General features: G+C 70.3%; 201 protein-coding genes, 4 tRNA genes and 3 pseudogenes (1 of these 208 only partly in view). 98 read left to right on the forward strand and 110 right to left on the reverse strand.

The window, feature by feature from the left end; translation table 11 throughout:
* Positions 1–94: 94 nt before the first annotated feature.
* The 6 genes from ACWEF2_RS07830 to ACWEF2_RS07855 all read left to right on the forward strand — a co-directional run bounded on the left by ACWEF2_RS07830 (position 95) and on the right by ACWEF2_RS07855 (position 4,736).
* On the forward strand, positions 95–349 hold the full coding sequence (locus tag ACWEF2_RS07830; RefSeq protein ID WP_453812956.1) for a shikimate kinase: 255 nt from the start codon (positions 95–97) through the stop codon (positions 347–349).
* 598 nt (positions 350–947) lie between these two features.
* A complete protein-coding gene (locus ACWEF2_RS07835; RefSeq protein ID WP_453812958.1) occupies positions 948–1,478 on the forward strand; it encodes a hypothetical protein in 531 nt (176 codons plus the stop codon).
* Positions 1,479–1,836: 358 nt separating this feature from the next.
* A complete protein-coding gene (locus tag ACWEF2_RS07840) occupies positions 1,837–2,196 on the forward strand; it encodes a hypothetical protein (RefSeq protein ID WP_453812960.1) in 360 nt (119 codons plus the stop codon).
* Between the two features lie 3 nt (positions 2,197–2,199).
* Positions 2,200–2,955, forward strand: coding sequence for a hypothetical protein (locus ACWEF2_RS07845; RefSeq protein ID WP_453812961.1), 756 nt, complete (start codon positions 2,200–2,202; stop codon positions 2,953–2,955).
* 51 nt (positions 2,956–3,006) lie between these two features.
* Complete coding sequence (locus ACWEF2_RS07850; RefSeq protein WP_453812963.1) at positions 3,007–3,201, forward strand: hypothetical protein; 195 nt, start codon at positions 3,007–3,009, stop codon at positions 3,199–3,201.
* A gap of 914 nt (positions 3,202–4,115) precedes the next feature.
* Complete coding sequence (locus ACWEF2_RS07855; RefSeq protein WP_453812965.1) at positions 4,116–4,736, forward strand: LuxR C-terminal-related transcriptional regulator; 621 nt, start codon at positions 4,116–4,118, stop codon at positions 4,734–4,736.
* A 264-nt stretch (positions 4,737–5,000) separates the two neighbouring features.
* Here the strand turns inward: ACWEF2_RS07855 and ACWEF2_RS07860 are convergent.
* The 4 genes from ACWEF2_RS07860 to ACWEF2_RS07875 all read right to left on the reverse strand — a co-directional run bounded on the left by ACWEF2_RS07860 (position 5,001) and on the right by ACWEF2_RS07875 (position 7,358).
* Positions 5,001–5,077: transfer RNA gene (locus tag ACWEF2_RS07860), tRNA-Lys, on the reverse strand.
* A gap of 442 nt (positions 5,078–5,519) precedes the next feature.
* Positions 5,520–5,915 carry an OsmC family protein gene (locus ACWEF2_RS07865; RefSeq protein WP_453812967.1) on the reverse strand — a complete coding sequence of 132 codons (396 nt, stop codon included), beginning with the start codon at positions 5,913–5,915 and terminating at the stop codon, positions 5,520–5,522.
* A gap of 60 nt (positions 5,916–5,975) precedes the next feature.
* Positions 5,976–6,260 carry a hypothetical protein gene (locus tag ACWEF2_RS07870; RefSeq protein ID WP_453812968.1) on the reverse strand — a complete coding sequence of 95 codons (285 nt, stop codon included), beginning with the start codon at positions 6,258–6,260 and terminating at the stop codon, positions 5,976–5,978.
* A gap of 45 nt (positions 6,261–6,305) precedes the next feature.
* Positions 6,306–7,358 (reverse strand): NADP-dependent oxidoreductase, encoded by a 1,053-nt coding sequence (locus tag ACWEF2_RS07875; RefSeq protein ID WP_453812970.1) that lies wholly within the window; start codon positions 7,356–7,358, stop codon positions 6,306–6,308.
* A gap of 255 nt (positions 7,359–7,613) precedes the next feature.
* On the opposite strand from ACWEF2_RS07875, the gene ACWEF2_RS07880 reads away from it, so the two are divergent.
* Positions 7,614–7,982: a phage holin family protein gene (locus ACWEF2_RS07880; protein ID WP_453812972.1), complete on the forward strand. Its 369-nt coding sequence runs from the start codon at positions 7,614–7,616 to the stop codon at positions 7,980–7,982.
* 170 nt (positions 7,983–8,152) lie between these two features.
* Here ACWEF2_RS07880 and ACWEF2_RS07885 read toward each other — a convergent pair whose 3' ends face one another.
* Positions 8,153–9,142 carry a LacI family DNA-binding transcriptional regulator gene (locus ACWEF2_RS07885; protein WP_453812974.1) on the reverse strand — a complete coding sequence of 330 codons (990 nt, stop codon included), beginning with the start codon at positions 9,140–9,142 and terminating at the stop codon, positions 8,153–8,155.
* A 191-nt stretch (positions 9,143–9,333) separates the two neighbouring features.
* Between ACWEF2_RS07885 and ACWEF2_RS07890 the strand changes: the two genes are divergently transcribed.
* Both ACWEF2_RS07890 and ACWEF2_RS07895 read left to right on the forward strand, forming a co-directional pair.
* On the forward strand, positions 9,334–10,224 hold the full coding sequence (locus ACWEF2_RS07890; RefSeq protein ID WP_453812976.1) for an amidohydrolase family protein: 891 nt from the start codon (positions 9,334–9,336) through the stop codon (positions 10,222–10,224).
* A 52-nt stretch (positions 10,225–10,276) separates the two neighbouring features.
* The gene (locus ACWEF2_RS07895; RefSeq protein ID WP_453812978.1) at positions 10,277–10,801 is read left to right on the forward strand and encodes a cysteine dioxygenase; all 525 of its coding nucleotides are present in this window, start codon (positions 10,277–10,279) and stop codon (positions 10,799–10,801) included.
* Between the two features lie 8 nt (positions 10,802–10,809).
* On the opposite strand, the gene ACWEF2_RS07900 is transcribed toward ACWEF2_RS07895, so the two are convergent.
* On the reverse strand, positions 10,810–12,027 hold the full coding sequence (locus tag ACWEF2_RS07900) for a CynX/NimT family MFS transporter (RefSeq protein WP_453812980.1): 1,218 nt from the start codon (positions 12,025–12,027) through the stop codon (positions 10,810–10,812).
* A gap of 324 nt (positions 12,028–12,351) precedes the next feature.
* Between ACWEF2_RS07900 and ACWEF2_RS07905 the strand changes: the two genes are divergently transcribed.
* Positions 12,352–12,894, forward strand: coding sequence for an RICIN domain-containing protein (locus ACWEF2_RS07905; protein WP_355592343.1), 543 nt, complete (start codon positions 12,352–12,354; stop codon positions 12,892–12,894).
* Between the two features lie 176 nt (positions 12,895–13,070).
* On the opposite strand, the pseudogene ACWEF2_RS07910 reads toward ACWEF2_RS07905, so the two are convergent.
* The 3 genes and pseudogenes from ACWEF2_RS07910 to ACWEF2_RS07920 form a co-directional block, all read right to left on the reverse strand.
* Positions 13,071–13,214 (reverse strand): annotated as a pseudogene (locus ACWEF2_RS07910) (carbohydrate ABC transporter permease); the annotation flags it as partial.
* Positions 13,215–13,277: 63 nt separating this feature from the next.
* The gene (locus tag ACWEF2_RS07915; RefSeq protein ID WP_453812983.1) at positions 13,278–14,054 is read right to left on the reverse strand and encodes an AMP-binding protein; all 777 of its coding nucleotides are present in this window, start codon (positions 14,052–14,054) and stop codon (positions 13,278–13,280) included.
* A gap of 538 nt (positions 14,055–14,592) precedes the next feature.
* Positions 14,593–17,064: an ATP-binding protein gene (locus ACWEF2_RS07920; RefSeq protein ID WP_453812985.1), complete on the reverse strand. Its 2,472-nt coding sequence runs from the start codon at positions 17,062–17,064 to the stop codon at positions 14,593–14,595.
* 458 nt (positions 17,065–17,522) lie between these two features.
* On the opposite strand from ACWEF2_RS07920, the gene ACWEF2_RS07925 reads away from it, so the two are divergent.
* Entirely contained in the window at positions 17,523–19,322 is a 1,800-nt protein-coding gene (locus ACWEF2_RS07925) for an ABC transporter ATP-binding protein (protein ID WP_453812987.1), read from the forward strand.
* On the opposite strand, the gene ACWEF2_RS07930 is transcribed toward ACWEF2_RS07925, so the two are convergent.
* Complete coding sequence (locus ACWEF2_RS07930) at positions 19,310–20,839, reverse strand: peptidoglycan D,D-transpeptidase FtsI family protein (RefSeq protein WP_453812989.1); 1,530 nt, start codon at positions 20,837–20,839, stop codon at positions 19,310–19,312. The genes ACWEF2_RS07925 and ACWEF2_RS07930 overlap by 13 nt on opposite strands.
* Positions 20,840–20,968: 129 nt before the next feature.
* Entirely contained in the window at positions 20,969–21,619 is a 651-nt protein-coding gene (locus tag ACWEF2_RS07935) for a TetR/AcrR family transcriptional regulator (protein ID WP_453812991.1), read from the reverse strand.
* Between the two features lie 71 nt (positions 21,620–21,690).
* Here ACWEF2_RS07935 and ACWEF2_RS07940 point away from each other — a divergent pair, with 71 nt between their 5' ends.
* The 10 genes from ACWEF2_RS07940 (at position 21,691) to ACWEF2_RS07985 (ending at position 32,136) form a co-directional block, all read left to right on the forward strand.
* On the forward strand, positions 21,691–22,989 hold the full coding sequence (locus ACWEF2_RS07940; RefSeq protein WP_453812993.1) for a GH1 family beta-glucosidase: 1,299 nt from the start codon (positions 21,691–21,693) through the stop codon (positions 22,987–22,989).
* Positions 22,990–23,486: 497 nt separating this feature from the next.
* On the forward strand, positions 23,487–23,624 hold the full coding sequence (locus tag ACWEF2_RS07945) for a hypothetical protein (protein WP_355592325.1): 138 nt from the start codon (positions 23,487–23,489) through the stop codon (positions 23,622–23,624).
* Positions 23,625–23,747: 123 nt separating this feature from the next.
* Positions 23,748–25,088 carry a TfuA-like protein gene (locus ACWEF2_RS07950; RefSeq protein ID WP_453812995.1) on the forward strand — a complete coding sequence of 447 codons (1,341 nt, stop codon included), beginning with the start codon at positions 23,748–23,750 and terminating at the stop codon, positions 25,086–25,088.
* Positions 25,085–26,233 (forward strand): YcaO-like family protein, encoded by a 1,149-nt coding sequence (locus tag ACWEF2_RS07955; RefSeq protein WP_453812997.1) that lies wholly within the window; start codon positions 25,085–25,087, stop codon positions 26,231–26,233. Before ACWEF2_RS07950 ends, ACWEF2_RS07955 begins: the two co-directional genes overlap by 4 nt.
* Before the next feature lie 79 nt (positions 26,234–26,312).
* Entirely contained in the window at positions 26,313–27,629 is a 1,317-nt protein-coding gene (locus ACWEF2_RS07960) for a hypothetical protein (RefSeq protein WP_453812999.1), read from the forward strand.
* A gap of 78 nt (positions 27,630–27,707) precedes the next feature.
* Positions 27,708–28,466: a hypothetical protein gene (locus ACWEF2_RS07965; protein ID WP_453813001.1), complete on the forward strand. Its 759-nt coding sequence runs from the start codon at positions 27,708–27,710 to the stop codon at positions 28,464–28,466.
* A gap of 93 nt (positions 28,467–28,559) precedes the next feature.
* Positions 28,560–29,909: an MFS transporter gene (locus tag ACWEF2_RS07970; RefSeq protein ID WP_453813003.1), complete on the forward strand. Its 1,350-nt coding sequence runs from the start codon at positions 28,560–28,562 to the stop codon at positions 29,907–29,909.
* A gap of 90 nt (positions 29,910–29,999) precedes the next feature.
* Complete coding sequence (locus tag ACWEF2_RS07975) at positions 30,000–30,539, forward strand: NADPH-dependent FMN reductase (RefSeq protein ID WP_453813005.1); 540 nt, start codon at positions 30,000–30,002, stop codon at positions 30,537–30,539.
* Between the two features lie 145 nt (positions 30,540–30,684).
* Complete coding sequence (locus tag ACWEF2_RS07980; protein WP_453813006.1) at positions 30,685–31,476, forward strand: hypothetical protein; 792 nt, start codon at positions 30,685–30,687, stop codon at positions 31,474–31,476.
* Positions 31,477–31,806: 330 nt separating this feature from the next.
* Positions 31,807–32,136, forward strand: a complete 330-nt coding sequence (locus ACWEF2_RS07985) for a helix-turn-helix domain-containing protein (RefSeq protein WP_453813008.1) — start codon at positions 31,807–31,809, stop codon at positions 32,134–32,136.
* Positions 32,137–32,327: 191 nt separating this feature from the next.
* Here ACWEF2_RS07985 and ACWEF2_RS07990 read toward each other — a convergent pair whose 3' ends face one another.
* Positions 32,328–33,239, reverse strand: a complete 912-nt coding sequence (locus tag ACWEF2_RS07990; RefSeq protein ID WP_453813010.1) for a coiled-coil domain-containing protein — start codon at positions 33,237–33,239, stop codon at positions 32,328–32,330.
* A gap of 312 nt (positions 33,240–33,551) precedes the next feature.
* On the opposite strand from ACWEF2_RS07990, the gene ACWEF2_RS07995 reads away from it, so the two are divergent.
* A complete protein-coding gene (locus tag ACWEF2_RS07995) occupies positions 33,552–34,985 on the forward strand; it encodes an aldehyde dehydrogenase (RefSeq protein WP_453813011.1) in 1,434 nt (477 codons plus the stop codon).
* Positions 34,986–35,299: 314 nt separating this feature from the next.
* On the opposite strand, the gene ACWEF2_RS08000 is transcribed toward ACWEF2_RS07995, so the two are convergent.
* The 3 genes from ACWEF2_RS08000 to ACWEF2_RS08010 all read right to left on the reverse strand — a co-directional run bounded on the left by ACWEF2_RS08000 (position 35,300) and on the right by ACWEF2_RS08010 (position 39,479).
* Positions 35,300–36,436, reverse strand: a complete 1,137-nt coding sequence (locus ACWEF2_RS08000) for an acetate kinase (protein WP_453813013.1) — start codon at positions 36,434–36,436, stop codon at positions 35,300–35,302.
* 70 nt (positions 36,437–36,506) lie between these two features.
* Complete coding sequence (pta, locus tag ACWEF2_RS08005; protein ID WP_453813015.1) at positions 36,507–38,549, reverse strand: phosphate acetyltransferase; 2,043 nt, start codon at positions 38,547–38,549, stop codon at positions 36,507–36,509.
* A gap of 78 nt (positions 38,550–38,627) precedes the next feature.
* Positions 38,628–39,479 carry an alpha/beta hydrolase gene (locus ACWEF2_RS08010; protein WP_453813017.1) on the reverse strand — a complete coding sequence of 284 codons (852 nt, stop codon included), beginning with the start codon at positions 39,477–39,479 and terminating at the stop codon, positions 38,628–38,630.
* A gap of 357 nt (positions 39,480–39,836) precedes the next feature.
* Here ACWEF2_RS08010 and typA point away from each other — a divergent pair, with 357 nt between their 5' ends.
* Both typA and ACWEF2_RS08020 read left to right on the forward strand, forming a co-directional pair.
* Positions 39,837–41,690, forward strand: a complete 1,854-nt coding sequence (typA, locus tag ACWEF2_RS08015; RefSeq protein ID WP_453813019.1) for a translational GTPase TypA — start codon at positions 39,837–39,839, stop codon at positions 41,688–41,690.
* A gap of 674 nt (positions 41,691–42,364) precedes the next feature.
* The gene (locus ACWEF2_RS08020; protein WP_453813021.1) at positions 42,365–42,607 is read left to right on the forward strand and encodes a DUF397 domain-containing protein; all 243 of its coding nucleotides are present in this window, start codon (positions 42,365–42,367) and stop codon (positions 42,605–42,607) included.
* A 121-nt stretch (positions 42,608–42,728) separates the two neighbouring features.
* Here the strand turns inward: ACWEF2_RS08020 and fmdA are convergent, their stop codons facing one another.
* The 6 genes from fmdA to ACWEF2_RS08050 all read right to left on the reverse strand — a co-directional run bounded on the left by fmdA (position 42,729) and on the right by ACWEF2_RS08050 (position 47,330).
* Entirely contained in the window at positions 42,729–43,976 is a 1,248-nt protein-coding gene (fmdA, locus tag ACWEF2_RS08025) for a formamidase (RefSeq protein ID WP_355592298.1), read from the reverse strand.
* A gap of 79 nt (positions 43,977–44,055) precedes the next feature.
* On the reverse strand, positions 44,056–44,703 hold the full coding sequence (locus tag ACWEF2_RS08030) for an AmiS/UreI family transporter (protein ID WP_453813024.1): 648 nt from the start codon (positions 44,701–44,703) through the stop codon (positions 44,056–44,058).
* A gap of 107 nt (positions 44,704–44,810) precedes the next feature.
* Positions 44,811–45,152 carry an FmdB family zinc ribbon protein gene (locus ACWEF2_RS08035; RefSeq protein WP_453813025.1) on the reverse strand — a complete coding sequence of 114 codons (342 nt, stop codon included), beginning with the start codon at positions 45,150–45,152 and terminating at the stop codon, positions 44,811–44,813.
* A gap of 236 nt (positions 45,153–45,388) precedes the next feature.
* A complete protein-coding gene (locus tag ACWEF2_RS08040) occupies positions 45,389–46,249 on the reverse strand; it encodes a polysaccharide deacetylase family protein (protein ID WP_453813027.1) in 861 nt (286 codons plus the stop codon).
* Positions 46,250–46,276: 27 nt separating this feature from the next.
* Entirely contained in the window at positions 46,277–46,582 is a 306-nt protein-coding gene (locus ACWEF2_RS08045) for a hypothetical protein (RefSeq protein WP_453813029.1), read from the reverse strand.
* A gap of 160 nt (positions 46,583–46,742) precedes the next feature.
* A complete protein-coding gene (locus ACWEF2_RS08050; RefSeq protein ID WP_355592645.1) occupies positions 46,743–47,330 on the reverse strand; it encodes a sigma-70 family RNA polymerase sigma factor in 588 nt (195 codons plus the stop codon).
* A gap of 280 nt (positions 47,331–47,610) precedes the next feature.
* On the opposite strand from ACWEF2_RS08050, the gene ACWEF2_RS08055 reads away from it, so the two are divergent.
* Positions 47,611–48,687 carry a PLP-dependent cysteine synthase family protein gene (locus ACWEF2_RS08055; RefSeq protein WP_453813031.1) on the forward strand — a complete coding sequence of 359 codons (1,077 nt, stop codon included), beginning with the start codon at positions 47,611–47,613 and terminating at the stop codon, positions 48,685–48,687.
* A 95-nt stretch (positions 48,688–48,782) separates the two neighbouring features.
* Here the strand turns inward: ACWEF2_RS08055 and ftsY are convergent, their stop codons facing one another.
* Both ftsY and smc read right to left on the reverse strand, forming a co-directional pair.
* Positions 48,783–49,961: a signal recognition particle-docking protein FtsY gene (gene ftsY, locus ACWEF2_RS08060; RefSeq protein ID WP_453813033.1), complete on the reverse strand. Its 1,179-nt coding sequence runs from the start codon at positions 49,959–49,961 to the stop codon at positions 48,783–48,785.
* 50 nt (positions 49,962–50,011) lie between these two features.
* Positions 50,012–53,695, reverse strand: a complete 3,684-nt coding sequence (smc, locus tag ACWEF2_RS08065; RefSeq protein WP_453813035.1) for a chromosome segregation protein SMC — start codon at positions 53,693–53,695, stop codon at positions 50,012–50,014.
* Positions 53,696–53,847: 152 nt separating this feature from the next.
* Between smc and ACWEF2_RS08070 the strand changes: the two genes are divergently transcribed.
* A complete protein-coding gene (locus ACWEF2_RS08070) occupies positions 53,848–54,642 on the forward strand; it encodes a hypothetical protein (protein WP_453813036.1) in 795 nt (264 codons plus the stop codon).
* Positions 54,643–54,723: 81 nt separating this feature from the next.
* On the opposite strand, the gene ACWEF2_RS08075 is transcribed toward ACWEF2_RS08070, so the two are convergent.
* From ACWEF2_RS08075 to recG, 9 genes are all read right to left on the reverse strand, one after another.
* Positions 54,724–54,918: a hypothetical protein gene (locus ACWEF2_RS08075; protein ID WP_355592285.1), complete on the reverse strand. Its 195-nt coding sequence runs from the start codon at positions 54,916–54,918 to the stop codon at positions 54,724–54,726.
* A gap of 189 nt (positions 54,919–55,107) precedes the next feature.
* Positions 55,108–55,383 (reverse strand): acylphosphatase, encoded by a 276-nt coding sequence (locus ACWEF2_RS08080; RefSeq protein WP_453813039.1) that lies wholly within the window; start codon positions 55,381–55,383, stop codon positions 55,108–55,110.
* Positions 55,380–56,246 (reverse strand): bifunctional DNA-formamidopyrimidine glycosylase/DNA-(apurinic or apyrimidinic site) lyase, encoded by an 867-nt coding sequence (gene mutM, locus ACWEF2_RS08085; RefSeq protein ID WP_453813040.1) that lies wholly within the window; start codon positions 56,244–56,246, stop codon positions 55,380–55,382. Before mutM ends, ACWEF2_RS08080 begins: the two co-directional genes overlap by 4 nt.
* A gap of 62 nt (positions 56,247–56,308) precedes the next feature.
* Complete coding sequence (gene rnc, locus ACWEF2_RS08090) at positions 56,309–57,034, reverse strand: ribonuclease III (protein ID WP_453813399.1); 726 nt, start codon at positions 57,032–57,034, stop codon at positions 56,309–56,311.
* 220 nt (positions 57,035–57,254) lie between these two features.
* Complete coding sequence (gene rpmF, locus ACWEF2_RS08095; RefSeq protein WP_179824792.1) at positions 57,255–57,434, reverse strand: 50S ribosomal protein L32; 180 nt, start codon at positions 57,432–57,434, stop codon at positions 57,255–57,257.
* Position 57,435: 1 nt separating this feature from the next.
* The gene (locus ACWEF2_RS08100) at positions 57,436–57,990 is read right to left on the reverse strand and encodes a YceD family protein (RefSeq protein WP_453813042.1); all 555 of its coding nucleotides are present in this window, start codon (positions 57,988–57,990) and stop codon (positions 57,436–57,438) included.
* A gap of 67 nt (positions 57,991–58,057) precedes the next feature.
* Positions 58,058–58,534, reverse strand: a complete 477-nt coding sequence (coaD, locus tag ACWEF2_RS08105) for a pantetheine-phosphate adenylyltransferase (RefSeq protein ID WP_453813043.1) — start codon at positions 58,532–58,534, stop codon at positions 58,058–58,060.
* 15 nt (positions 58,535–58,549) lie between these two features.
* On the reverse strand, positions 58,550–59,119 hold the full coding sequence (gene rsmD / locus ACWEF2_RS08110; RefSeq protein ID WP_453813045.1) for a 16S rRNA (guanine(966)-N(2))-methyltransferase RsmD: 570 nt from the start codon (positions 59,117–59,119) through the stop codon (positions 58,550–58,552).
* 515 nt (positions 59,120–59,634) lie between these two features.
* The gene (gene recG / locus ACWEF2_RS08115) at positions 59,635–61,806 is read right to left on the reverse strand and encodes an ATP-dependent DNA helicase RecG (protein WP_453813047.1); all 2,172 of its coding nucleotides are present in this window, start codon (positions 61,804–61,806) and stop codon (positions 59,635–59,637) included.
* Between the two features lie 369 nt (positions 61,807–62,175).
* Between recG and rpmB the strand changes: the two genes are divergently transcribed.
* Positions 62,176–62,361, forward strand: coding sequence for a 50S ribosomal protein L28 (rpmB, locus tag ACWEF2_RS08120; protein ID WP_012894387.1), 186 nt, complete (start codon positions 62,176–62,178; stop codon positions 62,359–62,361).
* A 96-nt stretch (positions 62,362–62,457) separates the two neighbouring features.
* Here rpmB and thiD read toward each other — a convergent pair whose 3' ends face one another.
* The 3 genes from thiD to ACWEF2_RS08135 form a co-directional block, all read right to left on the reverse strand.
* On the reverse strand, positions 62,458–63,261 hold the full coding sequence (thiD, locus tag ACWEF2_RS08125) for a bifunctional hydroxymethylpyrimidine kinase/phosphomethylpyrimidine kinase (RefSeq protein ID WP_453813050.1): 804 nt from the start codon (positions 63,259–63,261) through the stop codon (positions 62,458–62,460).
* Between the two features lie 15 nt (positions 63,262–63,276).
* Entirely contained in the window at positions 63,277–64,302 is a 1,026-nt protein-coding gene (locus ACWEF2_RS08130) for a hypothetical protein (protein WP_453813051.1), read from the reverse strand.
* A 97-nt stretch (positions 64,303–64,399) separates the two neighbouring features.
* Positions 64,400–65,356, reverse strand: a complete 957-nt coding sequence (locus ACWEF2_RS08135; protein WP_453813053.1) for a thiamine-phosphate kinase — start codon at positions 65,354–65,356, stop codon at positions 64,400–64,402.
* A gap of 51 nt (positions 65,357–65,407) precedes the next feature.
* On the opposite strand from ACWEF2_RS08135, the gene ACWEF2_RS08140 reads away from it, so the two are divergent.
* Together ACWEF2_RS08140 and ACWEF2_RS08145 are read left to right on the forward strand one after the other, a co-directional pair.
* Positions 65,408–65,641, forward strand: coding sequence for an Lrp/AsnC family transcriptional regulator (locus ACWEF2_RS08140; protein ID WP_453813055.1), 234 nt, complete (start codon positions 65,408–65,410; stop codon positions 65,639–65,641).
* Between the two features lie 17 nt (positions 65,642–65,658).
* Positions 65,659–66,105: a DUF3515 domain-containing protein gene (locus ACWEF2_RS08145; protein WP_453813057.1), complete on the forward strand. Its 447-nt coding sequence runs from the start codon at positions 65,659–65,661 to the stop codon at positions 66,103–66,105.
* On the opposite strand, the gene ACWEF2_RS08150 is transcribed toward ACWEF2_RS08145, so the two are convergent.
* The 4 genes from ACWEF2_RS08150 to ACWEF2_RS08165 form a co-directional block, all read right to left on the reverse strand.
* On the reverse strand, positions 66,088–67,197 hold the full coding sequence (locus tag ACWEF2_RS08150; protein ID WP_453813059.1) for a D-alanine--D-alanine ligase family protein: 1,110 nt from the start codon (positions 67,195–67,197) through the stop codon (positions 66,088–66,090). The two genes, ACWEF2_RS08145 and ACWEF2_RS08150, sit on opposite strands and share 18 nt — an antisense overlap.
* A gap of 50 nt (positions 67,198–67,247) precedes the next feature.
* Complete coding sequence (locus ACWEF2_RS08155) at positions 67,248–68,429, reverse strand: trans-sulfuration enzyme family protein (protein ID WP_453813061.1); 1,182 nt, start codon at positions 68,427–68,429, stop codon at positions 67,248–67,250.
* A gap of 162 nt (positions 68,430–68,591) precedes the next feature.
* Positions 68,592–69,602, reverse strand: a complete 1,011-nt coding sequence (locus ACWEF2_RS08160; protein WP_453813062.1) for an NAD(P)H-dependent glycerol-3-phosphate dehydrogenase — start codon at positions 69,600–69,602, stop codon at positions 68,592–68,594.
* A gap of 20 nt (positions 69,603–69,622) precedes the next feature.
* Positions 69,623–70,336, reverse strand: coding sequence for a lysophospholipid acyltransferase family protein (locus ACWEF2_RS08165; protein WP_453813064.1), 714 nt, complete (start codon positions 70,334–70,336; stop codon positions 69,623–69,625).
* 69 nt (positions 70,337–70,405) lie between these two features.
* Here ACWEF2_RS08165 and cofC point away from each other — a divergent pair, with 69 nt between their 5' ends.
* On the forward strand, positions 70,406–71,071 hold the full coding sequence (gene cofC / locus ACWEF2_RS08170; protein WP_453813066.1) for a 2-phospho-L-lactate guanylyltransferase: 666 nt from the start codon (positions 70,406–70,408) through the stop codon (positions 71,069–71,071).
* Between the two features lie 211 nt (positions 71,072–71,282).
* On the opposite strand, the gene ACWEF2_RS08175 is transcribed toward cofC, so the two are convergent.
* A complete protein-coding gene (locus tag ACWEF2_RS08175; protein ID WP_453813068.1) occupies positions 71,283–72,740 on the reverse strand; it encodes an MFS transporter in 1,458 nt (485 codons plus the stop codon).
* Between the two features lie 213 nt (positions 72,741–72,953).
* Here ACWEF2_RS08175 and ACWEF2_RS08180 point away from each other — a divergent pair, with 213 nt between their 5' ends.
* Both ACWEF2_RS08180 and ACWEF2_RS08185 read left to right on the forward strand, forming a co-directional pair.
* On the forward strand, positions 72,954–73,715 hold the full coding sequence (locus ACWEF2_RS08180; RefSeq protein WP_453813070.1) for a TetR/AcrR family transcriptional regulator: 762 nt from the start codon (positions 72,954–72,956) through the stop codon (positions 73,713–73,715).
* Positions 73,716–73,724: 9 nt separating this feature from the next.
* On the forward strand, positions 73,725–73,958 hold the full coding sequence (locus ACWEF2_RS08185; protein WP_453813071.1) for a hypothetical protein: 234 nt from the start codon (positions 73,725–73,727) through the stop codon (positions 73,956–73,958).
* Between the two features lie 206 nt (positions 73,959–74,164).
* Here the strand turns inward: ACWEF2_RS08185 and ACWEF2_RS08190 are convergent, their stop codons facing one another.
* The 4 genes from ACWEF2_RS08190 to leuC all read right to left on the reverse strand — a co-directional run bounded on the left by ACWEF2_RS08190 (position 74,165) and on the right by leuC (position 76,820).
* Entirely contained in the window at positions 74,165–74,464 is a 300-nt protein-coding gene (locus ACWEF2_RS08190; protein ID WP_355592243.1) for an HU family DNA-binding protein, read from the reverse strand.
* A 143-nt stretch (positions 74,465–74,607) separates the two neighbouring features.
* Positions 74,608–74,862, reverse strand: coding sequence for an SCO5555 family protein (locus tag ACWEF2_RS08195; RefSeq protein ID WP_355592241.1), 255 nt, complete (start codon positions 74,860–74,862; stop codon positions 74,608–74,610).
* Positions 74,841–75,428 (reverse strand): 3-isopropylmalate dehydratase small subunit, encoded by a 588-nt coding sequence (gene leuD / locus ACWEF2_RS08200; protein ID WP_453813074.1) that lies wholly within the window; start codon positions 75,426–75,428, stop codon positions 74,841–74,843. The genes ACWEF2_RS08195 and leuD overlap by 22 nt, the downstream gene beginning before the upstream one ends.
* A gap of 12 nt (positions 75,429–75,440) precedes the next feature.
* Positions 75,441–76,820: a 3-isopropylmalate dehydratase large subunit gene (leuC, locus tag ACWEF2_RS08205; protein ID WP_453813076.1), complete on the reverse strand. Its 1,380-nt coding sequence runs from the start codon at positions 76,818–76,820 to the stop codon at positions 75,441–75,443.
* Positions 76,821–76,890: 70 nt separating this feature from the next.
* On the opposite strand from leuC, the gene ACWEF2_RS08210 reads away from it, so the two are divergent.
* Positions 76,891–77,607: an IclR family transcriptional regulator gene (locus tag ACWEF2_RS08210; protein WP_355592235.1), complete on the forward strand. Its 717-nt coding sequence runs from the start codon at positions 76,891–76,893 to the stop codon at positions 77,605–77,607.
* A gap of 51 nt (positions 77,608–77,658) precedes the next feature.
* A complete protein-coding gene (locus tag ACWEF2_RS08215; protein WP_453813078.1) occupies positions 77,659–79,395 on the forward strand; it encodes a hypothetical protein in 1,737 nt (578 codons plus the stop codon).
* Positions 79,396–79,613: 218 nt separating this feature from the next.
* On the opposite strand, the gene ACWEF2_RS08220 is transcribed toward ACWEF2_RS08215, so the two are convergent.
* The 3 genes from ACWEF2_RS08220 to ACWEF2_RS08230 form a co-directional block, all read right to left on the reverse strand.
* Positions 79,614–79,686 (reverse strand) — tRNA-Glu (locus tag ACWEF2_RS08220).
* A gap of 15 nt (positions 79,687–79,701) precedes the next feature.
* Positions 79,702–79,777 (reverse strand) — tRNA-Glu (locus ACWEF2_RS08225).
* A 62-nt stretch (positions 79,778–79,839) separates the two neighbouring features.
* Positions 79,840–79,911 (reverse strand) — tRNA-Gln (locus ACWEF2_RS08230).
* A gap of 360 nt (positions 79,912–80,271) precedes the next feature.
* Between ACWEF2_RS08230 and ACWEF2_RS08235 the strand changes: the two genes are divergently transcribed.
* Positions 80,272–82,251 (forward strand): M3 family metallopeptidase, encoded by a 1,980-nt coding sequence (locus ACWEF2_RS08235; RefSeq protein WP_453813080.1) that lies wholly within the window; start codon positions 80,272–80,274, stop codon positions 82,249–82,251.
* 205 nt (positions 82,252–82,456) lie between these two features.
* Here the strand turns inward: ACWEF2_RS08235 and gltX are convergent, their stop codons facing one another.
* Both gltX and ACWEF2_RS08245 read right to left on the reverse strand, forming a co-directional pair.
* Positions 82,457–83,788, reverse strand: coding sequence for a glutamate--tRNA ligase (gene gltX / locus ACWEF2_RS08240; protein WP_453813401.1), 1,332 nt, complete (start codon positions 83,786–83,788; stop codon positions 82,457–82,459).
* A 28-nt stretch (positions 83,789–83,816) separates the two neighbouring features.
* Positions 83,817–84,593, reverse strand: coding sequence for a fumarylacetoacetate hydrolase family protein (locus ACWEF2_RS08245; protein WP_453813082.1), 777 nt, complete (start codon positions 84,591–84,593; stop codon positions 83,817–83,819).
* A gap of 282 nt (positions 84,594–84,875) precedes the next feature.
* On the opposite strand from ACWEF2_RS08245, the gene ACWEF2_RS08250 reads away from it, so the two are divergent.
* From ACWEF2_RS08250 to ACWEF2_RS08280, 7 genes are all read left to right on the forward strand, one after another.
* On the forward strand, positions 84,876–85,394 hold the full coding sequence (locus ACWEF2_RS08250) for an Asp23/Gls24 family envelope stress response protein (protein ID WP_453813084.1): 519 nt from the start codon (positions 84,876–84,878) through the stop codon (positions 85,392–85,394).
* Positions 85,391–85,657, forward strand: a complete 267-nt coding sequence (locus ACWEF2_RS08255) for a hypothetical protein (RefSeq protein ID WP_453813086.1) — start codon at positions 85,391–85,393, stop codon at positions 85,655–85,657. Before ACWEF2_RS08250 ends, ACWEF2_RS08255 begins: the two co-directional genes overlap by 4 nt.
* Positions 85,654–85,842 (forward strand): hypothetical protein, encoded by a 189-nt coding sequence (locus ACWEF2_RS08260; protein ID WP_453813088.1) that lies wholly within the window; start codon positions 85,654–85,656, stop codon positions 85,840–85,842. The genes ACWEF2_RS08255 and ACWEF2_RS08260 overlap by 4 nt, the downstream gene beginning before the upstream one ends.
* Positions 85,839–86,309: an Asp23/Gls24 family envelope stress response protein gene (locus ACWEF2_RS08265; RefSeq protein ID WP_453813090.1), complete on the forward strand. Its 471-nt coding sequence runs from the start codon at positions 85,839–85,841 to the stop codon at positions 86,307–86,309. Before ACWEF2_RS08260 ends, ACWEF2_RS08265 begins: the two co-directional genes overlap by 4 nt.
* Positions 86,306–87,019, forward strand: a complete 714-nt coding sequence (locus ACWEF2_RS08270) for a DUF6286 domain-containing protein (RefSeq protein WP_453813092.1) — start codon at positions 86,306–86,308, stop codon at positions 87,017–87,019. Before ACWEF2_RS08265 ends, ACWEF2_RS08270 begins: the two co-directional genes overlap by 4 nt.
* A gap of 5 nt (positions 87,020–87,024) precedes the next feature.
* The gene (locus ACWEF2_RS08275; protein WP_453813094.1) at positions 87,025–87,612 is read left to right on the forward strand and encodes an alkaline shock response membrane anchor protein AmaP; all 588 of its coding nucleotides are present in this window, start codon (positions 87,025–87,027) and stop codon (positions 87,610–87,612) included.
* A gap of 97 nt (positions 87,613–87,709) precedes the next feature.
* Entirely contained in the window at positions 87,710–88,084 is a 375-nt protein-coding gene (locus tag ACWEF2_RS08280) for an antibiotic biosynthesis monooxygenase family protein (protein ID WP_453813403.1), read from the forward strand.
* A gap of 21 nt (positions 88,085–88,105) precedes the next feature.
* On the opposite strand, the gene ACWEF2_RS08285 is transcribed toward ACWEF2_RS08280, so the two are convergent.
* Positions 88,106–88,702: an HD domain-containing protein gene (locus ACWEF2_RS08285; RefSeq protein ID WP_453813096.1), complete on the reverse strand. Its 597-nt coding sequence runs from the start codon at positions 88,700–88,702 to the stop codon at positions 88,106–88,108.
* Between the two features lie 192 nt (positions 88,703–88,894).
* Here ACWEF2_RS08285 and ACWEF2_RS08290 point away from each other — a divergent pair, with 192 nt between their 5' ends.
* Positions 88,895–90,580, forward strand: coding sequence for a heparinase II/III family protein (locus ACWEF2_RS08290; protein ID WP_453813098.1), 1,686 nt, complete (start codon positions 88,895–88,897; stop codon positions 90,578–90,580).
* 142 nt (positions 90,581–90,722) lie between these two features.
* Here the strand turns inward: ACWEF2_RS08290 and cimA are convergent, their stop codons facing one another.
* The 4 genes from cimA to ACWEF2_RS08310 form a co-directional block, all read right to left on the reverse strand.
* Entirely contained in the window at positions 90,723–92,300 is a 1,578-nt protein-coding gene (cimA, locus tag ACWEF2_RS08295) for a citramalate synthase (RefSeq protein WP_453813100.1), read from the reverse strand.
* Between the two features lie 460 nt (positions 92,301–92,760).
* Positions 92,761–93,411 (reverse strand): YdcF family protein, encoded by a 651-nt coding sequence (locus ACWEF2_RS08300; protein WP_453813102.1) that lies wholly within the window; start codon positions 93,409–93,411, stop codon positions 92,761–92,763.
* Positions 93,412–93,418: 7 nt separating this feature from the next.
* Positions 93,419–93,643, reverse strand: coding sequence for a UTRA domain-containing protein (locus ACWEF2_RS08305; RefSeq protein ID WP_453813103.1), 225 nt, complete (start codon positions 93,641–93,643; stop codon positions 93,419–93,421).
* Positions 93,644–93,864: 221 nt separating this feature from the next.
* On the reverse strand, positions 93,865–94,509 hold the full coding sequence (locus ACWEF2_RS08310; protein WP_453813105.1) for a hypothetical protein: 645 nt from the start codon (positions 94,507–94,509) through the stop codon (positions 93,865–93,867).
* Positions 94,510–94,853: 344 nt separating this feature from the next.
* Here ACWEF2_RS08310 and ACWEF2_RS08315 point away from each other — a divergent pair, with 344 nt between their 5' ends.
* The gene (locus tag ACWEF2_RS08315; RefSeq protein WP_453813106.1) at positions 94,854–95,507 is read left to right on the forward strand and encodes an O-methyltransferase; all 654 of its coding nucleotides are present in this window, start codon (positions 94,854–94,856) and stop codon (positions 95,505–95,507) included.
* Between the two features lie 89 nt (positions 95,508–95,596).
* On the opposite strand, the gene ACWEF2_RS08320 is transcribed toward ACWEF2_RS08315, so the two are convergent.
* The 3 genes from ACWEF2_RS08320 to serA all read right to left on the reverse strand — a co-directional run bounded on the left by ACWEF2_RS08320 (position 95,597) and on the right by serA (position 100,197).
* Positions 95,597–96,691 carry a branched-chain amino acid aminotransferase gene (locus ACWEF2_RS08320; protein WP_453813108.1) on the reverse strand — a complete coding sequence of 365 codons (1,095 nt, stop codon included), beginning with the start codon at positions 96,689–96,691 and terminating at the stop codon, positions 95,597–95,599.
* A 182-nt stretch (positions 96,692–96,873) separates the two neighbouring features.
* Complete coding sequence (locus ACWEF2_RS08325) at positions 96,874–97,920, reverse strand: 3-isopropylmalate dehydrogenase (protein ID WP_453813110.1); 1,047 nt, start codon at positions 97,918–97,920, stop codon at positions 96,874–96,876.
* Positions 97,921–98,607: 687 nt separating this feature from the next.
* Positions 98,608–100,197 (reverse strand): phosphoglycerate dehydrogenase, encoded by a 1,590-nt coding sequence (serA, locus tag ACWEF2_RS08330; protein ID WP_453813112.1) that lies wholly within the window; start codon positions 100,195–100,197, stop codon positions 98,608–98,610.
* Between the two features lie 204 nt (positions 100,198–100,401).
* Here serA and ACWEF2_RS08335 point away from each other — a divergent pair, with 204 nt between their 5' ends.
* Positions 100,402–101,256 (forward strand): hypothetical protein, encoded by an 855-nt coding sequence (locus ACWEF2_RS08335; protein WP_453813114.1) that lies wholly within the window; start codon positions 100,402–100,404, stop codon positions 101,254–101,256.
* 92 nt (positions 101,257–101,348) lie between these two features.
* Here the strand turns inward: ACWEF2_RS08335 and ACWEF2_RS08340 are convergent, their stop codons facing one another.
* Genes ACWEF2_RS08340 through ACWEF2_RS08350 form a run of 3 tightly spaced genes read right to left on the reverse strand, consistent with a single transcriptional unit; the run spans position 101,349 to position 105,345 of the window.
* Complete coding sequence (locus ACWEF2_RS08340; RefSeq protein ID WP_453813116.1) at positions 101,349–104,117, reverse strand: FtsX-like permease family protein; 2,769 nt, start codon at positions 104,115–104,117, stop codon at positions 101,349–101,351.
* The gene (locus ACWEF2_RS08345; protein WP_453813118.1) at positions 104,114–104,821 is read right to left on the reverse strand and encodes an ABC transporter ATP-binding protein; all 708 of its coding nucleotides are present in this window, start codon (positions 104,819–104,821) and stop codon (positions 104,114–104,116) included. The genes ACWEF2_RS08340 and ACWEF2_RS08345 overlap by 4 nt, the downstream gene beginning before the upstream one ends.
* Complete coding sequence (locus ACWEF2_RS08350) at positions 104,818–105,345, reverse strand: PadR family transcriptional regulator (protein ID WP_453813120.1); 528 nt, start codon at positions 105,343–105,345, stop codon at positions 104,818–104,820. The genes ACWEF2_RS08345 and ACWEF2_RS08350 overlap by 4 nt, the downstream gene beginning before the upstream one ends.
* A gap of 88 nt (positions 105,346–105,433) precedes the next feature.
* Between ACWEF2_RS08350 and ACWEF2_RS08355 the strand changes: the two genes are divergently transcribed.
* Both ACWEF2_RS08355 and ACWEF2_RS08360 read left to right on the forward strand, forming a co-directional pair.
* Complete coding sequence (locus tag ACWEF2_RS08355) at positions 105,434–105,979, forward strand: FHA domain-containing protein (protein ID WP_453813122.1); 546 nt, start codon at positions 105,434–105,436, stop codon at positions 105,977–105,979.
* Between the two features lie 273 nt (positions 105,980–106,252).
* Positions 106,253–107,083, forward strand: a complete 831-nt coding sequence (locus tag ACWEF2_RS08360) for a CAP domain-containing protein (protein WP_453813124.1) — start codon at positions 106,253–106,255, stop codon at positions 107,081–107,083.
* Positions 107,084–107,191: 108 nt separating this feature from the next.
* On the opposite strand, the gene ilvC is transcribed toward ACWEF2_RS08360, so the two are convergent.
* From ilvC to ACWEF2_RS08400, 8 genes are all read right to left on the reverse strand, one after another.
* Positions 107,192–108,172 (reverse strand): ketol-acid reductoisomerase, encoded by a 981-nt coding sequence (gene ilvC, locus ACWEF2_RS08365; protein WP_453813405.1) that lies wholly within the window; start codon positions 108,170–108,172, stop codon positions 107,192–107,194.
* Positions 108,173–108,211: 39 nt separating this feature from the next.
* Positions 108,212–108,736 carry an acetolactate synthase small subunit gene (ilvN, locus tag ACWEF2_RS08370; protein WP_355594901.1) on the reverse strand — a complete coding sequence of 175 codons (525 nt, stop codon included), beginning with the start codon at positions 108,734–108,736 and terminating at the stop codon, positions 108,212–108,214.
* 79 nt (positions 108,737–108,815) lie between these two features.
* Complete coding sequence (locus tag ACWEF2_RS08375) at positions 108,816–110,579, reverse strand: acetolactate synthase large subunit (RefSeq protein ID WP_355594903.1); 1,764 nt, start codon at positions 110,577–110,579, stop codon at positions 108,816–108,818.
* Positions 110,580–110,829: 250 nt separating this feature from the next.
* A complete protein-coding gene (locus ACWEF2_RS08380) occupies positions 110,830–113,505 on the reverse strand; it encodes a putative bifunctional diguanylate cyclase/phosphodiesterase (protein ID WP_453813127.1) in 2,676 nt (891 codons plus the stop codon).
* 249 nt (positions 113,506–113,754) lie between these two features.
* Positions 113,755–114,663 (reverse strand): 2-hydroxyacid dehydrogenase, encoded by a 909-nt coding sequence (locus ACWEF2_RS08385; RefSeq protein ID WP_453813129.1) that lies wholly within the window; start codon positions 114,661–114,663, stop codon positions 113,755–113,757.
* A 69-nt stretch (positions 114,664–114,732) separates the two neighbouring features.
* Positions 114,733–116,838: a VanW family protein gene (locus ACWEF2_RS08390; RefSeq protein ID WP_453813407.1), complete on the reverse strand. Its 2,106-nt coding sequence runs from the start codon at positions 116,836–116,838 to the stop codon at positions 114,733–114,735.
* A 54-nt stretch (positions 116,839–116,892) separates the two neighbouring features.
* Positions 116,893–117,564, reverse strand: a complete 672-nt coding sequence (locus ACWEF2_RS08395) for a response regulator (protein ID WP_355594909.1) — start codon at positions 117,562–117,564, stop codon at positions 116,893–116,895.
* Positions 117,561–119,273 (reverse strand): ATP-binding protein, encoded by a 1,713-nt coding sequence (locus ACWEF2_RS08400; RefSeq protein ID WP_453813130.1) that lies wholly within the window; start codon positions 119,271–119,273, stop codon positions 117,561–117,563. The genes ACWEF2_RS08395 and ACWEF2_RS08400 overlap by 4 nt, the downstream gene beginning before the upstream one ends.
* A gap of 270 nt (positions 119,274–119,543) precedes the next feature.
* Between ACWEF2_RS08400 and ACWEF2_RS08405 the strand changes: the two genes are divergently transcribed.
* The 3 genes from ACWEF2_RS08405 to ACWEF2_RS08415 all read left to right on the forward strand — a co-directional run bounded on the left by ACWEF2_RS08405 (position 119,544) and on the right by ACWEF2_RS08415 (position 122,446).
* Entirely contained in the window at positions 119,544–120,410 is an 867-nt protein-coding gene (locus ACWEF2_RS08405) for a Bug family tripartite tricarboxylate transporter substrate binding protein (protein ID WP_453813409.1), read from the forward strand.
* Positions 120,411–120,490: 80 nt separating this feature from the next.
* The gene (locus ACWEF2_RS08410; protein WP_453813132.1) at positions 120,491–120,946 is read left to right on the forward strand and encodes a tripartite tricarboxylate transporter TctB family protein; all 456 of its coding nucleotides are present in this window, start codon (positions 120,491–120,493) and stop codon (positions 120,944–120,946) included.
* On the forward strand, positions 120,947–122,446 hold the full coding sequence (locus tag ACWEF2_RS08415) for a tripartite tricarboxylate transporter permease (RefSeq protein WP_453813134.1): 1,500 nt from the start codon (positions 120,947–120,949) through the stop codon (positions 122,444–122,446).
* Between the two features lie 92 nt (positions 122,447–122,538).
* On the opposite strand, the gene gatB is transcribed toward ACWEF2_RS08415, so the two are convergent.
* The 8 genes from gatB to ACWEF2_RS08455 all read right to left on the reverse strand — a co-directional run bounded on the left by gatB (position 122,539) and on the right by ACWEF2_RS08455 (position 133,287).
* On the reverse strand, positions 122,539–124,044 hold the full coding sequence (gatB, locus tag ACWEF2_RS08420; RefSeq protein ID WP_453813136.1) for an Asp-tRNA(Asn)/Glu-tRNA(Gln) amidotransferase subunit GatB: 1,506 nt from the start codon (positions 124,042–124,044) through the stop codon (positions 122,539–122,541).
* 19 nt (positions 124,045–124,063) lie between these two features.
* The gene (locus ACWEF2_RS08425) at positions 124,064–124,630 is read right to left on the reverse strand and encodes a hypothetical protein (RefSeq protein ID WP_453813138.1); all 567 of its coding nucleotides are present in this window, start codon (positions 124,628–124,630) and stop codon (positions 124,064–124,066) included.
* A complete protein-coding gene (locus ACWEF2_RS08430; RefSeq protein WP_453813140.1) occupies positions 124,627–125,715 on the reverse strand; it encodes an AAA family ATPase in 1,089 nt (362 codons plus the stop codon). Before ACWEF2_RS08430 ends, ACWEF2_RS08425 begins: the two co-directional genes overlap by 4 nt.
* Before the next feature lie 52 nt (positions 125,716–125,767).
* Positions 125,768–127,258, reverse strand: coding sequence for an Asp-tRNA(Asn)/Glu-tRNA(Gln) amidotransferase subunit GatA (gene gatA / locus ACWEF2_RS08435; protein WP_453813142.1), 1,491 nt, complete (start codon positions 127,256–127,258; stop codon positions 125,768–125,770).
* Positions 127,255–127,554: an Asp-tRNA(Asn)/Glu-tRNA(Gln) amidotransferase subunit GatC gene (gatC, locus tag ACWEF2_RS08440; protein ID WP_355594925.1), complete on the reverse strand. Its 300-nt coding sequence runs from the start codon at positions 127,552–127,554 to the stop codon at positions 127,255–127,257. Before gatC ends, gatA begins: the two co-directional genes overlap by 4 nt.
* 212 nt (positions 127,555–127,766) lie before the next feature.
* Positions 127,767–129,833: a putative bifunctional diguanylate cyclase/phosphodiesterase gene (locus ACWEF2_RS08445; RefSeq protein WP_453813144.1), complete on the reverse strand. Its 2,067-nt coding sequence runs from the start codon at positions 129,831–129,833 to the stop codon at positions 127,767–127,769.
* A gap of 148 nt (positions 129,834–129,981) precedes the next feature.
* The gene (ligA, locus tag ACWEF2_RS08450) at positions 129,982–132,162 is read right to left on the reverse strand and encodes an NAD-dependent DNA ligase LigA (protein ID WP_453813146.1); all 2,181 of its coding nucleotides are present in this window, start codon (positions 132,160–132,162) and stop codon (positions 129,982–129,984) included.
* Between the two features lie 120 nt (positions 132,163–132,282).
* Positions 132,283–133,287, reverse strand: coding sequence for a methionine synthase (locus tag ACWEF2_RS08455; protein WP_453813148.1), 1,005 nt, complete (start codon positions 133,285–133,287; stop codon positions 132,283–132,285).
* 178 nt (positions 133,288–133,465) lie between these two features.
* Between ACWEF2_RS08455 and ACWEF2_RS08460 the strand changes: the two genes are divergently transcribed.
* A complete protein-coding gene (locus ACWEF2_RS08460) occupies positions 133,466–134,107 on the forward strand; it encodes an MBL fold metallo-hydrolase (RefSeq protein WP_453813149.1) in 642 nt (213 codons plus the stop codon).
* Between the two features lie 89 nt (positions 134,108–134,196).
* Here ACWEF2_RS08460 and mnmA read toward each other — a convergent pair whose 3' ends face one another.
* Together mnmA and tnpA are read right to left on the reverse strand one after the other, a co-directional pair.
* Positions 134,197–135,267: a tRNA 2-thiouridine(34) synthase MnmA gene (gene mnmA, locus ACWEF2_RS08465; protein ID WP_453813150.1), complete on the reverse strand. Its 1,071-nt coding sequence runs from the start codon at positions 135,265–135,267 to the stop codon at positions 134,197–134,199.
* A gap of 108 nt (positions 135,268–135,375) precedes the next feature.
* Positions 135,376–135,771 carry an IS200/IS605 family transposase gene (gene tnpA / locus ACWEF2_RS08470; protein ID WP_453813152.1) on the reverse strand — a complete coding sequence of 132 codons (396 nt, stop codon included), beginning with the start codon at positions 135,769–135,771 and terminating at the stop codon, positions 135,376–135,378.
* Positions 135,772–135,810: 39 nt separating this feature from the next.
* On the opposite strand from tnpA, the gene ACWEF2_RS08475 reads away from it, so the two are divergent.
* Positions 135,811–136,965, forward strand: a complete 1,155-nt coding sequence (locus ACWEF2_RS08475) for an RNA-guided endonuclease InsQ/TnpB family protein (protein WP_453813154.1) — start codon at positions 135,811–135,813, stop codon at positions 136,963–136,965.
* A gap of 106 nt (positions 136,966–137,071) precedes the next feature.
* Here the strand turns inward: ACWEF2_RS08475 and ACWEF2_RS08480 are convergent, their stop codons facing one another.
* A complete protein-coding gene (locus tag ACWEF2_RS08480; RefSeq protein WP_453813156.1) occupies positions 137,072–138,235 on the reverse strand; it encodes a cysteine desulfurase family protein in 1,164 nt (387 codons plus the stop codon).
* 144 nt (positions 138,236–138,379) lie between these two features.
* On the opposite strand from ACWEF2_RS08480, the gene ACWEF2_RS08485 reads away from it, so the two are divergent.
* The 8 genes and pseudogenes from ACWEF2_RS08485 (at position 138,380) to ACWEF2_RS08520 (ending at position 145,461) form a co-directional block, all read left to right on the forward strand.
* Positions 138,380–138,886 (forward strand): TetR/AcrR family transcriptional regulator, encoded by a 507-nt coding sequence (locus ACWEF2_RS08485; RefSeq protein ID WP_453813158.1) that lies wholly within the window; start codon positions 138,380–138,382, stop codon positions 138,884–138,886.
* 109 nt (positions 138,887–138,995) lie between these two features.
* Positions 138,996–140,186, forward strand: coding sequence for an MFS transporter (locus ACWEF2_RS08490; protein WP_453813160.1), 1,191 nt, complete (start codon positions 138,996–138,998; stop codon positions 140,184–140,186).
* 68 nt (positions 140,187–140,254) lie between these two features.
* Positions 140,255–140,701, forward strand: coding sequence for a hypothetical protein (locus tag ACWEF2_RS08495; protein ID WP_453813162.1), 447 nt, complete (start codon positions 140,255–140,257; stop codon positions 140,699–140,701).
* A gap of 667 nt (positions 140,702–141,368) precedes the next feature.
* The gene (locus tag ACWEF2_RS08500) at positions 141,369–142,268 is read left to right on the forward strand and encodes a hypothetical protein (RefSeq protein WP_453813164.1); all 900 of its coding nucleotides are present in this window, start codon (positions 141,369–141,371) and stop codon (positions 142,266–142,268) included.
* A gap of 16 nt (positions 142,269–142,284) precedes the next feature.
* Positions 142,285–143,181, forward strand: coding sequence for a transporter substrate-binding domain-containing protein (locus tag ACWEF2_RS08505; RefSeq protein WP_453813166.1), 897 nt, complete (start codon positions 142,285–142,287; stop codon positions 143,179–143,181).
* A gap of 408 nt (positions 143,182–143,589) precedes the next feature.
* Positions 143,590–144,300 carry an NUDIX hydrolase gene (locus ACWEF2_RS08510; protein WP_453813168.1) on the forward strand — a complete coding sequence of 237 codons (711 nt, stop codon included), beginning with the start codon at positions 143,590–143,592 and terminating at the stop codon, positions 144,298–144,300.
* 116 nt (positions 144,301–144,416) lie between these two features.
* Positions 144,417–144,941, forward strand: a pseudogene (locus ACWEF2_RS08515) (methyltransferase domain-containing protein); the annotation flags it as partial.
* 184 nt (positions 144,942–145,125) lie between these two features.
* Positions 145,126–145,461, forward strand: a complete 336-nt coding sequence (locus ACWEF2_RS08520; protein WP_453813417.1) for a hypothetical protein — start codon at positions 145,126–145,128, stop codon at positions 145,459–145,461.
* A gap of 412 nt (positions 145,462–145,873) precedes the next feature.
* Here the strand turns inward: ACWEF2_RS08520 and ACWEF2_RS08525 are convergent, their stop codons facing one another.
* The 16 genes from ACWEF2_RS08525 to glgP all read right to left on the reverse strand — a co-directional run bounded on the left by ACWEF2_RS08525 (position 145,874) and on the right by glgP (position 168,401).
* A complete protein-coding gene (locus ACWEF2_RS08525) occupies positions 145,874–146,827 on the reverse strand; it encodes an electron transfer flavoprotein subunit alpha/FixB family protein (RefSeq protein WP_453813169.1) in 954 nt (317 codons plus the stop codon).
* Positions 146,828–146,845: 18 nt separating this feature from the next.
* Entirely contained in the window at positions 146,846–147,625 is a 780-nt protein-coding gene (locus ACWEF2_RS08530) for an electron transfer flavoprotein subunit beta/FixA family protein (RefSeq protein WP_453813171.1), read from the reverse strand.
* A 342-nt stretch (positions 147,626–147,967) separates the two neighbouring features.
* Positions 147,968–149,392 carry a serine/threonine-protein kinase gene (locus ACWEF2_RS08535; protein ID WP_453813173.1) on the reverse strand — a complete coding sequence of 475 codons (1,425 nt, stop codon included), beginning with the start codon at positions 149,390–149,392 and terminating at the stop codon, positions 147,968–147,970.
* Positions 149,393–149,567: 175 nt separating this feature from the next.
* Complete coding sequence (locus ACWEF2_RS08540; RefSeq protein ID WP_453813174.1) at positions 149,568–151,583, reverse strand: serine/threonine-protein kinase; 2,016 nt, start codon at positions 151,581–151,583, stop codon at positions 149,568–149,570.
* Positions 151,580–154,003: a protein kinase domain-containing protein gene (locus ACWEF2_RS08545; protein ID WP_453813176.1), complete on the reverse strand. Its 2,424-nt coding sequence runs from the start codon at positions 154,001–154,003 to the stop codon at positions 151,580–151,582. Before ACWEF2_RS08545 ends, ACWEF2_RS08540 begins: the two co-directional genes overlap by 4 nt.
* 131 nt (positions 154,004–154,134) lie before the next feature.
* Positions 154,135–154,656 (reverse strand): YbaK/EbsC family protein, encoded by a 522-nt coding sequence (locus tag ACWEF2_RS08550; RefSeq protein WP_453813178.1) that lies wholly within the window; start codon positions 154,654–154,656, stop codon positions 154,135–154,137.
* A 58-nt stretch (positions 154,657–154,714) separates the two neighbouring features.
* Positions 154,715–156,277: a flavin monoamine oxidase family protein gene (locus tag ACWEF2_RS08555; protein ID WP_453813180.1), complete on the reverse strand. Its 1,563-nt coding sequence runs from the start codon at positions 156,275–156,277 to the stop codon at positions 154,715–154,717.
* A 44-nt stretch (positions 156,278–156,321) separates the two neighbouring features.
* Positions 156,322–157,545: a DUF6395 domain-containing protein gene (locus ACWEF2_RS08560; RefSeq protein ID WP_453813182.1), complete on the reverse strand. Its 1,224-nt coding sequence runs from the start codon at positions 157,543–157,545 to the stop codon at positions 156,322–156,324.
* Complete coding sequence (locus tag ACWEF2_RS08565) at positions 157,542–158,033, reverse strand: hypothetical protein (protein ID WP_453813184.1); 492 nt, start codon at positions 158,031–158,033, stop codon at positions 157,542–157,544. The genes ACWEF2_RS08560 and ACWEF2_RS08565 overlap by 4 nt, the downstream gene beginning before the upstream one ends.
* Before the next feature lie 90 nt (positions 158,034–158,123).
* Positions 158,124–158,897 carry an enoyl-CoA hydratase/isomerase family protein gene (locus ACWEF2_RS08570; RefSeq protein ID WP_453813186.1) on the reverse strand — a complete coding sequence of 258 codons (774 nt, stop codon included), beginning with the start codon at positions 158,895–158,897 and terminating at the stop codon, positions 158,124–158,126.
* 145 nt (positions 158,898–159,042) lie between these two features.
* Positions 159,043–160,149: a glycosyltransferase family 4 protein gene (locus ACWEF2_RS08575; RefSeq protein WP_453813188.1), complete on the reverse strand. Its 1,107-nt coding sequence runs from the start codon at positions 160,147–160,149 to the stop codon at positions 159,043–159,045.
* Between the two features lie 58 nt (positions 160,150–160,207).
* Positions 160,208–162,328 carry an amylo-alpha-1,6-glucosidase gene (locus ACWEF2_RS08580; RefSeq protein WP_453813190.1) on the reverse strand — a complete coding sequence of 707 codons (2,121 nt, stop codon included), beginning with the start codon at positions 162,326–162,328 and terminating at the stop codon, positions 160,208–160,210.
* A 147-nt stretch (positions 162,329–162,475) separates the two neighbouring features.
* Positions 162,476–164,569 (reverse strand): M48 family metallopeptidase, encoded by a 2,094-nt coding sequence (locus tag ACWEF2_RS08585; protein WP_453813191.1) that lies wholly within the window; start codon positions 164,567–164,569, stop codon positions 162,476–162,478.
* Positions 164,566–165,399, reverse strand: a complete 834-nt coding sequence (locus ACWEF2_RS08590) for an RNA polymerase sigma factor (RefSeq protein ID WP_453813193.1) — start codon at positions 165,397–165,399, stop codon at positions 164,566–164,568. The genes ACWEF2_RS08585 and ACWEF2_RS08590 overlap by 4 nt, the downstream gene beginning before the upstream one ends.
* Positions 165,396–165,632: a hypothetical protein gene (locus ACWEF2_RS08595; RefSeq protein ID WP_453813195.1), complete on the reverse strand. Its 237-nt coding sequence runs from the start codon at positions 165,630–165,632 to the stop codon at positions 165,396–165,398. Before ACWEF2_RS08595 ends, ACWEF2_RS08590 begins: the two co-directional genes overlap by 4 nt.
* Positions 165,633–165,818: 186 nt before the next feature.
* A complete protein-coding gene (glgP, locus tag ACWEF2_RS08600) occupies positions 165,819–168,401 on the reverse strand; it encodes an alpha-glucan family phosphorylase (protein ID WP_453813197.1) in 2,583 nt (860 codons plus the stop codon).
* Positions 168,402–168,784: 383 nt separating this feature from the next.
* Between glgP and ACWEF2_RS08605 the strand changes: the two genes are divergently transcribed.
* From ACWEF2_RS08605 to ACWEF2_RS08630, 6 genes are all read left to right on the forward strand, one after another.
* A complete protein-coding gene (locus ACWEF2_RS08605; RefSeq protein WP_453813199.1) occupies positions 168,785–170,950 on the forward strand; it encodes an alpha-1,4-glucan--maltose-1-phosphate maltosyltransferase in 2,166 nt (721 codons plus the stop codon).
* A 43-nt stretch (positions 170,951–170,993) separates the two neighbouring features.
* A complete protein-coding gene (treS, locus tag ACWEF2_RS08610; protein WP_453813201.1) occupies positions 170,994–172,697 on the forward strand; it encodes a maltose alpha-D-glucosyltransferase in 1,704 nt (567 codons plus the stop codon).
* Between the two features lie 4 nt (positions 172,698–172,701).
* On the forward strand, positions 172,702–174,015 hold the full coding sequence (locus tag ACWEF2_RS08615; RefSeq protein WP_453813203.1) for a maltokinase N-terminal cap-like domain-containing protein: 1,314 nt from the start codon (positions 172,702–172,704) through the stop codon (positions 174,013–174,015).
* Positions 174,016–174,263: 248 nt separating this feature from the next.
* Positions 174,264–174,953, forward strand: coding sequence for a DUF433 domain-containing protein (locus tag ACWEF2_RS08620; RefSeq protein WP_453813205.1), 690 nt, complete (start codon positions 174,264–174,266; stop codon positions 174,951–174,953).
* Between the two features lie 38 nt (positions 174,954–174,991).
* Complete coding sequence (locus tag ACWEF2_RS08625) at positions 174,992–175,399, forward strand: PIN-like domain-containing protein (protein ID WP_453813207.1); 408 nt, start codon at positions 174,992–174,994, stop codon at positions 175,397–175,399.
* Positions 175,400–175,687: 288 nt separating this feature from the next.
* A complete protein-coding gene (locus tag ACWEF2_RS08630; RefSeq protein WP_453813208.1) occupies positions 175,688–175,870 on the forward strand; it encodes a hypothetical protein in 183 nt (60 codons plus the stop codon).
* Between the two features lie 84 nt (positions 175,871–175,954).
* On the opposite strand, the gene ACWEF2_RS08635 is transcribed toward ACWEF2_RS08630, so the two are convergent.
* Complete coding sequence (locus ACWEF2_RS08635; RefSeq protein ID WP_453813210.1) at positions 175,955–177,187, reverse strand: alpha/beta hydrolase family protein; 1,233 nt, start codon at positions 177,185–177,187, stop codon at positions 175,955–175,957.
* A 163-nt stretch (positions 177,188–177,350) separates the two neighbouring features.
* Here ACWEF2_RS08635 and ACWEF2_RS08640 point away from each other — a divergent pair, with 163 nt between their 5' ends.
* From ACWEF2_RS08640 to ACWEF2_RS08665, 6 genes and pseudogenes are all read left to right on the forward strand, one after another.
* Positions 177,351–178,529, forward strand: coding sequence for a sensor histidine kinase (locus ACWEF2_RS08640; protein ID WP_453813212.1), 1,179 nt, complete (start codon positions 177,351–177,353; stop codon positions 178,527–178,529).
* Entirely contained in the window at positions 178,526–179,188 is a 663-nt protein-coding gene (locus ACWEF2_RS08645) for a response regulator (RefSeq protein WP_453813214.1), read from the forward strand. The genes ACWEF2_RS08640 and ACWEF2_RS08645 overlap by 4 nt, the downstream gene beginning before the upstream one ends.
* A gap of 388 nt (positions 179,189–179,576) precedes the next feature.
* Positions 179,577–180,059: a GNAT family N-acetyltransferase gene (locus tag ACWEF2_RS08650; protein WP_453813215.1), complete on the forward strand. Its 483-nt coding sequence runs from the start codon at positions 179,577–179,579 to the stop codon at positions 180,057–180,059.
* 63 nt (positions 180,060–180,122) lie between these two features.
* Complete coding sequence (locus tag ACWEF2_RS08655) at positions 180,123–180,278, forward strand: hypothetical protein (RefSeq protein ID WP_453813217.1); 156 nt, start codon at positions 180,123–180,125, stop codon at positions 180,276–180,278.
* Positions 180,251–180,397: pseudogene (locus ACWEF2_RS08660) on the forward strand (transposase); the annotation flags it as partial. The gene ACWEF2_RS08655 and the pseudogene ACWEF2_RS08660, both read left to right, overlap by 28 nt.
* A gap of 24 nt (positions 180,398–180,421) precedes the next feature.
* The gene (locus tag ACWEF2_RS08665) at positions 180,422–180,778 is read left to right on the forward strand and encodes a hypothetical protein (RefSeq protein ID WP_453813219.1); all 357 of its coding nucleotides are present in this window, start codon (positions 180,422–180,424) and stop codon (positions 180,776–180,778) included.
* A gap of 36 nt (positions 180,779–180,814) precedes the next feature.
* Here ACWEF2_RS08665 and ACWEF2_RS08670 read toward each other — a convergent pair whose 3' ends face one another.
* Complete coding sequence (locus ACWEF2_RS08670) at positions 180,815–181,027, reverse strand: DUF397 domain-containing protein (protein WP_453813221.1); 213 nt, start codon at positions 181,025–181,027, stop codon at positions 180,815–180,817.
* A complete protein-coding gene (locus ACWEF2_RS08675; RefSeq protein ID WP_453813223.1) occupies positions 181,018–181,839 on the reverse strand; it encodes a helix-turn-helix domain-containing protein in 822 nt (273 codons plus the stop codon). The genes ACWEF2_RS08670 and ACWEF2_RS08675 overlap by 10 nt, the downstream gene beginning before the upstream one ends.
* A 459-nt stretch (positions 181,840–182,298) precedes the next feature.
* Here ACWEF2_RS08675 and ACWEF2_RS08680 point away from each other — a divergent pair, with 459 nt between their 5' ends.
* From ACWEF2_RS08680 to sppA, 7 genes are all read left to right on the forward strand, one after another.
* Positions 182,299–182,799: an ATP-binding protein gene (locus ACWEF2_RS08680; protein WP_453813225.1), complete on the forward strand. Its 501-nt coding sequence runs from the start codon at positions 182,299–182,301 to the stop codon at positions 182,797–182,799.
* A 96-nt stretch (positions 182,800–182,895) separates the two neighbouring features.
* On the forward strand, positions 182,896–183,360 hold the full coding sequence (locus ACWEF2_RS08685; RefSeq protein WP_453813227.1) for a hypothetical protein: 465 nt from the start codon (positions 182,896–182,898) through the stop codon (positions 183,358–183,360).
* Between the two features lie 1,145 nt (positions 183,361–184,505).
* On the forward strand, positions 184,506–190,751 hold the full coding sequence (gene pglZ, locus ACWEF2_RS08690) for a BREX-2 system phosphatase PglZ (protein ID WP_453813229.1): 6,246 nt from the start codon (positions 184,506–184,508) through the stop codon (positions 190,749–190,751).
* A 5-nt stretch (positions 190,752–190,756) separates the two neighbouring features.
* Positions 190,757–191,128, forward strand: a complete 372-nt coding sequence (locus tag ACWEF2_RS08695; protein ID WP_453813230.1) for a hypothetical protein — start codon at positions 190,757–190,759, stop codon at positions 191,126–191,128.
* Positions 191,129–191,213: 85 nt separating this feature from the next.
* Complete coding sequence (gene glgB / locus ACWEF2_RS08700) at positions 191,214–193,511, forward strand: 1,4-alpha-glucan branching protein GlgB (protein ID WP_453813232.1); 2,298 nt, start codon at positions 191,214–191,216, stop codon at positions 193,509–193,511.
* A 229-nt stretch (positions 193,512–193,740) separates the two neighbouring features.
* Entirely contained in the window at positions 193,741–195,693 is a 1,953-nt protein-coding gene (locus tag ACWEF2_RS08705) for a S8 family peptidase (RefSeq protein WP_453813234.1), read from the forward strand.
* Positions 195,694–195,723: 30 nt separating this feature from the next.
* A complete protein-coding gene (sppA, locus tag ACWEF2_RS08710) occupies positions 195,724–197,424 on the forward strand; it encodes a signal peptide peptidase SppA (RefSeq protein ID WP_453813236.1) in 1,701 nt (566 codons plus the stop codon).
* 134 nt (positions 197,425–197,558) lie between these two features.
* Here the strand turns inward: sppA and ACWEF2_RS08715 are convergent, their stop codons facing one another.
* The 4 genes from ACWEF2_RS08715 to ACWEF2_RS08730 form a co-directional block, all read right to left on the reverse strand.
* On the reverse strand, positions 197,559–198,038 hold the full coding sequence (locus ACWEF2_RS08715) for a flavin reductase family protein (protein WP_453813238.1): 480 nt from the start codon (positions 198,036–198,038) through the stop codon (positions 197,559–197,561).
* Between the two features lie 124 nt (positions 198,039–198,162).
* Complete coding sequence (locus ACWEF2_RS08720; protein ID WP_453813240.1) at positions 198,163–198,642, reverse strand: nucleoside deaminase; 480 nt, start codon at positions 198,640–198,642, stop codon at positions 198,163–198,165.
* A 58-nt stretch (positions 198,643–198,700) separates the two neighbouring features.
* Positions 198,701–199,561: a GNAT family N-acetyltransferase gene (locus tag ACWEF2_RS08725; protein WP_453813242.1), complete on the reverse strand. Its 861-nt coding sequence runs from the start codon at positions 199,559–199,561 to the stop codon at positions 198,701–198,703.
* A 187-nt stretch (positions 199,562–199,748) separates the two neighbouring features.
* Positions 199,749–200,615, reverse strand: coding sequence for a GntR family transcriptional regulator (locus tag ACWEF2_RS08730; protein WP_453813244.1), 867 nt, complete (start codon positions 200,613–200,615; stop codon positions 199,749–199,751).
* A 1,094-nt stretch (positions 200,616–201,709) separates the two neighbouring features.
* Between ACWEF2_RS08730 and ACWEF2_RS08735 the strand changes: the two genes are divergently transcribed.
* Positions 201,710–202,228, forward strand: coding sequence for a DUF6292 family protein (locus ACWEF2_RS08735; protein WP_453813246.1), 519 nt, complete (start codon positions 201,710–201,712; stop codon positions 202,226–202,228).
* Between the two features lie 289 nt (positions 202,229–202,517).
* Here ACWEF2_RS08735 and ACWEF2_RS08740 read toward each other — a convergent pair whose 3' ends face one another.
* From ACWEF2_RS08740 to ACWEF2_RS08755, 4 genes are read right to left on the reverse strand one after another with little or no spacing between them, the layout of a single operon-like run.
* A complete protein-coding gene (locus ACWEF2_RS08740) occupies positions 202,518–203,435 on the reverse strand; it encodes a glycine betaine ABC transporter substrate-binding protein (protein ID WP_453813248.1) in 918 nt (305 codons plus the stop codon).
* Between the two features lie 37 nt (positions 203,436–203,472).
* Positions 203,473–204,144, reverse strand: a complete 672-nt coding sequence (locus ACWEF2_RS08745; protein ID WP_453813250.1) for an ABC transporter permease — start codon at positions 204,142–204,144, stop codon at positions 203,473–203,475.
* The gene (locus ACWEF2_RS08750; protein ID WP_453813252.1) at positions 204,141–204,803 is read right to left on the reverse strand and encodes an ABC transporter permease; all 663 of its coding nucleotides are present in this window, start codon (positions 204,801–204,803) and stop codon (positions 204,141–204,143) included. Before ACWEF2_RS08750 ends, ACWEF2_RS08745 begins: the two co-directional genes overlap by 4 nt.
* Entirely contained in the window at positions 204,796–205,899 is a 1,104-nt protein-coding gene (locus ACWEF2_RS08755) for an ABC transporter ATP-binding protein (protein WP_453813254.1), read from the reverse strand. Before ACWEF2_RS08755 ends, ACWEF2_RS08750 begins: the two co-directional genes overlap by 8 nt.
* A 294-nt stretch (positions 205,900–206,193) precedes the next feature.
* Between ACWEF2_RS08755 and ACWEF2_RS08760 the strand changes: the two genes are divergently transcribed.
* The 3 genes from ACWEF2_RS08760 to ACWEF2_RS08770 all read left to right on the forward strand — a co-directional run bounded on the left by ACWEF2_RS08760 (position 206,194) and on the right by ACWEF2_RS08770 (position 210,998).
* The gene (locus tag ACWEF2_RS08760; RefSeq protein WP_453813256.1) at positions 206,194–208,104 is read left to right on the forward strand and encodes a hypothetical protein; all 1,911 of its coding nucleotides are present in this window, start codon (positions 206,194–206,196) and stop codon (positions 208,102–208,104) included.
* 681 nt (positions 208,105–208,785) lie between these two features.
* Complete coding sequence (locus tag ACWEF2_RS08765) at positions 208,786–209,730, forward strand: protein kinase domain-containing protein (RefSeq protein WP_453813411.1); 945 nt, start codon at positions 208,786–208,788, stop codon at positions 209,728–209,730.
* 167 nt (positions 209,731–209,897) lie between these two features.
* Entirely contained in the window at positions 209,898–210,998 is a 1,101-nt protein-coding gene (locus ACWEF2_RS08770) for a protein phosphatase 2C domain-containing protein (RefSeq protein WP_453813258.1), read from the forward strand.
* A gap of 70 nt (positions 210,999–211,068) precedes the next feature.
* On the opposite strand, the gene ACWEF2_RS08775 is transcribed toward ACWEF2_RS08770, so the two are convergent.
* Both ACWEF2_RS08775 and ACWEF2_RS08780 read right to left on the reverse strand, forming a co-directional pair.
* Complete coding sequence (locus tag ACWEF2_RS08775; RefSeq protein WP_453813260.1) at positions 211,069–211,479, reverse strand: MaoC/PaaZ C-terminal domain-containing protein; 411 nt, start codon at positions 211,477–211,479, stop codon at positions 211,069–211,071.
* Positions 211,479–212,033 carry a Zn-ribbon domain-containing OB-fold protein gene (locus tag ACWEF2_RS08780; RefSeq protein ID WP_453813262.1) on the reverse strand — a complete coding sequence of 185 codons (555 nt, stop codon included), beginning with the start codon at positions 212,031–212,033 and terminating at the stop codon, positions 211,479–211,481. The genes ACWEF2_RS08775 and ACWEF2_RS08780 overlap by 1 nt, the downstream gene beginning before the upstream one ends.
* Positions 212,034–212,343: 310 nt before the next feature.
* Between ACWEF2_RS08780 and ACWEF2_RS08785 the strand changes: the two genes are divergently transcribed.
* The 10 genes from ACWEF2_RS08785 (at position 212,344) to ACWEF2_RS08830 (ending at position 221,056) form a co-directional block, all read left to right on the forward strand.
* Positions 212,344–212,982, forward strand: coding sequence for a TetR family transcriptional regulator (locus ACWEF2_RS08785; RefSeq protein WP_453813413.1), 639 nt, complete (start codon positions 212,344–212,346; stop codon positions 212,980–212,982).
* 101 nt (positions 212,983–213,083) lie between these two features.
* Positions 213,084–214,241 (forward strand): steroid 3-ketoacyl-CoA thiolase, encoded by a 1,158-nt coding sequence (locus ACWEF2_RS08790; protein ID WP_453813264.1) that lies wholly within the window; start codon positions 213,084–213,086, stop codon positions 214,239–214,241.
* 159 nt (positions 214,242–214,400) lie between these two features.
* Positions 214,401–215,420: an MBL fold metallo-hydrolase gene (locus tag ACWEF2_RS08795; protein ID WP_453813266.1), complete on the forward strand. Its 1,020-nt coding sequence runs from the start codon at positions 214,401–214,403 to the stop codon at positions 215,418–215,420.
* Positions 215,421–215,457: 37 nt separating this feature from the next.
* Positions 215,458–216,132, forward strand: coding sequence for a FadR/GntR family transcriptional regulator (locus tag ACWEF2_RS08800; RefSeq protein WP_453813268.1), 675 nt, complete (start codon positions 215,458–215,460; stop codon positions 216,130–216,132).
* A 118-nt stretch (positions 216,133–216,250) separates the two neighbouring features.
* Positions 216,251–217,243 carry an Lrp/AsnC family transcriptional regulator gene (locus ACWEF2_RS08805; protein WP_453813270.1) on the forward strand — a complete coding sequence of 331 codons (993 nt, stop codon included), beginning with the start codon at positions 216,251–216,253 and terminating at the stop codon, positions 217,241–217,243.
* Positions 217,244–217,533: 290 nt separating this feature from the next.
* Complete coding sequence (locus tag ACWEF2_RS08810; RefSeq protein WP_453813271.1) at positions 217,534–218,739, forward strand: cytochrome P450; 1,206 nt, start codon at positions 217,534–217,536, stop codon at positions 218,737–218,739.
* Positions 218,740–218,991: 252 nt separating this feature from the next.
* Complete coding sequence (locus ACWEF2_RS08815) at positions 218,992–219,363, forward strand: hypothetical protein (RefSeq protein WP_453813273.1); 372 nt, start codon at positions 218,992–218,994, stop codon at positions 219,361–219,363.
* 161 nt (positions 219,364–219,524) lie between these two features.
* Complete coding sequence (locus tag ACWEF2_RS08820; protein ID WP_453813275.1) at positions 219,525–219,887, forward strand: TraR/DksA family transcriptional regulator; 363 nt, start codon at positions 219,525–219,527, stop codon at positions 219,885–219,887.
* Between the two features lies 1 nt (position 219,888).
* A complete protein-coding gene (locus ACWEF2_RS08825; RefSeq protein WP_453813277.1) occupies positions 219,889–220,674 on the forward strand; it encodes a rod shape-determining protein in 786 nt (261 codons plus the stop codon).
* A gap of 49 nt (positions 220,675–220,723) precedes the next feature.
* Positions 220,724–221,056, forward strand: a complete 333-nt coding sequence (locus ACWEF2_RS08830) for a TraR/DksA family transcriptional regulator (protein ID WP_453813279.1) — start codon at positions 220,724–220,726, stop codon at positions 221,054–221,056.
* A 167-nt stretch (positions 221,057–221,223) separates the two neighbouring features.
* Here ACWEF2_RS08830 and ACWEF2_RS08835 read toward each other — a convergent pair whose 3' ends face one another.
* Together ACWEF2_RS08835 and ACWEF2_RS08840 are read right to left on the reverse strand one after the other, a co-directional pair.
* Positions 221,224–221,574, reverse strand: coding sequence for a hypothetical protein (locus tag ACWEF2_RS08835; protein ID WP_453813280.1), 351 nt, complete (start codon positions 221,572–221,574; stop codon positions 221,224–221,226).
* 153 nt (positions 221,575–221,727) lie between these two features.
* Positions 221,728–222,756, reverse strand: a complete 1,029-nt coding sequence (locus tag ACWEF2_RS08840; RefSeq protein ID WP_453813282.1) for a GDP-mannose 4,6-dehydratase — start codon at positions 222,754–222,756, stop codon at positions 221,728–221,730.
* 286 nt (positions 222,757–223,042) lie between these two features.
* On the opposite strand from ACWEF2_RS08840, the gene ACWEF2_RS08845 reads away from it, so the two are divergent.
* From ACWEF2_RS08845 to ACWEF2_RS08865, 5 genes are all read left to right on the forward strand, one after another.
* The gene (locus tag ACWEF2_RS08845; protein ID WP_453813284.1) at positions 223,043–224,287 is read left to right on the forward strand and encodes a glycosyltransferase family 4 protein; all 1,245 of its coding nucleotides are present in this window, start codon (positions 223,043–223,045) and stop codon (positions 224,285–224,287) included.
* A 25-nt stretch (positions 224,288–224,312) separates the two neighbouring features.
* Positions 224,313–225,032: a class I SAM-dependent methyltransferase gene (locus ACWEF2_RS08850; RefSeq protein WP_453813286.1), complete on the forward strand. Its 720-nt coding sequence runs from the start codon at positions 224,313–224,315 to the stop codon at positions 225,030–225,032.
* 57 nt (positions 225,033–225,089) lie between these two features.
* Positions 225,090–226,130, forward strand: a complete 1,041-nt coding sequence (locus ACWEF2_RS08855; protein ID WP_453813288.1) for a prenyltransferase — start codon at positions 225,090–225,092, stop codon at positions 226,128–226,130.
* Positions 226,131–226,268: 138 nt separating this feature from the next.
* On the forward strand, positions 226,269–227,483 hold the full coding sequence (locus ACWEF2_RS08860; protein WP_453813290.1) for a DUF1702 family protein: 1,215 nt from the start codon (positions 226,269–226,271) through the stop codon (positions 227,481–227,483).
* A 27-nt stretch (positions 227,484–227,510) separates the two neighbouring features.
* Positions 227,511–228,285: the 5' portion of an FG-GAP repeat domain-containing protein gene (locus ACWEF2_RS08865; RefSeq protein WP_453813292.1), read on the forward strand. It continues 1,166 nt past the right edge of the window; only the first 775 of its 1,941 coding nucleotides appear in the window; the start codon lies at positions 227,511–227,513; the stop codon falls past the right edge of the window.

Below are 228,285 nucleotides of genomic sequence, written 5' to 3' on the forward strand. Positions count from 1 at the left end.
CAGTTGCACTCGCGTCACGCAGCAAGATCTACCGGTCCAAGCCCCGACGCGAAGGCGAATCCCACAGGTTGATCACGACTCGATACGCGCCCTAGTGGTCTGGCTGGACGCGCCCGCGAGCGTACTCGCCGAGAGGATGCGCTCCGGCGAGCACCGCCCGCACTTCGAGCCGGACCTGGAGGCGATGCTGACCACCCAGCGCGCCCGCCGGGGACCGCTGTTCGCCGAGGTCGCCGACCTGACCTTCGACGTGTCCGCGACCACCCCGGAGGAGGTGGTCGCCGAGGTGATCAGATCGCTGGACGAGGTGATCAGGTCTCTGGAACAGAACACCCCCCACCACGACTGACCCAAGGGGGATCGACAGCTCGGAGACGCGGACGATCTTCCCACACCAGCCGATTCCGGCTACGACGGCGCCGGCGTTCTCACTCCGGTCAGACAACCGGCCGACGGCCGGCCGCTCGCCCCCGGCACCCGCACCCGAAACGCGCTCCTGCGCGCCCTGCACCGCCTGGGAACGAGGCTTCGCCCTGCTCACCCAACGCTGCCGCACCCTCCAGCGCATCACCGCCGGCCCCAGCAGAATCGGCGACATCATCAAAGCCGCACTCGTTCTCACTCACTTCGCACACGGCTACCCAACGTGAAAGTCGCCGAGATCATCTCATCGAAGTGTAAGCATCTTCAAACACTAGGTAAGTCAAGCGGTTTGAACCACAAATATCACCTGACTAAATCCGGTAATCCCGAAGCACCGAAACGTAGCCTACCAGAAATCCCCCGGAAACGTATTTACTGGACGACTCTACATGTGTTAGAAATGATCTCTGGAGACATGCCTTCTCTTGCTCGGGAAAACACAGATCGCACCGGAAAACATGAACGTTATATATGGCTGTATTCAATCTCAAAAAACCTCCAAACCCCTAACAAGTGAGGAATAAATGCAATTCACCACCCGTCTCCTCCCTATCTTTACCTCCATACTAACGGTCGCCTTCCTGGTCGCCATGGTTTCGATGCTGACTACAAAAGCGGCACAAGCCGCAGATCCCGGTGACGGGAAGGGGGTTGCCATTCTTACTCCTCTCGTCAACGGGGAAATCGCCCCTTCCGAATCCCTGAGCCCGATGGCCGTCTGTCCGACGTGTGTCTGCTCGCTGAAAACAAACCAGCCACACCACTCCGGCCATGTCAACGGAAACATAAATGTAACCGCCAGCGTCACCTGCACTAGCGCTCAGCCGAGAGTTCGAGTAACAGTCGACCTACTCAAGGAAAGCCTGTTCGGGTGGGATCAGGTAGGCACCAGAGGCGACAAAACCGTATTAAACAAGAGTTATGTGTCCACGAACAGTGCCATAGCGTGCTCTGCCGGAACATACAAGGGTCACGGCAGTGGTTACTACGACGATGCCAACGGAGGAAGTTTTGGCGGCAGCCAGGACAGCGATCCGCGCAGCCTCACGTGTTAGGTGGACACAAAAAAATCTATAAATTGAAGCGGGTCTGGATGTGAACGGGATTCATCCGTTCACATCCAGACCCTTGCGTAGTTCAGCACGAGAGGCTAATGAGATGATCTCTCAGGTGAGGCCGAAAGCCAGGTGTTCGTCTATTTTTGCAGCTCTACTTTCCATGCTCATCACTACGACTCTATGTAACGGATGCACCGCGACCGCAACTTATACAAGTGTGGGCGAGTGGGATCGATGGCGGAACCAGAAAAACAATCCCAACATAATGTCCGCCCCCCTGACGCGACTCAACGGCCGACCACTTAAGATCTTCCACGCGGATTGGTTTACAATCAACGGCGACAAGAATAGAGACATGCCCGTCACAGCCCCTTGGCCCGATCCCACACGCTCTGAAGCTCCATACACATTGGAATTTTTTACACCGGTTGCTCCCAGCTGGGTCGAGGTACGATTCTTCAGGGAAGATCACAAAAACCTCGAAGGGGTTGCAGAAGACGGGCGCTGGGCGTGTGACATCGAAGCGAAAAAATGCCCAGTAAACATGACGGGCGATACGGTGAGTGTGCCCCTTCCTGAGAGCTTATTCTCTGAAGGCCGCCAAAAATTCACCTTCCAAGCTTTATGGGACATTCCCCCTTCTCAACGTCATCCAAAATATCCCAATTTAGGCGTCGCTGTCGCCACATGGTTGTATAATAAGAAACGAGGATGATGGATGTCCACCACACTGGACGAGATTCTCCGTTCGCCCATTGGGCGCAACTCCGCCTGCTGGTTGAAGTTCGCCGACGACTGGTGGAGAAATCGAAGTTACTGGAATCTTCATGAGATGTGCGTTGTAGCGGCACTGAGAGTCTCCGAGGGGGCCGACGATCCGGACGAGATCCCCCCCGCCACCGATAGAGACATTCTAGCGATGGCCCGAGTTCTGGCCGACGTCGTAGACCATCATCCGATTTCCCGTCACCTCACGAGGGCATCATCGCCACAAGTTCACTTCGGAAATCCAAAAAAGAGTGTTAATTTCGGCGATCAGAATGGGGCTCCGCTCCGCGGAAAACCGCCGCGAGTACTCTGGACATCTTCACTAATAGAAGCAAACCGAAGTTCCTGGCTGGCTGCGATCGACAGCTCCTTCGTGCCGGTCGATAAATCAGAATTAAACGAGCATCACATCTCCATCGATATTCCAAAAGCGAGGATTTTCAACATTGACGGCCCTGAGGACATCACGACTTTAGCCGAACTATACGGCATTCCCGGAAACGGGCAAGCGAAGATCGACTGGACGGCGGTACGTCTTGATTACGACGCGGTACATCTGAGCTTCAGGGGAGTAATGACTGCCCAAGGAATACCCGTCAGTTCAACGAACGGCGTCTATTCCCTAACCTCCTGGGATTGCGAGAGCACCGCCTGGTTCAACGATGACCATTTCACGGAATGGATACATGCGGCCAAGTCAACCTGACTCCACCTTAAATCTTTATCGCCGGACGGCCTCTACTCCGCCGAGCCGTTCGTGACGGGGCCGCTGATCCCGGACTGTGCGCACAGCCGTGGCCGCGACGAGAACGGCACCTCCGTCATGTGGCTGTACGGCCTGGCGGACAGATCGTGGGCCGCGGTCCTCTTCTACGCGGAGAACACCCGCCGGGCCTCCCAGGTCTACCGGGGCGGCCCTCGCAACCTCCCGGAAACGCTTGGCGTGCGGTGACGACGTTCATCGAGACTCCTTGAGTGTGGAGACCCCCGCCTTCAGGCGCGGGGAGGAGGTCAAGCGGTTGGACCCCGTCTCGCGTTGAGCATGGTGTGCCGCCAGGCCGGGCGGAAGAGGGAACGGCCCGGGATGTCGCCCGTGAGCCCCTCCCCGGCCTCCCGGGAAAACCGCCGGGGCCCCGCGGGTACGACGATCACGGCGGGCGCAGCGTCTGCCACGGCGGCCACCATTATCCCCATTACCTACCTTCTAAGTATTGATTCTCGAATCGGCCAAAGGGCGGGACGACCTCGCCTCCCCCTGGGACGCGTGATATATCCCTATTCCTCGGCACGCGCCATTTTCCACGCCGTCCGGCGATGGTCGGTGTGCCTCGCGTGCTCCGCAGCGGAATGATCCGACACCGGCCGTGGTCTAATCCGGAAACACGACACTTCAGCATGCGGCCACTCACCGGAAGCAGCTCATCCCCACACTTGCGGAGCAACTCCGAGGAGGTAAGGATTTACCGGATGACTCATCTCGGATCACCAGGAAAACAGGGACGGGATGTTGAACGCTCTGGGATTGGACACCCTTGCCGAAAAACCCGTCGTCCCCTGCTGACCAGGCATGACCTCGACATCAAGGGGATCGCCGCGGAACTCTCCGCGCCCGCGGATCAGATCCGCGCGGCACTCGACCAACTCGTCACACCGGCGCCGCTCCGCCCTTCCCGGGAATCACCGGAGACCCTGTCACCCGTCAACCCCGAGATCGGCCTTCGGGCTCTTTCACCGCGACATCAGGGCGAACTCCTCCGTCAGCGGCAGGAGTTCGCCGAGAGCCGGGCGGCGATGACACAACTGATCAGCGAGTACGCCGGCCTGGAAACAGATGTTTCACGCCCCGATACCGAACGGCTAATCGGTATGGACGCCATCCGGTCCCGGATCGAACGGCTCGCGCTGCGGGCCGAGGTCGAAATCGCGAGCCTGATGACGGCCGCCCCCCGGGACCCGGCCGTGATCGACTCCGCGATAACCCTCGACCGGCGGGTGCGTGAACGGGGGGTGACGATCCGCAGCGTCGGCATGGACCGCCTCCGCGAGGACCCGGCCACGCTGGCCTATGCCCGCCGGCTGGTCGACATCGGAGCCGAGGTTCGGGTCGCTCCAACCCTGCCGGTCCGCATGCTCATCTACGACCGGCAGGTGGCCCTGGTCCCGTTTGATCCGGCCGACAGCGCGGCCGGTGCGGTCCAGGTCACCGGAAGGGGCGCCGTCGCCGCGATTCTCGCCCTTTTCGAACAGGTCTGGGCCTCTGCCCTGCCCATCGACTCGATTCCGGCGAAGGACGATGCCGGGCTGTCCCCGCAGGAGCGGGAACTGCTCCGGCTGCTGGCCGAGGGGCTCACCGACGCGAGAGCGGGCCGGCACCTGGGAATCTCCCCCAGAACGGTGCGGCGGGCGGTGGCCGACATGATGAGCCGTCTGGGTGCCCGCAGCCGTTTCGAGGCCGGACTGCGCGCGGCGGAGAGAGGGTGGATCTAGGGCCGCGGCGTTTCGAAAAGTGCCGGGGTTCCGGAGGAAGGGGCATCGGGAGTCACCCGCGGGCCGGACGCTCCCGAACCGGACGCTTCCGAGCTTGAACGCCCTCCCGGACCGCGACGACCGCCGGCACATGGCCGGACCCGGCGTGGACGCCGAGCGGGGAGGGCCGCCCGTGTGGCGACCGCCCACACATGGACGGACCTCTATAGATGACTATGGGCACCGTCCACATGGTGGAAGGTGCCCGGTCATCGGCCTGAACCGTGGTGCGCCGCCAGGGACTCGAACCCCGGACCCGCTGATTAAGAGTCAGCTGCTCTAACCAACTGAGCTAGCGGCGCCTGCGACGGAGGTAACTCTAGCAGCAGCTCCGGCGGCGGGAAACACGAACGACCGCGCGACGGCCCCGGGACGACATCGGGGCCGGACGGTCCTCGAACCGTCCGGCCCCGCAACAGACTCGGGGCCGGACAGTCCCCCAACTGTCCGGCCCCGGCCTCTTCGCGGGCCCCTCCATCGTCTCCCCCAAGACTCCGGCGGCTCCGCTCAGGGACGCGATCCCCCTCGCGTCCTGTATCCGGTGAAAAGTCTCTGCAATGCTCCCCCCGGGCTTCGCAGAACCCCTTGACCTGCTTCAACAGTACAGAACCAAATGTAAGGAGCACGTCATACGCGGGTTGATTTTGGGCCTACACCCGGAGATGACCCGGTATCACCGAGTGGCCCCACCGGGCGCCGTCGATCAACGCGAGACCCCGTGCGTCACGGCCGTCCGCCCCCGGATCACTCGGGCAGTTCGAGGCTGATCTCGCTCTTCTCCCGCAGGGCCCGGCTCACCGTGCAGTACTTGTCCTCGACCCGCTGGGCCACGGCGCGGAAGACCTCGGCGGCCTTCTCGTCACCCTCGGGGTACTCCACGTCGTAGGTGACGGTGATCGTGCCGAGCAGCGTCGGCTCGACCTTCTCCGCCTGGACGGTCATCGCCAGGCGGGCCAGCCGGTGACCGCGCTGGGCGGTGAGCGGCTCGACGGTGACGATGTTGCAGCCGCCGAGCGCGGCCAGCAGGAGCTCCACCGGGGTGAACACCCCCTGCTCGTCGCCGCCCATCGCGACCTCGGCCCCGCGGTCGTTGCGGGCCACGAACCCGTCGTCGGTCCGTTCCACCTTCACCAGCGCCATGACGCTTCCTCCTCATAACTCTGCCGACACCCTATCCAAGCGGCCAGAGCGGGTGGCGGCCTAGGCGTCTCGGTGTTTGGACAGGTAGTCGATGTAGAAGGGGCGCAGCGCGTCGCCGAGCTCGCCCTCGCCGGACGCCATGGCATCGCTGAGCAGAGCCGAGACCCGGCTCAGATCGTTGGCCGTCTCGTCCTCGTTCCCGGTGGACGCCTCCGCCGCCGGGATCACCTTGAGCAGCTCCCACAGGAAGGCGAAGTCTCCGTGGTGCACGGCGTAGCGGACCGCGCGATCATGTAGCTCATGGGCCGACAACGTCTCAAATTCATCCGTTTCCAACTGACCCACCCCCTCAGGCCCCTTCTGCCCAGAGATCGTGTCGATCATGCATGTTCAGCGGGTCAAGCGGACGATCATCTTGCCGATGTTGGCACCGCGGAGCATGTCGACAAAGGCCGCCGGGGCGTTCTCCAGGCCGTCGACGACGGTCTCCTGAAAGGTGATCTCGCCGTCGCGGAGCCAGGCCCCCACCTCGGCGGTCATGTCGGGCAACCGGTCGGCGTGGTCGCAGACGATGAACCCGCGCAGGGTGAGCCGCTTGCCGATCATCTGGGAGAGGTTGGCCGGACCGGGCTGCGGCTCGGCGGCGTTGTAGACGGAGATCGCGCCGCACATCGCGATCCGGCCGTACCTCCTGAGCGCGTCGACGGCCGCCTCCAGGTGATCGCCGCCGACGTTGTCGAAGTAGACGTCGATGCCGTCGGGGGCGGCCTGGGCGAGCAGGTCGCGGACCGGGCCCGTCCTGTAGTTGAAGGCGGCGTCGAAGCCCAGCCTCTCGGTCAGGTAGGCGACCTTCTCGTCCGAGCCCGCGCTGCCCACCACCCGGGAGGCCCCCTTCAGGCGGGCGATCTGCCCGGCCAGGCCGCCCACCGCACCGGCCGCGCCGGAGACGAAGACCGCGTCGCCCTCCTTGAACGCGGCGATGTCGAGCAGGCCCACGTAGGCGGTGAGACCGGGCATGCCGAGCACGCCGAGGTAGGCCGAGAGCGGGACGCCGAAGATCTCCTCGACCTTGCGGGCCTGGGCGGCGTCGACGAGGGCGTAGTCACGCCAGCCGTACCCGTGCAGGACGAGGTCACCGGGGGCGAGACCGGCCGCGCCCGACTCGGCGACCTCTCCGAGCGCGCCGCCTTCGAGGGGCGCGCCGATCTCGAACGGCGGGACATAGGACCGGGCGTCGTTCATGCGTCCCCGCATGTACGGATCGACGCTCATCCAGAGGTTGCGGACGAGCACCTGTCCCGGGCGGGGGGCGGGCACCTTCACCTCGGCGAGTTCGAAGTTCTCCGGCACCGGCCAGCCGGTGGGCCGCGAGGCGAGCCGGATCTCCCGCGAGACGACCGTACGGCCCGCGGCCCCGGAGTCGTTGGACGTGACGTCGGACATGGTGGGGCTCCCTCGGCGGTTCGCGTCTTCTCCCCGGTGCCATTTCCCCCGTCCGTCCAGGGGCATCGTCATCACCCGGCAATCTCTCGCCCAGGGATCATCGGGCTCCGGGACCCCGCACCCGGCACCCGGTCCCCCGGATCCGTACCCGGCAGGCGCCGCGGGGGCCACTGAAGTGTCTAGTGTCCAGGTATATCCGCCGCCGACGGTGCGGATCTATCGTTCGTCCGATCTCCCATGCGAGGATGCCCAAACGTGAGAATCATCATCAAGGTCCTGGCTGTGGCGGTCGCCCTGTGGGCGGCCACCCAGATCGTGGCCGGCATCACGGTGTCCGCCTCAACCACCCCCAACAAGATCGGCACGCTGGTCGCGGTGGCGCTCGTCTTCGGCGTCGTCAACGCGGTGCTCAAGCCGATCATCAAGCTTCTCGGCTGTGCCTTCTACGTGCTCACGCTCGGCCTGTTCGCGCTGGTCGTGAACGCGGGGCTGCTGCTGCTCACGAGCTGGATAGCCGCCCAGCTTCACCTGTCGTTCCATGTGGCCGGCTTCTGGGCCGCGTTCTGGGGCGCGATCATCATCAGCCTGGTGAGCTGGCTGCTCGACCTGGTCCTCGGTGACTGACACCACCGTCACCCTCCACCGCACCACCGGCATCGGCCACCCCGGACGGCGCCCATCCGGCCCGTCCGGCGGGTGGGCGACCGCTCCCGTCACCTCCGGCGGTTCAACCGCCGCCCCCTCCCCCACTCCCCCACCGGCCGGGGCGGGGGCGGCCACCGCCCCGGAAGAGGTCAGCCGACCGAGCCGCGGGCGCGGAGTTCGGGGGCCTGGACGATACGGCGACGGCGGGTGTTGCCGTCGGCGGCGGCCACCACGATGCGGACGGCCGCCCGGACGATGCCGTCGATGTCCCAGTCGACCGTGGTCAGGCCCGGCGTGAGCAGGCCCGACATGGGGTGATCGTCGTAGCCCATCACCGACACGTCGTCCGGGATCCGCAGGCCCCGCTCGGCCGACGCCGCGTAGACCCCGTAGGCGATGGAGTCGGCGAAGCAGAAGAACGCCCGGTGCCCGCCGGCGAGCATCCGGTCGGCCACCTCCGTGGCGTCCGCCAGCGCCTGGGGGGCGGTGACCACCTCGATGTCCAGCCCGAGCCGGGCCGCCTCGGCCATGACGTGCACGTCGGCGGGGCGGTCAGGGGTGCTGGCCCTGGTCGGGGTGAGAACGGCCATGCGCCGCCGGCCCCGGTCACGCAGGTGTTCGAGCGCCAGGGTGACGCCCGCGCGGTTGTCGAACACGACCTCCCCCGCCGTCCGCGCCCCGGCCAGCGCGTCGCCGATCGACACCACGGGCAGGCTCTCGGACAGTTCGGCCCAGAGCGGCGCCGCCGGATCCACCGGCTGCACGATCAGTGCGTCCACCCGCTGGTCGCGGAGCTGCCGGGCCAGCGTGCGCTCTCGGGCCGGGTCGCCGGCGGCGTCCAGGATCAGCGCGTAGCGGTCGTTGTCCTTGAGAGCCCGGCCGATGCCGACGGCCAGCGCCTGCTGCCAGAGGTCCTCCAGGGAGCCGCAGAGCAGACCGATCACCCCGGTCCGGCCGCTGGCGAGCGCCCGGGCGATCGGGTCGGCCTCGTAGCCGAGCTCCGCGGCGACACGGCGCACCCGTTCGATGGTCTCCTCCGACACCTGCATCCCTCGCAGGGCGTAGGAGACCGACGCGGGGGAGAGGCCGGTGGCCTTCGCCACCTCGCGTATCGTCGCTCGTTTCCGGGGCTGGGGCACCAGTCCACCCTATGCCTCGCCCTCTGCCCGGGATGGGTCCTCCACCAGATCAGGACGGTTTATGGCATTGACACATATAAGGTGAAACGGTTCACTGAATCGGTTCACTGAATCGCGTCACCCAGGGTGCGGTAAGGTCAGGACTGTTGCCTATATTCTAGGTAGGGAATACCTCGAAAGGAGGGGCCGAAATGGCGGTCGACGTGCACCAGCACCTGTGGACCCCCGCGTTCGTGGACGCGCTCCGACGCCGCGGGACACCGCCCCGCCTGGACGGGTGGACGCTGCACCTGGCCGGTGAGCCCGCCTACCGGGTCCACCCCGGCGACCACGACCTGGCCGGGCGCCTCACGCTCAACAAGGGTCTGGAGCTGGCACTGGTCTCGCTGTCCAGCCCGCTCGGCATCGAGTCACTGCCGGCCGAGGACGCCTGGCCGATCATCGACGCCTACCACGAGGACGCCCTCGCGCTGCCCGCCCCGTTCGGCGCCTGGGCGGCGACCTGCCTCGATGAGATCGACCCGGACAGACTCACCAAGACCCTCGACCAGGGGTTCGCCGGGCTCCAGTTGCCCGCGACGGCCGCGGGGAACGGGGCGGACCTCGCGAGGGTCGCCCCGCTGCTCGACGTGCTCACCGAGCGTGACCTCCCCCTCTTCGTGCACCCGGGACCGGCGGCCGAGCCCACCGGGCCCGGCTGGTGGCCCGCCGTCGTGCCGTACGTGCAGCAGATGCACGCAGCCTGGTTCGCCTTCGCCGCGTTCGGCCGCCCGCGCCACCCCGGCCTGCGGGTCTGCTTCGCCCTGCTGGCGGGCCTGGCCCCGCTCCACTCCGAACGGCTGACCAACCGGGGCGGGGGGAGCCGGGGCCGGGTGGACCCGGAAACGTTCCTGGAGACCTCCTCCTACGGCCCGCGCGCCATCGACGCGATCATCCGCGAACTGGGCGTCGACGTCGTGGTCAACGGCTCCGACCAGCCCTACGCCACCGCCCCCGACCCCGCGCTCGGCGACGCCGCCCGGCACGCCGTGGCGGTCGTCAACCCCGGCCGCCTGCTGAACCGAAAGGAGTCGCGCAAGTGAACGTGAACCAGTCCCAGGGCCGTGAGCGCCGCGCGTTCCGGGGAGGCCGGCGATGAGCTACGACACCCTGCCGGCCCGCGCCCTCGACCGGCGCGAGCTCCGCGACCTGGTCGACGAGCTGGCCGCCGACCCGTCCCGATGGAAAGACCTGGTGGACTTCCCGCAGGAGGGCGGCCGCCACTACGTCTCCCTCTACCGGGACACCCACGTCGACGTCTGGCTGCTGTGCTGGCGCCCGGAGGACGACACCGGCTGGCACGACCACGACATCTCCTCCGGCGCGGTCCGGGTGGTGGCCGGGACGCTGCGGGAGTGCAATCCCCGCATCGGCGGCGAGCACCTGGAGACCGTGGTCTCGGCGGGCGAGTCGTTCTCCTTCGGCCCCGACCACATCCACCGGCTGACCGGCGCCGTGGACGGCAGCGTCTCGATCCACGCCTACTCGCCGCCGCTCTGGCGCCTCGGCCAGTACTCGATCAGCGACAGCGGCGTGATGCGCCGCGTCTCGGTCAGCTACGCCGACGAGCTACGTCCCATGGACGAGACCCGGCCGACAGCCGGAGCCGCCATCGCATAACACCGCGGTCACCGCGCCGGCCCGGTGCGGGCGCCGGGCGGATCCCCCCCGGCGCCCGCCTGCGCCGGACGTCCGGCCGGGAACCCGGCGACCAGCTGGAGCACGCACGCGCCGAGCCCGGCCAGCAGCGGTAGCGTCCAGCCGCCCGAGATCTCGCGGAGCGCGCCGACCAGGAGCGGGCCGAGCGCCGCGAGCACGTACCCGACGGACTGGGCGACGGCCGACAGTGCGGTCACCTCGGCCGGGTCGGAGGCCCTGAGCGTGATGATGAGCAGGGCCAGCGTGATCGAGGCCCCCTGTCCCATCCCGAGGACGATCATCCATAGCCAGGGGACGGTGGTCGGCGCGACCAGTACGCCGGCGTATCCGGCGATGGTGAGGACGGTCGCCACGGTGACGTGGGGCAGCTGCGACCTGGCCCGCCCGGCGTGCACCGGGACGGTGAGGGTGGCCGCCACCTGGGCCAGGTTCGTCAGGCCGAGCAGATATCCCGCCTGGTCCGCAGGGAGTCCCGCGTCCCGGAAGATCGTCGGCAGCCAGGCGAGCATGATGTAGAAGGTCAGCGACTGCAACCCCATGTAGAGGGTGACGAACCAGGTCATCGGGGTGCGCAGCAGCGTATGGAACCGCCTCGGCGCTCCGCTCGGCCGTACCGGGGACCGCAGCGCCTGGGGCAGCCAGAGCAGGGCCGCCGCCACCGCCGGAACCGCGGCCATCGCGGTCACCTCGCGCCAGCCGTACCCGGTGGCGCGCTCCAGCGGGACCGTCAGCCCGGCCGCGGCGGTGGCGCCCAGCACGAGGGCGGAGACGTATATCCCGGTGAACAGGCCGATCCGCGAGGGGAAGTGCTGTTTGACGACGCCGGGCATCGCCACGTTCATGATGGCGATGGCGGTCCCGGCGACGGCCGCGCCCGCGTAGAGCTCGAAGACGCCGCCCGCGCCGCGCAGCAGCACCCCGGCGGCCAGGATCAGCAGCCCGGCCAGGAGTGTGCGGTCCAGACCGAAACGGCGGGCCAGCAGCGGGGCGAGCGGGCCGAGCACCCCCAGGCAGACCAGCATGACGGTGGTGACCGCCCCGCCTCCGGCGGCGCTCAGTCCCAGATCGGCCATGATCTCGTCGAGCACCGGTGAGACTCCGGCGAGCGCCGGCCGCAGGTTGAACGAGGCCAGCACGAACCCCGCGATCAGCAGCGCCCGCGACATCCCGGTCCCCCGCTCGAACATCGCCCCACCCTCCCACAGGGCGGCCGGCAGGGATCACGGGGGGCGCCCCGGAGGCCGTGCGGGACAGGGCCGAGCCGCTCCACCGCCGCGTCGCGGGCGAGCCGGGTCCCGCCGCGGATCGAGCCGCCGACCCGGCTCGCCCCCGGAGGCCGGGAGAGCCCCGGCCCCCGGCCACCCCGTAGCGGGATGGCCGGAGCGGCGGGCGGCGTGGAGAACGCCGGCGCCGCGACACGCGCTCGATCACGGAACGTAATGCGCCGACACTCTCGGTCATCCATGCTACGAAGAACTCGTTGATCTTTCTAGAGCACCTTGGGAGGCTCCATGAGACTCGTTAACGCAGGTCGCACCCTGGTTATGGCCGCCGTTCTGTTCGCCGGCCCGTTCGTCGCCGCACCGGCGGCGAGTGCCGACAGCGGCGCGCCGGGACAGCCGGAGGCCAGGTTCAGGACGACCCTGGTGGCCAGGCACAGCGACAAGTGCCTGGACGTGTCAGGTGTCAGCACCCAGACCGGGGCCAACGTCCACCAGTGGACCTGCATCCTCGGCCAGCCCAACCAGGAGTGGAACCTGGTGGCGACCAGCGACGGCTACTACACCCTCCGGGCCACGCACAGCGGCAAGTGCCTGGACGTGTCCGGCGTGAGCACCCAGGACGGCGCCAACATCCACCAGTGGACCTGCCTGCCCAACCAGCCCAACCAGGAGTGGAGGCTCGTCCAGCGGGACAGCGGCTACTTCGCCGTCGTCGCCCGGCACAGCGGCAAGTGCCTGGACGTGTCCGGCGTGAGCACCCACGACGGCGCCAACATCCACCAGTGGACCTGCATCTTCGGCCAGCCCAACCAGGAGTGGAGGCTCGCCTGACCTGACGGGCGCGACGCGCGCCCGACGGCCGGGTCGCGGAGCCGTACCGTCCGACCCGCGAGGGGCTCGTGGAGGAGATCGGCCTCGCTCCGGCCGCGCCTCCACGCGCCCCTGGAGCGGGACGTGATCCGGCCGTGCCACCGGACCGCGCCGGACGACTCACCCGCCGGCCCCGATCAGCCCTTCAGCGCCCCGGCCATCAGGCCGCGCGTGAAGAACCGGCCGAGCAGGACGTAGACCGTCATCGTGGGCACGGAGGCGAGCAGCGCGGCGGCCGTCTGCTGATTGCAGGGGACGGTCTGAGCTCCGGCGATGTTGTTGGGCAACGCATTTGACGGCGGAGGGCGTCAAGACTCGCGTGGACAACGGCTCCGTACCCCGGCCTACACCCGCTGGACGGCGCCGTCGAGCAAGGTCAGGACGGTGACGCCGAAGTCGTGGAGGGTCGCCGAGAGCTCGTCGGGGGCGAGACCCGGGGCCACCACGACCAGCGAGCCGCGCATCAGCGCCAGCCCGACCAGGGTGGTCAGGGCCAGAGTGCATGCCAGCGGCCAGGTCACCAGCAGGACGTCCGACTTCTCCAGCACGGCCTGCTTGTCCAGCTCGTGCATCCGCCAGATCAGATCCTCGTGGGTGAACACGCCGCCGTCCTCGGCCAGCAGCGCGGGCTGGACGGACGGGTCGAGGGGCGGCAGCGGCCCGGGGGCGAGCAGCAGCAGGTCGGCGAAGTCGACGGTGTCGCGCGCCTGGCCGAACGTGATCACCTGCCGCACCCTGGAGACGTCGGCGGCCCGCAGCGACGTCTCCGCCAGGCCGGGCGTCGTGATCAGCAGCCGGGCGTCCCACTGGGCCAGCAGCTCGGCCATCCGCCCACTCCGGGAGGCGATCGGCGCCGCCACCCCACCGGCCGCGATGACGGTGTGCACCGCGAGGGTCTGGGCGGCGGCGTTGTCCACGTGGATGCCCGCCACCTGCCGTCGCCGGGCGCCCCGCCGGACCAGCCCCGAGGCCCCCCGTGTCACCTCCTCGGCCAGGCGGCGGTAGCCGTACACCGCGCCGGCGCCGAGATCGATCAGTGCGGGCCGGTCACCTCTCTCGCGTGCGCAACCGAACACCGCCTCGGTGACGGTGCCCCTGATGGACGAGGAGGTGGGTCTCATGGTGCCGACGGTACGGCCGACCTTCCGGTACGGGCATCGACAGATGTATGTAAATGAGTGTGTATTCGGGACCTTCCCTCTCCCGGCTCTCTCCTCCTCAGGATCCTCTCGGGAAACACGGCGACCGGCGCCATTCGCAGACGCGGGCACTCCGCGGGAGACCAGACTGCCGGGAAACGCGGGCTCGGCCCCGCCTACGCGGTGCGGGCCCGAGCCCTGCGCGGCTCGAGCCCGCTGTCACGTGACCCATGGCCTGTAGTCCCCACCCCTCCGAGGAGACCTCGGCCGTCGGAGGGACACGCGACGTTCCCGATGTGCCCGACCGAGACGCCAGGGATGGTGTGGGCCCGCCGTACCGGACCGCCATGGTGGCGGGCACGGCCCGGAAGGCTGGGCGTCATCGGTCGAACACCAGGGAAACGTACGGCGGGCGGCGGGTCCGGCGCATGCTCCGGAGTGCGTATCCGGAGATGTATCTACGGCGGCGGCCGATGTGTAGACCCGGGTGGGGCGGTGTGTAGGGACCGGGTGGCACCCCTCAGCCGCGATTCTGCTCGATGACCCAGGTGGCGACCTGGATGCGGGAGGAGAATCCGAGTTTGGCCAGGATGTTGGCCACGTGCCGGGCCGCGGTCGCGGGGCTGATCACCAACTCGTCGGCGATGGCCTTGTTGCTCAGCCCCCTGGCGACCAGATCGGCGATCTCCCACTCCCGGCCGGTGAGCGTGGTGAGCGGGGCCGCGGCCGGGCTCCGGCCGGTCAGCGGGGACGTGCCGGCCCGCTCGTCGCCCTCCAGCGCGTAGCGGACCGCCTGCTCCTGGGACATCTCCTGGCCGTGCGCCCACAGCTGGGCGACCAGCGCGTCGCCGAGCCTGGCCCTGGCGGGCTGGAGCAGCTCCTCCATCCGCGCGCCGAAGCCGGACGGCAGCACCGAACCGCTCATCGCGCTCCGGATCGCGGCCGAGGCTCCCGCCAGGCGCACCGCCCGGCGGTCGTCCTCCTCGGCCAGCGCCAGTTGCGCGAGCGTCTCGATCCGCCGGGCCACACCGAGCCGCTGGCCGGTCCCCCGGCACAGGCGCAGGCTCTCGATCAGCCTGGCGCGGGCGGTGGTGAGATCCCCCTGGGCCAGGGCGATCCGGCCCAGGCCCGACAGGCAGGTGATGGTCTGCCAGTGGGCCGTGATGTCCTGGAGCAGGTCGAGGGCCTGCTCGTAGTAGGCGCGGGCCTCCGCGAGGTCGCCCCGGACCCAGGCGACCTGGGCCAGCCCGATGAGCGCGACCGGGGCGGCCCAGTGGTTGTCGAGTTCGTGGGCGATGGCCAGCGCGGCCTCGAAAGAGCGCTGCGACTCCTTGGCCCGCCCCTCCGACAGCGCGAACGTCCCCTCCATGGCGCGGATCACCATCTCGTGCCACGGGTCGTCGACCCGGTGCACCGCCTCCAGGGCCTCGTCCAGCAGGCACCGGGCCCGATCCGGCCTCCGCTGGTAGATCGCCACCCAGGCCAGGATGGCCAGCGCCCCGCTCAGCGGTCCGTGCAGGCCCGTCGCGCGGCACAGTTCGGCCGCGGCGACGCAGGCCTTCCGCGCGGCCTCGGGGTCGCCCTGCCCGAAGGCCACCTGACCGCGGAGCACGAGGGCGTCGCCGCGCATGCGCGGGGTCAGCACCGGCGACTCCACCTCCAGCAGGCGGTCAAGCCACTGGTCGGCGGGGGTGAACCTGCCACCGGCGATGGTCGGCCAGCGCAGCAGCACCAGCAGGTGCAGCGCGCTCTCCGGGTCGTCGTTCTCGGCCGACCAGCGCACCGCAGCCCACACGTTGGCCTGCAACTCGTCGAGCAGGACCAGCATCGGGCAGATCTCCGCCCAGGTGGGGCGGGGGCGGCGGACGATGAGCCGGTGGATCCGGCCGGCGATCTCGATCATGTGGTCCCGGTGCCGCCGCCTCAGCTCGGTCTCCTCGCCGGAGACGTCGAGCTGCTCGGCGGCGTACTGGCGGATCGTCTCCAGCATCCGGTAGCGGGTCTGGCCCGCGACCTCGGCGTCGGCCAGGACCAGGGACTTGTCGACCAGGTCGCAGAGCACGCTCAGGACGTCCTCGGCCCAGAGGCCGTTGCCGGCGCAGACCTGTTCGGCCATGTCGAGCGTCCAGCCCCCGGTGAACACCGCCAGCCTCCGCAGCAGGATCCGCTCGGGCTCCTTGAGCTGCTGGTAGCTCCAGTCGACGGTGGCCCTGAGGGTCTGATGCCGGGCCGGGGCCGTTCTGTCCCCGGCGGACAGGAGCCGGAACCGGTCCCTGATCCGGGCGTGGATCTGCTCCACCGTCAGCACCCTGCACAGCGCGGCGGCCAGCTCGATGGCGAGCGGCATCCCGTCGAGCGCCTCGCACAGGCTGGCGATCTCGCCCGCGTTGTGCTCGGCGGTGAAGCCGCGCGAGGCGGCACCGGCCCGGTCGATGAAGAGCCGCACGGCCTCGCTGGTACGGACGTCGTGGCCTCCCGGCCGGGGCAGGGTGAGCGGCGGCACCCGCCACACGGTCTCCCCCGCCACCCGGAGCGGCTCCCGGCTGGTGGCGAGCACCCGCACCTCGGGGCAGACCGTGAGCAGCGTCCGGCAGAACCGGGCGGACTCCTCGATGAGCGACTCGCAGTTGTCGATGATCAGCAGCAGCTGCCGGTCGCCGAGGGCGTCGAGCAGCGTGTCGGCCAGCGGGCGCGACGGCTCGGCCTTCACCCCGAGCACGGCGGCCACCCGGGGCACGAGGAGCTCGTCCCGCACCGCCTCGGCCAGCTCCACCAGCCAGACGCCCCCGGAGAACTCGGCCGCCACCTGGGACGCCACCCGGACCGCCAGCCTGCTCTTGCCGATGCCTCCCGCCCCGCACAGGCTCACCAGCCGGGCGACGCTCAACAACTCGATGAGCTCCTCCACATCGGCCTCACGGCCGACGAAGCCATTGGGTTCGAGGGGAAGGTTGCCGCCGGTAAGAAAAATGTGCGCGGTGTCCTGTGTCATCGGCTCTTAACGAGGTCGCGGGCCAGCCGTCACAGAAAGTGTGACACCAATTACCGCGCCGTGCCCAGGCTTAGCACCATTTCGGATGCTCGGCTTCTCAGACCCCCCGCAATGTCCGGGTACGGAAATTCATATGAGGGGTAAACATGAAGTCTCAACACTGACCGTCATCGGCCACCGGATGGCGAATTGTCGGCACGGCGATCCACACTGCAGGCATGGCGGACACTCCCCCCGAACCCCGACACCCATCCCCACCCGAATCCGGATCACAGCCCGAATCCCCGCCGGAATCCCAGTCCGTATCCGGCTCACGGCCGGAATCCCGCCCCGTATCCGGCTCACGGCCCGAACCCAGGCCGGAATCCGGATGTCGGCTCGAATCCGAATCCGAATCCGGATTCGATACCGAGCTCGGCGAACTGAACCTCTCCGACTGGCACGCCCACGTCGGCAAGATGACCGGCATCGGCTTTCTCACCATCGCCCGGCGGCTGCCGGCCCTGGTCTCGCAGGCCGTACGGCTGGCCTGGCTGGCCGGCCCGCGCGACACGGTCGTCACGATCACCCTGAGCCTGCTCGGCGGCGCGTTCACCGCGTTCGGGCTGCTCGCCACCACCGGGGTGCTGTCGGCCCTGTTCCAGGCGGGCCCGACCCCGGAGCGGGTCGCCGCCGCGCTGCCCAGCCTGATCCTGGTCGGGGTGGCGGGCACCCTGCGCACGCTGGTGCAGGCGGGCGCGGGCTGGGCGCAGTCCCGGCTGGACCCCCAGGTCAGCCGGATCGCCGAGGAGCGGCTGTACGAGCTGACCAGCCGGGTCGGGCTGGCGGCCTTCGACGACCCCGCCTTCCACGACACGCTTCAGCGGGCCAGGTCGCGGGGGGTGGCCATGGCGGACGTGGTGGTCGGTACGGCGATCAACGTGCTGACCGCGATCATCGGGATCGCCGCGGCGGCCGGTGTGCTCGGGGTGCTCCACCCCGTGCTGCTGCCGTTGCTGGTGCTGGCGGTGCTGCCGGACGCCTGGGCCGCGGTCCGCTCGGCGCGCATGCGCTACAGCACGATGTACGCGATCATCCCCGCCACCCGGCGTAAGTGGATCATCTCGGAGCTGCTGGCCGAGCGCGAGCCCGCCGCCGAGGTGCGCTCCTTCACGATGCGCCGCTTCCTGCTCCGGATGTACGACGCGGTGGCCACCGCGGAGCAGACCGTCCTGCTGAACCTGGCCCGGCGGCAGACCTTCGCGAAGGTCGTGGGTGAGGCGCTCGGCGGGATCGGGACCGCCGTGGTCTACGTCGTGCTGGGCCTGCTGCTCGCCGCGGGCGCGGTGCCGCTGGCCGTGGCGGGCACCGCCGTGCTGGCGATCCGCTCGGGCCAGACCTATCTGGCGAACCTGATGTACGCCACCAACCGCCTCTACGAGGAGGGGCTCTACTTCACCGACTTTCTGGACTTCTGCGCCGACGCCGAGACCCGGGTGGGGTCCGGTCACTCGGAGAAGGCCCCGGAGACGTTCGAGCGGATCAGCGCCGAGGACGTCGTCTTCACCTACCCGGGCTCCGCCACCCCGGCCCTGCGCGGCGTGTCGATCCACGTCGACCGGGGTGAGGTGATCGCCCTGGTCGGCGAGAACGGGTCGGGCAAGACCACTCTGGCGAAGATCCTGTCCGGTCTCTACCCGCCGGACGGCGGCCGGATCCGCTGGGACGACACCGACCTGGCGGACGTCGACCCCGAGGAGCTGCGGCGCAACATCGCGGTGATCGCCCAGGACCACACGCGCTGGCCGCTGACCGCCAGGCACAACATCAGCATGGGCACCGACAAGGGGGAGCACGCGCTGCGCTCGGCGGCCGAGGTGGCGGGCGCCGACCAGGTCGTGGCCGAACTGCCCCACGGTTACAGCACGCTGCTGGACCGGCGGTTCAAGAACGGCCAGGAGCTGTCGGGCGGCCAGTGGCAGCGGATCGCGGTCGCCCGGGGCTTCCACCGGGACGCCCCCCTGCTGATCTGCGACGAGCCCACCGCGGCCCTCGACGCCCGAGCCGAGCACGCCCTCTTCGAGCGCATCCGGCGGCACGCCGACGGCCGTACCGTCCTGCTGATCACCCACCGGCTGGCCAGCGTCCGCTACGCCGACCGGATCTACGTCCTGGACCACGGCAAGGTCGTCGAGGAGGGCACCCACAACCGGCTCATCGAGCTCGGCGGCCTGTACTCCGACCTGTACGGCCTGCAGGCCGACGCCTACTCCACCTGACCACCGGTGCTGCCCGGCGGGCTTCCGGCACTCTGGTCGGCGACGGCGGGCAGCCCCAGGACGGCCTGCATGATCGCTCTGGCGACGGGGGCCGCCGTCCGGCCGCCGGGACCGCCGTGCTCCACGACGACCCCCACCGCGACCCGGGGGCCGGCGGCCGGGGCGAACCCGGTGAAGACCCCGTGCTCCTGACCGGCGGCGGCGCTCCCGGCCGCGTTCTCCGCGCCGCCGGTGTTGGCGGCGACCTCGACGCCCGGGATGGCCGCGGCCTCCCCGGCGCCGCCGGGCCGGGTGACCGTGACCATCATCGCGGTGAGCCGGTTGGCCTCGTCCGCGTCGAGGGCGCGACGGTACTGCGACGGCTCCGCGCCGTCGATCACCGTGCCGTCGGCGAGGCGGACGTCCTCCACCAGGTAGGGGCGCATCAGCGCGCCGTCGTTGGCGATCGCCGCGGAGATCATCGCGATCATGAGCGGGGTGGCGCGGCCGCCGAACCGTCCCAGCGCCGACAGGGCGGTCTGCGCCTGGTCCATCCCCTGCGGGTAGACGCTCCCGGTCACGGGCATGGGCACGGCGAGGTCGTCGGCGTCGAACCCGAAGGCCCGCGCCTGGTCGCGCAGCGTGTCCTGGCCGAGCTCGACGCCGATCTTCGCGAACGGGGTGTCGCACGAGACCTTGAACGCGTCCGCCAGCGGCAGGGTGCCGTCGTCGCAGAACGTGCCGCCGGAGTCGCGCAGGTAGGTGCCGGTTCCCGGGAGGCGGAGGGCTGCGGGCGCGCCGACGTCGGTGGTCGGGCGGTATCTCCCCGAACCGAGCGCGGCCGCGCTGGTGACGACCTTGAAGGCCGATCCCGGCGGGTAGCTCCGCTGGATCGCCCGGTTCAGCAGCGGATCGGCGGGATCGCTCCGCAGCAGCTTGTCCGCCCTGTCGAGCGCGGCGCCGTCGAAGGTCGTGTAGACGTTCGGGTCGTAGGAGGGGAAGGAGACCATGGCCAGGATCGCGCCGGTGGCCGGGTCGATCGCGACGGCGGCCCCGCGCCGCCCGGTGGCGCGCAGCCCCTCGTACGCGGCCCGCTGCGCCCTCGGGTCGACGGTGAGCCTGAGCGTGGCCCCGGCCTCGGTGCCGTCCACCAGCGAGTGCACCCTCACCCTGGGCGCCTTGCCGGACAGCACCGGGTCCTCGGCGCGCTCGATGCCGTCGGCGCCCCGGAGCGAGAGATGCCCGGTCACCGGCGCGTAGAGCGGCCCACCGGGATAGACCCTCCGATACCGGTACTTGCCATCCTCGTTCTCGATGCTGGCCGCGACGACGCTGCCGTCACGGAGCAGGATGTCCCCCCTGGGGCGGTCGAAGCGCGCGATCAGCGTCCGCCGGTTGCGGGGGTCCTCGCCGAGCCGGTCGGCGCCGAACGCCTGGAGGTAGGTCACGTTGGCGAGCAGCGCGAACAGCATGGCCCCGCATGTCAGGGCGACGTGGCGAAGCGGAATGTTGATCCGGCGTGCGCGCGGTGCGGCCATTGGCCCCTCCCCCGATCCCGCTACCGGTTTAACAGCCGGAACGAAAAGAGGGCGCCCCCCTGGGGCAAAGCGGTCGTACGGCTTCTAATCCACCACTTCTAATCCACCACGGATTATCGGCCGGGACGCTCAGGGCATGTGGTCGGACAGGTAGCGGCGGACCAGGCGTTTGCACTCGTCGATCAGCTCGGGGTCGCCTTCCCGCCGGGAGCGGAAGGCGAGCTTGAGCACGGCGTCCGCCGCCTCGACCGCGACGACCAGGGCACGGTCCAGCCCGGGCCCGATCGGGACGCCGAGCAGCTCGATGGTGACGAGACGGAGCCGGTCGGCCACGATGACGTTGTTCTCCAGCGCGGCGTCGAGCATCCGCTCGGTCCCCTTGAGTGCCGGGCCGCCCGGGGTGACCAGCACCTCGCCGAAGTCGACGACCGCGAAGCCGGGTGTGGACCGTTTCATCATGACGAACTCGTCGATCGCCAGGTCCACCATCTCCGTCCAGTCCGACAGCCGCACCACCACGAGCCTGGCGGTGACCCTGTCGAGGAAGGCCTCCAGGTTGCGCAGCGCGAGCGCGCGCACCAGCCCCTGCTTGTCGGGAAAGAACTGGTAGAAGGTGCCGATCGGCACCTCCGCCCGGCGTGCGACCTCCTTGGTGGTCAGTGCCTCGTAGCCCGCCTCGTCCAGCAGCCGCGCGCACTCGTCCAACATGCGCTCGACCCGTTCGAGGCTACGTCGCTGAGCCGGGCGACGGCGCAGTGTCCCCCCGGAAACGTTCGTCATCGTTCCATCATCTCCTACTTGGGCCCGACGAGGGCTAACATGAGCCCAACTCATACAATTGGGAGGTCAGGATGTTCCTCTGGGGTACGGCGACCGCGTCCTACCAGATCGAGGGCGCCGTCGCCGAGGACGGCCGGGGCGTCTCGATCTGGGACACCTTCGCCCACCGGCCCGGCCGTGTCCGCGACGGCCACACCGGCGACGTGACCTGCGACCACTACCACCGCTGGACTGAAGACGTCGCGCTGATGGCCGGCCTCGGCGTGAACTCCTACCGCTTCTCCATCGCCTGGCCCCGCGTCCAGCCCGACGGCAGGGGCCCGGCCAACCGGGCGGGGCTGGACTTCTACGACCGGCTGACCGACGCGCTCCATGACCGGGGCGTCGTCCCGGCGGCCACGCTGTTCCACTGGGACCTGCCGCAGGCCCTGGAGGACGCGGGGGGCTGGCTGAACCGCGACACCGCCCACCGCTTCGCCGACTACGCCGCCCTGGTGGCCGACCGGCTCGCCGACCGGATCCCCATGTGGATCACCCTGAACGAGCCCTTCGTGCACATGGTCTTCGGCTACGGCCTGGGCACCCACGCCCCCGGCAGGACCCTGCTGCTGGACGCCCTGCCGGTGGCCCACCACCAGCTGCTCGGGCACGGCCTGGCCGTACGGGCCCTGCGCGAGCGAGGCGCGCAGCGGGTGCTGATCACCAACAACTGCACCCCCGTCTGGCCCGCCTCCTCGGACCCCGCCGACCTGGCCGCCGCCGACGCCTACGACACCCTGCACAACCGCCTGTTCAACGACCCCGTACTTCTCGGCAAATATCCCGACATGTCGGCGTACGGCGTGAGCCTCGACTGCGTCCAGGACGGCGACCTGGACCTGATCGGCACCCCCCTCGACGGCATCGGCATCAACTACTACAACCCCACCCGGATCGCCGCCCCCACCGACGAGGGCCTGCCCTTCGCCGACGCCGGCGTCACCGGCTACCCCACCACCGCCTTCGGCTGGCCCGTCGTCCCCGACGGCCTGCGCCGCCTCCTGGTCGATCTGAAGGCCCGCTACGGCGACGCCCTGCCCCCCGTCTACATCACCGAGAACGGCTGCTCCCAGCCCGACGTGCCCGGCCCGGACGGAACCGTGGACGATCAGGCCAGGATCGCCTACCTCGACGGCCACATCGGCGCCGTCGAGCAGGCACGCGCCGAGGGCGTGGACGTGCGCGGCTACTACGTCTGGTCCCTGCTGGACAACTTCGAGTGGGCAGAGGGCTTCAACCAGCGCTTCGGCCTCGTGCACGTCGACTTCGCCACCGGAGAACGCACCCCGAAGGCGTCCTACCACTGGTTCAAAAACCGAATCGCGCCATAGAACACGGCGAGTGCCGTGGAGAATGACGGAGAGGGCGTCCGGCCTCTTTCCGGGGCAGGCTCGGCAACCGGGCCGATACCGGCCGGACCGGGAGGGCATCCCCCCGAATCCGCCGGCGGCCCGCGCGAAGGTCACCAAAGGTCACCAAAGGTCGCCGCGGGGAAAGGCGCCGAAGCCCTCGGACATTCATGATCTCCGCAGGGCCGCGCCCACCCGGAACTCCATCCGTTCGCGACCGTGTCGGCGCGGCCGGAGCACACCCCGACCTGCGATGCGACCCCGAGACAACGGCGCCGGATCATCAATGAACATCATTTATTATGCCAATAAAATTGGAAATATATAGCCACTCCCGAAGTCGGCAACGCCCTTCCGGATGCGCCGCCGAATAAACCATTGGCAAGGCGATTATCGAGACTGCTAACCTCATTTCATCGGATGCCAAGAATGGCACCCAAGGTGTCCAGAATGGACACCTTCAAGGGAAGGGGAAGCATATGTCCGCCAATCCCAGCGATGTCGTCACCGCAACCACCGCCAGCGTCGCCCGGCAGATCGAGGCCGAGGACTTCCGTGAGCTCTTCGAGGGGATCTCCCCCGCGATGATGTGCCACGACGCGGCCACGCAGGACTGACGCGCCGAACCATTCGCAGATGAGAGCCGGCCGGGTCCACGGGGTGACCTCCCGTCATCTCCGTGGCTCGGCCCCCGGCGACCCCCGGCCCCGGACGGCGATCAAGCCGTGAGGAGCAACCGCATGAAATGGGAAGACACCCCTCGGTGTCCGGCAAAAGTGCACGTTTTCAGCGGCCCCACCCTGAGCCCGGCCGAGGCGCGGCTGCTGCGGCCGGACGTCGTCGCCCACGGCCCCGTCAAGCACGGCGACCTCTTCGACCCCGCCATCGGGCCGGGCGACGCCGTCCTGATCATCGACGGGTTGTTCCACCAGTCACGGGCCCTGCGCCACAAGGAGATCCTGCACGTGCTGCACCGGGGAGTCCGGACCTACGGGGCTTCGAGCATCGGCGCGCTGCGCGCGGCCGAGCTCCGCGAGCACGGCATGGTGGGGCTCGGCGAGGTGTACGGGCAGTACGTCCGCGGCGAGATCGAGGGAGACGACGAGGTCGCCGTGGCGCAGTCCCCCTCGGGAAACTGGCACGCGTGCAGCATTCCGATGGTCAACGTCCGGGCGATGCTCCGGCGGGCGGTCGACGAGGGGGTCCTGACCGATCCCGCGGCCCGGCGTCACGCGGACCTGTTCCGGGCGATCTACTATCCGCAGCGGACCCTGGTCTCGATGCGGGAGGCGAGCGAGCCGGGCGCCGGGTTCGTCGGCTGGCTGACGGACCGCCTCAGGGCGGATCGGCACTTCTGCAATCTCAAGAGGGCCGACGCCGTCCACGCGATCGCCCAGGTGGGCGAGGAGCTACCGGCCGGCGGGCGCCCCTCCCCGAGCCCTCCGGGGTCGGACCGGGAGTGGCGGACGGGCTTCTACCGCGACTGGGTCGACCACTTCGTCCGTGACGCGACGGAGCCCGGCGTTCCGGCCCGGTTCAGGGTGCACTACCAGCAGATCTTCGACCCCGGATTCCCCGCGGTCTGGGCCGACTATCTCCACCGGCTCTCCGAGGCCCCCGTGGACGGCTCGGCCCCCATGCCCCTCGTGGAGCGGGCGCGGCTCGTGGCGGCGACACCGCCGGGCGGAACACGACGGCCTCAACCGGACGGAGACGGACCCCGGCCGACCGACCTCTTCCGCCCCCGCCTCAACCTCGGGCATCCGGAACTGCTCCGCCTGCTGCTCAGGAACGAGACCGATGACGACAGGGCGCACATCCGGTCGTGCCTGGCGGAGAACACGTCGTTCGCCATGAGACATCCGGGGTTGAGCCACCACCTCATGCGCGGCTCCGTGACGGCCGGGCTCCTGCGCGACCTGTGGCGGATCCGGGACGACGCCCTCTGCCGCGAGGCGGCGAACCGCGGGTTCCGGACCACGGAGGACGCCATGGCGGCGTTCCGGACATTCGTCCTGGGCTACTGCTTCAGGGTCCGCACCGCGCTCTCGCGCCAACCGGACCTCGGAGCGACCCGATGAGCCCGGTGGCGGACAGGATCCGGCTCCCCGGAACACACCGGACACGCACTCCGGAGGAGACCTGGGCCGTGGTGAACCGGCATCTCGGCAGGGCCGGCATCAGCCGGGTCGCGGACGTCACCCACCTGGACTGCATCGGGGTGCCCGTCTGCATGGCCATCCGCCCGAGGTCGGAGACGCTCGCGGTCTCCCAGGGCAAGGGCGCGACCCTGCTGCTGGCGAAGATATCCGCCGTCATGGAGTCGATCGAGCTCTGGCACGCGGAGAGACCCGCCGTTGAAACGTTCACCGCTCCGGCGGAGGACCTGGATCTGCCGTACGGCCTGACCGATCTGCCCATCAGACCAGAACTCACGCCATACCGGAACGGACTCCGTCTGCGCTGGGCCGAGGGCGTCGGCGCGGTCAGCGGGCGGGCCGTCCCCGTGCCCGCCGATCTCATCGGGCTCTCCCTCGCCTCAGGTCTCGACTGGCGGGCCAACGTCCTCCATCCGTCCAGCAACGGCCTGGCGTCGGGCAACAGCCTGGAGGAGGCGGCCCTGCACGCGCTGTACGAGGTCATCGAGCGCCACGCGACCAGTTCGCTCCGCCACGGAGCGCGTGACCACCGGCGGACCCTCCGGATCGAGACGATAGCCGACGACCACTGCTCGGCGCTGCTGGACTCCCTCCGCGAGGCGGACGTCAGCACGGAGATCTCCTCGGTGCCGAACGCCTTCGGCCTGCCGTGCTTCGTCTGCTTCATCTGGTCGCCGGAATACCCGGTTGTCTGCGCCGGATCGGGGTGCCACTCCAGCACCGAGGTGGCGCTCTCCCGCGCCCTCACCGAGGCCGTCCAGACGAGGCTCACCGGGATCTCGGGAACGCGCGACGACATCCCGTCCGGCAACGCCGCCCTGGAGACGGGCATGACCGCCCCCGAGTTCGACGCCGGCGACCTCACCTGGGCCCAGGCCGCCCAGGAGACGGGTTTCGACTCCGGCAGCATCTCCGGCGAGTTCCGATCGGTCGCGGAGCACGTGGAGCGGATCACCGGAGTGGAGCCCGTCGTCGTCGATCTCTCGTCGGCGCCGGAGGACTTCTCGGTCGTCCGGGTGATCGCCCCCGGGCTGGCCTACCACAACCGCGGCGTCATACCGCGATGACGGCGACACGTCGATCGACGCCGGCCGGGCTCGCCCACCCCGGGCCGCCGCGGACGGCCCGTCCACCCGGAGGTGGGCGATGAACCACTGCGCGCTGCTGACCGTGGCGCTCATGGGGCATCAGGTGAACAACGTGCTCCGCGAGGGGACGGGCCACCTCTCCCACACCTTCGCGCCGGTGACGGGCCTCTCCCTGCCCCGCCCCCTGGTCGCCCCGCTGCGGACCGCGCTGCTCCCCGTCTGCGCGACACTGTTCCTGCTCGGCGGACGGACCGCCGGACTCACCGCCGTTCCGCTCCTGGTGATCTGGGTGGCGATCCAGAACTGGCGGCTGTCGAACCACGTCTGGCTGGCGCTCCTGGCCGTGGCCCTGTTCCAGACGGTTCCGGCCGCCCACATCGGGGAGGTCGCGAGGTTCCTGCTCGGCGGCGTCTATCTGACCTCCGGGCTTTTCAAGGTCAACCGCCAGTTCCTGGCGACGGCCCAGAGCTGTGGGCGGCTGATCCCGCGCCTGTACTCGAAACGGCTGGGGCTTCCGCTCGGTGACGGCGTCCTTTTCGGCGCCCCTCTTCTGGTGGTGACGGTGGAGCTGTACCTGGGGAGCGCGCTGCTCCTCAACGCCCCGCTGTATCCGCTTTTCACGGTGGCGGCGGGAATGCACTTCATATTCGGCATGACGGGCAACTTTCCGTTCTCCCTGGTCGCGCTCTGCCTCTGGGCGGCGAGCGCCGAGCCGGCGACCGGGTTCGGCTGGCCGCCCGTCGCCCGGCTCGCCCTGGTGTCCGCCATCCTGTTCGGCGTCGGCAGCCGGTTCGGTACGGCGTGGATCTACCGGCACGCCAAGGCCGGCGCCGTACTGTGCGGTGTCCTCGCCGTGCTCTTCGGATCGTCCGTGTACACGATGGCCGCCTCGGGCCCGTTCGCGGACAGCTTCATCAGCCCGCGTTCGTGGTGGACCGCGCTGGGTGTCCTGCTGCTGGCGGGGAACCTGTTCTCCGTGGTCATGGGCCTCCGCACCGAGTGGGCGTTCACCATGTTCTCCAACGTCCGCCCGCACGGCCGGGTAAGGGTCCTGGGCCGCGTTCCACGGTGGCGAGCCGCGTACTTCGAGCTGTCCCTGCCCCGGAGCTTTCCCGAGGGTCTGCTGTCGGAGATCCCACCGGCCATCCTGTATCAGGCGACCTCGGGGGTGAACGTCGTCTACGGTCCTGTGGCGTTCCGGCTGGAGAGGCTCGCCCGCCGGTTCGGGGTGAGCTTCAGACCGGCCCCCGTCACGTACTCCCCCTCGTCGAACACGTTTCAGCGGGGCACCGCCCGGCAGACCGGCCCGCGGCCGGGTCCGCTGCTGTTCCCGCCCCTGCTCCCGCGAGACTGCTCGATGCCCGTACTGCGCTAGATCGAACATCGCCGGATCACGGGGCGCACGGAACGGCGCCCGCCGGCACGGATCCCACCGAAACCAGAGAGGCGGAGAATGCAGCGGGAAGAGGTAATCGTCTACTCGCACTCCAGGGGATATGAACTACACCTGCTGCTGCGCACGCCGGAGGTCGTCGCCGACCCCCTGCTGCACGTCTTCCTCCACGGCCAGGTCGATCGGGCGAGTTTCATCCCGCCCGTGTACCACCGCAGGACAAGCTCCCTGCGGCTGAACGCGATATGCCTTTTCGCCTCCGACCCGATGCTGCTTTTCAGCCCGGATCCGTCAATCGGCTGGTTCCTGCTGGGGGACGACGAGTTCTGGCCACGGCTGGACGACCTGACAGCCCGGATCCGCGCGGAGAACGGACTGAGCGGGATCGCCTGGCACGGCCCTTCCGGCGGGGGGTACGTCGCGGTGCGCAACGCGCTGCGCTCCAGGACGCCCGGCCTCGCGTTCGCGGTCGGCCCGCAGAACGACCCCAGAGAGTTTCACTACTGGCAGGAGTTCGCCCCGATCGCCGACGGGGAGCTGGCCGGGCAGAGCGTGCCCCCGCTCGCGGAACTGCTCCGCGATACCCCGCCCGCGGACGACAGGATCGTCTACATCACGGTCAGCGATCACGACTACCACCATCTGAGATTCCACATCCAGCCGATCTTCACCGAGTCGGTGGCCCTCGGGAACGTCTACCTGTCGCTCCTGCGGAACGGGCGCGGACACGGACGTGTCGACGAGATCGACTACTGGGCCGAATTCACGAACGCGGTGGCCATGTTCCACCGGGTCACCCACTCCCCCCACCTCACCTAACCGGCTCGCACGGCGTCGCCGCACCGTCGCCCGGCCCTTCACCGCGTCCCGCCCTCACCCGAGGGGGCCCGGCTTCTCCCATGGAAAGCGATCATGACTCCAGACCTCGACAAGACCACCGCCCGCGAAGGGGCACGTGATTCCGGAGTCCTGCGGGTCGCCTCGTTCAGAAGACTCTGGGCGGCCAATCTCGCGGGAAGCGTCGGTCAGCAGTTCGGCACGCTGGCGCTCAGCGTCACCGCGGTGACCACCCTGCACGCCTCGACCTTCGAGATGAGCGTCATCGCCGCCCTCGGGTCCATGGCCTACCTGGTGCTCGGCATCCCCTCCGGCGTCTGGGTCGACAGGTGGTCCAAGAGGCGGGTGCTCCTGACCGCCGAGGTCGTCCGCGCGGTCGCGATAGCCGGCGTGCCGATCGCCTTCGTCCTCGGCGTCCTGTCCGTCGCACAGCTGATGGTCGTCGCCGCCGTCACCGGGGTGGCCGACCTGTTCTTCGGGGTGGCCCACACCAGCATCCTCCCGGCCATCGTGAGCCGCGCGAGGGTCTCCGAGGCATCGGCCAGGCTCCAGACCAGCGACACCACCATCCGGGTGGTCGGCCCCGGCCTGGCCGGGCAGATCCTGCAGTTCACCGGCGGCCCGCTGGTCTACGGCGTGACCGCGATCACGCACGCCCTCTCCTGGCTGTTCATCTTGGGCATCGACGTCGCCGAACCCACCAGCGGGAACACCAGCGGGAACGCCGCCCAGGACACCACGCGGAACGCGGCCCACAACGGCGCCCGCAACAGGGAGCGCGAACCTTTCTGGAGCTCGCTCAGGACGGGGCTCGGCTTCGTCGCCGGGCACCCCGTGCTCCGTACGTTCCTGATGTCCGGCGCACTGATCAACCTCGGGGCCGGCGCCTACAGCGCGGTACTGGCCCTGTTCGTCCTGCGCGACCTGGGGTTGAGCCCCGCGCTGTTCGGCCTCGCCACCTCCATCGGCGCGCTGGGCGGGATCATCGGATCGCTCGCCGGACTGAGGGTGAAGAAGGCGCTGGGGTCCATCCGGGCCGTCGTCGTCTGCTACTGCTCGCTGTCGGCGGCCTTCGCCATGGTGCCGCTCGCCGCCGTCCTGCCGGTGCCGCACGTGGTCTCGATCACCGTCAGCAGCCTGCTCTTCAGCGCGCTGCTGGTCATGGCCAGCATCAGCTCGACCGGGATCAACGCCCGGGTGACCCCGTACTCCCTGATGGGCCGGGTCACCTCGGCGAGGAGATTCGTCACCATGGGCGCGGTCCCGGTCGGCGCGATGGTGGGGGGCCTGGTCGCCACCCTGACCGGAAACACCTGGACCCTCTGGCTGGCCGCGCTGCTCGCCGCCCTCACCATCGTTCCGTTCGCGTGCTCCCCCCTCCTGACCGTGCGGGAACTCCCCGGCACGTGGGAGGCGGAAACCTGATGCCCGTCCACCGGCCGGCCCTCCAGGCGCCCCGGCATCCTCGGCGGCTTTTCCGGCCCCCGGTTCTCCGGAACACCCCGGGAGAAAACCATGAGTCCCCTGCTGCTCCTGATAGCGGGAAGCATCCGTCACGGGTCGGTAAGCGACGCGGTGGTCCGCACCGCCGCCACCCTCACCTCCGAGAACCATGTGGCGAGAGCCTATGGCGAGACACACCTGCTGCCGCATTTCAACCCGGCCCTGGAGGGCCCCCACCTGCCCGGCGCCGTCGCCCGGCTACGCTCGGCCTTCGCCGGGGCGGACGCGTTCATGTTCTGCACCCCGGAGTACGCCGGAGCCCTCCCCGGCGCGCTGAAGAACCTCCTGGAGTGGGCGATCGGAGGCTGCATGTACCAGAAACCCGCCGGCTGGATCAACACCTCGACGGCCCCCACCGGAGCGGCCCGCGCCCACGACTCACTGCGCACCGTGCTGAACTACACCGGAGCCCTCACCGTCCCCGACGCCTGCGTGCGCATCCCCGTCAACCGCGCCTCCGTGACCCCCGTCGGCCTCATCTCCGACGGAACCACCAGAGCGGACATCGCAGCGGCCCTCGAAACCCTCTCCGCCGCCGTCACCAAGAGATGAGCGGCCGACGCCCGTCAAGCCGGCGACCGAGGGCATGTCCGGGCCGGGTCCGGCTTCCCACCTGAGGCGACATGTCCCGAGACGTGCCTGTGATCAAGGTCCGGCAGGATTGCTCCTTCCCGCACCAGGCTACGAAGGACCCCATATGAAGCGCGTAATCGCCGGCATCGCGGCGGCCTCGGCTGTCACGCTCGTGACCGCGGTCCCCGCCCAGGCCGCTCCCGCCGACCCGATCAAGGCGTTGAAGAGCCGGTTCGTCGCGGGCAAGGGGGTGAAGTTCACCGAAAGCAGCGCCGTGACCTGGGAGGGCAACAGCAGGCCCTACATTCGGCGGACCGGCTCCTTCCAGTTCGGCAAGGCCGGGATCGTAGCCTCGGACATCAGCTCGGAGAGCGCCGAGAAGTCGAGTGACCCGAGCGCCCCGGACCCGACCGGCATGTTCGCCCCCTCGCGGACGATCCGGATCGGCACCATGAGCTACTCCTCGGGAGGGTCCTACCGCGAGGACATGCCGAAGGGCAAGAGCTGGTACAAGGATCCGAAGGGCATGACCGGCGGCTCCAGCGGCTGGTTCGGCCAGCTCGTGAACGTCGCCGAGCCGGCGACCCTCGCGTCCCTGCTCAGGGGCGCCAAGCGGGCGGGCGGCAACTATTCCGGCACCACCACCTTCGGCAGACTCGCCAAGGTCTCCCCCTGGTTCCGGGCCACCCTGCCACTCCGGTCGAGCGACAAGACCGTGGTGACCTTCAAACTCACCGTGAACCGCAGCGGGCTCCCGCAACGCCTGACCACTTCCCACCTGGTCACGGGCATATTCGACAGTTACAGCTGGGAGGGCAAGACACTCACCGTCGACACCCGCTTCACCGGCTGGGGCACCAGGGTCTCCATCAAGGCTCCCCCCGCGAACAAGGTGACCACCAAGCTCGAAGACTAGGAAGCCCAGACGTGATGGACACGCCCTACCTCTGAGTTCCAGGCCGCCTCGACGTGAGATCCGGCCGGGCGAACCATCCGGGCGAGGCCCTCGAACGCCCCTTCTGCGATCACGTCGGCGTTCGCTGACGGTCAACATCGGAGCAGGCGGCAGGGAACTCCGCAGAGAAAACTCCGTAACTCCAGACTGAATACGAGTCAGGAGTTATATTTCAGGGATGGCATGGGAGATTGTTCTCCTGGAATATGGCGAGGCGATCTCACTGGCCAAGTCCCGCTACGCCGAGTACCGCGCGGAGAAGAAGGCCGAGAGGATCAAGGAGGACAGGCGATGAGCCCTGCGCGCCGCTGGCAGGAGGTCAAGGCCGAGGCCCACCGGCTGCACCCGGAGATGGCCACCCCGGAGCGACAGGCCGCCGCTGAAGCCGATCTGGACGCGTATGTGGCCGGTTACCACCTGAGGGAGTTGCGTAAGTCGCTGGGCAAGACTCAGGCCGAGGTCGCCGCCACGCTGAGCGTCTCACAGTCGCGGGTCTCCCAGATCGAGAACGGCGACCTCGACACCATGGAATTGGAGACTCTTCGCGCCTACGCGGCCGCACTGGGCGGACACGTCGATGTGACCATCAGTGTCGGCCCGCACTCCGTCAAGGTCGCCTGAAGCGAACGAACTGCCTCACAGACGCGAAAAAGCCTCTCCGGGATCACGACCTTGCCGCCACGCACCTCGTGCCCTCCGGCGAGGAGCGCATGAGGAAGGTCGTTGAAGAGGTGTGGACGACGGGGCAAGTGCCCCGGTATGCCCTGAAGGGCTCTCAGAACACGATCACCGCAGGTCGGAAGCCTGGTGGGTCAGAACATCGAGATGTGGACGTGGTCGTAGTGGTTGGCGGTGATGCCGCCCCGGTCGGACATCATCCTCCAGCCCGCGCCGGTCCGGACGTCGTAGTATCTCTGCTGCCAGATGATGTACATGATGCCGAGGCGCGGTCCGTTGTCGATGGCCCACTGGGCCAGGCGGTCGCCGCGTTCCTTGGCGTCGGGGGCCGGCACGCGGCCTCCGCTGCTCATCATGAAGTCGCAGGCCCGGCCGCTGCCGTGGTCGCCCGGGTCGCCGGGGCGCAGGCAGCCGACGCCGTAGGGCATCGGAAAGGTCTGCATCACCAGGTTGCGCATGGCGACCGTGCGGGGGGTCAGGCCGTCGCTGCCGCCGGGCTGCTGGAAGCCGTACTTGGCGAGCAGGCCCTCGATCCGGATCCGGTCCTTCTTGAGCTTGGCGATGTCGTCCTTGAGCTTGACGACCTTCACACCGGCCGCCTTCTCCGCGGCCCGGGAATCCTTGATCAGCTGTTTGACCTGGGTGAGCCGGGTGGCGCGCTGGCCTGCCAGGTAGAACATGGTGGCGGCCTGGTCCAGGACGAGACCGGCGTCCCCCTCGAAGCTCACCAGGCTGCCGCCGTCCAGCGAGGCGCCCATGTAGGCGCTCTGGGCGAAGCGCACGACGTCGGTCTCGGCGGTCGTCAGCGCCCTCTTGAGGCTCTTGGCGGTGCCGGTGGCCTTACTGGCCTGCACCCGAGCCTCCTCCAGGCTCTGCACCTGACCTCGGTATCTCTTGTTGAGCTGGCTCGCCTCGCGGGTGAGTTTGCGGAGCTCGGCCTCGGGGTCGGGCTTGACGGCCTGCCAGGCGGCGGCCCCGGCCGTCACCGGGGTCAGGAGCAGGGCGGAGAGCACGGCGCCGAGTGCGATCGAGCGACTCGGTCTCACGCTTCGCTCACCTCCAGAGCCCCTCACGGACGGAGCGAAACTATAGAAGACGATCTTGATGCCCGCCACCGAAACGAGGGAACTCCCGCACCATTGACGAACTATCTACCAGTGTGTGGCGCTTTAAACAAATGCCCCAGGGGTCACGGGACGGGAGATCGTCCGACGATACACACCTCCGGCGGGCATTGACAGAACATGATTCGGTTTCAGCGGCGGCGAGCCTTGTGAAGATCTCCTCCGCCGGGGAGACTGTCCAAGCAAACACTCGTTTGGAATCGGCTCCGCCCGCCGACCAGGAGGCAAAGCGCCATGCGCCAGCACGACACGCTGTTCATCGGGGGCGACTGGGTGGCCCCCTCCGGCACCGGGACCATCGACGTCGTCTCCCCGCACACCGAGGAGCCGGTCGGCCGCGTTCCCGACGGGACCCCGGCCGACATGGACCGCGCGGTCGCCGCCGCCCGCCAGGCGTTCGACCACGGCCCCTGGCCCCGGATGACCATGGCCGAACGCGCCGCGGTCGTGGGCCGGCTCGCCGAGATCTACGAGGCCCGCCAACAGGAGATGGCCGAGCTCATCACGGAGGAGATGGGCTCCCCGATCACCTTCTCCCAGATGGCGCAGGCCCCCCAGCCGCTCGGCATGCTGCGGTACTACGCCGAGCTCGGCCGGACGTTCGCCGTCGAGGAGGAACGGCCCGGCACCTTCGGACCGGTGACCGTCCGCCGCGAGCCGGTCGGCGTGGTCGCCGCCGTGGTCCCCTGGAACGTCCCGCAGTTCGTCATCATGATCAAGCTGGCCCCCGCCCTGGTCGCCGGCTGCACGGTCGTGGTGAAGCCCGCTCCGGAGACCCCGCTCGACGCCTACCTGCTGGCCGAGATGGTCAAGGAGGCGGGCATCCCGGACGGCGTCGTCAACATCGTCGCGGCGGGACGTGAGACGGGCGAGCACCTGGTCTCGCACCCCGGCGTGGACAAGGTCGCCTTCACCGGCTCCACCGCGGCCGGCCGCCGCATCGCCGCGATCTGCGGCGAGCGGCTCAAGCGGTGCACCCTGGAGCTCGGCGGCAAGTCGGCGGCGATCATCCTGGACGACTGCGACCTGCCCTCCGCGATGGGCTTCCTGTCGATCGCCGCGCTGATGAACAACGGCCAGGCGTGTGTCGCCCAGAGCCGCGTCCTGGCCCCGAGGGCCCGCTACGACGAGGTGGTGGACGCGGTCGCCTCGATGGTCGGGGGCATGACGGTCGGCGACCCCGCCGACCCCGCGACCGGCATCGGCCCGCTGGTCGCCAGGCGGCAGCAGGAGCGGGTGGAGGACTACATCAGGATCGGGATCGCCGAGGGGGCCAAGCCCGTCGTCGGCGGCCTGGAGCGCCCCCACGACCGGGGCTGGTACGTCGCGCCGACCGTCTTCGCCGGAGCGACCAACGAGATGCGCATCGCCCGCGAGGAGATCTTCGGGCCGGTGCTGACCGTGATCCCCTATGAGGACGAGGCCGACGCGGTCCGCATCGCCAACGACAACGACTACGGGCTGGCCGGGACGGTGTGGACCTCCGACACCGAGCACGGCATGGACATCGCCCGCCGGGTCCACGCCGGCACCTACGGCGTCAACCTCTTCATGATCGAGCCCAGCTCGCCGTTCGGCGGCTTCAAGGACAGCGGCATCGGCCGTGAGCTCGGCCCGGAGGGGCTGTCGGCCTACCTGGAGTACAAGTCCATAGCCCGCCTGGGCTGAGAGTCTCCTCCCTGGCCCCCGAGGGGGCTTCGCAGCGGGAGGTCCTGGAGTCCGTCCGGGACTCTCCTCCCACAGCCCCCGAGGGGCTCCCCTCGCTCTCCGGCCTCCGGGTTTTCACCCCGGGGAGTCGCGGGATGTGCCCGTACGGCCCCGCGGGGCCGTACGGGCACATCCGTGGGCGGAGGAAGGGCCCAGCACGCCCCCGCGACGCTGGGCCACCGCCCTGACATGTCCGTACGGCCTCGCCGAGCCGAGAGCCGTGTCCCGTGGACTTGTCCGGCGGATTTCATCCGTCCGCTTTAGGTAGACGTCGCTTATTGGCGATTGGTTCGCGAAATAACCGCCAGAGTCTGCTGGGCGATCTCCAGTTCCTCGTCCGTGGGGATCACGGCGACCTTCACCGCCGAGCCGTCGGACGAGATCAGCCGTTCTCCGCGCTCGTTGCGCGCGGGGTCGACGGCGATGCCGAGCGCCTCCAGACCGGCCAGCGCGGTCTGCCTGACCAGCAGGGAGTTCTCCCCCACACCCCCGGTGAACGCGATCACGTCCACCGTGCCGAGCACGGCGTAGTAGGCGCCGACGTACTTGCGCAGCCGGTGGCAGTAGACCGAGAAGGCCAGTTCGGCGTCGGCGTCCCCGGCGGCGAGCCGCTCCTGCACCGCGCGCATGTCGTTGTCGCCGCAGAGGCCGAACATGCCGCTGCGGCGGTTGAGCAGCGTGTCGATCTCGTCGAGGGACATGCCCCCGGTCCGGCCGAGGTAGAGGACCACCGCCGGGTCGAGGTCACCGCTGCGGGTGCCCATGACGAGGCCCTCCAGCGGGGTCATGCCCATCGAGGTCTCCACGCAGCGCCCGGCCGACACCGCCGAGGCGCTGGCGCCGTTGCCGAGGTGCAGCACGATCACGTTGCCCAGCGGCCTGCCCACGGCGAGGGCGGCCTCACGGGAGACGTAGGCGTGCGAGGTGCCGTGGAAGCCGTAGCGGCGGATTCTCAGCCGCTCGGCCGTCTCGCGGTCGATCGCGTAGGTCGCGGCGGCAGGGGAGATCGTGGCGTGGAAGGCGGTGTCGAAGACCGCGACCTGCGGCAGGTCGGGGCGGAGCCGCCGGGTGACCTCGATGCCCGCCAGGTTGGCCGGGTTGTGCAGCGGGGCGAGCGGGATCAGTTCCTCGATCTTCCTGACCACCTCCTCGGTGATCAGCGTGGGCTCGGTGAAGGTGGTGCCGCCGTGCACCACCCGGTGCCCGATGGCGGTCAGTTCCGGGGAGTCCAGCCCGAACCCGCCGGCCGCCAGCTCGGCCGCGACGACCTTCAGCGCCTCCTCGTGGCCGGCCACCGCGGACCCGGGCTCGCCGATCCGCTCCACCATCCCGGACGCCCGCCGCCGGTCACCGTCCACAAGCCGGTACTTCACCGAGGACGACCCGGTGTTGAGCACCAGTACCCGACCCATCACGCCTCCCTCACCGTACGGCCGATCGCCGTACCGCTCGCCGGGTGCCCTCCCGTGGCGCGGCGCCCGCTCACCCGGCGGCCTCCTGCGCCTGGATGGCGGTGATGGCCACGGTGCTCACGATGTCGGTGACCAGCGCGCCCCGCGACAGGTCGTTGACCGGCCTGCGGAGCCCCTGCAGGACGGGTCCGATCGCGACGGCCCCCGCGGAGCGCTGCACGGCCTTGTAGGTGTTGTTGCCGGTGTTGAGGTCCGGGAAGATCAGTACGGTGGCCCGGCCGGCGACCTGGGAACCGGGCAGCTTGGCCGCGGCGACCCTGGCGTCCACCGCGGCGTCGTACTGGATCGGCCCCTCGACCAGCAGGTCCGGCGCCCGCTCCGCGACCAGGGCGGTGGCCGCGCGCACCTTGTCCACGTCGGCGCCGGTGCCGGAGCGGCCGGTGGAGTACGACAGCATCGCGACCCGGGGCTCGATGCCGAACCGCCGCGCCGTACGCGCCGAGGAGACGGCGATGTCGGCGAGCTGCCCGGCGTCCGGGTCGGGGTTGATCGCGCAGTCGCCGTAGACGAGCACCCGGTCGGCCAGGCACATGAAGAACACCGAGGAGACGATCGAGGTGCCCGGGACCGTCTTGATGATCTGGAACGCGGGCAGGATCGTGGCGGCCGTGGTGTGCGCGGCGCCGGAGACCACGCCGTCCACGTCGCCCCGGTGCAGCATCATGGTGCCGAAGAAGTTGACGTCGGTCACCACGTCCCTGGCCCGTTCGAGCGTCATGCCCTTGTCCGCCCGGAGCTCGGCGTACTCCCGGGCGAAGGGGTCGCGCAGCGGTGAGGTCAGCGGGTCGATCACGGTCACGCCGGACAGGTCGAGGCCGAGGTCGGCGATGCGCCGCCGGACCACCTCGGGGCGGCCCAGCAGGGTGAGGTCCACGATGCCGCGCCGCAGGAGCAGGTCGGCGGCGCGCAGGATCCGGTCCTCCTCGCCCTCCGGCAGCACGATGTGCCGCCGGTCGGCGCGCGCCCGCTCCAGCAGGGTGTGCTCGAACATCATCGGGGTGAGCCGCCCCGAGCGGGCCAGCTCGATCCGGTCGGCCAGGTCGGCGGTGTCCACGTGGGTCTCGAAGTGGCCCAGAGCCGTCTCGATCTTGCGCGGGTTGTCGGCGGTGAGCCGCCCCTCCAGCCCGCCCAGGGTGGTGGCGACGGTGAAGCTGTCCGCGGCGGCCGACAGCACCGGCATACCGGGCGCCAGACGGGCCGTGAGCGCCCGTACGGCCTCGGTGGGCACCTCCCCCACGGTCAGCACCACACCGGACGGCCTGACCGTGCTGGCGGCCTCGGCCGCGGCCGAGGCGAGCAGCAGGTCCGACCGGTCACCGGGCATGATCACCAGCGCCCCGTCGACCAGGTACTCCAGGAAGAGCGGGAGTGTGGCGCCGCCGAACACGAACCCGAGCACGTCCCGGCGCAGCCCCTCCTCGTCGCCCTGGACCTGCTTGCCCGCCACGGCCCGCATGACCTGGCCGACGGTCGGCGCCGACAGCGAGGGGTTCTCGGGAATGGCGTAGCAGGGCACCGGCAGCCCGGGCTGGACGGTCACCCCCCTCGGCACCCGGTTGGCGATCACCGCGAGCACGGTGCTGCCCAGGTCGGAGAAGGCCTGGTAGCCGGTGCGCATCTCCGTCACGATCTCGGCGGCCTGCTTGCCGTGCGCGCCCACCACCACGATCACCGGGGCGCCGAACTCGGCGGCGAGGCGGGCGTTGAACGCCAGTTCCCCGGGCAGGTCGTCGGTGGCGAAGGAGCTGCCGAGCACCAGCAGCGCGTCGCACTCCCGCTCCAGGGTGTGGAAGCGGGAGACCAGCCGGGCGACGAGTTCCTCGCTGCCCTGCCCCGCGTAGATCTCGGCCGCGTCCTCGGCCGTGACCCCGACGGCCGAGGCCGTGGGGCGGTATCTGGTGTTGAGCAGCTCCAGGATGCGGTCGCCGCCCCTGGTGATCGGCCGGAACACCCCCGTCCGGTCGACGCGGCGGGTGAGCAGGTCCATCAGGCCGAGCTCGACGATCTGCCTGCCGTCGCCGCGGCCGAGCCCCGCCACGTAGATGCTGCGCATGTGCCCCGCCCTTCCGGCCTCAATGTCTCACCACATCTCACCGCATCCTTCCCAAGAGGAGTAAACACCCTCGAAGGATCAGGAGTTCGCACTGATCCACTCCCCGATCCGGCGGATCAGGCCGGGGGTGGCCGCCGACTCCGCGTGACCGTACCCCGGCTCGACCCAGAGCTCCTTGGGCTCCCGGGCGGCGTCGTAGATCTGGTAGGCGTGGTCGAGGGGGAAGAAGGCGTCGAGGTCGCCGTGGACGACCAGCAGGGGGACGGGGGCGATGTTCGCGGCCGCCTCGTGGGGCGCCGACGGCATCGGGTCCCACACCCCCTTCCCGATCCGCGTCCTCTTGCCCAACCGCGCGGACAGGCGGCCCAGCGGCTGCTCGATCGCCCAGTGAACCTGCCGCATCGGCCGGGTCCCCCGGTAGTACCAGCGGGCGGGGGCGCTGACCGCGACCACCGCGTCCACGACACCGCCGCCCCGGCTCCCCTCGCTCCCCCGGTTTCCCCGCTCCCGGTCCTCCCGGTCCTCCCCGCCGTTCCGGCCGTGGCGCCCCTCCTGGTCACCGGCCCCGCGCCACCCCGCGTGCCGTACGGCCACGGCCCCGCCCATCGAGAACCCGACGACGGCGACCCTGGGGTAGCCGATCGCCCGCGTGTGCCGTACCGCCGCGTCCAGGTCGAGGATCTCCAGGTCGCCCACGGTCGACTCGCCGCCGGAGCGGCCGTGTCCCCGAAAGTCGAACGAGACCACCCCGCCGAACCCGCTGAGCACGTGGGTGATCCGCCGGGTGGGGCGCTCCCTGAGCGATCCGGTGAACCCGTGCGCCAGCACGATCCCCAGGCCGTCCGGTCCGCGTGACGGCGTGTGGGCGGCCTCGATCCGCACGTTGTCCTCGGTCCTGAGCATGACGGCGAACGACGGGGCGAAAGGCATGTCCCGAGCTTAGGGCGCACCGGATCGGCGCCCGGCGGAACGACGCGTCCCCGGCCCTGTCCGGGTGCGCCGGGAGCGGGATTTCGACGGCGCCGGGGTGGGGACCGGGTACGCCGGGGCGGAGATCCGGCGCACCCGGAACGGGGGCCGGGCGGGTCTGGAACCGGATTCGGAGGCGAATTCCGCCCCTTCCCGATGGCGGACATCCGGAAGGAACCCCAGGGTGAAAAGGGGTTGGGAACGCGAACAGACGGGGTTCATACGTCGGAGACGTGAGAGTGATTGTGCGGATCAACTAAAATGGTAAGGCCGCACGGTCCGCGGCCAGCCTCCACGATCACAGAGTGAGACTCCATCATGCCTCTGAACAGCCGCGACGACCTGCGGAACATCGCGATCATCGCGCACGTCGACCACGGCAAGACCACTCTCGTGGATGCCATGCTCTGGCAGTCCGGAGCTTTCCGGGCAAACCAGGATGTGGACGACCGTGTCATGGACTCCAACGACCTCGAACGCGAGAAGGGCATCACCATTCTCGCGAAGAACACCGCCGTCAAGCACGGCGAGATGACCCTCAACATCATCGACACCCCCGGCCACGCCGACTTCGGCGGCGAGGTCGAGCGCGGCCTGTCGATGGTAGACGGCGTGGTGCTGCTGGTGGACGCCTCCGAGGGGCCGCTGCCGCAGACCCGGTTCGTCCTGCGCAAGGCGTTCGCCGCCAAGATGCCGGTGATCCTGTGCATCAACAAGGTCGACCGGCCCGACGCCCGGATCAAGGAGGTCGTGGACGAGGTCTACGAGCTCTTCATGGATCTGGACGCCACCGAGGAGCAGATCGACTTCCCGATCGTCTACGCCTCGGCCAAGGCCGGTCGCGCCTCGCTGAACCGTCCCGCCGACGGCGCGATGCCGGACTCCGAGGACCTGGAGCCGCTGTTCCAGGTCATCAACGAGACGATCCCGGCCCCGACCTACGACCCGACCGCCCCGCTGCAGGCGCACGTCACCAACCTGGACGCCTCGTCCTACCTGGGCCGGATCGCGCTCTGCCGCGTCCACCAGGGCACCATCAAGAAGGGCCAGCAGGTCGCCTGGTGCCGCACCGACGGCAGCATCCAGCGGGTGAAGATCACCGAGCTGCTGATGACCCAGGCGCTGGAGCGCAAGCCCGCCGAGGAGGCCGGCCCCGGCGACATCATCGCGATCTCCGGCATCCCGGACATCATGATCGGTGAGACCCTGGCCGACCCCGAGGACCCGCGCCCGCTGCCGCTGATCACGGTGGACGAGCCCGCGATCTCGATGACCATCGGCACCAACACCTCACCGCTGGTCGGCAGGGTCAAGGGTTCCAAGGTCACCGCCCGCATGGTCAAGGACCGGCTGGAGAAGGAGCTCATCGGCAACGTGTCGCTGCGCGTGCTGCCGACCGAGCGGCCCGACGCCTGGGAGGTGCAGGGCCGCGGCGAGCTGGCGCTGGCCATCCTGGTCGAGCAGATGCGCCGCGAGGGCTACGAGCTGACCGTCGGCAAGCCGCAGGTGGTGACCAAGATCATCGACGGCAAGGTGCACGAGCCGGTCGAGCGCCTGACCGTCGACTGCCCCGAGGAGTACCTCGGGGCGATCACCCAGCTTCTGGCCGTCCGCAAGGGCCGGATGGAGCACATGACCAACCACGGCACCGGCTGGATCCGGATGGAGTTCGTCGTCCCGGCCCGGGGCCTGATCGGCTTCAGGACCGAGTTCCTCACCGAGACCCGCGGCACCGGCATCGTGAACCACGTCTTCGAGGCGTACGAGCCGTGGTTCGGTGAGCTGCGCACCCGCAGCAACGGCTCGCTGGTCGCCGACCGCCCCGGCCCGGTGACCCCGTTCGCGATGCTGAACCTCCAGGAGCGCGGCGTGCTGTTCGTCCAGCCGACCACCGAGGTCTACGAGGGCATGATCGTCGGCGAGAACTCCCGCGCCGACGACATGGATGTGAACATCACCAAGGAGAAGAAGCTCACCAACATGCGCTCCTCCACCAGCGACACGACGGAGACGCTGATCCCGCCGCGCCAGCTCTCCCTGGAGCAGGCGCTGGAGTTCATCCGCGAGGACGAGTGCGTGGAGATCACGCCGGAGACCGTGCGCATCCGCAAGGTCGTCCTGGACGCCGCCACCCGCGGCCGGGCCACCGCCCGCGCCAAGCGCAGCGGCTGAGCGGCGCCGCCAGTCGGCTCCAACTGTGGTCCAAGGGCCTGCGGGCAGGATCCTCCTCGAAAGGGGGGATCCACAATGCAGGTCATGCCCGGCCGCCTACACCTGGCCCTGGCGCTCGCGTGGGCGATCTTCGCCATACTCGTGCCGCTGCTCGTCTGAACCCTCGTCCGGTGCGGCCCCCACGGCCCCCGCCCGCCGAGGGTGCCGCCCGCCGAACCCCGGCCGGTACGGCTCCCGTCCGCTCCGCCCCCGAGCCCCGGCCGGTACGGCTCTCCGCCGGCCGGGAGCGAATTCCACCTCCCCCGCCGGGGTGTGATTATCGGGTGCGCGGATTTGCGACGTGCCGTAATTCGAATGGCCGGTTTCTCGCCACGTCTCCGTCACCGCGCGAGAACACCGGTCATCCCGGAAGTGATCGGTTACCGGCGTCGCGACTTTCCCCGGAAATACGGCCCCTTACGGATCCGCTGACAAGTACGTGCCTGGTGGGGAGCGGCGGCATCACCGCCCCCGGCGGCGAAAACGAGGTAACGTGTTCGGAAACGGCGTTCGCGGCCTCGTCATCGGTGAACCGTCGGAGGTTCCGGAAACCGTGCGGCTATTCGAGGCTGTCCTCGCCGAGACATTACCGCCCGGCATGTCGAGGGCCGCATCAAGGGAATGGCGGAGGAGAGATGGACTTGATCAATCTCCCGTGGCGGAAATCGAGTTTCAGCGGCGCCAACGGAGGCGACTGCGTCGAGGTCGCCGAGCTCGGCATCACCTCCCACCGGCCGGAGCACAAGCCGGACGCCACCCATGCCGTCCGCGACAGCAGGGACCCCTCGGGTCCGGTGCTCTACTTCACCCCCGGCGAGTGGGAGGCCTTCCTGCGCGGGGTGAAGGCGGCCGAGTTCGACATCGGGCACGCCGGATAGCCGGGCGAACCCCGGAGGTGTCGCGTTCCGGGTGAGGGAGCGCCCCCGGCGGGCGACGCCGGGACCCCTCCCTCACGGGCCGTCGCTCCCCACCGCGCTCCTCATCGGTCGAGGACGACGGTCAGGACGTCACGGCGCACTGCCCCCGGCTCTTCTTGACGGGGCCGTCCGCGTTCGGACGCACGTCGAAGTCGAACATCTCCGTGGGCAGGTAGAGCGAGCAGCAGGCGTTGGGGATGTCGACGATGCCGCTGATCCGCCCCTCCACGGGAGCCGAGCCGAGAAGCAGGTAGGCCTGCTCGCCGCTGTAGCCCCACTTCTTGAGATATTCGACGGCGTTGAGGCAGGCTCGGCGGTAGGCCACCGTGGCGTCGAGGTAGTAGTTCGTGTCCGTGTCGTGGTCGACCGAGATGCCGATGAACGACAGGAACTCCGAGTAGCGCGGTTCGACGTTGCCGGGCATGAAGATCGGGTTGGTGCTGACGCCGTACTTCTCCATGCCGCCCTTGATGAGGTCCACATGGAAGTCGATGAAGCCGCCCATCTCGATCGCCCCGCAGAAGGTGATCTCGCCGTCGCCCTGGCTGAAGTGCAGGTCCCCTCCCGAGAGCTTGGCGTCCTTCACGTGGACGGGGTAGAAGACGCGTGCCCCCCGGGTGAAGTTCTTGATGTCGTGGTTGCCGCCGTTCTCCCGGGCGGGGACGGTGCGGGCACCCTCGCGGGCGATGCGGTCGGCCAGTTCGCCGGTCGCCTTTCCGGCGAGGGCGTTGCCGGCCAGCGGCGGCAGGCCCAGCGGCGGGACCCGGTTGGGGTCGGTGTCGATGAGCGCCTGCTCGCGCCGGTTCCAGCTGGCGAGCAGTTCCGCCGACGGCGCCGTGCCGAACAGGCCGGGGTGGGTGATACCGGCGTACCGGACGCCGGGCAGGTGACGAGATGTCGCATATATGCCATGGAAGTCCCAGATCGCCTTGTAGGCGTCCGGGAAGTAGTCGGTCAGGAAGCCGCCCCCGTTCAGCTTGGCGAAGATGCCGGTGTATCCCCACCCCTGGCCGGGCACCTCACCGGTCTGCTGCGGGATCGGGCCGAGGTCGAGGATGTCGACCACCAGGAGATCTCCCGGTTCGGCCCCCTCCACCCCGATGGGGCCGCTCAACATGTGCGCGAAGGTCAGGTCGACGTCCCGCACGTCGTTGGCCGAGTCGCTGTTGTGGATCTGAGCGTCGGTCCATTCCCGGCATTCGACACGGAACTCATCTCCAGGTCGCACCATGGTGGCTAGTGGTATGTCCGGATGCCAGCGGTTATGGCCTGGCACCTCCTGGTCGCGCATCGACTTCGACTGGTCCACGCTGAACACGACTTTGGGCATGACGACTCCTTCTCAGGTTCTCTCACGGTGGTAGGGCCTTCCGAAGAGCGCATCACCCCCTCTCGCCCCGTTCCGCCGCCTAACGGGCGGTGGTCGTCTCCCCGCCCGCCGGATCCGTCCGGGCCGGGGTCGTCCCCCCCTTCCTCGTCAGCGGCCAGAGCAGGCCGAACACCACCACGCCGAACACGGCGAGAATCACCGCGAGGACGGTCTGGTTCCAGCGTTGCCAGTAGCCGGTGAGGGCGAGGAAGGACGGGATCGCCGCGGTGACCCATCCCTCGATCGCCGCCACCCAGCCGGTGTAGGCCGTCAGGTGTCCCCGCTTCAACCCCAGCAGCAGGAAGAACAGCAACCACAGGAACGACCAGTAGAGCCAGATGACACCAAAGGGCCTGTTGTCGAGCAGCCGGAAGTTGGCGAACGAGTAGCCGAGCGCCATGATGGCCACGAACAGCGAGAAGTAGCCGACCCCCGTGGTGTCGAACCCGCCGAGCAGGCCGATCCCCACGTAGAGATAGGTGAAGCCGAAGAGGAAGATTCCCGACGCCCCCAGGACCACATCCGGCCTGCCACCGGAGGTGATGATCAGCACGATGGGCGTGATCACCTGTAGCGCCCCGACGAAGAGGTTGAAGACGGCCGCCGCCCGCGCGTCGACCTTTCCCAGAAGCATCAACCCGTTGATGAAAAGCACCGCACCGACATAAAGCAGTCCGACGTCTCCCATCGGTGACACACCCCCTAGTGTCCGTGATGGGGAATTCAGGTGGGCCGCATGATCCCCGTACGCCGCCCCACTCTCGCGCTCACACACATCCCGGCGTGCTCGTACGCTCAGGGCCACGGCAGACGTGCCGACGCCGGATGCGGTGGCCGGGGCCGCCGCCGGCCGGGTACGCCGGAGACGACCGTGGGCGCGTCCCGGCTCCGCTCCTCACGACCAAGCGCGGCGGACAGGGCCGGGTGCACCCGGGAAAAGTTCGGTGGGGAGAAGACGCGGCGGGCCTCGCGCTCACAGGCGGAGCAGTCACGCGACAGTGGGGCCGTTCCTATCGGAAGGTGGACATCGAACCGCCCACAGTCCAGACAAACGTATTCGTAGGTTGCCATAGGCACCTCCTCCCCGTCCGGCCGAAGGCGGGGATCTTCCGTTCCCGACTCTCCAACCGAGGGCATCCGGATCAGTGACGAGCCGAATCCACACTTACGGGGTATCCGAAAATCAAGCGACCTGTCAAGGCCCTGCCCCAGGCCCAGGCCGTCCAATCCCCCGCGGCGGCGGACAGCCGGTCAAACGCATACCCGGTCCTGGACAACCCCGGACCGGGGAGATACCGCCTCCTGAACAAGGGGCCGGGATCAACGCGCCCACTCGGCGCCGCCCCCGTCACCAGGCTAGGCCGCGGACGGTGTCATCGGTCGGCGTAGCTGGTGTACCGCCTGCCGGGGGTCAGGCGGCCTCTGCCGTACAGTTCGGAGAGCGTCACGAACGCGTAGCCCCGCCGGATGAACTGGTCCAGGATCGCGGGGACGGCGTCGACCGTGGTGCCGTGGATGTCGTGCATGAGCACGATGGACCCCGGACCGGCCTGGGTCGCGCGCTGTGTGACGATCGAGGAGTCACGGTCGCGCCAGTCCAGGGTGTCGACGTTCCACAGAATCTGGGCGAGCCCCTCACGGCGGGTCTCGGCGGCGACCCGGCCGTCGGTGGAGCCGTACGGCGGGCGCATCAGGGTCATCCGGACCCCGGAGAGCCTCTTGACGATCTTCTGGGTGCTGCGGAGCTGGTATTTGAGCCTGGCCTCCGACAGCTGGGTGAGCGGTGGGTGGTCCCAGCTGTGGTTACCCAGCTCGTGGCCCTCGCTCACCATCCGGCGGAGGTTCTCCCCCCGGTCCTCCGCCACCATCTGGCCGATCACGAAGAAGGTCGCCCTGGCCTGGTGCCTCGCGAGGATGTCGAGCAGTCTCGCGGTGTGCGGTCCCGGACCGTCGTCGAAGGTCAGCGCCACGCACCTGATCCGCCGGCAGTCGAGCTTGCGCGCCGCGGGTGCCGCCGGGAAGCTGTTCTTGGGCCACTGCGGCTGGATCCCGGTCAGTTTCGAGGCCAGTTCCTCGGGATCGAACGGCGAAGGCGTGGCCGGTGGCGGCGCGGCGGGCGGAGCCGGCGAGGGCGCCACCATCGGCTCCACCACGGAGCCGGTCAGGGCGACCGGGGAGGCACAGCCCCCGGCCACCAGGAGCAGCAGAGCTGTGGGAACGCTCCATAGCCGCATGCCTGCCCCCCGAACACCAGGCGGGGACTATGGGTAGTCTTCGGCCACATCCCCCCGCAAGATCCTGGCCAGGTCCTCCCACCAGGATGGGACATTGGTCTGTAGTTCCGCGTAACGACGCGCCACGCGAATGGCACATCCCTCAGGATCCGTACCCAGATGGCGTCGTTTCACCTGGCCTTCCTGCCACCGGTAGAAACCATCACGGAAGCGCACAACAAGCCCGATCCACACCGACAGGGTGCCATCGCCCCCGACCTCGTGGACACCGGTGACACCGAGGCCCGCCAGCTCGGCACGGAGCCTGTCTATGGCCACAAGAGACTCACTCATCCGCCACCCCCTCGGCGTGACGGAACGGGCGGTACGGGGAACGGCGGGTTCGGCACACCGGCGGCGGACAGCGAAGGCGACATACTGTAATGGTGTGGCTCCGGACTGTTTCCGGACAGCGGTTCACCACTATTGGCCAGGAGCGCCGGCGGTCACCGGATCAGGCGGCCTGGCGCTGCTCGGGCAGCCGGAGCGCGCCCTCCTGGCGGGCGTACCCCTCCAGCATCGCCCGGAGCTGACGGCGGCCCCGGTGCAGCCGGGACATGACCGTGCCGATGGGGGTGCCCATCCGCTCGGCGATCTCCTTGTAGGCGAAGCCCTCGACGTCGGCCAGGTAGACGGCCACCCGGAAGTCCTCCGGCAGCGAGCGCAGGGCATCCATCACGGCGCTGTCGGGCAGCTGCTCCAGCGCCTCGGTCTCGGCGGACTTGAGCCCGGAGGAGGTGTGGGACTCGGCGGCGGCGAGCTGCCAGTCCTCGATCTCCTCGGTGGCCGAGAGCTTGGGCGAGCGCTGCTTCTTGCGGTAGTCGTTGATGAAGTTGTTGGTGAGGATACGGTGCAGCCACGCCTTGAGGTTGGTGCCCTCGCGGAACTGGTGGTAGGAGGTGTAGGCCTTGGCCACCGTCTCCTGCACCAGGTCCTCGGCGTCGGCCGAGTTGCGGGTCAAACGCATCGCGGACGCGTAGAGCTGGTTGGTTACCGGCACGACATCACGCTCGAACCAGTCCTGGCGCTGCTCTTCGGTCATCGTGATCACGTCTTCTTCCCCCTTGTACTGTTCCCCCCGTTACCGTCCGGCACGGGCACGACGCACCCCTTCTGACGGCATGTTGCATGTTCCCAGGCACCTTGTAAGCGGGCCGTAAGAGTGGTTCTGCCTGGTCAGGAGGTTGGGCCGGTGGCTGTTCCGCGGCGGGTGCGACACGCCCTACAGCCGGACAAGTCTCATTATCGTAACATCTCCCTCCAAATTTGGGCGAAGGTGTGTGTATCATCACATAACACCAGCTCGGGGTAACTTTGGCCGCATGGAATACGTGGACAGGCATGACCCTTATACCCGTTCCTGGGTGGCCGAGGCCATCCGCCGAGTCGAGGCCGACGCCCATCGAAGCTGCGACACCCATCTCCATGTCTTCCCGCTTCCCGCGCAGTGGGGGGTAAACCTCTACCTGAAAGACGAGTCGGTCCACCCCACCGGTTCACTCAAACACCGGCTGGCGCGTTCCCTTTTCCTGTACGGCCTGGCGAACGGCTGGATCGGCCCCTCCACCACGGTCGTCGAGGCCTCCAGCGGCTCGACGGCGGTGAGCGAGGCCTACTTCGCCCGGCTGGTCGGCCTGCCGTTCATCGCGGTGATGCCCGTCTCGACGTCGCCCGAGAAGATCGCCCTGATCGAGTTCCAGGATGGCAGATGTCACCTGGTGGACGACCCTGGAACGATCTACCAGGAGTCCCGCCGGCTGGCCGCCGAGACCGGCGGTCACTTCATGGACCAGTTCACCTACGCCGAGCGGGCCACCGACTGGCGCGGCAACAACAACATCGCCGAGAGCATCTTCCAGCAGATGGAGATGGAGCCCCACCCCGAGCCCGCCTGGATCGTGGTCGGGGCCGGGACCGGCGGCACCTCCTCCACCATCGGCCGTTACATCCGCTACCGGCGCCACCCCACCCGCCTGGCCGTGGTGGACCCCGACAACTCCGCCTTCTACCCCTCCTGGTGCACCGGCGACGCGGGCGTCACCGCCCCCGGCTCCGGCATCGAGGGGATCGGCCGCCCCCGGGTGGAGCCGTCCTTCATGCCCGCGGTGATCGACCGCATGATCCAGGTTCCCGACGCCCGGTCCATCGCGGCCATGCGCTGGGTCCGCGAGGTCACCGGCCTCGACGTCGGCGGCTCCACCGGCACCAACGTGGCGGCGGCCGTACAGATCCTGCGGGAGATGCGCGAGGCGGGCGAGCGGGGCAGCGTCGTCACCCTGATCTGCGACGGCGGCGAACGCTACCGCGGCACCTACGACGACGACACCTGGCTGGCGGAACACGGCCTGGACATCGCCCCCCACCTGGCGGAGCTGAGATCCTTCCCGGCCATGCCCTGATCCCGTCCCGGCGCCCCGGGGTGCCGGCCGCAGCCTTGGACGGATACCGTCCGCCGGCGGCCGGCCCCGGCCCGTGCCCGCCGACCGGGACGGCCTCAGTCGCCGAGAAGCGTGTCCACGAAGACCTCGGGGTCGAACGGGGCCAGGTCGTCGGGGCCCTCGCCGAGACCGACCAGCTTGACCGGGACACCCAGCTCCCGCTGGACGGAGATGATGATGCCGCCCTTGGCGGTGCCGTCGAGCTTGGTCAGCGCGATGCCGGTGACGTCCACGACCTCGGCGAACACCCGGGCCTGACGCATGCCGTTCTGACCGGTGGTGGCGTCGAGGACGAGCAGGACCTCGTCCACCGTGGCCTTCTTCTCGATGACCCGCTTGACCTTGCCCAGCTCGTCCATCAGGCCGGTCTTGGTGTGCAGCCGGCCGGCGGTGTCCACGATGACCACGTCGACCTTGTTCTGGATGCCCCTGGCCACGGCGTCGAAGGCGACCGAGGCGGGGTCACCGGCCTCCGGGCCGCGCACAACCTCGGCTCCGACCCGGTCACCCCAGGTCTGGAGCTGGTCGGCGGCGGCGGCGCGGAAGGTGTCGGCGGCGCCGAGCACCACCCTGTTCCCGTCGCCGATCAGCGACCTGGCCAGCTTGCCGGTGGTGGTGGTCTTGCCGGTGCCGTTGACGCCGACCACCAGGACCACGGCCGGGCGCTCACCGTGCGGCTTGACGTGCAGGGTGCGGTCGATGTCCGCGCCGATCTGGGTGAGCAGCTGCTCCTTGAGCAGACCGCGCACCTCGGCGGGCGTCCGGCTGCCCAGCACCTTCACCCGGGTCCGCAGCTCCTCGACCATCGTCTGGGTGGGCGCGACACCGACGTCCGCGCTGATCAGGGTCTCCTCTATCTCGTCCCAGGTGTCGTCGTCGAGACGGTCGCGGGAGAGCAGGTCGAGCAGCCCCCTGCCCAGGGTGCTCTGCGAGCGGGCCAGCCGGGCGCGGAGCCGTGTCATCCGGCCGGCCGACGGCGGCGGGACCTCCAGGGCCGGAGGGACGACCATGGGCTCGGCCGGTCTGGCCGGCGGCGGGATCGTGGTGGTCCCCGCGTCGTCGCCCTCGGTGACCACCCCGGAGGGCGTCCGCTCCCGGGTGGACAGCGGCGGCGCCTCGGGCGGCTCGACCGGAGGAGCCGCCTTGCCGCCCGGCCTGAACAGCAGGAACATGCCGCCCGCCGCCACCAGGGCGATGAGGACAACGATCGCGATTATGCCGAGATAGGCTTCCACAAGACCACAGTTTTCCAGACGACCCAGGATGCTCCGACCCCCCGGGTCTCTTAGTCGGAGTCGTGTTCCCTCAGCCGCTGGCTGATGACCTGGGTCACGCCGTCCCCCCGCATCGACACGCCATAGAGGGCGTCGGCGATCTCCATCGTGCGTTTCTGGTGGGTGATGATGATGATCTGTGACGCCTGCCGCAGCTCCTCGAAGAGGGTCAGCAGGCGCTGGGTGTTGGTGTCGTCCAGCGCCGCCTCGACCTCGTCCATCACGTAGAACGGCGAGGGCCTCGCCTTGAAGATGGAGACCAGGAAGGCCACGGCGGTCAGCGACCGCTCGCCGCCGGAGAGCAGCGACAGCCGCTTGACCTTCTTGCCCGGCGGGCGGGCCTCGACCTCGACGCCGGTGGTCAGCATGTCCTCGGGGTCGGTGAGCAGCAGCCTGCCCTCGCCGCCGGGGAACACCCGCGTGAAGATCGTCTCAAACTCGCGGGCCACGTCCTGGTAGGCGGCGGTGAACACCTGCTCGACCCGGTCGTCCACCTCCTTGACGACCAGCAGCAGGTCACGCCGGGTCTTCTTGAGGTCCTCCAGCTGCGAGGTGAGGAAGGCGTGCCGCTCCTCAAGCGCGGCGAACTCCTCAAGCGCGAGCGGGTTGACCTTGCCGAGCTGGGCCATCTGCCGCTCCGCCGCCTTGGCCCGCTTCTGCTGCTCCTCCCTGACATAGGGGACGGGATCTCCGTCGGCCGTGGAGACCGGTTCCGCCGGGCCGTACTCGGCGATGAGCGTGTCGGTCTCCACACCGAACTCCTCCACCGCCCGCGCCTCCAGCTGCTCCAGGCGCATCCGCCGCTCGGTGCGGGCCACCTCACTGCCGTGCGCCCGGTTGATCAACTTGTCCAGCTCCCCGGACAGCTCCCTGACCCGGACCCGGACCGACTTGAGCGAGGCGTCGATCCGGCCGCGCGCCTGCTCGGCCTCGTCGCGTTCGGCGGCCGCGAGACCGAGTGAGGTCTCCAACCGGGCCAGAGTCGTCTCGGCTCCCCGGACGACCGCCTGCGCCACATGGGCCTGCCTGCGCCGCAGCTCGCGCCGCTCGGCGGCCCTGGACCGCTCCTCACGCTCCCGCTCGGCCGCGCGCACCAGCTCATCGGCCCTGCCCTCGATGCCCCTGACCCGCTCCTCGGCCGTCCGTACGGCGAGGCGGACCTCCATCTCACCCTGCCTGGCCACCGAGCAGATCTCCGCGAGCTCGTCGCGGATCTCGGTGGTCGGCTCGGCCTCCAGCTCACCGGCGCTCGCCGCGGCGGCGAGCCGCTCCTCCAGCTCGGCGAGGCCGGCCGCGTCACGGTCACGCGCCTCCTCGGCCGCCCGCACGGCCCCGGCCAGCCGCTCGCACTCGTCGCCGGCGGCCTCGGCGGCGGCGCCCAGCTGGGCGAGACGCCTGGCCGCGGCGGCGAGGCGCTGGTCGGCGTCGCGCTGCCGGGCCCGGACCCGGTCCAGGGCCGCCTGGGCCGCGTTGACCCCGGCCTGCGCGGTCTGCACCCCGGTCTGCGCCTCGGCCACCCCGGCCTGCGCGGTCTCCACCGCGAGCTCCGCCGCCGCCTCGGCCTCCGCGGCCTCCTCCATCACCGCCGAGGCCGACTCGGCGGCCTCCCCGGCCAAGGCCAGGCCGGCGACCGCCTCGTCCAGCGCGGCCCGCATCTGCAGCGCCGAGGCACCGTCCGCCGCGCCGCCCCCGGCGGCGTAGCGCCCCAGCAGATCGCCGGAGCGGGTGACCGCCCGCAGCTCGGGCCACTGCTCGACGACCTTTCTCGCGGTGGCCAGGTCGTCCACGACCAGCACATCCGCCAGCAGGTGCGCGGCGGCGGCCCGGAGCCCCGCCGGGACGGTGACCAGGCCCGCCGCCCACTCGGCCCCGGCCACCGGCACCGGCTCCGGCGGCGTCCGCGCCCCGTCGGCGGCGATGACCAGGGCGGCCCGGCCGCCTCCGCCGCTCCTGAGGAAGTCGAGGGCGTCCGCGGCCGCCTGCAGGTCCTCCACCGCGACGGCCTCGGCCGCCGCGCCGAGCACGGCGGCGACGGCCACCTCGGCGCCGGGGCGGACGGTGAGCACGGTGGCCACCGGGCCGAGCACCCCGGCCAGGCCCGCGGCCAGCAGCGCCGCCGCGCCGTCCGCGCCACCGGCCAGGCCCAGTTCGAGCGCCTCGAACCTGGCCTCCAACGCGGCGACCTGGCGCTGCGCCTCCTGGTCGGCCTTGCGGGCGGCGCCCACGGCGGCCCTGGCCGCGCCGAGGGCGGCCTGGGGGCCCGCGACGGCCGCCTTGGCCTCCTCGACCACGGCCCTGGCCCGGTCCACGGACTGTCCGGCCTGGTCCACGGTCTCCAGGGCCATCTCCAGCTCCTCGGCGAGGGCCGGGTCGGTCGCCGGGTCGGCCCGCTCCTGGTCGTCGTACTCGGCGCGGGCCCGCTCGGCCCGCTGCCCGGCCTCCCGCAGGGAGAGCGTCAGCCGTCCGATCTCCTCGGCGGCCGCCCCCGCCCGGCTGCGCACGGCCCCGACCTGGCCCCGGAGCCTGGCCAGCCCCTCACGCCGGTCGGCGGCGGCCCTGGCCTCGGTGGCCAGCCGCCGCTCCTCGGCGGCGAGCGCGCCCTCGGTCTCGGTCCGCCTGGCCACGGCCCTGGCCAGCGACTCCTGCTCCCGGGTGAGCGACTCGGCGAGGACCCGCTCCTGCTCCCGGATCTCCTCGGCCTCCCGCTCGTAGTCCTCGGGGTCGCGTCCGCGCCGCTCCACGGCGGTGTCGGTGGCGTTGCGGTGCCGTTCCGCGGCCAGCCCCGCCAGGCCCCGGAGGCGCTCGCGGAGCGCGGAGAGCCGGAAGTAGGTCTCCTGCGTGGCGGCCAGCCGAGGCTGGACGTCGGCCTCCGCCGCCTCCAGCTCCGCCTCGGTCACCTGCCCCTGCTCCAGCTCGGCCTCCACCGTCGTACGGCGGGCGAGCACGGCGGCGGAGTCGGCGGTCTCCCGTTCCAGGGTGGTGCGCAGGGTGAGCACGTCGTCGGCGAGCAGCCGGAGCCTGGCGTCACGGAGGTCAGCCTGGATGACGGCGGCCCGGCGGGCGATCTCGGCCTGGCGGCCCAGCGGCTTGAGCTGCCGGCGCAGCTCGGTGGTCAGGTCCTGGACGCGGGTCAGGTTGGCCTGCATGGCGTCGAGCTTCCTGAGCGCCTTCTCCTTGCGCTTGCGGTGCTTCAGGACGCCGGCGGCCTCCTCGATGAACGCCCTGCGCTCCTCGGGCCCGGCGTGCAGCACCTGGTCGAGCTGGCCCTGCCCCACGATGACGTGCATCTCCCGGCCGATGCCGGAGTCCGACAGCAGCTCCTGGATGTCGAGCAGCCGGCAGGTGTCGCCGTTGATGGCGTACTCGCTCTGGCCGGCCCGGAACATCAGGCGGCTGATCGTGACCTCGGTGTAGTCGATCGGGAGCGCGCCGTCGGTGTTGTCGATGGTGAGGGTGACCTCGGCGCGGCCCAGCGGGGCCCGGGAGGCGGTGCCGGCGAAGATGACGTCCTCCATCTTGCCGCCGCGCAGCGACTTGGCGCTGTGCTCGCCCATGACCCAGGCCAGCGCGTCGACCACGTTGGACTTGCCCGAGCCGTTGGGGCCGACGACCGCGGTGATGCCGGGCTCGAAACGCAGGGTGGTGGCCGAGGCGAAGGACTTGAACCCGCGCAGGGTGAGGGTCTTGAGATACATCGCACTCCCATCCCCGCGCGTCCGCCGTATCCCCGCGCGTCACGGCGCGGAACCCCGCGGCCGGCCTCTTTCCGCCTCGTCCGGCCATTCCCGCCTGGGAAGACTACCGTTCTTCGCCCGCGCCCGCCGGTACACCGCCTATGGTGCCCTGCATGGACGCGGAACGCGGTGACGGCGAGGCTCCAGCATCCCCGCGCGGCGGGGAGGGTCGTTTAAGGCGGCGGGCCTTCCTGGTGGGTGGCGGGCTGGCCGTCCTGGGTCTCGGCGGCACCGCCGTGGTGGTCGGGCCCGACGGGGTGCGGGACGCGTACGCCCACATCGTCTGCGGTTCGATCCCCGAGCCGCCGGAGACGGCGCCGGGACGGCGCCAGCAGAGCACGGTGGACGGACGCCGGGTGATCATCGCGCTACCGCCGCGCGCGCGGGGCGCGGTCTCCGTGGTGGTCATGTTCCCCGGGGCGCCCGGGGACGCGCGTACCCCGTTCGACCTCTACGCGGTCGACCGCTATCTGGCCGCGAGCCGGGGGCGTTTCGCGGTGGCCTCGGTCGACGGCTGGCCGTCGGTGGACATCACCGGAACGCTCCTGCCCTACCTGCGGGCCTGCGGGCTGGACACCCGGCGGATCGGGTTGCTCGGCTGGTCGGCGGGGGGCGCGGCGGCCCTCAGGCTGGCCGCGAGGCTGGGCTCAGGCCGGGTGTCGGCTGTCGCCGCGGCGTCACCGGCCGTCACCGCGGGGCGGGCGCCGCTGCGGGAGCTGGTGGACATCCCGGTCTGGCTGGGCTGTGGCGAGCGTGACAACTGGGCCCCGCAGACGGAGACGATGCTGAAGGGGCTGAAGGCGCTGGGAGCCGCAGCCGAGGGTGGGATCTCGCCGGGATGCCAGGACACGGCCTACCGCCGCCGGGTGCTCCCGGAGCAGCTGGACTTCCTCGCGCGTCACATATGATTCCGCATACGGCGAACACCGGACACGGCAAGGGACGCCCCGGAGAGGCGCCCCTGGACATTGTGTTTTCCGTCCCGGTCCCTAAGTGAGAACCGGCTCACGATCCTGCAGGCGGGTGAACGCCTCATCACGGGTGTTGGCCGCGAGTTCGTCGTTCTGGGCCTGGAGCCGGGTAAGCTCTGCCTCAAGATCACGGACGCGCTGCTGGAGACGGCGCATTTCCGAGACCATACGAGGGTCAGGACCGCCGACGTGGCCTAGTAGAGCCTTCGCCATGGTTAAGGGTCCTCCACGCTGAGTGACCAGACTGGTTCGCGCACTTCTTGCCGCGGGAGGGGTGCGCGTGGTTCTTATCAAGAGTCGCACTGGTGAGAGGGACGGTCAAGCTGAACGCCCCGTGTGGATGCACCAGTGGGCACTCCCGACAGTAAAATATACCTTATTTCGGGCGGGTTAGGGAAGGGATCAGCGCTCCACAAAACCGGCGGACTGTCCCTTGGCCTCGCTCCAGCGCTCCACCACCCCGTCGACCCGGCCCGGGGTGTCACCGCCCCTGAGCAGTTCGAGCAGCCGGGCGCACGGCTCCCTGCCCCCCTCGGCCACGACCTCCACCCGGCCGTCCGCGGTGTTCCTGGCCCAACCGGTCAGCCCGAGCTCCAGCGCCCTCGCCCGCGTCCACCAGCGGAAACCCACTCCCTGCACCCGGCCCCTGACCCAGGCCGTCAGCCGGACCTCCGTCATGCCCCGCCCCTTGGAGGACGGGGCTGGCACCGGGGGCAGCTGTAGGAGGAGCGGTTCATGAACGACTCCCTGACGATCGGGGCGCCACACCGCCGGCAGGGCTCGTCCCGCCGACCGTAAACCGCCAGCGAACGGTCGAAGTAACCGCTCTCCCCGTTGACGTTGACGTAGAGGCTGTCGAAGGACGTGCCCCCCTCCGACAGGGCGGCGGTCATCACCTCGCGGGCCGCGGCCAGCAGTTCGGAGACCTTCGGCCTGGCCAGCGACCCGGTGGGCCTGGTGCCGTGCAGCCGGGCCCGCCAGAGCGCCTCGTCGGCGTAGATGTTGCCGACCCCGCTGATCAGCGACTGGTCCAGCAGCGCCCGCTTGACCTCGGTCTGCCTGGCACGCAGCCGATGGACGAACAGGTCCTCGTCGAAGTGCGCCTCGAACGGATCGGCCGCGATGTGCGTGATCGGCTCCGGCACCGGCCTGCCCCCGGAGCGGGCCATCGAGGTCACCAGCACGTGCCCGAAGGTCCGCTGGTCGACGAAGCGCAGGTCAGGGCCGCCGTCGGTGAAACCGATCCGGATCCGGAGATGCCTCTCCGCGTCCGCCTCAGGCTCCACCACCAGCAGCTGGCCGCTCATGCCCAGGTGGGCCAGGATCGCGTCGGAGCCGTCCAGGGGCAGCCAGAGATACTTGCCCCGGCGCTCGGCCGAGCCGATCACCCGGCCCCTCAGCCGGGAGGCGAACTCCTCGGCCCCGGACAGGTGACGGCGGACCGCCCGCGGGTGGAGCACCTCGGCGTGGGCGACGACCCGCCCGGACACCCAGCGCTCCAGGCCGCGCCGTACGACCTCGACCTCCGGCAACTCGGGCATGCACCCTCCTCGGGCAGATCGGCCGGTTTCTCGCTCGGGGGATGGTTCTCACTCGGACGGGGTCAGCCCGCCTCGGCGCTCTCCCGGTCCTGGCGGATCCGGGTCCAGGCCGTCTCGGCGGCCTGCTGCTCGGCCTCCTTCTTCGAACGGCCCGCGCCGGAGCCGTACTCCTCGCCGCCGACCCGGACGACCGCGGTGAAGGACTTGGCGTGGTCGGGACCGCTCTCGTCCACGTGGTACTCGGGCACGCCCAGCGACTCGGACGCGGTGAGCTCCTGGAGCGAGGTCTTCCAGTCGAGCCCGGCCCCCAGCGAGGCCGAACGGACGATGAGGGGGTCGAAGAGCAGGTGGACGACCCGGAACGCCTCGTCCAGGCCCCTGTCCACATAGACGGCGCCGATCAGCGCCTCAAGGGTGTCCGCGAGGATGGAGGACTTGTCGCGCCCCCCGGTGCCCTCCTCGCCCCGGCCGAGCCGCAGGAACCGTCCCAGGCCCAGGGAACGTGCCACATCGGCGAGCGCCCGCATGTTGACCACCGCGGCCCTGAGCTTGGCCAGCTGCCCCTCGGGCAGGTCGGGGTGGTTGCGGTAGAGGGTGTCGGTCACCACCAGGCCCAGCACGGAGTCACCGAGGAACTCCAGCCGCTCGTTGGTGGGCAGCCCGCCGTTCTCATAGGCGTAGGAGCGGTGCGTCAGCGCCCGCTCCAGGATCGCGACGTCCAGTCGCACCGAAAGCAACCGTTCCAGCTCGTCCCTGGCGAGCTCGACGGCCACCGGCTTAACGCTCATACCCACGTCTTCTCCTCGCACGTCTCTCGTCGGATGCGCGATGGCGAAGGGGGGAACGAGAAGTGCCCGAAGACGTGGTGGACGCCGGGAATGGGTACGCGCTACCGCGAACCCCGGCGTCCACCACGGCCGCGGGCCGACCGCCATCGCAGTGGAGTGCGGACGGTGGCGCCGGCCGGCGTCGAAGGGACCCGGCCGACGTCCGTCGGTCAGAATGCGATCAGGCGGAGGGCTCGATCACCTGACGGCGGTTGTAGGTGCCGCAGGAGGGGCACGCCACGTGCGGACGCTTCGGCGAGCGGCACTGGGGGCAGCTCACGAGCGAAACCGCGGCGGCCTTCCACTGCGACCTGCGGGAGCGAGTGTTGCTCCGCGACATCTTGCGCTTGGGGACAGCCACGTCAGCTCTCCTGATCGTTGTTGTGTTCCGGAACCAGACCCTGCAGCTTGGCCCAGCGGGCGTCGATCACCTCGTGCTTGTGACCAGGTTCGGCGTCCGCCAGCCTGATCCCGCATTCCACACAGAGCCCGGCGCAGTCCTCACTGCAGACCGGGCTCAGCGGCAGTGTGAGCACCACCGCGTCGCGGAACGCGGGTTCCAGGTCGAGCAGTTCACCGACCAGAAGCGAGTCGTCCTCGGCAGCATCCTCTGCCGAGTAGAAGAACAGCTCCTGGAAACCCACCTCGGTGTGCGAGGTGAGAGGTTCCAGGCAGCGTGCGCACTCCCCCCGCAGCGGGGTCTGCGCGGTGCCCGTGACGAGCACACCCTCCATGACCGCCTCAAGCCGGATGTCCAGCTCGACATCGGCGTCCTTGGGGACACCGATCATGTCAACGCCGATATCGGCCGGTGCCGGGAGAGAGAGGCTCATTCGGCGCATCGACCCGGGCCTCCGGCCCAGATCATGGGTGGAGATCACCCATGGGGCGCGGGGGTCAAGGCTGTGCGGAGTCATTGCCACTCTCATCAGGCATGGCGAATCAACGCCGTTGTGCAAGGCAGAAACAGAAGAATACCAGGGCTCAACCCCTGAGCCGTTCCACCAGGAGTTCCTGGACGAGATCGGGGACCAGACCGGCCACGTTTCCGCCGTATTTGGCGATCTCCTTGATGCGGCTGGAGGAGAGGAACGACACCTCGGGGCCGGTCGCCATGAACAGCGTCTCGACCCCGGACATCCGATAGTTGAGCTGGGCCATCTGGAGTTCGTAGTCGAAGTCGCTGATCGCTCTCAGGCCCTTGACGATGGCCGGGATCTCCTGCTTCTTGCAGTAGTCCACCAGCAGGCCGTGGAACTTGTCCACGCGGACGTTGCCGTACTCCTTGGTCACGGTCTGGAGCATCTCGATCCGCTCCTCGACCGTGAACAGGCTCTTCTTCTCGATGTTGATCAGGACGGCCACGACGACCTCGTCATACTGACGGGAGGCGCGGCCGATGATGTCCAGGTGGCCGTTGGTAACGGGATCGAACGATCCAGGGCAGACAACGCGACGCAAGGCGAACCCCCTGCTCTATGAATTCCCGGCGGCGCGACCGTACCAAACGGACGCTTCACCGTAACGACGGACCCTCTCCTGTTCGTATCCACAGGGCCATACCAGGTCTTTTCCCCGGCTCTCCCGTTCCACCGCCACCAGCGCGTCCCCGGCCAGCCAGCCGTGGTCCCTCAGCAGCTCAAGCACGGTGTCCACCGCCTCGGCGGTCACCGTGTAGGGCGGATCGGCGAACACCAGGTCGTACGGCCCGGCGGCCCCGCGCGCCAGCACCCGCTCGACGCGGTCGCCCACCAGCTCGGCCCCCGGCAGCCCGAGGGCCGCGATGTTCGCCCTGATCGTGCGGACCGCCTTCGCGTCCGACTCCACGAGCAGCGCGTGCGCCGCCCCCCGCGACAGCGCCTCCAGGCCGACCGCGCCGGACCCCGCGTAGAGGTCGAGCACCCTGGCGCCGTCGAGTGGGCCGAGCAGCGACCCCACGGTGGAGAAGATCCCCTCCCTGGCCCGGTCGCTCGTGGGGCGGGTCCCCCTCCCCGGCGGCACCGCCAGCCGCCGTCCCCCTGCGCTTCCCGCGATGACTCGACTCACCCGCCCATTGTCTCAGCGGCCGTCCCGGCGGCCGCCCAGGCGGGGATCGCGCCGTGCGGCCCCGGCTCCGGCCCCGGTTCCGGGACCCGTCGTGGAACGCCAGGTCCGGGGGCCGGCGAGCGGTGCCGGGCCGGGGGCGAAAACGCCCCGGAAAGATGTCCTCCCTTGTCCCGACGGTCCCGGCATCGAGGCGCGTCCGCAGCCCGGCGTGTCGTGGCGCATCACATAACCGCAGGTCAAAAGGGTCTGGCGAGGTGATCTAGGTCAAGAGTGGGCAAGGAGTGGCGACGAAAGCGCAAGGGTCGTTCCCCCCGGCCACGGGGCCTTGCATGATGAGTCCTGCGGCCTTCAAATGACCCAGGGGAAGGCCGACCGGCGTGATCGTGAGCCCTTCCGCACGCCGGTGCTCTCGGCACCTGACCCGAGAGTGGGCCCAAGCGGGGACGGCATTCGGGGGGAGGCCGTCCCCGCAGTTGGGCGTTTTCCAGCCCCTTCGGGCTCCGGCCCCTTCGGTCTCACGCCTTTTCGAGATATTCGGCGCGCTCGTCCGCCAGCAGCCTGTCGATCTCCATCCGGAGGACGGGATACCCCGCCAGCCCGGGGTCGGCGGTCAGCATGGTCTCGGCGTCCAGGCGGGCGGTGTGGATGACCTCCTCGTCGCGCAGGAGCTGAAGCATCTTCAACGACGACCTGCGGCCCGACTGGGCCACCCCCAGCACGTCACCCTCACGGCGCTGCTCCAGGTCGACACGGGACAGCTCGAAGCCGTCCAGGGTCGCGGCCACCGCGTCAAGACGCTCACGGGCCGGACCACCGCCCGGGGAGTCGGTCACCAGCAGGCAGAGCCCGGGCAGCCCGCCCCGGCCGACCCGGCCGCGCAGCTGGTGGAGCTGGGAGACCCCGAACCGGTCCGCGTCCATGATGACCATGACCGAGGAGTTGGGCACGTCCACGCCGACCTCGATGACCGTGGTCGCCACCAGGACGTCGGCCTCGCCCCGGGTGAAGGCCCTCATCACGGCGTCCTTCTCCTCCGGCGGCAGCTTGCCGTGGAGCACCGCCGTACGGAGGCCGCGCAGCGGCCCCTCCGACAGCGTCGCGGCCACGTCGAGCACGGCCAGCGGCGGACGCCGCTCGTCGTCGTCCTTCGACAGATCGCCCTCGTCCCCCTCCAGGTCCCCGATCCGCGGGCAGACGATGTACGCCTGCCGGCCGAGCTCGACCTCCTCGCGCAGCCGCGTCCAGGTCCGCTCCAGGAAGTGGGGTTTCTCCGCGGCGGGCACCACGTGGGTGGTGATCGGCGCGCGCCCGGCGGGCAGCTGGGAGAGCGTGGAGACGGTGAGGTCGCCGAAGACCGTCATGGCGACCGTGCGCGGGATCGGCGTGGCGGTCATGACCAGCACGTGCGGGCGGCCGCCGCCGGCCTTCTCCCGGAGCGCGTCGCGCTGCTCGACGCCGAACCTGTGCTGCTCGTCCACCACGACCAGGCCGAGGTCGGCGAACTGCACGCGGTCCTGGAGGACCGCGTGGGTGCCGACCACGATCCCGGCGGCGCCGGAGGCCGCGTCGAGCATGGCCGAGCGGCGGGCCGCCATGCCGAGCGAACCGGTGAGCAGGGCGACCGTGGTGCCGCCGAACATCCCGCCGGCGGCCAGGTCGCCGAGCATGGCGGAGATCGACCTGTGGTGCTGCTGGGCGAGCACCTCGGTGGGCGCCAGCAGCACGGCCTGCCCCCCGGCGTCCACCACCTGGAGCATGGCCCGCAGCGCGACGACGGTCTTGCCCGCGCCGACCTCGCCCTGGAGCAGCCGGTGCATGGGGTGGGCCAGGGCCAGGTCGCCCGCGATCTCCTCCCCCACGCTCCGCTGCCCCTCGGTGAGCTGGAACGGCAGGCGCGCGTCGAAGCCGGCCAGCAGCCCGTCGCCGCGCGGCGGCCGGGGCGTGGCCGACCAGGAGGCGGCGGCCATCCGGCGCTGAAGGAGCACGGCCTGGAGCAGGAACGCCTCGTCGAACTTGAGCCTCCGGCGTGCCCTGGTGACATCGGCGTGGTCGCGCGGCCGGTGAATCGCCAGGAGCGCCTCGGCCAGACCGGGAAGGCCGCGCCGGATCCGCAGGTCGGCCGGGAGCGGGTCGTCGAGGGGCTCCAGGGTGTCGAGGATCACCCCCAGCGCCCTGCGGACGGCCCAGGGCGTGACATCCTTGCCCGCCGGATAGATCGGCACCAGCGCGGCGGCGAACTCCTCGGCCTTGGCCTCGCTCTCGTCGAACATCTCGAACTCGGGGTGGGAGAGCTGCCACCTGCGCTTGTCGCCCTGGCCGAACGCGCCGACCTTCCCCGCGAACATGCCCCGTGTGCCGGGCCGCAGCCGCGACTCCACCATGTGGGAGGTCTTGCCGAAGAACGACAGGTAGATCCTGCTGCGACGGCCGTCGACGACCTCGACCTCCAGCCAGGTGCCCCCCTTGTTCCGCATCGGCCTGCGCATGGCCCTGGCGACCTCGCCCACCACGGTGACGTGCTCGTCGATCCGCAGGTCGTCGAGGTCGGTCAGCTCCCCCCGCTCGGCGTAGCGCCGGGGGTAGTGGCGCAGCAGGTCGCCGACGGTGCGCAGGTCGAGGACGCTCTCCAGCAGCTTGGCCGTCTTGGGGTCAAGCGCCTTGGTCAGCGGCTCGTCAAAGCTCGTCACCCCAAGTTTCTACCGCGTCCGTGCGACATAATCGACGCACCTCACCCCGCGCCTCACCTGTGAACCCGCGCGGACGCCCTCCCCGCGCCCCGTACGGCTCCCCCGCCGGAACCCGCCTGGCCCCCGCCCGCGACGGCCGCCGCGGCGCGGCCGGACGGAGAACCCGCAGCATGCCCGCCGTCCGCCCCTCCGGGATGCGCTACGGTGGCCCTTGGAGATTATCCCCGTTCGGTCAGTCATGGCGGCCCGTGTTGGCATGCATGGCCGGACATCGGATATCCTCGTGTGGCCAGCCGGTCGTCCCGGCGTGCCCGATGACCGCCGCCAGTGCGGCGGATCGAGCCTCTCGACTGATCTAAGGAGCGAACCGTGGCTTCCGTCTGCGATGTTTGCGCTAAGAAGCCGACCTTCGGCAACAACGTCTCCCACTCGCACCGCCGCACCCGCCGCCGCTGGAACCCGAACATCCAGCCCGTGCGCGCAGTGGTGAACGGCACGCCGAAGCGGCTGAACGTGTGCACCTCCTGCATCAAGGCGGGCAAGGTCACCCGCTAGTCAGAACCTCCGCGCAGCCCGCCGTCCCTCCACGGGGCGGCGGGCTGTCGCCTGTGCGGGGCCACTTTCACCGCGTCCCGCGTTGGCCGAGTACGGCTAGCGCCAGCGCCAGGCGTGGTCCACCGGGCCGATGCCCGAACCCAGCGCGAAGCCGTGGGCGATGGCGCCGGTGACGTACAGCTTGGCCTTCTCCACGGCGGCCGGCACGTCGTCACCGAGGGCCAGGTGGGAGGCGATGGCGGAGGCCAGGGTGCAGCCGGTGCCGTGGGTGTGCCGGTTGTCGTGGCGTTCGGCGGTGAAGCGGAACTCCCGGGTGCCGTCGGTCAGCAGGTCCACCGGGGCTCCGGGCAGATGACCGCCCTTGATCAGCGCCCAGACGGGCCCCAGCTCCAGGATGGCGTCGGCGGCCCGGCGCATGTCCCGGTCGTCCTCGACCTTCACGCCGGTGAGCTGCGCCACCTCCCAGAGGTTCGGGGTGACCACGGTGGCCGTCCGCAGCAGCAGCGTCTTCACCGTGTCCACCGCCTCGGGCGCGAGCAGCGCGTCACCGTGCTTGGAGACCCCCACCGGGTCCACCACGACCGGCGCCTCGACCCGCGCCAGCACCTCGGCCACCGTCTCCACCAGCACGGGTGAGGCCAGCATCCCGGTCTTGACCGCCTGGACGCCGATGTCGCCCAGCACCGAGTCGAGCTGGGCCCGGACCGCCTCCGGCGGGAGCTCCCAGTATCCCTGCACGCCCAGTGAGTTCTGGGCGGTCACCGCGGCGACGACGCTCATTCCGTGCACGCCGAGGGCCAGCATGGTCTTCAGGTCGGCCTGGATGCCCGCGCCGCCGCCGGAGTCGGAGCCCGCGACGGTCAGCACTCGGGGAGGGGTTGAACCGGTCATGCACCCCATCCAATCAGGTTCCGGTCAGGTCATCACACAGTCGCCCTGGGTACTCTGGCAGGTCCGCGGCGGCTGTGCCTCGCCGTAGGCGGTGAAGGTGACGACCAGGTTCTCGCCCGCGTCGAGGGCTCGGACGGACTCGATCACCAGGGTGTGGCCGGACTGCCTCCAGTCGGCTCCGCTCACCGAGGCGACCCGGCCGCCGACCGGCACGCTCAGCGTCAGGCGGTCGAGCCGCTGCTGAGCGGCGACCACGAGCTCGGCGGTGTAGATCTGCTCCTTCTCCTTCACCATGCCGAAGCCGACGGTGACCGCCGCGCCCCCCACCGGGGCGGGGGTTCCGGAGGCCGTGCTCGGGTCGGCCGTGGGCTCGGCGGTGGCGGAGGGCTCGGGGGTCGCGGCCGGCCTGTGGGTGCGGGTGTCGGTGATGACCGACTCGCCGGTCGCGCTCGGCGTGGGCCGGGGCTCGCCGCTGGGGTGGGCCGGCTGGGGGCGGCGCGAGGTGCGGGTGGCCGTCGGCGTCGGCCTGGGCCCGGTGCCGGAGGTACGGCCGGCCCGCTGCGGAGTCGGTGCCGGAGCGGGGGCCGAGGTGGTGCCCGCGGAGTCCTCGGGCGCCGTGGGCTCCTCGGCGGGCGGGGGGCCGTCCGCGGGCTCGGTGAGCGGAATGTAGGGCTCAGGCTGGTTGGAGGCGTCGGCGAGGCACCGGCCCGGCGAGCAGTCGACAGCCGAACCCGCCGGGCCGCTCATCGCCTGGATGCCCACCACGGTCCCGCCGAGCACCACGATCACCGCCGCGACGGCGAGCAGCGCCATCTTGACCCGTCCGCCGGGGCTCCGCTCCTCGTCGGGCCAGAGCGGGTCGGACAGCTGGGTGGTGGACGACCATCCGGACCCGGGAAACCCCTCGGGTGGCTCGGTGATCGCCGACTCCTCCGGACGGAGCCGGCGTCCGGTCGGCTCGTCTCGGGTTACGGGCTCCGGAGCGGGCTCCGGCTCAGGTTTCCCCCGGCCACGGGGGGCGTTTTCCCCATGTTCACCATGGCGGCCCATGTCGCCCCTTCCTCTTGGGAATCTCGGCCGCCCAACTTCATATCAGTTTCGTAACCGTTCGTGGCAAATTTAACTAATGTCACATGAGTGGGAAACGTCACTTCCGGAAATGATCCCAGCCCCGGTAAATCGGCGATCGGCCCTTGACCTGCACCCCGCCGCCTGCGACGACGTGACCCACCACGGTCCACGGGGGCGGGAGCCGTACGCCGGCGGGGAAGGTCGCGGCGAGGGCGTGGTCGTCCCCACCGGCGAGCACCCACTCCAGCGGGTCGGCGCCGAGCAGCCGGGCGGCCTCCTCCATCGCGGGCGGGACCGCGAACTCCTCCGGCGACAGGACGACGCCCACCCCGCCGGCCTCCGCGAGGTGGCCGAGGTCTTGGAGCAGGCCGTCGCTGACGTCGAGCATCGCGGTCGCCCCGAGCCTGGCCGCCCGCGGGCCACAGGCGTAGGGCGGGTTCGGACGGCGGTGGGCCTCGATCAGCTCCTCGGGACCGGTCAGGCCCGCGGTGAGCAGCGCGAGACCGGCGGCGGCGTGGCCGAGCCGCCCCGCCACCGCGACCACGTCGCCGGGGTGCGCCCCCGAGCGGGTGACCGGGGCACGCCCGCCCAGGTCGCCCAGGGCGGTGATCCCGATCACGACCAGGTCGCAGCGGGTGATGTCGCCGCCCACCACGCTGGCACCGACAAGATCGCACTCGTCGCGGAAGCCGTCGACGAGGTCGTCCAGCCAGCCCGTGGCCGCGTCGGCGGGCAGGCCTAGACCGACCACGATGCCGGTGGGCTCGGCGCCCATCGCCACGATGTCGGAGAGATTCTGGGCCGCCGCCTTACGGCCGATGTCATAGCCACTGGACCAATCGCGGCGAAAGTGCCTACCCTCAAGCAGTAAGTCCGTCGTCACGACGACCCGCCCGTCAGGAGCCCGCACCATCGCGGCGTCGTCCCCGGGACCGAGCAGTACCGTCCCACCCTGTGGCAAACGTCCGGCAATACGCGCAATTACTCCGAATTCGCCGAGATCTCCGACTGTGATGACACACCTCCCGTTCATCACAGGGTACGGTGGCCCTTCGGCACTGATCCGATCGCCCGGGAGGACGTTATGGTGCAGGCCTACATCCTTATCCAGACCGAGGTCGGCAAGGCGGCGAACGTCGCCGGTCAGATCGCCTCCATCTCCGGTGTGACCCAGGCCGAGGATGTCACCGGCCCCTACGACGTGATCGTCCGTGCCGAGGCCCGTAACGTGGATGAGCTGGGCAAGCTCGTGGTGGCGCAGATTCAGGCGGTGGACGGCATAACGCGTACGCTTACCTGTCCCATCGTCCATATCTGATCCATCGGGAACATGAGATGTCACTCCGGTTCGCTCGCTGGGCGGCGTGCGCCTGCGCCCTGCTGACGCTGGCGGGATGCGGCGGCCCGGTCCGCGTGGACCCGCCGGTCCCGGAGGGGGCCGCCGCCGCCGCGTGCAGGTCGCTCGCCGGGCGCCTTCCCGGCACGCTCGACGGCCTGGACCGGGTGGAGTCGACGCCCGCCTCGCCGTACGTGGCGGTGTGGGGGGACGCCCGGATCGCGCTGCGCTGCGGGGTGCCCCGCCCGGCGACGATGACGGCCACCGAGCAGGTGCCGGAGATCGACGGGGTGGCGTGGTTCCCCGACCCCGCCAGACCGGCGCTGTTCACCGCGATCGGCGGGGCGGCCTACGTCGAGGTGACGATCTCCCGGGACCACGTCCCGCAGGACGTGCTCGTCGAGCTCGCGGACCCCGTCAAGGCCGCGCTATCGCAGACCGGGTGAGCGGCGCAGCGCCAGCTGGATCAGCCGGTCGACCAGCCCGGCGTACGGCAGGCCGGTGGCGGCCCACAGTTGCGGCGCGACCGACACCGCGGTGAAGCCGGGCATCGTGTTGATCTCGTTGAGGATCAGCCGTCCGTCGGCGGTGTAGAAGAAGTCGACCCGGGACAGCCCCTCGCAGCCCAGCGCCTCGAAGGCGCGCACGGCCATCGCCCTCAGCTCCTCGACCACGTCCGCCGGCATGTCGGCGGGCACGGCCAGCGACATGTCCTGCCCGATGTACTTGGCCTCGAAGTCGAAGAACTCGTGGTCGCCGTGGACCAGCACCTCACCGGGCAGGCTGGCCCGGGGACGCTCGTCGCCCAGCGACTCCAGCACCGCGCACTCGATCTCACGGCCCACGATCGCGGCCTCCACCAGCACCTTGGGGTCGTGTCCCCGGGCGAACTCGATCGCCGACTCCAGCTCCCGCAGGTCGTGGGCCTTGGAGATGCCCTGGCTCGACCCGGCGCGGGCGGGCTTGACGAAGACCGGCCAGCCGAGCTCCTGGACCTCCTTGAGCACCCGCTCCCGGTCGATCCGCCAGTCGCGGTCGCGGACGACGACGTGCGGGCCGACGGGCAGGCCGGAGGCGGCGAGCACCATCTTCATGTAGCCCTTGTCCATGCCGACCGCGCTGGCCAGCACCCCGGAGCCGACGTAGCGGACCCCGGCCATCTCCAGCAGCCCCTGGATCGTCCCGTCCTCGGCGAAGGGCCCGTGCATCACGGGGAAGACGACGTCCACCCTGCCGAGCTCGACCGGGATGTCGCCGACGTCGTAGGCCACCAGCGAACCGTCGCCCGACGGCAGCGCCAGCCCGGTGCCCTGGGCGTCGACGACCGGCAGATCGTCGCCCTCGATCGCGTAGCGCTGATCTCCGGAGGCGAGCACCCAGCGGCCGTCCTGGGCGATCCCCACGGGAACCACCTCGTACTTCGACCGGTCGATGGCATCCAGCACGCTCCCGGCTCCGAGGATGGAGACGGCGTGCTCGGAGTTGCGCCCACCGAAGACGACTGCGACCCGAGGCCGGCTTCCATACTGATCGCTCATGATGACCGAATCTACCCCCTCTGGGAGGTCGTTCCCGTTGTCAGACGCGCCTATCCATCCGATGTGGGCAGGGAGTCCAACGCCTGGGTCACATCCGCGATGAGGTCCTCCGCGTCCTCCAGCCCGATGGAGAACCGGACGGCCGCCGCGTCGACGCCGGATCCCGCGCCGAGCCGGGGATGGCCGGCCGAGACCACGTGCGTGGCCCTGGTGCGGGTGCCGCCCGCCGAGGTGGCGATCGAGGCGAGCCTGAGGCCGTCGGCCAGCGCCACGCCCGCGTCGTAGCCGCCGTGCGGGGTGACCGTCACGCAGGCGCCGTACCTGGTCCCCTCGGGCCCCGAGTCGAACAGGTGCCTGGCGAGCCGGTGGCCGGGGTGCTCCGGCAGGCCCGGGTAGTCGACCCGGCGCACGGCGGGATGCTTGGCCACCGCCGCGGCGAAGACCATCGCGGTGGCGCACATCCTGCGCACCCGGAGCGGCAGGGTCGCCAGGCCCCGGCGGAGCAGGAAGGCGTCGTCGGCGGAGAGCGCGCCGCCGGTGTCGACGCGGACCTCACGGAGCCGGGCGATCAGGTCGGGCCGGCCGACCGCGACGCCGCCGGCGCAGTCGTCGTGCCCGCCGAGGTACTTGGTCGCGGAGTGGATCACCAGGTCGGCGCCGTGTTCGAGGGGGCGGCACACGATCGGGGTGGCGAAGGTGGAGTCGACCACCAGCAGCGCCCCGGCTCCGCGGGCGATCCGGTAGAGACCGCGGATGTCGGAGACGGCCATGGTCGGGTCGGACAGCGTCTCCGCGTAGATGATCTTTGTGCTGGGCCTAACCTCGGCGCTCACCCGGCTGAGATCGCCGTAGTCGACGAAGTTCGCGCTGACCCCGAACCTGGACAGCACGTTGGTGATCAGCGAGCGGGTCCCGCCGCAGACCGGGACCGGGGCGACGATGTGCGCCCCCGCGCGCAGGAAGGTCATCAGGACGGCGGTGATCGCGGCCATCCCGGACGCGAACGCCTGCCCGGAGACGTCCTCGGGCGCCGCGGCCCCCTCCAGCGAGGCCACCGCGGCGGCGAACGCGACGGTGGTGGGGTTGTCCACCCTGCCGGGGGCCAAGGCGGAGCGGCTGTCACCGCACGCGTCGGCGTACTCGGCGCACTCGCCGAAGCCCCACGCGGAGTTGCGCCATACCGGAAGGCCCAGTGGGACCTGCCCGTGTGTGGTCGAGGGGGGCAGATGCACCGATCGGGTGTTCTCGCCCTTCTGTCTACGTATACGTCGGTTCACCCTATCCGCGCCGAAACGCTCCGGTCTCCGGGCCGGAGGGCGGCGACGCTTCCCTCCCTCAGGACATCGGTGGGTCGGATGGCCGACAGTCCTCGGCCGCCGAGGTCGGAGTGGACGTCAAATGCCGTACCGTTCCGGTTTGGGGGTCCGCGACATCAGCAGCATCGCGGCCTCGCTGGGGGGCATCCCGTCATGGACGACGGCCACCACCACCTCCGTGATCGGCATCTCCACGTCGTGCTTTCTGGCCAGTTCCAAGACCGACTCGCAGGACTTGACCCCCTCGGCGGTCTGTTTCGTCGCGGCGATGACCTCGGAGAGGGTCATGCCCCGGCCAAGATTCTCACCGAAGGTACGGTTCCTGGACAATGGGGACGTACAGGTCGCTATGAGATCCCCCATCCCGGCGAGCCCGGCGAAGGTGTGCGGATCCGCGCCGAGCACCGTACCCAGCCGCGAGATCTCGGCCAGCCCGCGCGTCATCAGCATCGCCCCGACGTTGTCGCCGAGACCCATCCCCGCCGCGACGCCGACGGCCAGGGCGATCACGTTCTTGACCGCCCCGCCGAGCTCCACCCCCACCACATCGGGGTTGGTGTAGGGACGGAACCACGGCGGCAGGTGGCAGGCGGCCTGAAGCCGCTCCATGGCGTGCTCGTCGGTGCACGCGACCACGGTCGCGGCCGGCTGTCCCCGGATGATCTCCCCGACCAGGTTGGGCCCCGACACCACCGCGACCCGCTCCTGGGGCACCTCGGCGACCTCGCAGATCACCTCGCTCATCCGCTTGGTGGTGCCGAGTTCGATGCCCTTCATCAGGCTGACCAGCACCGCCTCGGGTGGCAGGTCCGGCTTCCACCGGATCAGGTTGGACCGCAGCGTCTGGGAGGGGACGGCGAGTACCACGAAGTCGGCGCCGTCGAGGGCCTCGGCGGGATCGGTGGTGGCGCGCAGGGTCTCGGGCAGCATCGCGCCGGGCAGGTAGTCGGGGTTCTCGTGCCGGCGGTCGATCGCCTCGACGATCTCCGGCCGCCTGCCCCACAGGGTTGTCCGGCAGCCCGCCCCTTCGAGAATCATCGCGAAGGTCGTGCCCCACGAACCCGTGCCGAATACAGCCGCCTTGGTCATTTCATCACCGTACGTCGAAGTCAATGGTCAGAGGGTCTTTTGAACAGCGTCTCGGGTGCCTTCTCCCCGCGTAGCTCGGCGAGCTGAACCGCGATCGCCGCCATGATGTCGGCGGTCGCCCGGCGCAGGACGTCGGCGTGGAGCGGCTGCCCCTCGTACTTCGACAGGTCGACCGGCGGCCCGGCCAGCACCCGGAAGGTCTTGCGCGGCAGGAGACGGGGCCACCTGCGGCCGTAGGGCAGGATCTCCTGGGCACCCCAGTGGGCCACCGGGATCACCGGCGCGCCGGTCGCCAGGGCCAGCCGGGCGGCGCCGGTCTTGCCCTCCATCGGCCAGAGCCGGGGATCGCGGGTGCAGGTGCCCTCCGGATAGAACATCACGCAGGCCCCCTCGGCGAGCCTGCGCTCCGACTCCGCGAGCGAGCGGGCCGCGTCGGCACTCTCCCGGTAGACCGGTATGGCCATCAGCCCCTTCACCGCGTGCCCGAGCACCGGCACGGAGAAGAGCCCCGACTTGGCCAGGATCACCGGCCAGCGGCCGTTGCTGTAGAGGTAGTCCGCCACCAGGACGGGGTCGGCCCAGGAGAGATGGTTGACCACCAGGATGATCCCGCCGCCGTCCGGCAGATGACCCGCCCCGCGCCAGTCCTTTCCGACCAGGAGCCACGAGATCGGCTTGACGATCGTGACGGCCACGGCGACCCAGAAGCGGGAAGGCCATCCAGGGCGTCTCATCGCAGCTCCTCCATCCGAGCGGGGTGCGCCCCAAGTGTCCCGGTTGGCCGCACGGGATGTCGAGGCGAGATGCTTAAGGCTATGCCTGCTCAGGAATGTTCCACCTGGACCCTCGTGGTACCCGTCAAGACGCTGGTCGCCGCCAAGACCCGGCTGTCGCGGGCCGCGGGGCCGTACCGGGCGGCACTGGCCGTGGCGATCGCCTGCGACACCGTCGAGGCGGCGCTGAGCTGCGCGGCCGTCGCACGGGTCGTGGTGGTGACGGGTGATCCGGTGGCCGCCGAGGCGCTCGGCGCGGTGGGCGCCCACGTGGTCGGCGACCCGGAGGCCGGGCTGAACGCGGCGCTGCGCCACGGCGCCGCCGAGGCCGTGCGGCTGGCGCCCGGCGACCCGGTGGGCGCGCTCCAGGCCGACCTCCCGGCGCTCCGCCCGGCGGAGCTGGCCCGTGTGCTCGCCGCCGCCGCGGAGTTCGACCAGGCGTTCCTGCCCGACGCCGCCGAGGTGGGCACGACCTTCTACGGGGTACGGCCCGGCGTCCCGTTCACCCCCGGGTTCGGCGGCGAGTCCCGCGAGCGCCATCTGCGGCGCGGGGCGAAGGAGCTCTGCCCGGACGGGACCGAGTCGGTCCGCCGGGACGTGGACACCCCCGACGACCTGTGGGCCGCGCTCGCGCTCGGCGTCGGCCCCCGCACCCTCGCGGTGGTGGAGGAGCTGAGGAGGGGGAACCCCCCTTAGGGACTCCCCCTCCCCGCTCCCTCCCGGCCTCTCGGCCTCCCCGCTCCTCCACCGGCCTCTCCGGCTTCCCGGCCTCTCCGGTTTCCCCGGTCTCTCCGGTTTCCCCGGTCTCTCGGCGCGGCCTCCCGTCGCGCCGCCGAGGTCCGCGGGGCGGAACGCCGGCGGCGAGGCCCCCGCGGCAGGGCCGTGATCTCTCCGCCGGACCCGCGGGTCAGTGCCCGGCGTGCTCCTCCTCGCGGGCCTGCCTCGGCAGCAGGAAGGCCGCGAGGAAGGTCAGCAGGAGCATGCCGACGACCGTCCAGAGCACGACCCCCATCGCCCCGGCGAAGTCGGGGGCCGGCGAGGCCGCCAGCAGGTCGAAGAAGACCGTGCCGAGCAGCGCCACCCCGAAGGCGCCGCCGAGCTGCTGGACCGCGGTCAGCGTGCCGGAGGCGGAGCCGGTCTCGTGCTGATCGACCCCGGCCAGCACGATGTCGAAGAACGGTGCCATCAGCAGCCCCATGCCGATGCCGGTGACCGCCAGGGCGGGAACGAACTGCCAGGGGGTCGCCGGCGCCTCCACGAGTGTGATCGTCAGCAGGACGCCCAGCGTGCCGAGCGCCATGACCAGGACCCCGCCCTGCAGGACCCGGCGGCCGAACCTCGCCACCGCCTGGGCCAGGCCGAAGCCGGCGACCATGCCCAGCGACCAGGGGATCATCACCAGGCCGGCCTTGAGTGTGGAGTATCCGAGGCCGATCTGGCTGTAGAGGTTGAACACCAGCGCGAAGCCCGACATGGAGGAGAAGAAGACCAGGCCGGTCAGGAGTCCGCCGGTGAAGGCCCGCTTGCGGAAGAGGCTGGGGACGACCAGCGGGTCACCGCCCGTGCGGCTCTTGCGGGACTCGAACCAGCCGAAGACCGCGAAGACCGCCACGGACGCGCCCATCATCACGAAGGACCAGGCGGGCCAGCCGCTCTCCCGGCCCTGGACCAGGGGGAAGACCAGGAGCAGCCCGGCGGCGGAGGCCAGGATCACCCCGGGGATGTCGAGCCTGGGAGGGCGCGGCGAGCGGGACTCGGGCAGGAAGCGCAGCCCGGCGGCCAGCGCGGCCAGGCCGAGCGGCAGGTTGATCAGGAAGATCATGCGCCAGCCGGTGCCGAAGAAGTCGGCGTCGATCAGCCATCCGGCCAGGATCGGGCCTCCCACCGAGGACAGGCCCATGACCGGCCCGAACAGGCCGAACGCCGCTCCCATCTCCTTCGGCGGGAACATCTCCTTGATCATGCCGAGCCCCTGCGGCAGCATGACCGCGCCGAACAGGCCCTGTACGACCCGTGCGGCGACGAGCAGTTCGGGCGTCTGGGCGACGGCGCACAGCAGCGAGCCCGCGGTGAACCCGAGCGCGCCGATGAGGAACATCCGCTTGCGGCCGAAGATGTCGCCCAGCCGCCCGCCGGTGATCAACCCGACGGCCATGGAGAGGGTGTAGGCGGCGCCGAGCCACTGGATGGTGCCGGCGGTGCCGCCGAGCTCGGCCCGGATGGTGGGGGCGGCGATGTTAGTGATCATCGCGTCGAGGAGATCCATCACCTCGGCGGCCAGGATCACCAGGAGCGCGGCCCAGCGCCACCGGTAGGCGGCCGGCTCGGTCGCCGGCTGGGCCGTGGCTGTCAGGCCAGTGGACATGGGGACTCCTCGTACTGATCCGGGGGAGAGCGCGCTCATCGGTTATGAACGGCGTTCAGCATACATGAACACTGTTCTCAAAACGAACGATGTTCGCCGAACAGTGCGATGTTCTTAAGATATGTCGCATCTCTCCGACAGACAAGATATGTCGCGAAAATGAGCATCGTTCGCCAACATGAGCACTGTTCAGGGAAGCGTTAGACTGGTGCCATGAGTGACGAGCTGCCCGCACTGCCCTGGGAGCGAGCACGCCGGAGGCCCGGACCCACCCGGATCCCGCTCACCCGGGACCGGATCGTGGACGCGGCCTACGCGGTGCTCGACCGGGAGGGCTACGAGAGGCTGAGCATGCGCCAGGTCGCGGCCGAGCTGGGCGTCGCGGTCTCCGCCCTCTACGCCCACGTCGCGGGCAAGAACGATCTCCTTGAGCTGATGTACGCCCGGCTCTTCACCGGCTGGGATCTGCCAACCCCCGACCCGGAGCGCTGGCGGGAGCAGGTGAGGGACTACGCCCGCACCGGCCGGGCCAAGCTGCTTGAGCACCGCGACATGGCCCGGCTCTCGATGGGGGAGACGCCCTTCGGCCCCGAGACGCTGCCGCATCTGGAGCAGCTTCTGGGCCTCTTCCGGGCCGCCGGGCTCCCCGACCACCTCGCCGGGGCGGCGGGCGACGTGATCTCCACCTTCATCGACGGCTTCGCGCTGGAGGAGAGCATGTGGGAGGCCCGTCGACAGGAGGCGGGCGAGCAGTCCTGGGCGGACATGCGCGAGACGTTGCACCTCTACTTCAGGGATCTACCGCCCGAGCGTTTCCCGAACCTGACCTCACTCGGCGACCTGATGCTGGTGAGCGGCAACGATGAGCGGTTCGACCTCGGTATCGAGATCATCATCCGGGGCCTGGCGTCCTTCGCCGAGGAGGCCGCACGGAACGCGGACCCGTCCCCCTCCGCCGGGCCCGGCCGGGACTAGGCTGACCGGGTGCAGGCGACGGTGCGGGCCTTCGACCCGGCGACCAGGTCGGGGTCGGCCTATCTCGACGACGGGACCGAGATCCCGTTCGGCGCGGCGGCCTTCGACGCCGGACCGCTCCGGCTGCTCAGGGCGGGCCAGCGGGTGAACATCCTGGTGGACGACGGTCTCGTCACCTACGTCACGCTGTCGACCTTTCCCCTGCCCGAACCCCCGAGCCCCCCGCTCGAACCCCCGAAATGATCGCGGACCGGGCCTGACCGGCCGGGGCCCGCGCCCCGCGAGACGGCCCCGAAGCCCGCTCCGGCCGGCCGAGGCCCCGTTTCCCGAGGCGACCTCGGACCCGTTCCGGCCGACCGGCCGCCGCCCCGCCCGTGCGGGCGGGGCGACCCCGTAAGGGCGGATGCGGCGGATCCCCTCAACGGGAACCCGGGCACCCGAGTGGAGCCCTACTTTTTCTTCGCGGCCTTCTTCCCCTCCACGTTGACGAGCTCCTTGAAGTCCGAACCGGGCCGGAACTTGGGCCCCCAGCTCTCGGCGACCTTGATCTCGGCGCCGGTCGAAGGGTTCCGGGCCGAACGGGCGGGCTTGTGCACCATCTCGAAGGCGCCGAAGCCGGTGATCGAGACCTTGTCTCCACCGGCCACGGTCTTCTGGATGGTGTCGAGCACCGCGTTCACGGCCTCGGTGGCGGTTTTCCTGTCGCCCACTCGATCCGCGATCGCGTCGACGAGTTCCTTCTTGTTCATAAAGGTTGCTCCCCCTGCTTACCGATGTCTGGGAGTGGGTCATAAGGCAGATAGCCCGTCTCACCCGATTTGTCACGGCCTGAGGTCTCAACAGAGCGAGAAACCCCTTGCCCGCTTGAAATTAAGGGACGGAGCCGTATGACTCAATCACCTTCCGCAATGTTTCCAGCACTTGGCGTATCTGAAACCAGAGCATCAAGGTCGAGAAGGAATAAATCAAGACGCCCCGCTGCGTGGAGGAGATCACGCTTGGCGAGGTCACAGATGGAGAGCAGGCGCCTGGCCAGCCGCTCCCGCTGGGCGGCGGGCAGGGACAGGACGCGAACGCGGCGGTGCGCATCGCGCAACCGCCGCGCCAGCTCGTCTTCTGAACGGATCAGACGGTCGTCGGCAGCCATGGCTGCCGACCATTCTCGTATATCCCGATGTCATCGGCGTTCCTGAGGGTCAGGCCGATGTCGTCGAGCCCCTCCGTCAGCCGCCAGCGGGTGTAGTCGTCGATCTCGAACGCGACGACCTCGCCGGCCCAGCGTACCTGCCGTTCCCGCAGGTCAACGGTGATCTCCAAGGTGGGGTCGGCCTCCACCGCGGCCTGCAGGGCCTCGACCGCGGCGGCCGGCAGGACGACCGGGAGCAGGCCCATCTTGGTGGAATTATTACGGAAGATGTCGCCGAAACGGGCTGCGATCACGGCGCGGAAGCCGTACTGCTGCAGCGCCCAGACGGCGTGCTCGCGCGAGGAGCCGGTGCCGAAGTCGGGTCCGGCGACGAGGATCGAGGCGCCCTCGTGGGCGGGGTCGTTCAGCACGAAGCCCGGGTCCTCGCGCCAGGCGGAGAACAGGCCCCGCTCGAACCCGGTCCGGCTGACCTGCTTGAGCCAGACGGCGGGGATGATCTGGTCGGTGTCCACGTTGCTGCGGCGCAGCGGTACGGCCCGGCCGGTGTGAACGGTGAAGGCTTCCATGATCGGGGTCTCCTAGGCCAGGTCGGCGGGCGCGGTCAGTTTTCCGGTGACGGCGGTCGCCGCGGCGACCTGCGGGGAGACCAGGTGCGTACGGCCTCCCTTGCCCTGACGTCCCTCGAAGTTGCGGTTGGACGTCGAGGCGCTGCGCTCACCGGGGGCGAGGGTGTCGGGGTTCATGCCCAGGCACATCGAACAGCCCGCCTCGCGCCACTCCGCGCCGGCGGCCTTGAACACCTCGTGCAGCCCCTCCCGCTCGGCCTCCAGCTTGACCAGCATCGAGCCGGGGACGATCAGCGTGCGGGTGACGACCCGGCGGCCCCGCAGCACGTCGGCCGCGGCCCGCAGGTCCTCCAGACGGCCGTTGGTGCAGGAGCCCACGAAGACCGTGTCCACCTCGACCTCGCGGAGCGGGGTGCCGGCGGTCAGGCCCATGTAGTCCAGCGCGCGCCGGGCCGCGGCCGGGTCGTCGGTGTCGTGCGGGTCCGGCACGGAGGCGCCCAGCGGAGCCCCCTGGCCCGGGTTGGTGCCCCAGGTGACGAACGGGGTCAGCGCGGAGGCGTCGATCTCCACGACCGCGTCGAAGACGGCGTCCTCGTCGGTGGCCAGCGACCGCCAGTACGCGACCGCGGCGTCCCACTGCTCGCCCGCCGGGGCGTGGGGACGGCCCTTGAGATACTCGAACGTGGTCTCGTCGGGGGCGATCAGGCCCGCCCGGGCGCCCGCCTCGATGGACATGTTGCAGACGGTCATCCGGCCCTCCATGGAGAGCCTGCGGATGGCCTCGCCCCGATACTCGACGATGTAGCCCTGGCCGCCGCCGGTGCCGATCCTGGCGATGATCGCCAGGATCAGGTCCTTGGCCGTGACGCCCACCGGCAGCTCGCCGGAGACCTCGATGGCCATCGTCTTCGGCCGGTAGGCGGGAAGCGTCTGGGTGGCCAGCACGTGCTCCACCTCGGAGGTGCCGATACCGAAGGCGATGCCGCCGAACGCGCCGTGGGTGGAGGTGTGAGAATCGCCACAGACGATCGTCATGCCCGGCTGGGTCAGGCCGAACTGCGGGCCGATGATGTGCACGACCCCCTGGCCCGCGTCACCCATCGGGTACAGCCGGACGCCGAACTCGGCGCAGTTCTTGCGCAGCGTCTCGACCTGGGCGCGCGACACCGGGTCGGTGATCGGGCCGAGCACGGTCGGGACGTTGTGGTCCTCGGTGGCGATCGTCAGCTCGGGGCGCCGGACCGGGCGGCCGGTCAGGCGCAGGCCGTCGAACGCCTGCGGGCTGGTCACCTCATGGATGAGGTGCAGGTCGATGTAGAGCAGGTCGGGTTCTCCCTCGGCACGTCGTACGACGTGCTGCTCCCAGACTTTCTCCGCCAGCGTGCGGCCCATGTCGCCTCCTTGCGATCGCCATTCCGCACCCCACTTGCTTTCTCATATGTCGAGACGGCAGTATCGGTGTATGGACAACTCTAGCGGAGTCGGCGTACTCGACAAGGCCGTACTGGTGCTCAACGCCCTCGAAGCCGGTCCGGCGTCGCTGGCCCAGCTCGTCCACGCCACCGGACTGGCCCGGCCCACGGCCCACCGTCTCGCCGTCGCGCTGGAACATCACCGCATCGTCTCCCGCGATCCGCAGGGCCGATTCGTGCTGGGCCCCCGGCTGTCGGAGCTGTCCACCGCCGCCGGGGAGGACAGGCTGCTGGCCGTCGCGTCGCCGGTGCTGACCCAGCTCAGGGACCTGACCGGCGAAAGCGCCCAACTTTACCGCCGCCAGGGCGACGAGCGGGTGTGCGTGGCCGCCGCCGAACGGGCCAGCGGGCTCCGCGACACCGTCCCGGTCGGCTCGGCCCTGCCGATGCTCGCCGGATCGGCCGCGCAGATCCTGCTCGCCTGGGAGGAGCCCGACCGCCTCCACCGGGGGTTGCGCGGCGCCAAGTTCACCGCGTCGACGCTGGCCGGCGTCCGCCGCAGGGGGTGGGCGCACAGCGTGGGCGAGCGTGAGCAGGGCGTGGCCAGCGTCTCGGCGCCGATCCGGGGGGCGGCCGGCAAGGTGGTCGCGGCGATCTCGGTCTCCGGCCCCATCGAGCGTCTGACCCGTACCCCGGGCCGCCTGCACGCCGCTCCGGTGGTCTCCGCCGCCGAACGGATCACCGAATCGATGCGACGGGCCAACTGAGCTGTGCGATATGGGGAGGCGAGCACCCTTGCGGCCCCCTAGGCTGGGTAGGTGACAGATCGCATCGAGGCAGCCGCCGCTGAACTGCGCCCCCTGCTCCAAGACTTCATTCTCTGGGCGCGGGAGAACGCGCCCGGGAGCGATTCCAATCTGGTCGGTTCCGTCGCCCTGTGGCACCGGCTGATCGCCTCCACCGACGTCGGCCGATGGAGGCAGGCAGATCTGCGCACCGTGCTGCTCGACCGGATGCCACAGGTCGTGGAGGATCCGGACGCCGCAGCCGACGGCATGGTGCCCTCGATCCGCGCCTATCTGACCTTCCTGTCGGAGACGGACCGGCTGACCAAGGGCTCCGCCGCGCTCACCGAGCTGCTGACCGAGCTCGACCACCTCGAAGACGACTTCGTCGACGCGATGGAGGACCTCGTCGAGCAGGACGACTACGGGGACGAGGACGAGGAGGAGGCCGACGGGCTCGGCGACTTCGAGCCGTTCGCCGACGAGCTGGCGGAACTGCCGACCATCCGGCTCCGCCCGGACGCCGAGCTGGCCGCCGCCGCCCGGCGGGCAAAGCTGATCGTCAAGGCCCGCGACCTCGCGATCTGGGTCGGATCCGAGCGCCGGGTGGGCGAGACGAACCTGCTCACCGACGCCGAGATCACCGAGGCCCTGGGGGCGCTGGGGCTCGCCGTCCCGGCCGCGGGCGACAGGCCGCTGGCCGACTCGGTGCCCGCGCTCTGGAACATCTGGAACCTCGCGATCGACCTGGACTTCCTCCAGCCCGAGGGCGAGGACACCGTCAGCGCCGACGCCGACACCACCGAGTGGCCCTTCGAGGAGGACGACGACGTCCTGGACGCCTGGATGGCCGGTCTGCACTCGATCGACTACGGGGACCCCGAGCTGGAGGACGAGGACGCCACGATCGCCCTGTCCGGGCTGACCCGGGCGCTGCTGGTCCGGGTGCTCCTGGCCACCGGTTCCAAACCGCTGGCCGACCTCCGTACCGAACTGGCCGAGGCCGTCTCCGAGTACGACGAGCAGGGCGCCGACGCCTGGACCTTGGCCATCGCGCAGTACGGCGACCCGCTCAGCCCCGTGCTCGACTGGCTCGCCGGCTACGGCATGGTCGAGGTCGAGCACGAGCAGGTACGGCTGACGCCGCTCGGCATGGAGGGGGTCGTCCACCTGGCGGACGACGCCGACATCGAGCTGGACGCCCGGCCGGCCATCGACGCGATGACCGCCCTGGACCTGCTCTCCTTCAGCGCGGAGCTGCCCGAGGAGGAGGCGGACGCCGAGTTCGCCGCCTGGATGGAGCTGCGCCGGCCCGACCACGCGGCCAAGGAGCTGCTGGAGGCCGCCGCCGAGGACGACGCGGACGCGCTGGTCCGGGTCCAGGCGGCCAGCATGGTCGGCTCGCTCGGCGAGGTGGCCGTGCCCGCGTGGCAGGAGGCCCTCAACGAACCGTCCCTGCGCCCGTACGCAGCCACCCACCTGGCCCAGCTCGGCATCGAGGACGCTCCCCCGCCCACCCAGGCCGACACCCACTGGCTGATCCTCGACATGCTGACCATCTCCGCCGGTCTCGGCCGGCCGGAGTTCGTCAGCAGCCTGGACGACATCGGCAACGTACCGAACCTGATCAGCCTGCTGGACGTGATCTGGAAGGTGCCACACCCGCACCTGGAGGAGCTGCTGGAGGCGATCGGCAAGGCCCACCCGGACAAGCAGGTGGGCAAGGCCGCCAAGCGGGCCCTGTTCAAGGCCCGCTCCGCCCACAACTAGACGGCGTGACCGCGGTGGCACGGGTGCACGGCCCGCGCCACCGCGGCATCCTCGGGGCAGGCGGGTGTACGGCCCGCGCCACCGCGGCGCCCTCCGGGCAGGGGTGCCGGAAAACAGGGGTGTCGCCGGGAAACGAGAGAAGAGGGCGGCCGCCGGAAAACGGTCGCCGGAAATGCGAAAACCCCCGGAAGCCAATGCTTCCGAGGGTTTCAGCCGGGTAGCCCCGACCGGATTCGAACCGGCGCTACCGCCTTGAGAGGGCGGCGTCCTAGGCCACTAGACGACGGAGCCTTGCGAAGATGACAGTGGTAGTCCCGACCGGATTCGAACCGGCGTTACCGCCTTGAGAGGGCGGCGTCCTAGGCCACTAGACGACGGGACCGTACACACTGTCGTCGGATCCCGCCGGAGAGGAATCCGCGGCACCCCCCGAAGGAGGTGCAGCTGGGGTACCAGGACTCGAACCTAGAACAACTGAACCAGAATCAGCCGTGTTGCCAATTACACCATACCCCACCGCGCTTGACCCCCTTGCGGGGTTCGCTGGCGACTCCGAAAGAATAGCCCAGGTTGGGGGTCAAGACCAAAACGATTGACGGACCGCCAATCCCCTCGGTGTCCCGCGCTCCCCCACGGCCCTCCCCCGGCATCTCAGCGCCCCTCCCCCGGCGGCTCCACGGCCCTCCCGCGGCGCCTCCAGACCGCCCGGGGCCTCCGCGCCGCGTCCTCCGCCCGGAGGCCCACCACCCCCTCCGGCCCTCCCTCTCGGTGTCCCACGGGTGTCTTTCGAGACCGTCCCCCACCGTCGCCGTGCCCACCGGCGGGTCGTTGTGTAACGCTGCTCAGGAGATCCGTCCCCACCTAAGGAGCCGTGCCTTGGCCGAGAACCCGTTCTTCGCCCCCAGCCCATTGCCCTACAAATTGCCAAATTTCGGCGAGATCCGGGAGGAGCACTACCTTCCCGCCTTCGAACGCGGCATGGCCGAACAGCTGCGGGAGATAGAGGCGATCGCCGGTGACACCGAACCGGCCACGTTCGCCAACACCGTCGAGGCGCTGGAACGCTCGGGCCAGATCCTGAAGCGGACCGTCACGGTCTTCTCCAGCATCGCCGCCTCCGACGCGACCGACCGCATCCGGGAGCTCGAAACCGAGATCTACCCCCGGTTGACCAAACACGGCGACGCGGTCCGGCTGAACCGCGCGCTGTACGAACGGATCAAGCAGGTGTCCACCGAGGACCCCGAGGAGGCGTGGCTGCTGGAGAAGTATCGCGTGGACTTCGTTCGGGCCGGCGCCGACCTGACCGAGGTCGAGCAGGGGCGGCTCAAGGAGCTCAACGAGGAGCTGACCAGGCTGGCCACCTGTTTCTCCCAGAACCTGCTGGCGGCCTCCACCGCCTCGGCGCTGGTCGTCGAGGACGCCAGGAAGCTCGACGGGCTCTCCGACAGCGCGATCAAGGCGATCGAGAGGGACGGCGGGTACGTCCTGCCGCTGCTCAACGTCACCAACCAGCCCGCCCTGGCCGAGCTGACCGACAGGGAGACCCGCAGGAGGCTGTACGAGCTCTCGGCGAACCGGGCACCGGAGAACTTCGAGCTGGCCGCCAGGATCGCGACACTCCGCGCCGAGCGGGCCGCCCTGCTCGGTTACCCCGACCACGCCGCCTACTCCGTCGCCGACCAGACGGCCAAGACCACCGACGCGGTCGAGGAGATGCTGGGCAAACTGGTGGGCCCCGCGGTGGCCAACGCCCGGCGCGAGGCCGAGGCGCTGGCCGAGCAGGCCGGCTTCCCCATCGAGCCGTGGGACTGGTCGTTCTACGCGGAGAAGGTGCGTAAGGCCCGCTACGACTTCGACGGCTCCGAACTGCGCCCCTACTTCGAGCTGAACCGGGTGCTCAGGGACGGTGTCTTCCACGCCGCCGGCGAGCTGTACGGGATCACCTTGGCCGACCGCGACGACCTGTCCGGATACCACCCGGACGTACGGGTCTTCGAGGTGTTCGAAGCGGACGGCTCACCGCTCGGCCTGTTCGCGTTCGACCCCTACGCCCGGCCCACCAAGCGTGGCGGCGCGTGGATGAACAACCTCGTGGACCAGTCGCACCTCTTCGGCGACCTGCCCGTTGTACTGAACAACCTCAACGTCACCAAGCCGTCCGAGGGCCCGACGCTGCTGACCTTCGACGAGGTCATCACCACCTTCCACGAGTTCGGCCACGCCCTGCACGGCCTGTTCTCCGACGTCCGCTTCCCCCTCGTCTCCGGTACCGAGGTGCCGAGGGACTTCGTGGAGTACCCCTCCCAGGTGAACGAGATGTGGGCGACCTGGCCCTCGGTCCTCGCCAACTTCGCCAGGCACCACGAGACCGGCGAGCCGGTACCCGAGGAACTGCTGGAGAAGATGAAGGCCGCCGAGATGTTCAACCAGGGGTACGCGACCGTGGAGTATCTCTCCGCGGCCCTGCTCGACTGGGCCTGGCACCGGCTGTCCCCCGGTGAGACCGTCGAGGACGCCGAGGCGTTCGAGGCGGCGGCCCTGGAGCGGATGGGGGTCGCCTTCGCGCCGATCCGCGCCCGCTACCGGACCAATTACTTCGCCCATGTCTTCTGCAGCGGTGTGGGCGGCTACAGCGCCGGCTACTACTCCTACATCTGGAGCGAGGTGCTGGACGCCGAGAGCGTCGAGTGGTTCAAGGAGAACGACGGTCTCAAGCGGAGGAACGGCGACCGTTTCCGGTCCGCGCTGCTGTCGGTCGGCGGCTCCACGGACGTGATGGACGCCTTCCGCGACTTCCGCGGGCGCGACCCCCGCATCGAGCCCCTCCTGGAACGCCGTGGCCTGCTGACCTGAGCCGCCCACGGGCCGATGTCCCGCCGCCGTCGGCACCCGCCCGGCTCACCCGGCTCGCCCCGTGGGGTGAGGCCCCACGAGGTGAGGCCCATGAGGTGAAAGGGCCCCGGCCCTGGATACGGGATCCCCCGTATCCAGGGCCGGGACTCGGCTCTCCGGCTCCGGTTCGGCCTCCAGGGCCGGGGCCAGGCTCTCCCGCTCCGGCTCAGCCTCCGAGTCTGGCGAGCGCGGCGCGGATCCGATCCATCGAGCGCTCACGGCCGAGCACCTCGATCGACTCGAACAGCGGCAGGCCGACGGTCCGGCCGGTGATCGCCACCCGGACCGGGGCCTGGGCCTTGCCGAGCTTGAGTCCGTACTCGGTGCCGACCTCCTCCAGCGCGGTCTTGAGCGACTCGGGGTCCATGCCGACCTTCTCCAGCCGGGCGAGATAACCGCCGAGGATCTCCACGGCGGAGTTCTTCATGGCCTTGTCCCACGACGCCTGGTCGAAGACGGGCTCGTCCAGGAAGAGGAAGTCCACGTTCGCGGTGACCTCGGACAGGACCGCGATACGGGTCTGGGCGAGCTCGGCGACCCTGGCGAAGGTCTCACGGTCCCAGTCGGGCTTCAGCCAGGGCTCGCAGCGGGCGATGAAGACGGGGAGCGGCAGCGCCCGGATGTACTCGCCGTTGAAGGCCCGCAGCTTCTTCTCGTCGAAGAAGGCCGGGGACGGGTTGACGTCCTCCAACTTGAACAGCGGCACCATCTCCGACCAGGGCATGATCTCCCGGTCGTCGCCCGGCCCCCAGCCGAGCAGCATCAGGTAGTTGACCATCGCCTCGGCCAGGTAGCCCTCCTCGCGGTAGGACTCCAGGGCGACCTTGTCCCGGCGCTTGGACAGCTTCTGGCGCTTCTCGTTGACGATGACCGGCACGTGCGCCCAGACCGGCGCGGTCGCGCCGAGCGCCTGCCAGAGCAGCTGCTGCTTGGGCGTGTTGGACAGGTGCTCCTCGGCGCGGACCACGTGGCTGATCCGCATCTCGATGTCGTCCACCACGTTGGCGAGCACGAACAGCGGGGAGCCGTCGGCCCGCGCGACGACGAAGTCCTCCATCGCGTCGTTGGGGAACTCGACCGTGCCGCGGACCAGGTCCTCGACCACGGTGACGCCGTCGTCGGGGGTGCGGAAGCGCACGGCGCCCTCGGTCAGGCCCCGGTCGCGGCAGAAGCCGTCGTAACCGCGGTGCTCGGAACCGGTGCGGGCCTTGACCTCGTCACGGGTGCAGGTGCAGTAGTAGGCGCGGCCGTCGGCGGCCAGCTTGGCGACGGCCTCGCGGTGCTGCCCGGCGTAGGCCGACTGGAAGTAGGGGCCCTCGAAGACGGGGTTGTCGCCGTTGACGCCGATCCAGGCCAGCGCGGAGATGATGCCCTCGGTCCACTCCGGCCGGTTGCGGGCGGCGTCGGTGTCCTCGATGCGCAGCACGAACCTGCCACCGGTCTGCTCGGCCAGCGCCCAGTTGAACAGCGCGGACCGGGCGCCGCCGACGTGGAACATGCCGGTGGGAGAGGGAGCGAAACGAACCCTAATCACGGGAGACCACCCGGTTGGTGAGAGTGCCGATTCCTTCGATGCCGACGCTGACCTTGTCGCCGATGTTCAGCGGGCCGACCCCGGCGGGCGTCCCGGTCAGGATGACGTCACCGGGGATCAGGGTCATGACCGCGCTCACGTGGGCGATCAGCGTGGGAATGTCGTAGACGAGATGGGATGTGCGGGAGCTCTGCTTGACCTCGCCGTTCACCGTGGTGGTGATGCCCACGTCGCCCGCGTCGAGCTCGGTCTGGATCCACGGGCCGAGCGGGCAGAAGGTGTCGAAGCCCTTGGCCCGGGTGAACTGGACGTCCTTCTGCTGCAGATCCCTGGCCGTGACGTCGTTGGCGCAGGTGTAGCCGAAGACGACCTCGTGGGCCCGCTCCGCGGGGACCTCCCGGCAGAGACGGCCGATGACCACCGCCAGCTCGCCCTCGTAGTCGACCCGGCGGGTCAGTCCGGTCGGGTAGGTGATGGTCTCCCCCGGGCCGATCACCGAGGTGGACGGCTTGAGGAAGACCAGCGGCTCGTCGGGGACCTCGCCGCCCATCTCGCCGGCGTGGTCGGCGTAGTTCTTGCCGATCGCGACGACCTTGCTGGGCAGCATCGGCGCGACCAGCTTGACCTGGGAGAGCGAGTGACGCTCACCGGTGAACTGGATCGGGCCGAACGGGTGGCCGGAGATCGCGGAGATGAACTCCTCGCCGGGTCCACCCTCGACCACGCCGAATCCGACACCCTCACCTGTGGAGAACCTCGCTATGCGCACACGACAAGGCTAGTCGCGCCCGGAGTCCCGCCGGACCGTGGCCCGGCCGCCGGAACCGTACCGGCGGCCCCGCGCCGTACGGCCTCCCCGATAGAGCCATAAAAACGATAAAACACATACAAAGCCGTTAAATTCAAAAAAGTTATCAAAAACCTCAGATATCAACATAAAGGATTCACTAAGAAGAGATATGTACCGGTTGTTGTTCATATGTGGGGTATTACGAGCTAGAGGTGACTTCCGGGGAAGCAGATCGTCTTCCCCACGGGGGAGGTAATCGACGTGACCGAAGCCAACACGGTGAACAGGCCGAACGGCGGCGAGGGCCCGGCGTCGCGGGCTCGGACCGACGTCCCCGCGGGACAGGGGGGCCTGGTTACCCCCAAGGGGACCACCAGTATCGACAGCGGGGTCGTGGCGAAGATCGCCGGCCTGGCGGCCCGGGAGGTCGCGGGGGTCTACAACATGGGCGCCGGCACCGCACGCGCGCTCGGCGCGGTCCGCGGCATGGTGAGCGGCGACAAGGCGAGCGCCACACAGGGCGTGTCCGTGGAGGTGGGCGAGCGGCAGGCCGCGATCGACCTCGACCTGATGGTCGAGTACGGCGTGGCCATCCCGGACCTCGCCGCCTCGGTACGCCGCAACGTGATCGCGGCCATCGAGCGCATGACCGGGCTTGAGGTCACCGAGGTCAACGTCAAGATCGACGACGTCCACCTGCCCGACCAGGACACCGGCGGCGACACCGGCGGCAGGAAGAACGGATCCGAGCAGTCCGAGCCGGAGCCGCGCGTCCAGTGAGCGAGCTCGCGCACGAGATAGCGGACGCCGTACGGCGCTGCCCCGGCGTGGCGGACCTGTCGGGCGGCCCCTTCGGGGCCGTGGCGACCTACCTGCCGGGGGAGAAGATCTCCGGCGTCGCCCTCCGTGACGACGAGGTGGAGATCTCCATCGTCGTCCAGCCGGGGCGACCGCTGCCGGAGATCGCCGACGAGGTCCGGACGGCGCTCGCACCCCTGGTGGGAGACCGCCCGGTGAACGTACATATCGGAGGTATGCGATGAATCAGCTCCCCATCTGGACAGTGATCGGCTTGTTCGTCGGCATCGCGCTGGGATTCGCGGGAGCCTTCGGCGGTCTCGGCGCGTTCCTGCTGGTGCTGGTCCTGGGCGCCATCGGACTCCTCGTCGGCCACGTCGTCGAGGGTGGCGAGATCGACCTGTCCCGGCTGGCCGCGAGGCGACGATGACCGCCCCGGTCGAGCACCGCGCCACACCCTCCGAAGCCGGGACGTCCACCGGCGCGACCGGCCGTCACGACCCGGGGCCGGGGAACACCGCGCCCACGGACGTGACGCGGACGTCGCGACCGGCCGGGCCCGCCGTACCGGCCGAGCTACGGGGCAGGACCGACATCCCCGAGCGGGTGGTGACGCGGATCGCCGCCCGCGCGGCCCGGGAGGTGGAGCAGGTCGTGGCGGTCCGCGAACGGAGGACACCGGCCTTCGGCAGGCGCACCCGCGCCGTCGTGGACGGAGAGCTGGCCATGCTGGAGCTTGAGGTGACGGTGCGATACCCCGCCCCGCTCCTGCACGTGGCCGAGGAGATCCGGCGGCACGTGAACGACCGGGTCCACACGCTGACCGGCCTGATCGTCGGCCACATCGACATCGACGTGACCGGCGTGGTCCCCGCCCGGCAGGAGGACGGCGGATGACCGTCCCTCCCACCGGGCCGCCTGTTCCCGCCTCCGGCGCGGGACCTGTCCCGGATCCTGTCTCCGGGACAGGTCCCGTCCCGGAGGCGCCGACCGCACCCGGCGCGGGATATCCGGATGAGCCCACGCCGCCCGCGCCCGCCGAGGTTCCGAGAAACCCCAGGGCGGACCGGGCGGCGGTCAGGGCCTTCCGCCCGCGCCGGGTGATCCCCGCCGTGATCACCGCCGCCCTGATGACCGTGATCGGCGCCGTCGTGGCCGCGGAGGTGATCTCCGCGCTGCTCGGCCGCCCGCTGCACTGGATACCGTACGACCGGTTGTCGGCCTGGGCGTCCTCCACCCGGTGGGACGACCCGTCGGTGATGCTGGGCGCGGGCGTGGTCACCGCGCTGGGCCTGCTGCTCGTGCTGCTCGCGCTCCTGCCCGGCCGGCCCAGGCTCATTCCGGTCAGGACCGGCGACCCCGATCTGATCATCGGCATGCGGCCACGGGGCTTCACCCGCGCCCTGGCACACGCGGCCGAGCAGGTGCAGGGGGTAAACCACGCCCGGGTGAGGTTGCGCGGGAGGACCGCGGAGGTGACGGCCCACAGTCCGCTGCGGGACCCCGCCGGGCTCGCCGAGGCCGTACGGCGGGCCGTGGCGGCGCGGATCGCCGCGCTCACCCCGCTGAACGACTATCCCGTGCATGTACGCCTGCGAGGACAGTGATCGCCATGGACAGGAAGACCATACGGGGCAACCGGCTGGGGCTGCTGATCATGGGGCTGCTGCTGACGCTCCTGGGCGGCTACACGCTCGCCCGCGGCGCGCACGCGTGGCCGCAGAACGTGGCGCCCGGCGGGGAGCCGCTGATCAACGACCCGGTACGGGCGGCCTTCGCCCGCTACAGCCCGTGGCTGTGGTGGGTGATCGCGGCGGGCGCCGTCGTGCTCGCCCTGTTCGGGCTGCGCTGGCTGCTGGTCCAGGGACGGCGTGAGCGGCTGGGCGACTTCCGCCTGGAGAGCGGCTCCGACGGGGTCACCGACGTCCGGGCGGACACCGTGGCCGACGCGATGGCCGACGAGGTCGGCGCCCACCCCGCCGTGCTGAGCGCCAGCGCCTCGATGATCGGCACCAGGGCGCACCCCGCCGTACGGCTGCGCGTGGTGACCGACGAGAACGCCCCGATGAGCGCGCTCCGTGAGCAGCTGGGCGACCACGCCATCCCGCACATGCGCCAGGCCCTGGAGATGGAGACCGTCCCGGCGGTCGCCCAGGTGAGCCTGGAGGAGCCGCCGCGCCCCCGCAGGACCGTCGTCTGACCGGCCGCCGATCATAGGGTGGTCAGGGCAACCAACACTTCGAGGAGAAGATGTGCCTTCGGTCGTGAAGATAAATGTGCTGACGGTGTCCCCGGAGATGCGCGAGGAGCTGGAGCGCCGGTTCTCCGGACGGGCCGGGGTGGTGGAGTCCGCCGACGGCTTCGAGTGGTTCGAGCTGCTACGCCCGCAGGAGGGCACCGACCGCTACCTGGTCTACACCCGCTGGCGGTCGGAGGAGGACTTCCAGCGCTGGACCGAGAGTCAGGCGTTCCAGCGGGGGCACGCCCAGGCGGGCGCCGGGCAGGCGGCCGCGGGACCGGGCGGACCGGGTCACGGGAACGGGCACGGCGGGGAGCGGCCGCACGGGCCGGGCCCCGGGCAGGGACACGGCCACGGGCAGGGGCCCGCCGCCAGCGGTGCCGAACTCTGGTCGTTCGAGGTCGTGCAGAGCGCCGGTCCCCGGACCGGGTGAGGGGTATGCCGTACCGGCCGGTCAGCGGTCCAGCGCGTTCGCCTCGATGCGCTCGGCGATCCCGGCGCGTACGCACAGGGCGGCCGGGCTCTCCGGCTTGCGGTCGGCCTGGTCCCTGAAGCGCGCGATGAACTCCCCGCCGAGCCCCAGCCGGGGGTAGCGCTCCAGCACCTCGGCCCGCAGCCCGGCGGGGAAGTCCTCCCAGCGTCGGCCGCAGATGTCCAGCCCGGTGGACATCTCCAGCAGGTGCCCCTCCGGGTCCTCCGCGACGTCGACCTTCTCCCACATGTGGCGCACGATCACCTCCGACGCGCGCGCCCGCCGCTCGACGGGCCACCCCGCCGCCGCGCCGAAGACCCACGCGAGGTGCCCGCCCGCCTCCTCGAACGGCACGGTGTGGCTGTCGAACTCCTTGACCAGGCCGATGTCGTGCAACATCGAGGAGACGTACAGCAGCTCGGCGTCGAAGGCGACGCCGTTGGCCAGGCCGTACGCCGCGGCCCACAGGTAGGCCCGCACGGAGTGGTTCAGCAGCGCGGGCGAGCAGTAGGCGGTGGCCACCTCCAGCGCGGCACGGGTCGCGGGGGTCTCGGGGATCACGATGTCTGCGAGTCTCATGCGCCCAGCCTGGCCCACGCGCCGGACCGTCCGCGACCGGCCCGCACCGATGAATCCGTCCCGAGAGCGGTAAACCTGTGCCACGCGTCTGGTTGCTAACGATGTGCTGGGAAAAAGCCGCTCGACTTGACCGTTTTGGTGGGATTCGGAGAGCATGATCAGCTATCTTCGTCCGGCCCGGAAGGAACTGGCGTGCGCCGCCGCACCAAAGCACTCACCCTCTCCCTCGTCCTCTTCCTGACCTGCGGTGCGACGACCGTCACCGCGGAGGCGGCCGAGACGGTCAAACGCACCGCCGAGTGCCAGGGCGACTGGCTGCCGGCGACCCCGACGGCGGCGGACATCATGGCGGGCAAGGTCGACTTCGTGGGCCTGCCCCCGGTGCGGGTGGACAAGGACGTCAACTGGCGAACCGACCCCTACCGCAACCGGTCCTGGAGCATGGTCTTCCACTCGCTGCGCTGGATGGGCCGCCTGGTCGCCGACTACGAGACCAGCGGGGAGAGCGCCTACCTGGCCCGGGCCACCGAGATCGCCAAGGACTGGGTGGCGGACAACCCCCGAGGCGGCGGGGCCAAGGCCAGCCCCTACGCCTGGCAGGAACACCCGATCGCGCTGCGCGCGCCCGCGCTGGTCTGCCTCAGCAAGCACGTCGACGCGCCCTGGCTCTCCAAGAGCCTGGCCGAGCACGCCACGGTGCTGTCCGACCCCCGCCGGTACGAGAAGGGCCACAACCACGGGATAGACCAGGACATCGCGCTGCTCGGCATCGGCTGCCGATACAAGAACACGGGCTGGTCCAACCTCGCGGTCAGGCGGCTGACCGAGACGGTGAAACTCGACGTCGACTCCCAGGGCGTGCTGCGGGAGCAGGCGCCGCGTTACGCGATCTACGTCTACGAGCGGCTCAAGGTCGCGATGGGCCGCATCGAGGAGTGCGGCAGGAAGGTGCCCGCCGACATCTCCAGGCGGTGGGAGTCGCTGGAGGACTTCATCTCGCACTCCACCCAGCCGAACGGGTTCATGGTCCCGATCGGCGACGGCGGCGCGGACGTGCGGCCGGTCGGATACACCCACCCCAAGAAGACCGTGCGGGTGTTCGGCAACGGCTACGTCTACGGACGCACCGCCTGGGACGACCCGGCGTCGGCGTTCTACTCCATCCGCTTCGGGCCCGGGCTGAAGTACCACGGCCACGAGGACCACCTCGGCGTGACCTACTACGCCCAGGGTCGCGATGTCCTGGTCGACGTGGGCTTCCACTCCTACGAGAACAACCCCTACCGCCGCTGGACCATGTCCCCGCAGGCGCACAACACGCCGGCCGTGGTCGGCGCCGCCTTCCGGGCCAGAACCGCCACCACTCTGAGCCGCTCCTCGATCCGTGACGGCAGGCAGAGCTACCGGCTGACCGACAGGGCGTACGGCGTGCCGAGAACCCGTTCGGTACTGGTCAACCACGAGCAGGACGTGATGGCCGTGCTGGACACGGTCCCCCGGGGTTCCCGGGTCGGCAACGTCTGGCACCTCGCCCGTGAACTGTCCACCGTGTCCAACACCGGCGGCCGGGTCGTGGTCAAGGACAGGACGGGCTGGAAGGCGACGCTGGTCCAGCTCTCGATGCCGTCGTGCAGGCCGGTGGACGGGCTCCGGGTGGTCCAGGGCCTGCAGAACCCCTACCAGGGCTGGGTCTCCCCCGCCTACCTGCGCAAGCAGGCCGCTCCCGCGGTCCTCTCCCCCACCTCGGAGAACGCGCTGCTCACCGTCGTGGTCCCCGGCGTCGACAACCCCTCGGTCTCCTGCTCGGGCGGCAAGGTCCGCCTGGAGACCGCCAAGGGCCCGGTGAGCTTCCGGGCCGCCGGGACCGGCCTCTCCTGAGATCCCCTCGGGAGACCCCTCCCCCGGGGTCCCCGGGAGAGCCGGGCGGTCCCGATCCCCAGGGTCTCCCCGAAGAGCCCAGATGTGGGGTACGGCTGGGCTGTACCCCACGTTTCCCGGTCTCCCCGCCCCGGCGGAGGGATCAGTCGGTGGTGTGGCCCGCCCGGAGCAGGCCGTAGGTGACCGCCTGCTCCAGCGCCTGCCAGGAGGCCTCGATGATGTTCTCGTCGACGCCGACGGTGGCCCACTCGGAGGTCGGGTCGCTGGAGGTGATCAGTACGCGGGTGACCGCGTCGGTGCCGTGGGTGCCCTCCAGGATCCGCACCTTGAAGTCGATCAGCTCGACCGCCGCCAGCTCCGGGTAGAGCCGCTCCAGCCCCAGCCTGACGGCACGGTCCAAGGCGTTGACCGGGCCGTTGCCCTCGCCGGTCGCGACGATCCGCTCACCCTTGGCGTGCAGCTTGACCGTGGCCTCGCTGACCAGTTCGCCGCCGCGGGTCCGTTCGACGATCACCCGCCAGGACTCGACCTCGAAGTGGCGCCTGCGCTCGCCCGCCACGGTATCGCGGAGCAGCAGCTCGAAGGAGGCGTCGGCGGCCTCGAAGGTGTAGCCCTTGGACTCCAGGTCCTTGACCCGGTTCACCAGCTCGCGGGAGGTCTCCGGCGACAGCTCGTAGCCCAGCTCGCGGCCCTTGAGCTCGACGGAGGCGCGGCCGGCCATGTCGGAGACGAGCATGCGCATGTCGTTGCCGACCTGGGCGGGGTCGATGTGCTGGTAGAGGTTGGGGTCCACCTTGATGGCGCTGGCGTGCAGCCCGGCCTTGTGCGCGAAGGCGGAGACACCCACGTAGGGGGCGTGGGAGTTCGGGGTGACGTTGGTGACCTCGGTGATCGAGTGCGCGATGCGGGTCATGTCGGCCAGCGCGGCGGGCGGGACGAGGTCGAAGCCCCGCTTGAGCTGGAGGTTGGCCACGACGGTGAACAGGTTGGCGTTGCCGGCCCGCTCGCCGTACCCGTTGGCGCAGCCCTGCACGTGGGTGGCTCCGGCCTTCACCGCGGCGAGGGTGTTGGCCACCGCGCAGCCGGTGTCGTCGTGGCAGTGGATGCCGATCCTGGCGGACGTCTGCACGGCCGCGTGGACGACGTCGGCGAGCTCGTCGGGGAGCATGCCGCCGTTGGTGTCGCAGAGGGCGACGACGGAGGCGCCCGCCTCGGCCGCGGTGCGCAGCACCTCCAGCGCGTAGGCCGGATTGGATGCGTAGCCGTCGAAGAAGTGCTCGGCGTCGAGGAAGACCCGCTGTCCCTCCGCGCGGAGGTGGGAGACCGTGTCGCGGATCATCGCGAGGTTCTCCCGGAGAGTCGTGCGGAGGGCGAGTTCCACGTGCCGGTCGTGACTCTTGGCGACAAGGGTCACGACCGGCGCGCCGGATTCGCGCAGAGCGGCCACCAATGGGTCGTCGGCTGCCTTCACCCCGGCCCGGCGGGTCGCGCCGAACGCGGTGAGCTGCGCGTGCTTCAGGTCCAGCTCTGTTTGAGCACGCCTGAAGAACTCTGTGTCCTTGGGGTTGGCGCCCGGCCAGCCCCCCTCGATGAAGCCGACTCCCAGGCTGTCCAGCTGGCGGGCGACGGCCAGCTTGTCGACCACCGTGAGGTTGAGGCCCTCCTGCTGGGCACCGTCACGCAGTGTCGTGTCGTAGACATGGAAGCGGTCGTCGGCCATATCGGTCTCCTTCGCGGGTTCGATGATTCGCTGATCGCCGCGCGCTCGTCTCGGCTCCGAGAAACAAAAAAACCCCTCACGGACGTGAGAGGTCGGCGCGCTGGCGGTGTCCCTTGTCAGCCAGCGCGCCTGCCGATAATGAGCAGACCGTAGAACATGATGCCTCGGAGTCTGCCACACGCCACCACCGTTTGACACATTGATCTCAGGATCCGAGACCTGTCCGCTCACCGAAACAGCTGAGCGGACCCCCGGAGGAGCATCGCGCGACCCGGCGATTGACCGGCTGATCTGGTGATATACGGCGACCTTCTCATCCAGCGCCCCAAGGACGTTCTCCGTCGCCGTCCGGGCCTCGATCGGGGAGGCGCGACTGGGAGCGTTCCCAGGCATCCGGCCGCGCGGCGCCTTCCGTGCCGAGGATCAGAGGTCCCCGTCGCGGACACCCACTCGGCACCGGTCAGATCAGCCTGCTTGTATGGCCCGCCGCGACGAGGCGATCGTATGCGCGTCGCACCTCGTCGGACATTTCTTGCGGTATGGCAAACCCGAGTTCAGCGTACTTGGAGATGCGTTGAGTGTCTCCGACGATCATGTCGGCGACCCGTTCAACGTCTCCTATTGATTCGATGTAATCCTCCAGCGACAAGGGTTCGGCCGCGCAGATGACATCCACCTCGGGCCACATCTTCCTGCAGGTCGCGTACGCTCGCCTCTGCTGGTAGGGGCGGGAGACAAGCGTGACGGACGAGATGTTTACGCCGTGATCCGCAAGCAGCGTACGGGTGAACTCGATGTTCTGCCCCGTGTTGGTCGCCCTCGTCTCGACAAGGATCCTCTCTGACGGCACGCCCAGCCCGACGGCCTCGTCCCGGTAGTGAATCGCCTCGCCTCGCGGGAACCGCTTGACCGTGGTCGGCGAGTTGGCGCCGGTGAAGACGAGGCGCGGGAACATTCCCCTCTTGAAAAGCTCGGCTGTAAAGGTGGCCACTCCTATGTCGTGACCCCCGAGCCCCACTCCGATATCGGAATGTCGCAGCTCATGGTGCAGGTTGTGGTAGTCCCACAGAATTTCAAGGTCGTCTAGAATGTTTTCAGGCAGAATGCCCATGCTCGGCCTATTCCGGAATCTTGAAACTATAGAACCATTCGAATCGTGTGGCCGCATGGACGCCACGCGCGAACTCGACAACCTGGCCACTCCGCGTGGTAGTTGTGCGCTTGAGCACCACCACAGGTTCGCCTACGGGAAGCTCCAGTTCCCGGGCCTCGTCGGGTGTCGGCATCCGGGCATGAAGAGACTCGGTGATGGTGTCCGGCTCAAAACCTTGGACGGTCAGCACCGCGAAGCCCCCGCCGTGGCCCGCAGGCCCTGGAGTGGGGTCGACCAGTGGAGTTCCCTCCCTCCCAAGGGGACACCGCCGCGCCCTCACCGTGCGACCCAGGCCGGAGGGGACCCGGGTCGCACCCCAACGCGGCCCCCTCCCGGAGGGGGAAGGGGGCCGCCCCATCCCGGAGAGACGGGCGATATCCGAGCGTGACAGATACCCCTCAAGGGAGTCCGTCACCGCTCCCTCCCCTCGGGGCGCCGGCCGAGAACCTCAAGAACCCTGTCGAAGTCCCTCAACCAGACCACGACGGCCGGCTCAAGGTAGCCCAGGAGCCTGTAGACCTTCACATGGTCGGCTTCGAGACGCCGGTGGTGAATGGGCTCATGATGCATGACCCGGTTACGTAGCAGGACCATGGCCTGCAGGTTGTCATGCAGTTCCCCACGACGCCCCGAATAGTGGGGAAAGGCCCTGTACAACGCGGGCACCCAGAGGTAGCGGTCGTAGGACCGGCTCAGGAGTGATGCCCAGAACCCGAAGGACAGTTCGGTGATCACGTCATCGGTGGTGGGAGCATCGCTCCCCTTCCTCCACAGACTGCGCTCAGCCTGTGCGACCTTGGCAAGCTCGTGCTTTCGCAGCGGCGCCACGACCCACCAGTCGGCTCGGCCGAACCTGGCACTCAACTCGGCGTGCTGCGCGTTGCGCAGGCTGACCTCCAGGCAGTGCAGAGGGCAGTAGAAGGCCTCCGACACCTCGATGTTCCACCGGTACAGATCCCATGCCCGCCTGTCATCCCCGCCCGTAGCATCCCGATACGGAGCGAAACGCGGCGAGGAGAACATCCGATGGAACCATTCGGGCAGCTCAAAGCTCACAGCGGCACTCCGGGGGAGGATCGGTTGTCGGGGGAACGGGTGGCCGGATACACTTAGCCGGGTAAGCCCCGGGTCCGCCTCTGCTTCGCATGCCGCCCGGGGCACGGCCTTTTCTCCGCCCTTTCCCCGGCACCCATCCGCCGATGAGCCACCGGCCGCGGGAAGCGCCCTGCGCCACGCGAGAACGGTAGTGCCTTACCCCCGAGGCACGCAGACGTATTCCCGTACACGAACTGCGAACCTCCGCGAAGCCCGGCGCCCCGCTTCACATGGCGCGGAGATTTTTCCGGTACCGGACACCGATCGGACGACCGCCGGCCCCGGTCCGGATGACAATGGTCGGTATGAAGGCGACCTATCTGGACCCCGCCGTCGGGCAGTATCTGCTCGCGCACACCACCCTGCCCGACGACCTCCTCGACGCGCTCGCCCTGGAGACTCGGGAGGTCACCGGCGACCGGGCGGGCATGCAGATCTCCCCCGACCAGGGGCGGTTCCTCACCATGATCACTCAGCTCAGCCGTGCGGAGAACGTGGTGGAGGTGGGGACCTTCACCGGTTACTCCTCCATCTGCCTGGCGAGGGGGCTCGGTTCCGGCGGCAGGCTGACCTGCTTCGACGTCAGCGAGGAGTGGACGGCGATCGCCCGGCGCTACTGGGAGAAGGCCGGGCTCACCGACCGCGTCGAGCTCAGGATCGGCCCGGCCGCCGAGCGGCTGGCGGAGCTTCCCGGCGACCGGGCCGTGGACCTGGCGTTCATCGACGCCGACAAGCCCAACTACCCCGTCTACTACGAGATCCTCATGTCGCGTCTCGCCCCGGGCGGCCTGATCCTCGTCGACAACACCCTGTGGAGCGGTCGCGTGGCCGACCCCACGGTGGACGACGAGGCGACCCGGGCCATCCGCGAGTTCAACGACCTGGTCGTGTCCGACAGCAGGGTGACCTCGCTGATGCTGCCGATCGCCGACGGCCTCACCATGATTCGAAAGCACTGACGAGCGACACGGGCAGGCTGGTCGAGGCGTAGGCGCCCTCCGGCGGGAACCCGGCCGGGGTGTGGCGGCCGAGTCTCCCGGGGGGACGGTCAGCAGATCTTGTGGATCCAGCCGTGCGTGTCGGGGCGGGAGCCGTACTGGATGCCGACCAGGGCCTCACGGATCCTGGAGGTGACGGGGCCCTGAGTGCCGTCGCCGACGGTCCAGGCGCGGTCGGCGCCCTTGACCGAGCCGACCGGGGTCACCACCGCGGCGGTGCCGCAGGCGAAGACCTCGGTGAGTTCGCCGGACTCGCAGCCGCTCTGCCACTCCTCGATCGACAGGCGCCCCTCCTCGGCGGTCAGGCCGAGGTCGGCGGCGAGGGTGAGGATCGAGTCGCGGGTGATGCCGGGAAGGAGCGTGCCGGTGAGGGCCGGGGTGAGCAGGCGGTCGCCATAGACGAAGAACAGGTTCATCCCGCCCATCTCCTCGACCTGGCGGTGCTCGTGGGAGTCGAGCCAGACCACCTGGTCACAGCCCTGCTCGATGGCCTGGCGCTGAGCCACGAAGGCCGCCGCGTAGTTGCCGCCGCACTTGGCGAAGCCGGTGCCGCCGGGGGCGGCCCGGGTGTACTCGGTGGAGAGCCAGACCGAGACGGGCCTGCCCGCGCCGAAGTAGGCGGCGGCCGGGGAGGCGATCACCATGTAACGGTAGGTCCTCGACGGGTAGTTCACCCCCAGTGCGGCCTGCGTGGCGATCATGAAGGGGCGCAGGTAGAGGCTGTGGCCCTGGATGGTGGGCACCCAGTCACGGTCGGTCTGGACGAGGAGTTCCAGTGACTCGACGAACGTCTCCTCGGGCAGCGCCGGCATGGCCATCCGCGCCGCCGACAGGTTGAAGCGGGCCGCGTTGGAGTAGGGCCGGAAGCTGGCGATCGTCCCGTTCTCCTGGCGGTAGGCCTTCAGCCCCTCGAAGAGCTCCTGGGCGTAGTGAAAGACCGAGGTCGCCGGGTCGAGGCTGAGCGGCCCGTACGGCATGAGCCGCGCGTCGTGCCAGCCCTCCCCCTCCGTGTAGTCGATCGAGATCATGTGGTCGGTGAAGGTCTGGCCGAATCCCGGATCCGCCATTACCCGCTCACGCTCGGCCGCGGTGCGCGCGTGGTCGGAGAGCTGCACGTCGAAGCTGAGCTTCTGAGCGGTGGTCATGACAGAGATCCTTCTCTTTGTGACGGACTACGCCTGAGTCCATTCTGCGATGGAGCAGGTAACGGGAAACTACTGCAACCTGTGGAAAACCGGCAGTGCCGGGGGGCGTGCGGGGCAAAAAGAAGACGCGCCGGGCCGCTCGGGTGAGCCGCCAGGCGCGTCTGAGTCGAATGGGCGGCCTCTCAGCCGGCTACTCGGGCGGTGATGTCGTCGCCGATCTCATGGGTGGTCCGGCCGGTCCAGCCGGTCAGCCGCTCGACCAGGTCGTCGGCCACGGCCTGCTCGACCCTGGCGGCCTGCTCGGCCAGGCCGAGGTGGTCCAGGAGCATGGCGACCGACAGGATCGTCGCGGTCGGGTCGGCCTTGCCCTGCCCGGCGATGTCGGGGGCGCTGCCGTGGACCGGCTCGAACATGCTCGGCGCGGTGCGGTCGGGGTTGATGTTTCCGCTGGCGGCCAGGCCGATGCCACCGGCGATGGCGGCGCCGATGTCGGTGATGATGTCGCCGAAGAGGTTGTCGGTGACGACCACGTCGAACCGCTCCGGCTGGTTGACGAAGAACATCGAGGCGGCGTCGATGTGGCAGTAGTCGGTGGTCACGTCGGGGTACTCCAGGCTGACCCGGTCGACGGTGCGGGCCCAAAGGTCACCGGCGTAGGTGAGCACGTTGGTCTTGTGGACCAGCGTCAGCTTCCTGCGCGGCCGGGTGAGCGCCCTGTCGAAGGCGTAGCGGACGACGCGCTCGACGCCGAAGGCGGTGTTCAGCGACTCCTGGGTGGCGACCTCGTACGGGGTGCCCCGGCGCAGCACGCCGCCGGCGCCGGCGTAGGGGCCCTCGGTGCCCTCGCGGACGACGATCATGTCGATGTCCTCGGGGCGGGCCTTGCCCAGCGGGGTCTCCACGCCGGGGAAGAGCTTGACCGGGCGCAGGTTGACGTAGTGGTCGAGCTCGAAGCGGAGCTTGAGCAGCAGGTCGCGCTCCAGGATGCCCGGCGGCACGCTGGGGTCGCCGACCGCGCCGAGCAGGATCGCGTCGTATCCGCGCAACTCGTCCAGGACCGTTTCGGGAAGGGTCTCACCGGTCTGATGGTACCGCTTGGCCCCCAGGTCGTAGGTGGTGGTCTCCACCTTCGTGCCGACCGCCTCCAGGACCTTCAGGCCCTCGGTGACGACCTCGGCCCCGATCCCGTCCCCGGGAATGACCGCCAGGCGAATGTTGCGCGAGTCCATGCACGCACCTTACCGGTCCGTCTCGGTGATCGAACCACCGATCTCACCCCTCGGACAGGTGTCCCACGGATCGGAGGCAAGGATTTTGCTTTCTTTATCGCCTTTTGACCGTTTCTTTAAGGTCGCGACCCACCACCCGTCCAGGCGGGTTCCGGCAGAGCCGGCCCGCCGGGAGGGGTCCGGCTAGGAACGCGTGGGGATCCCGCCGTTGTCACGGCGGTCCAGGGCGGTCTGGAGCGCCTGGGCGGCCTCGTCCTCGGTCTCCTCGGGACGGTTCCAGGGATACATGTCGTACATGGTGACTCTCGTCTCGGTCGTGTGGAACAGATCACATGGAACGGGGGGAGGTGATCCGGGCTCCGGTCGTGGAGCCGGAAACAGACCCGAGACCGCGAATCCGGATCACGGATCGCGGCGGGGGTGTGAGCCGACCGGCGCCGTCGCACCGCGGCGGGCTGCCGGCCCGCCTCTGTCAGGCCCCGCCGCGGCAGGTAATGACTACAAAAACCTGCGGCATTTCCTGCCATGTTATCCGGCGGTTACCACGCCGTCTCGCCCCCCGTACAGATTTCTCACATGCTGAGACAGCGTCGCAGGCGGCTCGGGAGCGTTCCAGAAACGGACGCGGCCGGTGCCCCCGGCGATTCGGGGCGCCGGCCGTGTCACGGAGGGATTGTCCGGGAGGTCCTACTCGGCCAGGTCGACCGAGCGACCGCTGTCGGCGCCGATCTCGGCGCCGATCTGGTCGATCACCTCGGACGGAATGGCGGTGTCGACGGTCAGCGCGATGAGCGCCTTGCCGCCCTTGACATCCCGCGCCACCTGCATGGAGGCGATGTTGATGCCGTGGTCGCCGAGAATGCGGCCGACGACGCCGACGATGCCGGGGCGGTCGGTGTAGGTGAAGAACGACAGGTGGTCGGTCGGCTCGATCTCCATCTGGAAGCCGTTGACCTCGACGATCTTCGTGATCTGGCGCGGCCCGGAGAGCGTGCCGGAGACCGAGACCGTGCGCCCGTCGGCGAGGACGCCGCGGACGGTCACCACGTTGCGCCAGTCGGGGCTGTCGGAGCTGGTGAGCAGCTCGACGATCACGCCTCGGTCCTTGGCCAGGAGCGGGGCGTTGACATAGGTGACCGAGTCCTCGACCACGTCGGTGAAGACACCCTTGAGGGCGGCCAGCTCCAGCACGCGGACGTCCTTGGAGGCGATCTCGCCGCGCACCTCGACGTCGAGCCTGGTGGCGACCTCGCCCGCGAGGGCGGTGAACACCCGGCCGAGCTTCTCGGCCAGCGGCAGGCCCGGCTTGACGTCCTCGGCCACCGCGCCGCCCTGGACGTTGACCGCGTCCGGCACGAACTCACCGGCGAGGGCGAGCTTCACGCTCCGCGCGACCTGGGTGCCGGCCTTCTCCTGGGCCTCGTGGGTGGAGGCGCCCAGGTGCGGGGTGACGACGACCTGGTCCAGCTCGAAGAGCGGGCTGTCGGTGACGGGCTCCTTGGGGAACACGTCGATGCCGGCTCCGGCGACGCGCCCCTCCTTGATCGCGGAGTAGAGGGCGTTCTCGTCGATGATGCCGCCGCGGGCGACGTTGACCAGGCGGACGGACGGCTTGACCTGGTGGAGCTCCCGGTCGCCGATCAGCCCGACGGTCTCCTTGGACTTGGGCAGGTGGACGGTGATGAAGTCGGCCTCGCGCAGGACCTCCTCCAGCGAGACCAGCCGGACGCCCATCTGCGCGGCGCGGGCCGGCTGCAGGTAGGGGTCGTAGGCGATCAGCTCGACGCCGAACGGCTGGAGGCGCTGCGCGACCAGCTGGCCGATCTTGCCCAGGCCGAGGATGCCGACGACCTTCTCGTCGAGCTCCACACCGGTGTACTTCGAGCGTTTCCACTCGCCGCCCTTGAGCGCGGAGTGCGCCTGGGCGACGTTGCGGGCGGAGGCGAGGATCAGCGCGACGGTGTGCTCGGCGGCGCTGGTGATGTTGGAGGTGGGCGCGTTGACGACCATGACACCGGCCTTGGTGGCGGCCTCCACGTCCACGTTGTCGAGGCCGACGCCGGCGCGGGCGACGACCCGGAGCCGGGGCGCGCCGGCGATCGCCTCGGCGTCCACCTGGGTGGCACTGCGCACGATGAGCGCGTCCACGTCGGCGAGGGCGGGCAGGAACTGGGCACGGTCGGCGCCGTCGGTGTGACGGACTTCGAAGTCAGCGCCCAGAACCGCGAGGCCGGCCTCGGAGAGTTCCTCTGCGACCAGTACGACGGGCTTGTTCACAGGCAAGATCCTTAGAGACGTGGAGGCTGCACGAACCTCACGTAGTCTATCGGCGCTTGTGAACGCGTTCACGAGTGTCCCGCGATCCGAGACGTTACCCGCCCCCTACGTGATCTACGCGGAGAAAATTTAACTTGGTCTTGATGTCAAGAAATATTCGCGATTACCCTGATAAGCCGTGGTTCAGTACCTATGGTTCGTTATATGAGCATCGGGAACCCCGCTCTCGGCGACGTGCTCGCACAGCACGGCGATCCGCACCGGCTGCTTGCGGCGCTGGCCGAATGGGGACTTCTGGTGGCCGTGCGCCCCGACCGTTCCGTCGTGCTCGGCACGACCCAGGCCGGTGATCGGGTCCTGCTCGGATACACCTCCGCGAGCACCTACGCACGTCACCGCGGCAATCACTCGCTGTCGGCCTGCGACGCCGACACCATCCTCGACATCCAGCGCGTCACCGGCGTGCGGGAGATCGTGATCGACGCGGCGGGGCCGGCGGCCGCCGCCGTGCCGATCGAGGACCTCCAGCGTCACCTCCTCTCGACCCGCAGTGGTCCCGCGCCGGCGCTGTCGGCCGCGACCCCGACGGCGTACGCGACCGGAGCGATGGCCACGGTCTCCTCCCACGTCCCCACGGTGAGCCAGCGGATCCCCGTGCCCGCGGCGTCCGCCCAGCCGTGGATCCCCGCGCCCCGCCCCCACCTGTCGGGGCCCATGCAGCAGGTGGACCCCGGCTACCGCCGGTGTGACCACCCGATCCTGCCCGCGCTGCGGGTCGCGGTCGCGGAGCTGCTCACCGACTATCCGCTGGTCCACCACGTGTGGATCTCCGAGGCCCGGACCAGCTCCGGCGCCCCCGGGATCATGCTGCATGTCAAGGCGCACATGTCCGCGGCCGAGGAGGTGGTCAGGGACCTGCACCGCGGGGTGCGCGCCCGGCTGCCGCAGCTCGCGGCGAGCGAGGCGCCGATCCTGATGGCCCGGGTCGCCGACGCGCACAGCGAGCAGCGCATGATCGAGCTGGGCGTCCACGTGGTCTGCGCCGACGTCACCGACTGACCCGCCGCCCCGCGCGCACCGGGGCACGACCGGGGTACGGCCGCGCCCTCGTGGGGCCGGGCCGCACCCCGGCGAGCGACCGGGCGCGGGCGCTATCCGATCCGGCGAACCGGCGTCGGCGTCGTCCTCGTCCGGGTGAACGTCCCGGCGACCGCCGCCGCCAGCACCGGCAGCCCGATCACCACCGCCGTGAGAAAGAGCCAGGGAATCTCGACCGTGGGCGGCACCGACGGCAGCGACGGGATCCCGCCCTCCTCGGTGAGGATGATCCCGAAGGATCCCGCCCGCGCCGTCATGGGCCAGGTCGCGGCGATCCCCGTCACGACGCCTGCCACCGCGCCGATCAGGACGCCGAGCCCCGCGATGAGACCGGCCTGCCCGGCGACGACCAGCCTGCGCGTGCCGGGCGGTGCGCCGACGGCGGCCATCGTGGTGAGATCGGGCCGCATGTCGGCCGCCGCGAGCCCGGTGGCCACGAACGTGCCGCCCAGCACCAGGACGAGCGCCGCCCCCAGGAGCAGCCAGAGCTGCGGAGCGATCTCCTGGTCGAATCCGCTCTCCGTCTGGAGGCCGACCTGGGGGATCACCCTCTGGAGCCTCCATTCGAGCCCGGCCCGCTGCTGGAAGGTGGGCCGGTAGGCGGCCGGGTCGATGTACAGGACGCGGGGCCTCGTCTTCAGCCCGGCGCCGTGAAGGGCGGCGACGGGCAGCACCGCGACCGCCTGCCGGGGGTCGGCGGCCCGGGCCACCACGGCGGGGACCGTGACGAGGTCGGACCCGCCCTCGCGGTCCCCTCCGAGCGAGTTCACGTCCAGGCTCAGCCGCCCGTTCCGCACCAGGCTCGGATCGAACACCACGGCCTTGCCCGAGGCGAACGCGGCTGAGGCCACCGGGTCGGGGCGGCCCTGAACGAGGGCGAGCAGCCGCCCGTCCCCGATCGGGATCTCCGTGGAGAAGACCCTCAGCCTGTTCCGGGGGGTACGCCGGGGGCTCACTGCGAGGGGGTGACCCGCCACGTCCCGGACCACGGCGCCCTCGATCAGCGGCACCCCCGGCAGCGCCCGCTCCGCGGCGGCCCGGAACTCGGCCCATCGGCCGTCGTCGGGATCCCCTGCGCTGATCGTCGTGGTCCCGACCGGGACGGTCGACTGGAAGGCGTCGCGGTTCTCCGCGAAGTTGCTGGAGCCCGCGATCCCCGCCGCGACGACGGCGGCCGTGGCGGTCATGACCGCCGCGACGGCGGAGGCCGTACGGCCTCGGTGACGGGCGGCGTCGCGGGCGGCCAGGCGGAGGGGGAGTGGAAACCGTACGGCCAGGCGGGCGGCCCCCTTGACCAGTCGGGGAGTCAGCGCGACCAGCCCGAGCTGAGTGAGGACGGCCGCGGCGAAGACCCAGACCACGTCGAACCTGACGGCGAACAGGGTCGCCGCGACCCCCAGGCCGAGCAGGACGAGGCCCAGCACCGGACGGCCCACCCGGTCGCGGACACCGCCCCTGCGCCCGCCGAGCACCGCCGCCACATCCTGACGGGCCGCCTGCAGGGCGGGCACCACGGCGGCGGCGAGCCCGCTGCCCGCTCCGAGCAGGGCGACGATCGCGATCGGCCCCCAGGGGATGTCCAGGGGCGCGACCCTGCCGAGCAGCCTGCCGGCCCCCAGCGAGAGCGACAGTGCCGCCAGGCCGGCACCGAGGATCAGGCCGAGCGCCGCGGCCCCGCCGCCCAGGACGACGCCGTCGGCCAGGACGATCGCCCGCAGGTGTCCGGGGGAGCCGCCCTGCGCGGCGATCAGCGCGAGTTCCCGGCGGCGCCGCCGGAGCCCGACCGCGAAGGCAGGACCGGCGAGCAGCACCACCTCCAGCACGATCATGACCCCGGTGAGCCCGATCGCCGCGGTCCGGTTCACATCCAGCCGATCGGCGTGGAGCCTGCCCTGGACGGCGGACGTGCCCTCGATGACGGCACGTGACTCCACCAGCAGTCCGACCGCGTTCAGCCGCTGGACCAGTGCCCCCGTGACCGGGCCCGCGGTGTCGGCCAGCCAGCCGGTGCGGTGGTTACCGTGTTCACCGAGAAGCAGGGTGCCGGGGAGTCCGACGATCTGCGGTTCGTCGATCCGGTGCGGATGCTCGACCAGCCCGACGACCCGCAGCGGGCGCTCCTCCAGCGTGACCGCCAGCGTCTCCCCCAGCCGGGCGCCCCTCTCCAGCATCCCGGGAGTGATCGCGATCTCCTGGGACGAGGCGGGGAGGCGGCCTCTGACCAGGCGGTACCTACCCGTCGTCATGGGGTCGCGCAGGTCCAGCTCGTATCCGTTCGCGTAGCCGTACTCATCCTTGCCGCGGAAGGGGACACCGCCCTCGTTCATCGGGAGGAGCCTGGTCCCCGGGCCGAGAAGCGCGGCCACCTCGGCGGCCGTCCACGACCGCGCCGAGGAGGAGCCTTCGGAGGACTCTTCGGAGGCCGCCCAGTTCCGGCCCTGGAGATCCTGCTCCAGCACGCCCCGCACCCCCGTCGTCCGGATGCCGGCGTCGGCGGCCCCGATGTCCGCGGTGAGCTGCTCCCGGGGGTCGATGTCCATGGTCTGCAGGAAGATCAGCAGACCGGTGATCACGAGGACCGGCAGGGCGATCATCGCGACGATCAGCGCGCTGCGGCCCCCTGCCCGCCGGGCGTCCCTGAGGGAGAGCCGCAGCACGGCGGACAGGGCGCTCGTCCGCCTGCCCCGCGTCCCGGAGCCGGCGTCCCGGCCGCCCGTCCCCCCGTCCGTCCGCTCGCGCGCTCGGCCGCCTTCCCTCTCCCCCGGCCGTTCACGTGCTCCGTCGCCCGCTCCGCCGTCCGGCCGCTCACCGTGCCCGCTCATCGCGCGCTCTCCAGGGGGGTGGCGGTGGAGTCGGTGATCTCGCCGTCCCGCAGGAAGACCACCCGGTCGGCCCAGGCGGCGTAGCGGGGTTCATGGGTGACGAGGAGAACCGCCGCTCCCGCGTCGCAGCGGGTGCGCAGGAGCTGGAGGATCTCGTCGCCGGTCGGGGTGTCCAGCGCGCCGGTGGGCTCGTCCGCCAGGATCAGCCGCCGCTCGCCCACCAGGGCACGGGCGATCGCGACCCGCTGGCGCTGGCCGCCGGAGATCTCGTCGGGGAGGCGGTCGGCGACCTCTCCGAGGCCCACCTCGGCGAGGACCTCCAGCGCCGCGCGCCGGGCCGCTCCGAAGGCGACCCCGTCCAGCTCGCGCGGGAGCGTGACGTTCTCCAGCGCGGTGAGCGAGGGGATCAGGTTGAGGTCCTGGAAGACGTAGCCGACGTGGCGGCGGCGGAGCCCGGCCAGCTCTCCGGCGGTCAGGCCCGGCAGCGGCGTGCCCTCGACGGTCACGGTGCCCGAGGTGGGCAGGTCAAGGCCGCCCGCGAGGTTGAGCAGGGTGGACTTGCCGGATCCGGACGGCCCCATCATCGCGACCAGTTCTCCGGCGGCGACCTCCAGGCTCACCCTCCGCAGCGCCGCCACGGCCTGCGGTCCTTCACCGTGCACGCGGCTCACGTCCGCGAGCCGTAGGACCGGATCGAAACTCATGCTTGTCTCTCCTGCGTCTGAGGGGAGGCCGTGAGCACGGCCTCGCAGTGGTCGAGCCAGCGCTGTTCGGCCTCGGCCTGGAAGATCATCGATTCGAGCACCAGTCGTTGCGCCGGACCGCCGGTGCTCGCGCGTCTGGCGCGGTTGAGGCCCTGGAGTGTGCGCATGGTCGCGGTGCGCTGCGCCTGGATGATCGGCCGTACGTCCGCGGCGGAGGCGACCGCCATCGCGAGTTTGACGACCAGTTCGTCCCGGGGCCGGTCGGACTGGACGACGGGGGTGCCAAACCATCGCTCCATCTCGGTCCGACCGGCCTCGGTGATCGTGTAGACGACCCGTCCCTGGTCGTCGTGTTCCCCGGGGGCCACCAGGCCGTCGCGTTCCAGGCGGGAGAGCGTCGTATAGACCTGGCCGATGTTGAGCGGCCAGGTCGCCCCTGTCGACGCCTCGAACTCGGTCCGCAGCTGATAGCCGTAACGGGGGCCCCGGCTCAGCAGAGCGAGAAGTCCATGCCGGATCGTCATGGATACTCAGTATGCATACGCAGTATGGTTGCGGCAAGTGATCCGCATATTGTGGACAGGCTCCGCTTCTGGGGCCGATACTCGGGAGATGAGCTCGACGCATCCCCCGTCCCGCGCGTCCGATGGGGACCGCGATCGTGCGATCAACGAGCTCCGTGACCGCGCCGTCGAGGGCCGCCTCTCGCACGACACGTTCCTCGGCCGGGTGGACATGGCGTTGCGCGCGCGCAACCAGGGCGAGCTCGACAACCTGGTCGCCGATCTGCCCCCGCGCGGCCGGTTCCGCCGCGTGGTGACCGAGGTCGTCTCCTCGGCCTCCGACTTCACCAAACGCCTGGAGTCGGCCTGGCGGCGTCCCAGGCTGCCCCGCCTGGCACTGCCCGGCGACAGCCGTACCCGCTACGTGGTGGGCCGCGGCTCGGCCTGCGACCTCGTCCTGGCGGACCTGACCGTGTCGCGGATCCACGCCGAGCTGCGCTGCGACGCGGAGGGCTGGCTCGTCGTCGACCTGGGTTCGCTCAACGGCACCCGGCTGAACGACTGGCGTCTGGTCGGACCGGCGAAGGTCCGCCCCGGAGACGTGCTCTCCTTCGGTGACTGCGCCTTCATGGTGATCACTCCCCAGCTCGCCTGAGCCCCTCGGCTCCGAGCCCCCCGAACCGAACCGGCACGCCCCGCCATGCCCGGGCACGGCCCGGCACGGCATGTCCCGGCACGGCCTCATCGAGCCGGCCCACCCCGTCGCGGCGGCGAACGGGACACCACCGGACGGCGAGTCCCAGACGCCTCTGGAGCCACCCTGGTTTACCCAAAACCCACAATTATTATCCGGATTTTGGTGACAGGAGTGATCCAATCCCGACAGAATGCGGAATTCATCCAGCGCCTAACAATCTGGAGGAAATCCATGCGTAGACCGCTAGGGACGCTTGCGTGCCTCGGGAGCCTGGTGGCGCTCAGCACGCCGATGGCCACCGCACAGGCCGCCACACAGGCCGCGGCGAGCCCGCAGGCCGGGTGCCGCGTGTACGCGACAAAGCCCTATGTCACCTCCGACGGCAGGATTCAGGCGTCCGCCGCCCGCCTGGGCTGCGGCGACGTCGCCCGCGTCCGCGTCCAGATCAAGCGCGTCGAGGCCGGCCCCGACCCCGTGGTCAAGAGCGCGGCCAGGACGGGCTCCAACGGGCGGGTCACCGCTGCGCTTCGGTGCGCCCCCGGTGTCTACTACACCGTCGCCACCGACCAGCGGGGCAGCGGCGGCCGCTCGGGGACCGTCCGGTTGTCCTGCTCCCCCGGCACGCCGACCCCCACCCCGACGCCGCCTCCCACCCCGTCCCCCACGCCGTCCCAGGGCTCGTCCTCCCAGGAGGAGGTGGTCCGGCTGACCAACGTCGAACGGCAGGCCGGAGGGTGCGGCGCGCTCAAGAACGACCCGCAGCTGCGCTCGGCCGCCCAGGGCCACTCGGACGACATGGCGACCAAGAACTACTTCAGCCACACCTCGCAGGACGGCCGGACCATGACCGACCGCATCAAGGCCTCCGGGTTCAGCCCGATGTCGGCCTGGGCGGAGAACATCGCGATGGGCCAGCGGACCCCGGCCGAGGTGGTCAAGGCCTGGATGAACAGCACCGGTCACCGGCAGAACATCATGAACTGCGCCTACACCCACATCGGGGTGGGCGTGGCGAACAGCTCCCGCGGCATCTACTGGACCCAGAACTTCGGCAAGCACTGACCCCGCCCCGGTCTCGCCGCGGATCCGCGAAAGCCGGATCCGCGAGAACGGCCCGTGCCCCGCGACGTGAGACGTCGCGGGGCACGGGCCGTCCGGGAGGAGCCGCGGCTACTTGAGCCAGCTCATCATCGGGCGCAGCTTGGCGCCGGTCTTCTCGATCGGGTGCCCGGCCAGCTCCTCGCGGTAGGCGGAGAACCTCTTCTGGCCGCTGTCGAACTCCTCCACCAGTTCCCTGGCGAACTCGCCGGACTGGATCTCTGCGAGGATCCGCTGCATCTCCTTCTTGGTCTCCTGCGTCACGACGCGCGGGCCGCGGGAGTAGCCGCCGTACTCGGCGGTGTCGGAGACCGACCAGTACATCTTGTGGATGCCACCCTCGTACATCAGGTCGACGATCAGCTTCATCTCGTGCAGGCACTCGAAGTAGGCGACCTCGGGCTGGTAGCCGGCCTCGATCAGCGTCTCGAACCCGGCCTTGATCAGTTCTGACACGCCACCGCAGAGGACGGCCTGCTCGCCGAAGAGGTCGGTCTCGGTCTCCTCGGTGAAGGTCGTCTTCAGCGCGCCGGCGCGGGTGCCGCCGATGCCCTTGGCGTAGGACAGGGCGAGGTCCCAGGCGCTGCCGCTGGCGTCCTTCTCCACCGCGACGAGGCAGGGCACGCCCCGGCCCGCGGTGTACTGGCGGCGGACGAGGTGGCCCGGCCCCTTGGGGGCGACCATGGCCACGTCCACACCCTCGGGGGCCTCGATCAGGCCGTAGCGGATGTTGAGACCGTGGCCGAAGAAGAGGGCGTCGCCCTCGACGAGGTTCGGGGCCACGTGCTCGGCGTAGAGGTGGCGCTGGATGTGGTCCGGCGCGAGGATCATGGTCAGGTCCGCCTCTTCGACGGCCTCCGCGGGGGCGAGCACACGCAGCCCGTCGGCCTCGGCCTTCTCCCGGCTCTTGGAGCCCTCGGGCAGGCCGACCCGGACGTCCACCCCGGAGTCACGCAGGGAGAGCGCGTGGGCATGGCCCTGGCTGCCGTACCCCAGGACGGCCACGTGCCGGCCCTGGATGATCGACAGGTCGGCCTGGTCGTCGTAGAAGATCTCAGTCACTTGCTTAACCTTTCAGGGTTTCTCGTAGGGTTACGCGGTCCGGTCCAGGGCCCGGAGGGAACGGTCGGTGATGGAACGGGCGCCACGGCCGATGGCCACCATGCCCGACTGGACGAGCTCCTTGATGCCGAACGGCTCCAGGAGCTTGATGAACGCCTGCAGCTTGTCCGGCGTACCGGTGACCTCTATGGTGACCGCGTCCGGCGCGACGTCGACGCAGCGCGCCCGGAAGAGGTTCACCAGTTCCAGCACGCTCGAACGGCTCTCGGCGTCGGCTCGCACCTTGATCAGCGTGAGCTCGCGCTGCACGGCCTGCGCCGGGTCGAGCTCCACGATCTTCAGCACGTTGATCAGCTTGTTGAGCTGCTTGGTGACCTGCTCAAGCGGCAGGTCCTCGACGTTGACCACGATGGTCATCCGCGAGATGTCCCCGTGCTCGGTCGGGCCGACCGCCAGCGAGTCGATGTTGAACCCGCGGCGGCTGAACAGCGCCGCGACGCGCGCGAGCACACCGGGCTTGTTCTCCACCAGCACGGAGAGCGTATGCCTGCTCATGCCTTCCTCCTCGCCTGGCGGCCCGCCGGGCTCTCGCTCTGCCTGTCCGTTCGCTGTCTGTTCGTTCGCCCGCCCACCGCTAGTCCTCGCTGTTCCAGACCGGCGCCATGTCGCGCGCGAACTTGATGTCGTCGTTGCTGGTCCCCGCAGCGACCATCGGCCAGACCATGGCATCCTCGTGGACCACGAAGTCGATCACGACCGGAACGTCGTTGATCTCCATCGCCTTCTCGATGACCGCGTCCACGTCCTCGGGACGCTCGCAGCGCAGGCCGACGCAGCCGTACGCCTCGGCCAGCTTCACGAAGTCCGGGATCCGGCGGACCGTCTGCAGGTTGGTGTTGGAGTAACGCTGGTTGTAGAACAACGTCTGCCACTGGCGGACCATGCCGAGGTTACCGTTGTTGATGATCGCGACCTTGATCGGCACACCCTCGATGGCACAGGTGGCCAGCTCCTGGTTGGTCATCTGGAAGCAGCCGTCGCCGTCGATGGCCCAGACCGTGGCGTCGGGCCTGCCCATCTTGGCGCCCATCGCCGCCGGAAGCGCGAAGCCCATCGTGCCGGCGCCGCCGGAGTTGATGAAGGACCCGGGGTTCTCGTAGCCGATGAACTGGGCGGCCCACATCTGGTGCTGCCCGACGCCCGCGGTGAAGATGGCGTCCGGGCCGACGATCCGGCTCAGCCGCTCCATGACGTACTGCGGGGCGATGGAGCCGTCCTCGAACTCGGCGTAGCCCAGCGGGTAGGTCTTCCGGTAGTCGTCGAGCTGCCTCCACCACTCCGCGTAGTCGCCCTTGTGCGGCTCGTTGCGCATCACCGCGATCAGCTCGGAGATGACCTCCTTGCAGTCGCCCACGATCGGGACGTCCGCGTGCCGGTTCTTGGAGATCTCCGCCGGGTCGATGTCGGCGTGGACGATTTTGGCGTGCGGCGCGAAGGTGGACAGCTGGCCGGTGACGCGGTCGTCGAAGCGGACGCCGAGCCCGATGAGCAGGTCGGCGCGTTGCAGTGCGCCGACCGCGGGCACCGAGCCGTGCATGCCCGGCATGCCGAGGTGCTGACGGTGGCTGTCGGGGAAGGTGCCGCGCGCCATCAGCGTGGTGACGACGGGGATGCCGGTCAGCTCGGCGAACTCCAGCAGCTCGGCCGCGGCCCTGGCCTTGTGCACGCCGCCCCCGACGTAGAGCACCGGACGCCTGGCCTCGACGATCAGTTTGACCGCCTCACGGATCTGCTTGGAGTGCGGCCGGGTGACCGGGCGGTAGCCCGGCAGCTGCATCACCGGCGGCCACTGGAAGGTCGTCCTGGCGCTGAGCGCGTCCTTGGCGATGTCCACCAGCACCGGCCCCGGACGCCCCGTCGAGGCGATGTGGAAGGCCTCCGCGATCGTCCTGGGGATGTCGGCCGGGTTGGTGACCAGGAAGTTGTGCTTGGTGATCGGCATGGTGATGCCGGAGATGTCGGCTTCCTGGAACGCGTCGGTGCCGATGGAGTCGCTGGGCACCTGGCCGGTGATCGCGACCATCGGGACCGAGTCCATGTACGCGTCGGCGATCGGGGTGACCAGGTTGGTCGCCCCCGGGCCACTGGTGGCCATGCAGACCCCGACCTTGCCCGTGGCCTGTGCGTAGCCCTGGGCCGCGTGCCCGGCCCCCTGCTCGTGCCGTACAAGCACGTGCCGGACCTTGACCGAGTCGTAGAGGGGATCGTAGGCGGGAAGAATCGCGCCGCCCGGGATCCCGAACACGGTGTCGACTCCGACGTTCTCCAGCGCCCTCACGAGGGCCTGGGCTCCTGTCATCTGTTCGGTCATCGGCTCGTTCCTTGTGTGGCTGAGCATGTTTGACGGCATAAAAAATGCCCCATCCCGCCGGGGATGGCGGAGCTGGGGCGGCGCGCAGGTCGAGGTGCTTCGCTATCGGCCCGCGCGCCGGCGAAGTACTACGAGAATCCCACGATGATGCATGGATCCACCATGGCCGACCGACCGGGCCCACGTCAAATTCATGGGACGGGAGTCTCAAAGCCCGAGACAACAGATGTTAGGGGCCGGACAGGATCCGAGCCGCCGGGGGCGGGAGGGCCGGCGGTCAGACACCGCTGGGCAGACTGGAGCAGCTCGTGCGCATGAGGGAGACGACCCCGGGCGCGGCCATCGGCCGGGCCACCAGGAAGCCCTGGCCCCGGGTGCAGCCCATCTCGCGCAGCAGCTCCAGCTGCTCGGGGCGCTCGATGCCCTCGGCCACCACGATCAGGCCCAGGTCGTGGCCGAGTCGCACGATGGTGCGGGTCAGCAGGGTCAGCGTCTCGTCGCGGCCGAGGCCGGACACGAACGACGGATCAATCTTGATCATGTCCACCGGGAGCTGCCGCAGAAAGGCCAGCGAGGCGTAGCCGGTGCCGAAGTCGTCGATGGCCAGCCGCACGCCGAGCCCGCGCAGCTCCGAGAGGCGCGAGACGGTCTCCTCCGCGTCCTCGACCAGCATCTCCTCGATGACCTCAAGGGTCAGCGCGCTGGGCGGCAGGCCGCTCTCGGCCAGCGCCGACTCGACGCTCTCCACGAAGCGCGGCGCCATGATCTGCCGGGCCGACAGGTTCAGCGAGAGCCCGATCTCCCACGAGGAGGCACGCCAGGCGGCCACCTCCCGGCACGCCTCACGCAGGATCCACTCACTCAGCGGGACGATCAGCCCCGTGTCCTCGGCCGGGCCGAGGAACTGCTCGGGCGGCACGAACACACTCCCCCGCCACCAGCGCACCAGCGCCTCCACGGCGGTGACCCGCGAGGTGGCCAGGTCCACCACCGGCTGGTACTCGATGACGAACTGGTTCTCCAGCAGCGCCCGCTGCAGGTCGGCGGCGAGCTCAAGACGGCGCACCACGTCGGCGTGCATGTGCGCGGCGAACACCTCGACCCGGCGTCCGCCGAGCTCCTTGGCCCGTGCCATCGCCACGTCCGCGTTACGGATCAGGTCCGCGGAGGACACGTCGTCGTCGGCGAAGGCCACCCCCACGCTCGCGGTCAGCGCGATGTCCCGGTCGGCCACCCGGAACGGCTCCGAGGAGACCGTGCGGACCAGCCGCTCGGCCAGGTCCACCGCCGTCTGGGCGTCCGCCGCCGCCTCCAGCAGCACCGCGAACTCGTCACCGCCCCACCGGGCCAGGGTGTCGTCGGCCCGTACGGCGGCGCGGAGCCTGCGGGCCGCCTGGCCGAGCAGGTAGTCGCCGCTGGCGTGGCCGACCGAGTCGTTGACCGCGGTGAACCCGTCCAGATCCAGGAAGACCACGGCGGCGTTGCTCGCACCGGGCCGGCCGAGCACCTCCCGGGTGCGCTCTTCGAAGTAGGCGCGGTTGGGCAGGCCGGTGACGCCGTCGTGGAAGGTGAGGTGGGCCACCTGGTTGCGCAGGGCCTCCTGGCCGCTGACGTCGCGGGTGGTCACCAGCAGCAGGTTCTCACCGCGCATCTGCCGGGTCGCCACCGACTCGGTGGGGCGCCAGGTGCCGTCGGCCGCCCGGACCCGGCAGGCGACCCGGCAGCTGCCCGGCCCCTCGGCGGGCTCGTCGTCCAGGCTCATGGCGCGCAGCCCCGCCTGTATGCCGGGGACGTCCTCGGGGTGGATGTAGTCGAAGATCCTGCCGCCGATCAGCTCGTCGGGGCGGTAGCCGTACGTGATCTCGACACCCTTGCCGACCTCCCGCACCACACCGTCGTAGTCGCAGAGCAGGACCACGTCCCCGGTGCTCTCGGCCAGGTCGTGCAGCTGCTGCTCGCCGAGGTCCACCAGGCGGCGCATCCGGCCGGTCTCGATCAGCGTCGCGAACAGGCGGACCACCAGCACCGCGACGACCGACGCCGACACCAGGGCCGGGACGGCGACCGGCCCCTCCAGCCCGCCGCCGAGCACGCGCAGCAGCACGACGGCGGTGGCGGCGACGACCAGGAGCAGCGGTACCGCCGCGACCAGCGACGAGGCGGTCCTCCCGGCGGGCGCCACGCTCTCCTGCGCGCTCCGGGCCTCCGTGGTACGGCCGCCCCACGCGGCCACGGCGAGCAGCAGGAAGGCCGCGGGCGCGGGCCACATCCAGCCGGACGGCGGCGTGTCGCCGGCCATCCGGGCCAGCGCGGTGACCGTCTCGGCCGCCGTGACGGCCGCCAGCACGGCCAGCGCCGCAGGGCCGACGGGCCGGGCGGCCCTGCGGAGCGGCAGCACGGTGAAGCCCACGGCGCAGGTGAGGATCAGGCAGAACAGCGGTGAGGCGAGCGCGACGGCGAAGGTGCCGGCGTCACCGGCGTCACGGTAGGCCGGGCCCAGCAGGAGAACCCAGCCGATGACGAAGAGCGAGGCGGCGCAGACGTGCGCGTCGGCGAGGTCCCTCGGCAGCGCCCGCCCCGGAGCGGGCCGGACGGCGGACAGGCCGGTGCCGACGGCGAGCATCGCCGTACCGGCGAGCAGCACCAGGTCGGCGAAGGTCACCACGAACGGCGTGCCGTCGGCGAGCGGGCGCACCCCGAGCCCGACCAGCCAGGTGACCGAGCCACCGGCCAGCCAGCGCCAGGCCAGCGCGTGGCGCCGGTCGGCGAGCCGGCGGGCCGCGGCGAAGAGCGAGACCGCGGCGACCGCGGCGGCGGTGACACCCGTCACAGTCCCGACGAGCACGAGGGGAGAACCTCCGGCAAGGGCGGCAACGAGCCCCACCGCGGCCATCACGGCGGCGGCGGTCAGCGCTACCCTGGGGTCACGCCAGCGCATCATTCGTCTGCCCATCGGTGTCGATTCGTCTCGCTCCCGCAGCGTTTCCTCCCCGCTGCGCTCACGTTGCCATCGCGAACACGTCGTTCTCCGTCGTGCGCGTCCGTGACGACACACGGTCAGTGTGTGCTCTCCGGCCGGCGCGAGAGGTGACAACACCGTTGTCGTCACCGATCTGATAACCGTGCGATCGATCAGGATCGCAGTAATTCACCGTACGCACCCCAGGTCACGAGGTAGCCACGGTCAGGATTCCTTTCCCGGTCAGTACGGACCGGTGATCACGTTTTTAAGCGGCTCCCCCGCCAGGTGGCGCAGCAACTGCGAGCGGAGCAGTTTCAGCATGCGCCGCGCGGAGGCCGGGCTGCTCCCCGCGACGTGCGGGGTGAGGAACACCCCCGGCGCCGTCCACAGCGGATGGCCGGCGGGCAGCGGTTCGGGGTCGGTGACGTCGAGTGCGGCCAGGATCCGGCCCCTGCGCAGCTCGGCGAGGAGCGCCCCGGTGTCCACCACCCCGCCTCTGGCCGCGTTCACCAGCACGGCGCCGTCCTTCATCGCCGCCAGGAAGCCGGCGTCGACCAGCCCGGTGGTGGACGGGGTGGACGGCACCAGCAGCACGACCACGTCGGCCCGGGGCAGCAGGCCGGGAAGTTCGTCCTGGCCGTGCACACCGTCCCGCGCGGTCCGCGCCACCCGGACGACGTCGACCTCGAACCCCTCCAGCCGCCGTTCCAGCGCCTGGCCGATCGAACCGTAGCCGACGATCAGCACCGTGGAGTCGGCCAGCGCGCCGGTGTGGTGATAGGTCCACTCGCCCTCCCGCTGCGCGACGGTGAACCCGGGGAACTCCCGCAGGACCGCGATCATGGCTCCGACCGCCCACTCCGCGGTGCCCGCGTCGTGCACGCCCCGCGCGTTGCACAGCACCACGCCCTCCGGCAGGTGGGGCCGGTAGGCGTCCACCCCCGCCGTGACCGTCTGCAGCAGCCTGAGCCGGGACATCCGGGCGAGCAGCTCGGGGATCCGTTCCGTCGGGATCAGCGGCGGCACCCAGACCTCGACCTCGTCCGCCCCGTCGGGGAGCGGCTCCGTACCGTCGTAGACGGCGCACTCCACATCGGGCAGATCGCGGAGGACGTCCACGGCGGCCTTGAAGGGAACCCAGATCTTCATGGCTGCATTATCACCGATCGTCCGGTAACCTCCCCGGGCGTCCGGCGGCCCGGACCACCGGGCCGGGGGCTAGTCGATCTGCTCGACCTGCTCGGTCCGCTCGGGCTTCTTGGGCCGCTCGGGGGTGGTGGAGACGCACTTGAGGTCGGTCTCCGGCCGGTAGACGGTCTTCTTCGTCTCCCGCCTGACCTCCGTGCCGTCCTTCTTGAAGATCCGGGTCACATCGATCGTGAACCCCTGCTGGCCGGTCATCGCGATGCAGCGGGGGCCGCTCTCGGTCGCGTGCTTGAACGGCGTGACGTCGTAGCGTTCCGAGGAGATCGACTCGATGTCGTAGCGCTTGGTGCTCCAGAAGGCGACGGTGATCCCCCTGTCGGTGTAGGAGGTCTTCACCAGCACGCCGTACTTGGAGTCGTTCCGCCAGCGGAAGTCCGGCTCGGGCCAGGAGACCGTGGACTCGCGGCCGGCCGGGTAGCGGGAGATGTAGAACTCGTGCGCCACGTGCTGGACGTCCTCCAGACCGCCGAAGAACACCGCGTTGTACATGGTGGTGACGAACTGGGAGATGCCGCCGCCCACGGAGTCGACCAGCCGGCCACCCTGGATCATGGGGGCCGGGACGAAGCCCCGGGCCGTGTCCCTCCGGCCGACGAGGCCGTTGAGCGAGAAGGTCTCGCCCGGCATGACCAGGTGGCCGTCCAGGAGCCTGGCGAGCGTGCGGATGTTGGTCACCCGGGACGGGCAGCAGTCGTACGGCGTGGTGAACTCGCTGATCTTCTCCTTGATGCCCAGCCCGCGCACCTCGGCCTCGGAGATCCGAGGCCGGACGGTGGTCAGGGTGACCGGGATCGTACGGGCGCCGCCCCCGGTGATCACTCGGACCACGTCCTTGGCGAGCCTGTCGTCGTCGATGCCCTTGCCCCGGCGGCCGGGGATCAGCCTCGGCCTGTTCCCGACGATCTGGAAGGTGGGTTCCCTGGGGGCCAGCGCCGGATCGACGAGTTTGCGCTCCACCGTCACGACCGCCCGCCTGGCGTCGAACACCGGGTACATGCCGCCGGAGTCACCGGGCTCGAAGGACAGGTGGGTGGCGATGGTCTCCACCGGCAGCTGCACCTGCCTGCCCTGGTAGGTCAGGGTGATCGGGCCGGTCAGAACCTTTCCGGCCTCGGCGGCGACCTTCTCGACCGCGTCGGCCGTCACCTTGGGCTTGATCACCGAGACCGGCAGCCCGACCTCCCCCTGCGGGCCGAGGAAGGCGGCCTCGATGACGCGGGCCGCGGCATCGCGCTCCAGCTCGCGGCCGTCCCTGGGCAGGACGGCCACCGGCTTGACACCCTCGAAGACGACCGCCCCCTCACGGACCTTGCGGTCGATCTTCTTGGCCAGGGCAGCGACGGCCGTCTTCATGAGGTCGGCGTCGACGGAGACCTTGGGGGCCAGGTCGGTGGTGCCGGTCAGCGCCCGCCAGACCTCCAGCGGGGCGGGGAAGTCGCTGGGCGCCTGGTCGATGGTGGCGACGACGTCGAACTCCAGCCCGGCCTTCTCCGGGTCGAGGGTGTGCTTCACGCCCGCGGCCCGGAGGGTCATCGCCTTGGTGGCGTCGGGCGTCAGCCGGTCCCTGAGCCTGTCCGCCGCCTCGGTCGCGGTCAGCCCGCCGATGTCGATGCCGTGCACCCGGGTGCCGGGCAGCATCTTGCCGGACATGACGATCGCCGGAACGGCGTAGGCGAGGCCGGCCAGCAGCGCGAGCAGCAGCACGACGACGGTGAGGGCACGGCCCCGGCGGGGGGCGGGCTCCTCGTAACGGTACGGCCCCGGCGGGTCACCGCCCGGCGTGGCGGCTCCTTCTCCGGGAGGGCGCCGCGCCGGACGCTCGGAGGCGGGCATCTGCCAGGGCTGGGGCGGCGAGGCCGCGGGCGGCAGGGCGCCCGGCCCGACGGCAGGGCCCGTGGGGCGGCCGAACACCGGGGAGCCCAGGATGTCGGGCGAGACGCCCGGGGGAAGCCCGGATCCGCCCCTGGGCCGCGCCCCCGGGGGGAGGCTGGGATCGCGGGCACCCGGCCGGACGGGCCTGGAGGGGAGAGGCACGACCGAGAACGGGTCCGTCGGCGGGTCTGCCGACGCTCCGGCGTTCCGCACGGCCTCCGTCTCCTGCTGTTTCTCGGCGTCCACCTCAGTCAACCCTAATCCACAACCCTCAACGAGAGCCTCCAAAGAAATAACAAATCAACCCGTCCAGCGGTAACGGTGCTCGGGTCTGCCCGCGGTGCCGTACCTGGGCCGGAGCTCGGCCTGGCCGGTCGCGCACAGGTACTCCAGATAGCGGCGCGCGCTGACCCTGGAGAGCCCGGTGAGCGCCGCCGCCTCCGCCGCCGAGACGTCGGTGCCGGTGTCCCTGAGCGCGTCGGCGACCAGGGCGCAGGTGGTGGTGGACAGCCCCTTGGGCAGCGGCGGCGGCCCTCCCCTGACCACTCCGAACAGCCGGTCCACCTCCTCCTGGCGGATCACGGAGCCGATCGCGGCGAGCTGCCTGCGGGTCTCGGCGTACTGTTCGAGGCGCTCGGTGAGCGCGCCCGCGGTGAACGGCTTGATCAGGTAGTTCACCGCACCGCCGCGCATGGCCGCGCGGACCGTGGCCACATCGCGCGCGGCGGTGATCAGCAAGACGTCCACCGGGCGGGACCCGCCCCTGAGCGTGGTGAGCACGTCGAGGCCGGACACGTCCGGCAGGTAGATGTCGAGCAGCACCAGGTCGGGCCGGTGCTCGGTCACCGCCGCGACCGCCGCCCTCCCGGTGTGCACCATGCCGATCGCGGTGAAGCCCGGTACCCGTGCCACGTAGCCGCTGTGAATCCTGGCCACCATAAAGTCGTCGTCCACGACCAGCACACGGATCACTTCGGCGTCTCCACATCCTCGTGCCCGCCCGGCCTGGCGGTGCGGGCGTCCCATCTGCCACCGATCCCGTTCACGCCCTCGTACCCGCCGCGCCCCGCGCCACGGGCGTCCCATCTGTCACCGGCTCCCACATCCTCACGTCTTGGCAGCAGGGCCGTGAAGACGGCACCGCCGGCGTTGTGCACCCGCACCCAGCCACCCCGGCGCAGGCAGGTCTGGCGGGTCAGGGCCAGACCGAGTCCGCGCGGACCCGAGTGGGCGATCTTGGTGGTGAACCCCTCGCGGAACACCTCCTCGGCCAGGTCGGGGATGATCCCCGGACCGGAGTCGCCGACCCGGACGTGCAGGCCGTCCGCCTCGGTACGGACCGAGACCTCGACCGTGCCCCCGATCTCGTCCAGCGCGTCGAGGGCGTTGGCCACCAGGTTGCCGACGACCAGCACGGCGTCGTGCGGGTCGCCGATCATACCCTCCTCCACCCGGGAGTCCTCCGCGAGCACCAGGGAGGCGCCCCGCTCGGCCGCCTCGGCCGACTTGGCCAGCAGCAGCGCGGCCAGGGTCGGGTCGGCGACCTTCTGGCGGATGCCCGACGCGTACCGACCGTAGTCCTCGGAGATCTGGGTGATGTAGTCGACCGCCGTCTCGTGCTCGCCGAGCTCCAGCAGACCCACCACGGTGTGCATTCTGTTGGCGAACTCGTGGGCTTGGGCGCGCAGCGCGTCGGCCGTGCTGCTCGCCTGGTCGAGCTCCTCGGTCAGCCGGATCAGCTCGGTCCGGTCGCGCAGCGTGACCACCCAGCCGCTCTGCCGCTCGCGGACCGCCACGGGGGTCCGGTTGAGCACCAGCACCCTGTCGCGGTGGAGCACCAGCCGGTCGTCGCCGGAGTCCACGCCGTTCAGCACGTCGCGCATCCGGCTCGACAGCGGCATCTCCCGCAGGTTGCGGCCGACGTCGTGGTAGGACAGGCCGATCAGGTCGCGGGCGGCGTCGTTGACCAGCGTCACCTTGCCCTGCAGATCGAGGGCGAGCACCCCCTCCTTGACCCCGTGCAGCACCCCTTCGCGCTGTTCGAGCAGGGCCGCGATCTCCCGGGGCTCCAGCCCGAAGGTCTGGCGCCGGACCCGGCGGGCGATCAGCCCGGTGGCCGCGGATCCGGCGGCGAGTACGGCGAGCACGGTCCAGAGCAGCGGCGGCAGCGTCTGACCGAGCTGGTCGTCGACGGTGTCCTGCAGCACCCCGACCGAGGTCAGCCCGATGACCCGGCCGGAGGAGTCGAAGATCGGCGCCTTGCCGCGCAGCGAGCGGCCGAGGGTGCCGGTCTCGACGCCGGTCCAGGTGTGGCCGGTGTTCAGCACCTCCGAGGCGTCGGTGGACAGCTTCCTGCCGATCTCAACGCTGTTCGGGTGGGCGTAACGGATCTGCTGCCGGTTGGCGATAACCACGTAGTCGGCGCCGGTTGCCGCCTGCACCCCCAGCGCGATCGGCTGGAGGATCAGTTCGGGCCGGGGCCGGCGGAAGGCCTCGCGTACCTGGGGCAGCCCGGCCACGGACTCGGCGATCGCAAGGGCGCGCTGCTGATACTGCCAGTCGAGCTGGCTACGGGTGTGCTTCACCCAGACGCCGGCCGTACCTCCCACCGCGAGGAACACGATGACCATCTGCAGCACGAACAACTGCGTGCCGAGGGAGGCGTTCATTATCCGTCGCACGAGTGAACCCCCTGGTCAGGGACCTTATGAAAACAGCTGGAGATAACGGTCGGGTTGCAACTGATGTGACCAATACGACCGATATGACGCCAAGATGGCAAAGGATCGACACTGTGCCTCACGGGGGCTCAGCATCCACAACACGCTTACCTAACGTTCTTGGAGTTGACCATGCGTCTTCGGAGACTCGCCGCACTTGCCGTCGTGTCCCTTGCCGCTCTCACCGCATGCGGCACCGGCTCGGAATCGGGGGTGGGGGCTTTGAGAATCATGGCTCCGGCCTCACCTGGCGGCGGCTGGGACCAGACCTCCCGCACCGCGGAGCAGGCACTCAAGTCGCTCGACCCGTCTCGCAAGGTCGAGGTGTACAACGTTCCCGGAGCGGGGGGCACCATCGGGCTGGCCCAGCTCGCGAGCGAGAAGGGCAACGGCAACCTGCTGATGACCATGGGCCTGGTCATGGTCGGCGCGGTGGAGCAGAACAAGTCGAGCGTCACGCTGAGCGAGACCACGCCCATCGCGAAGCTCACCGAGGAGTACGAGATCGTCGTGGTTCCGGCGGCCTCGCCGTACAAGACGCTGGCGGATCTGGCGGCGGCCTGGAAGGCCGAGCCGGCGAAGATCGCGATCGCGGGCGGGTCTGCCGGCGGCACCGACCACATCGTGGCGGGCCTGATGGCCAAGGCCGCCGGGATCGACCCCAAGCAGGTCAACTACATCGCGCACTCCGGCGGCGGCGAGGCGCTCAACGCGCTGCTGGGCAACAAGGTGGCGGTGGGCGTCTCCGGCATCGGTGAGTTCGCCGAGCACGTGAAGTCAGGCAAGCTGCGCGCCCTCGGCGTGAGCTCGCCCGAGCGCGTCGCCAACGTGGACTCGCCCACCCTGAAGGAGGCCGGTCTGGACGTCGAGCTGGCCAACTGGCGAGGCTTCGTCGCCCCCGCCGGGCTGAACGACGACGACAAGAAGAACCTCACCGACCTGGTCACCAAGATGCACGACTCGCAGGCGTGGCAGGACGCGGTGGCCAAGAACGGCTGGGCCGACGCCTTCCAGACCGGTCAGCAGTTCACCGACTTCCTCTCCGCCGAGCAGGCCAAGGTCAAGGGGATCATCGCGGAAATGGGCCTCGTCTCCTAATGTCCTCCGTCAAAGAGCCGGCCGGCACCACCAACCGTGATGCCGGCCCGGCATACTCATGGCGACGCCCAGAGCTGATCTTGGCCCTGGTCGTCCTGGGACTGGGCGTGTTCGTGCTCGTGGGGACCGCCAACGTCTCCGCAGCGGCCTCCTCGCTCGGGCTGGGCCCCCGTTTCTTCCCCGTGCTCGTCGGCTCCGCGCTGCTGCTGATCGGGCTGTTCTACGTGGTCGACGTGGTGCGGGGCGGTCAGGGCGACCCGGAGGAGAGTGAGGACGTCGACGTCGACGCGCGGGCGGACATTCGGACGGTCGTGCTGGTCAGCGCGATCTTCCTGGCCTTCGCCGTGCTGCTGGACCTGCTGGGCTGGATCATCGCGGGCGCGCTGCTGTTCTTCGGTCTCTCGGTGGTGCTCGGGGCCACCCGGCGGCTACACGCGGGCATGATCGCGATCCTGCTCTCCACCCTCACCTACCTGGCCTTCGTCAAGGGCCTGGGCGTGACGCTGCCCGCGGGGCTGCTCTCGGGGGTGATCTAGGTGGAATCCTTCCGGCTGCTGATGGAGGGCTTCGCCACCGCGCTGACCCCGGTCAACATGCTCTACGCCCTGGTCGGCGTCACCCTGGGCACGCTGGTGGGCGTGCTGCCCGGCATCGGCCCGGCCATGACCGTGGCGCTACTGCTGCCGATCACGTTCAGCGTCCCCCCGGCCAGCGCGTTCATCATGTTCGCCGGGATCTACTACGGCGGCATGTACGGCGGGTCGACCACCTCGATCCTGCTCAACACGCCCGGCGAGAGCTCCTCCATGATCACCGCCCTGGAGGGCAACAAGATGGCCAAGCGGGGCCGGGCCGCGCAGGCGCTGGCCACCGCCGCCATCGGCTCCTTCGTCGCGGGGACGATCGCCACCGGGCTGCTGGTCGTCGCGGCGCCACTGGTGGTGAGCTTCGCGATCTCGTTCGGCCCCGAGGACTACTTCGCGCTGGCCATCCTGGCCTTCACCGCGGTGTCGTCGGTGCTGTCGCGCTCGGTCGTGCGGGGGCTGGCCTCACTGGGGGTCGGCCTGACGATCGGCCTGATCGGCATCGACCAGCAGACCGGGCAGGCGCGGCTGACCCTGGGCGTCCCGCAACTGCTCGACGGCATCGACGTGGTGATCGTCGCGGTCGGCCTGTTCGCGGTCGGCGAGGCGCTCTACGTCGCCTCCCGGCTGCGGCACGACGATCCAGAGATCGTCCCGGTCGGCCGGGCGTTCCTCGGCCGTTCCGACTGGTCCCGGTCCTGGCGGCCGTGGCTGCGCGGCACCGCGCTCGGCTTCCCCTTCGGAGCGCTGCCGGGAGGGGGCGCGGAGATCCCCACCTTCCTCTCCTACATGGTGGAGAAACGCCTGGCCCGCGGGGTCGCCCGGGAGGAGTACGGCAAGGGCGCCATCGAGGGCGTCGCCGGCCCCGAGGCCGCCAACAACGCCTCGGCCGCGGGCACCCTCGTCCCGCTGCTCACCCTGGGCCTGCCCACCTCGGCCACGGCCGCGATCATGCTGGCGGCCTTCCAGCAGTACGGCCTGCAGCCGGGCCCCCAGCTCTTCGACCACAACCCGGCCCTGGTCTGGGGCATGATCGCCTCACTGTTCATCGGCAACACCATGCTGCTGGTGCTCAACCTGCCGCTGGCCCCGCTCTGGGCGAAGGTGCTGCACATCCCCCGGCCCTATCTCTACGCCGGAATCGTGCTGTTCGCCGCCCTCGGCGTCTACGCGCTGAACGCCTCCTGGGTAGAGCTGATCATCCTCTACATCCTCGGCCTGCTCGGCTACGCGATGCGCCGATTCGGACTGCCGGTGGCCCCGGCGGTGATCGGCATGATCCTGGGCCCGATGGCCGAGATCCAGCTCCGCCGGGCGCTGGCCATCGGCGCGGGCGACGTGACGGCCCTGATCAGGAGCCCGATCGCGGCGTCGCTGCTGACAGTCTCCCTTCTGGTGCTGTTCGCCCCGCTGGTGAGGAGGCAGGCCAAGCGCCCGTCGCCCACCGCGTAGCGCATTCTCTACGCCGGGGGCGTTGTGCCCTCGACGGCCTTCAAGGCCCCGCCGCACCGGAAATGCGGCGGGGCCTCGCCTTTTCCGCCGGGCTACCCGGAGACGCCGAGCTTCTCCAGGATCAGCTCGCGGGCCCGGCCGGCGTCGGCCTTGCCCCGGCTGGCCTTCATGACGCCGCCGACGAGCGCGCCGACCGCCGCGACCTTGCCGCCGCGGACCTTCTCCGCCGCGGCGGCGTTGTCGGCCAGCACCTGGTCGATGATCGCCGACAGCTCGCCCTCGTCGTTGACGATCTGCAGCCCGCGGGCGGCGACCACCTCGTCCGGGGAGCCCTCGCCGTTCAGCACGCCCTCCAGCACCTGGCGGGCCAGCTTGTCGTTGAGCGCCCCCCCGGCGACCATCGCGCACACCCGGGCGATCTGGTCGGGGGTGATCGGCAGCGCGACCAGCGGAACCCCGGCCTCGTTGGCCCGGCGAGCCAGCTCGCCCATCCACCACTTGCGGGCGTCCGCCGGCGGGGCGCCGACGGCGACCGTCGCCTCGACCAGGTCGATGGCGTCGACGTTGTGCATGGACTCCATGTCCAGGTCGGACACGCCCCACTCCTGCTGGAGCCGCTTGCGCCGCAGGCGCGGCAGCTCGGGCAGCGCGGCCTTCAGCGTGGCCACCCACCCGGGGTCCGGCGCGATCGGCACCAGGTCGGGCTCGGGGAAGTAGCGGTAGTCCTGCGCCTCCTCCTTGGACCGGCCCGAGGTGGTGGTGCCGGTGTCCTCGTGGAAGTGCCTGGTCTCCTGCACGATCCTGCCGCCGCCCGCCAGGATCGCGGCCTGGCGCTCGATCTCGCCGCGGACCGAGCGTTCGACGCTGCGCAGCGAGTTGACGTTCTTGGTCTCGGTGCGGGTGCCCCACTCCACCGAGCCGCGCGGCATGAGGGAGACGTTCACGTCACACCGCATGGAGCCCTCCTCCATGCGCACGTCGGAGACGCCGAGCGTGCGCAGCACCTCGCGCAGCTCGGTGGCGTAGGCGCGGGCGGCCTCGGGGGCGAGCCGGTCGGTACCGGGGATGGGCTTGGTGACGATCTCCACCAGCGGGATGCCGGCACGGTTGTAGTCGACGATCGAGTAGTCGGCGCCGTGGATACGGCCGGTCGCCCCGCCCACGTGGGTGGACTTGCCGGTGTCCTCCTCCAGGTGGACCCGCTCGATCTCGATGCGCACGGTCCGGCCGTCCACCTCGACGTCGAGGTAGCCGTCGAAGCAGAGCGGCTCGTCGTACTGGCTGATCTGGTAGTTCTTCGGCATGTCCGGATAGAAGTAGTTCTTCCGGGCGAAGCGGCACCACTCGGCGATCGAGCAGTTGAGGGCCAGGCCGATGCGGATCGTCGACTCGATCGCGGCGGCGTTGGTCGTCGGCAGCGCCCCCGGCAGGGCCAGGCAGACCGGGCAGACCTGGGTGTTCGGCGGGGCGCCGAACGTGGCCGGGCAGCCGCAGAACATCTTCGACGCCGTACCCAGCTCGACGTGCGTCTCCAGGCCCAGCACCGGCTCGAAGCGCTCCAGCGCCTCGTCGTACGGCATCAGCGTCTCCGCGCTCATCGGTCGTTCACCACTCTGCTCACAGGTAACCAAGTCCTTTCAATGCGTTCCTCGTCTCGGCGACCCAGTTCGCGTACGCGGGCACCTGGGCCAGGACGGCGAGGTCGATGTTGCGTCCTATGTACTCGAAGTAGTCGCGGATCGGTTTGCCTCGCCGGGGAACGGTCGCGGCCAGGATCCCGGACGGGTCGGCGATCCGCTCGACGTCACGCGGCCGGGCGGGCAGCAGGCTCAGGTCGCTGCCCTCCAGCCCGGCCCACACGCCGCGGTCGGCGAGCAGCCAGACCTCGGTGTTCCCCAGGCCGATGACCGGCACCAGATAGTGCGAGTGGTAGCGGACACCCTCGGCCTTGCCGCGCGCCCGCTCGTCGTCGTGGGTGAAGAGCAGGTGGCAGTCGGCCGCCAGCTCCTCCAGCGCCGTGACCATGTGCTCACGGTCGCACGCGACGATCTCGGTCGCCTCCACGTCGACGGTGTGCGGCGACATCCAGGTGAGCTCGCGGAGCTGGCGGGAGATCACCACGCCGAGGAAACCCTCGTCGGCCTCGCACTCGGCGATCAGCCCGGGGACCAGCGGGCGGCTCATGCCGCGGCCTCCAGATATCTGCGGACCTGCCGGGGCGAGACGAACGTGCCCGGCTCGCCGTCCGGCTGGATCGGCTTGGCCACGGTCACCCGCGACACCCGGTCCCCGTCGGGGTCGACGCGTACCGCGGTGTCCAGGAAGATCAGCGCGTCCGGGTCCGTCCGGTAGCCCTCGGCGACCACCACCGGGGAGTGGCTGGTGAGGATCACCTGCCGGAACGGCCGATCTCCCCCGGGCTCGGCGATCCGGTGCCGGATCCGCCGCAGCAGCTCGCCCAGCCGCCTGGGGTGCACGCCGTTCTCGATCTCCTCGACCAGCAGGGTTCCCGGATGGTCCGGGTCGTGCAGGGCGGTGAGCAGGCCGAGCACCCGCAGGGTCCCGTCCGACAGCAGCGCGGACGGCACGCTCCCCTGACCGTCCACCACCAGGTCGAAGGCGCACTCCTCCCGGTCGAGCCTGGGCACCAGCGCGACCACGTCGGGCACGACGCCCGCGAGGTCGGCCACGACATCGGCGAGCGCCGCCGACCCCGCCATCCGCCCGAGCACCGCGGCGAGGTTGCGTCCGTCCGCCGCGAGCGGACCCCGCTCCGCCGGGAGGCACCGACGCCGCATCGCCTGCGGCGACAGGGCGTAGCGGTGCCACGACTGGACCGTACGGCGAGGCGTCACCCCCGGCTCCGGATCCTCCACGATGAACTCCAGCAGCTCCTCCGGGAGATGGTGGGCCACGTGACTGACCACGGCCCCGCTGGACCGGGGGATGCGGAGCACCATCTCGGCCCCCACGTCGAACCGGATCGGCAGCACCGCACCGGGCTCGGGGGCGACCAGGGCCTCCACCGAGACGACGAAGCCGGGCACGGGGGCGCCTCGCGCGACCCGGTGGAACTGCTCGGCGGGCAGCCCCCTGCCCGCGGAGAGCAGGCCGCCGGAACCGGTGATCTCGTCGGCGACGAAGCCGAGCGCGTCGAACAGGTTCGACTTGCCGCTGGCGTTGGGGCCGACCAGCGCGAGGAAGGGCGGCACGTCGAGGACGAAGTTCAAGAAGGACTTGAACCCGTCGATCTCGATCCGAGTGATCATGCCACCGTTCCCCCTGTCTCCCCGCTTCCGCCCTGCCCTTTCGGAAAAAGCCCTACAGCACCGGAGCCCTGGACAGCAGGGCACCGCCCCAGCGGGCTTCGAGAGCGCCCTCCACGGCCGCGGCCACCCGGTAGCAGCGGTCGTCGCCGAGCACCGGGGCCATGATCTGCAGGCCCACCGGCAGCCCGTCCTCGTCCGCCAGGCCGCACGGCACCGAGATGGCCGCGTTGCCCGCCAGGTTGGTCGGGATGGTGCACAGGTCGGCGAGGTACATCGCCATGGGGTCGTCGGCCCGCTCGCCGATCGGGAACGCCGTGGTCGGCGTGGTCGGCGAGATGAGCACGTCCACCTGCTGGAAGGCCGCCTCGAAGTCGCGCGCGATCAGCGTGCGGACCTTCTGCGCCTGGCCGTAGTAGGCGTCGTAGTAGCCGCTGGACAGCGCGTAGGTGCCGAGGATGATGCGCCGCTTGACCTCGGCGCCGAACCCGGCTGCCCTGGTCAGCGCCATGACCTCCTCGGCGCTCCGCGTGCCGTCGTCGCCGACGCGCAGGCCGTACCGCATGGCGTCGAAACGGGCCAGGTTGGACGAGGCCTCCGACGGGGCGATCAGGTAGTAGGCCGGCAGGGCGGTGGTGAACGACGGGCAGGAGACCTCGACGACCTTGGCGCCGAGCGACTCCAGCAGTTCGACGCTCTCGTGGAAGCGGGCCAGCACCCCCGCCTGGTAGCCGTCGCCGCCGAACTCCCTGACCACGCCGACACGGAGCCCTGCCACGTCACTGTGGCGCGCCGCCTCGACGACCGAGGGCACCGGGGCGTCGATGGAGGTCGCGTCCATGACGTCGTGGCCGGAGAACGCCTCGTGCAGGAGCGCGGCGTCCATCACGTTGCGGGCGAAGGGGCCGGGCGTGTCCAGGGAGCTGGCGAAGGCGATCACGCCGTAGCGGGACGAGCCGCCGTAGGTCGGCTTCATGCCGACGATGCCGGTGACCGCGGCGGGCTGGCGGATCGAGCCGCCGGTGTCGGTGCCGGTGGACAGCGGGGCCTCGTAGGCCGCGACCGCGGCGGACGAGCCGCCGGAGGAGCCGCCCGGGACGCGGGACAGGTCCCACGGGTTGCGGGTGGGGCCGTAGGCGGAGTTCTCGGTGGAGGAGCCCATCGCGAACTCGTCGAGGTTGGTCTTGCCCAGGATCACCAGGCCGGCCTCGCGCAGCCGCCGGGTCACGGTCGCGTCGTACGGCGGGCGGTAGCCCTCAAGGATCCTGGAGCCGGCCGTGGTCGGCATGTCCGTGGTGGTGAAGACGTCCTTGTGCGCGATCGGCACACCGGCGAGCGGGCCGAGGTCCTCCCCCGCGGCCAGGCGGGCGTCGACCTCGCGGGCCTGCCGCAGGGTCGTCTCCGCGTCGACGTGCAGGAAGGCGTTGATCCGCGGCTCCACCGCGGCGATCCGGTCGAGGTGCGCCTGGGCGACCTCGACGGCCGAGACCTCACCACCCGTGACCAGTGCGCCCAGCTCGGCTGCGGACTTGTGGACGAGGCTCATGCTTCCTCCCCGAGGATGCGCGGAACACGGAAGCGGCCGTCCTCGACGGCGGGGGCCGCGGCCAGCGCCCGGTCGGGCGTCAGGCCGGGCCGCACCTCGTCGGGACGGTAGACGTTGGTGAGCGGGAGCGCGTGCGAGGACGGCGGGATGTCGTCGGCCGCCACCTCGGCGACGCGGGCGACCGCACCGATGATCTGATCGAGCTGCGCGGCGAAGTGGTCGAGTTCCTCGTCGGCCAGCGCCAGCCGGGACAGCCGGGCGAGGTGAGCGACCTCATCGCGGGTTATGGCGGACATGAGTCGTTGAACCCGTTTCATGAATGGCAATTGGACACTGTCATCCTAGGGCTCGTGACCTGACGTGCCCGACTCATTGTTTCCCCGGTACCTCGGCGAGGGGTGTCGAACGGCCCCGCGGAGGTGTGGAGCGGGGCGTCCGGCGCCCCGGCGGCACCCGGAACGGGGACGTCCGCGGCCCCGGCGGGACGCGGAGCGGGCGCGTCGGAGGGTCAGAGCGCCTCGGCCGGGCGGAGCAGGCCGAGGCCGGAGGCCGAAGGGTCCCGGTGCTCGCTGAGCCAGACGGTGGCGTCGGCGGCGGACATGGGTTCGGCGAACAACCAGCCCTGGGCCAGCTCGCAGCCCATGTCGGCCAGGCGGGCGGCCACCTCGTCCGACTCGACGCCCTCGGCGACCGAGCGGAGCCCCAGGGAGCGGACCAGGTCCACGATGGAGCGGACGATCCGCTCGTCGTCCTTGGACTCGACGATCCGGCGGACGAACGAGGCGTCGATCTTGACCTCGGAGACCGGCAGCCGCTGCAGGCGGACCAGCGACGAGTAGCCGGTGCCGAAGTCGTCCAGCGCGAGCTGGACGCCGAGTGCGGCCAGGGCGCGGACCGCGTCGGCGGTGTACGCCTGGTCGGTCATCAGCACACGCTCGGTGACCTCCAGCTGGATCGCCTTCGGCGGCAGCCGGTAGTGGGCCAGGCCCGCCCCCAGCCGTTCGGGAAGGGCCGAGTCGAGCAGATCGCGGGCGGAGACGTTGACGGAGATCTGCTCGCGCAGGCCGGCACGCCACCAGCGGGCGGCCTGCTCCAGGGCGGCGTCGATGACGTACTGCGTCAGAAGGTGCATCAGATAGGACTGCTCGGCCATCGGCACGAACTCGCCCGGCGAGATCATCCCTCGCTCGGGGTGGCGCCACCTCAGCAGCGCCTCCACCCCGCGCACCTGCCCGCCGACCAGGTCCAGCTTGGGCTGGTAGTGGAGCCGCAGCTCCGAGCGGTCGATGGCCCTGCGCAGGTCGCCGAGGAGGTTGAGCCGCTCGGGACTGTTGCGGTCCTTGTCGGCGACGTAGATCTCGACGCCGGTGCGGCCCTCCTTGGCGAGGTACATCGCCACGTCGGAGCGCTGCATCAGCAGCTCGAAGTCCGGCGCGTGGTCGGGGTGGAGGGCGATGCCGACCGAGGCGTCCAGGTCGAAGGTCATGCCCTCCAGGCGGACCGGCTCGGTGAGGGCCACCCGGAGTCGCGCGGCCACCTCCCGGGCCGCGGCGGCGTCCCTGACCGAGGGCAGCAGCACCGCGAACTCGTCACCGCCGAGCCTGGCCACCACGTCGCCCGGCCGTACGCTGTGGGTGAGCCGGTGCGCCACGATCTGCAGCAGCCGGTCGCCGACCGGGTGGCCGAGGGTGTCGTTGACCTCCTTGAACCGGTCGAGGTCGAGCAGGAGCAGGCCGACCCGCTCGCCCGGCCGCGCCTCGGCGAGCGCCTCCTCGGTGCTGACCACGAGCATCTTGCGGTTGGGCAGCCCGGTGAGCCCGTCGTGCGTCGCCTGGTGGTCGCGGCGGACCGACAGGGTCGCGGTGAAGTAGACGGCGGCCATCGGCGCGACGAAGAGCGGCACCAGCGCCGGGGAGTGGTTCATCACCACCACGACCAGCGGGGCCAGGCCGAGCAGCCCGGCGTAGACCAGGCTCTGGTGGCCGATGGTGGTCCTGATCACCCGGTGGATCGACCGCCGCTCGTGCAGCGCCACCGCGCCGGAGACCAGCAGCGCCCGGACCCCGAAGTAGGCGAGCCCCGCCAGCACGATCGCCGGCATGTCGTTCCCCTCGGGCACCCAGGGGACGCCCGAGGCCCGACGGCCGCCGACCACGCCGAGCACCGCCCCGGCCGCGGTGCAGGCCAGCGTCGCCTGCGCGATGTTGAACATGATCCGGTGCCACGCCCTGCGGGTGACCGCGGCGTTGACCACGATGCCGACCGCCTGCGTCAGCACCGCGACCGGCAGCCCGTAGTGGAGCAGGGCGGCGAAGACGAACATCGTCGACGGGTAGGTGCCGCCCACCGTCATCGACGACGACAGCATCACCGGCCGCAGCTCGCCCAGCACGACCAGGACCGTCAGCATCCAGAAGAGCGGGCTGCGGACAAGACCCACCAACTGCTCCGAGCCGATCAGCCACGGCGCCACCGCGAGGACGATGAACCCGGTCGTGGTGACGGCGGCGAGATAGGCCCACAGGGGTGAGCCCACGCGCGGTCCGGTGTCGCGTGTGTCGTTTGGGTCGGCCATGAGTAACAAAACCCCCATTAGTTCACTATGGGAGAGTACGGCCTCTGGGCCACTTCGCGAAACCGGCTGCGCACGTTCCGTTACCGGTCATTTGGGGCGCCTGTCGCGGTACGACGGCTCCCCTCCCGCCGCTTCCGCCGGGCGACGACTACTCCTCCGCGGTGACCGTCAGCGCCCCCGCGGCCTCGGGGCCCTCGGCCAGCAGAACCTGGAAACCGTTCTCTTCGAGCACCGGAACACCGAGTTTGACCGCCTTGTCGAGCTTGGACCCGGCGTTCTCCCCCACCACCACGAAGGAGGTCTTCTTCGACACCGAGCTCGACACCTTGCCGCCCCTGGCGGCGAGGGCCGCACCGGCCTCGTCCCTGGTGAAGGCCGCCAGCGTGCCGGTCACCACGAAGGTGAGACCGGCCAGGGTCTGCGGGAGCCGCTCGGCCGGAGGCTCGTCCTCCATGCGGACCCCCGCCGCCTTCCAGCGGTCGACGATCTCCCGGTGCCAGTCGACCTCGAACCAGTCGCGGATCGCGGCGGCCACCCGTGGGCCGACCCCCTCCACCGCGGCCAGCTCCTCCTCCGAGGCCGCCGCGATCGCGTCCACGGAACGGAACTCCGCGGCGATGGCCTGGGCGGTGGGCGGCCCGATATGCCGGATGGAGAGCGCGACCAGCACCCGCCAGATCGGCTGGTCCTTGGCCCTCTCCAGCTCCTCCAGCATCTTCTCGGCGTTCTTGCTCGGCTCACCGCTCTGGTTGGCGAAGAAGGAGACGACCTTGGGCTCACCGGTCTCCGGGTCGGCCTTGGGCAGCCCGGTGTCGGGGTCGCGGACCACCGACCGGATCGGCAGCAGCCGGTCCATGGTCAGGTCGAACAGGTCGGCCTCGGTGCGGACCGGCGGCTCCTGCGGCGGCAGCGGCTGGGTCAGCGCGGTGGCCGCCACATAACCCAGCCCCTCGATGTCGAAGGCCCTGCGCCCGGCGGCGAAGAAGATCCGCTCACGGAGCTGGGCCGGGCACGCCCTGGTGTTGGGGCAGCGCAGGTCGGCGTCGCCCTCCCTCTCGTAGGCCAGCTCGGTGCCGCACTCCGGGCAGCGCGTCGGCATGGTGAACTCACGCTCGGTGCCGTCACGCAGGTCGGCGACCGGCCCGACGATCTCCGGGATGACGTCGCCCGCCTTGCGCAGCACCACGGTGTCGCCGATGCGCACCCCCTTGCGCGCGACCTCCGAGCCGTTGTGCAGCGTGGCGCGCTCGACCGTGGAACCGGCGACCACGATCGGCTCCATGACGCCGTACGGCGTGACCCGGCCGGTGCGGCCGATCCCCACCTGAATGTCCCTGAGCTTGGTGTTGACCTCCTCCGGCGGGTATTTGTAGGCGATCGCCCAGCGGGGCGCCCGGCTGGTGGAACCCAGGTTCTGCTGGATCTCGACGCGGTCCACCTTCACCACGACGCCGTCGATCTCGTAGGCGGGGTCGTGGCGGTGCTCCCGGTAGAACTCGATGAAGGCGCCGATGCCGTCGAGGTCGTCGACGACCCGGTAGAGGTCGCTGACCGGCAGGCCGAACTCCCCGAGCCGCCGGTAGATCTCGGAGTGGGTCCGGGGCAGGGCGGCCCCCTCCCAGCTGCCGACACCGTGGACGATCATGTGCAGCGGGCGCTGCGCGGTGATCCGGGGGTCCTTCTGCCGTAGCGAGCCCGCGGCCGAGTTACGCGGGTTGGCGAACGGCGGCCTGCCCGCCTCAAGCAGCTGCTCGTTGAGCCTGGCGAACCCTTCGACCGGTATGTAGACCTCGCCCCGCACCTCAAGCAGCGTGGGCACGTCGGCACCGGCCAGCCGGTGCGGCACATCCGCGATGGTGCGCACGTTGGCCGTCACGTCGTCGCCCACCCGGCCGTCACCCCGGGTCGCGGCCCTGACGAGGCGCCCCTGCTCGTACAGGAGCGAGATGGCCAGGCCGTCCACCTTCAACTCGCACAGGTAGGGGGCCGGGTCGTGCTCGGCCAGCCGCTCGGCCCGCGCCTGCCAGGAGACGAGCTCGTCGAGGCTGAACGCGTTGTCCAGGCTCTCCATCCGCCTCAGATGGGCGACCGGCGCGAAATCAGTGGAGATCGGCGCGCCGACCTTCTGCGTCGGCGAGTCGGGCGTGCGCAGGCTGGGATGATCCTCCTCAAGGCGCTGCAGCTCGCGCATCCACGTGTCGTACTGGGCGTCGCTCGCGGTAGGCGTGTCGAGCACGTAGTAACGCCAGTTGGCCTCGTCGACCAACTCGGCCAGCTCAGCGTGCCGCTCCAACGCCGCCACCGGCACACCCTCGACCTCGGCACCCATCGCCGGCTCTCCCCTCGTCAACCACAACCGAGGGAAACGCTATCGCCGAGCACCGACAGTACGGGACGGCCTTACCCGTAGATGGCCAATGCCCGGGAGATCACGCGGACGCGGGGAAGGTCACTCGCCCGGATCGTCCCGCAGCACGCGGGCCGCCTCCCGGCACCTGGCCAGGGCCGCCCTGGCGTAGCCGGGCGAGGCTCCGGCCAGCCCGCAGGCGGGGGTGAGCACGACCTGCGAGGCCAGGGCGGCGACGGGGAAGCCGAGGCGGCGCCAGAGCCCGACCGCGGGCCTGGCGACCACCCCGACATCGGGCAGCGGGGCGTCGACGGCGGGCACGACGCCGAGGAGGAGCGCGATCCCGGCCTCGATCGACTCGCCGATCACGTCCTCGTCGCGCCGCCTGAGCAGGGAGGCGTCCAGCGAGACGCCGTTGACCCCCGCCCGGCGCAGAACGTCGAAGGGGACGGAGGGCGCACAGCAGTGCACGACGGTGAACGCCCCCGCGGGGAGCACGGCGCCGAGCCGGTCGGTGACGACCGGGGCGTCGACCGCCGACAGCCGCCCGAACCCCGAGGCGGTCGGCACCGTACCCGCCAGGACCGCGGGCAGCCCCGGCTCGTCGAGCTGGACCACGATCTGCGAGGCGCCGGGCACCCGCCCGCGGACGTCGGCGACGTGCGCGGCGAGCCCCTCGGCGTAGGACTCCACCAGATCACGCACCGCCCCGGGGTCGGCGAGCGTCTTGTCGCCGTGGCGCAGCTCGATCGCCCCGGCCAGCGTCCACGGCCCCGCCACCTGGACCTTGAAGGGGCCCTCGTGCCCCTGGGCCGTCTCCTCCAGCGCGTCGAGGTCGCGCAGGAGATGGTCACGGGCCCGCTTAAAGTCGCGTCCCGGCCGGTCGGCGAAGCGCCAGCCCGACGGCTGCACCTCCACCGGCAGCTCCACCAGCAGCGAGGCGGTCCGGCCGATCATGTCGGCGCCGACGCCCCTGGCGGGCAGCTCCGGAAGGTACGGCAGCGCGGGCACCTCGCCGAAGACGACCCTGACCGCCTCCGCGTGGTCCTCTCCCGGATGTGACCCGACACCGGTCGCGGTCGACTCGTTCCACGGATATTCACTCATGCCGGCTCCCAGCCACGCTCGTCGAGGCACGGACGGCCGTCACCGCGCGGACCGGCCCGCCCGCCCCGATCGTTCACGGCTGCCAGCTTAGGACCGCCGGGCACCCCTCCGGCCTAGGCTGGGATCTTGGCCTCCTCCCCGGGGGTGAGCCCGGGGTCTTCACGCTCAAGGAGTTTCGATGAAGCTGACGAAGTTCGGGCACGCGTGCGTCCGCCTTGAGAGGGAGGGGGCGGTCCTGGTGATCGACCCGGGAGCCCTCAGCGAGGAGGCCGCGCTGGACGGCGCGGCGACCGTCCTGATCACCCATGAGCACTTCGACCACGTGGAGGCCGACCGGCTGCGCAGGGCGGCCCAGGCCAACCCGTCGCTGGAGATCTGGACCAACGAGGCCGTGGCCGCCGTCCTGGCCGGCGTCCCGGCGAACATCCAGGTCGTACGGCACGGCGACACCTTCGACACGGCCGGCTTCGGGGTGCGGGTCGTCGGCGAGTGGCACGCGCCGAACCATCCCGACCTGCCGATCGTACGGAACGTCGGTTTCCTGGTGGACGAGGAGGTCTTCTACCCGGGCGACGCCTTCACCCCGCCCGGGGTCGAGGTCCCCACCCTGCTGGTGCCGACCAACGCGCCGTGGATGAAGGCGCCGGAGATGGTGGAGTATCTCCGGCTGATCCGCCCGGCCAGGGCCTTCTCCACCCACGACGGCCTGCTCAACGAGGTCGGCCTCGGCCTGATCGACACCTGGCTGGGCATGGAGTCCGACCTGCAGAAGGCGGAGATGCGCCGTCTGAAGCCGGGCGAGTCCGTCACCCTGCCCTGAGCCCTCCCCGCCCCGGAGGCCCCCGTCCGCCGGATCGCCCTCCCCGGAGGTCCCCTGCCGCCGGGACGCGGTTCCGGGCGGGGGCCGGGTCAGGCAGCCCTGGCGATGGTGGCCGATCCGATCACGGTGTCTCCCAGGTAGAGCACGGCCGCCTGCCCGGCCGCGACCCCGGTGGCGGGGGCGTCCAGCGTGAGGTGGACCTCCTCACCGGAGAGCAGCGCCAGGCAGCCGTAGACCTCTCCGTGCGCGCGGAGCTGGACCGTGCAGGCCAGCGGCTCGCGCGGCTCGGCGACCGGGCCGTTCCACACCGGGCGCTCCGCCACGATGGTCGTGACCTCCAGGGCCGAACGCGGGCCGACGGTGACCGTGTTGGAGACCGGCTCGATGGACAGCACGTAGCGTGGGCGGCCGTCGGCGGCCGGACGGTCGATGTGCAGGCCCTTGCGCTGGCCGACGGTGAAGCCGTACGCCCCCTCGTGCGCGCCGATCACCTCGCCGGACTCGTCGACGATGGGCCCCTGGGCCGCGCCGAGGCGTGCCTCCAGGAAGCCTCGGGTGTCGCCGTCGGCGATGAAGCAGATGTCGTGACTGTCGGGCTTGTTCGCCACCATGAGCCCGCGCCTCGCGGCCTCCTCGCGGACCTGCGCCTTGGTCGAGTCGCCCAGTGGGAAGACGGCGTGCCTGAGCTGCTCCCTGGTGAGCACGCCGAGCACGTAGGACTGGTCCTTGCCCCCGTCGGGGCTGCGGCTCAGCACGCCGTCGACGATCCGCGCGTGGTGCCCGGTGGCCACCGCGTCGAAGCCGAGCGCGAGGGCCCGCTCCAGGACCGCCTCGAACTTGATCTTCTCGTTGCACCGCAGGCACGGGTTGGGCGTCCGGCCCGCGGCGTACTCGCTGACGAAGTCCTCGACCACGTCCCGGTGGAACCGTTCGGCCATGTCCCAGATGTAGAAGGGGATGCCGATCACGTCGGCGGCCCTGCGGGCGTCCCGCGAGTCCTCGACCGTGCAGCACCCCCGGGCACCGGTCCGATACGACTGCGGGTTGGCGGAGAGCGCCAGATGCACGCCGGTGACGTCGTGGCCCGCCTCGGCGATGCGGGCGGCCGCCACTGCGGAGTCGACGCCGCCGGACATGGCGGCAAGCACGCGAAGTCTCATCAGGATCCTTCCGTGGAAACCCCCGGCTTTAGCCGTGGGGAGGAAGCGGAACCCCTGCGGAGCGGGTCAGGGGTAGCCCATCCGCCGCCAAGGCGGATGGGCGTCTGGTCAGACGTTGCGCTGGTTCTCGACATACCTCTTCACGATCTCCAGCGTCGCGCCACCGACGGTGGCGACGAGGTAGCTGTTGGTCCACAGGGTCGGCATCCGAGACTTGAGGTGCGGAAACTCGGCGCGCAGCAGGCGCGAGGATCGGCCCTTGATCTGCTTGACCAGCCGGTGGATGCCGTACTGCGGGTCGCAGGTGACCAGCAGGTGCACATGGTCGGGCATGGTTTCCAGTTCGGCTATGGGGGCGTCGCGTTCGGCGCACACCTCGCGGATGATCTCTTTGAGCCGGGTGTCGACGTCGCCCTTGATGACGTCCCGGCGGTACTTCGGGCACCAGACGACGTGGTAGGTGCAGCGGTACACGACGTTGTTGTTCGATCGGATCTCGTCCACGCTTTTGACTATACAGCTAGGGTCTGTATAGTAATCGACATGATCGAGACAGTGCGTTACACCTACCGCCTGCGGCCCGGCCGCCAGGCGCAAGCCGCACTGCTCGAAGAGTGGTCGCGCTGCCGGTGGCTGTGGAACGAGGCCGTGCACCAGCAGAAGTCGGGCTGCAAGCCGACGTTCGGCAAACTGTCGAAAAAGCTGACCGAGGCACGGTCCCGGCTGTCTTGGCTGCGGGCCGGTTCGCAGGTGGCTCAGCAACAGACGCTGCGTACCTACGCCGCCGCCCTGGACGCCTCGTTCAAGGTCAAGGGTCGTGGCCGTCCGAAGAGGAAACGCAAGAAGGACGCACTGCCAAGCCTGGAGTACACCACCCGGGGTTTCTCGATCAAGAACGATCGGCTGTGCCTGCCCGGCAAGGTGGCCATCCCGGTCGTCTGGTCCCGCGACCTGCCGTCCGAACCGACCAGCGTCCGCGTCTGCCAAGACAATCTCGGCCACTGGTACGCGTCCTTCGTGGTCCACCGCGACCAGGCCGAACCTTCGGATGCGGACCTGCCGGGGATCGGTGTCGACTGGGGCGTGAAGGCCACCGCCACCACCACCGACCCGGCTTTCGACCTGCCGCACCTCGGCCACCGCAAGCGCTGCGCCGCCGAACTGGCCAAAGCCCGGCGCAAGATGGCCCGCCGCCGGTCGAAAGGCCGCCCGGCGTCGAAGGGCTACCTGACCGCGAAGCGGCAGGCAGCCCGGATCGCGAAAAAGGCAGCCCGGCAAAACACCCACGATGCCCGCGTCTGGGCCAAGAACATCGTCGATCGCCACACGCTGATCGCCATTGAGGACTTCAAGCCGAAGTTCCTGGCTGGGACGTCCATGGCCCGCAAGGCCGCAGACGCCGCGATCGGCGCGTGCAAACGGCAGTTGATCGAAAGTGGCACGCGGGCGGGCCGGAAGGTGGTGCTGGTACCGCCCGCCTACACCACGATGACCTGCTCCGAGTGCGGCGAGAGAGCCAATCTCCGCCTCGGATTGGGTGTACGGACTTTCGAGTGCGCGGCCTGCGGATACACCGCGGACCGCGACCTCAACGCCGCGAGAACGATCCTCGCCACGGCCGAACGCGACCGTGCCGGTGCCGACGACGTCAGACATCAGATCGCCTCCTTCCGGGACGGTGGATCAGGTGCGGTCTGAGCTGGGAAATCCCCCGGATTTATCCGTGGGGATGTCGTTAAAACACCCCTGAGCGTACCCGCGTCGGCCACCCGCGCGTCGGCCTGGAACAGGCTCGGAGGTCGGGTCAGCTGAGACCCGCGCGGCGGGCGCGCTCGACGACCGTGCCGATCACGGCGACCACCCGGTCCACGTCGGCCTCGGTCGAGGTGTGACCGAGCGAGAAGCGGAGCGAGCCCCGCGCCCGGACCGCGCCGGCGCCCATGGCGAGCAGGACGTGGGACGGCTGCGCCACCCCCGCCGAGCACGCCGACCCGGTGGAGCACTCCACGCCCTTGGCGTCCAGGAGCATGAGCAGCGCGTCACCCTCGCAGCCGGGGAAGGAGAAGTGCGCGTTGCCGGGGAGCCGGTCCACCGGGTCGCCGTTGAGCGTCACGTCGGGCACGGCCTGGCGGACCCCGCGGATCAGGTCGTCGCGGAGCCCCGTGAGCCGGGCGGAGGTCTCGGCCCGGCGGCTCACCGCGATCCGCACCGCCGCGGCGAACCCGGCCAGGGAGGGGGCGTCGAGGGTGCCGGAGCGCACGTCACGCTCCTGACCGCCGCCGTGCAGCACCGGCACGGGGTCGACGCCCCGGGCGAGCAGCAGCGCGCCGACGCCCATCGGGCCGCCGACCTTGTGGCCGGAGAGGGTCAGCGCGTCCACCCCGGAGTCGGCGAACACGACGGGAAGCTGGCCGATGGCCTGGACCGCGTCGGTGTGGAAGGGGATGCCGTGGTCGCGGGCGATCGCGGCGAGCACGCGGACCCCCTGGACGGTGCCGACCTCGTTGTTGGCCCACATGACGCTGATCAGGGCCACACTGTCCGGGTCGCGCTCGATGGCGGCGCGGAGGGTCTGAGGGCGCACACGGCCGAACTCGTCGACGTCGAGCGGTTCGACGACGGCGTCCTGATGGTCGCCCAGCCAGTACGCGGGGTCGAGCACGGCGTGGTGCTCGACGGCGCTGATCAGGATCCGGTTCGCGCCCTTGGCGCGGCGCGCCCAGTAGAGGCCCTTGACGGCCAGGTTGTCGGCCTCGGTGCCCCCGGAGGTGAACACGACCTCGCTGGGCCTGGCGCCGAGCGCGTCCGCGATGCTCTCCCGCGACTCCTCCACGACCCTGCGGGTGCGGCGGCCCGCGGTGTGCAGCGACGACGCGTTGCCGACCTGATCGAGTTGGGCGATCATCGCCTCGATCGCCTCGGGAAGCATCGGCGTGGTCGCCGCATGATCGAGATAGGCGGACTCCACTACCGCACTCCCCTTTCCCGGACCGGTGATGGCCTTTCAAGGGTATCGGTGGTCAAGGAGAAGGCCGCCCCCGCATTTGCCGGTTAACGAGCGGACCGTCCGCGCATTTGACCACTAAACCGTCCGGACGGTACAGTAACGGACATGAGGCGGGAGGGGTTGCTGGACGCGGCAGAGGATCTGCTCTGCGACCAGGGCTCCCAGGCTCTCACCCTGTCGGCCGTCGCCGAACGCGCCGGATGCAGCAAGGGCGGCCTGCTCTACCACTTCGGCACCAAGGAAGCCCTGATCAAGGGCATGGTCGAGCGACTGATCGCGGATTTCGACGAGCTCGTCGCCGCTCAGGGCCACACCACCTACACCAAGAGCTATCTGGCGGCCACGTTCGCCGCCGTGCGGAGCGGCAGGCTGCGGCGGTGGGCCGTGGTCACCGGGGCCTCGGGCAATCCCTATCTGCTCGCCCCGCTGCGCGAGGCGATGGCCCGGTGGCACCGCGAGGGGCTCGACAGCGAGCCCGACCCCGCGGCGGCGCAGATCGTCCGTCTCGCGTGCGAGGGACTGTGGGACGTGGCCAGCCATGACCCCGGCCTCTACGACGACGAGCACTACGCCGAGCTGAAACGGCGTCTGCTGGGCCTGCTGCCCGCCTGACGGGCGGAATCTCCCGGAGAACTGGCGGTCGCTCCCGCGCGTGCGGAAGCGACCGACTTCGGTGTGCCCACTTACCGAACTTTTAAAACACGTTGTGAAGGGATCGACAATGACCCGCGACCTGAGGACGGCTCGCACCGGAGCGGTTCTCACATTCATGCTGGCCGGGCTGCTGTGCGGATCGATGACCGTGCGTATTCCAGCGCTGTCCGACAAACTCGGCCTGTCCGAGGCGTCGATCGGTGTCACCCTCCTGGTGTGGGGCCTGGGCGCGCTGGTGACCATGCAGTCGATGCGTGGGGTGATGACGCGCTTCGGCAGCCGGAGCATACTGCGGGTCGGCGCTCCCCTCTGTGCGATCACCCTGGCGTTGCTGGCGTTCGCCCCGAGCCTCCCGCTGCTGCTGGTCGCCGCCGGGCTCTTCGGCATGGCGTTCGGCGCGGTGGACGTCGCGATGAACGCGCAGGGCTCGACGGTGGAGCGCGCCTACGGCCGGCCGCTGATGAACGGCATGCACGCGGGCTGGTGTGTGGGGGCGATCTCCGCGGGCCTGGTCGGCGCCGTGGCCATCTCGGCGGGACTGTCGTTCACGGCCCACCTGTCCCTGGTCTCCCTGGTCACGCTCCCCCTGCTGATCTTCATCAGCCGCACCTACCTGCCCGACCCCGTCGTGGCCAGGGGGGCGGCCACGGCCCGTCGCCGCATGCCGCCGGTGGTCTACCTGCTCGGTGTGATCGCCTTCTGCGCGTTCATGGTCGAGGGCACGGTCGCCGACTGGAACGGGCTGTACCTGCGCGACGTGCTCGGCGCCCCCGAGGCGCTGGCCGCGCTGGGCTACCCGATCTTCGAGGCGGGCATGCTGTTCGGCCGCCTCACCGGCGACCGGGCACGGGCCCGCTTCGGCGCCCGCAGCATGATCATCATCGCCGGTCTGGCCACCGCCGCCACCTTCGCCGTGGTCCTCATGGCCCCGACCGCCCTGATCGCGGTCTCCGCCATGCTCTTCGTGGGTGTCGCGGTGGCGACGGTCTCCCCGATGGCCATGTCCCTGGCGGGCGAGGCGGTCGGCAACCCGGGTCCGGCCATCGCCCAGACCAGCGCGATGGGCTACGCGGGACTGCTGCTCGGCCCGGTGATCATCGGTTTCCTCTCCGACGTGACCGACTTGAGGACCGCGCTCGGCATCGCCATCGCACTCGGCGTCCTGATCACCCTGTTCGCCCGATTCCTCCCACGTCCGGGCGCCACAGCGACCCACCGGGAGCAGGCCCGGGAGCAGGAACTGTCCATGGCGGCCTGACCGCCGGACCGCCGATCCTGTAGGCCCTGGCCAACCCGGAGATCGGCGAGCGCGAGGTCCTGGCCGCGATGCTCGAAGTCGACGCCGACGCCGCGGCCGATCACGACTACGTCCAGCCGTCCGGGAAGCTGATGAACGCCCGACTGGAGGCCCGGCGCCGCGGTGGCCCGGCCCGTCTGCCCACCGTCACGCCTCCGGCCGACGTGCCGTCCAGCGAGGTCACCCCGCTGGTCCCCCACGGCCCTTGGTCCGCGACCATTGCCAGAGAAGGCACGGAACGCGAGATCATGACACGGTGTTCCCCTCGCCTCCCGCCGGCCAGCGAGGCGATGCTCCGACGGGCGACGATCGGCACGCTGTCGCGAATCACCGACGTCATCCCGCTCAGCGGCCAGGACTCCGTCCGCTGGAATGGATCGCCGAACCCCGCGATCACCTCTCAAACACCCGCTCAGGCTATATGCGAACGCAAGCTTGTAGGGCATCCCCACACCCTGACCTTCCTTACCGGATGAGACAGTGCCCACTCTTCACACCTTCAATATGAACAAGTAAACGGAAGCATCCAAATGCGACCGGGAGCGGGGCGTCTCCCACTCAACGGGCAGGACCACAATCGAGGAAGCCAGCCGTTACCGAAGACGTGTGACAATCGCTGGAGCGCTTGAGTCGACTTCCGTACGATACACATCAGCAGGTGAACTCCGCGCGAGGAGTTCGCGGTCGTGCGCACGCCGGGCCTCCTGCCCGGTGGGCGCGAGGCCGATCCACAGCATGTTTCAATCGTTTGGCCGAATGTCGACCCCGCCGTCCGCCAAGATATTCCTTGGCCCCCACCTGTGCCGGAACGCTTCGTGCGGTACTTCAATGAAACTTCAATCGGTACAGGTGAGAAGATCTTCGTGCCGTACAACGGCGGCGACAAGCCGCCCTCCCAAAAGGGCACCTGCTCCGTCCACGCCAAGCCGCATGCGTCCGAAGGGCGGGTGAACGCGGGGCTGGGGAGTCGGCGCGCGCCGCCAAGTCCAGGCTACTGCCCGCTTCATATGGGTCGGCTCGCCCAAGCGGGCTCGTGCTCAAACTCCGCGAAGCAGGATGAAAAGCTCAGCGCAGCCAGGAGGTCCACATAACGGTTTGACATCTTCCCTTGGCCCAGGTTTCTTTTTCCGGAGAATGTAAAGAGTGACGAGACGCGTCGTGTTGCGAGTGGGAATAGTCCTGGCCATCGTCAGCGCAAGCACACTGACGATGGCGCTCACGATGTCCGGGCTGGAAGCAGCCGACAAGCTGGGCAGCGTGATAGGCGCGATCGTCAGCACGGTCGGTCTGGTCACGGCGACCTTCATAACACCGCAGAGCGACGATGGGCCTGTCGAATCGCCCTCGGAAAGGGAGGGAACCGGCCGGAGAGCGGAGGGCGTCTCCCGTTTGGCGCTGCAGAGAATGTTCTCCCCTCGGGAGCTGTGCTGGTTCATACCAATATTCGTCGGAACCGGCCTCGGCGGAGTCGTTTTTCTCGCGCATTACTCCAAAAACGGCGTGAACGAGCCTCTGCTGCTCGCAGGTCTGGCCATCTCATTCTCGATCGCGCTTTTCTATCGCCCCAGAGCTCCCCGTACCACCGTGGAAAGACGGAGCCTCTGGTGGATGCTGTCGGCGTCGGCGGCCATAGGAGTCCTTCTCGCGTCAACGGTGTGGTTCATTCTTCACAAGCCCGACAGAAGTGTTACGGGGATCGCGGAATTCAATGTCAAAGAAATGAAAGAGGGGGATAGTGCTCAGATAACTTTTTCCAGCCCGCCCGCAGGCTATGAGAACCTCGCCCTCACTCTCAGCCTTACCAATCTGGATTCAACGGGTAACTGCGTCGTACCGGCACGACTCGAAGTCACCCCTGAGGTGGATGGGGTTCCGGGGCAAATCTCCTCACGCTCCTCCGTGAAGGATGTTTCCTCCGGGAAGGAGGTTCGGCTACCTGTCGCCGGAATCGAGCGCGGAGGACACATCCTCGTCACCCTGAATAAGGTCAACAAAGGCTGCAAGGTCAAACCGGAAGTCTCCGAAGCCGTCCTTTTCAACTAAGAACCCGAGGTAATTCATGATTCGTTCCCTACGATACGTCGCCCTCGGAGTTGTCCTTCTCTCCGCCGCCTGCGCTTCCACTCCAGGCTCTTCTCCTCCCCTCTCTGGGGCTCCTCGCCCTCTGACTCTCACACGGGGTGCGCACGTTAACATCGGCATTGTCACGGACCACCCCGGCCTCTCACTCGTGGAGCAGGGAAACCCTAGCGGGAACGATGGATTCGATCTGCAGTTGGCCGATTGGCTGCTCAGAGAACTGGAAATCGAAAAAGAAAACGTTCCCATCTCCCTTAAGGAAAGGGTGAGCAAGCTCCGACAGAGAGAGGTCAGCCCGGGAGGGGTCAGCATGGTTGTGGCAACCTTCTCCATGACCGATGACCGTCGAAAGTTAGTGGACTTCGTCGGTCCATATCTGATAACAAAGCAGGGAGTAATGGTCCGGGCCGACAACAGCACGATCAAGGATGTTGACGACCTGAAAAACACGGGAAAAAACGTATGCACCATAGCCGAAACAACAGGAAACGACAAGCTCAAGAAGGCCGAAACCAGTGGGAGCAATATCTTTGTCACCACCAAGCCCTCTTTGAAGGACTGCATGGAATCACTCATCGATGGAGACGTTGAAGCGGTCTCCACCGACCAGATCGTCCTGTACGGATTCGCGCAGAGCAAAACATATAAAGACAATGTAAAAGTACTGAGCGACATCTCCTTTGGGGACGAGGAAAATTACGGGATCGGCATCCCCAACAACTCCCACGCGGACTGTGAAGTCATAAAGAAGAAGCTAGAAAAATTCCTCAACGACGAATGGAAAAGCTTCTTCTACGACAACTTTCCCGATATTCCCAGTAGTGATTACATCAACTATCGCCCCACCAAGACCGACGAATGCGAAAACGGCACATAAACCATGAGAGGAGCTCCCCTCCGCGCTTGACGCGTTCGACATCGAGCCCCTGACCGGCGGCACGCTCCCGCACCTCGGCAACCTCCACCTCTACAAGACGATGTAAGGCCCCGCCGAAGGCTGGGAACTCCGGGCCCACGCCACGTGGCCGTGGCCTGCGACTTCAGGTGAAGAAAGCCTCAATGGGCACCAAAAGACATGATCGCCCCACCGGAGACCACCTCTCTCCCGGGTGGTCCCACCAGACCCCCCCGCACGAGAGCCTCGCCCACATCCTGGCCGCCAGCGGATACGCCTTTCACCGAGTCGATACCGAGCACCGCAAGACGCCGCTGTGGCCCTCACCGGCCATGTCCTTGGGCTGTCGTCACGGGCGTCATACCCGCCCCGGGAAAGACCGGTGCCCCCATGACGACGCGGCGCCGGCAGGTCTCGGTGGACGTCCACGTGATCCCCGGACGCGACGGCCGCATCCTGCTGTCCCTTCGTCAGGGCACCGGGTACGCCGATGGGCTGTACTGCCTGCCCTCTGGATGTCTCGACCCCGGCGAGACCGGCGTCGGCTGCGCCGTCCGCGAGGCCCGGGAGGAGGTCGGTGTCACCATCGCCCCCGGCCGTCCGCGACCGGCCGTCGTGGTCCACCATCTGTCCCCCGAAGGCCGGCCGCGAGTCGGGCTCTTCTTCGCCGCCGACACCTGGGACGGCGAGGTGGTCAACGCCGAGCCGAGCAGGTGCGCCAAGGTCGAATGGGCGCCCATCGACATGCTCCCGAGCAACACCGTCCCGTACACCGCCACCGGAGCCGGCTTCTACCGCATCGGCATCGGGATCGGCGTACATGGCTGGTCTGAGGCGGAAACGACGCAGGAAGGCCCCAGCGCGGGTACACGGCGTGACAAGACTGTCCCCTTGCTCGCATACACTCGGTGTGCATACGGTCACGGTGAGGAAACAAGGGCGGGTGACGGTGGGGAGAAGCGCGTGGGAAAGCACGACGACGGCAAAGGCCCCCAGGACAGGGATCTCGACCTGTCGGAGATCGTCCACAGCCCCGACCGGAAGCGCGACCCCGTAGGCGAGCACGCCGGTGAGGGCAAGGGCAAGGACGGCGGTAAGTAGTGCCCGGGGTTCCCGAGCGCGTCGAGCGCCTGATCGCCTCCCTGGGCCGCTTGGAGGAGCCGGTCGTGCAGGCGATGCGAGCGGTGCCCCGCCATGACTTCGTTCCGGAGCTGGCGATGGTTCCGCACGACGGGAGCCTTCGCGTCATCGACCGTAACACCGACTCGGAGGCGTGGTGGGAGGCGGTCTACCGTGACGAGTCGATCGTCACCCAGCTCAGCGACGGCGCGCTGGCCATCACCGACCTGGCCGGCGTCGACGGTGTCGTGGAGCTGCCCGCCGGGGCCGATTACACCTCCTCCTCGTCGGCGCCCAGCACCGTGGCCGGGCTGTTGAACCTGCTGGAGGCCGAACCGGGTCACCGGGTGCTGGAGGTCGGCACCGGCACCGGATGGACGGCCGCGCTGCTCGCGCATCTGACCGGCGGCAGCGGACAGGTCATCTCGATCGAGGTCGATCCGGCGGTGGCCGAACAGGCCGCCAAGCACCTCGCCTCCACTGGTAACAACCGGGTGCGCCTGGTCGTCGGCGACGGCGCCCGGGGCCATCCCGAAGGCGAACCGTACGACCGGGTGCATGTGACCTGCGGGGTACGCGCGGTGCCGTACGCCTGGGTGCGACAGGCCAGGCCCGGCGGCGTGGTCGTCGCCCCGTACGTCCCCGGGTTCGGCACCGGCCACGAACTACGGCTCGTCGTCACTCCCGGCGGGCTCGCGCACGGCCGCTTCCACGGGTTCGCCTCCTACATGGATCATGCGCTCCCAGCGCCTCCCGCCCGGAGGCGTCCTGAGCCACACACGAGACCACCGAGCCGGCGTCACGGCGGTGGACCCGCGCACCATCGGCCACGCCCCGGCCGGGGCCGATCTGGCGATCGCCGCGCTGACCGGCCTGTACTCACGCAATCTGATCTGGGACGACGCCTACCGGCTGTGGGTGTTCGAGCCCGCCACGCCCCGGGCCGCCGCGGTGACCTGGCGGCCGGGCCAGGCCGAGTTCGAGGTCCGCCAGTACGGCGACCGTCCCGTCTGGGACGAGGTCGTCGCCGCCTACTTCCAGTGGGTCGCCTGGGGAGAGCCGGACCGCGGCCGGTTCGGCATGACCGTCGCTCCCGAGGGGCAGCGAATATGGCTGGACGAGCCCAGCCGGACGATCGGCTGACTCGCCCGGTCTTCACCGCCGATGATCGACCGGAGAAAAGCCCCGTCCTCCCGGAAGCGAACAAGCAAGCGCCTGTGCGGAGGTTCCGCGCATGACGCGGCCACCTGTCCGTACCGAATGTAACGATCCCGTGTCCGGCCCACCGTGCGAGCCCGTGATCGGCTGATTTGGCCGCCGAGCAGCTCGGCAGCGACAAGGACTCTCCGCAGGGCACGGAAGACGCGAAACGACGCCGCACCCCCGGAAAAGGTGCGGCGCCGTCCCGGCCGTGCCGTCGCCCGCCGTTCACGCACGGGGCGCGCGGCGCCTGACGGCGCCCGGATGACCTCCAGCGGACGCCCGACGGCGTCTGATAGCGCCTGCTGACGGCCGCCCGGCGTCCCGGTGGGCGCGCCCAACGGCGCCCAGGCGGCTACTTGCGCTTGGTGACCTCGTCGGTGAGCTGCGGGACGACCTGGTTCAGGTCACCCACGACTCCGAAGTCGGCGAGCTCGAAGATCGGAGCCTCGGCGTCCTTGTTGATCGCGACGATCGTCTTGGCGGTCTGCATGCCGGCCCGGTGCTGGATGGCGCCGGAGATGCCCGCCGCGATGTAGAGCTGCGGCGACACGGTCTTGCCGGTCTGGCCGATCTGGAACTGGTGGGGATACCAGCCGGCGTCGGTGGCGGCGCGGGAGGCGCCGACGGCCGCGCCGAGCGAGTCGGCCAGCTTCTCGATGATGGCGAAGTTCTCCGCCGAACCCACGCCACGGCCGCCGGAGACCACGATCGCGGCCTCGGTGAGCTCGGGACGTGCCCCCTTCGCCTCCTTGACGCGTTCCACGATCCTGGCGGCCTTGGCCGCGTCGGAGAGGGTCACCGAGACCTGCTCCTCGGCGCCCGCGCCCGTGGCGGCCTCGATCGGCGTCGAGTTGGGGCGGACCGCGACGATCGGGGTGCCCTTGGTGACACGCGACCGGACGTTGACGCCGCCACCGAAGATCGGCTGCTCGGCGACCATGCCGTCCTGGACGCCCACGACGTCGGTGAGCACCCCGGAGTCGATCTTGATGGCCAGCCGCCCGGCGATCTCCTTCGCCTCGGCCGTCGCGGCGACCAGCACCGCGGCCGGGGACTTCTCCGAGACGAGCCGGGCCAGCAGCTCCGCCTTGGGAGCGACGACGTAGTCGCCGATGTCGGCGGAGTCCGCGACGTAGACCTTCTCCGCGCCGTACTCGGCCAGCTTGGCCCTGGCGTCGGGAGAGTATCCGGCCCCCGCCCAGACCGCCGACGGCTCGCCCAGACTCCGGGCGAGCGTCAGCAGTTCGAGCGTGACCTTCTTGACCTGACCTTCGACGTGCTCGACCAGAACGAGAATCTCAGACATATCAGTTGCCCCCCGTTCTCAGACGAACTTCTTCGACGCGAGGAAGTCGGCGGTCTTCACGCCGCCGTCGCCCTCGTCCTTGACGATCGTGCCGGCCGCGCGGGGCGGGGCCGTGGCGAAGTCGGCGACCTCGCTCCAGGAGTTGGCCAGGCCGACCTGGGATGCGTCGATCCCGGCGTCGGCGACGCCCAGCTTCTCGACCGGCTTCTTCTTGGCGGCCATGATGCCCTTGAAGGAGGGGTAACGCGGCTCGTTGATCTTCTCGACCACGGAGACCACCGCGGGTAGCGTGGCCTCCACCCTGTCGTACCCGTAGTCGGTGACGCGCTGGACGACGATCGCCCCGTTGTCCACCTCGACCTTGTTGGCGAAGGTGAGCTGCGGCACGCCGAGGCGCTCGGCCAGCATGGCCGCGAGCACGCCGGTGCGGGCGTCGGTCGACTCGGAGCCGAGCACGACCAGGTCGAACCCGATCTTCTTGAGGGTCTGCGCCAGGGCGTAGGAGGTGCCCAGGGCGTCGGACCCGTGCAGCGCGTCGTCCACCAGGTGGACGGCCTTGTCCGCGCCCATGGCCAGGGCCTTGCGGATGGTGTCGGCGGCCCTGTCGGGCCCCATGGTGAGAACGGTCACCTCACCGCCGTGCGCCTCTTTCAGGCGCAGGGCCTCTTCGACCGCGTATTCGCACAGCTCGTTGATGACGCCGTCGGCGGCGTCACGGTCGAGCGTCTTGTCATCGGACCTCAGCTTGCGCTCGGTCGCAGTGTCGGGGACCTGCTTCACGCAGACGACGATGTTCATGACCGGTGGCCGACCTCCCGTGTTCGCGTACGCCCCGCATCGCTGCGGTTGGCGTCGAATGCTCGGTACGTGCACGCGGGGCACGCGCACGTGATGCCAAGACTGCCAGGTGCCCAAGGGTGGTGTGGCAGTCGGGTGGACCGGCCGGGCCATACCCGCCCCTGCCCCTCCGACACCATGTTACCCATCAGTAATTTAGGCGCAAACCACCGGACCGTACGGCCCGCACCGAAAAACCACACGCCCGCCTGATCGGTCACGTTCCCCACCTTACCGAGCTATATTCCGGAACAGGTGAGGGGGATCCCGTTACGCCCCGCAGCCATCGGATGTCACCGAGGCTCAGCTGGACAGCAGGATCGCCACCAGGACGAAGAGGACGGTCCCCAGGGCCAGCGCGAGGGTCAGCGGGCTGAAGAACGTGCCGAGCACGGCCCAGAGCACGATGGCACCGGCACCACCGGCCAGATCGACGATCGCCCGGGCACGGTTCCTCCGGGCGAACAGCGCGATCCCCCCGTCCACCAGCATCACCGAGCCGTAGCCCGTCAGCAGCAGCAGCGACACCTCCGGCAGCGGGTTCCTGGCCGCCGCGGCGGCCAGCGAGACGAGCAGGCCCGCGCCGACCACCCAGCGGCGGTGCAGGACGGCCCTGCGGCGCTCGCGGGCCTCGTCCGCCGAGAGCCTGCCCGGCGGCGGACGGCGCCCCAGGCGCCACTCCCTGGTGGTGAGGGCGTGCACGCCGGTCTCCGGCGCCCGGAGCCCGGCGTCCCGGGGGTCGGCGACCTCGCGGACCCCCGCCGGCTCCCGGCCCACGGCGCCGTCCCGGCCGCCCGAGGGGGCCGGGCCCTCCAAGAGGGCCCGGCCGTCCGAGGCGCCCCCGGTCCCCGCGACGCCCCCGGCCTCCGAGACCCCCTGGCCGCCGGGAGCGGCGGAGGCCGTACGGGACCTCGGGGTCGCCGGGTGTGCCGCCGGGGCGTCGGCGTCCAGCCGGGCCAGGAGCGCGCCGGCGGAGGGCCGGTCCCGGGGGTCGCGCCGCATGCACTCCTGGAGCAGCGGCGCCAGCCAGCCGGGCGCCCCCTCCAGATCGGGGTCGTGGTGGACGACGCGGTAGCCGACCGCCAGGGCGGGGCCGGCGCCGTAGGGGTGCCGGCCCGTGGCCGCGTAGGCCAGCGTGGCCCCGAAGGAGAACAGGTCGGCCGCCGCCCCCGGGTCGGCGCCTTCGAGCATCTCGGGGGCGAGGTAGCCGGGCGTGCCGAGAATCGCCCCGGAGACCGTGACCGAGGAGGAGTCGAGCGCGCACGCGATACCGAAGTCGATCACGACCGGCTCGCCGTCGGCCAGGATCACGTTGGCGGGCTTCAGGTCGCGGTGGACGACGCCGGCGGCGTGGATGGCTACCAGGGCCTCGGCCAGGCCGCGTGCGAGCCGTACGAGGGGCTCGCCCTCGACCGGCCCGTCACCGGAGATCACCGTGCTGAGCGGGCGGCCCTGCACGTAGCGGGTGACGAGGTAGGGGCGGGCGCCCTCCATCGCGGCGTCCAGGACCTCGGCGACGTACGGCCCCTGGACGCGGCGCATGGTCGCCACCTCGCGGGCCAGCCGGGCGATGGCCGTCGCGTCGGCCGCGACGTGCGGGTGCAGGATCTTGACCGCCACCGTGTGCCCGCCGGGATCCAGCGCGAGATGGACCTCGCCGAAACCTCCCGCGCCAAGCGTCGACAGCAGGCGGTATGGGCCAAGACGTTCACCGTCCGTCGCTCCCATGCGGCTCCCTCCGGCCGGTCCCCTTCATCGTGCATCAGCGGAACCGTTCTCGCACGGCGCGGCCCCAAGAAAACCCCCCATGCATGGACACATGCCGCACAAATACGATGTTTCCCGCACCACCTTGTCTCCCACCGCCTGCGCCACCGACCGCCCAGGACTCCGAACGGAACGACTAGAAGGTGACGAACCCGAGTCCGAGGCTGTCCATCAGGTCGTTGAACAGGCCGCGGATCAGATCGAGCGCGCCCATCTTGCCGTTGTTGACCTGCTCCCGCCAGGCCCTGGTGAGCTGCTCCACCACGTCGGACGGCTGGTCCCACGGCACGAAGGACGGCACCATCGTCAGCGCGGCCATCACGGTGAAGAACGCCAGCGTGCCCAGGGCGATCGTGGTCACCATCGCGGCCCCCGGGCTGCGGATCACCCCGGTCAGCGCGCGGGAGACGGCCTTGCGCGGCTTGCCGCCACCGGGCAGCACGAACAGCCCGGCCACGAACGCGCCCGCCGCGTAGGCGGCGGCGGGGTCGGTCCGCAGGTGCACGACGAACCTGAGGGCGCCCCACACGCACATGCCGAACATCGCGGCCAGCGGGGCCGTGACCAGCGTCGCGAGCACCGCCTTGATCAGCGCCCAGGGGGTGCCGACCAGCGCGAGCAGCGGATCGGCCGCGCTGTTGCCCCGCACCGAGCGGCGCTGGGCCAGGTCGCCGAAGAGATACTCGCCCACCCGGAGGCAGAGCGCGGCCACCACCGCGAACGCGCTGACCACGACCGGCAGCACGCAGGCCAGCGCGACCAGGATCGTCAGCAGCAGCGCGGCGGCCAGCGGGTGTCCGGCGCGATACTGCGAACGCTCCCTCGGCGGGGCCTGGGGCCGGGGCGCGGGTGGCGGCACATACGGCCGGGCCTCACCGGGCGGAGGGTACGGACTGCTCGGCGTGGTGGGCCTCGGCGGCGGATATCCGGCGACCCGTTGGTCGGCGTAGGGCGGCGGGGCGGTCCTCGGCTGGGCCGAGAGCGGCGCGGGGACGTACGGCGGAGGCGGGGTGGCCGGCACGTACGGGGGCGGAGCCCCCACCCCGGAGCGGTCCGCCTCGGGGCGCGGCCTGCGCTCACGCCGCTCGGGCTTGGCGTACTCCACCGGAGGGAGCAGGTCCGAGTAGGTGCTGTCCTGCGGCAGCACCCGGGTCCCGTTCGCCGGAGGAGGGGGCGGGGTCTGGGAGGGAGTCGACGGTGAGGGGCTCTGGCCGTCCAGGACCCTGGTGCCGTCGGGGTTGAGGACCCTGGTGCCGTCCGAGTTGAGCACCTTGGTGCCATCGGTGTTGAGCACCTTGGTGCCGCCGTCGGGGACCGAGGCGGGCGGCGCCTCGTGGAAGACCGTCACCGTGGGGTCGAGGGCGCGCGCCATGCGGTGCAGCTCCTGCGCGCTCGGCCGGGCCGCCGGATCGACGGCCAGGGCCCGCCGGAGCCAGCCGCGCAGCCAGGCGGGGGCCAGGTCGACGTTGGCCCGGCCCTCCATGATGTTGAAGCAGACGACCTCGAAACTGCCCGTGCCGAACGGCGGCTTGCCGGTCGCGCCGAAGAAGACCGTCGAGGCCAGCGCGTGGACGTCGGCGGCCTGAGTGATCTCGGAGTCACGGATGATCTCCGGGGCGAGGTAGCCGGGCGTGCCGACGAACATGCCGGTCTGGGTCAGCCGGGTGGCGTTGACCAGGTGGGCGATGCCGAAGTCGATGACCAGCGGCTCACCGTTGACGATCATCACGTTGGAGGGCTTGAAGTCGCGGTGGATGACGTCGGCCGCGTGGATCGCCACCAGCGCCGCGCACATGCCCTGGGCGAGCTTGATGACCTCGTGCGCCGTGAGCGGGCCGTCGGTGAGGACGGTCTCCTCCAGCGTGCGGCCCGGCGCGAAGCGGGTCACGATGTAGGGCTGCCCGCCGGTCAGCTTGGCGTCGAGCACCTCGGCGACCTGCGGGCTGCGCACCCGCCGCATGGTCTCCACCTCGCGGGTGAGCCGGTCACGGGCCTTGAGGTCCGCGGCCACGTGCGGGTGCAGCACCTTGACGGCCACCTCGCGGCCGTCCTCGTCCAGCCCCAGGTGGACGACCCCCATGCCGCCCTCGCCGATCTTCTCCAGCAGCCGGTATGGCCCCAGCCTCTCCGGCGCCCGTGTCTCCCCCGTCATCGCGCCGCCTTGTCTCGTAGGTCCTGCAGTTTCTCCACCACCGTCCCGACATCGACCGGTGTCCACCGCGCCTCCCTCGCACGCGCCCCCACGGTGCCGATCGTCAGGAAGAGCATGAGCACGGCCAGCGCCCCCAGCGCCGAGGCCGCGATGACGGCCGCGCCGCGTGAAGGCAGCAATGATGCCAGGGTACGTCTCATCTGCCGGTTGGGGCCCTCCACTCCGGGTCCGGCGCACACGGTCCACAGTGCCACCGTCGCGCCCCAGCTCAGCGCGTTGCCGGCCGGCATCCTGGGAACCAGCACGGCCAGCAGCAGCGTCACCGGCAGGCCGAGGATCAGCCCGTAGGGCACGAGCGCCGCGGTGACGCCGACCGACTTCGCCAGCGCGGCCGGCTGGCCGAGCACCCGGAAGACGTCGGCCGCCGCGGCGCCCGCCGCCCGCCGGGCGTTCAGCCGGGGCTGGGCGATGTCGGCCGCGCGCAGCAGGATCACGGCCGGGATCACCACGGCGGCGACCAGGATCGGCGCGACGACGGCCGTGAGCGCCACGGTGAACAGCAGCAGCGCGCTCGCCACGCCGTACGCCTTGGAACGCTGCAACGCGTGGCCGGGACGCTGACCGGGGTGGAGCGGTGCGGGCGCCTGCTGCCGGTGCTGTGGTTGCGGGTGGGGATAGGGGTAGGGCGGCGGCGCGTGCGGCGGTGTGGAGTGCGGCCCGGAGTACTGGCGGACCTGCGGCGTCTGCTCGAAGGAGGCCTGCTGCTGCGAGTACGACTGGGCGGGGTGCGCCTGGCCGGGGTACTGCGCCTGGTTGCGGTACTCCTGCAGGTCCTGAGGGCGGACGCGCTGGGTCGGGATGTCGCCGTCCTGCACCGGCAGCGTGGCGCCGAGCCGACCGGCGGCGTTCGGAGCGCTGGGGCCGGTGGGGTTGCCGAAAGCGTGGGGGGCGTTGGGGCCGGCGGGGGCGTTGGGCCCGCCGAAGACGTTGGACCCGGGGGACGCGTTCGGGGCGCCGAAGGCGCCGGGGCCGGGGGGCGCGCCCCTGGTGGGGGTGTCCTCCGGACCGAGCAGGCCGGTGGGCAGGTCGTGCGAGGACTGCTGGGCAGCCTGGCGCAGCTCCTCGGCCGTCACCCTGCGGGTGGGCCAAGGGTCGGGCTCCTGCCGGTCGCCGAGCAGCGAGACGTACTCGCGCGGCGGCGTCACCGGGGGCGGCGGCCACGGCGTGGGCGTCCCCGGCCGGGACGCCACCGGGGTCGGCAGATCTCCCGGATCGGCCCCCTCCCCGCGGCCCGGCGCACCGGGGCCGCCCGGGGCACCGGTACCCGAGGGAACGCCGTGATCCCCCCGACCCGCCGGCCGGCCCGGGAGGCCCGGTCCGTCGGAAAGGCCGGGCCCGGTGGAGGGAAGCGGCCCGGTGGGCAGGAGGGAACCCGTGGCGGGGAGGGAACCCGTGGGGAGCATCGGGCCGGTGGCCGGGAGGGGGCCGGTGGGGAGCAGCGGACCGGTCACCGGCGGGGCGCCGGAGAGGCGGCCCTGGCCGCCCCGCGCGGGCGGACGGCCGGGGCCGGAGTCGTCGAAGTCCGCGACCGTGGCGACGTCGTCGGGCACCCGGCCCCGGCCGCCCGCCTGGGGCAGCAGGCGTTCCACCCGGGCGGCGAGCTCGGCCGCCCTCGGCCGCTTGGCGGGGTCGCGCTGGAGCGCGGCGCGCAGCACCGGCTGGAGCGGCTGCGGGACCGCGTCCACGTTCGCCTTGCCCGCGGTGATGTTATAGAAGATCATCTCCAGCGTGCCCTTGCCGAAGGGCGGCTGGCCGGTGGCCGCGAAGACCAGCGTGCCCGCCCAGGCGTGCACGTCCACCTCGGGCCCCGCCTCGTGCCCCTCGATGATCTCGGGGGCGAGGTAGCCGGGCGTGCCGATGAACATGCCGGTCTGGGTGAGCCGGGTGGCGTCCACGGCCTGCGCGATGCCGAAGTCGATGAGGACGGGCTGGCCGTCCAGGATGAGCACGTTGCCCGGCTTGAGGTCTCGGTGGATCACCCCGACCGAGTGCACGGCGGCGAGCGCCGTCGCCACCCCGTGGGCGACCTTGAGCAGCGCGGGCAGGTCCATGGGACCGTCCTGCTTGATCAGCTCGTCCAGCGGGCTGCCGGGAACGTAGCGGGTCACGATGTAGGGCCGGTGGCCCGTCACATCGGCGTCGAGCACCTCGGCGATGTGCTCGCTGCGCACCCGCCGCATGGTCTCCACCTCTCGGGAGAGCCTGCGGCGGGCCACGTCGTCACCGGCCACCTCGGCGCGGAGGACCTTTACGGCCACCTGCCGCCCTTGGGGGTCGACGGCGAGGTGGACCACGCCCATGCCTCCCTCACCGAGCCGCCGGAGCAGTCGGTAGGGACCTAGTCGGTCGTCCTGATTCATGGCATGAAGAACCATACCGGCTTAAACACCGCCCATGAGATGAACCATCAGGCCACATTCTTCGATAGAACAACGTGTGCCAGGCCCCAACGGTTTCCCAAAGCCGGGTAACACTCAATCTCTTTTCGGCGTCAGTTCGCCAGGCGAATCACCTGTGCGGCCTTCAGACCGCACAGTACGGCTCCGGGAAGCGCCAGTTTGGAACGGCGGACGCCACTGCCGACCACGACCCCCGGATGGGCCGCCACGGCCTCGTCCACGAGCACCGGCCACTCCTCAGGCAGTCCCAGCGGGGTGATCCCGCCGTACTCCATCCCGGTCAGCTCGACCGCGTCCTCCTGCGGCGCGAACGAGATCTTCCGCGCGTCCAGGTGCCGCCGGACCACACCGTTGACGTCGGCCCTCGTCGTGGCGAGCACCACGCAGGCGGCGTACCGGATCTCTCCGGCCCGCCTGGCCGCCACGATCACACAGTTGGCCGCCTCGTCCGCGGCCACGCCGTACCGCTCGCAGAACGCCGCCGTGTCCGACAGCCCGGGGTCGATCTCGGCGACCTGGACCCCGTCGAGCCCGGCGACGGCCCGCGCCACCGGCTCGGCCAGCAGGTCCAGCCGCTCCGCGGCCCTCACCCAGCCGAGCGTCCCGATCGCCATCCCCGTCTCCCTTCGGCCGTCCGTTCCTGAGACTGTACGGCCGGATCCGGGGGGACGTTCAGGACGGCGTCTTCAGGACCCGGCTGTGAAGTCCGGTTACGGCCTTTCTGGCCGACTCCATCGCCCCGGCCTGCCAGGCCACCAGGTGGGTGAGCCAGTCACCGGCGAAGTAGACCCGCCCCGCCGGGCGTTGCAGCAGGGCGAAACCGCCGTCGTAGGAGGGCCAGTGGACCCAGCCGCCCTCCAGATGCGGCTGCCGCTGCCAGGCGATCGAGAGGCTGGAGCGCAGCTCGGCCCGGTACTTCTCGCCGTGGATCTTCCTGCCCTGGGTGAGCGCGCGGGCGCGGCGGTCGCGGGGGGAGAGCCCGCCGTACAGCTCGGCGTTCTCCTCGGTGTTGTAGTAGCCGACGATCAGACCGCTCCCGGAGTGGTAGCCGTGGGAGGGGTACCAGATGTGGGTGATGTCCAGGTCGGTCTCGGTGATCCCGCCGTAGATCCGGTCGTCGGTCTCCCACCACCGCCTGCCGTACTCCAGGCCGATCTTGCCCGCGGCGACCGGGACGGGGGTGCGGAGCGCGGCGGTGACCGGGGTGCCCAGGTTGTGCGGGAGACGGGCGAGCAGGTGGGGCGGGAGGGTGGCGACGCAGTAGTCGGCGCGGAGCGTGCCGCCGGGGTGGGTCACCTCGACGCCGTCGGCCAGGCTCCTCAGGCCGGTGACCCGGGTGCCCGTCCTGATCCGGTCGCGGCCGACCTCCCGGACCAGCGCGGTCACGATCGCGTCCATCCCGCCCACCGGCTGGAACATGGGCATGGCCTGGTCATAGCCGAAGTCCATGGTGATCGCCCGGCCCGTACCGGCGGCGAGCACGTCGCTCAGCGAGGACGGCGCGGCGAGCGGGACGCCGTCGCCGACCCCCGGGAAGGTCTCGAAGCCGCGGCGGGTGGAGCCCCGGTAGGCCAGGTCGGGGCCGAGGTCGCCGAAGCGGCGCAGGAACTCCGCCAGCCGTTCCCCGTCGTCCTTGGTGAGCCTGCGGTCGAGCGCGCCCGTCCCGGCCGCCTTGGCCAGCAGCTCGGCGACGTAGCCGTACAGGTCGGCGCGGGCGGTGCGCGCCCGGACCGGGGCGGTCATGCCCCGCGTGTAGACGTACGCCGAGGCGTTGCCGTTGACGAACGTCTCGATGGGCACGCCCAGCTCGCGGCAGTAGTCCATGGCGACCATCCACGGCGCGATCCTGCCGGGCCCCGCGTTGAAGTAGGTGCCCTCCTGGAAGGCGGCCGTCTGGGTCTCTCCGCCCATCTCGGTCAGCCGGTCCCCGCCGCGCAGCGTGAGACTCCGGCCGCCCACCCGGTCGGCGGCCTCCAGGACCGTGCAGTCGTATCCCGCCTTGCCCAGCTCGTAGGCGCAGGTCAGCCCGGCGATCCCGGCGCCGAGCACCAGCACCTTCGCCGCGGCCCTGCCGCTGAGGGAGAAGTCGGAGGGCCGCGGTGGGACGAACGCCCTCTCCTGGGACTCGGGGGCCAGGCCCAGCGCCCCCATCGCGGCGAACATGGCTCCGGCGCCGCCGGCCGCGCCCACGCCGACCAGCAGCGCCCGCCGCGTCATGCCGCTGGACTCGCTCATCGCGCGTCAGCCGCGTCCGCCGCCGGCGGCGGCCGGGTCGCCGGTCATCCCAGCCCCCAGGTCTCGACACGGCGTGCCTCGTGGGCGCTCATGAAGCCGATCTCGTCGGCCATGAAGTCGTGGACCTGCTTCCGCCACGGCTCGGGGATCTCCTCGATCGCGGGTGGATAGCAGCGGTCCAGCCAGGCGGTGGACGCCTCGGTCGCGCCGAGGAACCTCGCGGCCCTGCCGAAGACCGTGTCCTCGACGCCGGGCACCCGGGCGCAGCCGTACTCGATCATCTCCTGCCCGCCGTACGGCGGGGGCTCCTGCCACTTGCGGGCGACCGGGCGGGCCGGGCCGATCGTGGTGCGGAGCGGGCGGCGTTCGACGGCCGCCTGGATGAGCTCCTTGTACAGGCACTTGCCGCAGGTGCCGCAGGGGCCGTTGACCCCGCGCAGGCACCAGCGGACCTGCGGGCGCAGCTCGGAGCCGAGGGCCAGCCGCATGGTGACGGCCTCGCTGACCCCGCCGACCGGCAGCACGATGTGCAGGCCCGCGGCGGCGAAGGCCCGGCCCCACGCGCCGTGCGGCGCCCACATCGGGTTGTCGGGAGTGTATTTGAGCAGGTAGCGATCTCCGCCCAGCCAGCGCGAGCCCAGCTCGTAGCCGAAGGCGAGACCGCCGAGGTCGAGCTCGTCGGCCAGCAGCAGCGCCCCTGCGGCCACCGCGTGGTGCTCGGGATAACCGGGGCGGGGCTCGGCGAGGGTGAACTCCAGGTCGGAGCGGACGACGGTGAGCTCACGCCCGGTCCGCTCGGCCAGGGTGGCCAGGACGTCGGCGCGGTAGTGGGTCCAGCGGTTGGGCACGCGCGGGTGGGAGACCCGCTGGAAGTGCAGGAACGGCGCGTCGGGCAGCATCGCGGCCACGGCCGCCGAGTCCGCGCCGCCGCTGTAGGAGATCGCCAGCCTGCCGCCGGAACGCGGCGAGCCGCCGACCGGCCCGGCCTCGACCCCCCAGCCCTCCCCGATCGCCAGGGCGAGTTCCGGCGAGATCGGCCGGTCGAAGGCGACCGCGCGCCGGGTCCACGGCGCGACGACCGTCCACGCGGCCAGGGCCGACAGGTCGGGGTGGATGTCGTACGGCTCGCGCGGCAACTCGACCCGGCAGGAGTTGGTGGCCAGTTTCAGGGGCTGACCGTCGGCGCAGAGTCCGGTGATGGTGTCCTCGGGGTCCAGCCGGAAGGTCAGGTGCCGGACACCGCCGTCCGCCGCCCAGCTCACCCTCATCCGGCGCTCCGGCAGGGGCGCTCCAGGCCCGTGGAGGGCGTCCGCCCGGCGGGCGCGTCCGCCGGGGGGCCGCTCACGAGGGGGGAGCTCGCGGAGGAACCGTCCGCGGAGAACGTGGAGAAGGCGCTCGCGCGGGAGGCGTTCACCGAGGGCCCGTCTCCTGACCGGCGGTCCACGGCCTGCCAGAGCAGCACCTCGTTCTGGAGCACGTGCTCCATCGCCGCGGCGGTCTCCCCGGCCAGCCGGTGGGCGTCGTCCCAGCGCCTCACTCTGGCCTGGTCGGGCTCCGCCTTGGCCACCTGCGCCCGGAGCCGGTCGACCTCGGCGCGCAGCGCGGTGACCTCCCTGCCGAGCGTCTGGACCTCCCAGAGCGCGTCCTTGATGTCCTGTCGATGGTCGGCCCGGGAGATGTATCGGGAGTCGAACCATCCACGCACCGCGCGCTGGAGCCGGGCGGGCACCAGCGCGCGCTTCCACAACCGCACCATAGTGCGGCACGATACCGGCAAAGCACGATCTACCAGGACGGTCTTCCAGACTTCCCCTTTACGGCCTTTATCATCTTTTGCATCTGCCGGTCAGCGGCCGGTGAACTTCGCCTGTGTCTTCTCGGCGAAGGCGCGCGTGCCGATCCGGGCGTCCTCGGTGGCGAACAGGGCCAGGAACTGCAGGCGCTCGATCTCCAGGCCGGTGTCCAGATCCGTCTCCAGGCCCCGGTCGACGGCCTGCTTGGCGGCCCGCAGGGCCAGGGCCGGCCCGCCGACGAACGCGGCGGCGTAGGCGAGGGCCTCGGTCTGGACGTCGGCGTCGGGGACGACGCGGTCCACCAGGCCGATCCGCAGCGCCTCGGCGGCCGAGACGTGGCGGCCGGTGAAGATGAGGTCCTTGGCCCTGGCGGGACCGATCAGCCGGGACAGCCGCTGGGTGCCTCCCGCGCCGGGCATGATGCCGAGCAGGACCTCGGGCTGGCCGAGCTTGGCCGACTCGCCCGCGATCCGGATGTCGGCGCACAGGGCCAGCTCGCAGCCACCGCCCAGGGCGTAGCCGGTGACGGCCGCGACGACCGGCTTGCCGATCTTCGCGACGGCGATCATGCAGTCCTGTAGCAGCTGGGAGTGGACGGACATGTCGGCGTAGGGGATGTCCGCCATCTCCTTGACGTCGGCGCCCGCCGCGAAGACCCGCTCCCCGCCGTAGAGGACCACGGCGAATACCTCGGGGTCGGCGTCCACCTGGCGGGCACAGGCCGCGATCTCCTCCAGGACCCGCCGGTTGAGCGCGTTCATCCTCGGCCGGTCGAGTCTGATCGTCGCGACCCCGTCGGCCTTCTCCACCCGTGCAAACTCACCCATGGTCGTCCCCTCCGCCGGAAACACCGTCACGCCGACACCCGCCGGCCCCCCCGCGCCGTCATCACGCGGACATCGGTCACACCAACATCGCCACACCAACATAGAGGGATCCTCCCCGGTGGGCGCCACCAGGTCCTGTGTCCTCTCAGGTGACGGGCAGTGCCAGATCCCTGGCTCCTCCGGCGGGCTCGGCGAGGGCGGCGATGATCCGGCGGTAGACACGCTCGTACCTCTCGGTCATCACCTCGACGTCGAAGTGCCGCGCGACGTGCGCCCGGCAGGCGTGCGGGTCGAGCGCGCCGGCCGCCTCGACCGCCTCGGGCAGTTCCCAGGCCCGGCTCCGGACGAGCCCGGTGACCCCGTCCACGATCACCTCGGGCACGGCGCCCCGCCCCAGGGCGACCACGGGGGTGCCGCAGGCCATGGACTCGATCATGACCATGCCGAACGGCTCCTCCCAGAGAATCGGGAAGAGCAGGCAGCGGGCCGCCGCCAGCAGCTCGCGTTTACGGCCGGCGTCGGCCTCCCCGAGATACTCGGCGTCGGGGCCGAGCCTCGGCCTGACCTGCTGCTCGAAGTAGTCGTGCTCCCCCGGCTCGATGAGCTTGCCCGCCAGCAGGATGCGGCGTCCGGCCGCGCGGGCGACGTCGATGGCCAGGTGCGCGCCCTTGTCCCTGCTGAGGCGTCCGAGCCAGAGCACCCAGTCCTCCTTGTCCTCCCGGAAGGGGAACGACGCGGTCTCGATCGCGTTGTGGATGACACCGGCCCAGTTCAGGCCGGGGGCGATCCGCCGCTGGGCCTCGGAGATGCCGACCATCGACACGGTGGTGCCGAGCAGCCGGTAGTACTCGCCGAGCTCGCCCTTCACCTCGCCGTGGCAGGTGATCACCGTGGGCACCGGCCGCGCGGACGCGGTCAGCGGCCCGGCCAGCGAGTGGTCGTGAACGATGTCGGCGTCGAGGCCGGCGGCCATGCCGTACGCCTTGGCCGCGTGCAGCACCTCGGGCAGCGACTCGCCGATCCGCTCGGAGGGCGCCAGGTCGTAGGTGGGCAGGAAACGGGCGGACGTCCCCGCCTTGCCGGCCCCGATCAGGGTGATGTCGTGCCCGCGCCGGGAGAGCCCGGCGACCAGCTCGGCCAGCATCGACTCGATGCCTCCGTAACCCAGGGGCGGCACGTTGTACCAGGGGGGAGCGATCATCACGATGCGCATCGCGTCGCTCCGGCCGGAAACACCTGTCGTGGCAGTCATGTCAACCTCACCTACGCTCGTGCGGCCCGCGGATAATCCGAATCGGCTGGACAGGCTGTCAGGGGACGTGGCGCAGGGCGGCCGCGGTGGGGCGACGGGGTTCGTTGATCAGGGTGACTCCCTCGGGCAGCCCGGCGACGGAGACGCCGGAGTCGCCGACCTCGATCGTGACGCGGGAGCCGTCGAGGGGCAGTCCGGTGATCCGCATGTCCTCCAGGCCGACCGGGTCGAGCCAGACCCGGCCGTAGGGCACCCAGGGGTCCAGGCGGAGCAGGGTACGGACCAGGTGGATGGGGGTCGCGGCCGCCCAGGCCTGCGGCGAGCAGGAGGTGGGGTAGGGCACCGGCCAGGCGAACTCGGCCCGGTCGAAGCCGCAGAACAGCTCGGGCAGCCGCCAGCCGAAGACCTCGGCCGCGTCCAGCAGGCCGAAGGCGATCCGCTTGGCCTCGTCCGCGAAGCCGTACCGCATCAGACCTGCGGCGACCAGGGCGTTGTCATGCGGCCAGATGGAACCGTTGTGGTAGCTCATGGGGTTGTAGGCGCCCATGCCGGCGGCCAGGGTGCGCACACCGTACCCGGTGAACATCTCCGGTGACATCAGGTGCGCGGCGACCGAGGCGGCCCGGTCCTCGTCCACGATGCCCGTCCACAGGCAGTGGCCCATGTTGGAGGCGAGGCTGTCGATGGGACACCCGGACCCGTCGAGGCCGACGGCGTAGTATCCCCGGTCCGGCAGCCAGAACCGTTCGTTGAACGCCTCCCTGATCCGCGTGGCGCGGGCGTTCCACTGCTCCTCCAGGGCGCCGTCACCGGCCTGGTGGGCGAAGTGGGCGCGCGCGATGTAGGCGGCGTAGACGTACCCCTGGACCTCGGCCAGCGCGATGGGCGGGCGGGCCAGGGTGCCGTCCGCGAAGCTGACGCCGTCGAAGGAGTCCTTCCACCCCTGGTTGATCAGGCCGTGGTCGGTCTTGCGGCGGTAGGACAGAAACGGGTCGGCGGACCTGGTGATCCAGGCGAGGGCGTCCTCGGCGTACGGCATGAGCTCGTCGACCGCGTCCCCGTACATCCCCCACCGGCGCAACTCGCCCAGGAGCATCACGAACAGCGGGGTGGAGTCCACCGAGCCGTAGTAGGCGTTGCCGCCGTGCGGCGAGGCCCCGGTCTGCACGCCGAAGCGGAGCTCGTGCAGGACCTTGCCGGGCTCCTCCTCGGTGAGCGGGTCGTCCACCTTGCCCTGCAGCCTGGCCAGGCGGCGCAGGGTGCCCAGCGCGAGGGACTGGTCCAGCGGGAGCGCCATCCACGACGTCAGCAGCGAGTCGCGGCCGAACAGGGTCATGAACCAGGGCGCGCCCGCGGCGACCGTCGGCGGCTCCTCCGGCCGGTCGGGCTCGAACAGCCGCAGCGCGCCGAGGTCCTCCCTGGAGCGGTGCAGCACCTGGCCGAGAATGCGGTTGGAGGTGGTGACCGAGGTGCTGAGGCGGTCCCAGTCGGCGCGGCGCCTGGCGGGCTCGGCGTGCTCCACCGGGTGGTGGGTGGAGAACCAGGCGGGTGACTCCTCCCCCTCCAGGATCGGGTTGACCTGGAGGCTCACCGTCCACTCCCCGCGCGCGGGGACGACGATCCGGAAGATGAGCACGCCGGGCACGGCGAACGGCGCGGGCTCGGCCACCACCCGGCTCCCGCGCGACCGGCTGGCCGAGAAGATCAGCAAACCCGACCGGTCGGCCGTCATCTCCACGTCGGTCACGTGCCGGATCCGGCCGACCTTCACCTCGAACAGGTCGGCCATGTCGGAGCCGATGTGGACGTCGACCACGCATCCGGCCGGCTCGTCCGACAGGTTGCGCAGGGTCAGGTCCTCGCGGAGGCCGCCGCCGACGTACCGGTCCCTGACCACCAGCAGGCTGCTCTCGGCCCGCCCCGGCCTCGGCGCCGCCCTGCCGATGAACGTCGCGTGGTACGGCTCGCCCGCGAGCACCCTGAGCGGCTCCACCGCCACGTCGTCCACCCGGAGCTCCCAGCGCGACAGCAGCCGCGTGTCGGCGTGGTAGACGCCCTGCGCGCCGCCCTGCAGGATGTCTCCGCCGCGCGCGGACACACAGAAGGAGCCACCCTCGACCAGGGTCACCGTGGTGTCCCCCAGCGCGCCGGGCTGGCCTTCGAAGGTCCAGGCGTCCAATGTTCTCCCCGGAGTCCGGAAATGTCGGCTTTTATAACCATTCCCCACCGGGGCCGGAAAAGAACGGGATCTCCACCGACCATTAGCCTGTTTTGCCTGATCAGAGGCCCGGCACCCTCCCGGGCCGCCGATCGGCACCGGTCCCGCTCACCGTCGTTTTCTGGGCAGGACGCGCTTGAAGTCCTTAGGGGTCAGCAGCCGTCCTCCGAACCTCCGTCCGTCCAGGAGACGCTTGAGCCGGCCGGACTCCCGCCCATCGGTCGGCGGGTCGGAGACGAGGGGGTTCAGCAGGCCGGGATCGTAGGGAAAGGGGCTGATCGACGGATAGGGGGCGACGCTCGGCCACAGCCTCCCCGGCACCGTGGTCGGCACCGTCAGGGGCAGGGTCGTGGACGGTACGGTGCCCGGCCGGAAGTCGACGCGGACGCCGGGGAGCGGGACGGGATCCCGGTCGAAGGGCAGCGGCAGCGCCGTCAGCAGGAACAGCCCGATCGCGAACGCCCCCCCGACGACGGCGACCCGGAGTTTCCGCCTGTTCTCCTCACGGGTGGCCACGTCCTCGGTGGGCGAGACGGTCATCGTCTCGACGGGTGCCCCGCTCTGCGGACTCCCCTCGGCGTCCTGGCTGAGCCAGGCCCCGGCGTCGACGCCGAGCGCGTGCAGATGCAGGCGGAGCCGTTCGACCTCGGCGAGGCCGCCGGCCGCCGCCGCGCCCACCAGCTCGCGGAACTCGGCGACGGTGACGTTCCCCGCGGCCGACGCCCCCGCCTCGGTCCAGACGAGCCGGTCCGGACCTCCCCAGGACATCTCCCAGCGGGCGCGGCCCCGGGTGACCAGGGCCTGGCCGACCAGCGCGAACAGCGCGGTCTCCAGCCGCCGCCGCGCCGCGTCCCCGCCCGTCCGCCCGTCCGAGGGGCCGTCCGATGGGGGGTCGTCGTCCGCCGCGAGGGGATCGGGGAGGTGCTCCGCCAGACGCCGGCCCGCGCCACTTCCCAGCAGGTCCAGAACCACGGCCAGGGCGGGCCTGGAGGGGTCGCCGAGCCGGTGGGCGGCCCGCACCAGCTGTCTCACCGGCTCGGTGGCCAGGGTCTCGGCCGTCAGATCCAGCCATTCGCGCCACGGCAGCGCGGCCGAGCCGGCGGACCCCGTGGGAAACACGCAGCGCCGTACGGCCTGCGGGGTCGGCCCCCGGTAGGGGAAGCGCCCGGCCGCGGGGACCGGATCGCGCTCCCCCACCGGCCCGTCGAGCCTGCCGAGCGCCCGCAGGCGCCGGGCCAGGCTGGGATGGGAGTCGTACTTCCTGGTGCGCTCCGGGGGCGGAAGCCGCCTCAGCTCCTCCAGCCGGGCCCGATAGCCGGGATCGGCCAGCATTGCGGCGAACGCGGCGAAGGGATCGTCCGGGACGCATCCCCTCGCGCGCATCGGGTCGAGACAGCGGGTCCGGAACTCGCCCCAGGCCACGGGCAGGACACGGAGGGACCGCCAGAGCGCCTCGGCGGCGATCTCGGCCCCGACCACCCTGGCCGCCACCGCGTCGGCCTGAAGTTCCTGCCTGCGGTTGACGGCGTAGCAGAGCCGGAAGTACACGGCGGCGTAGCCGAGGAACGGCCACCACATCCAGGAGACCGGACCGCCCGAACGGGCGGGACCGCGCGCGCCGACGGCGGGCTTGCGCAGGAGTTCGAGCCGGTCGAGGGTCTCCCGCACCGACAGCTGCCCCCGGTAGGTGATGGCGCCGAGCCGGGTGTGCGCGTGCGCGTAGTGCCCCAGCTCATGGCAGAGCACCACGCGCAACTCGTCGGCCGACAGCCCGGCCAGCAGCGGCAGTCCGACGTAGAGACGCCGCGTCCCGCCGAAGAGACCGAGGAACGACGTCTCCTCGGTCACCTTGGCGTTCACCTCCCCGATGAGACGTATCTCCGCCGGGGGCCGGGTGCCGACCTCCTCCGCGAGCTCCCGCACCGACGCCCACAGGGCCGGCGCCTCGCTACCGGACACCCGCAGAGAGTGCGGGTCGGGTCCGGCCGAACCGCCGAGGACGAACAGACCGCGCATGACCCAGAGCGCGGGAACCGTGGTGAACAGCGTCATCATCACGGAGCCGGGGAGCGGCTTGCCCAGCGCGATCGAGTCCCGCACCAGGAGGACGACGAAACCGAGGTCGACGGCCACGAGCGTGAAACAGAGCAGGTAGAGGCCGATGAGCAGCCCGAGCGCCAGGAGCGCGCGCAGCAGGATCATCTCGGCTCCCGCCCGCCGGGGGCGGGCAGCGCGGACTCGATCACGCGGTGAACCCGCTCCAGCGCGGCCCCTTCGGCCTCGAACGCCTCCCCGAGCCAGGCCGAGACGTCGCGCAGGACCACGGCGAGCGGGTCGGCGAGGAGCCCGCCCGGGAACGTGAGCCGCTCTTCGGAGCGCCGGGGCGGCCGGGTCAGTCCCATCAGCCTCTCCAGCTTGCGACGCGCCTGGAAGAGGTAGACGGCCACCAGCGCGCTCTTGACGCCGAGCGCCGCGGCGATCTCCTTCTGCGGCAGGCCGTACACGCAGTGGGCCAGGATCACGATCCGTTCGCGCTCGGCCAGCGCGGGGAGCGCGGCGAGGACCATGGTGACCTCGGCCGTCTGCTCCGGGGACGAGTGCGGCCTCACCGGCACCTGGAGCTCCCCGGCCTCCCGCCTCCTCCGCCGCCCCGCGACCTTCCACCACCGCCGCTGCATCGTGGTGTGCACCCACTTCTCGGCAGCCCGCCGGTCGTAGCGGCCGATGCGGTCCCAGTGCCTGAACGCCTCCAGGTAGGCGTCCGCCACGATGTCCTCGGCGTCCTGCCTGCCTCCGCAGATCATGGTCGCCCTGGTCAGCATGCGGGCGGAGGTCAGCTGGTAGAACTCCCCGAAGGCGGCCGGGCCCGACCTCGCGGCGTCCTCCCCCGTCTCCCCCCGCGCTCCCCTGCCGCCCGCGTCCCGCGTATGTCCCGTGTCCCCGCCATGTCCCGTGTCCCCGGTTTCCCACGGTGTCTCCCACGGCGCGGTGGTTCCCGTTCCGTCAGGTCGCGCGACGTTCTGCTCGGTCACCGTTCGTCCTTCCGCCGGAGGCCTGACCCCGAGGACTTCTGGAGGTATACGACCAGCGTCCCCTCGCCGGCCCTGTAGTCAATGACCACGGGCCCCGTTCCCGCTCGCACCCGGACCACCGTGACCCCGCCGCGCGCCCCGGCCCCACCGGACGGGCGCACCCGGCTCATAATCATCAGCAGCGCCAGCCTGACCGCACCCGCCACCAGGGCGAGGAGAATCGGATCGCTCATCGTGAGATCGCCTTCCAGCCGAGAGACGGCCGGCGTGATCGCCGGCCCCGTGCTCTCAAAAAGGCCCTCGCGACGAGAAATCTTTACACCGGAATCGCCCCGGTTCTCGCCGGGCGCGGATTCCACACGATCGCCCCCCGTCTCGCGGCGGAGAAGCGGTCGCAACGCACCACCGAGCGTCGGCTGTCAGCGCAGGGTGCCGTTGGTCATGCCCACGGGCTCCTCCGGAACCGCGATCAGCCCAAGCTCGGAGGGCGAGGCCACCAGCGGGTGGTCGGGCACGACCCGGACGGTGTAGCCGAAGGAACCGGTGCGGTCCAGCGGGACCGTACCGGTGAAGACCGCCCGGCCGTCGTCCGCCTCCGACTCCACGGTCAGGTCGGCGTAGGCCGGACCGACCAGCTCGTCATGCGGTCCGACCAGGCCGTAGGCGGCCTGGACCCGGACGTCCGAGGGCCCCAGGTCACCCAGGGCCGTGGTCGCCCGCAGCTCCAGGGACGCGCCGACCTCGGGGGTGTCGCCCAGGTTGGCGGCCTCCACATGCTCGACCCGCACCCCCGGCCACGCCTGACGGACCCGCAGCTTCCAGGCGGCGAAGCTCCGGGCCGGATCGTGGTCGTCCGCCGACAGCGCGCGGGCCGAGGAGGCCGCCGGGGCGTAGAGAGCGATCACGTAGTCGCGGAGCATCCGGCCCGCGAGGACCTTGGGACCGAGGGAGGTCAGGGTGTGCCGGACCATCTCCAGCCAGCGCAGTGGCAGGCCGTCGGAGGCGCGGTCGTAGAACCGGTCGGCCACCTCGTGGTCGATCAGGTCGTAGAGCGCGTTCGCCTCCAGCTCGTCGCGGCGGTCGGGGTCGGCGACACCGTCCGCGGTGGGGATGGCCCAGCCGTTGGTGCCGTCGTACCACTCGTCCCACCAGCCGTCACGGATGGACAGGTTGAGCCCGCCGTTCAGCGCGGCCTTCATCCCGGACGTGCCGCACGCCTCCAGCGGGCGGAGCGGGTTGTTCATCCACACGTCACAGCCCTGGACGAGCAACTGGCCCAGGGCCATGTCGTAGTCGGGCAGGAAGACGACGCGGTGCCGCACGTCCTCCCTGTCGGTGAACTTCACGATCTGCTGAATGAGCTTCTTGCCGCCCTCGTCGGCCGGGTGCGCCTTGCCCGCGATCACGATCTGGACCGGCTTGTCCGGGTCGAGCAGCAGCCGGCGGAGCCGATCGGGGTCGCTCAGCATCAGGGTGAGCCGCTTGTAGGACGGCACCCGGCGGGCGAAGCCGATGGTCAGCACGTCCGGGTCGAGGGCGTCGTCGATCCAGCCGAGCTCGGCCCGCGACGCGCCCCTGGCGAGCCAGGACCGGCGCAGCCGCTCCCTCGCCGCCTCGACCAGGCGGGCCCGCAGCCGTCCGCGTATCCCCCAGACGTCCGCGTCGGCGATCTTGTTGACCCCCTCCCAGCCCTGGGCCCGCTCGACCAGGGTGGGCAGCTCCCGTCCCGCCAGCTCCATGATCTCGCGGCCCACCCAGGTGGGCGCGTGCACACCGTTGGTGATCGACCCGATCGGGATCTCGTCCAGGTCGAAGCCGGGCCAGAGCCACCGGAACATCTCCCGGCTGACCGCGCCGTGCAGCTCGGAGACGCCGTTGACCCGCTGGGCCAGCCGCATGCCCATCGCGGCCATGTTGAACCTGCCGTGCTCCTCCTCGGCCCCGAGCTCCAGGATGCGGTCCACCGGAACCGTGGGCCAGGCGTTGTCCCCGCCGAACTGGCGGGCGATCATCTCGCTGGGGAAGCGGTCGATCCCGGCGGGGACCGGGGTGTGGGTGGTGAAGACCGTCCCGGCGCGGACCACCTCCAGGGCCTCGTCGAAGGAGAGCCTGGCCTCGGTGAGCTCGCGGATGCGCTCCAGGCCCAGGAAGCCGGCGTGGCCCTCGTTGGTGTGGAAGACCTCGGGCTCGGCGTGGCCGGTGACGCGGGCGTAGGCCCGCAGGGCACGGACCCCGCCCACGCCGAGCAGCAGCTCCTGCATCAGGCGGTGGTCGGTGCCGCCGCCGTACAGGCGGTCGGTGACGTCGCGGGCCGCGGGGTCGTTCTCGGCCACGTCGGAGTCGAGCAGCAGCAGCGGGACCCGGCCCACCTGGGCCACCCAGACCTGGGCGTGCAGGGTGCGCCCCTCGGGCAGGCTGATCGCGATCCGGACCGGCGTGCCGTCCTCCTCCTTCAGGAGGGTCAGCGGGAGCCCGCCGGGGTCGAGGGACGGATAGTGCTCCAGCTGCCAGCCCTCCGGGGAGAGCGACTGACTGAAGTAGCCGTGGTGGTACAGCAGGCCGACGGCCAGGATCGGCACACCGAGGTCGCTGGCGGCCTTGAGGTGGTCGCCGGCGAGGATGCCCAGGCCGCCGGAGTACTGCGGCAGCGCGGCGGCGATGCCGTACTCGGGGGAGAAGTAGGCGACGGCGCGGGGGGCGTCGGGGATCGTCTGGTACCAGCGCGGCGCGGTCATGTATTCGCGGAGGTCGTCCGCCGCGTCCGCGAGCCGCCGCAGGAAGCGGCGGTCGGCGGCCAGTTCACGGAGGCGGCCCGGCTCAACGGCCCCGAGAAGGGCGACCGGATCATGGCCGACCCGCTCCCAGACGACCGGGTCCACCTCGGCGAAAAGGTCCAGCGTTTCGGGGTGCCAGGACCAGCGCAGATTGTGCACGAGCTCGCCAAGGGAGGCCAGCTCCGGTGGAAGGACGGTGCGGACGGTGAACCTGCGGATTGCTCTCACGGTGCCAGACCCTATGTACTCAGCGCCACGAGGGCGACCAAAACACTCACGGCTCTCCCCCTCACCGCTATCAAACGGCCCCAAACACATCAAAGGCGGGTTGATCACGGTAAGAGCCTGTCTGCATGGACAACTCGCCGAAGAGTAAGAGGTCCCGCACTCTTCCACCTTCACGCATGAAGATGGACTATTGGGGCAGCGCAGCTAGAAGCCACATCTAGCCGCCGTAACGTTCTGCCCCGGGGAACCGGCCGTCCGCACAGGGGGCAGGACACGATCCTGTCCCCAGGCCGGTCCACGGGGGATGGTTTGACATAGTGAAGATCTTTTCTTGTTGACTTTTTCCGACGGTACCGGGCGTGCCGTCGCTACCTTGAGACGCGATGATCGGACGAATTCCAATCCAGGACATCCAGCCCACGGTCGACTGCGGGCGCCACCCCGCCAAGGCCGCCGCGGGCGAGACCTTCGAGATCACCGCCACCGTGTTCCGGGAGGGACACGACGCGGTGGCCGCCGGGGCCGTGCTGACCGGTCCCGACGGCGTGCGCGGGCCGCTGCTGCGGATGCGCGAGCTGGGGCCCGGCACGGACCGCTGGGGCGTCGAGGTGACGTTGCCCACCGAGGGCGAGTGGCACTTCCGCGTCGAGGCGTGGAGCGATCCCGTGGCCACCTGGCTGCACGACGCGGGCATCAAGATCCCGCGTGACCTGGACGCCGAGCTGATGTGCGAGGAGGGCGCCCGGCTCTTCGAGCGCGCCGCGAGAGCCGTACGGCCCGCGGACTGCCGGGCGGCGGGCGGGCACCCGCCGGAGCACCGCGAGTCCCGCAGCGCCCGCGATTCCCACGGTGCCCACAGTGCCCGTGAGTCCCGTGCCAGTGAGTCCCGTGTCCGTGAGTCCCAGGGTGTCCACGCGGCCCGCGCGGCCCATGTGTGCGGGCACCGGGCCGCGTTGCAGGCGATGGCGGCCAAGCTGCGAGACGAGCGGCTCGACCCGCGGGCCCGCTTCTCGCTGGCCCAGCTTCCCGAGACCGCGGAGCCGCTGCGGGCGCATCCGCTGCGGGACCTGGTGACCCGTTCCGCCAGGCGGACGGTCGTCGTGGACCGGCGCAGGGCGCTCTTCGGCTCCTGGTACGAGTTCTTCCCCCGGTCCGAGGGGGCGATCGTCGAACACGGTGTGGCCCCCAAATCCGGAAATTTCAGGACTGCCGCGAACCGGTTGCCGGGGATCGCGAAGATGGGCTTCGACGTCGTCTACCTCCCCCCCGTCCACCCGATCGGGCACAGCTTCCGCAAGGGCCGCAACAACACGCTGACGCCCGAGCCCTACGACCCGGGCTCACCCTGGGCGATCGGCTCCGAGGAGGGCGGGCACGACGCCATCCACCCCGACCTCGGCACCTTCGAGGACTTCGACGCCTTCGTGGCCAAGACCCGCGAGTTCGGCATGGAGGTCGCCCTCGACCTGGCCCTGCAGTGCGCCCCGGACCACCCCTGGGTCAAGGAACATCCGGAGTGGTTCAACATCCGCGCCGACGGCTCGATCGCGTACGCGGAGAACCCGCCAAAGAAGTATCAGGACATCTACCCGCTGAACTTCGACAAGGACCCCGAGGGCGTCTACGCCGAGGTCAAGCGGGTGATACGGCTGTGGATGGACCACGGCGTGCGGATCTTCCGGGTGGACAACCCGCACACCAAGCCGGTGGCGTTCTGGGAGCGGCTGCTGGCCGACATCGCCTCCACCGACCCGGACGTGCTGTTCCTCGCCGAGGCGTTCACCCGTCCGGCGATGATGCAGACGCTGGCCAAGGTCGGGTTCCACCAGTCCTACACCTATTTCACCTGGCGGAACTCCAAGCCGGAGATCGAGGAGTACTTCCACGAGCTCTCCCACCGGACCTCGCACTTCCTACGGCCCAACCTGTTCGTCAACACGCCGGACATTCTTCACGAATACCTCCAACACGGGGGAGTCGCGGCATTCAATATCAGAGCGATTCTCGCGGCGATGGCGATGCCGACCTGGGGCGTCTATTCCGGATATGAACTCGCGGAGAATGTCCCAGTTCGCCCCGGTAGTGAAGAATACCTAGATAGCGAGAAATATCAGTACAAGCCTCGCAATTGGGCTGAGGCCGAGCGAGAAGGCCGCAGTCTGGCCCCTCTCATCACACAACTTAATTTGCTACGAAGAGCGCACCCGGCGCTCCAGGAACTGCGTAACCTACGATTCCACAACGTCGATCATCCGGACGTGGTCTGCTTCTCAAAGCGGCTACCCGGCGCCTACGACACGGCCACACGACGGCACGGCCTGGGCGACGTGGTCCTGACTGTCGTGAACCTCGATCCTCACAACACCCACGAGGCGACGGTGTCCCTGGACATGCCCGCCCTCGGTCTCGACTGGAACGCCGAATTCGTCGTCGACGACGAGCTTTCCGGACAGTCGTACCACTGGCGGCAGGCCAACTACGTGCGCCTCGATCCTCATATCCACTCAGCACACATCTTCACTCTGCGTGCCACGGCGAACCAGCGGTGAGCCGGCCGGGTACGCATACCGGCAAACAGCGGGGAGCCCACTGGTGAATCAGGTACCTGAGCCTATTCCGAACACCTTCGACGAGGAGAACCCTCGCGACCCGTACTGGTTCAAGCGCGCCGTCTTCTACGAGGTGCTGATCCGGGGATTCGCCGACTCCAACGGGGACGGCACCGGAGACATCCGGGGCCTGATCGAGAAGCTGGACTACCTCCAGTGGCTCGGCGTGGACTGTCTCTGGCTGCTCCCGCTGTACGAGTCGCCGCTCCGCGACGGCGGCTACGACATCGCGGACTTCATGAAAATCCTGCCGGAGTTCGGCGACCTCGGGGACTTCGTGAAGCTGGTGGACGAGGCGCACAAGCGCGGCATGCGGGTCATCGCCGACCTGGTGATGAACCACACCAGTGACCAGCACCCCTGGTTCCAGGCGTCCCGGCACGATCCGGAGGGGCCGTTCGGCGACTTCTACGTCTGGCACGACGACGACGAGCGCTACCAGGACGCCCGGATCATCTTCGTCGACACCGAGACGTCCAACTGGACCTACGACCCGGTGCGCCAGCAGTACTACTGGCACCGCTTCTTCCACCACCAGCCGGACCTCAACTACGAGAACCCGGACGTGCAGGACGCCATGCTGGAGGTGCTGCGGTTCTGGCTCGACCTCGGCATCGACGGGTTCCGGATGGACGCCATCCCCTACCTGTTCGAGCAGGACGGCACCAACTGCGAGAACCTGCCCAGGACGCACGCCTACCTCAGGCGGGTCAGGGCCGAGGTGGACCGGCTCTACCCCGACCGGGTGCTGCTGGCCGAGGCCAACCAGTGGCCCGCCGACGTGGTCGAGTACTTCGGCGAGCCCGCGACCGGCGGCGACGAGTGCCACATGGCGTTCCACTTCCCGCTGATGCCGCGCATCTTCATGGCGGTGCGGCGCGAGTCGCGCTACCCGATCTCGGAGATCATGGCCCAGACGCCCAAGATCCCCGAGCACTGCCAGTGGGGCATCTTCCTGCGCAACCACGACGAGCTGACGCTGGAGATGGTGAGCGACGAGGAACGCGACTACATGTACTCCGAGTACGCCAAGGACCCCCGGATGCGCGCCAACGTGGGCATCCGGCGGCGGCTGGCCCCGCTGCTGGAGAACGACCGCAACCAGATCGAGCTGTTCACCGCGCTGCTGCTGTCGCTGCCCGGCTCCCCCGTGCTCTACTACGGCGACGAGATCGGGATGGGCGACAACATCTGGCTGGGCGACCGCGACGGCGTGCGCACGCCCATGCAGTGGAGCCCGGACCGCAACGCCGGGTTCTCCAACTGCGATCCCGGCCGCCTGTACCTCCCGGTCATCATGGACCCGATCTACGGCTACCAGGCGATCAACGTCGAGGCGCAGCAGAAGAACTCCGGGTCGCTGCTGCACTGGACCAAGCGCATGATCGACATCCGTAAGCGCCACCCGGTCTTCGGTCTCGGCGCGTTCACCGAGCTGAACTCCTCCAACCCGAGCGTGCTGGCCTACGTGCGCGAGCTGGGCGACGACCGGATGCTGTGCGTCAACAACCTGTCGCGGTTCCCGCAGCCGGTCGAGCTCGACCTGCGCCGGTTCGAGGGGTCGGTACCGGTGGAGACGATGGGCGGAGTCCCGTTCCCGGCGATTGGCGAACTTCCGTATCTTTTGACGCTTCCTGGGCATGGGTTCTACTGGTTCACCCTGCCGCCCACATCCCAGGAGGCGTAAAGCCGTGTTGACGGAGCTCCTTTCCGGCTGGATCATCCACCAACGATGGTTCGCCGGTAAGGGGCGCCCGATCGACGAACTCGGCGTCGAATTCGACACGGAGTTACGGCCCGGCCTGCGCCACCTGATCGTCTCGGTGCGCCAGGCCGACGAGCGCGACCGCTACCAGCTGCTGCTCGGCACCGAGGGGGAGACCTCCGGGCGGTTCAGCCACGCCCGCATCGGCGACGGCTACTACGACGCCGTCTACAACCCCGACCTCACCGGCTCCCTGCTGGAGGAGATGGCCGCCGGGCGCGACCTCGGCCCGCTCCGCTTCCGCCATCTGGAGGGAGTGGAGATCGACACCTCGCTGCGCAGCCTGGTGCTCGGCGCCGAGCAGTCCAACACCTCCCTGGTGTACGGCGAGACCTACATCTGCAAGCTGTTCCGCCGCCTGATCCCGGGCGTCAACCCGGAACTGGAGATCGTCACCGCGCTGGCCCGCCACGGCGCCCGGCACATCGCGCAGCCGTACGGCTGGATCGAGACCGACCTCGACGGCGAGCCCACCACACTGGCGATGACCCAGGAGTTCCTGTCCACCGCCAACGACGGCTGGGCGCTGGCCCTGACCAGCGTCCGCGACCTCTACGCCTCGCTCGACCCCTCGGCCTCCAACGCGGGCGGCGACTTCAGCTCCGAGTCCTACCGCCTCGGCGTCGCCACCGCCGAGGCCCACCACGAGCTGGCCGCAGCCTTCCCCACCGGGGTGATGGAGGCCCAGGACGTCAAGCAGACGGTCGAGGACCTGCGCCGCCGCCTGGCCCAGGCGATCATCGAGGTGCCCCGGCTCGCCGACCACGCGCGGGTGGCCGAGGAGGCCTACCGGCGGGTCGCCGACGTGGTCGCCGAGGTGCCGGTCCAGCGGGTCCACGGCGACTACCACCTGGGCCAGGTGATGCGCACGACCAACGACTGGGTCATCCTCGACTTCGAGGGCGAGCCCGGCCAGCCGCTGGCCGAGCGCCGCGCCCTGTCCTCCCCGCTGCGGGACGTGGCCGGCATGCTCCGCTCGTTCGACTACGCCGCCCGCCACCTGCTGGCCGACCATCCCAAGGCCGACGCGCTGCGCCCCCGGGCCGTGGAGTGGGCCGACCTGAACCGCTCGTCCTTCCTGGCCGGCTACTCCGCCGGCGGTGGCCGCCTGCACGCCGAGGACGCCGTCCTGCTCCGCGCCCTGGAGATGAGCAAGGCCGTCTACGAGGTCGTCTACGAGGCCCGCAACCGCCCCACCTGGCTCCCCATCCCCCTCGCCGCCTTCCAGACCGGCCGTTGACCCGCTCGCCGGACCTCTGATCGGCCGTCCCGCAGGAGGCCCCAACCGAGTCTCCACCGCACGGAATCAGGGCCATACCCTCAAACACGATCATTAACATTAAAAGTATTCATAAAAGACAATGTCGTCATGATCAATAAACTCCGGACCGGATTGGACCTTTTCCAAACACCTCCGCGAATCGCAAATTCATGATGTGATTCACCCGTTCTTCTGCGGCAAGGGTTGCCAAAGGACACACCGATGGGATGATGCACACCATGAAAGGCGTCGTTGACCTCCTCGGACGACCGACGTATACAATGTCGCAGGTCGATCGCCTGCTCGGCCTGTGCCCCGGCACCGCGCGACGCTGGATTGACGGCTACGTCCGTGGCGGTCGCACCTACGATCCGGTCGTCCGGCAGCGTCACACCGGAGAAGAGACGGCCACCTGGGGCGAGTTCGTCGAGACCCGACTGCTGGCCGAGTACCGCGACGCGGGCGTTCCCATCATTAACATGCGGCCGGCCATAGCGAAGTTGCGAACCGAGACTCGATTGCAGTACCCCCTCGCGCAGTCGGCGAATTTCGTGACCCACCACGGCAAGGAGCTCGTCCAGCGAGTTCAGGAACAGGTCGGACTACAGAAGGAACTTCTTCTCGTGGTGGTACGCAGCGGCCAACTCGTCATGGCCGACCCTGTTGAGATCTTCGTCAGAGCGGTGGAGTTCGACAACGGAACCGCCGTGCGCATGCTCCCCGATCCGGGACTTCCCGACGTCAAGATCGATCCGTTACGGGCCTTCGGCGAACCCGCCGTTCGATCGGTCCCCACCGAGGTCATCGCCGAGCAGGTCAGGGCGGGCGACTCCGAAGAGACGATCTCCGAACTGTATGAACTACCACTTGAACAGGTCCGTGCCGCAGTCTTGTTCGAGAAGCGCCGCAGCGCCTGAGCCTCTGGAACGTCATGCCCCCCACAGATCCGCAGAGCATGCGCTTTTTCGTTGACGAGACCTCTCTCGGCGTTGGCCGGGCTCTGGCCCTTCTGCGCCGGGACGTCATTCATACCAACCATCGGCTCATCCCCGAGGTGCCTCTCGGCGCGCTGGACGACGACTGGATTCCCAAGGTGGCGGCCAGGGAACTGGTAGTGATCACGCGGGACAAACGCATCCGCACCAAGCACGCGAAGGCCGTACTTTACGCCCAGAACGGGCTACGTGTGGTCTGGATCGCCGGTAAGAAGGACCTCTCCAATTGGGACACCATGTGCCTGCTGGCACGCCGGTGGAATGACATCGAGCGGGAGATCAAGGAGCGTGGTCCCGGCCCCTGGTTCATGGGGATCAGCGAGACCAAGCTCAGCGACATGCGGATCGCACTCCACGGGCAGCGATAAGTCCGCTGCCTTGTACGGCGAACCACTCCCGCACGCCTGGCGCGCCCGACAGCGCGGTGGAAGCCCTTTGTGGTGCGATCGATCTCGGCCTGAAGATCCTTGCCGGCCATCTCGCGCTTGCAGCGCATCCGTGAAAGGCATCCACGGGCATGTGGAACCAGGTCCCGTCCAGGATGTCGAGAAGTTCCCCGGCGATGCTGGTCCGGTCACCTCGGCGAGGGTCGGTGACAACCGCGCCCGACCGCCACCCTACTCAAGGAGTTTCGATGAAGCGCGGTGGATTCGCCGATGGCCTTCCGGCCGATGCTGGGAGGGCGCAGCTTCGGCAACGACGGAGCGGGCGGACAGTTCGCCTTCGGTGACGACGAGTTCGGCGTGGGCTTGTACGTCGCCAACCGCATGATCGGCCACGGCGACGCCCGCGTCGGCCACCTGATCGAGGCCGCGCGCGGGTGCCTGGCCGACGGTTGAGCCGCGTGGAGCCTCGCGGGTGAGCGAGGTCGGCGCGCTCTCCGGCCCGGCGACCCGCCCTCGCTCGTCCGCGGCGGCCGGCGGTCAGGGAACCAGTGTGATCTCGGGGTAGCGCCGGTCCGGCGTGTCGAACAGGTGTGTGGCCCGCCCCTTGAGATGCAGGTCGAAGAAGGCGGTGACGTGGGCACGCTGCGCCGCCACCGACCGTGCAGGGTCGATCGTGCCGACGAGATCCTTGACCTGGGGCAGCATGACCTGCAGGTCGGTGAACGATCCATGCGCCGCGCCGGCCAGTCTCAGCTCGCGCTTCCATCCGCCGGAGGCGTTCCAGAAGGACTTCCAGGTAGGGTCGCCCGCCCGGGTGTGCGGCTGGGCCGCGAACTGCAGGAACGGCCTGCGCACCCCTGTCCGTGCCACGGGACCCACGTAGGAGCCGTCGAGGTTGACGCCCGCGTCGACGCGAGGGTCGTCGTGGGCGAGCTGGGCGGCCACGGATCCGCCGATGGACTGGCCGAGTATCCCGATCTTCGAGAGGTCCGCGACGCCGCGCAGTCCGGCGATCTTGTCGAGGCGGCCGAGTACGAACCTCATGTCCGTCAGGCGGATCCTGGCGTGCTTTCCGAGCAGCTTCGCGATGACGCTCGGCGTCAGCTTCGACGGTAGCGGGACGGCCCGCTCGACCCTCCCCCCGGGGAACTCGACCTGATCGGCCTCGTAGGTGTGATCCACGGTGATCACCAGGTAGCCACGGCTGGCCAGCTCCTCCACGAGCACCGTGCCGAGGGTCCGCGGTCCACCGTCCCCCGCCGCGAACAGCACCACCGGCAGCGCCCCGGCCTTCCGGTCGACCGGCGCCCCTTCCCGGGCGTGGGTCGTCGTGGCGGCCCAGTCCACGCTGCCCCGTTTGATTCCCATCGCGGGTGCCGAGTGCCGGTCCCAGTCGGCCGCCGCCATCCGTGACATGTGCGGTGCCAGAGGACGATCGGAGGGGCCGGCCGGATACCAGAGGCTCACCATCAGCTCCCGATAGGGCCGCGCCTTCACCAGCGGATCCCGCCGCGACGAGTCCACCAGCCGCAACGCACGGGTGCCGATCGAATACCGCCCCGTGGGGGCGGGCAACGTCACCCTGACGGCGGGGGCGGAGGAGACGGCGAGCGTGGTGGCCGCCCCGGCGATCGTCGCGCCGCCGCCGGTGGTCGCGGCCGTGACGGAGGCGGCGTGGGCGGGGTGTGCCGTCGGCGGGACGGCGGTGGTGGTCGTGAGGGCGAGCGCGGCGATGGCCACGCGGCGGCGCGTGAATGCGGTGGTCGGCATGTGGTCGGCTCCGTTCTCGATGCGTATTCCTGGTTCAGGAGCTTTCCAGCGACCTTCCGGCCCGCACGAGCGGCCGGGAGCTGATCCGGCCATACGACTTCGGGCTGACCCTCCTCCCACAGGAGGAGGGAATTCGGCCTGGTAGATCGCCTAGTGTGGCGGTATGAACGGTCGGCCCCGGATGCTCGACGCCCTGTCGGCCGCCACGATCTTCCTCGTCACCCTCGGCCCCGGCCAGGTTCTGCGGGGCGGTCTTGAGGTGGTGCTCCTCCAGGTCGGCCTCGCGCTGCCCCTGGTGTGGCGGCGGCGCGCCCCGCTGACGGTGTTCGCGGTGATCGCGGCGGTGGCGGGCCTTCAGTGGCTGGCCGGTGTGCAACTGCCCGCCGACGTGGCGCTGCTGGTGGCCCTGTACACCGTCGGCGCGCACGCGACGTGGCGGCGCACGCTCACGGCCGCGGCGGTGGTCGAGGCCGGGGCGGTGCTGGCCTCGGCGCGGTGGGCGCCGGAGGGTCTGTTCCTCCTGTCGGTGGTGGCGTTGACGGCGATGACCGCCGCCGCGGCCGTCACCGGCACAAGCATGCGGACCAGGCGCGCCTACCTCGCCGCGCTGGAACGCGACCGCGACCAGCGCGCCCGGCTCGCGGTCGCCGAGGACCGGGCCCGGATGGCACGCGACATGCACGACATCGTCACCCATAACCTCTCCGTCATGATCGCCCTCGCCGACAGCGCCCACTACGTCGGCGCCGACGCCCCGGACAAGGTGGCCGCCGCCGTCGGCCAGATAGCGGAAACCGGCCGCCAGGCCTTGGCCGACATGCGCCGTAGCCTCGCCCCGCACGCCGACGACCACGAGCCGGACGCTGCCGGCGGGACGGGATCGCGGGCGGGCGGCGACCTGCGGCGGCACCCGACGCCCGGTCTCGCCCAGCTCCCGGCCCTGGTCGACCGGCTGCGAGCCGCCGGGCTCGCGGCCGGGCTCCAGACGTACGGCGACACCGCCCAGATCCCGGCCGCCGCCCAGCTCACCGTCTACCGCCTGACCCAGGAAGCCCTGACCAACGTGCTCAAACACACCCCGCCCGGAACCCGCGCCGAGGTCCGGGTCGAGGTCTCGCCCGAGGCCGTCACCCTGGAGGTCACCGACAACGGCACCGCCCCGGCGGCCATCGGCGGCGGGCACGGCGTCGAAGGCATGCGTGACCGGGTGGCCGCCTACGGCGGAACCTTCCGGGCGGGCCCACTCCCGGCGGGAGGCTGGCGGGTATCGGCCCGGCTGGATCTCACCGCGACCCACCGTGGGACGCTCCGGGACGGCTCGCGGGGCGGGGTCTCGGCGTGACGATTCGCATCCTCCTCGCCGATGACGAGTCGCTGCTGCGTATGGCCTTCACCATGGTTCTCGGGATCCAGCCCGACATGTCGGTGGTAGGCGAGGCCGCCGACGGGGCCCAGGCCGAACGCCTGGCACGCCGGCTCCACCCCGACGTCGTCCTCATGGACATTCGCATGCCGGGCACCGACGGCATCGAGGCCACCCGCCGGATCGTCCGCGCCTGCCCGCGGACCCGAGTGCTCATTCTGACCACCTTCGACCTGGACGAATACGCCTTCGCGGGCCTCAAGGCGGGCGCGTCCGGCTTCCTGCTGAAGAACTCACGCCCGGACGATCTGCTGGCCGCCATCCGCAGCATCGCCGACGGCGACGCGGTGGTGTCCCCGAGAATCACCCGTCGCCTGCTGGAGAACTTCGCCCCGCAACTGCTCAACGGCGGCGGCCCCGATCAGGACGGACGGCTCGCCCGCCTGACCACCCGCGAACGCCAAGTACTCATCCAGGTGGGCCGTGGCCTGTCCAACGCGGAGATCGCCGCGGCCCTGCACCTGGCCGAGGCGACCGTGAAGACCCACCTGGGCAGAATCCTGGACAAACTCCAGCTACGCGACCGGGTACAGGCCGTGGTTTTCACCTACGAGTCCGGCCTCATCCAGCCGGGTTGACCAGCCCGTCCGAGCCCTCTTCAGCGGCTGGAGCGGAGCGACAGCCATGATCGTCTCACTCCCCGGTCGTCGGCGGATCACGGGTTGAGCGGGAAGGGAAGGGCCGCGTCGTGGACCCGCGTCGGACGCGGGGGCGGCCCCCTCGATGAGCATGGCCGACTCGGCTTCGATGTCGATCGTGATGAAACCACCGTGGCGGCTCAACGCGTAGGACAAGAGAAGCCCCTGGCGGCCGTCAGGGACTCTTGGTGCTGAGAGCAGGATTAGAAGCAATGCCGGGGAGTTAAGCGTCTCCCGTTTGGCTGATTTGACCACCTGTTAGCCTGCGCGTATGGAAGATCTGGGACCCGTAGCTTGGCCGCCTGAGCCGATTAGGACCAAGCGGCTCGTGCTCCGTGAGCCCGAGGCCCGGGACCGTGCGGCTTCCATCGAGCTGCTTGCCTCGCCAGAGGTGCACACCTACCTCGGCGGCCCCCGGCCGCGTGACGAGCTTGAGCGCGAAATGTCCGGGGCGCCCGAGCGGCGGCCCGGGAGCTTCGTCGTTGATCTCGACGGGTCGATGATCGGCCAGATCCTGTTCAGGAGAGCAACGGGGCACCGTCACCCGGCTGCCGCGGGGAAGGCCGATCTCGGCTACCTGTTCCTGCCGCGGGCGTGGGGATTCGGGTACGCCGCCGAGGCGTGCGCGGCGGCACTCGGCTGGCTCACCGGCGCGCTTCCCGGCGAGCCGGTGGTGCTCACCACCCAGACCGCCAACGTCGGCTCGATGCGTCTCGCGGCGAAGCTGGGGTTCACCGAGGTGGAGCGGTTCGAGGCCTGGGGCGCCGAGCAGTGGCTCGGCATGTGGTCTCCGGTCACGCCGTCCAGCTGAGTTTGTGACGGAACCGCCGGGAAGCACCAGCCCATCCACGCGCGAGCGTCCTGCAACCGCGACTTGCCCGCGCGCATGCCGGGCGTCACCTCTAGAGGCAACACCGTTCAGGGCTCGTTCCTGGCCCGGCTCGGCGCGCTGACCGTGCGGGTCATCGACGCCGAGATCGGCATCGCCACCTCCCGGGAAGGATCCGCACCGGCCACTACCGGCTGCTGACCACCCTCACCGATCCGTCGACGCACCCAGCCCATGAGCTCATCCGGCTCTACCACGAACGCTGGGAGGTCGAAACGGCCTACGCGGAGCTGAAATCCACAATCCTGGGCGGGTGGGTTCTGCGTGCCCGCACCCCGGCCGGGGTGGAGCAGGAGGTCTGGGCCCTGCTGGTGGCCTACCAGGCACTGCGGACCGCGATGACCGACGCCACCGACAGCGTCCCGAACACCGACCCGGACCGCGCAGGATTCACCATCGCGCTATCTGACGCCCGCGACCAACTCGTCCTGGCCGCGGGCATCATCACTGACACCGCCATCGACCTGGTCGGAGTCATCGGCCGCCACGTGCCGGCCCAGCTCCTGCCCAAGCGGCGGGTCCGCACCAAAGACCGCATCGTCAAACGAGCGATCTCCAAGTACAACGCACGCGGACCCGCCATCGACCGGACCACCTACAAGGCCACCATCAGCGTCAGCATGCTCCCGACCGACCCTTGACAGCATCCAGTCCGCTTTAACCGAACGGCGTTGGGATTAGAAGTCGAACTCGCCCTTCTTGGCGCCGTCGACGAAGGCGTCCCACACACCGGCACTCACCACGAACGGCGCCCGCTCCGGGGCCTCGGTGTCCCGCAGACCAACCCGGCCACCCGACAACGGAGCCACCTCAAGGCAGTTCCCCTGGTTGGATGCGCTCTTGGTCGCCTTACGCCAGGCCGCGGTCTCCAGCTCGTCACTCAGGTCCATAATCTCTGCGCCTCTCTGATCAACTCGATCGAGACATGCTGTGGATGTGCCCCAGCTCGGATGGTGTCATATCGGGCGTGGATCGCCTCGACATCTTCCAACCGATCCGTCACGTGGCCGTGAATCGCAGATTCGATATATACCGTATCCGCACTTCCTGGTAGCTGCGCGATAATAAATCCCCCCGAGGTGCCGGTGGTCGCCCCAAGCGCCAAGGGGACGACTTGGATACCGATCCTCGGCAGATCGACTGCTTCCAGGAGGCGTTCGACCTGACGGCGCATGATCTCTTTACCGCCGATCGGACGGTGTAGGACGCCTTCGTCGAGGACAACCCAGAGCATCGACCGAGTCAACTGGGCAAAAGCTGCCTGTCGCTCCATTCGTGCCTGTACGGCCTTCTCCACCTGCTCATCCGTTATGCCGGGCTCACCTCGGATCACCACTCGCGCATATTCCTCCGTTTGGAGAAGGCCAGGCACGACGAGCGGTTCCCAAGTATGCAGGGATTGAGCCTCTCGCTCGATGTCCAGCCAGCCGCGGAACCAGCGGGGGCTTGCCGCGCGGGTGAGGTGTTCCCAGAGACGGACAAGCTCTCCACCGGCCTCCAGGGCGTCGTCACAGCGCTGGACGAAGTTGCGGCTTGGCGTGCGCTGACCCCTTTCGATGAAGCCGACCAAGCTCATGCTGAATTGGATGATTTCCGCCAGGCGCTCTTGGGACATGTCAGCCCCTTTTCGGTGCTTGCGGAGTTCGGCCCCGAAAAGAACCAAGGGCTTTCCTGGCGGGTCAAGCTCGGAGGACACGGACATTTCAACTCCGTCCGGTGAGTTGGGGGGAGGAACGCCACATCGGCACCACAAATGCCACAGCCGCACTACAAACTGTCTTGGCGGTGTGCCGGGGGTTCTGATACCCAACGTATCCCGCCGGAGGCACTCTGTGAAGGGTCTCGGAAAGCAAGAACGCCGCCGGAGAGGCCTTTTTATGCACGCAGGGCGCACCCCTAGGAAAACGTCGTCAAAATCACCTTCTATGTCCGGATAAGAGGGGTGGAGAATGAACGCGGGGAGATCGAAAACATATGATCCGGCGGGTGATTCACCGACCTTCCGGATACAGAGCTGTCACCACCTCGTAAGCCGCGCGGGAACAGACGGGCCGTCACCGGCGAACCCCCACAGCCATCGCCTGTCCGGCTCATCCCCACCCGGCCCGCCCAGCCGTCCCCGCCCTCACCCACGGCCCCGTCCTCACCCCGAGGAGCTCCGGTGCCCGTAACGCCGGACGGCCTGCGCACCGTCTGCTGGGACCTGCCCCACGACTCCTCGGTGGTCGGCAAGGCGCGCGGCATGGTGCGCGAGATCCTCACCCGGTGGGCGCTGCCGGGCCTCGCGGACGACGTGGTCCTGGTGGTCGGAGAGCTGCTCGCCAACGCGATCACCTACGGCGACCCGCCGGTCAGGCTCTCGGTGTGGGCGGGGACCGACGAGCTGTGCGTCCGGGTCACCGACCACGGCCCCGACCGGCCCCGCCACCTCGGCCTCGACGTCGAGGCCGTCCACGGCCGCGGTCTGACCATCGTCGAGGCTCTCACCGACGCCTCCGGCGTCATCCCACTCCCCGACACCCCCGGCAAAACCGTCTGGGCTCGCTGGCGTCTGTTCTCCCCGACCGCGACCCCCTCCCACACCACCTCACCCCCGGGCGACCGCGCCCACCGGGGCACGCTCTCGCTGCCGGGACCTGAGAGAAACGACAAGCCTCGGTGATCACTACTCAAATACGTTCCAAGAGGCCAATAACGAACGGATTCCAGATACCTTCCAGGATTGCTCCGGCGGGGGGCACCTTCTATAAATCTTGGGATGCACGGTGAGAACGGGACGCGGGAGCGCGGGTGGCGGCGTGGCCGCGTAGTGGGGGCGGCGCTGGGGGCGGCGCTGTTGGTGGGTCTGGGGGCCGGCCTCGTGGCCCGGCTGCTGATGCGCGTGATCAAGCTCGCCATCGGGGTGGACGCGGAGTTCTCCATGGCGGGGACGGTGGGGGTCCTCATCGTCTTCGTGGTGCTCGCCGTACCGGCCGCGGTGACCGCGACCGCGCGGCCGGTGATCAGGCACGGCGGCCGGTGGGTGACCGCGCTGGTCGCGGGCTGGGCCTCGGCGCGCGCCGGTTTCGCCGACGCGCAGTCGATCCTGCTGGCCGATGAGGGACGGCTACCGCTGCTCGCGGCGCTGGCCGTGGCCTTCGCCGTGCTGGTGGTCGCCCACGGGCAGCTCACACAGCGGGTGACGCGCCACCTGGCGGGCGGGGGAGGAGGCGTGGATCCATGACCTGGGATCCGCCTTTGACCCGACTATCGACTTTCGAATGCCGACGGAAACCCAGTCATTGAGGTTGCGCCCACCGAATTCGGATACCACGAGTCGCATGTGAAACTTCAACACGACAACGCAGGAGCCGTGTGACACAAGACGACAGGCGCGAACCAACAACGGGAATCGTCACGGAATGGAATGACGTCGACGGCCTAGGAGTGATCACTTCCGAGGACGTTCCCGGCGAGGTCTGAGTGCACTTCTCGCACATCATCATGAATCCCCCACGGAATCTCACGGTAGGCCAGTCGGTCCGATTTACCTGGGAAGAGTTTCCCCAAGACGGCTACCGATTCCGAGTCATGCGGGTCCGGCCGGACGAATACGGAGATCAATTCGATGGAAACCCGGTCAACGAGGCTCCATCGGCCGAATTCAGGTGCTACGAGTCGCATTTGGAAATTCAATACGACAATGTAGAGGACGGGTAAGGCCGAGCAGTGGGCCGTCACGGTGGGCCCGCCTCCTGGTCCCGGTGGGTCCGGAGACGGCTGACGTAGGCAGCGCCGTGACTCTGTGCTCCGCCGCGCCAGGGCCGGGATCGTCGCCGACGAACGCCCGAATCGCCCGGAGGTCGAAACCGTCCCGGGGGTATCGCTTCCCGGTGAAGCGGACAGACCGTCCCGGCGCGAGAGACCTGAAAGCCCTCACCGCCGAAGATCATCGAGGCGAGAACGAGAACACCCCCGGGGGCATCGGCGGATCCGATGAAGATGAAAACGTTCAGCAGCGGCCATCGCGCACTCCCGCGCGACTCATAATCGGATCCACTTGCAGATATAGGGGGAAAGCGGAGATCTCGCCCATATACCCCCTCGCACCCCGACCGGCCGAGACTTAAAACGACTTTCGTTCCTCAAGCCTGCGGAGCGTGACGAAAAGCCCCCACTTCCGGTTGCCCATGTAGCGACTATCTCCGTGAAAGCGGTACAGGAGTTTGCTTTCGATGACATGTTTCCCCGCCGGTAACAAGTGGTACTTCCGACCTGAATGACGGCCGTGTCGTACGCGGTCTATTATCGGAGTCCCTGAATCCCTGGGCGTTCGCGATCCGTCCTGTCCCACGGTCACGCAGCCCCCCTTCCTTGGAGATTCCAGACGTGCGAGAAGGCCGTTGGACGACAATCACGCCTTCCCAGTACCACTACCGGCACGAACGCGAAGCCCTGGAACACATCCGTGCGGCACTGCCCGAGACGGAGCCGTACCGCGCGTGGTCCAACTTCACCTTCACCGCCGACAGCGGGCATGTCCGTGAGGTGGACCTGTTCGTCGCCGCGCCCGGTGGACTCTTCCTCATCGAGATCAAGAGCCTGCACGGGTGGCTGAGCGCGGACGGCGCCCACTGGGTGCAGTCGACGGACCGGAACACCCGTTACCTCGACGACCCGCTGCCCCTGGCGGACTCCAAGGCCGGACAGCTCACCTCCCTGCTACGGAGGACCGCCGGTCACCCGGCCAAGATCCCCCCAATCCGCGCGGCGGTCCTCCTCCCCGTCCCGTCCCTTGAGGTGGACCTGCCCGAGCACCGGCTCACCGGGATCTTCGGCCCCGAGAACGGCCGGCTGCCGAAGATCCTGTCGGACCTGCTCCTGGTGGCGCCGGACGACCAGCGTCACCGCATCACCCCGGAGGTCTCCCGGCAGCTCGACGGCCGACTGCGCGGAGCCGGCATGGCCAAGAGCCGTTCCCACCTGTGGGTAGGGGCCTGGGAACTGGAGCCCCGCCCCCTCGACACCGGGCCGACCTGGGAAGACCATCTGGCCACGCACGGTGAGATCGAGTCGGAGAAGCGCCGCGTCCGCGTCTACCTCGTCGAGCGCGACGCCGACGAGCGCGTGCGCGCCGACACGGTCCGGGCGGCCCGCCGCGAGATGCTGGCCCTGCGCGGCATCGGCCATCCGGGCATCGTGCGGGTCGACACCATGGAGCAGCACGCGACGGGGCCCGCGCTCATCTTCCGGCACGACCCGGAGGCCGTACGCCTGGACCACTTCGTCGGCGAGTACGGCGCGCGCCTCGACCTGCCCACCCGGCTCGGCCTGATCCGCCAGCTCGCCGAGGCGGTGTCGTACGCCCACGGACGGCACCTGCACCACCGGGCGCTGTCGGCGCGCAGCGTGCTGGTCACACCGGGCACGGCGCCCGGCGGGGCCGAGGAGCGGGGCCGGCTCAACCCGCTGCTCCAGATCGGCGACTGGCAGGCGGCCACGCGCGCCGACGGCGGCACCGAGGAGCGGACGAGCCCCGCCGACCACGCCGTACCCCACCTGGCCGTACACCACCTGGAGCTCTCGGCCCAGGCATACTTCGCCCCCGAGCTGAACGCGCCGGACCCCGACCCGGTGGCACTCGACGTGTTCGGCCTGGGCGCCCTGTCCTACCTGCTGCTCACCGGCCGGCCTCCGGCCGACCGGCGGACGGAGCTGCTGGCCCGCCTGTCGAGGGAGGACGGCCTGCGTCCATCGACGGCCGACGACTCGATGACCGAGTTCATGGACGAGCTCGTCCAGGCGGCGACCGTGCCCGAGCCCGCGCGGCGGCTGACCGGCGTGGCCGAATTCCTGGAGATGCTGGAGGCCGTCGAGGCCGAGGCGACCGCGACCCGGCCGGTCCACCCCGCCCGTTCCGGCGACGAGCGTCCAGAAGAGGGCCTCGACCCACTCGACGCCCGCCCCGGCGACGTGGTCGGCGGTGAGTGGCGGGTGGACAGGCGCCTCGGCACCGGCTCCACCTCCCGCGCCCTGCTGGTGGAGAACCTGCGGACCGGGAGGTCCGAGGTGCTCAGGGTCGCCCTGTCGGAGGAGAGGACGATCCGGCTCGACCACGAGGCGTCCGTACTGCGCGACCTGCGCGACGGCTCACCCGTCGTCAGCCTGGTCCGCCCGGAGCCGATCCGCGTCGGCGGGCGCACCTGCGTCGTGCTGGAGCGGGCGGGCGAGCGGACCGTCGCCCGCGAGATCCGCGAGCGGGGGGCGCTGCCCCCGGACGAGCTGGAGACCTACGGCGACCACCTCTTCGGCGCGATGGACTTCCTGGAGAGAGAGGGCGTCACCCACCGCGACGTCAGGCCCGGCAACATCGCGATCAGGGTCCGCCCGGACCGCGCCCGCCGGCTCGTCCTGTTCGACTTCTCCCTGGCCGGCACCCCGGTCAGGGAGATCTGGACGGGAACCCCGCACTACCTCGATCCCTTTCTCGGTACGGCCGGCCGCACGGTCTACGACGCGCACGCCGAGCGCTACGCCCTGGCGGTGACCCTGCACGAGATGGCCTCCGGCAAGCTGCCGGTCTGGGGCGACGGCACGACCGAACCCCGCCACACGGAGGGCCCGCCGACCCTGGCCGCCGAGGCGTTCGACCCAGCGGTGCGCGACGGCCTGATCGAGTTCTTCCCGCGCGCGCTGCATCGCGACGCCGGACAGCGGTTCGAGACGCTGAGGGACATGCGCGACGCCTGGATCCAGGTGTTCCGGCGCTCCGGCGCGGTGCCCCCGGTGAGCGCGGGGTATCCGGGCGGCCTGCCCGCGGAGGACGCCACCGCCACCGAGGCCCGGGACGCCGCCGCGTTGGCCGCCACCCGCGTGACGGTGCCGGCGGCGGCCGGTCTGTCGTCTCGCGCGGTGTCGGCCGCGCACCGCCTGGACGCGGCCACGGTCGGCGACCTGCTGAACCTCCCCTCCACTGCCCTTCTCAGCCTCCCCGGGCTCGGTGCCGGAACCCGGCGGGAGCTCCAGCACCGTGTCCGCGACTGGAGGACACGACTCAACCGGGGTGAGCCCATCACCTCCGATGAGAAGGCCGCCGCGCACGAGGAGGTCGCGTCCGCCATTCAGGGCCGCGACGAGGAGACGGCGCTCGGCCGCATCGGGCTGGACACGATCGCCGCCCTGCTGGTGCCCGACCCGCACTCAAACGGCCGGAACGCCGGTGATGTGGAGGCCACTCGGCTGCTCCTGGGACTTCCCGACGCCGACGGGACGTTGCCGGAGCCCTGGCCACAGCAGCCGGTGGTCGCCTCGGCGATCGGCATGACGCCGGGCCGGGTCGCGCAGATGCTCACCAGGCAGCGGAGACGGTGGAGCGCGGAACGTGTGATTCACAGCGTCCGCGACGAACTGCTGGAACTACTCGTCCAGAGTGGCCGGGTCATGACGGCGGCCGAGGCGGCCGAGGCGATCCTCGCCTCCCGTGGCTCCCACCGCGCCGATCCGAGGCTCCGCCTGGCCTTCGCCCTCGCGGCCGTGCGGGCGGCCGTGGAGATCGACCCGCTCGTCGAGGAGCCCAAGGAGCCGAGGCTCCTGCTCCGCCGTCACGGCGACCGGCTGCTGATGGCGCTGGAGGTCGGGGCGGACGACTCCCCCGGCACCACCCCGGCCCCGGCGCTGCTCGACTACGCCGACGCGCTGGGCGAGGCCGCCGACCGGCTGGCCGCCCAGGAGGTGCTTCCGGCTCCGGCGACCGTGCTGCGCGAGTTGCGGGCGGTGGGCGTTCCCGGACAGGTTCCCTCGCTGGAGGACGGCCGCCTCGTCCGGCTCGCCGCCGCGGCCTCCCGGCGGGCGGCCGCCACCTCCCGGCTGGAGATCTATCCCGGCGACCTGGACCCGGTGCTGGCGCTCCGGCTCACCCAGGCGGGCGCGATCCCGCCCGGCGGAGACGACGGGCGCCCCGAGGGGCTGAGGCCCGAGCGGATACACGAGCGGGTACGGGCCCGTTTCCCCGCGCTCGCCCCCCTCCCCGGGCACCCGCATCTGGACCTACTGCTGCGCGAGGCGGGCTTCGACGTCAGGTGGCGGGAGGGTCGCTACGTCCGGCCACAGCCCCCGGACACGGTGCCGGGCACAGGGGCGGGGACGGAGTCGGGCACGGTCAGCCGACTTTTCGCGGCGAAGCTCTGGCGGCTGGTCGAGGAGGGCTTCGGCGTCCAGCGGACGGACCCCCGGCTGGTGGCGGAGGGGTGGGCCGCCGAGGCCCTGATCGACGCCATGCCTCCCGGCGGGTGGCCACGGCCGGCGGGCGCCGTACTGACCCGGGAGACCGCGCTCAGGCGGCTCGCGGCCCGGCGGCTCCGGCTCGACCGGCTGGGCGTCGACGCGGAGGAGCCGAACGCCGCCACGCTGCTGCTGTGGAGCTCGGACGCGGTCGCGGTCGAGGCGTTTCGCGGCCTGCGCGCGACCGAACGCGCCGGGCTGTCGGCGTGGCTCCGCGAGACCGCCGGCAGCCTTGCCGAGATCCTGTTCCACCTGGTGGACGGCGGTCACGCGGGAGACGCCCTCGCGCTGGGACTGGTCTGCGGCGCGCTGTGGAACCCCCTGGCGGAGCAGGTCGCATGGCGGGCGCGCGGCGATGTGCTGACCTACCTCTCGACCATGAGCGCGGGCACCGCTTACACGGACACCGCTTACACGGGCGCCTCTTACGCGGACACCTTCTCCGCGGGCGGCTCGCACCTTTCGGCGCGGGAGGCGGGTGTCCGCGGCTTCGCGTCCACCGCCGAGGGCGTCGTGACCCGGCTGCTCCACGAGGGGAGCTCCGCGCGCGAGACGCGCCTGGCCCACTCCGTCCTCGACCGGGCCGAGGAGCTCGTCGTCCGGTTCGGCGCCCGTCCAGCGGCCCGCCACAGCGATCTGCTCCGCTCCGGCTTCGAGGACAGGATCGACGACGTCGCGAGCGCGCTGGCGTCCGCGCTCAAGGAGCGTTCACCGGAGAGACCGACCGCGTCGGCCGAGTCGGTCGCCCGGCTGCGGGCGCACACCCTGGCCGGGGCGGAGGCCCACCGGGTACGGCGTGCCGAGATGGCCCAGCGGCTCCTGCAGTGGCTGGTGCGGCCGTACGATCCGGCGGAGCATGCCGGCGGCGGCGTCGGCGCGGCCGTACAGGCACAGATCGACGAGTGGGGATGGGTCGATCGCGCCCGGGAGGACGTCTGGCTCGGGGAGCCCTACAACTCGTCGCTGAAGGACGCCTACAAGTGGCTTCACGACCTCGCCTGCGACCGGGGCCACGAGCTGAACAGGGCGTTCGCCGCGGAGCTGTCCGCCTGGACCGCCACCGGGCCCGGCGACCTCCTCACCGTCGACACCCTGCTCCCCCGTGTGGTGGCGCCCCTCGTCGCCGACGGCTCCGACCTGCGGTGTCCGCTGCTGCTCGTGGTCCTGAACGGGATGAGCGCCGCCGCCGCCGTCGAACTGGCCGAGGACCTCCGGGAGCAGCGCTGGGAGGAGTACGACCCGCTGCCGGGAGCCGGGGAGCAGGCCCGGCGGCGCGCGGCGATGGCGGCGATTCCCACGCTGACGGGGGTCTCCCGGGCGAGCCTGTTCGCCGCCCGTCTCACCACGGGTGGCGCCGCCGAGGAGCGCGAGGCGTTCGAGAACCATCCGTTCTGGGAAGGGAGGACGGTCCGGCTGTTCCACGAGGACGGCCTCCGGGGAGCGGGCGAGTCCCTGGGGGATGAGCTCACCACGGCGCTGCAGGACGCGTCGGTCCACGTCGGCGTGGTGCTGAACACGATCGACGACACCCTGGACAAGGGCAGTGGCCGGATCGACGAGGTGTGGGGGGGAGCCGACCTCGGTGTCCTTCGCTCCCTGCTCGACCATGCCCGCCGGGGGGGCAGGGCGGTCATCCTGACGAGTGACCACGGTCACGTGCTGGAGCGGGGCGGAACGCCGCGGCCCCTCCCGTGCGCCCGTTCGGCCCGCCACCGCGACGCCGGAGGGCCGGTATACGACGGCGAGGTGGAGCTCACCGGCCCCCGGGTGGCGGGCGGTCGCCTCATCGCGCTGTGGGACCCCTCCCTCCACTACCTTTCCGGCAAGGCCGGCTACCACGGCGGGGTCTCCCTGGCCGAGGTCACGATTCCCCTGCTGGCCTTTCTCCCGCACGGCTCCTCCGTACCCGCCGGGTGGAGGGCCCTGCCCGACCAGCGCCCCGAGTGGTGGTCCCTGGAACCCGGCTCTCCGCGGACCGGGCCTTCGCAGACCGGGCCTTTGGCGGCGCGGACCTCGGCGGATCCGGACGCGACCCTGGTCGCCGACCTGCTCGCCACCGAGCTCTTCGCGGCGCAGCACCAGATGATGCCGCGCAGGGTGCCGAAGGCGAGGATCCAGGCCGTTCTGCTGGCCCTGCTGAGAGCCGGGGGCACGCTCCCGCTGCCCGTGGTGGCCCAGAGCGCCGGAGAGCACGCGGTGCGGGGGCCGGGATTCGTGGCCACCCTCCGGCGGATCCTCAACGTCGACAGCCACCCGGTGCTGTCCATCACCGACAGCGGCCGGAGCGCGCGACTCGACGTTCACCTGTTGAAGGAGCAATTCGGACTCGGTGTGCCCAGGGGGCCGAAAGGGTGACGGTCGTGGCGGCGCGCGTGTCCGCGAGCCGGCCCGTCCGGCGCCTTCGGGATCCGCCGCCTCGCCGCGACGCCACCGCCGGGGAACTGTCCGCGTTTCGGGCCGGCGCCTTCCGATACAGCGCGCCGAGCAGCCTCGCGGGGGTTCCGGAGGTCGTGATCCCGGTCCTGCACGTCGCCGGCGGCAGGCGTCTCGGCATCGGCCTGGTCTGCGGTCACCGCCGAGACGGTGGACTCGTCAGGGCGGCGATGTCGGTCTGCCCCGACGGATACATCGCCATCCTCTGTGTGATCAACTGGATTGGCGGACAGTATTTCCCTAACACCGGAAGACGGCCATCGGAAATCTCCAACCCGCACATCCGCCCATTTTCATGACACGCATGGTGATAGCGGACAGGGGCAGGGGTTGAGGGGCCCGCATGGGGCAGGGGTAGGGGATACCGATCTACGGGAGTGATCCATGAACGCGGACTTGGACCTGGAGCGGCTCGCGGGCGGAGCGCACCACGATCCGCACTCGATCCTGGGCGCGCATCCGGGTCCCGGCGGCGTGACCGTCAGAGTGCTGCGGCCACTGGCCGAAAAGGTGCAGGTCGTCGTGGACGGCCGCACCCACGACATGGAGCACCTGGCCCACGGCGTGTTCACCGTGACACTTCCCGGACTGGACAAGATTCCCGACTACCGGTTCAGGGTCCTCTACCCGGGGGCCGAACCGTACGAGATGGCCGACCCCTACCGCCACTGGCCCACCCTGGGCGAGGTGGACCTGCACCTGATCGGCGAGGGGCGTCACGAACGGCTCTGGGAGGTGCTCGGCGCGCGGGTCATGCGGCACGAGGACGTCGAGGGGACGGCCTTCGCCGTATGGGCGCCGAACGCGCGGGGCGTCCGGGTGATCGGCGACTTCAACCACTGGGACGGCACCGCCTACCCCATGCGCTCGCTGGGCAGGTCCGGAGTCTGGGAGCTCTTCGTCCCCGGGATGGGTGAGGGCGATCACTACAAGTTCGGCGTGCTGGGCGCCGACGGGGTCTGGCGGGCCAAGGCCGACCCGATGGCCCGGCGCACCGAGGTGCCGCCCGCGACCGCCTCGGTGATCGACCGATCGGCGTACCGGTGGCGGGACGACGAGTGGATGCGGCGGCGCGCGAGCCGGGTCGCGCTGGACGAGCCGATGAGCGTCTACGAGGTGCACCTCGGCTCGTGGCGTCCCGGGCTGTCCTACCGTGAGCTGGCCACGGAGCTGGTCGACTACGTGGTCGGCATGGGGTTCACCCACGTGGAGTTCCTGCCGGTGGCCGAGCACCCGTTCGGCGGTTCCTGGGGGTACCAGGTGACGTCCTACTACGCGCCGACGGCCCGCTTCGGCACTCCCGACGACTTCCGCCACCTGGTGGACCGCCTGCACGAGGCCGGCGTCGGGGTGCTGGTCGACTGGGTGCCCGCGCACTTCCCAATGGACGACTGGGCGCTGGCCAGGTTCGACGGGACGCCGCTGTACGAGCACGCCGACCCGGCCAGGGGCGAGCACCCCGACTGGGGAACCTACGTCTTCGACTTCGGCCGCAGGGAGGTGCGCAACTTCCTGGTCGCCAACGCGCTGTTCTGGCTGCGCGAGTTCCATGTGGACGGACTGCGCGTGGACGCGGTCGCCTCGATGCTCTACCTCGACTACTCGCGGCGCGAGGGCGAGTGGACGCCCAACGAGTACGGCGGGCGGGAGGACCTCGACGCGGTGGAGTTCCTCAAGGAGATGAACGCGGTCTGCTACCGGGACCAGCCGGGGATCATCACCGTGGCCGAGGAGTCGACCGCCTGGCCGGGGGTGTCGCGGCCGGTGCACCTGGGCGGGCTGGGGTTCGGGTTCAAATGGAACATGGGCTGGATGCACGACACCCTGGCCTACCTCCAGCACGAGCCGATCTTCCGGCAGTACCACCACCACCAGATGACCTTCTCGCTGATGTACGCCTACTCGGAGAACTTCGTGCTGCCGCTGTCCCACGACGAGGTGGTGCACGGCAAGGGGTCGCTGCTCGGCAAGATGCCCGGCGACGAGTGGCAGCGGTTCGCGAACCTGCGCGCGCTGTTCGCCTTCATGTGGGCCCACCCCGGCAAGCAGCTGCTCTTCATGGGCGGCGAGTTCGGTCAGGGGTCCGAGTGGTCGGAGGCCCGGGGGCTCGACTGGTGGGTGCTCGACTTCGACGGGCACAAGGGTGTTCAGAGACTGGTCCGGGACCTCAACCGGATCTACCGGGAGACGCCCGCCCTGTGGACGCTCGACGCCTCCCCCGACGGTTTCCGGTGGATCGACGCCGACGACGCGACGGGCAACGTGTTCTCCTTCCTCCGGTACGCCCCGGACGGCTCGGCCGTGGCCTGCGTGGCCAACTTCTCCGGCGCGCCCCACGAGGACTACATCCTCGGCCTGCCCTCCGGCGGCTCCTGGGAGGAGGTGCTCAACACCGACGCCTACGACTACGCGGGCAGCGGGGTGGGCAACCTCGGCGCCGTGGAGGCGGCCGAGGAGCCCCGGCACGGCCTGCCGTACTCCGCCCGTCTGCGCGTGCCGCCGCTGGGCGCCCTCTGGCTCCGGCGGAGCGCGCCCGCGGTCCCCGCCCGGAGCGAGGCCGAAGCCGAGGTCGCGGCGGAGAGGCCGGCGAGAACGTCGGGTTCCACGACGGCCGGGGGCGGAGCCACCACACCCCCGCCACCGTCACGGGCACGGCGATCCACGCGGGGAACCGGGGCCTGAGCGGCGCGTTCTCCCGGCAGGCCGGCGGCGACACCCTCAACGAGGGGGCTGGGTAACGCGATCCCCAGGGGGCTCAAGTAAAATTCCGGACACTCGGCCCTCCGTGTGCGTCACGCCGCGGAGGGTCGAGCCATGTCGGAGAAGATCCACAAAATCCGGAACAGGTATTCACCGGCGGTAAACAGCTGCTTAGACTCCACATCGCCTGTTCGATCTTTCCGGAGGACGTGTGCGACTTCGAGCCCTCGCAGCCCTCGTGGCGGCCCCGACGGCAGCCCTGGCGCTGGTGCTCGGCACCGCCCCCGCCGTACCCGTCCTCGCCGGAGTCCCGGCCGCCGCCTGGAGGTCCGCGGCCGTCGCCGGCGAGGACGGGGCCCGGGTGATCGTCGAGGTGACCGCCCCCGACGAGGCCGCCCGGGTGGCCGGAGAGGCGCGGGCGCTGCCCGACGCCGAGGTGGTGCTCCAGCCGCCGGGCACCTCCTTCATCGTGGTCGAGGGCGCGGGTGAGTCGCTGGCCGCGCTGGCCGAGGACCCCCGGGTGGTGTCGATCCGCCGCGACCGCACCTACTCTCCGGCGTCGCTGGCCTCGGGCCTGAGGCTGATCGGGGCGGACCGGGCCCGTGCGGGGGGAGCCGACGGCACGGGCACCACGGTCGCGATCGTCGACACCGGGATCGACCGGGACCATCCCGCGCTGGAGGGCAGGGTCGTGGCGGAGAAGTGCTTCTCCGTGGCGACCGAGGGCGTGAGATCCCTCTGCCCCAACGGGAAGGGGGAGGACACATCCGCCGACGCCGGGATCGCCGCCTGCCATCGGGGTGCGGAGAACCTGTGCGAGCACGGCACCCACGTGGCGGGCATCGCCCACGCCGTCGCGCCCGGCGCGGACATCGTGGCCGTCCAGGTCTTCAGCCGCCGGGACGACTGCGCGGAAAGCGGTGAGAGCTGCCTGAGCGCCTACGAGTCCTCGCTGCTGCTCGCGCTCGACCACCTGGCGGAGCTGAAGGACGCCAGGCCGGGCCTCGTCGCGGTGAACCTCAGCCTCGGCGGCGGCCTCTACGGCGGAGCCTGCGACGGCGAGCCCGAGGTCCGGGCGATGAGGCAGAGGATCGACACACTGCGCGCCAAGGGTGTGGTGACCGTCGCCGCCGCCGGGAACGAGGGCAGGACCGGCGCCGGAGTCCCCGGATGCGTCTCCACCGCGGTGACCGTGGGCGCGACGGGTGACGACGACCGTGTCCCCGGCTGGTCCAACCGCGGCTCCGTACTCGACCTCTTCGCCCCCGGCGTCGAGATCGACTCCTCGGTGCCCGGCGGCGGCACCCGGGTCCACAGCGGGACCTCGATGTCCACCCCGCACGTCACGGGCGCGCTGGCGGTGCTGGCCCAGGGACCGGCGACGGCCGGGGACCCGGACCTCCTGGTCGGCAGGCTCACGGCGGCGGGACGCCCGATCGTCCACGACGGGGTGACCACGCCCCGCCTCGACCTGTACGGCGCGCTGACCGGACAGCCCCCCTCGCCCCCCGTCACCCAGTCGCCGGACCCCGAGGACCCCGACCCGGACGGCCCCGGGGACGGCTCCCCCGACGACCCGAGCCCCGATCCGAGCCCCGATCCGAGCTCCGGCCCCCCGCCCTCCCGCCCTTCGCCGGCTCCCACCCCGGTCCCGCTGCCGACGGTGACCGTCACGGTCACCGTGACCGCCACCCCCGCTCCCGCCGTACCGCGGGCGGCGGCGTGCACCCGGGGGAAGGCGAAAAAGACACTGAGCGCCGCGCGCTGGGCGGCGGAGACCGGCCGGGGAGCCCCGAAAACCCGGGGAACCTCCGGTGCCCGGGAGAGAGGAAGACTGCCGGAGGCGACGATCAGGTGCTACCTCGGCCTGGTGGGCAAGGCCAGCAGGGTCTTCTCCGAGCTCACCTCCGTCTCCACACCCGCCGCCGCCCACCGGGTGCTCGGCCCCGCCGGGAAGACCGGAAAGGCCGCGCTGGAGAGCGAGCTACTGGCCGCGTGGCTGAACTGGGCACACGGCGGGGTCAACCTGACCGCCGGGGTCGGCGGGGCCACCACGGTCAAGGACGTCCTCACCTCCGCGGAGAACAGGCGCCTGCGGAACGCGTTCCCCGCGGCGTCGATCTCATTGCTGAGAAAGCAGGTCAACGCACGCCGTACCGCATAAAGCCCGTGATGCGTCGCTTAGGGTGAGAGCATGGACGCGACCAAGGTGATCATCGACACAGTCGACCGGTTCCGGCAGCGGCGCACCGCTCCACTGGTCCTTGAACTCGACCTCACCGAGGGTCTGACCGAAGGACCACAGGCGGATCCGCTGAGCGCGATCCTGTCCATGCGCAAGGCGCGCCTGGCCGACGTGCTCTCCGGGCTGAAGCGCGCGGGGAAGGACCCCCGGGTCAAGGCGCTGATCGTCAAGATCGGCACCCAGCCGCTGGGGCTGGGGATGGTGCAGGAGCTGCGCCAGGCCGTGACGCGGTTCCGGGCCGGCGGCAAGCTGACGGTCGCGTTCGCCGAGACGTTCGGCGAGTTCGGCGCGGGCACCGTGCCCTACTATCTGGCCACCGCCTTCGAGCGGGTCTACCTGCAGCCGTCGGGTGACGTCGGGCTGACCGGCGTCTCGCTGGAGCAGCGCTTCCTGCGGGGCGCGCTCGGCAAGCTCGGCGTCGAGTACCAGATCGGCCAGCGGCACGAGTACAAGACCGCCGCCAACACCTTCACCCAGGACCACATGACCGAGGCCCACCGCGAGTCGATGGGCCGGATCACCGAGTCGATCACCGAGCAGGTCGTCGCGGGCGTCGCCGAAGGGCGCGGGCTGGACCCCGCCGGTGTCCGCGAGCTCATCGACCGGGGCCCGTTCATCGGCGCCGAGGCGGTCGAGGCGGGCCTGGTGGACCGGATGGCCTACCGCGACGAGGTCTACGACGAGGTCAAGCAGGTCGCCGGCGCCGACTCGCTGCTCCTCTACGTCGGCCGCTACGCCAGGGGGCCGATCGCCCGCAAGCTCCCGCACCCCGGTGAGCAGACGGTCGCGCTGGTCCACGGCACCGGCCCGATCCGGCTCGGCCGCAGTGGCCGGAGCCCGCTGGGCGGAGGCGGCGCGATGGGCTCGGACACCGTCTGCGCCGCCCTGCGCGCGGCCCGGCGCGACGAGCACGTCAAGGCCGTCGTCTTCCGGGTGGAGAGCCCCGGCGGCTCCTACGTGGCCTCCGACGCCATCTGGCGCGAGGTCGTGCTCACCCGCAGGGCGGGCAAGCCGATCGTGGTCTCCATGGGCGACGTGGCCGCCTCCGGCGGCTACATGGTCTCGATGGCCGCCGACGCGATCGTGGCCCAGCCCGGCACGCTCACCGGCTCCATCGGCGTGTTCGGCGGCAAGGCGGTCATCGGCGGGCTGCTGGAGAAGATCGGCGTCTCCTCCGAGATGGTCGGCGAGGGCGCCAACGCGGGGATGTTCTCCCCCACGAACGCCTTCTCCGAGGCCCAGTGGGCGCGGGTCAACGCCTGGCTCGACCGGGTCTACGACGACTTCGTGAACAAGGTGGCCGAGGGCCGGGGCCTGTCGCGCGAGCGCGCCCACGAGCTGGCCAAGGGCCGGGTCTGGACCGGCGCCGACGCCCGGGCGGGCGGGCTCGTCGACGAGCTCGGCGGTCTGGAGGACGCCCTGGCCCTGGCCCGGGAGAAGGCCGGGCTCCCCTCCGACGCCCCGGTGCGCGGCTATCCCAGGCTGAACCCGCTGGAGCGCCTGCGCCCGGCGGACTCCAGCGAGGACAGGGCCGCCGCACTGGCCCAGGTCCGCCTGGAGGCCTGGGGGCCCCTGGCCCACGTCGCCACCGAGCTGGGCCTGCCGTCCTACGGCCCCCTCATGCTCCCCGGCCGCTGGACCGTCCGCTGACCCCACCGGCACCCCGTACGGCCGCGTCCCCGGCATCGCCCGCCGGCCCCGGCGGGCGATGCCCCATGCCGGGGATCGCCGCGTCGAGCGCCCCCTGACCGCGGGGGCCACCGGGGCGTCCGACGCCCCGGCGGTCAACCGACGGGGCGGTAGCGGCCGCGGAGCCGTACGAGCGGGGCGAGTCCCGGGGTGACGTAGTCCACCGCCAGCACGCGGGCGACGAAGAGCGTGTGGTCCCCCGCGGGGAGGACCCGGACGGTCTCGGCCTCCAGGGCGGTGACACCGCCGTCCACGACGAGCGCCTCGCTCAGCCTCCCCCGGTGGTGCGGCGTCCCGGCGAGCAGGAGGCGGGCACCCGGCCGGCCCGCCGTGGCGAAGCGGCTGGCGATCGCCTTCTGCCCGGCGGAGAGCACGCTGGCCGCCCAGCGGTCACGGCGGAGCAGCAGTTCGTTGAGGTAGCCGGTGTTCTCCATGCTCACCATGACGAGCTGCGGGTCCAGCGAGACCGAGGTGAAGGTGCCGACCGTGGCCCCCACATCGTCGCGCTCGTCCTTCACCGTGACGACCGTCACGCCGGTCGGCACCTGCGCCATGGCCTCGACGAACTCGTTCATCCCGCCATCATCCCGGAGGGGCGCCCGGCCCCGACACCGGAGCGGCCCGTTACCACCGGGTCCGGGGAGGTGCTGGAGCGCCTCGTGACCGGCGCCTCGGCGCGGGAGGAGTCCGGGATCTCGGTCAGGAGGAGTTCCGGAAACGGCGGTGCAGGTCGCGCACCCGCTCCGCGAGGCCGGGAACGGGGCCCTCCACCACGAGGCCGGGGACGATCTCCCGGATCGGCAGGGGCCGTACGGGAGGGGCGGGAACCCCCAGCTCGGCACGCCAGGCCACCAGTTGCTCGGAGGAGCTCACGTACACGATGCGGCCCAGCCCGACCCAGCCGTGCGCGGCGGCGCACATCGGGCAGTGCTCCCCCGAGGTGAAGACGGTCGCCGCCGCCCGCTCCTCAGGGGTCATGTTGGCCGCGGCCCAGCGCGCCAGCTCGAACTCCGGGTGGCGGGTCCCGTCGCCGGAGGCCACCCGGTTGTGATCCTCGGCGAGGACGGTCCCGTCCGCGGCGACGAGCACGGAGCCGAACGGTTCCTCGCCCGCCTCCAGTGCCTCGGCCGCCAGTTCCACACAGCGGCGCAGGTGTCGCAGATCGGCGTCGTTCACCATGACGCCCCCAGGGGTGTGATCCGCGGTGCACGCTGGCCCCCGGGCCGGCCGCGGAAGGTCACCTGTCGTTCCGGGACGCCGTTGAGCGGGTGGACGGTGATGCCGAGGACGCGGTTCGCGCGGGGCCCCGCATCAGGGGGTGCTCGTTTCCAGGCGGTCCAAGAAATGACCTTGAGCAGAAGAGAGGCGCACAGGGGGTGGCCGCTACCGCGGACGCCCCCGCTACCATCGCATGGCCCCCCGTACCGCGGGGTGCCAAAGAGGCGTCGGGCCTCTCGCCCTCGACCACCAGGCGTGGGGTGTCGAGTTCTTCGGCGGGACGCTCGAAGAGCGCGCACGCGGCGTAGCCCGGAACCAGGTCGTCGAATATTCCCATGGGCTTGAAGCCGTGCCCGATGTAGTACTGGTGTAATTCAACGTTCGTGGTCCACACGTCGACCCTGACCGATTCAAGGCCGTCGGCGGCGGCTCGGGTCGCGGCCCAGTCGAGGAGCTCGGCGCCGACCCCCTGCCCGCTGTACCCGCCGTCCCGCCTGACGATGAGGCGGTGCACGTAGAGGGCGCCTCCGGCCGGGCGTCGCGCCCGGCCCCGGTGCGGCGTCTGTCCGGCGCGGACGCGCTGCTCCCACCTCGCCCAGATCTGGGGCGCGAAGGTGTCCAGTGTCAGTGTCGCCACGGGAACCTCCCCGTCCCAGGCGATCCATGTGTGCCCCGACCGGATCCCCTTTCTTATCCGCTCCCTGCGGCCTTCACCGTCGGTCGCCCACTGGTCTCTGTTCTTCACTTTCTGCAACCAGGTGGTCGCATTTTCCAGCAGCTTGAAGATATGCCCGGTTTCACCTGAATCAGCTTTTCGGAGCACCAGCCTCAGCTCTGCCGGGACTTTCGGATCGGTTGGCTCAGACGCCGAGGGATTCATTTTTCGGCCTCCATTGATAAGGATCGGGTGATGCCATTACCATTTCTGCCACACGAGCGGCAATCTCAGTAATAGCAACCGAGAGTCGCCCCAAGGAAACAACTGCGGCTATGGACGGATGGCCTGATTGAAATTTTGATGTATCGAGGCCGGGGTGATGAGGAACGGCGGAAAAGCCACCTTTCGGCTAGCCGCCGGGAACCTGACCGGTCTCGTACGAGATTCGATGCCGTGCCGAATCGAAGATGGTCTGTGTCAGGCGCAGGGGACATCCGTCACCCGCGTAGGCGACTCTGCGCACCTCCAGCACGGGCTCGGGCTCGCGCATCTCGAAGAAGGCGGCCTCGTCCTTGGTCGCGTTTCGAGAGAGGACGACGTCTCGATAGCCCGCCTGCGCCAGCCCCCGCGCGGCCAAATACCTGATGGTGCCCTCGGTGATGTCCTTCACGGAGTGGAGCCGGGGAGCGCGATCGGCGATGGAGTCCGGATAGAACGTTCGCTGCAACGACCCGGGTTGCACGGTACGGACGTCGTAGGAATGCGGCGCGTCCCCTGTTTTGATGAAAGCCGGATCGGTGTCCGGGGCCGACCTTCTGGCGAAGAATCGTTTGAGGGCTCGGCGGACGAACTGCTCGTCCTCTCCCAGCACCAAATCCTTCCGGTCGGTCTCGGAAGGGGCGGCCATGCTTACCTCGGGGCCCTCGACCAGGGGGACCAGTCCCTGCTTGATCACCGCTGCCCGGTAGGCGTCGAGCTCGATGGGCAGGTGGGAGTTGTCGGCACCCTCCGCGCCCGCCCCCTCCTCCCGGGACAGGTTGATGACCAATACGTAGGTCGACGGGATGATCCGGCCCTCGACGACTCGATAGCGATCCGTTCGCCCCGTCTTGCTGATCAGGTCTTCCTTCACCAGCTCTTCATAGGCCCTGCGCACAGTGCTTGGCGCCATGCCGCGCTCGCCGGCCAGGGCCCCCACACTCGGCAGTTGGTCACCGGGCCCGAGGTGATCGTCTCGTTCCGCGTCCACCATCCGATCCCGCAGGTCACGTGCCACCTCTTGCCACTTTGTCGTGTCGGCCGCCACGCGCTCCGCCACCTCCTTCCATTAGTACGTATAAACCGTTCAAGTGCGTAGATAGGGAGTAGCCATGTAACTGATTTGCTTCGTTACACACCTATCATCCGTGCGGTATGTATGAGTTAACGCAACCACCAGGAGACAGGAGAAGACCTTAGAACCAAACTGTGGCTACGGCGAGCCGAAACCCACAGATTTGTGCCAAGCGACGAGCTGATCATCCCTTCCGGTGGGCACCTTTGGGATGATCAGCCCAATAGGCCACAAGAACGTCAAATTCCCCATAAGGGGATTATGTGCACAAAATTCTTCTTCAGGGGTGGTGATACATGTCCAAGGGTTAGCGATATGACCGACTGCCGGCCCCGGCGCCGTCCAGGCATCGCCCTGCCACCGCCGTCGATCGAGCGCTTTCCTCCTCGATCGGGCCGAGGCCCGCCGACTTCCTGACGCCAAGATCCCTCCACCCATCGGTCACACCGCGGTTGACCGAAGGACGGTTGACCGGCCCTGGCCCATCCACCGCCGGGGATCGAGGGAAGGGACTTCTCTCCAAGAAGTCGGAAATGGGGGATCACATGTCCCGGGGACGCCATGAAGGCGAAAGGTGGACACCCTCCACACGCTGGCCGGCCATTGTCCGCGCCACGGCCAGGTGGCTCATGCGAGCGGCCTGGGAGATGATCCAGCAGCTGATGGAGGGGGACGGCCCCAATCTCTTTTCTTAAAGAGATTGGAACCGCCCGAAATGGAGGTTCTCGTACCGTTGCACAGTCTGGCGAGACATCTGCGGTGCGAGAACTTCCTTCACCGGGATCCATCAAGGTGATGGCACGTTCTCCCGGGGTGAACCTCTTCCAGCTTGACACGGACAGTCGCGCGGAGCCAGTACAGGGCTTTCTCACCACTGAGTAATCAGAAGGTTGTCACGGAGCGCCATTGAATGGTCGCGCCCGATAGCCCGCCGATCCTCGCGGGCTACATTCGAGATTACTTCCGCCGCCGATGCAGACTTCCACTCCTTTTCCAGGGGATACTCAACTCAAAGCCCACCGGAAAGGGGTAAAAGGGTGAAAAATTCACTTCCACCCCAGAAGTACCCACAGCTCTGGGTGGATCTCCCTCAGGCGTATATCGCCTGCGTGGCGACCGCACTGGTCCAGCAGGGGGTCCAGGTCACCGACCTGTGGCCGGACCCCTGCGAACCCCGCGACGCGACGATCAAACTCGCGGGCCCCGAACCGCTCGCCCTGGTCTGGGACGAGGTTACGGGATGGAGGTACGCCCCCTACGTCACCGGCCACCGAGGGGTTCGCACCAAACTCGTCACAAGCGAGATCACCTACATCGGCGACCGCGTACTCCCCGCCCCCTGGGCCGTCGCGCGAGACTTCGTCGCGGAAGCCTCCCGCCCCGCGCCCCCTCCCTATCGCTCCTACCTCGACTTCGCCGACGGGCTCGATGATCAGCTTCGGGGCTACGACACCGGATCACACCCATACGGTCGGGGACTGTACGACAGCCTGGAGTACACCCGGCTGATAGAGCCACTTCTCGCCCGGACTCATCGAACAGCCCTCGCTGCCTGAGTCTCGGACCACCGATCCGCCGCGACTCAGGCGGCCGGTGAACTCCCACGTTCCACGGTAGGCCCGGCGGCGGCGCCAAGGCGTCTCCCCGGACCGGATCGAGCACCGGCACGGGTCCGGCGCCGAAGAGCACGGTCGCGGTGCGACCTTCGGCGCCGGCGGACGGCACCCGGTATCAGACGGCCCGGCGCCGGTGGACGGCATCCGGGCCGGACGGCCGGGCGCCGTCGCCCGCGGTCGATCCGCGGTCGCGCCCGGCCCCGGTGACCGTGCCGGGCCAGGGCGGCCGTTACGCCAGGCCGTTCTGGGTCAGCCAGTCCTTGGCGACCGCGGCCGCGTCGTCCTTGTCGACCGAGACGCGCTTCATCAGCGCCAGCAGGCCCGCGGTGTCGAGCTTGGCGGAGACGGCGTTCAGCGTGGTCTTCACGGTGTCGTTCGCGCCGGCCCTGTTGACCAGGGGCACGATGTTGTCGGCGGCGAAGGCGTTCTTGGTGTCCTTCAGCGAGACCAGTTCGTTGAGCACGATCCTGGGGTCGGTGGTGAAGACGTTGCCGACCTGGACGGTGCCGTCCTTGAGGGCGTCGACGGTGGCGTCACCGGTCTTCTTCCACTCCTTGAACTCCAGGCCGTAGGTGTCCTTGAAGTTCTTCTCCTGGCGGGACCTGAACTCCGGCGGACCGCCCACGGCGTAGTCCTTGGAGACCTTGACCAGATCCTCGATCGTGGTGAGACCGTTCTTCTGGGCGGTCGCCTTGGTGACGGTCAGCGAGTTGTTGTCCTCGGCCGCGGCGGGCCGCAGAACCTCCAGCTCGGCCGGGAGCCTCTCCCCGAGCCCGGTCAGGACGTCGTCCTCGGTCTTCGCGGTGGTCGTCTTGTCGACGAAGGCGAGGAGCGAGCCGATGTACTCCGGCAGAATCGTCAGGCCACCGCTCTTGATCTGGTCGTAGAGGATCTCGCGGCTGCCGATGTTGAGCTTCTTCTCAACCTGCACGCCCTTGGCCTCCAGGGCCTGGGCGTAGATCTCGGCGAGCAGGACGTTCTCCGGGAAGTTGGCCGAGCCGACGACGACCTTCCCCCCGGCCGCCGACGCGTCTCCCGAGCCCGTCGGGCCCACGGAGGCGTTGGTGAGCGGGTCGCCACCACCGCACGCGGTAAGTGTGAGCGCAGTGGTGAGGACGACCACCACGGTGCCGAAAAGTCGTTTCATCGTACTTTCCCCTTCTAAACGGGAGGGAATAGGGACATTATCGTACGGTCTGTCGTCGGCTCACCCCCGGAGAGACCACGACGCGCTGGAGAAGGGTGAAACCCAGCTGGACGATGAGGGCGAGTAGCGCCACCAGGACCGCCCCTCCGAGCGTGCTCGGGAAATCCTTGGTCGCGAGACCGTCGATGATGAAGCGGCCGAGACCGCCCAGGCCCACATAGGCGGCCACCGTCGCGGTCGACACCACCTGGATCGCGGCTATCCGCAGGCCGAGCAGGATGAGCGGCAGCGCGACCGGCACGAGCACCCCGCCGAGGACCTGTCCGCCGCGCAGGCCCATGCCGTACGCGGCGTCCCGCAGGTCGGGGTCCACCCCGCGGATGCCCTCGTAGGTGTTGACCAGGATGGGCGGTACGGCGAGCGCCACCAGCGGGATCAGCACCGGGACGCCGGTGCCGACCCCCATCAGCAGCACGATGAGCACGAGCAGGCCCAGCGTCGGAAGGGCACGGGCCGCGTTGGCGCTCAGGATCGCGAACAGCGCGCCCCTGCCGGTGTGGCCGATCCAGAGCCCGAGGGGGATGGCGATCAGCGTGGCGCAGAGCAGCGAGATCGCGGAGAACTCCAGGTGCTCCAGCAGCCGGATCGGGATGCCGTCCGAGCCGGACCAGTTGGCGGGGTCGCCGAAGAAGTCGATCAGCCAGTTCACGATGTTCCCCTCGCCCGCGCCCACGGGGTGAGCAGGCGCTGGGCCAGCACCAGCAGCGCGTCGACGATCCCGGCGAGGATCACCACCAGCACGATGCCCACGATGATCGGGGTGTAGAACTGCCGCTGCCAGCCGTCGATGAACAGGTAGCCCAGGCCGCCCCTGCCGACCAGCGCGCCCACGCTGACCAGGCTGATGCTGGAGACGGCGGCCACCCTGAGCCCGGCCAGAACGACGGGCACCGCGATCGGCAGCTCCACCCGGAGCAGCCTGCGCAGCGGGGTGAAGCCCATGGCCACCGCGGACTGGCGCACGTGGTCGGGGACCGAGGTCAGCCCGTCGACGACGGCGGGGATCAGCACCGCCATGGCGTAGAAGGTGAGCGGGACCATGACGGTCGTCCGCGTGGCGAGGCCGGTGAGGGGGATGAGCACGATGAAGACGGCCAGCGAGGGCAGCGAGTAGATCACGTTCACCGCTCCGACGGTCGGCTGGTAGAGCTGGCGCCAGCGGACGCCGGCCAGCCCGAGCGGGAGGGCGATGAGCAGCCCGACGACGACCGGCACGAGCGCCATGACGACGTGGTCCTCCAGCAAGACCTGGATACCGGGCCAGTTACGCCCGATCCAGTCCCAGCGGATCAGCGGCTCCTCATGCACGGGCGCCCCCGGCGACCCTGTCCAGCGCCTCGTCGAGCGCCTCACGGGTGGCCACACCCCGGACCCGCCCGGAGTCGTCCACCGCGATCGCGCCTCCCGAGGGGGAGAGCAGCGTCGCGTCCAGCGCGCCGCGCAACGAGTCGCGCCCGCTGACGAACGACCCGTACGGCGCGAGCCGTACCCCCGCCAGGGTGCCGGACTCCGGCAGGTCCCTGACGGCCACCCAGCCCAGCGGCCGGTTGTCGGCGTCCACCACGGCCAGCCAGGGCTCCGCCGTACCGCGCAGTGCGGAGACCTCGGTGGAGACGGGCACGGTCAGATCGGCGCGGAGCCTCAGTCCCTCGTCGGAGACGAACGACAGCCGCCGAATGCCCCGGTCACGGCCGAGGAACTCGGCGACGAAGTCGTCCGCGGGCCGGGCCAGCAGCGTCGGGGGGTCGGCGAGCTGCGCCAGGTGACCGCCGACGCGCAGCACGGCCACCCGGTCGCCGAGCTTGACGGCCTCGTCGATGTCATGCGTGACGAACACGATGGTCTTGTTGAGTTCGGCCTGTAGCCGGAGCAACTCCTCCTGCAGGCTCGCGCGGACGACGGGGTCCACCGCGCTGAACGGCTCGTCCATGAGCAGCACCGGCGGGTCGGCCGCCAGCGCGCGGGCCACGCCGACGCGCTGCTGCTGGCCGCCGGAGAGCTGAAAGGGATAGCGGTCGGCCATCCCGGGGTCGAGCCCGACCCGTTCCAGCAGTTCCATGGCCCGGACCCGGGCCTTCTTCCTGTCCCAGCCGAGCAGGTAGGGCACCGTCGCCACGTTGTCGACGATCCTGCGGTGCGGGAAGAGCCCCGCCTGCTGGATGACGTAGCCGATCCCCCGGCGCAGCGTCGGCGGGTCGATGGTCTTGACGTCGACCCCGTCGAGAAGGATCCGGCCCTCCGTCGCGTCGATCATTCTGTTGATCATGCGGAGGGAGGTGGTCTTACCGCACCCCGAAGGGCCGACGAGCACCGTTATCTCCCCCGTCGGCACCTCAAGCCGGAGGTTGTCCACGGCGACGGTTCCATCCGGATATCGCTTGGTGACACCGTCAAATGTGATCATGCGCAACCTCTTGCTTCTCGGCAGGACCGCCGTTCCCTGCCACAACTGCCCCACGACCTAGCGGCAAAACCCCATAGCGGTCATTCCCGGCCTGCCCCCCTCGGCCCCGACCAAGCCGCCCAGGGTAGCGCGATATCTATCAAATGGGCACTCAATAGTGCGCAGAACCTCAACAGCTCGACACGATTACCCATATCGTGGGCAGCGACCCCTCCAGCCGCACACACACCACGGGCCTCACGCCCTCACTCTTCGTCTTCACCACGTTCGCTCGAATCCAGAGGAACCGGTCTCGTGACCCCACCGCTCCTCGGTCAACGCTCGCGCGGCGAACTGATCGCCGAGCTCTACGACCGCCACGCCGCCGGGCTGTTCGCGTACTGCCACGACCAGCTCGGCGATTCCGGCGCCGCCTCCGCGGTGCTGTCGGCCGTCCTGTCCGACGTCCCGGACGTGGAACCGCCACGTGCCGCGCTCTACGCGTTCGCCCGCCGCGAGATCCAGCAGCAGGACGTCGTCTACATCCCGCCCACCCCGGGCGCCGATCCGATCTCCGCCTTCGTCGAGCGAGTCGTGCGCGACCTGCGCCCGCACCAGCGCGAGGTGCTGTATCTCACCGGCGTGTGCGAGATGGACGTCACCGAACTGTCCTGGGTGCTCGACGTGGCGGCCGACACCGCCGACGAGCTGACCGTAAGCGCCTGCCGCCGCTTCGCCCAGTCCCTGAAGCTGGCCCTGGCCTCGGCCCGGGTACCGGACCACCTGGCCGACGTGTTCGGCGCGCTGCGCGTCGCCCCGATCCGCGACGTGCTCGTCCGCGCCCCCTGGGCCGTTCCCTCCCCGGCACTGCGTAGCGCTCTGCTTGGAGCGCACCACAGTACGGCTCCCGCCGCCCTCTCCCCCTCCAGCCGGCCCGCGCGGATCACGCGGCCCGTGTCGCTCACCGCGCTCAAGCCGTTGTGGCCGACCTCCCCGGCCTGGCCGCTACCGCTCGCCGAGACCGACGCGCTGACCAGCACCAGCGTGTTCTCCCCGCCGGACCTCCCGCCGAGCCACCCCCCTCAGGAGTTCTTCCCGGCTCCCTCCTCCCCGCGAGACGTCTTCCCCGCCTTCCCTGCCGCGCCGGACCGGTTCCCGGACCCCTTCTCCCCGCCCGACCCCGAGGTGGTCTCCGCACACGAGGCCGTCACCGAACCGATGCCCAAACTCAAGGACTCGGTGCTGAACGCGCTCGACGGTGTGGCTCCCCGGCTTCCCCGTCGCAAGCTCCAGCGGCCGAAGCCCCGCGGGGCGCGGCCACTGTCGGCCCCGGTCCCGGCGGACCTGCTCGACGAGGCTCCGCACACCCGCGCCGGCCTGCCCGGCGAGGCTCCGCGCACCTCCACGGACCCCCTCGGGGAGGCTTCCGGCACTCCCGCGGAGTCGCCCGGTACTTCCTCCCGCTCCACCGCGAGCCCGCCGGAGGAGACCCCCCGCGCCCCGGCGGACGCGCTTGACGCCGCTTCCGCGGCGCCGGACCTGTTCCAGCCGTTCGTCCCCGCGACCCGGACCCGGGCCGACAAGCTGGTCGCGGCCGCTCCCAGAGACGACGAGGCCTCCGGAGAGTCTCGGGAGGCGTTCCACGGGGCGGAGTCCCACGGAGAGTCCCACGGAGAGGCGGCCCTGGCCGACTGGCCACTGCCGGCCGAGGAACTGGAGGGCCCGGCCCCCGGCCACCTGGAGGCCCAGGTTTCGCGCCCGCTCCTGTCCGACTGGCCGCTGAGAGCCGACGAACTGGACGCTCCCGTCCCCGGCGACCGTGCCCGGCACGCGAAACGGCCAGGCGCCGAGCATTCGGCGCCCCCGGACGTGCCGGGTACCGACCGGGCCGCGCACACGGAACGGCCGGGGCTGCACCGGGCGTCACATCCGACGCGAGCGGCCGACGCGAGCGAGGCGGAGCCGGACAACACGTGGGCGGGGGACCCGCCGGAAGAGCCGGCAGGCACGCCGGAGATGACGGTGACCTCCCTCCGCCCCGCGCGGATGGGCCGACGAGCGCATCACAAGCGCAGGCCGAAGAGGCAGCGGCCGGATGGCCGGATCACGCAGGACAGACAGCAGCACGACTGGGCGTGGGAGCTGTTCGGGTTCATCGTCTGCGTGATCTGCGTGGCCATCGCGATGCTCGTCTTCTTCGCGGTCCCGACGATCGTCACCCCCTGAACCCGCCGGGCCGTCCCGGCCCGTCTCCCGTGGCGGCGGCAGCCCGGCGCACCGCCGCCACGGCACGGGGGAGGCAGCGGGTTCACATGGACGTTCAGTAGGTTGCGCGGCGCGGCCCCGTATGAGCGGCTCGGGGTGGGTGCGGCTCCCGGGTGGGGAATGTGAGAATTTTTCAGCTAAATCCCATACGCATAGATATGACACCAAATAGGGAAAGTGTCGCGTTTCTCGGAGGCCATTCCTACTTCTCGTAAAAAATCATCATCCGCCTGGACGGATCGGTTCGCCATGTCGATAGAGAGGTGAGGCAGCCGCACCCGAGACCACGAAGGGCGGCCCATGATGACGGTGCACCGGCTGACTCCTGGGCTCTCCCGGGCGACGTGCCGCGCGCGGAGCGGGCGCGTTCAGCAGCTCACCCGCGGACAACGCGGCGCCGGCCGTCACGCCCCGGTCCACACCGACCACCTCACCGGCGCCCGGCGCGGGGATCGGATCAGGGATCGCGGCGAACGCGACATGCCAGCGGGCCGCGGGGTCGACCCGCTGGATCGGGAGCGGGCCCTCCTGAAGATCACGCGGGAGAACGCCGAGGTCCTGTTCTGGCGAATTCCGCTGACCGTGCTCCTGCTCGGCATCGACCTGGCCCCCGTACCACTCAAAGCAGGAATCGGGTTGACGGTGCACGACGCACGCCTCCGTGGAATCGTGCGGGAACTGAAACAGAGAGGCATTTTCGACGCACAACTGACCGAACAGGCCAACCGGCACAATTATTGCCTTAGATATCACGAACTGAAGGTCATGCACGAGGTCCACAGGGCGGCTCTTGAGGAGTGGGGGTGCGCGCAGAAGAAAAACGCGCCACGCCACTATCGGAATCCGGTCGGCGCGGGCACGGCGAAGATGCCACTGTGGCCGCCCGCCAGGGACTTCACTTTCAAGGATCGGACACCGTCAAAGGATCAGGCGCAGGACTCCGGCACGTTTCCCACGCCGGAGTCCTCCAAACGGACGCCGATAATGGTGCTCGGCGGGCGCTGGACGGTGTACGCGCGACTGGAGGCCGATCCCGGTGCCTGTGGCGTGCTTTACAGAGCCTATGATGTCACGGACCCCGAACGTTCAATGGTGGCGAAGGTGTTTCACAATGCCTCAAGCACTCACCGGCACTACCGTACATTCCTGAGAGAGGTCCACGGAATGCGACTGGAAGGCCCGAATATCGGGGAGGTCGTCGACTGCGGAGAGGATCGGCGTTCCGGCGCCGTCCACCTTATTTCTCCCCACTACCGACCCGGCAGCCTCAATCCGTATGTCCGGCAGCGGGGCGGCCGGGTGTCTCTCCGGTGGAGCGTGTGGGTCCTGGATCAGGTCCTGGCCGGGCTGGAGTCCGCGAGCACGAAGAACATCATCCACCTCGACGTCAAGCCCGAGAACGTCGTGCTGGACGGCCCGGACGACATCGGGGTCGTCGACTGGGGGATCTCCCGGCCGCACGAGGCGGGAGAGGCCACGTCGGCCGTCGTCCCCGGCGGGACGGAGCGGTTCGCCAGTCCCGAGCAGGTGGGTGACAGCCCCTCCGACGTCACCGGCGCCTCCACCCTCACCTCGGGAAGAAGCTGAAGGTCACCGAGCGGACGACGGATGGCAGACGGCCGGAAAGTCCTGACAGGCGGGTATGCGCCGCGAGGTATCACGGCGCACATCCGAAACAGCGCCGCACACCCCGGAACAACAGTGGTGACAACGCTGATAACAGGGAGACCACACATCGAGCCGGGAGGTGAACGATGTTCTATCTGATCGCGACATCAGTGGCGATCACAGCGACGCTGATCGGCGGGGTCACGGCCTATATCGCCCTATGGAACCGAGCCGTCTTCAAGGGCAAGAAGCCGGACCTCCATCTCGGTGAGGTGACCCCGCCGCCGGAGTTCCCGCTTCCGGACCCTGCCCCGCCCCTTCCCGAGACCGGCCGGAAAAAAGAGGCCGGACAGGATCGGGAACACCGGGCACGGACTCCGAACCTCTCGTCCACCCCCACCGTGCCACGGGTCCGTGAGAAGAACGACGGCCCCGTCGGAGGAAAAGGCCAGGCATCGTTGCTCCCCCTTCCCGGTCTGCCGGGCTTCCCCGACTGGGGTGGCCCGCTTCCCTTCAGAACTCTCCACTTCGACGCCGCCGGCCGTACGAACGGCGGCGAGTACGGGGAGAACACCGGCGGCTTTCTCCTGCAGGACGAGCTGATCGCGGTCGCCGACGGGATCTCCGACACCGGGAAGGGCCGCCGGGCGTCCGCACTGGCACTGGGAGCCGTGGTCTCCGGGCACGCGCGAGATCCCCTTGATCCGGTGCGGTCGCTGGAGGAGAGCCTGGACATCGCCGACGACTGGCTGCGGGACGCGTCAGGTGGCGCGGAGACCTCCGAGGAGCTGGGCGCGCATCTGAGTGTCGCCGCGATCTCCCAGGTCGACGACGTGTGGATGCTGACCTTCGCCCAGGCGGGTGACGGGGTCATCTACGTCTTCTCGCAGCCGGACATGGGACGAATGCTGGCCAACGTCCACGTGTCGAAGGACGACCCGGCCCGTCGGGCGACCAGCGCGCACCACGGATCCCAGGGGGATGCGGAGACCTTCACCGCGACCCCCGGCGCCCTGGTCGTCATCGCCACGGCCGGGTTCGCGGACGCGCTGTCGTTCTCCGAGGTCCAGGCGGTCATACGGCGGAACTTCGAGACCCCACCCCACCTGTGCGCCGGCGCGCTCCTGGACGCCGCCTACCGGCGTTGCGTCGCCACCAACATCACGGTCGCCGTGGCCAGGGTAACCGAGGTCACCGGCTACGGCTGGGATTGGAGGCGGCTCGAATACCGCCGGATCGACGGGTGAGCCGGGACCACGCGGCCACCCGGCCCGCATCCGGTCCGTGTCCGCACGGTTACGGACCGAGGGGGATCGGTCAGTGGCCGGGGAGGGCGAAGCGGACGGTGCCGGAGGCGTGGTCGCCGAGACTGACCGCGCCCCGGACCTGGACCGTGAACTCGCCGTCGTCACAGGCGGCGACGGCGCCGGAGAAGGTCAGCGTGTCGCCCGCGTAGGCGGGAACGCCGAGCTTGACGTTGATGCCCCGGATCAGCGCCTCGGGGCCGGCCCAGTCGGTGACGTAGCGCTCGACGAGACCCATGGTGGTGAGGATGTTAAGGAAGATGCCCTTCGCCCCCTGTACGCGGGCGCTCTCGACGTCGTGGTGGACGGGGGTGAAGTCCATCGTCGCCGGCGCGGTCGAGACGATCACGGTGGGGGTCAGGGCGATCGTCAGGTCCGGAAGGGCCGCGCCGACCCCGATCCGCTCTTCGGCAAGTGTCCACATCACGACTCCCTGGGGCCCCACATCGGCAGGATCAGTCCGTCGTTCATCTGGCGATATGTCACATGTAACGGCATACCGATACCCACTTCTCCAGGTGGGCAGTCCACAACGCCGCCCACTATCCGCACATCTTCCGGCAGTTCCACCACGGCAACCACAAAGGGTGCCTCGCGCCCCGGAACCGGGGGATGGTGGTGCACGACGAAGCTGTAGACGCCGCCCTCGCCGCTCGCCACGACGTACGCCCGGTTGACCGAACGGCACGACGGACAGACCGGACCCGGCGGGTGTCGCAGCTCGCCGCGGTCGGCGCAGCCCTGAATCCGGAACCCGCCCTGCGACACAGCCTCCCAGAAAAAGGCGGTGTCCTCGTTGATCGCGGGCCGCAGCGGATACGGCTTGCCGACCTCGGACTGGGTTTTCCGCTCCCCCGGGCGAAATTTCAGTACCCGGAAAAGCATCTGGGCCACGAACAGCCCCACCTCGGTGTCGGTCGCGGCGAGCCCGGAGACGCGGCTCAGGCCAGCCGTCTGGAAAAATAGAACAGATTCCATTACCTGCCCAGAGGTGGACCGGCACGAAAGGCGGGGATAAAGGGCCATAACGCGTGTGACATGTAATGATGGACTGTCTTTGTGACTGACCAGTAACCCGTCGGCGTATCCGAAAATCAGATAACGTGTTCTCATGCCCACCCCGCATGCGACCACCGGGGCATCGGCCGCCTCGCACCTCCCCAGCGCCTCCGGCGTCGCCGGCGGTCCCGCCGTCCCCGGCGACGTGTCCCCGAGCGCCCCCGTTCCGGGCACCCTCGTCCCGGGCGGCACGACCCAGGACGGCGTGGCCCAGGACGGCGCCGGAGAGATCACCACCGGGGGCGCGCCCGGCGCGCAGAGCGAACCGGCGTCCACCGGCGTCCGCACCAGAAGCCAGCACCAGCGGCGCAGGCGCATCATCCAGGCCGCCGCCGCGCTCGCCTCCCGGGGCGGCGTCGAGGCCATGCAGATGCGCACCGTCGCCGAGCGCGCGGGGGTCGCCCTCGGCACCCTCTACCGCTACTTCCCCTCCAAGATGGATCTGGTCGTGGCGGTGGTCGGCGAGGAGATCGACCTGCTGGAGGGGAGCATCGAGCGCCGCCCGCCCAGCGCGACCACCGCGGCCGGACGCGCCGTGGACGTCCTGATGCGCGCCACCCGCGGCCTGATGCGCGAGCCCGAGCTGGCCGACGCGCTGATCCGCTCGCTGATCCTGGCCGAGGTGGACGCCCCGTTCGGAGACCGCATGACGGACCTGCTGCTACGCGTGGCCGGGGGGAAGCCCAGCGCCGAGACGGCCACCGAGGAGCAGTACGCCCTGGTCGGCTCACTGGCGAGCATCTGGGTGCACGAATTGCTGGAGATGCTCCGGGGCCGCCGCACGTACGAGCAGATCCAGTGCCGCATCGAGATCGCCGCCGTCCGGCTGCTCGCCGATTTCCAACCCCCTCCTTCCACCTCAAATTAGAACCCGTTACTGTCTCAACCGAAGGCAACCAGAGCGACGTTCTGGAAAGCGTGCCAGGGGACCGGCTCGCGGACTCCGGGCCACCGGGCGAGGAGATCTGTATGGGTGCAGTGATCGTCGAAGCCGTGCGAACCCCCATCGGCAGGCGCCACGGCCGGCTGGCGGGGCTGAAGCCCCAGGCGCTCCTCGCCACGGCGCTGACCGGCCTGGTGGACAGGGCGGGGATCGACCCGGCGATCGTGGGCCAGGTGTTCGCCGGATGCGTCACCCAGTCGGGTGAGCAGGGCGGGCACGTCGGGCGGCACGCCTGGCTGTACGCGGGCCTGCCGTACCGGACGGGGGTGACCACGCTCGACGCGCAGTGCGGCTCCTCCCAGCAGGCCGTGCACCTGGTCGCCGCCCTCATCCAGTCCGGCGTCATCGACGTCGGCATCGCCTGCGGCGTCGAGGCGATGAGCCGGGTACCGCTCGGCAGCAACGTGCTCCCGGCCAGGCCACGGCCCGACGACTGGTCCATCGACCTGCCGGACCAGTTCGTCGCCGCCGAGCGGATCGCGCAGCGGCGCGGACTGACCCGCGAACGGCTCGACCGGTTCGGCGCCCGGTCCCAGCGGCTGGCCGCCAAGGCGTGGGCCGAGGGCCGGTTCGACCGGGAGATCGTCACGGTGACCGCGCCGGTCCTCGGCGAGAACGGCGAGCCGACCGGCGAGAGCCTCACCGTGAACAGGGACCAGGGGTTGCGCGAGGCGAGCATGGAAGGGCTGGCCATGCTCAGCCCGGTGACGGGTGAGCACGGCCTGCACACCGCGGGCACCGTCTCGCAGATCTCCGACGGCGCCGCGGCGGTGCTGCTGATGAGCCGGGAGGCCGCCACCCGGTACGGCCTGCGCCCCCGGGCCCGCATCCTGGCCCAGGCGCTCGTCGGCGCCGAGCCGTACTACCACCTCGACGGGCCGGTGGACGCGACCGCCAGGGTCCTGTCCGCCACCGGCATGACCGTCGAGGACATCGACAGGTTCGAGGTGAACGAGGCGTTCGCCTCGGTCGTCCTCTCCTGGGCGTCGGTGCACCAACCCGACATGGAGCGCGTCAACACCGGCGGCGGCGCCATCGCGCTCGGCCACCCGGTCGGCGCGACCGGCGCCCGGCTGATCACCACCGCTCTGCACGAGTTGGAGAGGTCGGACTCGTCGACCGCGCTGGTGTCGATGTGCGCGGGCGGCGCCCTGGCGACCGCCACCGTTCTTGAGCGTCTGTGAGACCCGTCGCGGGCGGCGAGGCCCCCCGGCGGACCCGCTGAGGACGCACCCCGCGCCCCTTCTAGTTCGAGCGCGGATGGCATCGGATCCCGCCGGGCGCGCACGGGACACACGCGGCGGCGCGGCGAAACAGAAGAGCAGAGAAGCAGGAGCGCCCCCGTGAAATCCCTCCGCAGACCGTACAGCGAGCAGCGCCCGGCCGACGTCGGCGACGGAGTGTGGAGCGTTCCCGTCCCGATCCCCGGCAGCCCGCTCGGCTACACGTTGGTCTACGCGATCGAGTCACCCGCCGGGCCGGTGCTGGTGGACGCGGGCTGGAACCATCCGGACGCCTGGCTGGCCCTGCGGGACGGGCTGGCCACCGCCGGTGTGGACGTCCGGGAGGTCCGAGGGGTGGTGGTCACCCACTTCCACCCCGACCACGCCGGGCTGGCCGGGCGGGTCCGGGAGGAGTCCGGAGCGTGGATCGCCATGCACGAGGCCGACATCGCGCTGATCAGGCGCATGCGCGACGTCGAGGACGGCGCCCACCGCGATCTCCGGGCCGGCATGCTGCGCCGGGCCGGGGCGACCGCGGCCGAGGTCGAGGAGGCGGCCGCGCATCGGCAGCCGCCGCCCGCCCTGCCCGATCTGGAGCTCCGCGACGGCGACCTGATCGACCTGCCCGGGCGCAGGCTCCGCACGGTCTGGACCCCCGGTCACACCCCCGGCCACATCTGCCTGCATCTGGAGGAGTCCGGCCGGCTGTTCACCGGGGACCACGTGCTGCCGGGCATCACCCCGCACATCGGCATCTATCCCTACGACCGCACCGACGTGGACCCGCTCAGCGACTTCCTGGAGTCGCTGGAGAAGGTGTCGGATCTGGGCGCGCTCGCCGCCCTGCCCGCCCATGAATGGATATTTCAGGATACGGCGGCGCGGGCCGAGGCGATCGGCGCGCACCATGAGGAGAAGCTCGTACGGCTCGCGGCCCTGCTGGCCGAGGCCGGCGAACCCCTCACCATCTGGGAGGCGGCCTCCCGGATGACCTGGAACCGGACCTGGGCGGAGCTGCCGGCGACACTGCGGGGCATGGCCGCCGGAGAGGCGGCGGCCCACCTGCGTACCCTGGAGGTCCGGGGTGCGATCCGCCGCATCCCGGGGGTGGATCCGGTTCGCTTCGCCGTACACTCCTAGACATCCGATGTCTGAGCCCCTTCGAGGATGGTGAAGTGTGGCGGTCACCGATACCGCTATCGACAGGATCAAGGAAATGATCCTCTCGGGTGAGCTCTCCCCGGGCAGCAGGCTGCCCAAGGAGGCGGACCTGGCCGAGCGGCTCGGCCTGTCGCGCAACTCCCTGCGCGAGGCCGTCCGCGCACTGGCCCTGATCAACGTGCTGGACGTGCGCCAGGGCGACGGCACCTACGTGACCAGCCTGGAGCCCCGGCTGCTGCTGGACGCGATGGCGTTCGTGGTGGACTTCCACCAGGACGACACCGTGCTGCAGTTCTTCCAGGTCCGGCGGATCCTGGAGCCGGCGGCGACCGCGATGGCCGCGACGCGGATGACCGAGTCCGAGATCGCCGATCTGCGCAAGATCCTCGACTCGCTGCCCGAGGACCCCAGCATCGAGCAGCTCGTCGCCGGCGACCTGGAGTTTCACCACCGCATCGCGGCGGGCTCGGGCAACGCGGTGCTCTGCTCCTTCGTGGAGAGCCTGGCGGGCCCGACCACCCGGGCCCGTATCTGGCGGGGCCTCAGCCAGAAGAACGCCATGGAGAAGACCCGCGAGCAGCACACCGCGATCTGCGACGCCATCGCCGCCCGCCAGCCCGAGGTGGCCCGCGCCTGGGCGACGGTTCACATCGCCGGGGTCGAGGAATGGCTCCGCGAAGCACTTGCCTAACCGGCTCACGTTTGCCTGACCAGATAACGTGACGGCACCTGACCGGATAACACATCGGAAAAGATCACAAAGTCGTACGCTTGGGGCGGACCAATTCCCCGACGACGAGGATGATCCCATGCAGGCGCTCGACGGAACCGACCTACGGGTGGTAGCCGCCCTCCAGGTAAACGGACGGGCTACCTGGGACCGGATCGGCAGAGTGCTGAACGAGTCGACCCGCAACGTGGCCAGACGGGCCACCCGGCTGATGGAAACGGGCGTGCTCTCCATCATCAGCCTGGTCGACGACCGGCGGATGGGCTCGGCCGTGCTGCGGCTGCGCTGCCGTCCCGGGTCGGCGGTCGGCGTGGGCACGGCGCTCGCCGAGCTGCCGCAGACCCGGTTCGTCTCGCTGTTCTCCGGCTCGGTGGACTGCGCGGCGGAGCTCTCGGCCTCCGATGAGGTGTTGACGGATCTGCTGTTCCAGGACGTCCCGACGATCGACGGGGTGGTGGAGAGCGTCACCTACCCCGCGTTGCGATACTTCAAGTCCCCCCACGAGTGGCACCTCGACGTGCTCACCCCACAGGAGGCCGAGGGGCTGCGCGAGCCGTGGACCCCGCTGCCCGAACGCCTTGGCCGGGCCGGGGAGACGCCCTCCGCCGAGGAGGAACGGATCATCGCGGCGGTGTCCGCGGGCGGCCGCGCCACCCACGCCGAGATCGCGGCCGTCGCGGGGATCAGCGAGTCCACCGCCCGCCGCCGGCTGGACTCGCTGATCCGCCGGGGCGTCCTGCACATCCGCGCCGAGATCGAGCCCTGCTACCTCGGGCTGCCGGTGGAGGCCGCCCTCTGGCTCCGGGTGGCCGAGCGCGAGGTGGAGACGGTGGGGCACGCGCTGGCCGGGCTGGCACCGGCCAGATACGTCGTGGCGGTGGCGGGCGACCACCAGATCGTGGCCCAGGTCGCCGTGGCCGGCCGGTTCGAGCTGTACGAGTTCCTACGGGAGGTCGGCGGACTGCCGGGCATACGGGCCATCGAGACGAGCATGATGCTCCTGCCGCTGAAGCGCGGCTTCATGATCAAGAAAAACGGCCGCTCGGACCGCTGGGCCGGCCCGATCGGGTAGCCGGGACACGGGGGCCGCCGGTCGCCCGCGGCAGGGAACCGGCACGGAGCCGGCATGGACCCGACGAGGGGCCGGCCCCCGTCCCGGGCGGACGGAAAAGGCGAGTCCCCTTGACTCGTCCGCCGAAGCATAATAGAACACGTTTCAGAAAGCCTCCGGCCCACAACTCGATCAAGCATCCGGCGACGAGGCGCGCCTCGCGGTTCGAGAAGGTCAGGCGATCATGTCCCGGCTCCATCCGTGACCCCGGGAGGATGCGCGTACGGTTCGCCTAGGAGGACCACCGACACATGAACATCAACCTTGTGGACCAGGACGTCTACGCGCGTGACGGCGCGCCGCACGAGCAGTTCCGCCGACTGCGGGCCGGCGCGCCGGTCTACCTGCACGAAGGTGACGCCGACCGCGGCTGGCCCCCCTTCTGGGCGGTCACCAAACACGCCGACGTGGTGCACGTCTCGCGCCGGTCGGATTTGTTCTCGTCGAGCAGGAGGCTGGCGCTCTTCAACGAGATGCCCGAGGATCAGCGCGAACTCCAGCGGATGATGATGCTCAACCAGGACCCGCCGGAGCACACCCGGCGGCGCTCCCTGGTCAACCGGGGCTTCACCCCGCGCATGATGGGTGCCCTGGAACAGCACATCCGCGAGATCTGCCACGGACTGGTGGACGAGGCCAGGGGCCGCCCCTCGGTGGACTTCGTCCGCGACATCGCGGCTCCGCTGCCGCTGTACGTGATCTGCGAGCTGCTCGGCGCCCCCGTCGAGGACCGTGACAAGATCTTCACCTGGTCCAACCAGATGATCGGGGCCGAGGACCCGGACTACGCCTCCGACCCCTCCGCGGGCCAGGCCGCGGCGGCGGAGGTGTACGCCTACGCCAACACGCTGGCGGCCGAACGGCGTGAACAGCCCCGCCAGGACATCGTCACCAAGCTGCTCATGCCCGACGCCGCCGGCGAGACCCTCGACGAAAGCGAGTTCGACCTGTTCGTGCTGCTGCTGGTCGTCGCGGGAAACGAGACCACCCGCAACGCGGCCTCCGGCGGCATGCTCGCCTTCTTCGAGCACCCGGCGCAGTGGGAGCGCCTGGTGGCCGACCCCGCGCTCTCCGCCACCGCGGCCGACGAGATCGTCCGCTGGGTCTCCCCCGTCAACCTCTTCCGCCGTACGGCCACCACCGACACGGTGATCGGCGGCCAGGAGGTCAAGGAGAACGACAAGATCGTGGTGTTCTACAGCTCGGCCAACCGGGATGAGGACGTGTTCCCCGACCCGGACGTCTTCGACATCGGCCGCAGCCCCAACCCGCACATCGGCTTCGGCGGCGGCGGAGCCCATTTCTGCCTGGGCAACCACCTGGCCAAACTGGAGCTCCGGGTGCTCTTCGAGGTCCTGGCCGAGCGGATGCCGAACCTGGCCCAGGCCGGCCCGGCCCGCCGCCTCCGCTCCAACTTCATCAACGGCATCAAGGAACTGCCGGTCACCCCCACCTGACGGACCGCCACCGCCGGGACGTCACCCGACGCGAGTCGATCCTGCGTTTTCTCCCCTTTCGGGGTTTCCGGGGCTTCACACGCTTCCCACGACGAAATCCCGGGAACCCTTACCACAGAAGGCTTTCGGGACCGTACGGGCATCGGGCCGTCCCCGGGGCGTGTCCGGTGCCGGCCGTACGGACGGCGTCGCTCCCCATGTCGGCCGTCGTCTGAAGTGCCGTTTCGCGAGGGGTGGACTATGGTCGGGGTGATGAGGGAACCGCGGTGGGGCACACGCAGGCCCACTGCGGCGGCGGCCGTGGTGGGTCTCGTTCTCGTGGTCGTCCTGACCGCCGTCGCCCCCTCCTTCTGGCCCTCCGGCGGATGGGGTCCCACCGACTCCGGCACCAGCCTCTGGGTTCCCCAGAGCGACGGCGCGCAGCAGTCGACCGCGCCGCGACTGCTGGCCGGCGGCGCCGAGCACCTGCCGATGCCGGGGCAGCTCCGCTCCCTGCCGGCCGTGGGCGCCACGGTGACGGCCCTCGTCCTGGTGTCGTCCCTCTGGCTCTCCACGGGCCCCGCGGCCACCCCCAGGCGTGACGTCCAGCGGGTCGTCACCCCGCGCAGCCCACCCTCCTCCTAGGCTCCTTTCCCTTTCCCGGCCTCCGTCGAGCAACGGGCTCGATCGAGGCCTTCCAGGCATGCGGTGCCGGGCACCGGCGTGCACGTGGGATCCGGCTTCCACGATGGCGGCCCTCAGTCGGCTCATGCCATCAGCGAGTCATTCAAGGAGTCGATGTCGTCATGGGTGACATCAGATCGACAAGCGGGCTGCTGGCGGAGTACCGGCGCCACACCACGCAGCTGGAGGAGTTGCGCCTGCTCCTGCACGAGCGGCTCGCCGCCGCGCGGGCGGAGCGGGACTCCCTCGTCCAGGACGGGCCCGTGCCGGGGCCTCCCTCCGAGGGCGAGCCGGTCCCGCTGGCCTGGGGCCGCGTCGAGCGTGCCAGGACCGCCGTCGCGGAGATCGAGGCGGCCGTCGAACGGCTGGATTTCGGGGTCTACGGCACCTGCCGGCGGTGCGGGGTGTTCATCGCGCTGGACCGGCTGCGACGTATCCCGCAGGCCCGGCACTGTGCCGTCTGTCACGACGCGGGGAGGCGATGACGTGATCGATCACAGCAGGCACGCCGCCCTCGACCTGGGCACCGCGCGGACCAGGCTGCTGTTCTCCGGCAGTGACACGCTAATCGACGAGCCCTCCGCCGTGCCGGACGGCTCCGCCGAGCCGGGCGACGGCGCGGCGGACGCCGTACCCGACACGCGATGGCAGTGGCCGGTACGGCACGGCATGGTCACCGACACGCCCGCGTGCGCCAGGTTGGCCGGTCGCGTCCTGCGCACCGGGAGCGGGTGGGGCGCCGCCCCGCTGGAGAGGATCCTGCTCGGCGTGCCGGTGGCGGCGACCGAGTCCGAGCGGCACGCCGCCGTCGCGGTGGTGCACGACGTGGCGGGCTGCCCGGTGGCGGTGGTGGAGGAACCCCTGGCCGCCGCGGTCGGCAGCGGGATGAACGTGGCGGATCCGCGCCCGCGGATCCTGCTGGACATGGGTGCCGGGATCATCGAGGCGGCCGTGATCAGCCGCGGCCGGGTCGTCGACACCGGCTCCGTGCAGATCATCACGGAGTTCCACGCCGGGAAGGCCACCGGCGTGCCCGCCCACCTGCTGACCCGGGTCGCGGCCATGGTCACCGATCTCGTCGACCGCGTCCCCGCCCCCATCCGGCGAGGGGCCCGCGACGGGGGCCTGCTCATCACCGGCGGGGGCGCCACCCGGCCCGGCCTGGCCCGGTATCTCTGCTCCACCCTGCGCGTCAGCGTCAGCGTGGCGCCCGACCCGGCCCGCGCCACCGTCCGCGGCCTGTCCCGGCTGCTGGCCTCCCACCGGCCCTGACGGTTCCCATCCCACGTCTCTGCCGACATTCCGAAAGGACTCAAATACCATGATTTCCGATATTCACCTCAGCAGCGTCCAGCTCGACACCATCCGCGAGGAGCTGGAGGAGCAGCTGTTCCGGTGGACCAAGCAGCTGGCCGAACTGGAGGCCGCGGTGGGCGACGACGCCGTGGAGGTCTCGGCGAAGCCCGGCCTGCTCGCCGACATCGTCTCGGCCGAACGGAACACCGCCGTCCTGCGCAACGCCCTGAAGAACATCACCGAGCTGACCTACGGCCGCTGCGACGGCTGCGGCTCGGGCATCCCCTTCGACCGGCTGAAGGCCCGCCCCCTGGCGCGCTTCTGCATGGAGTGTCAGCGCCGCCACGAGAGCGGCTGATCTCCCGCTTGGCCCGGCCGCCGGTCACCGCCGCCCGGGGCGCCGCCCCGGTGGCCGACGGCGCGCGTGTCCACCCGGCCGTCACGCCGGGGACGGACGCCGCGCCTTCGCGGGTTCCCGGTTCCGGGAACCCGCGAAGGCGCGGCGCCGCCTGGCGGAACCGCCGCTCAGTCGATGTAGCTGATGAGGAAGGGAAGCTTCCGGCTTCCGTCCTCCATGGTGCCGATCGACCCGTTGGGGTGGAGCACGACGTTGTCCTCGCCGTAGTGGTCACCCTTCCAGGAGTAGATCCACGCCGGGCCGTCGAGGTAGGTGGCGGCGCTGGTGCGCCACACGTCGGAGGGGATGTCGGCCAGCTGACGCCCCTCCCCCTGGGCGGTGGCGAAGGCGCGGGCCTCGTTGCGCGTCTTCTTGTAGTCCTTCCCGTACCAGTACAGGTGGTAGGTGCCCTCGGCGAGCATGGCGGCGTCCGCGGAACCCGCGGCGACGATGGGGATCCGCACCAGCTGTTCGGTCATGTCTGCTCTGCCTCTCATCGGGGGGATGGCCGCGAAAAGCACCACCCCCACACTGTTACCCAACGCTACATTTCCGCTACTTGTGGTAATGAAACAGCGAGAGGGCGGACAGGACCCTCCGCGGGAGGGGTAAGACCGGAGAGGGGAGGAAGGTCAGGGCCAGGAGGAGTCCTGGTCGGGGTCGCCGCCGTCGGACAGCAGCTTGACGTCCGAGGAGACCATCATGGCGACGAGGTCCTCGAAGGAGACCGAGGGCTCCCAGCCGAGCTCGGCGCGGGCCTTCTTCGGATCGGCGCAGAGCAGGTCCACCTCCGCCGGGCGGTGCAGGGACCGGTCGGTGACCACGTAGCGCTCCCAGTCGAGGTCGGCGGCGGTGAAGGCGGCCGCCACGAGCTCGCGGACGGTGTGGGTGCGGCCGGTGCCGATCACGTAGTCCTCGGGCCGCTCGGCCTGGAGCATCAGATGCATCGCCCGGACGTAGTCGCCCGCGTAACCCCAGTCGCGGCGGGCCTCCAGGTTGCCCAGGCGGAGCTCGTCGGCCAGGCCCAGCTTGATGCGTGCCACCCCGAGGGAGACCTTACGGGTCACGAACTCGGCTCCCCGGCGCGGGGACTCGTGGTTGAACAGGATCCCGGAGACCGCGAACATCCCGTAGGACTCGCGGTAGTTCTGGGTGAGGAAGTGGCCGTACGCCTTGGCCACGCCGTACGGCGAGCGGGGGTGGAACGGGGTGACCTCCGTCTGGGGGGTCTCCCGGACCTGGCCGAACATCTCCGAGGACGACGCCTGGTAGAACCGGATCTGGCCGGAGCCCGCGGCCGTCCTGGAGGAGGAGATGCCGGAGCAGACCCTGATCGCCTCCAGCATGCGCAGCACGCCCATGCCGGTGACCTCGCCGGTGAGCTCGGCCTGCTCCCAGGACATCGGCACGAACGAGATGGCGCCCAGGTTGTAGACCTCGTCGGGCCGGGCCCTCTCCACGGCGGAGATCAGCGACCCCTGGTCCAGCAGGTCGCCGCGGACCAGCTGGACGTCCTGGAGGAGCCTGCGCACCCGGGAGACACGCGGGTTGGCCTGGCCCCTGACGAGGCCCCAGACCTCGTACCCCCGGTCGAGCAGGCACTCGGCCAGATAGGAACCGTCCTGCCCGGTGATACCGGTGATCAGTGCGCGCCTGGCCAACGCGTCCTCCTCGCTGCTGGGTGGAACTTTCATGTGACATGTGCCCTGTGATCGCGAATGTATCGCCATGCCCCGGATGGGCACCATGTCGGTTACCGCAAGGTTAGAACACGTTTCACCGAACCACGCTCGGTTAGCTCAACGTTGCAGTTCGGGCACGGTGAGGGTGACTTTAGGAACAATTCCAGATCGGCTGGAAGTGACCTACCGAATGGTATGGTCCGAATACTAAGGTCATCTTTCACGGTACCTGTCCCCTTCCGGGCAGGGTGAGGAAGGGGTTGCCGTGCCGGGTGCGGACTCACTGCGGGTCGCGCTGCTGTCCTACCGCAGCAAACCGACCTGCGGGGGCCAGGGCGTCTACCTCCGTCATCTCAGCCGCGAGCTGGTCGCCCTCGGGCACCACGTCGAGGTCTTCTCCGGCCAGCCGTACCCCGATCTGGACGAGGGCGTCATCCTCAACAAGGTCCCCAGCCTGGACCTGTACCGCGACGAGGACCCCTTCCGCACCCCTCGGCTGCACGAGTATCGCGACTGGATCGACGGCCTGGAGGTCGCGACCATGTGGACCGGCGGGTTCCCCGAGCCACTGACCTTCACCCTGCGGGCGCGGCGCGAGCTGCGCGGGCGCGTCGGCGACTTCGACGTGGTGCAGGACAACCAGACGCTCGGCTACGGCCTGCTCGACATCCAGAGGCTGTTCCCCGTGGTCGGCACCATCCACCACCCGATCAGCGTGGACCGGCGGATCGAGTTGAAGGCCGCGCCGCCGCGCAGGCGGTTCTCGCTCAGAAGGTGGTACGGCTTCGTCCGGATGCAGGCCAAGGTCGCGCCCAGGCTGAACCCGATCCTGACCGTCAGCGAGTCCTCCCTCGCCGACATCCACCGCGACTTCAACGTGCCCCAGGCCAACATGCGGCTCATCCCGCTGGGCGTGGACACCCGCTACTTCCACCCGCGCCCGGAGATGCCCAGGCGGCCCGGCTCGATCGTCGCGGTGGCCAGCGCCGACTCCCCGATGAAGGGCGTCGCCACGCTGCTGCGGGCGGTCGCGAAACTCGCCACCGAGCGCGACGTGCACCTGACCGTGGTCAGCAGACCCACCCCCGGGGGCCCCACCGAGAAGCTGGTCGCCGAACTCTCCCTGCACGACCGGGTCACGTTCGTGCACGGCATCTCCGACACCGAGCTGGGCGACCTGATCGCCACATCGGAGATCTCGGTCGTGCCCTCCCTCTACGAGGGCTTCTCCCTCCCCGCCGTCGAGCACATGGCCTGCGGCACCCCGCTGGTGGCGTCGCGGACCGGGGCGCTGCCCGAGGTCGTCGGCGACGCGGCGATCCAGGTCGCCCCCGGCGACCCCGAGGAACTGGCCGCCGTACTGCGCCGCCTCCACGACTCCCCCGAGGAGCGGGCGGCCGTCGGCCGCAGAGGCTACGACCGGGTCATGGAGCGCTACACCTGGACCGTCGTCGCCCAGCGGACCGTGGACGCCTACCGCGAGGCCATCAAGGCACACGGCGCCCCGTGACAGATCACCCGACAAGGAGCGGCACGTGCTGACCGTCGACTTCGGCCTGCTGCCCGTCGGGCCCGGCATGCGAGTTCTCGACCTGGGCTGCGGCGGCGGACGGCACGCGTTCGAGGTGCTGCGCCGGGGCGCCGACGTGGTGGCCTTCGACATGGACGCCACGGAGCTGAAGGGCGTGGCGGACATGTTCGCCGCCATGGACGACGCCGGCGAGGTCCCCCGGGGCGCCATGGCCGAGACCGTGACCGGCGACGCGCTGAGCATGCCGTTCGAGGACGCGAGCTTCGACCGGGTGATCGCGGCCGAGGTGCTGGAGCACATCCCCGACGACATGGCCGCGATGCGGGAGATCCTCCGGGTGCTCAAGCCCGGCGGCCTGGCGGCGGTCACGGTGCCGAGCTTCCTGCCGGAGCGGATCTGCTGGGCGCTGGACGAGGCGTACCACACGGCCCCCGGGGGGCACGTCCGCATCTACACGCTGGCCGAGCTGAGCGCGAAGCTGAAGTCCGTCGGTATGAGGGTCGGCCCGCACCACCACGCCCACGGCCTGCACGCGCCGTACTGGTGGATCAAGTGCGCGGTCGGCGTCGGTAACGACGACCACCCGCTGGCCAAGGCGTACCACGAGCTCCTGGTCTGGGACATCATGAGGCGCCCGGCCGTCACCCGGATCGCCGAGGCGGTGCTGAACCCGCTCATCGGCAAGAGCGTGGTGCTCTACGCCCGCAAACCCGAGGACCGGTGAACGAGGATCGCGGGAACGGGACGTCCCGCGCGGCGGACGAGGAGCGGTGAGCGACCGGTGAGATGGGAGCAGGTCGTCCAGACAGCCCGGAGCATCGCGGCCGTACAGGAGCCGGACGGGGGCGTCCCGTGGCCCGAGGGGCACGTGGACACGTGGAACCACGTCGAGTGCCTGATGGCGATGGGTGTGGCCGGGCTCACCGGACCGGTCCGCAGGGGCTACGACTGGCTGGCCCGCACGCAGCGGGCCGACGGCGCCTGGCCGATGAGGCTGGTCGGCGGCCAGGCCGCCGAGCGCAACGGGGAGTCCAACCACGCCGCCTACGTCGCGGTCGGGGTCTGGCACGAGCTGCTGGTCACCGGGGACGTCGGCTTCGCCCGCGAGATGTGGCCGGTGGTCCGGTCCGCGCTGGACTTCGTGGTCGGGCTGCAGACCACCCGCGGCGAGATCGTCTGGGAGCGCACCGCGGACGGCAGGCCCGCCGAGTACGCCCTGCTGACCGGCTGCGCCTCCATCCACCAGGGGCTGCGGAGCGGCGTGCTGCTCGGTGAGCGCCTGGGCGACCCGCAGCCCGACTGGGAGGTCGCGGCCGACCGGCTCGGCCACGTGGTCGCCGCCCACCCGGAGGCGTTCGCCGACAAGAGCCGCTTCTCCATGGACTGGTACTACCCGGTCCTGGGCGGCGCGGTGCGCGGCCCGGCCGCCCTGGCCCGGCTGGCCGAGGAGTGGGACACCTTCACCGAACCCGGCCTGGGCATCCGCTGCGTCTCCGACCAGCCGTGGGTGACCGGCGCCGAGTCGTGCGAGCTGGCGCTCGCGCTGGACGCCGTGGGAGACCGGGAACGGGCACTGAGGCTCTTCGCCGACATGCAGCACCTCAGGCACGAGGACGGCTCCTACTGGACCGGCTGGCAGTTCGTGAACGAGAAGTGGTTCCCGCACGAGCGTTCCGCCTACACCGCCGCCGCCGTCGTGCTCGCCGCCGACGCGCTGTACGGCCACACCCCGGCCTCGGGCCTCTTCCGGGACGCGGGCGCGTACGTGGCCGACCGTCCGACCTCCGACTGTGGCTGCAGCCACACCCGTTCACGGGCCTGACCCCCCGGGGCCTCTGCGGTTTCTTTGCCAGGGATCCGGAACGCGGTACTTGAAGGGCCGGATACGGCTCACTACGTTCAGCCTGTGAGCGATGCGGAGGGCACCGGAACAGTAGCTCGGAGTGACGGAGGCGAGAGGGTGTCCGTCGCGGCGGACCCCGCCGGGACACCTGCCGAGACAGCCGTTGAGACAGCCGCCGAGACACGGAGGATCCCCGCCGCCGAGCAGACCGCCGACATACCGGGCGCCCCGCGCCCCGAGGGTTCTCCCGGTACGGCGGACACCCCTCACCCCGAGAGCACCCCCGGCACGGCGGACGCCTCCCACCCCGAGCCCGAGTCCGCCCCCGAAGAGGCGTCCGGCGGCACACCGGGCTCGGTCGTCCCGCGGCCCCACGGCCCGGCGGAGCTGAGGCTGACCAGGCCGCGCGGCCTGACCGGCCTGCTCTGGCAGGACCTCGCCCAGGTCGGCTTCGGGCCGCGCCGGTTCCGGCTGGGCCCGGCCCGCGCACGGCTGGAGACCGCGGGACAGGCGTGCATGGCCGGCTACAACGCGGTGATCGCGGGTGAGGCCGAGCGGATCGACGATCTCCACGAGGAGCTGCGCGGGTTCGCCTACGAGGGGGCGGGCATGGCCTGCGCGACCCTCGACGTGCTCACCGTCACCGGTGGGCGGCGGCTGAGAAACCTGCTCAGCGGGCAGGGCATGCGCTATCCGCACCTGATCCACCTGGGCACCGGCTGGGCGTACGCCCGGCTGCGCATGCGGCCGATGTGGGGCATCCGCTCGGTCCACCCGCTGCTGCGCTGGCTGGCCTTCGACGGCTTCGGCTTCCACCGGGGCTTCTTCGCCGCCGACCGCACGGTGGGGCGGCAGCGCACGGTCGGCCTGCTGGACCGGACCCGGCGGGCGATCTTCGACCAGGGGGTGGGCCGGATGCTCTGGTTCCACGAGTGCGCGAACGTCGAGGACGTCATCCTGCGCATCGCCGAGTTCCCGGCGGGGCGCCGCGCCGACCTGTGGAGCGGTGTCGGCCTGGCCGCCGTGTACACCGGCGGCGCGGGCGTCCCGGAGCTGGAGCGGCTGAGCGCGGCGGCGGCCGAGGACGGCTTCCGCGCCCACCTCGTACAGGGTGGCGCCTTCGCCTGCGCCTCCCGGCTGATCTCCGGGATCGTGCCCGAGCACACGGTGGCGGCGGCGCCCGCGCTCTGCGGGGTGGAGGTGGACGAGGCCGGCCACTGGACCGACACGGCGCTCATCGCCCTGGGCCACAACGCCCACAGCGGCGACCACTACCAGACCTGGCGGGCGGGGATCAGAAAGACCTGGGCACGGCGCAACCGCGATTCATGACCACAGCTCAAAGGAGCGGTGAAAGCGATGTCAGGGGTTCGCAAGCACGCGGCGGGAGCTCTCGCCCTGGTGGCGGCCACCGCCGGATGGTGGCTGACCGCACCGCCCGGTCCCCCCGCGACCGCCGACCAGATCACCGGCTTCTCCTTCGTCGCCGACCCGCTCGGCCCCGCGGACAGGCCGGGTGACAGGCGGCTGCGGCCGGTGGCGCCCGGCTACGAGAACATCCGGGCCTGGATCTCGTCGACGGGCGCGGGGGTCGCGCTGTTCGACGCCGACAACGAGGTCGTCTCCGACGACGTCTGCCTGGTGGACCCGCGCCGGGACACGGTGACCGTCGGCCCCGCGCCGGGAACGCCCCGGAGCTACCGGCCCTTCACCCTGGCCGCGCCGGGGCGCGGGCCGTACCAGGCCCCGATGGGCTGCCTGCCCGCGGACCTCGACCAGGACGGCTGGCAGGACCTGGTCGTCTACTACTGGGGCCGCTCCCCCTCACTGTTCCTGCGCGTCCCGGGGACGCCGCTCTCCGGCGCCGCCTTCCGCCACCGCGACCTGACCCCGGCACCGGAGGTCTGGAACACCGGCGCGGCCACGGCCGGTGACTTCGACGGCGACGGCCGCCTCGACCTGGTCTTCGGCAACTACTTCCCGGACGGCGTCAGGGTGCTGGACGACACCGGCGACCACGGCGACGCCGTCATGCCCGGCTCGATGTCCAACGCCGGCGACGGCGGCCCCGACCGGCTGTACCTCGCGACGGGACCGGCCACCTTCGCCGAGGCGGAGGGGGTGTTCGACGAGG

This window comes from Streptosporangium sp. NPDC004631, from assembly GCF_053601935.1.

Excerpts from the sequence above, each read along its gene's own strand:
- ACWEF2_RS07835 (WP_453812958.1), top strand. The coding sequence starts at position 948 with ATGCAATTCACCACCCGTCTCCTCCCTATCTTTACCTCCATACTAACG.
- ACWEF2_RS07840 (WP_453812960.1), top strand. The coding sequence starts at position 1,837 with ATGCCCGTCACAGCCCCTTGGCCCGATCCCACACGCTCTGAAGCTCCA.
- ACWEF2_RS07845 (WP_453812961.1), top strand. The coding sequence starts at position 2,200 with ATGTCCACCACACTGGACGAGATTCTCCGTTCGCCCATTGGGCGCAAC.
- ACWEF2_RS07855 (WP_453812965.1), top strand. The coding sequence starts at position 4,116 with ATGGACGCCATCCGGTCCCGGATCGAACGGCTCGCGCTGCGGGCCGAG.
- ACWEF2_RS07865 (WP_453812967.1), bottom strand. The coding sequence starts at position 5,915 with ATGGCGCTGGTGAAGGTGGAACGGACCGACGACGGGTTCGTGGCCCGC.
- ACWEF2_RS07875 (WP_453812970.1), bottom strand. The coding sequence starts at position 7,358 with ATGTCCGACGTCACGTCCAACGACTCCGGGGCCGCGGGCCGTACGGTC.
- ACWEF2_RS07890 (WP_453812976.1), top strand. The coding sequence starts at position 9,334 with ATGGCGGTCGACGTGCACCAGCACCTGTGGACCCCCGCGTTCGTGGAC.
- ACWEF2_RS07895 (WP_453812978.1), top strand. The coding sequence starts at position 10,277 with ATGAGCTACGACACCCTGCCGGCCCGCGCCCTCGACCGGCGCGAGCTC.
- ACWEF2_RS07900 (WP_453812980.1), bottom strand. The coding sequence starts at position 12,027 with ATGTTCGAGCGGGGGACCGGGATGTCGCGGGCGCTGCTGATCGCGGGG.
- ACWEF2_RS07905 (WP_355592343.1), top strand. The coding sequence starts at position 12,352 with ATGAGACTCGTTAACGCAGGTCGCACCCTGGTTATGGCCGCCGTTCTG.
- ACWEF2_RS07915 (WP_453812983.1), bottom strand. The coding sequence starts at position 14,054 with ATGAGACCCACCTCCTCGTCCATCAGGGGCACCGTCACCGAGGCGGTG.
- ACWEF2_RS07920 (WP_453812985.1), bottom strand. The coding sequence starts at position 17,064 with ATGACACAGGACACCGCGCACATTTTTCTTACCGGCGGCAACCTTCCC.
- ACWEF2_RS07925 (WP_453812987.1), top strand. The coding sequence starts at position 17,523 with ATGACCGGCATCGGCTTTCTCACCATCGCCCGGCGGCTGCCGGCCCTG.
- ACWEF2_RS07930 (WP_453812989.1), bottom strand. The coding sequence starts at position 20,839 with ATGGCCGCACCGCGCGCACGCCGGATCAACATTCCGCTTCGCCACGTC.
- ACWEF2_RS07935 (WP_453812991.1), bottom strand. The coding sequence starts at position 21,619 with ATGACGAACGTTTCCGGGGGGACACTGCGCCGTCGCCCGGCTCAGCGA.
- ACWEF2_RS07940 (WP_453812993.1), top strand. The coding sequence starts at position 21,691 with ATGTTCCTCTGGGGTACGGCGACCGCGTCCTACCAGATCGAGGGCGCC.
- ACWEF2_RS07945 (WP_355592325.1), top strand. The coding sequence starts at position 23,487 with ATGTCCGCCAATCCCAGCGATGTCGTCACCGCAACCACCGCCAGCGTC.
- ACWEF2_RS07950 (WP_453812995.1), top strand. The coding sequence starts at position 23,748 with ATGAAATGGGAAGACACCCCTCGGTGTCCGGCAAAAGTGCACGTTTTC.
- ACWEF2_RS07955 (WP_453812997.1), top strand. The coding sequence starts at position 25,085 with ATGAGCCCGGTGGCGGACAGGATCCGGCTCCCCGGAACACACCGGACA.
- ACWEF2_RS07960 (WP_453812999.1), top strand. The coding sequence starts at position 26,313 with ATGAACCACTGCGCGCTGCTGACCGTGGCGCTCATGGGGCATCAGGTG.
- ACWEF2_RS07965 (WP_453813001.1), top strand. The coding sequence starts at position 27,708 with ATGCAGCGGGAAGAGGTAATCGTCTACTCGCACTCCAGGGGATATGAA.
- ACWEF2_RS07970 (WP_453813003.1), top strand. The coding sequence starts at position 28,560 with ATGACTCCAGACCTCGACAAGACCACCGCCCGCGAAGGGGCACGTGAT.
- ACWEF2_RS07975 (WP_453813005.1), top strand. The coding sequence starts at position 30,000 with ATGAGTCCCCTGCTGCTCCTGATAGCGGGAAGCATCCGTCACGGGTCG.
- ACWEF2_RS07980 (WP_453813006.1), top strand. The coding sequence starts at position 30,685 with ATGAAGCGCGTAATCGCCGGCATCGCGGCGGCCTCGGCTGTCACGCTC.
- ACWEF2_RS07985 (WP_453813008.1), top strand. The coding sequence starts at position 31,807 with ATGAGCCCTGCGCGCCGCTGGCAGGAGGTCAAGGCCGAGGCCCACCGG.
- ACWEF2_RS07995 (WP_453813011.1), top strand. The coding sequence starts at position 33,552 with ATGCGCCAGCACGACACGCTGTTCATCGGGGGCGACTGGGTGGCCCCC.
- ACWEF2_RS08000 (WP_453813013.1), bottom strand. The coding sequence starts at position 36,436 with ATGGGTCGGGTACTGGTGCTCAACACCGGGTCGTCCTCGGTGAAGTAC.
- pta (WP_453813015.1), bottom strand. The coding sequence starts at position 38,549 with ATGCGCAGCATCTACGTGGCGGGGCTCGGCCGCGGCGACGGCAGGCAG.
- ACWEF2_RS08010 (WP_453813017.1), bottom strand. The coding sequence starts at position 39,479 with ATGCCTTTCGCCCCGTCGTTCGCCGTCATGCTCAGGACCGAGGACAAC.
- typA (WP_453813019.1), top strand. The coding sequence starts at position 39,837 with ATGCCTCTGAACAGCCGCGACGACCTGCGGAACATCGCGATCATCGCG.
- ACWEF2_RS08020 (WP_453813021.1), top strand. The coding sequence starts at position 42,365 with ATGGACTTGATCAATCTCCCGTGGCGGAAATCGAGTTTCAGCGGCGCC.
- fmdA (WP_355592298.1), bottom strand. The coding sequence starts at position 43,976 with ATGCCCAAAGTCGTGTTCAGCGTGGACCAGTCGAAGTCGATGCGCGAC.
- ACWEF2_RS08030 (WP_453813024.1), bottom strand. The coding sequence starts at position 44,703 with ATGGGAGACGTCGGACTGCTTTATGTCGGTGCGGTGCTTTTCATCAAC.
- ACWEF2_RS08035 (WP_453813025.1), bottom strand. The coding sequence starts at position 45,152 with ATGCCCTCGGTTGGAGAGTCGGGAACGGAAGATCCCCGCCTTCGGCCG.
- ACWEF2_RS08040 (WP_453813027.1), bottom strand. The coding sequence starts at position 46,249 with ATGCGGCTATGGAGCGTTCCCACAGCTCTGCTGCTCCTGGTGGCCGGG.
- ACWEF2_RS08045 (WP_453813029.1), bottom strand. The coding sequence starts at position 46,582 with ATGAGTGAGTCTCTTGTGGCCATAGACAGGCTCCGTGCCGAGCTGGCG.
- ACWEF2_RS08050 (WP_355592645.1), bottom strand. The coding sequence starts at position 47,330 with ATGACCGAAGAGCAGCGCCAGGACTGGTTCGAGCGTGATGTCGTGCCG.
- ACWEF2_RS08055 (WP_453813031.1), top strand. The coding sequence starts at position 47,611 with ATGGAATACGTGGACAGGCATGACCCTTATACCCGTTCCTGGGTGGCC.
- smc (WP_453813035.1), bottom strand. The coding sequence starts at position 53,695 with ATGTATCTCAAGACCCTCACCCTGCGCGGGTTCAAGTCCTTCGCCTCG.
- ACWEF2_RS08070 (WP_453813036.1), top strand. The coding sequence starts at position 53,848 with ATGGACGCGGAACGCGGTGACGGCGAGGCTCCAGCATCCCCGCGCGGC.
- ACWEF2_RS08075 (WP_355592285.1), bottom strand. The coding sequence starts at position 54,918 with ATGGCGAAGGCTCTACTAGGCCACGTCGGCGGTCCTGACCCTCGTATG.
- ACWEF2_RS08080 (WP_453813039.1), bottom strand. The coding sequence starts at position 55,383 with ATGACGGAGGTCCGGCTGACGGCCTGGGTCAGGGGCCGGGTGCAGGGA.
- mutM (WP_453813040.1), bottom strand. The coding sequence starts at position 56,246 with ATGCCCGAGTTGCCGGAGGTCGAGGTCGTACGGCGCGGCCTGGAGCGC.
- rnc (WP_453813399.1), bottom strand. The coding sequence starts at position 57,034 with ATGAGCGTTAAGCCGGTGGCCGTCGAGCTCGCCAGGGACGAGCTGGAA.
- ACWEF2_RS08100 (WP_453813042.1), bottom strand. The coding sequence starts at position 57,990 with ATGACTCCGCACAGCCTTGACCCCCGCGCCCCATGGGTGATCTCCACC.
- thiD (WP_453813050.1), bottom strand. The coding sequence starts at position 63,261 with ATGGGGTGCATGACCGGTTCAACCCCTCCCCGAGTGCTGACCGTCGCG.
- ACWEF2_RS08130 (WP_453813051.1), bottom strand. The coding sequence starts at position 64,302 with ATGGGCCGCCATGGTGAACATGGGGAAAACGCCCCCCGTGGCCGGGGG.
- ACWEF2_RS08135 (WP_453813053.1), bottom strand. The coding sequence starts at position 65,356 with ATGAACGGGAGGTGTGTCATCACAGTCGGAGATCTCGGCGAATTCGGA.
- ACWEF2_RS08140 (WP_453813055.1), top strand. The coding sequence starts at position 65,408 with ATGGTGCAGGCCTACATCCTTATCCAGACCGAGGTCGGCAAGGCGGCG.
- ACWEF2_RS08145 (WP_453813057.1), top strand. The coding sequence starts at position 65,659 with ATGTCACTCCGGTTCGCTCGCTGGGCGGCGTGCGCCTGCGCCCTGCTG.
- ACWEF2_RS08150 (WP_453813059.1), bottom strand. The coding sequence starts at position 67,197 with ATGAGCGATCAGTATGGAAGCCGGCCTCGGGTCGCAGTCGTCTTCGGT.
- ACWEF2_RS08160 (WP_453813062.1), bottom strand. The coding sequence starts at position 69,602 with ATGACCAAGGCGGCTGTATTCGGCACGGGTTCGTGGGGCACGACCTTC.
- ACWEF2_RS08165 (WP_453813064.1), bottom strand. The coding sequence starts at position 70,336 with ATGAGACGCCCTGGATGGCCTTCCCGCTTCTGGGTCGCCGTGGCCGTC.
- cofC (WP_453813066.1), top strand. The coding sequence starts at position 70,406 with ATGCTTAAGGCTATGCCTGCTCAGGAATGTTCCACCTGGACCCTCGTG.
- ACWEF2_RS08175 (WP_453813068.1), bottom strand. The coding sequence starts at position 72,740 with ATGTCCACTGGCCTGACAGCCACGGCCCAGCCGGCGACCGAGCCGGCC.
- ACWEF2_RS08180 (WP_453813070.1), top strand. The coding sequence starts at position 72,954 with ATGAGTGACGAGCTGCCCGCACTGCCCTGGGAGCGAGCACGCCGGAGG.
- ACWEF2_RS08190 (WP_355592243.1), bottom strand. The coding sequence starts at position 74,464 with ATGAACAAGAAGGAACTCGTCGACGCGATCGCGGATCGAGTGGGCGAC.
- ACWEF2_RS08195 (WP_355592241.1), bottom strand. The coding sequence starts at position 74,862 with ATGGCTGCCGACGACCGTCTGATCCGTTCAGAAGACGAGCTGGCGCGG.
- leuD (WP_453813074.1), bottom strand. The coding sequence starts at position 75,428 with ATGGAAGCCTTCACCGTTCACACCGGCCGGGCCGTACCGCTGCGCCGC.
- leuC (WP_453813076.1), bottom strand. The coding sequence starts at position 76,820 with ATGGGCCGCACGCTGGCGGAGAAAGTCTGGGAGCAGCACGTCGTACGA.
- ACWEF2_RS08210 (WP_355592235.1), top strand. The coding sequence starts at position 76,891 with ATGGACAACTCTAGCGGAGTCGGCGTACTCGACAAGGCCGTACTGGTG.
- gltX (WP_453813401.1), bottom strand. The coding sequence starts at position 83,788 with ATGTTCCACGTCGGCGGCGCCCGGTCCGCGCTGTTCAACTGGGCGCTG.
- ACWEF2_RS08260 (WP_453813088.1), top strand. The coding sequence starts at position 85,654 with ATGAATCAGCTCCCCATCTGGACAGTGATCGGCTTGTTCGTCGGCATC.
- ACWEF2_RS08265 (WP_453813090.1), top strand. The coding sequence starts at position 85,839 with ATGACCGCCCCGGTCGAGCACCGCGCCACACCCTCCGAAGCCGGGACG.
- ACWEF2_RS08270 (WP_453813092.1), top strand. The coding sequence starts at position 86,306 with ATGACCGTCCCTCCCACCGGGCCGCCTGTTCCCGCCTCCGGCGCGGGA.
- ACWEF2_RS08275 (WP_453813094.1), top strand. The coding sequence starts at position 87,025 with ATGGACAGGAAGACCATACGGGGCAACCGGCTGGGGCTGCTGATCATG.
- ACWEF2_RS08280 (WP_453813403.1), top strand. The coding sequence starts at position 87,710 with ATGCGCGAGGAGCTGGAGCGCCGGTTCTCCGGACGGGCCGGGGTGGTG.
- ACWEF2_RS08285 (WP_453813096.1), bottom strand. The coding sequence starts at position 88,702 with ATGAGACTCGCAGACATCGTGATCCCCGAGACCCCCGCGACCCGTGCC.
- cimA (WP_453813100.1), bottom strand. The coding sequence starts at position 92,300 with ATGGCCGACGACCGCTTCCATGTCTACGACACGACACTGCGTGACGGT.
- ACWEF2_RS08300 (WP_453813102.1), bottom strand. The coding sequence starts at position 93,411 with ATGGGCATTCTGCCTGAAAACATTCTAGACGACCTTGAAATTCTGTGG.
- ACWEF2_RS08315 (WP_453813106.1), top strand. The coding sequence starts at position 94,854 with ATGAAGGCGACCTATCTGGACCCCGCCGTCGGGCAGTATCTGCTCGCG.
- ACWEF2_RS08320 (WP_453813108.1), bottom strand. The coding sequence starts at position 96,691 with ATGACCACCGCTCAGAAGCTCAGCTTCGACGTGCAGCTCTCCGACCAC.
- ACWEF2_RS08325 (WP_453813110.1), bottom strand. The coding sequence starts at position 97,920 with ATGGACTCGCGCAACATTCGCCTGGCGGTCATTCCCGGGGACGGGATC.
- ACWEF2_RS08335 (WP_453813114.1), top strand. The coding sequence starts at position 100,402 with ATGAGCATCGGGAACCCCGCTCTCGGCGACGTGCTCGCACAGCACGGC.
- ACWEF2_RS08340 (WP_453813116.1), bottom strand. The coding sequence starts at position 104,117 with ATGAGCGGGCACGGTGAGCGGCCGGACGGCGGAGCGGGCGACGGAGCA.
- ACWEF2_RS08345 (WP_453813118.1), bottom strand. The coding sequence starts at position 104,821 with ATGAGTTTCGATCCGGTCCTACGGCTCGCGGACGTGAGCCGCGTGCAC.
- ACWEF2_RS08350 (WP_453813120.1), bottom strand. The coding sequence starts at position 105,345 with ATGACGATCCGGCATGGACTTCTCGCTCTGCTGAGCCGGGGCCCCCGT.
- ACWEF2_RS08355 (WP_453813122.1), top strand. The coding sequence starts at position 105,434 with ATGAGCTCGACGCATCCCCCGTCCCGCGCGTCCGATGGGGACCGCGAT.
- ACWEF2_RS08360 (WP_453813124.1), top strand. The coding sequence starts at position 106,253 with ATGCGTAGACCGCTAGGGACGCTTGCGTGCCTCGGGAGCCTGGTGGCG.
- ilvN (WP_355594901.1), bottom strand. The coding sequence starts at position 108,736 with ATGAGCAGGCATACGCTCTCCGTGCTGGTGGAGAACAAGCCCGGTGTG.
- ACWEF2_RS08375 (WP_355594903.1), bottom strand. The coding sequence starts at position 110,579 with ATGCTCAGCCACACAAGGAACGAGCCGATGACCGAACAGATGACAGGA.
- ACWEF2_RS08380 (WP_453813127.1), bottom strand. The coding sequence starts at position 113,505 with ATGGGCAGACGAATGATGCGCTGGCGTGACCCCAGGGTAGCGCTGACC.
- ACWEF2_RS08385 (WP_453813129.1), bottom strand. The coding sequence starts at position 114,663 with ATGAAGATCTGGGTTCCCTTCAAGGCCGCCGTGGACGTCCTCCGCGAT.
- ACWEF2_RS08405 (WP_453813409.1), top strand. The coding sequence starts at position 119,544 with ATGGCTCCGGCCTCACCTGGCGGCGGCTGGGACCAGACCTCCCGCACC.
- gatB (WP_453813136.1), bottom strand. The coding sequence starts at position 124,044 with ATGAGCGCGGAGACGCTGATGCCGTACGACGAGGCGCTGGAGCGCTTC.
- ACWEF2_RS08425 (WP_453813138.1), bottom strand. The coding sequence starts at position 124,630 with ATGAGCCGCCCGCTGGTCCCCGGGCTGATCGCCGAGTGCGAGGCCGAC.
- ACWEF2_RS08430 (WP_453813140.1), bottom strand. The coding sequence starts at position 125,715 with ATGATCACTCGGATCGAGATCGACGGGTTCAAGTCCTTCTTGAACTTC.
- gatA (WP_453813142.1), bottom strand. The coding sequence starts at position 127,258 with ATGAGCCTCGTCCACAAGTCCGCAGCCGAGCTGGGCGCACTGGTCACG.
- gatC (WP_355594925.1), bottom strand. The coding sequence starts at position 127,554 with ATGTCCGCCATAACCCGCGATGAGGTCGCTCACCTCGCCCGGCTGTCC.
- ACWEF2_RS08445 (WP_453813144.1), bottom strand. The coding sequence starts at position 129,833 with ATGGCCGACCCAAACGACACACGCGACACCGGACCGCGCGTGGGCTCA.
- ligA (WP_453813146.1), bottom strand. The coding sequence starts at position 132,162 with ATGGGTGCCGAGGTCGAGGGTGTGCCGGTGGCGGCGTTGGAGCGGCAC.
- ACWEF2_RS08455 (WP_453813148.1), bottom strand. The coding sequence starts at position 133,287 with ATGAGTGAATATCCGTGGAACGAGTCGACCGCGACCGGTGTCGGGTCA.
- ACWEF2_RS08460 (WP_453813149.1), top strand. The coding sequence starts at position 133,466 with ATGAAGCTGACGAAGTTCGGGCACGCGTGCGTCCGCCTTGAGAGGGAG.
- mnmA (WP_453813150.1), bottom strand. The coding sequence starts at position 135,267 with ATGAGACTTCGCGTGCTTGCCGCCATGTCCGGCGGCGTCGACTCCGCA.
- ACWEF2_RS08475 (WP_453813154.1), top strand. The coding sequence starts at position 135,811 with ATGATCGAGACAGTGCGTTACACCTACCGCCTGCGGCCCGGCCGCCAG.
- ACWEF2_RS08485 (WP_453813158.1), top strand. The coding sequence starts at position 138,380 with ATGAGGCGGGAGGGGTTGCTGGACGCGGCAGAGGATCTGCTCTGCGAC.
- ACWEF2_RS08490 (WP_453813160.1), top strand. The coding sequence starts at position 138,996 with ATGACCCGCGACCTGAGGACGGCTCGCACCGGAGCGGTTCTCACATTC.
- ACWEF2_RS08495 (WP_453813162.1), top strand. The coding sequence starts at position 140,255 with ATGCTCGAAGTCGACGCCGACGCCGCGGCCGATCACGACTACGTCCAG.
- ACWEF2_RS08505 (WP_453813166.1), top strand. The coding sequence starts at position 142,285 with ATGATTCGTTCCCTACGATACGTCGCCCTCGGAGTTGTCCTTCTCTCC.
- ACWEF2_RS08510 (WP_453813168.1), top strand. The coding sequence starts at position 143,590 with ATGACGACGCGGCGCCGGCAGGTCTCGGTGGACGTCCACGTGATCCCC.
- ACWEF2_RS08525 (WP_453813169.1), bottom strand. The coding sequence starts at position 146,827 with ATGTCTGAGATTCTCGTTCTGGTCGAGCACGTCGAAGGTCAGGTCAAG.
- ACWEF2_RS08530 (WP_453813171.1), bottom strand. The coding sequence starts at position 147,625 with ATGAACATCGTCGTCTGCGTGAAGCAGGTCCCCGACACTGCGACCGAG.
- ACWEF2_RS08535 (WP_453813173.1), bottom strand. The coding sequence starts at position 149,392 with ATGGGAGCGACGGACGGTGAACGTCTTGGCCCATACCGCCTGCTGTCG.
- ACWEF2_RS08540 (WP_453813174.1), bottom strand. The coding sequence starts at position 151,583 with ATGACGGGGGAGACACGGGCGCCGGAGAGGCTGGGGCCATACCGGCTG.
- ACWEF2_RS08545 (WP_453813176.1), bottom strand. The coding sequence starts at position 154,003 with ATGAATCAGGACGACCGACTAGGTCCCTACCGACTGCTCCGGCGGCTC.
- ACWEF2_RS08550 (WP_453813178.1), bottom strand. The coding sequence starts at position 154,656 with ATGGCGATCGGGACGCTCGGCTGGGTGAGGGCCGCGGAGCGGCTGGAC.
- ACWEF2_RS08555 (WP_453813180.1), bottom strand. The coding sequence starts at position 156,277 with ATGAGCGAGTCCAGCGGCATGACGCGGCGGGCGCTGCTGGTCGGCGTG.
- ACWEF2_RS08560 (WP_453813182.1), bottom strand. The coding sequence starts at position 157,545 with ATGAGGGTGAGCTGGGCGGCGGACGGCGGTGTCCGGCACCTGACCTTC.
- ACWEF2_RS08565 (WP_453813184.1), bottom strand. The coding sequence starts at position 158,033 with ATGGTGCGGTTGTGGAAGCGCGCGCTGGTGCCCGCCCGGCTCCAGCGC.
- ACWEF2_RS08570 (WP_453813186.1), bottom strand. The coding sequence starts at position 158,897 with ATGGGTGAGTTTGCACGGGTGGAGAAGGCCGACGGGGTCGCGACGATC.
- ACWEF2_RS08575 (WP_453813188.1), bottom strand. The coding sequence starts at position 160,149 with ATGACTGCCACGACAGGTGTTTCCGGCCGGAGCGACGCGATGCGCATC.
- ACWEF2_RS08585 (WP_453813191.1), bottom strand. The coding sequence starts at position 164,569 with ATGATCCTGCTGCGCGCGCTCCTGGCGCTCGGGCTGCTCATCGGCCTC.
- ACWEF2_RS08595 (WP_453813195.1), bottom strand. The coding sequence starts at position 165,632 with ATGAGCGATCCGATTCTCCTCGCCCTGGTGGCGGGTGCGGTCAGGCTG.
- ACWEF2_RS08605 (WP_453813199.1), top strand. The coding sequence starts at position 168,785 with ATGATCGGACGAATTCCAATCCAGGACATCCAGCCCACGGTCGACTGC.
- ACWEF2_RS08620 (WP_453813205.1), top strand. The coding sequence starts at position 174,264 with ATGATGCACACCATGAAAGGCGTCGTTGACCTCCTCGGACGACCGACG.
- ACWEF2_RS08625 (WP_453813207.1), top strand. The coding sequence starts at position 174,992 with ATGCGCTTTTTCGTTGACGAGACCTCTCTCGGCGTTGGCCGGGCTCTG.
- ACWEF2_RS08630 (WP_453813208.1), top strand. The coding sequence starts at position 175,688 with ATGGCCTTCCGGCCGATGCTGGGAGGGCGCAGCTTCGGCAACGACGGA.
- ACWEF2_RS08635 (WP_453813210.1), bottom strand. The coding sequence starts at position 177,187 with ATGCCGACCACCGCATTCACGCGCCGCCGCGTGGCCATCGCCGCGCTC.
- ACWEF2_RS08640 (WP_453813212.1), top strand. The coding sequence starts at position 177,351 with ATGAACGGTCGGCCCCGGATGCTCGACGCCCTGTCGGCCGCCACGATC.
- ACWEF2_RS08670 (WP_453813221.1), bottom strand. The coding sequence starts at position 181,027 with ATGGACCTGAGTGACGAGCTGGAGACCGCGGCCTGGCGTAAGGCGACC.
- ACWEF2_RS08675 (WP_453813223.1), bottom strand. The coding sequence starts at position 181,839 with ATGTCCGTGTCCTCCGAGCTTGACCCGCCAGGAAAGCCCTTGGTTCTT.
- ACWEF2_RS08685 (WP_453813227.1), top strand. The coding sequence starts at position 182,896 with ATGCACGGTGAGAACGGGACGCGGGAGCGCGGGTGGCGGCGTGGCCGC.
- glgB (WP_453813232.1), top strand. The coding sequence starts at position 191,214 with ATGAACGCGGACTTGGACCTGGAGCGGCTCGCGGGCGGAGCGCACCAC.
- sppA (WP_453813236.1), top strand. The coding sequence starts at position 195,724 with ATGGACGCGACCAAGGTGATCATCGACACAGTCGACCGGTTCCGGCAG.
- ACWEF2_RS08715 (WP_453813238.1), bottom strand. The coding sequence starts at position 198,038 with ATGAACGAGTTCGTCGAGGCCATGGCGCAGGTGCCGACCGGCGTGACG.
- ACWEF2_RS08720 (WP_453813240.1), bottom strand. The coding sequence starts at position 198,642 with ATGGTGAACGACGCCGATCTGCGACACCTGCGCCGCTGTGTGGAACTG.
- ACWEF2_RS08725 (WP_453813242.1), bottom strand. The coding sequence starts at position 199,561 with ATGAATCCCTCGGCGTCTGAGCCAACCGATCCGAAAGTCCCGGCAGAG.
- ACWEF2_RS08740 (WP_453813248.1), bottom strand. The coding sequence starts at position 203,435 with ATGAAACGACTTTTCGGCACCGTGGTGGTCGTCCTCACCACTGCGCTC.
- ACWEF2_RS08755 (WP_453813254.1), bottom strand. The coding sequence starts at position 205,899 with ATGATCACATTTGACGGTGTCACCAAGCGATATCCGGATGGAACCGTC.
- ACWEF2_RS08770 (WP_453813258.1), top strand. The coding sequence starts at position 209,898 with ATGTTCTATCTGATCGCGACATCAGTGGCGATCACAGCGACGCTGATC.
- ACWEF2_RS08775 (WP_453813260.1), bottom strand. The coding sequence starts at position 211,479 with ATGTGGACACTTGCCGAAGAGCGGATCGGGGTCGGCGCGGCCCTTCCG.
- ACWEF2_RS08780 (WP_453813262.1), bottom strand. The coding sequence starts at position 212,033 with ATGGAATCTGTTCTATTTTTCCAGACGGCTGGCCTGAGCCGCGTCTCC.
- ACWEF2_RS08790 (WP_453813264.1), top strand. The coding sequence starts at position 213,084 with ATGGGTGCAGTGATCGTCGAAGCCGTGCGAACCCCCATCGGCAGGCGC.
- ACWEF2_RS08805 (WP_453813270.1), top strand. The coding sequence starts at position 216,251 with ATGCAGGCGCTCGACGGAACCGACCTACGGGTGGTAGCCGCCCTCCAG.
- ACWEF2_RS08810 (WP_453813271.1), top strand. The coding sequence starts at position 217,534 with ATGAACATCAACCTTGTGGACCAGGACGTCTACGCGCGTGACGGCGCG.
- ACWEF2_RS08815 (WP_453813273.1), top strand. The coding sequence starts at position 218,992 with ATGAGGGAACCGCGGTGGGGCACACGCAGGCCCACTGCGGCGGCGGCC.
- ACWEF2_RS08820 (WP_453813275.1), top strand. The coding sequence starts at position 219,525 with ATGGGTGACATCAGATCGACAAGCGGGCTGCTGGCGGAGTACCGGCGC.
- ACWEF2_RS08830 (WP_453813279.1), top strand. The coding sequence starts at position 220,724 with ATGATTTCCGATATTCACCTCAGCAGCGTCCAGCTCGACACCATCCGC.
- ACWEF2_RS08835 (WP_453813280.1), bottom strand. The coding sequence starts at position 221,574 with ATGACCGAACAGCTGGTGCGGATCCCCATCGTCGCCGCGGGTTCCGCG.